Source organism: Paenilisteria rustica, assembly GCF_013820765.1.
In the GTDB taxonomy this organism is placed as follows: domain Bacteria; phylum Bacillota; class Bacilli; order Lactobacillales; family Listeriaceae; genus Listeria_A; species Listeria_A rustica.
Window position 1 is genome coordinate 115,344 of the sequence record NZ_JABJVM010000002.1, and the last position, 223,190, is coordinate 338,533.

The window sequence follows — 223,190 nt, forward strand, 5'->3', positions numbered from 1 at the left end:
ATTTCATGCGAATCATTCCGTTTCATCGAATTTGTAGCCGACGCCCCATATCGTATGAAGAAACGGATGCGCTTCGGTCGCGATTTTCTGCCGCAATCGTTTAATATGCACGTCCACCGTACGCTCATCTCCATAAAATTGGTAACCCCAAACCTGTTCTAACAACTGCTCCCGCGAGAAAACTTGGCGTGGATGCTGCATCAAAAAGTACAACAAATCAAATTCTTTCGGCGTCAAAGCCTCGAGTAATTGCCCCTCAAAATACATTTCCCGCGTTTTTTTACTAATTTTGAAATACTTCGTTTCTAAAATGTCGTCGTCCGCAGGTTTTGCCGTCGCGTCCACAGCTTGACCTTTACGACGCGTCACAGCTTTAATCCGTGCCATCAACGTCAGCGGACTGAACGGTTTCGTCACATAATCATCCGCACCAATTTCAAGACCCAACACCTGATCTGACTCCGATTCCTTCGCCGTCAAAATAATAATCGGCACATCGCTCGTCTCGCGAATTTTATGACAAATCGTCATGCCGTCCATCCCTGGCAACATCAAATCGATAATCACAATATCCCAATCTTCCTTACCAAATGTCTCAAAACCCTCCAAGCCATCATGCACAAACGTGGCGTCTATCTTTTCCTTCATAAAAAACATCTCGATCATCGTACAAACACTGACGTTATCTTCAATCATTAATAATTTCATCATTTTTGCCTCTCTCTCATTAAAGCTCTCCCTTAAAATTAGACTATATTCGCCACGAAATCAAGCTAAATAATGTTTTTCGCAAAAGTTTAAAACACCGCTCACAGTTTGTTCATATTTTTTTCACACCTTACGTCTAATCTATAGAAAGAGCAAGACGAAATGGAGGAAACGATATGAATTTTATCAAACGAGCATTACTCAGCATGAAAGCACGAAAAGGAAGAACAATCCTGCAATTATTTATTTTTACAATCGTATGCGTACTTATTCTTTCCGGATTCACGATTCAATCCGCGGCAAATAAAGCAAGCGAACTAGCACGGCAAGAACTCGGTGGGGACGTGACCTTAAGCGTCGACCGCGAAAAACAGATGGAGGCGCAGCAAAAAGAGTCGTCATCAAGCGCAAACAGTAGCACAACTGGGCGACGGATGTTCGAATCTACACCAGTATCCGTTGCGGCAGCGAAGAAATTAGCAGAACTTGACCACGTATCAGGTTACAATCTCTATTCCAACACACAAGCGCTAGCATCAGGATTTGAGCCAATTGCTTCATCGAGCGACACATCTCAATCCGACGATTCCAGCACATCTTCAACGACTGAACAGCAAGGCCCAGGCGGAGATAGCAGTGATTCCAACCGCCCACAAATGGTGCAGGCAGACTTGAGCGTGTCAGGCGTTCTTGATTCAGCAACCGCAACAAAATTCAAAGCAGGAACTGACAAACTCACATCTGGAAAAGCAATCACAGCAAGCGATGTCGGTAAAAACGTCGTCATGATTGAAAAAACACTAGCCGAAGAAAACGACCTCAAAGTCGGCGATAAAATCAAAATCCAATCCAGCGACGAAGCAACAACCGTCGAACTAACGATTAAAGGTATTTATGAGTCAACCGATTCAGGAAGTGACGCAGCAGCTAACTTCTCGTTCTTAAATCCATATAACACCATTTACGTACCATACACCGTTGCCAACACAATCAAAGGCAGCGATTCAAAAGACACGGTCGATTCCGCGATTTACTTCATGGATGACGCAGCAAACATCAGTGCCTTCGAGACAGCGGCGAAAAAAGTAACGGCTGTTGATTGGGACACGTTCAAATTAGACGCCAATGACGCGACTTACCAACAAATGATCGGACCAATCAACAATGTAGCGGCTTTTTCTAAAAATGTTGTCTATATCGTATCGATTGCGGGCGCATTGATTTTAGGACTACTCGTGATGATGCAAATTCGGGAACGTAAATATGAAATGGGTGTTTTACTCGCCATTGGTGAAAAACGTTCCAAACTCGTCGGCCAGTTCCTCGTTGAAATTTTAGTAGTAGCCATTCTATCGTTCGGAATTGCCGCGGTGAGCAGTCATTACGTAGCGCAAGTCGTTGGAAATCAGCTGTTAACCCAACAAAACGCAACTGCCTCCGAGTCGACATCATCGACTAGCAACCAAAGAGGACCAGGCGGAAACGGTGGCGGCCCAGGTGGCGGAGGTCCAGGATTTGGCTCATCGCTAACAGCAAACACAGCGGAAATCAAATCACTCGACATCCAAGTAAGCCTAGAAGACATGCTGAAAATGGGCGGAATCGGCGTTGGCATTGCCTTCATTTCCGTATTACTCCCATCCATCCTAGTACTACGCATGAATCCAAAAACAATCTTAACCAAACAAGAATAGGAGCGTGACTTTTATGACAAAAATTCTCGAATTCAAAGACGTAAGCTATGCCTACAAACAAAATGACAATCCAATTTTGGATAAAATAAACTATGACTTTGCAACCGGCGTTTTCTATACGGTCGTAGGCAGCTCAGGATCGGGAAAAACCACCTTCCTGTCCTTGGCTGGTGGCCTCGATTCGCAACAAGACGGCGACATCTTCTACAAAGGCTTATCATTGAAAAAAATCGGACTAAACAAATATCGGAATCAATATGTTTCCATCGTGTTCCAGAGCTATAACTTATTAACCTACATGACTGCGCTCCAAAACGTGACAACCGCAATGGAAATCACGCACGTAGATCAACAAGACAAGCGCCAATTCGCCCTCGATATGCTAGCAAAAGTCGGTATTGACGAAAAAATGGCTCGGCAAAAAGTCTTGACATTGAGCGGCGGACAACAACAACGGGTTTCAATCGCCCGCGCGCTATGTTGCGAAACAGACTTAATTGTGGCAGATGAGCCGACTGGGAACCTGGATGAACGCACAAGTAAAGAAGTTGTGACACTATTCCAAGACTTGGCGCATAAAGAAGGGAAATGCGTTATTATGGTGACACACGATCCGGAAATTGCTAAAGTATCGGATGTTAAAATCACGATGAAGAATGGTAAGTTTGATGTGAAGGAACAGATGGTAGTAACTGCATAAAAAAATGGAACGGTAGGCTAATTTTCATCACCAGCCTACCGTTCCATTTTCCATTATAAAAAGGTCAAAAATCGCTCATCCCAAATTGCTTCATGATGCGCCATAATCGTTTTTGCATCGATTAAATCACTATCCATAGTCGTATGCAATCCACGAACCATGTAACAATCAAATCCCAATCCATGCGCAAATCGAACGGTCGTATCTACACAATATTCCGTCTGCGCACCGCAAAACTCGAGTTTCTGAGCATCTAACCCAGCAAGAATCGCCGGTAAATCCGTCTTATAAAACGAATTCGCATGCGTCTTATTCACATAAATATCATCTTGTCGACTGTCCATTTCCGGCATCAACGCCCACGCATCACTGCCAATCACCAATTCCTCATCCGCATGCTGCACAAAAATAACCGGTTTCCCAGCATCCCGATAACTCGCAATCCGCTGATTCACACCAGCCAACACGCGCTCCAAATGAACTAACGGATACTCCGCCGAATGCACACCATTTTGCAAATCAATCACAACCAAAACATCACTCATCATCCCGCGAACCTCCCTTATGATTCATATTTCATCGGCAAACCCATCTGCTCAGCAAGCAACAAAAAGAAATCCTTATCAATCTCAAAATGGCCGTAACGAAGGGAAGCGCGATATTTCTGCCAAGCTTCTAGCTGTGACACCGCGCTGAGCGGCACTTGTTTTGCATCTGGAAAAAAATCAATATCTTTACGATAGGGCACAAACGTCTCACTCATCGCAAATGGATAAATATCCTCCCCCTTTACCCGTCCAATCGCCGTAAAACACTGGCATTTCTCATCTTTACCAAGCGTTTGTTTCGGACTATAATAAACTAGCCAATCCCCAGGTTTCATCCGTTTTAGCGGCGCCTCTTTACCGTGACACAACTGCGAAAAGCCACCATCCACGCCTAGTTCAACATGATCTAAGGAAGCCACACCAATCCAATATTTTGTCATTTTAGTCATCTTCTTTCATTATCTGTTTTCCATATACACACCTATTATAAAGGATATAACGATATTGTCCATTGATTAATCGTTGACACAACCCGCCACATCCTTTATAATTTCAAGTATCATACAACTAAAAATAGTGTGAGCTTAAAGAAACACGACCGTTTGCAAGAGAAATGTTCCTATGGCTGGAAGAACATAAACGAGACAGCGATTTCTGTGCTACCTCACATCAGTTGAACTATTTTTCGTCTTATTCCGCGTTAAGGATACTAAAGAGGTAATGATCAAGTCTTATATCATTGCAAACAGGGTGGTACCGCGAACATATTCGTCCCTGTATTGCGAGATGATATGAGGCTTTTTGTTTTGTATCCATACTCGCGCAATCAAAAAGGAGGAAATAAAATGAAACAATTAACAAGTGCTGAAGTAAGACAAATGTTCCTTGATTTTTTCCAGGAAAAAGGCCATAAAGTGGAGCCAAGTGCGCCGCTCGTACCAATTAACGATGCATCTTTGCTATGGATTAATAGTGGGGTTGCAACATTGAAAAAATATTTCGACGGTAGCGTGATTCCAGACAACCCACGTATTGTAAACGCACAAAAATCAATCCGTACAAATGACATCGAAAACGTAGGGAAAACAGCGCGCCATCATACATTTTTCGAGATGCTCGGTAATTTTTCCATTGGTGAATATTTCAAAGAAGAAGCCATCGTTTGGGCGTGGGAATTTCTAACTAGTCCGCAATGGGTTGGCTTTGATCCGGATAAATTATACGTAACGGTTTATCCAGAAGACGAAGAAGCGAAGACGATTTGGAAAGAAAAAGTTGGCTTGACGGATGATCATATCGTGCCGATTGAGGACAATTTCTGGGATATCGGCGAAGGTCCAAGTGGTCCGGATAGTGAGATTTTTTACGATCGTGGCGAGGCTTATGGCAACGATGCGACAGATCCAGAACTATATCCAGGCGGCGAAAATGAACGTTATTTGGAAATTTGGAACCTTGTATTTTCGCAATTTAATCACAATGCAGATGGCACGTATACGCCACTTCCAAAGAAAAACATCGATACAGGGATGGGCCTCGAACGGATGGTTTCAATCATTCAAGACGCGCCTACAAACTTCGAAACCGACCTATTCATGCCAATTATTCGCGAAGTAGAAGCGATTTCGGGTGAAAAATATGGTCAAAATCCTGCAACAGATACAGCATTTAAAGTTATCGCAGACCACGTGCGTACTGTAGCTTTTGCAATCGGTGACAGCGCATTACCATCCAATGAAGGTCGTGGCTATGTGTTGCGTCGCTTGTTACGCCGTGCCGTTCGTTACGCGAAAAACCTCAATATTAACGAACCATTTATGTATAAATTAGTACCTGTGGTCGGCAAAATTATGAATAGCTACTATCCAGAAGTAGAAAAACAAACCGATTTCATCCAAAAAATTGTGCGCACCGAGGAAGAACGTTTCCACGAGACGCTAAATGAAGGTTTGGCAATTTTAGAAGAAATGATGGCGGCTGCAAAAGACTCTGGTCAAATGAACGGTGCAGACATTTTCAAATTATACGACACATTTGGATTCCCAGTTGAGCTGACGGAAGAGTATGCAGAGGATAACGGTTTAACAGTTGATCACGCTGGTTTTGAAGCAGAAATGACGAAACAACGCGATCGGGCACGTAACGCACGTGCTGACGTTAAATCGATGAGCGTCCAAACAGAGCTACTAACAAGTTTGACAGAGAAAAGTGAGTTTGTTGGCTATGAAACGACAAGTGTTGCGACCGAAGTGCTGTACATTATCAAATCAGGCAGCTTAGCAGAAAGCGCATCACGCGGCGATAAAGTGCAAGTCATCTTCAAAGAAACACCATTTTATGCAGAGAGCGGCGGACAAATTGCGGATCAAGGAACCATTAAAAAATCCGGTTTCACAGCAGCTGTTCTAAACGTTCAAAAAACACCAAATAAGCAAAATATCCATGAAGTACGCATCGAAGAAGGAAGTCTAAACAAAGGCGATCATGTAACGCTTGAAGTGGATAAAGCAACCCGCCGCGGCATCGTGAAGAACCACACCGCAACGCATTTGCTTCACCGCGCGCTAAAAGATGTACTCGGCGATCACGTCAACCAAGCAGGATCACTCGTAGAATCGAATCGTTTACGCTTTGACTTCTCTCATTTTGGCCAAATTACCGACGCAGAACTTCAAAAAATGGAGCATATCGTCAATCGCAAAATTTGGGAACAAATCGCAGTCAGCATCAAAGAAATGCCAATTGCAGAAGCAAAAGAACTCGGCGCGATGGCACTATTCGGCGAGAAATATGGTGACGTTGTGCGCGTTGTCCGTATTGGCGACTACAGCATTGAACTTTGTGGTGGTATCCACGTCAAAAATACGTCTGAAATCGGACTTTTCAACATCATTTCCGAAAGTGGCATTGGGGCAGGAACTCGCCGTATCGAGGCAGTAACAGGTGAATCCGCATACCGCTTCCTAAATCAACAAGAGCATTATCTAAAAGCAGCAGCAAATCTGCTTAAAACATCACCACAAGAAACGCCACAAAAAATCGAACAATTACATCAAGAAATGCGCGAATTAAAACGTGAAAACGATTCTTTACTTGCGAAACTATCCAATGCAGCAAGCGCAGATATTTTTAGCAATCCAGAAGATGTTGGCGGTGTTGCTGTTATCGCGAAACAAGTCAATGCGAAAGATATGAACCAATTACGCCAATATCTAGATAATTGGAAAGAAACAAAAGCAAGCGGCATCCTCGTTCTAGGTGCAGCACATGATGATAAAGTCAGCTTAATTTCTGCTGTTTCCGAAGATTTAATTAAAGAAGGTTATCACGCTGGTAAATTGCTGAAAGAAGTGGCAACTCGTTGCGGCGGTAATGGTGGCGGACGCCCTGATACAGCTCAAGCAGGCGGGAAAGACCCAGAAAAACTAGAAGGCGCATTAGCTTATGTAAAAGAGTGGGTTGCGCAACAATCCTAAACTGTACAACAAGATAGCAAGTATTTATTAGCAATTGGATTAGCATCTTCTTTGTTATTTTTCGAGACTTAGTGTAAAATGAAATGTGGACAATAGCGATAACAATGGGAAAGAGGTGCTGATCAAAATGGCTTCTGATAAAACAATGTTTTATAGTTTTGGCGACGATTCGATTGAAGAAGATGTCAAAATTCTGATGGGGAAAGTGTATGTTGCCCTAGAGGAAAAAGGATATAACCCGATTAATCAGATTGTTGGTTATTTGCTCTCTGGTGATCCAGCTTATATTCCGCGCCACAATGATGCTCGTAATTTGATCCGCCGTCTAGAGCGTGATGAGATTATCGAAGAATTAGTAAAGGCGTACCTAAAAAACAATAAGATTGGTGACAAATGAGAACAATGGGATTAGATGTTGGCTCGGTGACTGTTGGTGTAGCCATTAGTGATGAGCTAGGCTGGACCGCACAAGGTATTGAGACCATCACGATAAACGAACGCGCGAAACAATTTGGTTACGATCGCGTGAAAGAACTTGCCGCAGAATACGATGTTAATAAAATCGTTGTTGGCTGGCCCAAAAATATGAATAATACGGTTGGTGAACGTGCAGAAGCATCTGAAAAGTATGCGGAAGTATTGGAAAGCCGCACTGGGATTCCTGTTGTTTTATGGGATGAGCGCTTGACCACTGCCGCAGCGGAACGGACATTGCTTGAAGCTGATGTTAGCCGTAAGAAGCGTAAGAAAGTCATTGATAAGCTTGCAGCCGTTATGATATTGCAGTCTTATTTAGATTCAAATAATTAATTAAAAAGAGGTGTCCATTATGACAGAAAATCACGAACATGATCACGAACATATCACAGTAGTAGACGAGGATGGTAATGAGGAGCTTTACGCAGTATTATTCTCGTTTAACTCTGATGAGTTTGAGAAATCTTACGTACTTTATTATCCAGAAAGTGCAGAAGACGAGGAAGAAATCGAATTACAAGCGTCTTCTTTCATCGAAAATGAAGATGGCACACAAGGTGAGTTAAAGCCTGTGGAAACAGAAGAAGAATGGGACATGATCGAAGAGGTCCTTGCGACGTTCTTAGAAGACGAAGACGCCGAATAAGTCGCTCAGAGAGCGTACAAACGCGCATCTGCGTCGTTAAAACCTGTGCTCCGATGCTCACGTATAAATATACGTTCCGCTTCGGTGCTCGGTTTTGCCTAGCATCTACCCATTTGTACGCTCTCTGAGGTTTTGCGATTTCATAGAAATAGTTCGAAGAACTTGGTTTTGCGTACGAAGTACGGTTTTTCATTTAAAGGAAAGAAGCTGAGAGTTAGCACAAATAAGTGCCTAACTCCCAGCTTCTTCTTTTTTATGCAGTTGGTTTGCGTTTTTTCACTATTTTCACGATTAAGTACACAACAATCACGACTAGGAGCGCTAGCATGGCATAGCTGATTGGGCGGGTGTATTTTTCGACAACGCTCCAATTGGCGCCTAACTTGTAGCCTAAGTAGGTTAAGAAAATGTTCCATGGAATGCAGCCTAGGATAGTGTACGTGATGAATTTCCAAATGTTCATTTTTGCAATACCGGCTGGTAGTGATATGAAAGTACGGATAACGGGCAAAATGCGACCGAAGAACACTGCTGATGCGCCGTATTTTTGAAACCAGTTTTCTGCTAGGTCAAGATGTCCGACATTTAAAAAGATGTATTTTCCGAATTTTAGAACGAGGGCTCGGCCACCGAATTTGCCGATATAGTAGGCGATTAAGGAGCCTACAAGGTTTCCTGCGATACCTGCTGTGACCACAAGCCAAAAATTTAGGTCACCTGCTTCGGCCATGAAACCACCGAACAGCATGACAACTTCGCTTGGAAGCGGGATACAGACGCTTTCGATGACCATCGCCCAGAAGATGCCCCAGTGCCCAAATAGGTCGATTAAGGTCATGACGAAATTTTGCAATGCTTCAATAATGGAATGTAACATGGATAGCCTTCTTTCGTTTGGATTGAACCGTTTAACGATGCTTCCTTATTATAGCTAAATTTGTCGAAAACGTCACGAATTTATATTTTTTGCCGAATGTGGTTGAACTATGGTAGTGATTACCGTTATAATAGATAAAGAAATGTTTTGCATAGACGAATGAAAGAGGTTTAGAGATGAAAAAATCCAAAAGCAAAATGATCACGATTATTATTTCAAGTATCGCCGTGGTGCTGGTCGCGCTAACTGTTGGAGGCTATTTCTATGTGGATTCGCAACTCCAAGCTGTCAATGCATCGAGTAAGGAATCGATTGTTGTAGATATTCCTAAAGGCTCCAAAGTGTCAGAAATTGGCGACATTCTTCAAGAAAATAACGTCATTAATAGTAGTATGATTTTTACGTACTATGTGAAATATAAAAATGAGACGAACTTAAAAGCTGGAAAATATAAATTGAGTCCATCGATGACTGTGGAACAAGTGGTTAATGAATTGAAAAAAGGCCAGGTGATTGCTCCGTCTAGACTCGTTATTCCGGAAGGCTATTCCTTAGATCAAATCGCGGATCGGATGGTTGCTTACAAACCTGAATTGAAGAAAGCAGATATTTTAAAAGTGATGGACGACAAGGCGTTTGTGAATGAATTGATGAAGGCATATCCAGATACGGTCACAAAAGACGTGTTGGCGGCAAATATCAAGCATCCGCTAGAAGGCTATTTGTACCCAGCGACGTATGAGTTTACAGGCAAAACGGATATTAAAGCAATGGTGAGCGACATGGTCAAAGCAACGGATGACAACATTGCCAAGTACAAACCGGAACTCACGAAGCAGAAACTGACGGTGCATCATTTCTTAACGATGTCATCCCTCATTGAAAAAGAAGCAACCGCAAATGTCGATCGCAGTAAAATTTCGAGTGTTTTTTATAATCGCTTGAAAGAGGGTATGCCGCTACAGACAGATCCGACGGTGCTTTACGCGCTTGGCAAACATAAATCGCGTACGATGTATGAAGATTTGAAAGTAGATTCGCCGTATAATACGTACAAAAATAAAGGTTTACCGCCAGGTCCGATTTCGAATAGTGGAGAAACATCGATGGAAGCCACGTTACATCCAGAAAAAACGGATTATCTTTACTTTTTAGCGAATACAAAAACTGGTCAGGTTTATTTTTCTAAGACGCTAGAAGAGCACAACAAATTAAAAGAAGAACATATTACAAATAATCAATAAATAGACACGATAAGCGTTTGTTTTTGGCCTTAGAGGCTTGAGAACAGGCGCTTATCATTAGTCTGTTAAAGGGGATTTAGAGCAGTGAATGATACGTTAATTCATAATTACTTGCTTTCACACATTCCAGAGCGCAAGCCGTTCTTCATGGAATTGGAAGCTTATGCCGAGCAACACGAAGTACCAATCATGGAAGTAGACTCGATGCATTTTATGTTACAAATTATGCAAATTCAACAACCAAAGCGAATTTTGGAAATTGGAACAGCGATTGGCTATTCCGCTTTACGGATGGCAGACGCGTTGCCAGATGTACATATTGTCACGATGGAGCGAGACGAAGTGCGTTATGACCGAGCTTGGCACAATGTTCACGCATTTGGAGCAGAGGATAGAATTGAGGTTCTTCTCATGGACGCCTTGGAAGATAGCTCGATTGTGCTAGAAAAAGAGAATTTCGACGCGATTTTCATTGATGCCGCAAAAGCTCAGTATGCTAAGTTTTTCAACGTTTATATCGATAAATTGGCTCCGGGTGGCGTGATTTACAGCGATAATGTGCTTTTTAAAGGGTTGGCGTTACATGACTCGCCGCGAGCGCAACAAAAGCAACGCGTGTCGAGAAAAATGCGGGAATTCAATGATTGGCTTTTGCAAAATCCAGATTTCATTACGACGACTGTTCCTTTAGGGGATGGCCTTGCGATTAGTCGCAGAAAGGAAGGCGCAAAGTGACGAAGAAAAAGCCGATAGTAGTAGGCGTGACGGGCGGTAGTGGTTCAGGGAAAACGAGTGTGAGTAAGGCGATTTATGATCACTTCACGGGGCATTCGATTTTGATGTTAGAGCAGGATTTTTATTATAAAGACCAAGCAGAAATGGCTTTTGAAGAGCGTCTAAAAACGAATTATGATCATCCTTTGGCGTTTGATACGGACCTTTTGATTCGTCATATTAAGCAGTTACTGCGCTACGAGCCAATCGATAAACCAGTATACGATTATGAGCTTTATACACGTTCTAGCGAGATTATTCACCAAGAACCGAAAGAAGTCATCATTTTAGAAGGCATTCTAATTTTGGAAGATCCGAAGTTGCGTGACCTCATGGATATCAAGGTTTATGTCGACACAGATGATGATATTCGGATTTTGCGACGGATGGTGCGCGATGTCAATGAACGTGGCCGGACAATGGAATCGGTGATCGAACAATATTTAGGCGTGGTTAAGCCGATGTATCAAAAATTTATCGAACCAACGAAAAAATACGCCGACATTATCATCCCAGAAGGCGGCGAGAACAAGGTTGCCATCGATTTAATGACGACAAAAGTGGCGACAATACTCGAAATGAACCGATAATGCAACGCTACGACTTGTAATTACACGCGAATTAAGATAAAATTTCACTATTGGACAAAAATTTGCTGGACATTCCCTGAGAATCGTGTTACTCTTTCAGGCGTAAAGTAAATACATGTTGAGGCGCGGAAAAGAACAAACTTCCGTGCTTTTCAAATAACATAAAGATGAAGGAGAGAAAGAATTTGGCTACAGAAAAAGTATTCCCAATGACATTAGAAGGTAAAGCGAAATTAGAAAATGAACTAAATGATTTAAAAACTGTCAAACGTAAAGAAGTAGTAGAACGTATTAAAATTGCCCGTAGTTTCGGCGATCTTTCGGAAAACTCCGAGTATGATTCTGCAAAAGATGAGCAAGCTTTCGTAGAGGGCCGCATTACAACCCTTGAAAACATGATTCGCAATGCGCAAATCATCGATGCTAGCGCTATGAGTGGTGAAGTAGCACTAGGAAATACAGTTACTTTTAAAGAGCTTCCAAACGGCGACGAAGAAAGCTATACAATCGTGGGAAGCGCCGAAGCAGACCCATTTGAAGGCCTAATTTCCAATGACTCACCAATCGCCAAAGCCCTACTTGGCTGCAAAGAAGGCGACGAAGTAACGATCCAAACACCAGGCGGCGAAATGAACGTCAAAATCACAAAAATCAGCGCCTAATATATCGAAATGAATAAACACAACACAAGAAAATAACACAAAATCCGAGTGAAGCGAGACCGGTTCATGTTCTAGGCAAAGATGAGTACCAGGTGCGGAGCATACTTGCGTACGAGAGCACTGGAACGGAATCTTTAACGACGAAGATGGACCGAACGAAACCTTGAATAAATGCAAGACAAGAAAATAACGCAAAACCTCAGCGAAGCGAGAACGGTTTATGTTCTAGACAAAGATGAGTACCAGGTGCGGAGCGTACTTGCGTACGAGAGCACTGGAACGGAATCTTTAACGACGAAGATGGACCGTTCTCGCTTCGCTGACCTAGGTAAGGTGGTGGCATATATGGACAAGAAAACACAAAAGGAAGAGCAGCGACGCAGTGCCCAAAATCATGTGGAAGCATCACGCTCTGAGCAAAATAGTAAACATAAAAGAACGAGTATTACTTTGAACGTTTTAATCATACTGATGAGCTTGGCAATTGTTGGCGTTTTATGGCTTGTTTTTTTTTTAACGGCTGATGATTCGGCGGATAAAGTAGAAACAAAGCCAAAAACGGAGCAAACGCAAAAGGCGGATGAGACGAAAAAGGATGACTCGAAAGCAAAGGACACCGAGAAGCCGAAAGAGCAAACGACGGAAACCAGCGATGATCCTAATGTGTCAGAAGTCATTACAAAAGATTGGAAAGCTGTTGGGACGGAACAAAAGGGTGATCACGTGAACTCCTATGAAATGGATAGCGAGGATTGGGAAGAAAAAGTGAACGCATTTTCTGAGGCGACAGGTATTGATAATGGTGACATGACGATTTGGTACGTCGGTCGCGGTGATGAGCCTGCAACGCAATCTATTGGAACGATTTCAACAAAATCTGATCCGGATAAAGCTTTCCGAGTATATATTACTTGGGTCGATGGGGCTGGATGGCAACCAACGAAAGTAGAAGTACTCAAAACGAATGATAAAAGAAATTGATAAGACTGTGTTTCGGATGGTTTATCCACTTCGAACACAGTTTTTTTAAGGAAGGGATGATTGAGAATGGGAAAAATAGCAATTATCGGTGCGATGGAAGAAGAAGTGATAATTTTACGAGAGCAAATGGTGGGGCTTGAGGAAACGACGATAGCGGGAGCTGTTTTCTACACAGGATCATTGGCTGGGAAAGAGATCGTTTTGCTGAAATCTGGCATTGGCAAGGTAAATGCGGCTTTATCAACAACGCTTTTATGCGATCATTATGATATTTCTTTAATTATTAATACTGGCTCAGCTGGCGGAATTGGCGCGGAATTGGAAGTTGGAGATGTAATTATTTCAGATCATTTAGCGTATGGGGATGTGGATGCAACGGTTTTTGGTTATACATATGGTCAAGTACCTCAAATGCCGGCACTCTATCAGGGCGATGAAGAGGCGATGCGTTTGGCACAGCAAATCTACCAAGAAAACTTCTCAGAGGGGAACAAGGCGGTCTACGGGCTTGTGGTGACGACGGATTCGTTTATTCACCGACCAGATCAACGGGAATTGATTACGACTTTCTTCCCAGAGGTAAAAGCTGTAGAAATGGAAGCCTGCGCGATTGCACAGGTTGCGTATCAGTTTGACGTGCCTTTTTTAATTATCCGAGCGCTTTCAGACGTGGCAGATAGTGAGGCTAGCGTTTCTTTTGATGAGTTTTTAGTAACGGCAGCAAAAAATTCGTCGGCTTGTGTTGTGAAAATGGTAGAACAATTATCATGAAAGCGTGTCGACAAACGCCTATTTTCGTCGTTAAAAGCTCCGTTCCAGTACTCTCGTGCGCTCCGTGCTGGTACTCGCTTTTGCCTAGAAACTAGGCATTTAAGGATGGCGGATAAATGATATCTTTCTGCATATTGGAGTACTAACTCATTTCATGTCGAAGAACTCCAACAACACGGCTGAAGTTTGTAGAAATATCATGCAAGGAAGTTTTTTCAACAGAGGAACGCCCGCTTGTAATTAGCGGGCGTTATTGTTACACTAAATCATTTGTTAAATTCAGGAACTCTTCGACGTCGCCGACTGCAATCTCCAGCGCGCTTCCCCAGAAATCTGGTTTTGTTAAATCGATGCCAAGATGTTTTTGGGCAAGTTGTTCGGTTGTCATGGCTCCGGTGTCTTGTAGCAGGGCGATGTACTTGTCTTCGTAGCCGCTTCCTTCTGCAAGCGCTTGGTGATAAATGCCTAATGAGAACAGGTAGCCGAATGTGTATGGGAAGTTGTAAAATGGTACGTCGGCGATATAAAAATGTAATTTAGAAGACCAGAATTGTGGATGATACTCGGATAGGGCGTCTTGGAAGGCTTCTCGTTGCGCTTCTTCCATTAATGTATTTAGACGATCTGCAGAAACGAGACCTTCTTTACGAGCTTCATAAAAGCGGGTTTCGAATAAGAATCGAGCGCGTATGTCCATGAAAAAAGCGATGCTACGACCAATCTTATCTTCTAATAGAATGATTTTTTCTTCTTTTGTCGCAGCTTCTTTAACGGAAGCATCCGCGATAATCATTTCAGCAAAAGTTGATGCGGTTTCAGCTACGTTCATCGCATAATTCGTATTTTCGAAGGGTTCATCGCGAATAACATGAGAGTGGAAGGCGTGGCCGAGTTCGTGTGCAAGCGTTGCAACCGTTCCAGGAGCGCCGTCATACGTCATGAAAATCCGACTTTCTTTTTCTAGTGGAATGTCGGTACAAAAACCACCAGGACGTTTGTTATCACGATCTTCAGCCTCAATCCATTGCTGTTCGAATGCGTGCTTTGCAAAACTAGCCATTTTCGGGCTGAATTTTGCAAACTGTGTCAGAATGAAATCTGCGCCTTCTTGGTACGTATATTTTTTCGGCTCAGAATCAAGCGTCAGGGGTGCGAAAACATCATGGAAGCTTAATTTATCAATGCCAAACAGTTGTGCTTTGCGATTTAAGAATGAAACGAACGTTGCTTTATGTTTTTCGATGACTTCCCACATTGTTGCCAGTGTTTTTTCGTCTAAGCGATTGATTGCAAGTGGTTCCGCGAGTACATTGTCCCATTTACGCGTCCGATAAACGGCGAGGCGGAAACCTGCCAAATGGTTTAGCGTATCGCTGAATAGTTGTGATTTTTCCTGCCATGCTTTTCCATAGGCTTCAAATACAGCGACACGCACAGCGCGATCTGGATGGCTCAATAAATTCAGGGCTTGACCGGCGGATACTAATTTCTCCTCGCCATCAACAACAACAGGTACGCGAATCGTTGCTACAACTGTATCGTAATGATCCGACCAGCCACGGTAGCCGTCCACATTTAGTGCATTGATAACTGCTTCTTCTTCACGCGTTCCTTTTTTCTTGCGATTGTCGCGTGCTTCATTTAGTACGAAGGCTATCTCGCTCAAGCCGTTCTCTGTGAGTAGGGAAGCCCATAATGCATCTGGAACTAAGGCGAATTTCTCATGCCACTCATTTTCGATCGTTTCAAGTTCTGCCAATTGTTGGTATACGCCGCCAGTTAATTCGACAGCTTTCAAATCACGCGTGTCGGCCGAGGATAAACATTCCAGAAAAGCCGCTGCATTCATGAGTTGTTTCGTTATATCTGCATTTTGATTGATTAAAAGTAGAAACTCGCTGACATCGTCTTTATTTTCTGGAACGGGCCAATCTTGCACGGCTTGCTTAAATGACGCGATATCTTTCGTCGTCTCAGAAAGCGCAGTAGCTAAAGCCTCAGAGCCACTTCCGCCAGAATAAATCGAATCCAAATCCCATATTAACGCATAGTTTTTTGACATCATAATCCCCCTATAATTTCCGTATTTTCCACTTCATTATAGCACTTATCTCAGATTTTTTTGTAAAATAAGCAGAAAGATGTTAAAATTTATAAGGATTACATGCAAAGCGTGATTGTTGGGCATTATAAACGATGATGTCATGACACTTTGAAACTAATTAAATAAAAAGAGGTGCCTATTTTGCTAAAAAATTTCTCACCGGATAAAATGTTAACATCGCCATTTGGTATTACCGCGGACCAATTGCGAAAAATGGGGAAAACGACGGTATTAACAGATCTAGACAATACGTTACTTGCTTGGGATCAGTTGGATGCGACCGACGAAATTTACAACTGGTTTCGGATTCTAGAAGAAGAGGGCATCAAGGTGATGATCGTATCAAATAATAATGAAGAGCGCGTGAAGCGTGTGGCGGTTGCAACGAAAATTCCATACTTGGCCAAGGCCAAAAAACCGCTAGCTGCCGCGTTTCAGAAAGCGCTGGCTGATCTTGGTTCGACACCAGAAGAAACGGTGATGATTGGCGATCAAATCATGACGGACATCTTCGGAGGTAACCGCCAAAAATTAACGACTGTTTTTGTGCGCCCAGTCAAAGATACGGATGGCTTTGCGACGAAGTTTAACCGATTTATGGAACGCATTATTTTAAAAAGACTAGCTAAAAAATCAGAATTAAAATGGGAGGATTCTCTGTGACCGAAGAACTAAGATGTATTGGCTGTGGAGCCGTTATTCAAACAACTGATAAAACCCAACCTGGCTATGCGCCAGAGTCTAGCTTAGAAAAAGAAGATATTATTTGCCAGCGTTGTTTCCGCTTGAAGCATTATAATGAAATTCAAGATGTTCCGCTGACGGATGATGATTTCTTGAAAATTTTGAACCAATTAGGTACAAAACAGGCGTTAATCGTCTATGTTGTTGATATTTTTGACTTCGATGGCAGTTGGTTGCCAGGTTTGCATCGCTTTGTCGGTAATAATCCGGTACTACTTGTCGGAAATAAAGCCGATTTGCTACCAAAATCATTGAAACGCGAACGCTTGACACAGTGGATGCGCGGTCGTGCCCGTGAACTCGGACTAGCACCAACCGATTGCGTATTAGTAAGCGCTGAAAAAGGACAATCCTTTGATGTGTTACTTGAAAAAATTGAAGAAGAGCGCGCAGGTCGTGACGTATTTGTCGTAGGCTGTACAAACGTAGGTAAATCAACTCTTATCAACCGGATTATTAAAGTGGCAACTGGTGAAAATGACGTTATCACAACATCTCAATTCCCAGGCACAACGCTTGATAAAATTGAAATTCCACTTTCAGATGGTAGCGTTCTTGTCGATACGCCAGGAATTATCAATCATCACCAAATCGCGCACGTTATCGATGCTAAGACGCTCAAACTTGTCTCTCCGAAAAAAGAAATCAAACCAGTGACGTACCAATTAAACGAGGAACAAACGCTATTCTTTGGCGCATTGGCTCGATTTGATTACACGAGTGGTGGTAGACGATCGTTCGTCGTTTATACATCGAACAACTTGATGATTCACCGCACGAAGCTTGAAAAAGCCGATAATCTATACGAAACACAAGCCGGAAAACTACTACAACCACCAGGCGAAGCGGATATCGAAACATTACCGAAATTAGTGCCGTATCAATTTTCAGTTAAGGAAAAGGCGGACATCGTATTCTCAGGACTGGGTTGGATTACTGTTTTAGAAGGTGGCGCAAAAGTGACTGCTTGGGTTCCAGAAGGCGTAAGCGTAACTATTCGCCGCTCAATCGTGTAACTAGGAGGCGAACTTCTGAATGAAAGAGTTATATTGCGTTATCGGCAATCCAATCGCACACTCGCTTTCTCCAGTAATGCACACTGCTTTACTGGAGCAGAACCATCTAGATGCAAGCTATGTTCCGTTTTTGATAGAAAAACAGGAGTTTACTACAGCGATAGAAGGTTTGAAAGCGTTAGGAATTAGTGGATGCAACGTCACGAGTCCATTTAAAGAGGATATCTTGCCGTTTCTAGATGCGCTAGATTCCGAGGCCAAAGCATGTGGTGCCGTGAATACGATTGTTGCAAGAAATGGGCGTTGGACTGGCTACAACACGGATGGTATCGGTTATCTACAGGGTTTAGAGAGCATTCGAACTATCAATGAAACCGATCAGATTTTGATTGTTGGTGCAGGCGGCGCGAGTAAGGCGATTTTTCACGCTCTTATACACCATACTGATGCGTCGGTGACCGTTGCCAATCGAACACTTGAAAAAGCTGTTAAAATGGTTGCAGGGACGGCACATAGGGCTATTAGTTTAGCCGAAGCCGAGTCGCAACTTGCGGATTTCACCATCGTCATTCAAACCACATCATCTGGGCTTACAAAAGAAAATGCAGCTTTACCAATCAGGTTACACGATTTAACCGCTAGGACTATCGTTTCTGACATTATCTACAATCCCGCCGAAACGCCATTTTTAAAAGAGGCGAAAGCACACGGAGCTATCACGCAAAACGGCTTACCAATGTTTATTAACCAGGCGGCGATTGCGTTCGAATTATGGACAGGGATAGAAGCAGATCGCGATCTCATGCGAAATATTGTATTGAAACAAGTAGGAGGAAAATAATGCTAACAAATGTACAAAAACGTTTTTTACGTAAAGAAGCTCACGATATCGACGCCATTTTTCAAGTTGGAAAAGGTGGTGTGTCGCCGAATTTAATTAAGCACGTGGCAGAAGCCATTGAAGTTCGCGAGCTCATCAAGATTTCGATTTTACAAAATTGCGATCAACCAAAAGAAGAAGTTGCAGAAATGATTAGTTCACGTTCGGGGTCAGAGCTTGTGCAAGTTATTGGCCGCACAATCATTCTTTACAAAGAGTCACAAAATAAGAAACAAATCCAATTGCCGTAAGAAGGTGTATCTGATTTGAAAGCAAAAATCGGTATTTTAGGTGGTACATTTGATCCGCCACACCATGCCCATTTAATCATTGCCAACGAAGCGCGCATTCAACTTGGGCTTGAAAAAATTATTTTCTTGCCTAATGCCGCTCCCCCTCATAAGAAAGAAAGTGGCCTGACGAGTAATGCAGATCGCCTAAAAATGATCGAGCTTGCTATTACAGGCAATCCTTTTTTTGAAGTGGACGACCGTGAAATGCATCGCACTGGCAAGTCTTACACGTATGATACGATGATTGAAATGACAAAGGAGTTTCCAAATGCCGCTTTTTCCTTTATAATTGGCGGAGACATGGTTGAATATTTGCCAAAGTGGTATCATATTAATGAACTGATAAAGCTTGTGAACTTTGTTGGCGTCAATCGACCGCATTACGATGAGGGAGCGCCTTACGATATAGAAGAAATAGAGGTTCCAGCACTGGACATCTCGTCTTCCATGTTGCGAGAACGTTTGGCAGCAGGATCGCCAATCGATTATTACGTTCCAAACAAGGTAAGTGAGTATATAAAGGAGCATCATTTATATGAATAGAGAAGAAATTTTGGAAGCAGTCAAAGAAGCGATGCCGGAAAAACGTTTTATTCACACACTTGGCGTTGAAAAAACTGCACTTGAGCTTGCCGATCATTATAAAGTAGACCGAGATCAAGTGAGTCTTGCGGCGCTGTTACATGATTACGCGAAATATGCGGATAAAGAAGCTATGATGGCAGTCATGGTCGAGCAAAAAATGGATCCAAAACTATTCACCTACAATCAAGAACTATGGCACGCTCCCGTAGGCGCCTATTTTGCAGAAAGCAAGTTTGGCGTGACTGATGAACCGGTTTTGAAAGCCATTGCTTGCCATACAACAGGAAATGCCGCGATGAGCACGATGGATAAAATCATCTACCTGGCCGACTACACAGAGCCAAATCGTTCTTTTCCAGGTGTATACAAGGCTCGCCGTCTATCCTTTGACTCTTTAGATAAGGCCATGTTATTTGCCCTGTCAAACACAATCACGTTTTTAATTACGAAGAGACAACCTATTTTTCCAGATACATTCGATGCTTACAACTATTTTGCACGTTTACAAATTGAAGGTGAGGTATAACTATTGAAAAGTCATGATTTATTAATGTTAACCGTAAAAGCAGCGGACGATAAACGCGCAGAGGACATTCTAGCGCTGAATATGGAAGGACTATCCGCATTTGCCGATTATTTCGTCATTTGCCATGGTAACTCCGACAAACAAGTACAAGCCATTGCCCAAGAAATCAAAGAACAAGCGCACAAAAACGAGGTAGAAGTGAAACGATTAGAAGGCTTCGATGCTGCCAAATGGATCTTAATCGATTTAGGTGACGTCATCGTTCACGTTTTCCACAAAGATGAGCGCAGTTACTACAATCTTGAAAAACTATGGGGAGACGCGCCGTTAGAAGACGTACGCGCCGCCTTCACTGTATAAAAGTAAAGAGGGGCTTTCATAGGCTCCTTTTTTCGTGGGAAGAGGGATAAAATTATGAGTTATGAATATTTTCCGAATTTCTATGACGCTCTCATGGACGAGGAGCTGTACGACAACTGGTTTTCTTTTGCAACGCCCTATTTACCGAATAAAGGCGGAAAAGTGCTTGACGTCGCTTGTGGGACCGCTGAGCTGGCTGTCCGCTTGGCTAAACGTGGCTTTGAAGTCACCGGTGTCGATTTATCAGAAGAAATGTTGACCGTGGCCAGCGAAAAAGCGTTCCATGAAGAAGTTTCACTATTATTATTACAACAAGACATGTCAGAAATGGAGAAGTTAGATACGTTTGATCTGGTCACATGCTTTTGCGATTCGCTTAATTATTTAGAAACAGAAGAAGCGGTGCACGGGACATTACGCAGCGTCTACGAAAACTTGAAAACAGATGGTGTATTCCTATTCGATGTCCATTCTGTTTACAAAATTGATGAGCTTTTCAAGGATTACAGCTATGGCGATAGTGATGAAGAAATTTCATGCATTTGGAATTCCTTTGAAGGTGAATTTCCGCATTCTGTAGAACACGAATTAACCTTCTTTAAACAAGGCTCAGACGGCAGTTACGATCGTTATGATGAGCTGCATAAAGAACGGACTTATCCAATTGATTGGTACAAAAAAGCGATACAGGCAGCAGGATTTCGTAAAATAAAAATTTGCGCTGATTTTACGGATTTTGAGCCTACTAAAACTAGTGAAAGAATCTTTTTCATATGCGAGAAATGACTTTTTATCGTCATTTCTCTTTTTTTATGTTTTTGAGGTAGCAGAAGAGATAAAGGAAAAAGAACAAAGGGGGCGAATACTAATACTAAAGGCAGGTGATGAGCATGTTAGAAAAATGGCAAGCATATAAGAAATACATTATTGGCGCGGCGATTTTACTCATAGCCATAGGTTTCTTCTTTGTTACACAAAATCAAGAAGAAGCAGTTATTCCAACAACTGCGGCTGCGAAAGAAGAACCAGTGAAGAGCGCTACCAAAGAGCAAGAAATAGTCTCGACTAAATCCCTCATAGTGGATGTGAAAGGTGCAGTTAACAAGCCTGGTGTCTATGAACTAGCGCCTGACAGCCGTGTGAAAGATGCGATTTTAAAAGCAGGAGGACTCGCGCTGGAAGCTGATGTGAAATTGCTTAATATGGCGCAAAAAGTGACAGATGAGATGGTTATTTATGCTGGGAAAGTAGGCGAGGAAGGCTTAGCGCCAGTCACAACAGCAAGTGCGGAGACAGGAAGTGCCGACAATGCGAAGGTTAACATCAATACAGCGGATGGGACGATGTTACAAACCATTCCTGGAATAGGAGCCGTGAAAGCCCAAGCCATTGTGGATTATCGTGAAAAGGAGGGGTTATTTACAACCGTTGCCGACCTGTCCAAAGTATCAGGAATTGGTGCTAAAACCGTAGAACGACTAAGTGAACATATTACAGTGGAGTAATAAGCTATTGACGAAGCGAATTCGAAAAGCATATACTAAAAGCATCAACTTCTTAAAAGGAGCGACAAATATGCAAAGAATAGCTTGGGATCAGTTTTTTTTGGCGCAAAGCCATTTAATATCTTCTAGGAGTACATGTACTCGCCTCATGGTAGGCGCAACGATTGTTCGGGATAAACGTATTATTGCAGGCGGCTATAACGGTTCCATTGCAGGTGGTGACCATTGTGATGAAGAAGGCTGCTATGTTGTAGAAGGACACTGTATACGTACGATTCATGCCGAAATGAATGCGATTTTACAGTGTGCCAAGTTTGGAGCTTCCACAGATAATGCTGAAATGTATGTCACTCATTTCCCGTGTATCGCATGCTGTAAATCGATTATTCAAGCGGGAATTAAAGCGGTCTATTATGCGAAGGATTATAAAAATCATCCTTATGCGATGGAGCTTTTTGAACGTGCAGATGTGATTATCAAGAAAGTTCCTTTTGATGAACACGTACTGAATAACACGGCTCAAATCGAACAAACAGTGATACAAACGGTGCAAGAAGTGCTCCAACAAGAAGCCGTATCAGAGGAAACCATTGCCCACCTAGAAGATAAATTACGACAACAGTTTTTAAAATAAAGTGAGGTGAGGACTATAGAGCGTCTGTTTTTGACGATTACTGTAGCCATTATTCTCGCTGTAATATGTGTCTTTATTTCAATGAAGATCTTCCTGTTACTTGGCATCTTACTTATTGTATCGTTCTTATTTAAGCGAACCCAATTTGTAGTTTTTTTTAGTCTGACCATTGTAGCAGGAGTTTTTTTCTGGTTCTTTGATGACCAAAACCACTCCGTATTCCAAACTGGTGAAATAGATGGAACGGTTATCTTAAATGATGGTATCGTAATCGACGGAGATGCTTTTCGAGCGCAAGTTTTATATCAAGGAGAACGTTTTCAATTAAGTTATAAACTTGCGAGCGAACAAGAACAGAAACAATTTATGAGCTTAAATTATGGAGATAAATTAAGCGTAAGTGGTGAGTTAATAGCACCAGAGAAGAATCGCAATACAGACCAATTTAATTACCAAGATTTTTTGTATCGAAAACAAGTGCATTGGCTAATGAAGGCAAGTTCTGTGCAGTCATTACCAGAAAAAAACGCTACGTGGTTGCATAGTTTAAAGAATTTCCGGAAATCTCAACTAAAAAAAATTGATACACTAATGGATTCGCAAATTGCGCCATATGTGGCTTCGTTGATTTATGGAGATCGTACATCTGTAGAGACTTCGGTTTATGAAAGCTATCAGCGCTTAGGTGTGGTTCATTTACTAGCCATATCAGGTCTACATGTTAATCTCATTATCTCTGGCTTTTTGATACTGTTCAGGCGTCTAGGATTTCAAATCGAGAAAACAGCTATAGTCATGATTTGTTTATTGCCACTTTATTGTCTGATGACCGGAGCAAATGCACCAGTAGTTCGAGCCGCTATCATGACAATCTGCCTAATGGTAGGTAGGCTATCCCCAATACGTGTGACATCGCTCCAAGCCCTCTGTTTTAGCTTTATTTTTGTATTTCTTTTCAATCCTTATTGTGTCCTCGAAATAGGATTTCAACTCTCTTATGCTGTCTCCTTTTCTATCATCCTATCTGGGCGGAAAATCATGCGAAAAGTAACCTCTAATTTATTAAGCTCTCTCTATATTTCACTCATATCAACTGTTTCAGGCATTGCAGTTATGAGCTATCACTTCTATGAATTTTCCGTTGTCGGTGTGTTTTTAAACGTTATTTATGTACCGCTGTTTACGTTTATATTGTTGCCATTAAGTTTTGTATCTATCTTTTTCTTAAACCTAGCACCAGTCCTTTTATTCATCCCGTCGATGGTTATGAAAGTAGCCGTAAATATTTCAGAATCACTGGCGTCGTTATTGCAGGAAATACCGTTTACAACATGGGTAACAGGAAGGCCAGCCCCGATTTTATTGGGGATCATTCTTTTATTTACTCTTTATTTTTTCAATCGTTGGGAGAAAACAGGAAAAATCTATCGTTACTTGATTCCAATTTGTCTATGCTTGGTTATAGGAACAATCAATTTCACTGGGAAAGTATCTATGATTGATGTGGGGCAAGGCGACAGCATCCTCATTCAGCTACCTTGGAATAAAGGGACTTATTTAATTGATGTCGGCGGACAAATGGCTTTCGACAAAGAAAAATGGGCAGAGCGTAAAGCGCCGTTTTCTGTGGGGAAGAATATCGTGACGCCTGTTTTAAAAGCCAAGGGTATTTCAAAGGTGGACAAACTAATTGTGACGCATAGCGACGCCGATCATATGGAGGGTCTGATAGATGTCGGCAAAGCGATTAAAATCAAAGAGCTCATTTATGCAGAAGGCGGCGAAACAAAAAACATCATGAAAAAAGCGTTGCAAGCTCTGCCAAACGTGCCAACAAAAGTTATAGTTGCTGGTTATAGCTGGGCAAAAGGCAATGCTACTTTCCAAGTCCTTAGTCCAACCGAAAGAGGAGAGGGCGGCAACAATGATTCTATCGTTATTTCTGCTGTACTGGATCAGAAAAAGTGGTTATTTACAGGAGATATTGAGAAAGAAGCGGAGCAGGCCTTGCTCGAAAATCCACTGATAGAAGCAGATATTCTAAAAGTCGGGCATCACGGTAGTAAAACCTCTACAATACCTGCATTTATAGACAAGGTTCAACCTGTTATATCGCTTATTTCTTGTGGGGTTGATAATCGTTTTGGGCATCCTCGAAAAGAAACGCTGGCTACTTTAGAGACCGCAGACAGCACGATTTATCGCACCGATCAGAACGGAGAGATAATCTATACCTTTTCAAAAGGATTTACCTTTGGGCTAGAATGATATTTCCACTTGCGCAAAGCTCGTTCTTGATTTACGATAGGGTAGAGATATGTCGGAAGGTGAGGGCGATTCATGATTTCAGAATGGAAAAAAATAGAGAAGAAGCAATTTGCACCGATTTACCTGATTATCGGGACAGAGGACTATATTATCAACGAGACCAAGAAGAGGCTTGTTGCTGGGATTTTAGATACAGAGGACACGGATTTTAATTATGCGAATTTTGATTTGGAAGAAACGGCGATTGAGCAAGTTGTAGAGGAGGCAGAAACGATTCCATTCTTCGGCGACCGTCGACTCATTATCGCCTCCAATCCAACTTTTTTAACAACAGAGAAAACCAAAAGTAAAATTGAACATCGGACAGTACGTCTAGAAGATTACCTAAACGAGCCTGTGGACTACTCTATTTTAGTTTTTATAGCGAGAGTAGAGAAATTAGATGAACGAAAAAAACTGACCAAGCTTATAAAGAAACAGGCGACGATAATCGATGCAAAGCGTCCAAATGAAGCGGAACTACGGAAATGGTTACAAGGCGTGAGTAATATCAATGAGTTTCAAATGGACAATGCGGCAACAGACAGATTAATAGAATTAACAGGCGGGCAACTAACAACAGCCATGAATGAATTAGACAAGCTGATGCTCTACAAATTAGAAGAGCGAGCAATCTATACATCGGACGTGGAGAGCCTTGTAGTGCGCTCATTAGAACAAAATATATTCTTGTTACTAGATAAAATGATAGCTCTAGATATCAGTGGCGCGTTAAGCATTTACTACGATTTACTTAAACAAAAAGAAGAACCAATCAAAATATTGGCTCTCATCGCGAGTCAGTTCCGTCTACTGACTCAAATTAAATTACTGGAAAAACAAGGATTCAGTCAACAACAAGTAGCTCAAAAATTAAAAGTCCATCCATTCCGAGTTAAAGTTGGCGCTAGACAAGCCAAAAGCTTCTCCTACCATGAACTAACGATGACCCTAGAAAAACTAGCCCAAATGGATTTCGAAATGAAAACAGGCTACGGAGACAAAGCCCAAAAACTAGAATGGTTCCTTTTCTCGCTACAAGATCAAAGAAAAATACAACGAATGAATTAAATGAAGCAATTTCATAATTTGAAATGGAGTGCCTCCCGATGAATAGGATGAGGTTTCGACTTGTGAAATTGATTCATACACTCATTTATCCTGCTATGATGCCTGAAAGTAGGGAGATGTAGTTTTTCGACGATGCAAGAAGTTAAGCGTAGCCGAGCCAGAGACGGATTACATGCTCGCTTCACTCTCGTTCATATTGGGGCTGTAACTCATTTCATTTCGAACAGCTCCAATAATGCGAGCTCTTACTGCCAGTTTACTATGCGTAAAATCTATCTAAAAAGATACAAAAAAACATCACACGGGGTGTGATGTTTCTGCGATTAAGAATTGTATTATTTAGCTAATTTTTTAGCTAAGCGAGATTTATTGCGTGCTGCATTGTTTTTGTGAAGTAGACCTTTGCTTACCGCACTATCCAATTTTTTGCTAGCTGCAACATATAATTCTTGCGCGTTGTCTGCATTGTTTTCTGCAGCTTGTTCGAATTTTTTAACAGCTGTACGCATTGCAGTACGTTGAGATGTGTTACGGCTATTGCGAGTTTCAGTTGTTTTTACACGTTTGATTGCTGATTTAATATTTGGCATTTCATTCACCTCCGCCCAAAATTATGAGGTAGTATCTTTTATATATACCATACCCTTCAAAATTACACTAGAACAAATGTTATTATACCTAAACACAGCGGATATTGCAATATTACTTTACTAATTTATTTATTTTTTCACGAAAAAAGTCGGAAGTGATTGAAAATAGCGAGCTCTACTGATATAATCTATCTTAGCTTGCCATCGTTTTAATAAGATGAGTTCGAATTCGGGAGCTGGAGAAATGAAGAAAGAAGAAATGCTAGGAAGACAAAAGAAAATAAGGAATTTTTCGATAATAGCGCATATTGACCATGGTAAATCAACGCTTGCCGATCGTATCCTCGAAATGACGAATGCATTGACGCATCGTGAAATGAAGGCGCAATTGCTTGATTCGATGGATTTGGAGCGTGAGCGTGGTATTACTATCAAGCTGAACGCTGTGGAATTATCGTATACTGCCAAAGATGGCGAAACATATATTTTTCACTTGATTGATACGCCGGGACATGTCGATTTCACGTATGAAGTTTCGCGTAGTTTAGCGGCTTGTGAAGGCGCTATTCTAGTTGTGGATGCGGCGCAAGGTATTGAGGCGCAGACGCTTGCCAATGTTTACTTGGCGCTAGATAATGATTTGGAAATTATGCCGGTTATTAATAAAATTGATCTTCCAGCAGCGGAACCGGAGCGTGTTCGTGCTGAAATTGAGGATGTTATCGGATTGGATGCATCAGATGCGGTACTTGCTTCTGCAAAATCTGGTATTGGGATTGAGGATATTCTAGAACAAGTGGTTGCGAAGATTCCTGCGCCAACTGGGGATATCGATGCTCCATTACAAGCGCTTATTTTTGATTCTGTCTTTGATGCATACCGAGGTGTTATTGCAAACATTCGGATTATGCAAGGATCGGTTAAAGCGGGAGACAAGATTCGAATGATGGCCAATGGTCGTGAATTTGAGGTGACAGAAGTTGGTGTGTTTACGCCAAAATCGACACCTAGAGATCAGCTTATGGTTGGAGATGTTGGCTATTTAACTGCTGCGATTAAAAATGTGAGTGATACAAGTGTTGGGGATACGATTACACTTGCGAATAATCCTGCATCGGAAGCTTTACCTGGATATCGTAAGCTAAATCCAATGGTTTATTGTGGTTTATACCCGATTGATTCGGCGAAATACAATGATTTGCGTGATGCACTTGAAAAGCTGGAATTGAATGATTCTGCACTTCAATATGAGGCGGAGACTTCACAGGCTCTTGGTTTTGGTTTCCGTTGTGGGTTCCTTGGGTTGCTTCATATGGAAATTATTCAGGAACGTATCGAACGGGAATTTAATATTGATTTGATTACGACTGCGCCGAGTGTTATCTATCATGTTAATTTGACAGATGGTTCTAAAGTGGTAGTTGATAATCCTGCTGAAATGCCAGAACAAGGTGTTATTGATTCTGTTGAGGAGCCTTATGTGAAAGCGACAATTATGGTGCCTAACGATTACGTGGGGGCTGTCATGGAGCTTGCGCAAAATAAACGTGGGAACTTCATGACCATGGAGTATCTAGATGATATTCGTGTGAGTGTTATTTATGAAATGCCGCTTTCAGAGATTGTCTATGACTTTTTTGATCAGTTGAAATCGGGTACGAAGGGTTATGCTTCGTTTGATTATGAATTAATTGGTTATCGTGAATCGAAACTTGTGAAGATGGATATCGTGTTAAATAATGAGAAAGTCGATGCCCTTAGCTTTATTGTCCATCGTGATTTCTCTTATGAACGTGGAAAAATTATCGTAGAAAAACTGAAAGAATTGATTCCAAGACAACAGTTTGAAGTGCCAATCCAAGCTGCAATTAGTACGAAGATTGTCGCGCGTTCAACGATTAAAGCGCTTCGGAAAAACGTACTTGCTAAGTGTTATGGTGGGGACGTGTCTCGGAAACGGAAACTTTTAGAGAAGCAAAAAGAAGGTAAGAAACGTATGAAGTCCATCGGTTCGGTAGACGTGCCGCAAGAAGCTTTCATGGCAATCTTGAAAATGGATGATAAATAAAGAATTGGTGGGAAAAGCGACTTTATCTTGTTGATTGTGGACAGGAGAAGCTCGCTTTTTCTCCTTAAGGAAATGAGTGTATAAGAATGACTGCGATATATATTCACATCCCGTTTTGCGAACATATTTGCTACTACTGTGATTTTAATAAAGTGTTTCTGGAAGGGCAGCCAGTCGATGAGTATGTAGATTTGCTTATCAAAGAAATGGAAATGGTAACGGCGAAGCATACAATGGAGCCGGTGGAGACTGTTTTTGTTGGTGGTGGAACGCCGACGACATTGACGGAAGCCCAGTTGGCAAAGTTGTGTTCAGCAGTTCAGCATCTTTTTCCGATCGCGGAGAATGCTGAATTTAGTTTTGAGGCCAATCCTGGTGACTTGTCGCTGAGCAAGTTGCAAGTGATGAAAGATCATGGGGTGAATCGTTTGAGCATGGGAGTCCAGAGCTTTAACAACGAATTGTTGAAGAAAATTGGTCGGATACATACGGTGGATGATGTGTATCAATCGGTGAATAATGCGAAACAGGTTGGATTTGAGAATGTGAGCATCGATTTAATTTTCAGTTTACCGGGTCAGACGGAAGCGGATTTTGAGGATACATTGACGAAAGCTTTGGATCTGGATTTACCACATTACTCTGCGTATTCGCTTATCATTGAGCCGAAGACAATTTTCTACAATTTAATGCAAAAAGGGAAGTTGTTGCTTCCTGGTGAAGATGCTGAGGCTAATATGTATGAGAAACTAATGACGACAATGGAGCAACATGGGCGTAAACAATATGAAATTAGTAATTTCGCTAAGCCTGGTTTTGAAAGTAGGCATAATATCGTTTATTGGAGTAATGAGCATTATTTTGGCTTTGGTGCGGGGGCTCATGGGTATGTCGGCGAGACGCGATATGCGAATTATGGTCCGTTAAAAAAATATATGCAACCGCTCGAAAAGAACGAATTACCAACTTTCCAACAAAAAGAGCTGACATTGAAAGAAAAGATGGAAGAAGAAATGTTTCTCGGATTGCGAAAAGTAGCGGGTGTCGATAAGGCGCATTTTCAAGCTAAATTTGGTCAGCCGCTCGATACGACATTTGCGCGTGCGATTGATAAGACGGTTGAAAAAGGCTGGTTAGAATCTACGCCAGAAAGTGTTCGACTCACGCGGCGTGGGCGCTTCCTAGGGAATAATGTTTTCCAAGAATTTTTATAGAAGCACTGGATTTCGGCTAATTACTACTTTAGTCTGAAATCGAGTGTTTTTTGTTGACAGTAGACGGTCATAGTGGTAAATTTATAATTGTATTTAGCACTTAAACCTATCGAGTGCTAAAAAGAGGTGATAGATATGTTAACCGAGAGGCAATTGCTAATCTTTCGTGCCATTATCGACCATTTCATTGAGACTGTGCAACCAGTTGGATCTAAGAATTTGCTGAAGGAGAACAACTTGCCATTTAGTTCAGCGACGATCCGCAATGAGATGAGTGTTCTGGAAGAGTACGGATTTATTGAAAAAACGCATTCTTCATCAGGACGCATTCCTTCTGAGAAAGGTTATCGTTTCTACGTGGATTATTTACTCGAACCGCAGAAATTGAAGAAGCAGGATATTATGTCCATTCAGTCGCTTTTTTCGGAGACGTACTTTGAAATGGAGCAGCTTATTCAAAAGTCAGCGCTCATGTTGTCGGATTTGACGAATTATACATCGATTTTACTTGGTCCGGCTTCCAAACAGAACCGGTTAAGTGGTTTCCGTTTTGTGCCAATTAACAGGAATCAGGCGATGTTGATTCTGATTACGGATCAAGGTCACATTGATAATCATGTGGTGACGATTCCGGAAACGATGACGCCGAGTGATATGGAGCGGGTTGTCAATATTCTAAATGAGCGCTTGGTTGGTCTTCCGATTGATCAGATGAATTCGATGATTCCGGCAGAAGTGTCCGATCTACTACGAAGCAATGTGGTAAATCACGAATTAATGCTTTCGATTTTGAAGGATTCGTTCCAACAAGTTAGTAAGGAAAAAGTGTATTTTGGTGGCAAAACGAACATTTTGAATCAGCCGGAATTCCACGATTTTGCCAAAGTTCGCGAGTTGCTGCGGTTGATGGATCAGGAAAAGGATGTTTATCAGCTCTTTTCTGATATACCTCAAGGCCTTCATGTTAAGATTGGTACGGAGATTAATAACCATTTGATGGATGATTGTAGTATTATTACTGCGACGTACAGCATTGCCAATGAGCATGTGGGGGGCATTGTCCTCCTTGGCCCGACACGGATGGAATACGACCGCATGATGGGCTTGGTTGATCTAGTAAGTCGGGATTTAACAACTGTATTAACAAGGCTTTATCATGATAATCAAAAATAGAAGAGGTGACAAACGTGTCTGAACAAAAAAATAAAAAAGAAAAAGTAGAGCAAGAGATTGAAAAAGAAGCGGCGGAAGATTTGAACGTCGTGGAAGAAGAGATGGAAGCTCACAATGAAGAAGTAGAAAAAGAATTAACAGAAAATGAGAAGCGTTTGCTTGAGTTAGAAGAAAAATTAGCATCATCTGAGGATCGTTACTTGCGTTTGCAGGCCGATTTTGAGAATGTGAAGAAACGCAATATCGCAGAGCGTTCAGCGAATCAGAAATATCGTTCGCAATCGATTGCGGAGGAACTTTTGCCAGCGCTGGATGGTTTCCAAAAAGCACTTGACACGCAAAGCGACTCGGAACAAATGGAAGCACTTTTGACGGGCATGAAAATGGTCTATGGTCAAATTATGACGGCGCTCGAAAAGGAAGGTGTGGAAGAAATTCCGGCACTCGGCGAGCAATTCGATCCGAACTTCCACCAAGCGGTTATGCAAGATAGTGACGATTCAAAAGAAAGCAATGAAATCACGATGGAATTGCAAAAAGGATACAAGTTGAAAGACCGCGTTATCCGTCCATCGATGGTAAAAGTAAACCAATAAAACAAGAATCCGGTTGCGAGAATGTGATCGGTAACAATAGGAGGAAATAAAATTATGAGTAAAATTATCGGTATTGACTTAGGAACTACAAACTCTGCAGTGGCAGTATTAGAAGGCGGAGAGGCAAAAATTATTCCAAATCCAGAGGGCGCGCGCACAACACCATCTGTTGTCGGCTTCAAAAACGGCGAACGTCAAGTTGGGGAAGTTGCGAAACGTGCAGCAATCACAAACCCAAATACGGTGGCATCTATCAAACGCCACATGGGTACAGATTACAAAGAAACAGTGGAAGATAAAGACTATTCACCACAAGAAATCAGCGCGATCATTTTGCAATACTTAAAAGGTTACGCAGAAGATTATCTTGGTGAAAAAGTTGATAAAGCGGTTATTACAGTACCTGCTTATTTCAATGATGCGCAACGTCAAGCAACAAAAGACGCTGGTAAAATCGCAGGACTTGAAGTAGAACGTATCATCAATGAGCCTACTGCAGCAGCACTTGCTTACGGTATGGACAAAATTGACAAAGACCAAACAATCCTCGTTTTTGACTTAGGTGGCGGTACTTTTGACGTATCTATTCTAGAACTTGGTGATGGCGTATTCGAAGTTCACTCAACAGCCGGCGATAACTTGCTAGGTGGGGATGACTTTGACCAAAAAATTATTGATTTCCTAGTTGCTGAATTCAAACGCGACAACGGAATTGACCTTTCTAAAGATAAAATGGCGTTACAACGTTTGAAAGACGTTGCTGAAAAAGCGAAAAAAGATCTTTCTGGTGTGACTAGCACGCAAATTTCCCTACCATTTATCACAGCTGGAGAAGCTGGCCCACTTCACTTAGAAGTAACGCTTACTCGTGCTAAATTTGATGAATTGACACACGATTTAGTAGATCGCACAATTGCTCCAACTCGTCAAGCGTTGAAAGATGCGGGACTATCGGCTAAAGATATCGACGAAGTTATCTTAGTTGGTGGATCAACTCGTATTCCAGCAGTTCAAGAAGCAATCAAAAAAGAATTAGGAAAAGAGCCGCATAAAGGTGTAAACCCGGATGAAGTTGTAGCGATGGGTGCTGCGATTCAAGGTGGCGTAATCACTGGTGACGTGAAAGACGTTGTACTTCTAGACGTAACACCACTTTCTCTAGGAATTGAAACAATGGGTGGCGTAATGACTCCACTTATCGAACGTAATACAACAATTCCAACGTCGAAATCACAAACATTCTCGACAGCGGCTGACAATCAACCAGCAGTAGATATTCACGTATTGCAAGGCGAGCGTCCAATGTCGAAAGATAACAAAACGCTTGGTCGTTTCCAATTAACAGATTTACCACCAGCACCACGTGGCATTCCGCAAATCGAAGTTTCTTTTGATATCGATAAAAATGGTATTGTAACGGTTCGCGCGAAAGATCTTGGAACTGGTAAAGAACAAAACATCGTAATCAAATCTTCTTCAGGCTTAACAGACGAAGAGATTGAAAAAATGGTGAAAGATGCTGAATTGAATGCAGAAGAAGATAAGAAAAACAAAGAAAACGCAGAACTTCGCAACAATGCTGATCAATTAGTGTTCACTGTTGATAAAACATTAAAAGAACTAGAAGGCAAAGTGGACGAAGAAGAAGTGAAAAAAGCAGAAGCGGCTCGCGATGAGTTATCAGAAGCGCTCAAAGGTGAAGATTTTGACGTAATTAAAGAAAAAACAGACGCGTTAAATGAAATTGTTCAGGCTCTTTCCGTGAAATTGTACGAGCAAGCAGCGGCAGAACAACAAGCAGCGCAAGGTGAAAATCCTGAAGGCGGCGCAGCGAATGATGATGTTGTAGACGCTGAGTTTGAAGAAGTAAACGACGACGATCAAGAGAAAAAATAAGAATGGATGCGGGAAAAGAGTCAAAGTCTAACTGGCTTTGGCTTTTTCTCGGTTTTTGAGAGAAATCATTGTTTTACTTCGCTAAAACATGTGTTACAATACGTTAAGAGAAATACGAGAGAACAAGGAGTGAGACGCAAAAAATGGCAAAACGTGATTATTATGAAGTGCTTGGCGTTTCCAAAGGCGCCTCGGCTGATGAGATAAAAAAAGCATATCGCAAATTATCGAAGCAATTTCATCCTGATATCAATAAAGATGCTGGCGCTGATGAGAAATTCAAAGAAATATCCGAAGCATACGAAATTCTAAGCGATGAATCGAAACGCGCGCAATATGACCAATACGGACATGTCGATCCAAACCAAGGATTTGGCGGTGGTGGTTCATACGGAGGCGGCGGTTTTGGTGGCCAGGGTTTCGGTGGATTTGAAGATATTTTTGATACGTTCTTTGGTGGAGGCGGTTCGGCTCGTCAAGATCCAAATGCTCCGCGTCAAGGTAGTGATTTGCAATACAGAATGCAGTTGAAATTCAAGGAAGCTATTTTTGGTAAGGATGCTGAAATTGAAATCCCGCGTGAAGAAAGTTGTGATACGTGTGATGGAAGTGGCGCGAAACCAGGAACGCATCCTGAAAAATGTTCGCATTGTGGTGGTAAAGGTTCGATGAATGTCGAGCAAAATACGCCATTCGGCCGAATTGTTAACAAACGTACGTGTCAATACTGTAACGGTACTGGAAAAGAAATCAAGGAAAAATGTGACACGTGTCATGGGTCAGGTCGCGTCACAAAAACGAAGAAAATCAAGCTAAAAGTACCTGCTGGTGTCGATGATGGTCAACAAATGCGGGTTGCTGGTGAAGGTGAAGGCGGCGTGAACGGTGGACCAAACGGCGATCTATATGTTGTATTCTCCGTTGCGCATGATGAATTCTTTGAGCGTGAAGGCACCGATATTTATGTCGAAGTTCCGCTAACATTCGTTCAGGCCGCGCTTGGCGATGAGATTGACGTTCCGACAGTCCACGGCAAAATTCGCTTAAAAATCCCTGCCGGTACGCAAACTGGCACGACTTTCCGTTTACGCAACAAAGGTGTTCCGCATCTTCGTGGCAACGGAACAGGAGATCAGCATGTTATCGTAAAAATCATCGTTCCGAAAAAACTGGACGAGAAACAAAAAGACATTCTGCGTGAATTCGCGACAACAACTGGTGATAAAGTAGATGAGAATAGTGAAGGTTTCTTTGATAAAATGAAACGCGCGTTTAAAGGATAATAAAATAGGAAGAGGCTCAGGAATTGTATTTTTAGACATACTGAGCCTTCTTTATTGAGAAATGAGGCGGAAAAAATGAAATGGTCAGAGATTGAGATTCATTCTATAAATGAGGCAGTAGAGCCAATTACATATGCCCTGAACGATTCAGGAGCAAGCGGTGTTTCGATTGAGGATTCTGCTGATTTAACGCGCGAACATGAAGATCGTTTTGGTGAAATTTATGATTTGCAGGCAGCGGATTATCCAGCAGAAGGTGTGATTATTAAGGCGTACTTCTTAACGACGGATGATTTTTTGAAAATGGTTCCGGAGATTGAGGCGCGGATTCGTGGTTTGGTGCAGTTCGATATTCCGCTTGGTGATTTAACTTTTCAGGTCAATGAGGTGAATGATGAGGAATGGGCGACGGCTTGGAAAAAATATTATCATCCGGTTAAAATCACGGATCGGATTACAGTCGTTCCAACATGGGAGGACTATACGCCAGAAAACGAGGATGAAATGATTATCGAGCTGGATCCTGGTATGGCATTCGGAACGGGGACGCACCCAACGACACAATTGTGTGTACAGGCGCTTGAAAAAATCGTGAAACCTGGCGACGAAGTCATCGATGTTGGAACTGGCTCTGGTGTGCTCAGTATTGCAAGTGCGAAACTCGGGGCGAAAAGTGTCTTGGCAACGGATTTGGATGAAGTAGCGGTTCGTGCTGCTCGTGAGAATATCGCGCAAAACCATTGTGAGGACGTCGTGACGATTCAGCAGAATGATTTATTAAAAGGCATCGATCAAAAAGCGGATGTCATTGTAGCAAACATTTTAGCGGAGGTTATCCTGATGTTTCCAAAAGATGTGCATGCGGCGTTAAAACCAAATGGTATTTTCATCGCGTCGGGAATTATTGAACCGAAGCGAGAAATCGTGAAAGAAGCGCTGATTGAAGCTGGTTTGACGGTATATCACATCGAACAAATAACGGATTGGGTAGCTATTTACGCCAAGCGAGGTGAATAAGAAGGATGCAGCGATATTTTATTGATGAAGTCAAAGGTGAAACGGCAATTATAACGGGTGATAATTTTCATCATATCGTGCGGGTGATGCGGATGAAGCTGGATGATCAAGTTTACCTCGTCACACCAGACGAGCGTACGGCGATTGCTGGGATTAGCGAACTAGGTGATGACTTTGTACGTTTAACTGTTTTATCGTGGAAGAGCGAGTCGACAGAGCTTCCTATCAACATCACGATTGCTAGCGGCTTACCAAAAGGCGACAAACTGGAACTGATTACGCAAAAAGGGACGGAACTGGGAGCGAAACATTTCTTATCTTTTCCTGCAAAACGTTCGATTTCTAAATGGGATGGCAAAAAGGCGAAGAAAAAAGTGGAGCGTCTAGATAAGATTGCTTTGGAAGCGGCGGAACAATCGCATCGTAGTTTTGTGCCGCATTTTCAACATTTAGAATCTTTCCAAGCCTTAATTCAGTCGCTTACTCAGTATGATTATGTCGTGGTTGCCTACGAAGAGAGTGCCAAAGAGGGTGAAACCGCCGCATTGGCCACAGTTTTCAACCAGATGAAACCAGGCGAATCGGTCCTTGCCATTTTTGGACCAGAGGGTGGTTTTTCGGTGGAAGAGATTGATAAATTGGAAGCGAATAAAGCGCTCAAAGTGGGGCTGGGACCGCGAATTTTGCGTACAGAAACGGCGCCATTTTATTTACTAGCAGCAGCCTCTTATGCGTTTGAACTTTCCTGAAATGGGTATAGGAGAATAAATCGCCAACTGCTCGCAAAAATAAATAGTGAAAGTTAGCGATTTCATGTTGACTCGCCCAGCGGATTAGTTTATAATTTTTAGTGAGTGAATGCAAATAGTATGTGCATTACTTTGGAATCATTCACAGGCTAGTCTTGTGCGAGGTTTCCAAATAGCTTAGGGCATCCTTGTCCATTTAAGTGTCGGAGGGAGGGAAAGAGAGATGTCAAAAACAGTAGTTCGTAAAAACGAATCGCTTGAAGATGCTCTTCGTCGCTTTAAACGTACTGTTTCCAAAACAGGTACAATGCAAGAAGTTAGAAAGCGCGAATTTTATGAAAAACCAAGCGTAAAACGTAAAAAGAAATCAGAAGCAGCAAGAAAACGCAAATTCTAATCGAAGGGACGAAATGAAGCATGAGTCTCCTTGACCAACTGAATGAGGATATGAAACAAGCGATGCGCGCGAAAGAGAAAGAAAAACTTTCCGTTATCCGCATGTTGAAAGCGGCTTTGCAAAATGAAGCCATTCGTCTAGGTACAGATGATATATCTCCTGAAGACGAAATTACCATTCTTTCCCGTGAAATGAAGCAACGTCGTGATTCTTTGACTGAATTCAAGAAGGCAGATCGAGCTGACCTTGTTGAGAAGTTAGAAGATGAGATGGTGATCGTGCAAAGTTATTTGCCGAAGCAACTTTCCGAGGAAGAAGTCGCTGAAATTGTAAAAGTTACGATCGATGAAGTTGGTGCAACATCCCCAGCCGATTTTGGTAAGGTGATGACCGCTGTGATGCCTAAAGTAAAAGGTAAAACAGACGGTAATGTGGTTAACAAATTCGTGAAACAATATCTTTCATAAACAAGATCAAAAGAGTCAGTTCGCTGGCTCTTTTTTTGCTGGTATCGAGCAATGGAGTATTACTATCTGAACAAGGTGCTTTTGAACGTTGGTAGACTTAATCAATCCGTCACACATACGGAAACAAAAAACGAATCACTGTTAACTATTCCCCGTACATAGGCACGCCGAATAGTACCAAAATCCTGCGCTTTCGTGTATAATGTAGACACACGAAGTTAATTTTAGAGTGAAGGGGTTATTTGGATGCCAACAGATCATGAGAATATAAAAATGGACTTGGCGGAAGGTTTTGACGCTAGGGAACTGTTTGGGAATAACGATGCACATATTACTTTAATTGAAGACGCGTTCGAATTGCAGATTATCACTCGCGGGGAATCGATAACGCTACAAGGGACAGAGATAAACGAGGCACACGGAGCAGCTGTTTTGGAAGCGCTAATCAGTGTCATTTTAAAAGATATCCATGTGGACGAACGGGATGTTACACAAGCGATAAAAATGGAACAAAACGGGACTGTAGAATACTTTTCTAGTCTCTATGATGAAGAAATTACGGTGAATGCGAAAGGTAAAATGATTCGCCCTAAAACATTTGGACAACGCAAATATGTGCGTACGATTGATAAATATGATGTGGTATTTGGAATTGGGCCTGCCGGAACAGGGAAAACGTATCTAGCTGTAGTAAAAGCAGTTGCAGCCTGGAAAAAGGGAACTGTGAATAAGATTATTTTAACGCGCCCTGCTGTAGAGGCTGGCGAAAGTCTAGGTTTCTTGCCGGGTGACTTGAAGGAGAAGGTAGATCCTTACTTACGCCCAGTATACGATGCTTTATATGATATTTTTGGTGTGGAGCACACAACGCGATTAATGGATCGTGGCGTGATTGAGATTGCGCCCCTTGCTTATATGCGTGGACGGACGCTCGATAATGCGTTTGTCATTCTGGATGAAGCGCAGAACACAACAGTGGCGCAGATGAAGATGTTTTTAACGCGTCTTGGCTTTGAATCTAAGATGATTGTGAATGGGGATACAACGCAAATTGATTTACCTAAAGGGGCAACGAGTGGACTTGTGAATGCAGAGACAGTTTTGCGCGATGTGAAAAATATCGGTTTTGTGTATTTTGAGCATTTCGATGTGGTGCGTCATCCGCTTGTTGCTGAAATTATTAAAGCCTATGAAGGTAAGTTGAAGTGAGAAGAATGTAAACGAAAAGGGGGTACATATGAAGCCTACGAAAAAATGGACAGATTGGTATTATAGAACGGGAAAAAGGTATGTAACACCAGTCATTTTAATCGTCTTTTTCATTGTTGCCTTCGTGCTTATTTGTCAAATGGTGAAGCCGGAATCGTATAATGTGAAATTGTTCGAAGTGGCTCAAAAAACGATTCGTTCGCCCCAAACAATTGAAGATACACAAAAAACGGCGGAAGAGCAGGCAAAAGCTGCGACTGATGTCGATGATGTGTTTGTTTTCAACCGGGAGACGGCACAGAATCGGGAATCGCTTGTTAGTTCACTGTTCGCATATGTGACGGAAGTGAACCGTGAAGCAGCGATAAATGATGCCAAAAATGATAAAATGACATCGCTCGATCAGAAATTGGCTTCTTTAAAAGGGAAGTTATCAAAAGATGTATCAGAGGATATTACGGACGGTGTCAATGCGGCAATGCTTGCAACGCTACTCCAAATGAACGTGAAAGATTTGCAAACGGTCGAAAAAGAAGTGGTTAATGCTCTGGATGTGGCGATGGATCAAAGTGTGCGTAAAGATAATTTGACGGATACGAAAGTCAGCGCGCGCGATACGATTGAGTTGTCTAATTTGCCAGCGAGTTATAAAGGGGTTGCCAAAGCGATTCTGTCTTACGCGATTGTACCTAATGAAGTATACAATGCCGCGCAGACGGAAGATCGGCGTAAAGAGGCCTCGGCTAACGTGATTCCGGTTAAAATTTTGCAAGGGCAGGTTATTGTGCAGGAAGGTCAGATTATCGACCGGGAAATATATCGACAGCTGGCATTATTGCATTTGTTGGATCAGAAAATGCCGATTAAGCAGTATGCCGGATTTGGGCTGTTGTTGCTGTCACTCGGTGTGATGCTTTACTTCTTCACGAACAAGCAGAAAAATCTAGATAAAGAGCGGAAAAACCAATATGTACTTGTATTTTCATCGGTGTATATTGCGATATTGCTCATGTTGATGATTATTCGCTTTTTGGAAGGCGTGGACATTAGCAATATTTCATTCTTGTTTCCAGCAGCATTCGGCCCGATGATTATCAAGATTCTGCTCAATGAGAAGTTTGCTTTCATGATGACGATTTTTACTTCGGTGACGAGTTTCTTTGTTTTTCAGAGTGATGCGACGGCTGCGGTAAATGTGACGGTTTCGACCTTTATTTTACTTAGTGGACTGGCGAGTATTGTTGTTTTAAGGGATTACAGTCGCCGTTCTGCAATTCTACTATCTGGATTTGTGGTGGGACTTGCGAATATGGCTTTTGTTTTCTTGCTATTATTAATTAGTAATACAGGACTGCTCACACTTGCATTTTGGGTACCAGTTGGCTATGCTTTTCTAGGCGGCATTGGCTCGTTTGTGCTTGGCATTGGTGTGATTCCTCTATTTGAAACAGTATTTGGCATGCTTACAACGAGTCGTTTGGTGGAACTAGCGAATCCGAATCATCCTCTATTGAAAAAAATTATGATGAAAGCACCAGGAACCTATCACCACAGTTTGATGGTGGCTAATCTTGCAGAGGCTTGTACGGATGCGATTGGTGGCAATAGTTTGCTCGTTCGGGTAGGGTGTTTTTATCATGATATCGGTAAGACGATTCGCCCTCCTTATTTTGTAGAGAATCAGTTGCACGGGATTAATCCGCATGACCGACTAACGCCAGAACAGAGTCGTGATATTATTATCGCGCATACGACGGATGGCGCCGCGATTTTGCGAGATAATCATTTTCCGCAGCCGATTATCGATATTGCGTTACAACACCATGGGACAACGCTTGTGAAGTATTTTTATTACAAGGCGAAGGAGAATAATCCAGAGGTCGCAGAGGCTGATTTCCGTTATCCTGGGCCAAAACCGCAAACGAAAGAAATTGCGATTATTAATATTTCAGATAGTGTGGAGGCGGCTGTCCGCTCGTGTGATGCGCCAACCAAGGAAAAAATTAAAGCGATTGTAGATAGCATTATTGAGGATAGGATGCAAGATAAGCAGTTTGTGGCGTGTGATATTACGTTTCGGGAAATAGAGATCGTTCGTGCAACACTATGTTCGACACTCAATGGAATTTATCATCAACGTATTCAATATCCTGATGATAAGTAAGGAGGAAGACAATGACTTTAGAGCTGGATTTAATAGATGAAACCGAAGGATTGGAGCCAGATGCGCTGGACTTGGTCGAGGGTTTATTACAGTTCGCGGCAAAGCGACTGGAGATTCAAGAAGATAGTGAATTGGTTGTAACTTTCGTTGATAATGCGCGGATTCAAGAGATTAATCGTGATTATCGCGATAAAGATCAACCAACCGATGTGATTTCGTTCGCGCTAGAGGAAATGGGTGATGGCGAAACCGAGATTGCTTGGGACGAGGATATGGAGGCGCCGCGTATTTTAGGAGATATCATTATTTCCACGGAGCGGGCGTTAGAACAAGCGGACGAGTACGGGCATGGATTCGATCGCGAATTAGGTTTCTTGGCGTTACACGGGCTTCTGCATCTCCTGGGATACGACCATATTGAACCAGAGGATGAAGACGTGATGTTTTCATTACAAAGAGAAGTGTTGAATGCTTATGGACTCGAAAGATAAAGTAAAGGTCACGAGCAATCGACGCTTCAGGAAATCATTTATCCATGCCGTTACAGGTGTTAAAACAGCGATTTTAGAAGAACGCCACATGCGCGTCCATATTACTGCTGGGATGATTGTCATTATTTGTGGTGTTTTTTTCAAAGTAACAAAGATAGAGTGGTTATTTCTAATTTTCTCGATTTTCAACGTTTTGACATTTGAGATGATTAATACAGCGATTGAACGCGCAGTGGATGTGGCGACAGAAGACTTCCATCCCTATGCTAAAAAAGCGAAAGACGTCGCAGCAGGAGCCGTTTTGCTAGCTTCAATTTGTTCGGCGGTTATTGGACTCTTTATTTTTATACCAAAATTATTTTAAAAGGAGTTTTTTAGGATGAAAGAAAATAATTTAATTGACCTGGCAAAACGAGCACGTGAAAACGCGTATGTGCCATATTCTAAATTCAAAGTTGGCGCGGCTTTAGTGACGACGGAAGATGAGGTCGTGCTTGGCTGCAACATCGAGAATGCTTCTTACGGTTTGACGAATTGTGCGGAGAGAACGGCGATTTTCAAAGCAGTTTCAGAAGGCAAGCATCACTTCAAAAAATTAGTGATTGTGGCAGATACAGAAGGTCCAGTGGCTCCATGTGGCGCGTGCCGTCAAGTGATTAGCGAGTTCTGTGCACCAGAAATGCCAGTAGTTTTAACAAATATGAAGGGTGATACTGTGGAAGTAACCGTTGGGGAACTACTGCCAGGAGCCTTTACACCGGGGGATCTTAAAAAATGAGTGACGTTTTCAAATCAGGTTTTGTGGCGATTGTCGGCCGTCCAAATGTAGGTAAATCGACTTTATTGAACCAAATTATCGGGCAAAAAATCGCAATCATGAGTGATAAAGCCCAAACAACGCGGAATAAAATCCAAGGTGTGTATACGACAAATGATGCGCAAGTTGTGTTCATCGATACACCTGGAATTCATAAACCGAAACATAAATTAGGCGATTTCATGGTGAAAGTAGCGCTAAATACGTTTCGAGAAGTGGACATGATTTTCTTCGTGATTGATGCGGACGCTGGTTACGGTCGTGGCGATGAGTTTATTATTGAAAAACTGAAAAGAGTAGAGGAGACACCGGTTTTCCTATTGATTAATAAAATTGACTTAGTAGAGCCAGAAGCGTTGCTAGACTTGATTGCGAAGTACAGTGAAATGCTTGATTTTGAGGAGATTATTCCAATTTCGGCACTTCAAGGGAATAACTTGGGGACGTTGCTCGAAGAAACGACGAAGCATTTACAAGAAGGTCCGATGTATTATCCAGCAGATCAAGTAACAGATCATCCCGAGCGATTCATTATTTCTGAATTGATTCGTGAACAAGTGTTAAAGTTCACACATGAAGAAGTGCCGCATTCCGTTGCTGTTGTTATCGAAGGGATTGAAGTGAATCCTGAGACGCATAAACTGCATATTATGGCACAGATTATTGTGGAACGAAGCACGCAAAAAGGCATTTTGATTGGAAAACAAGGCCAAATGCTGAAACAAATCGGTATGCGTGCACGTAAGGAAATCGAACTTTTGCTAGGATCGAAAGTATATCTAGAAATTTGGGTAAAAGTGCAAAAAGGCTGGCGTGATAAGGAACATTTCTTGAATGATTATGGCTTTGACCACGACGAGTATTAATAGAGAAAAAAAACAGAACGGACTCTAAAAAGTCCGTTCTGTTTTTTTGTCTATAATCCCTACTTTACCATCCCACTCCACGACACATCATAACAGACAATATGAAACGGACCATCACCGTAAACGTCGAAATAAATATCCTTGGTGACTTTGGTTCCAGGTTTCACCACGACACGCCAATCTTCTTTATACGCGTTATCGCCCTCTAGTCCATCATTATCATAAATCAAGAAATCATCAGCATAGTAAGTAGTCGAACGAACATCTTTATTTTCAATTGTCACGGTTGCTTTTACATAGTAACCAGCCATCGGACTATGGAACTCTTTGTCACCAGCCCATTTCTCGATTTTCGTGACATTCACAAATACGTTAGCGTCTACCTCTGCGGCTTGTCCCACTTTATACTCGGTATATTCGTCTGAAAAATAATCGTAATCCTCATCGTAATATTCCTCAGAGTCATCGTAAGGATCATCCTCGCCGTCTGTATCGTCATAGGTCGACCCATCCATTAAATCATCGTACATCATCGATTGGTTACCCATCATCGAATCACTGGCGTAACTCCCACTAAAAATAAAGCTAATTGCAAACACGCCACAAAAAATAATTCCAAGAAAAGTTGCAGAAGAAGTCATAATCGCTCCTGGCATCTTATTCTTTCTAACAATAAGTAAAATAATACCGACAATCAGACCGACCAAACATAGAAATAAGAAGAATCCGGCAAATAAAATCAATGCTACCATCATATGAAAAACGCTCCCTTTTATCGTAATACATTCATTGTACAATAGCTCAAGCATTAAATAAACGAAAATCTGCCTTTTTTTCAAATTGGTGTTGTATAATGTAGTATAAGGAGTGAATCGAGATGGAAAAATGTGAAGGAATCGTCATTCGAACGACCAATTACCGTGAATCTGATAAAATCGTTGTCATTTATTCGAAGGAGTATGGCAAAATTGGTTTAGTCGCTCGCGGTGCGAAAAAAACAAAGAGTCGGCTGGCTGCTGTGACGCAATTATTCACAAACGGCGTCTTCACTTTTTACCCGAATCGTGGGTTAGGAACATTGCAGCAAGGGGAAGCGATTACTTCTTTTTCATCGATCCAGACAGATATTTTTCTGACGGCCTATGCGACATATGCGTGTGAATTGCTCGATAAGGCGACGGAGGAACAGCAGGCGAATGGTCCGCTTTACAACCTGTTTTATCAAATTATTCACCATATTGATGAAGGATATGATCCTCAGGTATTGACGCAGATTTTTGAGATGAAGATGCTTTCGGTGTTAGGTTTGTATCCGACGATGGATCGATGCGCGATATGTGGGCAAACGGAAGGTCGATTTGATTTTTCGGCGTATGCGAATGGAATTGTGTGTCATCGCTGTTTTGAGCGGGATAAATACCGACTGCATATGACGGAAAAATCGGTGAAATTGATGCGTTTATTTTATATTTTTCAGTTGGATCGGCTTGGGAATATTGATGTGAAACAGGAGACGAAAGAAGAGGTCCAGCGCGCGATTGACACGTACTATGAGCAGTATTCCGGCTTGTATTTGAAGAGCAAGAAGTTCCTTAATAATATGAAGAACTGGGACGAACTTTTAAAAGACCCAACGAAAAAAGAAGATGACGATTGACTTTCTGTTCAAAATGCGGTAAATTTTAATGTATATACAATAGGTGCAACGACGGAAAAATAGTATTAAAAAGCTCTTTTCTAAGCGAGTTCGGAGATGGTGTGAGCCGAGCGTCAAACTTTTTAAGAAGGCCTTCCCGAGCACGAACGAAATCAAGGTGGGATTTGAGAATACTCTTTCGCGAAGTAAAGCCAAACCGATTTTTGTATTAAAAATGGGTAGGATGTAGAACATGGCTTTACACAAATCGAGCGCTTGTCGCCGATTTATATCGGGTATAATCTGTCCAAATAGGGTGGAACCGCGTGAGTTTAGCTCTCGTCCCTATGCTTTTCTTTTTAGGAGGCATAGAGACGAGGGTTTTTATATGCCTAATTTTATGGAGGTGGATTTGATGAATTTACAAACGATGATCCGAACGTTACAAGATTATTGGTCTGAACAAGGTTGTATTATGTTGCAATCCTATGATGTGGAAAAAGGTGCGGGAACAATGAGTCCGTATACATTTTTAAAAGCGATTGGTCCTGAGCCGTGGAAAGCGGGTTATGTGGAGCCTTCGCGTCGTCCTGCTGATGGTCGTTATGGGGAAAATCCGAACCGTTTATTTCAGCATCACCAATTTCAAGTTGTGATGAAACCGTCACCTGATAATATTCAAGAGCTGTATTTGGGATCGCTTGAAAAGCTTGGAATTAACGCGTTGGAGCATGATATTCGCTTTGTTGAGGATAACTGGGAAAATCCGTCGCTTGGTTGCGCGGGTCTTGGTTGGGAAGTTTGGCTTGATGGGATGGAAATCACGCAGTTTACGTACTTCCAACAGGTCGGTGGATTGGAATGTTCGCCAGTGACATCGGAAATTACGTATGGCTTGGAGCGATTGGCTTCTTATATTCAAGAAAAAGAGAACGTGTTTGATTTGGAATGGACGGACGGCATTTCGTATCGTGATATTTTTTATCAAGCGGAATTTGAGAACTCGAAGTATGCCTTTGAAACGTCTAGCGGCGACATGTTGTTATCGCTTTTTGATACGTATGAGCGTGAGGCTGGGCGTCAAATGGAAGAGGGACTGGTTTTTCCCGCGTATGATTATGTGCTGAAATGTTCGCATACTTTTAACTTGCTCGATGCAAAAGGTGTGGTTTCGGTGACGGAACGCGCGCAATATATCGCTAGAATTCGGAATTTAGCGCGTCGTATTGCGAAAACTTTCTATAATGAACGTGAAAAACTTGGATTCCCACTGTTGAAAGAAAAGGAGGGCGCAGATCATGAGTAAAGATTTTCTATTGGAAATTGGTTTAGAGGAGATGCCAGCGAAATACATTACTGCGTCAGTGAAACAATTACAAGAACGTGTTGAAAAATGGCTTGCAGAGAATGATTTGGAATATAAAACGACGGAAGTTTACTCAAGTCCTCGCCGTTTGTCAGTGATCGTGAAAGATCTAGCTGAAAAACAAGCGGACCGTGTGGAAGAGTCGAAAGGGCCAGCTAAAAAAATCGCGAAAGATGCGGATGGTAACTGGTCAAAAGCGGCGCAAGGCTTTGCGAGAGGTCAAGGTGTTGATCCTGAAACGTTGGAATTCCGCGAAATTAATGGTGTGGAATATATTTATTTGGAGAAGGAAGTAAAAGGTGCAGCGACGATTGACTTATTGCCTGAGATGCGCCAAATCATTACTTCGATGACGTTCCCGGTTAGTATGCACTGGGCGGCCTATGATTTGAAATATATTCGTCCGATTAAATGGTTAATCGCGCTGTTTGGAGATCAAGTGATTCCATTTGAAATTACGAATGTGACGACTGGAAATGAAACGCGTGGACATCGCTTCTTGGGCGGTTCTGTGACGGTTGCTAATCCAGCTGAGTATGAAGAAGCACTTTTGAGCCAGTTTGTAGTGGCGGATGCAGCAAAACGAAAAGCGGCAATTGTGAGCCAAATTGAGGAAATTGAAGCGGTAGAGAACTGGAAGATTCCTGTTGACGAGGATCTTTTGGAAGAGGTTAATAATTTAGTAGAATATCCGACGGTCCTGCACGCTACTTTTGACGAGGCGTATTTGGAGTTACCGGAGGAAGTTCTGATTACAACGATGAAGGAGCACCAACGTTATTTCCCTGTGGTTGACGAGGCTGGCAAATTGCGACCGTACTTTATCACGGTTCGAAACGGAAATCATGAGCATCTGGAAACTGTTGCGAAAGGGAATGAAAAAGTCTTGCGCGCGCGTTTATCTGATGCAGATTTCTTCTATCAAGAAGATTTGAAAATCACGATTGACGAAGCCGTTGCGAAACTAAATAACATCGTTTTCCATGAGAAATTAGGAACGTTGACGGAAAAAATGATACGTGTGAAAAAAGTGGCGCTAATTATTGCGGAACAATTACACATGACCGATGCGCAAAAAGTGAAAATTGCGCGTGCTGCGGATATTTACAAATTTGACTTAGTGACGAACTTAGTCGGTGAATTCCCTGAATTACAAGGAATCATGGGTGAAAAATATGCGTTATTACAAGGCGAAGATGCAGAAGTGGCGACGGCGATTCGGGAGCACTACATGCCAACATCGGCGGACGGTGAATTGCCACAAAGCGATATCGGTGCGTTACTCGCAGTTGCGGATAAACTGGAAACATTGACTGGATTTTTCTGTGTGAATATCGTGCCTACTGGTTCGGCGGATCCGTTTAGTTTACGTCGTAGTGCGCTAGGAATTATGCGTATTATTCAAGCGAAGAACTGGGATATAAAGCTGCTTAGCGTATTAGCAGATACGGTAGAAATCGAGCGAGCAGAAGGTCTGAATACAATCCCAAGTGAAGAAGTTTTCGAGCAGGTAGAATTATTCTTGCAAAATCGATTACGCGCGATCCTTTCTGACCAACAAATTCGTCATGATATTATTGATGCGGTGGTTAGTGCTGGCAGTAATGTTGTACCGGAGTTGATCGAGCGCGCGGAGTTGCTGAATAAGAATCGCGATGCGGAGTGGTTCCGTCCAACAATGGAAGCTCTAGCACGTGTTGTCAATATTTCTAAAAAGCATCAAGGCGGCGAGGTTATTATCGACCCAAGTCTTTTTGAAAACGATTCGGAGCAACAGTTATTTGATGCTGTTCAGAAGTTGAAGCAAGACTATCCAACACTGATAATAGTAGACAGATTGCGAGCTTTTGCAGCATTACGTACAGCGATTGATGCCTATTTTGAGAATACGCTTGTCATGAGTGACGATGAAGCGGTTCGAAATAACCGTTTGGCGCTATTGTTTGAACTAGCGAGCTTCATTAAGGAATTTGCCCAAATTGAAGAAATCAACGTGAAATAAGAACGAGAAGCTTTTTAATGAAAGGAGCTAATGGCTATGACACAACCAGCAGTATATGTCGTTTCGGATTCGACAGGGGAAACGGCAGAACTAGTGACGCGCGCGGCTTTGATGCAGTTTGGTAAGAGCCCGCAGTTTATTCACCGTTTTCATCATGTAGATACACCGGATATGATTGAGGAAATTGTTGATTTAGTGGCCGTGAATAACGGAATCATCGTGCATACAATCGTTGTCGAGGAAGTGCGTGAAGAGTTAAATAAAACCGCGAAAAGCTTTGGTGTACCGATAATCGATATTTTTGGACCGCTTCTGGCACAGTTGGAAGAAACGTACCAAATTAAGCCGCTTTCGGAGCCTGGTATGGTGCGATCGCTTGATGAAGCTTACTTCCGAAAAGTTGCGGCGATTGAATTTGCGGTGGAAAATGACGACGGCCGGAATCCACGCGGGCTGTTGCAAGCGGACTACGTATTAATTGGAATTTCTCGAACTTCAAAAACGCCACTTTCGCAATATTTGGCGCTCAAAGGCTTGAAAGTAGCGAATGTACCGATTGTTCCAGAAGCACAAGTTCCAGAAGAATTGTTCGAAATCGATCCAAATAAGATTATTGGCTTAAAAATCAGCAAGGAAAAATTGAATCAGATTCGTGAAAAACGGTTGGCTTCGATTGGACTTAGTGGGGTTGGTAATTATGCGAGCCATGATCGGATTGACGCGGAGCTGGAGATTTTTACGGAACTCACGAATAAGCTTGGATGTTACGTCTTAGATGTTACAAATAAAGCGATTGAAGAGACGGCAAATGATATTTTAATGCATATTGGTGAAATTGTTGATGAAAATTTAGAATTATAGAAGGAAAATAAGATTTTATGGCGAATATATATATTATAGCGATTAAAACGGTGGAAATTCTTGTTTTGATCGCCTATAATATATTTTTGTGTGTGGGTTATGTGTTTTCTCCAAATATAAGAGTGAATTAGATATGAGGAGGGAGAAACATGAAGATTTTTATCGATGCAGATGCTTGTCCTGTGAAGGATGAGATACGTGAACTAGCGAAGAAATATGATTTGCCAATGACTTTTGTGGCGTCATATAATCACTTCTCTGTGAATTTGCCAGCAGGTGAGGTATGGGTTTTTGTTGATACGGATAAGGAATCTGCGGACATGCGTATACTTAATCTAGCGAAGAGCGGCGATATCGTGGTGACTCAAGATATTGGGCTTGCCAGCATGTTGATTGCGAAAGACGTCGCTACTTTTTCTAATCGCGGGGAGGAATATCGCGAAAGTGAGATGGCAATGATGCTTGATATGCGGTATTTGCACGCAAAAGAACGTAGACAAGGCAAGTATAGTAAGGGCCCACGAGCGATGAGTTTTCAAGATAATGAGAATTTTCTACAGAAGCTGGATACGTTTATAAAAGCGAGGTTATAATAGAAGATGCAACGGATTCCAGAAGAAAAAATTGATGAGATACGTTCCCAAGCAGACATTGTGGACGTGGTTGGAAGTTATGTTCAGCTTAAGAAGCAAGGGCGTAATTACACGGGGCTTTGTCCTTTTCATGGCGAGAAAACACCATCCTTTTCGGTATCACCTGAGAAACAGATTTTCCATTGTTTTGGGTGTGGTAAGGGAGGCAATGTTTTTTCATTTTTAATGCAGATTGATGGGCTTTCGTTTGTCGAGTCAGTGAAGAAAGTGGCTGACATGGCGCATATTCCGTTAGATATTGAGATATCTTCTGGTGACAGAACGCCTGCAAATCGGCCTGATAGTCAAGAAGGTAAGATGATTGAAATCCATCAATTGACGAGTAAGTTGTATCATTATTTGTTGATGGAAACCGAGGAAGGGCAAGAGGCTTTACAATACTTGCTCGATCGGGGCATGTCGGAACAGGAACTAGATCATTTTGAGATTGGTTTTGCACCGGCAGATGTGTTAACGGTAACTACTTTTTTGAAGAAACGCGAGATTGATTTGCCGCTCGCGGTGGAATGTGGCTTGCTTACGGAGCGCGATGATGGTAACATAGTAGACCGGTTCCGAAATCGGATTATGTTTCCGATTAAGAATGATCGCGGTCAATTGGTTGGTTTTTCGGGGCGCCTTTTTAATCAAGACGATGGTCCGAAATATTTGAACAGTCCGGAGACGCCGATTTTTAATAAACGAAATATCCTATATCATTTTTCTGATGCGAGACAGGAGATTCGTAAAAAAGAGGAAATCCTGTTGCTAGAAGGCTATATGGATGTTATTTCTGGTGTTTCGGCGGAGTTTCAAAATGGCGTGGCCTCGATGGGGACCTCGCTAACGGAGGAACATGTGCAGATGATTCGGCGTGTCACGAACCGAGCTGTTATTTGTTATGATGGCGATCGCGCTGGTATTGAGGCAAGTTTTAAAGCTGGGACACTACTGGCGGAACAACATCGGTTAGAAGTTTTTGTGTTGCAATTGCCGAATGGGAAAGATCCGGATGACTTTATTCGTTCAGAAGGGGCAGAGAAATTTGCAGAGGTTTATGCGCATCAACGCTTGAGTTGGACGGCTTTTAAACTGCAATTTTTGAGACGGAATCGTAATCTCCAGAATGAAACGGAGAAGATTGCCTATTTGGGTGAAGCGCTCGTTGAAATCGGGAAACTGGATCAGGCTGTGGAGCGGGAGCTTTATTTGAAACAGTTGGGCTCGGAATTTGAGTTGTCGATGGATGCGTTGAAACAGCAGTTACAGCAATCTGTTGCGACCACAGTGAAGCCAAAGACGCGTGATTATGGTGGGCCTCCGCCAGAGGATTTTGGAGAGTACCCAGTATATGATAGCGGTGGTGGACCTGTTCACGAGGAGTTTCATTTTCAGCAACCGAATCAAGCGCCATCTGCTGGACTGACCTCAGAGAAACGTCTGTTGAAATACATGCTGGAAGATCGTGATGCGTTTATTCAGATTCGGAATATGATGCAGGAGCAGGAAATTGATTTTTATCATGATAATTATCAAGCATTGTATACGCATCTAATTGGCTTTTACGCTTCTGGAAATGATGCTAATCCGCTTGCTTTAATGGATCAGCTTCCAAATGAGGTGTCGCGAAATTTAGTCAGTGAACTCGAAATGATGGTTGTGAATTCAGATGTGACCAATGAAGAGTATCAAGATTATATTTTTAGCTTAAAAAAAGCAGGTATTGAGCGAGACATTAAAGAAAAAGAACAACAGTTATTAGTAGCCTCGCAACAGGGGGAGATGGCGCTGGCATTAGAACTAGCCAGAACTATCACGACGATGCGGGCTGATTTAAAACGTAATATTTAAGGTAAAACAATTCACTAGAAAGATGTTACAACAGGCATACCTACAAATATAGAAGCATGCACTAGCGCAATATTTGGCTCTCTAAGTATGAGTCAGGGCGCGTCAAGTGTTTAGAAACTGGGCAATGAGGTAAGGTATATCATTGACGGTTATTTTGGAAGGAGGACATGGCAGACTATGGCTAAAAAACCGCAAGAAACGAAACCAGAAGATTTGAACCTAGATAAAGCAAAAGAATTATTAATTGAAGATGGCAAGAAGAAGGGGTCTTTAACGTACGCCGAGATCGCTGCCAAACTTGCGCCATTTACTTTAGATAGCGACCAAATGGACGAATTTTTAGAGTTGCTTACAGTATTAACGATTGAGGTTTCGGACGATGACGAGGAAGATGATCCGAATGAAGCGGAATTAATCAAAGAAGAGACTGCTGAAATTGACTTGAATGATTTGAGCGTACCTCCGGGTGTTAAAATTAATGACCCTGTGCGGATGTACTTAAAGGAAATCGGTCGTGTGAATCTACTTTCCGCGGATGAAGAGATTGCCTTAGCGAAGCGTATCGAACAAGGCGATGTTGAGGCAAAAGGACGTTTGGCAGAAGCTAACTTACGTCTCGTTGTTAGTATCGCGAAACGTTACGTTGGTCGTGGTATGTTATTCCTTGATTTGATTCAAGAAGGTAACATGGGATTAATGAAAGCAGTTGAGAAGTTTGACTTTAACAAAGGGTTCAAATTTAGTACGTATGCGACATGGTGGATTCGTCAAGCGATTACCCGCGCTATTGCCGATCAAGCGCGCACGATTCGTATCCCGGTTCACATGGTTGAAACGATTAACAAATTGATCCGTGTCCAACGTTCCTTACTCCAAGATTTAGGACGTGACCCATCACCTGAAGAAATCGGTGAAGAAATGGATTTACCGACAGAAAAAGTTCGTGAAATCCTAAAAATTGCGCAAGAACCAGTATCCCTTGAAACGCCAATTGGTGAAGAGGATGATTCGCACCTTGGTGATTTCATTGAAGACCAAGAAGCAACATCACCATCGGATCATGCGGCATATGAATTGCTAAAAGAGCAGTTGGAAGATGTGCTTGATACGCTAACGGATCGTGAAGAGAACGTACTTCGGTTGCGTTTTGGTCTAGATGATGGTCGTACGCGCACGCTTGAAGAGGTTGGTCGTGTATTTGGCGTTACTCGTGAGCGTATTCGTCAAATCGAAGCAAAAGCGCTACGCAAATTAAGACATCCAAGCCGTAGCAAACAGTTAAAAGATTTCTTAGAATAAAAATTTCAGAGGAGAGTGCGTAACAATCGCGCTCTCTTTTTTACAAAGGATGATTTTTTTGAACGAACAACAATTATCAGAACGATTAGAAAAAGTGGTATCTTATGTACCGGTAGGGTCGCGGATTGCAGATATTGGCAGTGATCATGCATATTTGCCATGCTATGCGGTTCAACAAGGTCAAGTGGAGTTCGCGATTGCGGGTGAGGTAGTGGAAGGCCCGTTTCAGTCAGCAACGAAGCAAGTGCGGAGCTTGGGATTGACTGAGGAAATAGCTGTTCGTAAGGGGGACGGTTTGGCGGTTATGGAACCAGAAGACGCAATTGAGACAATCGTTATTGCAGGAATGGGCGGGGCGCTTATTCGTTCGATTTTGGAGGCAGATGCAGCGAAATTAGTAGGTGTGAAGCGTGTAGTCTTGCAACCGAATATTGCGGCGCATCAGTTACGTGAATGGGGCGAAGTCAATCAGTGGGCGCTCACGGCAGAAGCAATTTTGCGCGAAGATAATAAGATTTATGAGATATTAGTCTTGGAACCGAGTGAGAATAAGGTTGTTTATTCGGATGCAGAGCGCTTGTTGGGGCCATTTTTGATGCGAGAAAAGTCAGCCGTTTTTCAAACTAAATGGGAGCATGAGTTGAGCAACTGGAAAGGAATTCAGGCTAAGATTGATGCTAGTAATGTGAAAAATGCAGCGAAATTGGCGGAATTGGATGCGAAAATAAGGATAATAGAGGATGTGTTACGATGAAAGTAGCAAATGGTTACGAATACGTCGCTATTTTAGAAGGCATTGCACCGAAGAAATACGCGATGGAAGGTGATCCAATTGGGCTTCAAATTGGTGATTTGGCGCGTAAAGTCCGCAAACTTATGTTTACACTAGATGTGTTGGAGAATGTGGTAGATGAGGCGATTGAAAAAGGTGTGGACATGATTATCGCGCATCATCCGTTGCTTTTTAGACCGCTTAAAAAGATTGATTTCGCGACGCCTCAAGGTAGAATCGTGAAGAAGTTAATCAAACATGATATCATCGTTTACGCGGCGCATACGAATTTGGACATTGCAAATGGTGGTGTGAATGATGCGATAAGTGAGTTGCTAGGCCTGGGCGATACTGAAATCATTGTTCCTACATATACAGAAACTTATAGCAAAATGGCGGTTTATACGCCTGATTTTGCAGAGGAATCGATTCGTTTGGCTTTGGTGAATAATGGTGCTGGACGATTCTCAAATCGCTACTCGGAGTGTACTTTTTCGGTGGAAGGAACCGGTCGTTTCTTGCCGAATGACAAAGCGAATCCGACGATAGGGAAACCTGGGGATCTTGAAACAGTGCAGGAAGTGAAGATTGAAGCGATTTTTCCGCGTTCTGAAATGGATCGAATTGTGAAAGCGGTGAAATTATCACATCCATATGAGGTTCCGGTGATTGACATCTATCCATTGGAGAATGTGACGTCAAAAATGGGACTTGGTCGAATCGGGAACCTGCCTAAACCAATGGATTTGAAGGCGTTTATTGGTTTTGTGAAGGAAAAGCTCTCGATTGAGAATGTGCGAGTAATCGGGGACGCGACTCGTTCTGTGCGCAAGATTGGAATTATTGGTGGAGATGGTAACAAGTTTATTCATGATGTAAAGCGGGCAGGAGCAGATGTCTATATTACAGGGGATATTTACTACCATACAGGTCATGATTTATTGGCGATTGACTTGCCGACGATTGATGCGGGCCACTACATCGAAAAAGTCATGAAAGCTAGTCTTTTGAAGCAATTTGATGAGGTATGCCAAGGCTATGGTCTCGATATCGATTTGATTGTGTCGGAGAGAAATACGAATCCATTTACATTTTATTAGGAGGAAGTAGCATAACGTTTACTTATCTTAGTGTAGCCCTAACTGCACATAGAAAAAGACTAGAGCCACATCACCGCTCTAGTCTTTTTCTCATTTACCGCCGTTTTTTAAGTGTTCTAAACGGGCAGCGCGTTGTTTTTCGATATTTTTCTTGCGGGCACGTGGCAAAATACTGATTGGATCGACATCATGTTTACGCTCCCATGTAGTGGAATCTTCTGGATCGTAGGCGTCTAGGAACACGAGGACTTCACGGATAATTTGGGTTGGTGTACTCGCCCCAGCTGTTACCGCTACTTTCTTCGCATCTTTAATCCAATCTAAGTCCAATTCTTCAATGTTTGCAATCCGATGTGCCGGAACGCCAGCTTTTTCTTCGGATACCTGTGCTAAACGATTGCTGTTGTTACTCCTTGGATCACCGACAACAATCGTCACATCCGCACCTTTAGCTTGTTTGGCAACGGCTTCTTGACGAACTTGTGTCGCCATACAAATTTCTTGATGTTGCTCGGCTTGCGGATAGACCGACTGGATATAATCCATCAAATCCATCACGTCCCACTGGCTCATCGTCGTTTGATTCGTCACGAAAACCTTCTCGTCAGTAAGTGGTAGGGCATCGACATCTTCCATATTTTCAACGAGATGCACGATATCCGGTGCGACACCAACCGCACCTTCTGGCTCTGGATGGCCTTTTTTACCGATATAAATGACATGAAAACCTTCATGCTTTTTCTCTAAAATTAAATCGTATGTTCGCGTCACATCTGGACACGTGGCATCAAGCGTTGTCAGACCTTTCGCTTTGGCGCGCTCTTTCACGGCCGGAGAAACACCATGTGCTGTAAAAATGACGGTACCACTATCGATTTGGTCTAAAATAGCTTCTCGATTTGGACCATCAAGTGTGACAATCCCAACATCTTCAAAAGCTTCTGTGACATGTTGATTATGAACGATCATGCCGAGTATATGAATAGGGCGAGGCAGGTTCGGATCGAGTGAAGCATTACGCGCAATCACCATCGCATCCACCACGCCGTAACAATAACCACGAGGGGCAATCTTTATAATTTCCAATGTTAAACCTCCTAAATTTCTCAAGGTGTAGCAATAGTTAGGCAGGACAACAAAAATGCCGACTACTTATCTATTATAAGCCAGATTTCGGATGGTTTCAACTGGCGGAGTTCTACTGGATGAAAAACGTCTAAATTCCCCTTGTACAATTATTTTTTTTATGCTACAATGAATCGTTTTTATGGTCATTTTCGACTATAGAGGCAAATTATAATGAGGAGTGGAAAAGATGAAGAAATTAGTATTAATAATGGCATTGCTTTTAACTTTAACGGTTGGTACAGGTAAAGTTAACGCGGCCGAGGTAACGGATTGGTCGAACACAACTTGGAATGTCTTGGGTGATAGCTTGACAGATCCAAATAATACAACGGCAACTAAAAGATATTTTGACTACATTCAGGAAACTATGAAGATTAAAAAGGTCAATAACTATGGTAAAGGTGGCTCTACGGTATCGAATCTCTCTTTACCAATGAGTGAACGTTACATATCTATGGATGATAGTGCGAATTTGATCACTGTTTTTGGAGGTCTTAATGACTATGGCAGAAATGTGGAGCTCGGTACGCTAAATGATACTGCGAATAATACGTATTACGGTGGGCTCGATACGCTTCTAAAAGGATTGGTTAAAAAATATCCTAATAAAAAAATCGGCTTTATATCGATGTACAGCCGAACCTTCTTCCCATCCGTAAATCGTATCGGTATCCCAGATTATGCGTATGTTAATGCGGAGATCGATGTTTGTGATCGCTATAATATTAAGCATTTGAACTTATATGAAATTGATTCGCTTAACTTGGGTAGCTCTGAAGGTAGGCAGTATAGTACTCCGGATGGCGTTCATTTGAATACGCAAGGGCATCAGCATCTTGCAGAAATAATGGAGCCATTTATTAAAAGTTTATAATGGGTCCAAGTTTACTGAATGAATATGAAAGTATAGAGTCTTCTCAACAAGTTAGGAAATTTGTCTAACTTTTGAGAAGGCTTTTTGAGTTAGATAGGTTGAAGCGGTGCTATGAAGTAGATTCTCTAACTTTACTAGTGACTGTATACCCTATTGTGTGCTATACTAACGTTTAGGAACAGAACGGAGTGGAAAAATGAACAAAAAAACAAGGTTTGATCAATTTCATTTTCAACCTTTTATTCAGCTTGCCATTGATAAATTAGGTTTTTATGAACCAACAGAGGTACAACAGAAACTAATACCGGCGATTATGAAAGGCGAAAGCGTTGTGGGGCAATCTCAAACGGGAACTGGGAAGACGCATACTTTCTTACTGCCAATCATCAACAAAATTAGAGCGGACAAAGATAGTGTGCAGGCAGTTATTACAGCACCAAGTCGTGAGCTCGCAACACAGATTCACAATGAAATCAAAAAACTCATCAAATATAGCGATGACGAAATTCGTTCGCTGCTCGTTATTGGTGGTACGGATAAACAAAGAACGATTGATCGTTTGAAGAAGCAACAGCCACATATTGTTGTTGGTACGCCTGGTCGAATTAATGATTTAATTCGTGAAACAGCGCTACTCGTTCACACAACGCAGGTCTTTGTTATCGATGAAGCGGATATGACGCTTGATATGGGATTCTTGATGGATGTCGATCAAATTGCGAGCAAAATGCCTGAGAACTTGCAAATGCTTGTTTTCTCAGCAACAATCCCGCAAAAATTGAAACCTTTCTTGAAAAAATACATGGAAAATCCGCGTTATGAGCATATTCAGCCTCAAGCGTTGGCGAATACGGATGTGGCGCATCAACTCATTGCTCGCCGTAGTAAGAATAAAATCGATATTCTAAAAGACGCGCTCGTAGCTTATCAACCATATTTGGCAGTCGTTTTCACAAACACGAAAGCAATGGCGGATGAAGTGGCGAAAGGCTTGACAGAACGTGGTTTGAAAGTGGCTAAGATTCATGGCGGCGTCGAGGCCCGCGAGCGTAAACGTACAATGAAGCAGTTGGAAAGCTTGGAGTACCAATACGTTGTGGCGACTGATTTAGCGGCGCGTGGTATTGATATTCAAGGCATCAGCCATATCATTAACTACGAGTTACCAAGCGATCTTGATTTTTACATCCATAGAACGGGTCGTACAGGTCGTGCCGGACATTCTGGTATCGCGCTTACGATTTACGAACCATCGGATGAAGATGCACTGAACCAATTGGAAAAAATGAATATCGAATTCAAACACGTCGATCTTAAAAATGGCGAATTTGTCGATGCGGATGACCGTAATCGTCGTCAAAAACGTGAAGCGAAGCGCGAAGCAGCGGATCCACGCGAAATCGGTATGCGTAAAAAAGCCAAAGAAAAAGGCAAACCAAACTACAAAAAGAAATTGAACTACAAAATGAATGAGATTAAACGTCGCGAAAGAAAAATGAACAAACGCGGGAGGTAATTAGCATGTTAAGATTAGGCTCACATGTTTCGATGAGCGGTAAAGATATGATGCTTGCCGCAAGTCAGGAAGCAGCGTCTTATGGATCGAATACATTCATGATCTACACAGGCGCGCCACAAAATACACGACGCAAACCGATTGAAGACTTGAACATTGAAGCGGGACTTGCACATATGAAAGAGCATGACATCACGGATATCGTGGTGCATGCGCCTTACATTATTAATATTGGAAATGCCGTGAAACCAGAAACATTTGAAATCGGCGTGACTTTCTTGCAGTCAGAAGTGGAACGTACGGCGGCTCTTGGCGCGAAACAAATCGTTCTTCATCCTGGCGCACATGTTGGTGAAGGCGCAGAAACGGGCATTAAGCAGATTATTAAAGGCTTGAATGAATCGTTGAAACCGGATCAGAACGTGCAAGTTGCTCTGGAGACGATGGCTGGAAAAGGTACAGAGATTGGTCGCACATTTGAAGAAATCGCTGCGATTATGGATGGTGTGACGCATAATGAGTTGCTTTCTGTGACATTTGATACGTGTCACGTGCATGATGCTGGTTATGATATTGTGAACGATTTTGACGGCGTTTTGAACCAGTTTGATAAAATTATTGGTTTGGATCGCTTGAAGGTGTTACATATCAATGATAGTAAGAATGAACGAGGCGCGCATAAGGATCGTCACGCAAATATTGGCTTCGGTCATATTGGTTTTGACGCGTTGAATTATATCGTGCATCATCCGCAGCTGGACGACATTTCTAAAATTTTGGAAACGCCGTATGTTGGGGAAGATAAGAAGAATAAGAAGGCTCCGTATAAGCATGAAATTGCGATGCTTCGTAGCCAGACATTTGATCCAGACCTGTTAACGAAAATCATGGCGACCGAATAAGGCGCTAATAAAGGAGATAAAAACATGACAAAATCACTCGTTTTTGGACATAAAAACCCGGATACAGATACAATTTGTTCGGCGATTGCCTATGCTGAATTAAAGAAAGCGCAAGGTCAAGATATCGAAGCAGTGCGTCTTGGCGAAATCAATAGTGAGACGGCTTTCGTCCTTGATTATTTCAAAGTAGAAGCGCCGCGCCTTGTTGAAACGGTTGCGAATGAAGTAAAAACGGTTAGCTTAGTAGATCATAATGAGAAGCAACAAAGCGTAGCTGATATTGAAGATGTTACCGTGGTTGAAGTTATCGATCATCATCGTATCGCGAATTTCGAAACGGCAGATCCTTTGTATTACCGCGCGGAGCCAGTTGGTTGTACAGCGACAATTCTTTTCAAAATGTTCCGGGAAAAAGGCATCGAAATTTCGAAAACGACGGCGGGTCTTATGCTTTCGGCGATTATTTCCGATACTTTGTTGTACCAATCACCAACGTGTACACCTGAAGATAAGGAAGTCGCTGAAAAATTGGCAACTATCGCAGGTGTTGAAACAGCTGCATATGGCTTGGACATGTTAAAAGCTGGTGCAGATGTGACGACTAAAACGGTTCCTGAACTATTGCTGGACGCCAAAGAATTCGAAATGGGCGGTTCGAAAGTAGAAATCGCGCAAATCAATGTTGTCGATGAAAAAGATGTATTGGTGCGCCAAACAGAAGTGGAAGCAGAAATGAGCAAACGGATCGCTGATAAAGGTCTTGATTTGTATTTGTTTGTCATCACGAATATTTTGACGAATGATTCTGTAGCCATTGCGCTTGGTAGCAAAACCGATAAAGTCGAAGCGGCATATGGCGTTGTTTTTGCGGCGAATGTAGCACCACTAGCTGGTGTTGTCTCGCGTAAGAAACAAGTCGTGCCAATTTTGACAGAGATTTTTGCGAAATAACACCAGATGAGAAGCAGCTTAGTTGTATAGGCTGTTTCTTTTTCTATAGGAAGGGGCGATTAAATTGAAGATAGATCGTTTGGATAGTCTATCATTGGTGGAGCAGGTGGCGCTATGGAATGAGGCATTCGCAGATTATCTCGTACCAGCCGCTATGACCGAAGCGAGCTTCACTGCGAGAATGGAGAAATTGCAACAATCACCACACGAGTCGTTAATCGCAAAAGTGGACGGCGAGGCGGCGGCGATTATATTGACGGGAACGCGCGACTTTACAAATACTAGAATGGCGTGGATTGGCGGACTTGCGGTTGTGCCGAGATTCAGGAAAATGGGGATATCGAATCAACTTTTGGAGCGGCTTTTTGTGAGTTACCAAGAGCAGGGTGTGGATGAGTCGCGTTTAGAGGTGATTTCAGAGAATATTCCTGCGCTTCGACTTTATCAAAAGTTAGGCTATACGCAGATAAATGAATTGATTTATCTTACTGGGACTTTGCAGGATCATGGTGTGGCGAGTTATCGCTTGAAAGAAGTGAACGATCCGAACGATTACATAGCGCTAGAAGAGGACGTGTTACCGTGGCAAAATCGGATTGCGGCGCATCATAAAATCGCGACTATTTGGCGGAATGATGAGCAGTTAGGGTATATTGTTTATGGGATTTCGGATGAGAATCTGATTCTTTTGCAAGTGAGATTAAATAATGCGCCAAATCAAATTCTAGGATTATTACAGGCGTTTCACGATATGTACGGCAGTATTTCTTGTGCGGTTTTTAATGAGGTCGTGACAAGCGAATATCTCCCTGTTTTATTGGACAGAGGCTTTGAAAAAGTAGCGAAACAAATCCAGATGCGAAAAAAAATCTAGCAAAAAGCGTTTTCCCGAGTGGAAAACGCTTTTTTAACACCTATGTTCTCCGACGAATCGGAATGAAGTTTGCCAGGAACAGTACAATAGCCAGAATCAGCGCTGTGTAGGAAACGACGGCGTTCCAGTCCAGTACACGAATGTAAATCCCAACGAATGCCCAGACAAAGACAAGTGGCGCGATCCAATCGTTTTCGCGGGCTCGGAAAGTATAAGCGATAAGCGTTGCAACAATGAGTAGTAAAATCGTCCAAACGACTTCGCCAAGCCCTAAGAAGCTGGTGATCTCTCGCCACGTGAGGTAATAACAAATATTCGCGATAGTTGCCACGCTTACCCAACCTAAGTAGAGACTGATTGGCGCCCTCCAAATAAGCGATTTTGTCACGGCTTGTTGTGCTTTGTAAAGCGTGATGAGTCCAATTAAGAGTAAGAGCATGACGATTACGGAGCCTAGAAAATACCCATAATGCCAGCAAACAATCCATAAACCGTTTAATAAAGACGTTATCGAGAATGAAAAGGCGAGCGCTTTCGTCACATTTTTTCGATTGAAAGTCAGTGCGATGAGCCATAGGAACAGGCTGACGTAAATCACGCCCCAAATAATAAATACGTATCCCGCTGGTGTAAATAAAACATCGAGTCGATTGGAGATTTCCCCAGTATTCACGCCATTCAGCGGTAAAATATTGGCTAATGCATTCATGCCAACCATGATCACAAAGCACAGATACATCCAGATTAATTTCATTTTAAGCACCTCCATAGTTGTGTTTTCCCTTTATCGGCCTTCATTAATCATCTGATAAACGAATAAAAATGATAAATAGGAGTGATTACGATTTACAGGTTCCCTATTTTTATGTATACTAGGTAAAGTAGTGATTTTTAAGTATAGAAGGAGTTTTTTCAAGGTATGGATGAGATATTAAAGGTAGCGAACATTTCCTACCATTATGATAAAGAAGAAGTGCTCCAGAGAATCAACTTATCAATCAAAAAAGGCAGCTTCACGGGGATTATTGGGCCGAATGGTTCTGGGAAATCGACGTTGCTGAAACTGATTTTAGGTCTTCTAAAAACGCAGCAAGGCGAGATTACCTTGTTCGGGAAGCCACATGCAGACTTTAAGGATTGGTCTAAAATTGGCTTCGTATCGCAAAAGTCGAATGCGTTTAACGGGGCTTTTCCTGCGACCGTGAAAGAAGTCGTGTCTAGTGGTTTGGTGAAGAAGAAAGGGATGTTTCGCCGCTTGAACCGCCATGATTTTGAAGCGGTCTACGAGGCGCTGGATATTGTGGATATGAGACGGTTCGCGGGGCGGAATATTGGCGAGCTTTCTGGTGGGCAGCAGCAACGTGTTTTTATCGCCCGGGCGCTTGTGAGTAAGCCGGAAATGCTGATTTTGGATGAGCCCACGGTTGGGATTGATGCGCAGAATGTGGCTTCTTTTTACGAGTTGTTGAAAGAGCTGAATGCGAAAGAGGACATTACGATGTTGCTCGTGACGCATGATATTTTAGCGGTGAATTCGTATGTGGATCATATTGTCAGCATGAATACGAAGGTGCTTTTTGACGGAACCGCGGTTGATTATCAGCTGTATTTAGAGGAACGAGAACTTGAGGCGCTTGAGGCGAGTCGGATTGGAGTGACACATTGTGATTGCGAACCTGTTTGAATATGATTTTATCCGAAATACATTTATCGTCGGCATCGTGATTGGGATTGTGGCACCGCTTTTAGGAAGTTTTATCGTAGTTCGGCGGCTTTCATTGATGGCTGACGCGTTAAGTCACGTCAGTTTGGCCGGCATCGCGGTGAGTCTCTATTTGAGCAAGATGTATTTACCACTCGTGGCGCTTAATCCGCTTTATCTCGGCTTTGGATTTGCAGTTGGCGGGTCCTTATTAATGGAAAAACTGCGCAATGTGTATAAGCAATTCCAAGAACTGGCGATACCGATTATCATGTCGGCGGGGATGGGATTCAGTGTTATTTTTATATCACTTGCTAATGGCTTTAATACCGACTTGTTCAGCTACTTATTCGGAAGTGTCAGCGCCGTGAGTACCTCGGATATGTGGACGATTTTGGCGACTGCTTTTGTTGTATTAGTCACTGTATTTTTCTTGTATAAAGAACTATTTTTGCTATCATTTGACGAAGAGTACGCGAATGCATCAGGAATTCCTGCAAAAGTGGTAGACGTGATTTTCATGCTTTTAGTAGCGCTCGTAATTGCATCCAGCATGCGTATCGTTGGGATTCTACTCGTGTCGTCCTTGATGACATTGCCTGTAGCAGCCGCAATTCGTATCGCTAAAGGCTTTAAACAGACAATTGCTTATGCGATTCTATTCGGGGAAATATCGGTTATAGGCGGCCTTGTGAGTGCCTTTTACCTCGACCTAGCTCCGGGTGGTTCGATTGTTATTATCTCTGTGCTCATTTTAGTTATAACGATTAGTGTTCAAAAAGTGAAACAAAAACTGGCGATAGCCGAAAGAAGTGATTCGAATGTCTCTAACAGCTAATGAAGCGTTGCAATTAATGAAACGAAAAGGATACAAACATACGGATAAGCGCGAATTTCTAATCAATCTTTTTGCGCGAAAAAATCGTTACATGACGGCAAAAGAAGTTTTGGAGTGCATGAAAGAGGATTTTCCAGGGATTAGTTTCGATACGATTTACCGTAATTTGTCTTTATTTGTAGAATTGGATTTGTTTGAGGAAACCGAGTTGTCGAGTGAGAAACATTTCCGATTATCGTGTGCACATGAAGAACATCATCATCATTTTATTTGTATGGAATGTGGAAAAACGCGTGAAATTCGGATGTGCCCGATGGATTTTCTGGAAGAAGCATTGCCGGGATATCAAGTGGAAGGCCATAAGTTTGAAGTGTATGGAAAATGCCCAGATTGCTTAGCGAAAGTTGGATGAACACACGAAAACGCGCCCCATTAACGGGAACGCGTTTTTTTCTTGGTTACAAAATTAGTACCATTTATTTGTCCAAACTGATAACCAATCGAATCGACTAACTCGGGAATCGTGTTTACTTGCTGGATATTGGCGAGTTCACACACGATATCAGCCGCAACGATGGAATCTTCCAACGCGTGGTGATGCTCAAATGTGATACCAAAATAGTCAGCAACAAGATTTAATTTATGCGAACGTAACGGCAATATTTTTTGTGATAACACGCAGGAACAGAAGTACAAATTTGCGGGTAATGGCAAACCGTATTTCTCTGTTGTAGCGCGGAAAACATTGATATCAAACGTTGCAAAATGCGCAGCAACGGGTAAATCCCCGATAAATTTCATAATACTCGGATAGACTTCCAACCAGTTTGGCGATTCCCACACATCTTCTGGATAAATCCCATGAATTCGAATGTTCGATGCGTAGAAATCTTCTTCAGGATTGATTAATTGATAGTATTCGGAATGCTTTTCGCCGTTCAGATATTTGACCATCCCAATGGAGCAAGGACTAGTCCGCGAACCATTCGCAGTTTCAAAATCAAGAACGACATAGTTTAAATCTTTCATCTTGTCTTCACTCCTTCTCGTCCATCATACCTCTAAGAATTTGACTTGCGCAAGGATTTTGGTTTGATATAGAGGCCAAGGTCGCGCCGTTCTTTTCGCAGTGCTTTGGACAGTGAGAGCATCATCAAAAGCATGATAAACGAAAACGGTAGGGCGACGATGATAAGCATATTTTGCAAGCCTTCTAAACCCCCACTGAAAAGTAGAATCGATGCGATCAGCGACTGGATAATGCCCCAAATAAATTTGACACGATTGGCAGGGTTCATCACGCCATTCATCGTTTGCATGCCGAGCACGTACGTCGCAGAGTCAGCCGATGTGATGAAAAATACGCCAATCAAGAAAATCGCGATCACAGATAATAGTGAGCCAAGGGGCATATGATTGAATGTCCCGAACAGGACTTCCTCGGTTTTCAGTTGCGTTAAGTCGAAGCCAGCACGTTGCACGGATGTAGAGGCGGTTCCAAAAACGGAGAACCAAACGATACTAAGTAACGTTGGTAATAAAATAACGCCAGCTAAAAATTCACGGATTCGGCGACCTTTGGAAACACGCGCGATAAAAATACCGACAAACGGTGACCAAGAAATAAACCAAGCCCAATAAAAAATCGTCCAGTTATTAATCCACTCACGACCCGCCGCATCAACTGGCGAAGTCCGGAAGCTCATGCCGACAAAATTTTGCATATAAGCACCTGTAGCATCGGTCATCATGTTCAGTGTCAGCAGGGTTGGGCCAACGATAATGACGATAATCATCAGCAGAACCGCCAACACCATATTCGTATTACTGAGCCACTTCATACCGCGACCAAGCCCACTCATGGCAGAGGTTAAAAACAGGACGGTAACGATCGCAATGATTATAATCTGTACTTTAAAACTAACTGGAATATCGAATAAGAAGGATAAACCACCGTTGATTTGTGTTGCACCAAAGCCAAGCGTCGTTGCGACACCAACAATCGTCGCGAATACCGCGATTACATCAATTGTCACACGGACAGAAGGCTTCATCCATTTTCCGAGAAGTGGATCAAGCGTTGCGCTAATTAATCCAGCCTTATCATGTCTAAACTGGAAATAGGCCAGCGTTAAGCCAACGAAAGCGTAAATCGCCCAAGCATGAATTCCCCAATGGAAAAAGGAGAAACGGAACGCGTCCATTAACGCCTGATTCGTTCCAGGTTCTGCCTCAGGACTCGAAATCGCATAATGAGATAATGGCTCTGTCGCGCCCCAAAACACAAGCCCAACGCCCATTCCAGCGCTAAACAGCATACCGAACCAAGAAATAGTTGAATATTTCGGTTTTTCTCCAGCTTTACCGAGTTTGATCGATCCAATCGGACTGAAAATCAAGTAAAAACAGAAAATAACGATGACTGAAACGAAAATTAAGTAGTACCAGCCAAATGTTGTCGTAATAAAATTTTGAATGTTCGCGGTTACGCTAGCTAAGCCTGTTGGCGTTAGAATGCCGATTGTAACGAAGATAAGCGTGATGGCCAGCGTGATCCAAAACACATTTGTAATTTTGTGCGAAGTTTCCTTTTTTGTTCCCATAATTCCTCACTTTCATTGCCAGATAAATTTCTGTGTAGAATCTAGCAAATAAACAAGAACGAAACGGTGAAATAGTTCCATTCGGGTTTGTATTATAGTTGACCTTAACTATGGTAACAAAGATTGACGGTGAAAGCAAATGAGCTTCCTATATACAAATAACTCGTTTAGTAACTTTGTTAAGAATAGGAACACGGCACCAGAAAATGATTTTTTAGTTCATTTTATTGATAATCGGATGAAATAAAATTGCATTTTGGCAATAATGTAGTATAATTAGGAGGTTGATGGAAATATAAGTGATGGATGAGTTTATCTCGATTGAAAAGCTTGTCTTTCTCCAACAAGAATGAAAACGATTACTAAAAAGGGAGATGGTAGTTATGAAGAGATTGCTGGGTAGTGCTATGGTAGGAATATTGGTATTAGGATTAGTCTTCACTGTTGGTCAAGTAAAAACGAAGGCTGAGCAAAGAGATGAAATTGTACCTCCTGAAGTTACACCCACTATTGAAGTTAGGCATGTTTTTGAGGATATCCCAGATTTTCCGCACATACCGTATCGTAATGGTATTGGGATGCCAGAAGGTGTTGTATTACACTCGACTGGGGACACAAGTAGGACATTAGAAGAATGGATTCAATATGAACAAGATACATGGAATAATGCATTTGTACATGCTTTTGCCGATGAAAATAGTGTCGTTGAAATTGCGGATACAGATTATATTGCATGGGGAGCAGGATCTGTTGCAAATCAACGTTTTATTCACATCGAATTAGTAGAGTACCCAGAAGGAACAGAGAGAGAAGTTGTATTGAAATCGATTGAACAATACGCAAATTATGTAGCGACCATGTTACATAAATATAATTTAGGATTACCTGATTTTATGGATGAAGATGGGGAGGGAAATGTTATCACGCACCAGGGAGTAACAACTTGGTTGGGAGGAACAACGCATACAGATCCTTATAATTATTTACCCAATTGGGATATCTCAATGGATTACGTGATTGATAGAATTAATTACTATTACAATTTAAATAGTTAAACCAAAAATAAAACGTCGATGCTACCTATGAGCATCGACGTTTTTGTTGTGTTTATTTTGCAGCTTCGGCTTCCTCAGCAGCTTTTTTTGCGAAATATTCATCGGCTAGGATATCGATCTCTTTCTTCAATTCCTCAACCATTGTTTCCTCAGGTACTTTACGAACGATTTTACCGTGACGGAAGAGAAGTCCTTCACCACGAGCACCGGCGATTCCGATATCTGCTTCACGAGCTTCACCAGGACCGTTTACGGCGCAACCGAGCACGGCGACTTTAATCGGTGCTTTGATTGTGGAAATGTATTCTTCTACTTCATTTGCAATACTGATTAAATCGATTTCGATACGACCACATGTTGGACAAGAGATAAGTGTCGCAGCATTGGACGAAAGACCGAATGATTTCAACACTTCACGCGCTACTTTGATCTCCTCTACAGGATCAGCAGACAGGGAGACACGAAGCGTATTTCCGATGCCTTTGCTAAGAATCGCACCAAGACCGACGGCACTTTTGATACCTCCGGCGAATTGTGTACCTGATTCTGTGATACCTAAATGTAGCGGATAATCGAATGCTTTCGACGCCAAATCGTACGCTTCAATTGCCAAGTTCACATCGGATGCTTTAAGCGAGACGATGATATCATGGAAATCGAGGTCTTCTAGAATTTTGATATGATCGAGGGCGCTTTCTACCATACCTTCTGCAGTCGGATAGCCGTATTTCTCGATGAATTTCTTCTCAAGACTACCAGCGTTGACCCCAATACGAATCGGAATCCCTTTTGCTTTGGCCGCGTTCACGACTTTAACAACACGATCACGACGACCGATATTTCCTGGATTAATCCGGATTTTGTCGACACCAGCATCGATTGCTTTTAAAGCTAAGCGATAATCGAAATGAATATCAGCTACGAGTGGAATCGAAATTCTGCTTTTTATTTCTGCAAGGGCATCCGCCGCGCGCTCATCAGGGACGGCGACACGAACAATTTGGCACCCAGCTTCTTCGAGACGATGAATTTCAGCAACTGTTGCCTCTACATCGTGCGTTTTCGTTGTGGCCATACTCTGGATAAATAACTCATTACTACCGCCTATGGTCAAATTACCAACCTTTACGGGCCGTGTATTTGATCTATGTGTTCTTTCTGTCAAAGCGATTCGCTCCTTATAATCCTAACTTGCAGGATTTGTTATTATTAATGCATTACTAATCATACCACTATTCGTGTGAAAAATCATCCATCTTGTTTATTAGAAATTGGTGAGAAAATGGCATTGTGTCACCATTATAAGAATTTGAAAAGGCTAAAAAAGGAAACTTTAACACCAATTATTATACATTGTATCAAATGGAAAGACTATATCCAGTCGCGCCAGATACAGTCTTTTCCGATTGAACTATTTGACAGGTTGCTTCTGGTCTGTCGGTGGAATTTGCCGTATAACTAGGAAAATAATGAAGAAGCTAACGGCCATGTTGATAGTGGAGAGGTACGGAACCGCGATTTGGAACCAATACATAATCATCGTGAACACAGCAGCAAGCGTCATACTGTACGCCGCAATATTCCAGTTGTTGAAATAGCTGATTCCCATACGACCAAATCCGCTCATAATGTAGCCGAATAGGGCATAGAGTGCGACTTTGAAGAAGGATACAAGAATCATCGCGATTAAAATAATACCGAGTAAAATCGGGATAAAGTATTTTGACAAGTCTTCCATTGACTGGTAGAAACTCACCAAATCATCTTTGGATTTAATTCCCGCAGTCGCATAACTTACAGATTGGTCCACACCAGGCGCTTTAATATAAATTTTGTCCGATAAAAAAGCAATCGCGCTGTCGGCAGAACCAAGTTGGTTGTCGACTTGATCTGTGGTCAAACTATCTGTCGAGTCGAAGTAGAAAAATACGCTACCTTGGTCGATGGTAATTGGTTTGTCCGCATCAGAAACGAGTTTTCCATCCTCCACCGTGAAATCAGGGATGTCATTTTTAATCGTATCCGCGCCAACTTTCATGGCATCATTTGCAGCAGTCGCTGTGTGGTAGCCGATTGGTAAAAAAATCAGAATCGAAATGAGAATTATGTAAAGAATCGATTTCCATATTTTATCCGCTCGAAATGTGGCAATGTCTTCTGGGGAGTAGATACTTTTTGCAAAACGTTTGAAAATATTCATTTGTTTGTGATGCACCTCATTCTTGGTTTATTTATATAGTAGAAAACGTAAAATCTTAGTTCTTTTCTATAATAGCTTGAAATAGGAGAGATTGCAATTGTTGAGGGTATTATTTGTGTAGGAATCATACTATAATGAACGGGAAGGAAGGTGATTATATGGCAATATACACGCGAGAAATTCCAAAAGTGACTGGCAAAGATGCAGAGCTATTTTTAGCTAAGATGGCACACTCGGAGAAAAGGAAACAACGTGCTTTGGAACGTAAACACCTTCAAGACATTGCCGTATATGGCGAGCATGTGGCAAGAGAGCTTAACAACAAAACTGATAACTGAGTTTAGCGCTAGAGATATAAGAGAGAACTTCTATAGTTTTAATTGTGATAATTCTTCGTTATCCAGTTATTTATATAGAAGTTCTTATTTCGATTCTCTAAATTTTGTTAACTCTACTTCAGTGTTAGTTAATGAAGTTGGAACGGTTAGGGGCTATTTCACACTCAAACAAGATAAACTTAGAGTACAGGATTTGGAATATGCAGCGCTCCGGATTGAAAGATTTGCAGTCTGTGAAACTATCCAATTAAATGGTCTAGGTAGGGTGATGATGAAGGAAAGTGAAACGTATGCTAGAGCTACAAGTCTAAGATTTCTAATGTTAGAGACGTTGCATGAAAGTAGGAATTTCTATTACAAGACTGGCTTTTCGAAACTTGTTGTTATGCTAAGAAATCGTATTTTGATTTCTTAGCATAATAATATAAGTGAGAGCACAGTGAGCATTCGTACATTGGCCTAACAAATTTTTTGGAAACTGACGAGCCCGCTCAGCTTTTCAGATAAGCATTTAAATTGCAACCGTCGTCTTGTAGTGATAACCTTGTACTTGTAGGGAAAAGTGGACTAAGTATCTCATTTGGAAGTGCTTGCTTTTTCGAAAAACATATATCAAGGAGGAGTTTTTATTATGACATACGAATTACCTAAATTAGCTTACACATACGATGCTTTGGAGCCGAATTTTGATAAAGAAACAATGGAGATTCACTATTCGAAACATCATCAAACATACGTAACGAAATTAAATGATGCATTAAAAGGACATGACGATTTAGCTGCTAAATCTATCGAGGACTTGGTTGCTGATTTAAATAGTGTTCCTGAAAACATCCGTACTGCTGTTCGTAACAATGGCGGCGGACATGCGAACCACACATTCTTCTGGGAAATTCTTAGCCCACAAGGTGGCGGCGAACCATCTGGCGCGTTAGCAGATGCGATCAACGCAACATTCGGTAGCTTCGAGGATTTCAAAACGAAATTCGCTGATTCAGGCGTTGCACGTTTCGGTTCTGGTTGGGCGTGGCTAGTAGTGAAAGATGGCAAATTGTCTATCATTTCTACAGCAAACCAAGATTCACCGTTAACAGAAGGCTACACACCAGTTATCGGTCTTGACGTTTGGGAGCACGCATATTACTTGAAATTCCAAAACGTTCGTCCAGAATACATCAAAACTTTCTGGAACGTAGTAGATTGGAACAAAGCTGGCGAGAATTTCGACGCAGCAAAATAATCTAAAATAAGAGCCGTGTGCGTGAAAATGCATGCGGCTTTTTTGCGTGGAATTTGGAATGGCGACCAAAGTTAAAGATGCCTTTAACTTTTCTTAATGATTTTCTCATCAAACTCTAGTGGTAATCTCGCCAAAATTCAGATACAATAGAGAATAGATGAGTGCTGAAAAAAGGAAGGATTGTGACACGTGAAAAATAGATTTATTAAAAAGACCGACAAACCGAAGAAGAAAAGGCAAGTGATTCCGCTACGCTTGAACATCCTATTTTTCGTGATTTTTATATTATTCTCAGCCTTGATTTTGCGCCTTGGTGTGGTTCAAATCGTTCAAGGGGAAACATATAAGCGTCAATTAGAGGAAACGGATGATGTCAGCGTGACGAAAAATGTGCCGCGTGGCGTTATTTATGACCGGAATTATAACCTATTAGTGGGGAATTCAGCCGTGAAATCGATTACGTATACGCGTAGTCAGAAAACACAAGCGACAGAGATGATTGCTGTTGCGAAGAAGTTGGATAAACTAGTCGCAATTACGCCCGAGAAATTGACGGAACGCGATTTGCAAGATTATTGGATTTTGACGCATCAGAAAGAATCCATCGCACGCCTTAGCAAAGCCGACCAAACTTTGGACGGCGGAAAAGTATATAAGAAACAAATTGCAGGCGTGACGCCAGATGATTTGGCTAGTCTGACTGACGAGGACAAACGTATCGCGACGATATACAAAAAGATGACGGCAGGTTATGCGTTATCACAAGTAGCGCTGAAAAGTAAAGGCGTGACAGATGAGGAAATCGCGAAGGTAAGTGAGAATTTAGAAAGCTTGCCAGGCGTTGATACGACAACAGACTGGAATCGTTTTTATACGTATGACGAAACATTGCGTTCGATTTTAGGCAGCGTATCGACGGAGAAACAAGGTATCCCGAGTGACAAAGTGGATTATTACTTAGCACAAGGTTACAGCCGGAATGACCGCGTTGGCCGGAGTTATTTGGAAGCACAGTATGAATCTGTGTTAGCTGGTCAGAAATCGAAGTCTAATAGTGTCCTGGATAGTAGTGGGAATATTATTGAGACCGTTGAGAAGTATGAAGGGTCGAAAGGTAAGGATTTGGTCTTGTCTGTAGATGTTGAGTTGCAGAAGAAGATTGAAGAGATTTTGAAGAAGAATATGAAGATTGGTAAAGCTTCTGGAGGGTCTGATTTGTTTGACCGTGCATTTGCAGTGGCGATGGATCCATATACTGGTCAAGTTTTGGCATTAGCTGGACAACAGATTAATGATAAAGGTGAGTATGAGGATTATTCACTTGGAAACTTTACTTCAGCATACAATATGGGATCTGCTGTAAAAGGTGCGACTGTATTAGGTGGGATAATGGATGGAGCTATCTCTGAGAACACTGTATTTGTAGATAAACCAATAGAATTTAAAGGTACAGATAAAAAAAGTTCATGGTTTAACCGTAATGGAGAGCGTTCATTATCACTGGATCCAGTCGGGGCTTTGGAGATTTCGTCCAACTCTTACATGTATCAGACTTCAATGAAGATGGCGGGGGCAAATTATGTTTATAAAGGTCCGTTCCGAGCATCACCAGATACATTTAATAAGATGAGATATTATTATAATCAGTTTGGCTTAGGAGTAAAGACTGGTATTGACCTTCCAGGAGAACAAATCGGCTTCAAAGGGGATGATAAGACGATGGGTAAAATTCTCGACTTTTCTATTGGTCAGTATGACTCATATACACCATTACAATTAGCTCAATATGGAGCTACTATTGCAAATGGTGGTTCTCGAATCGAACCAACGATGCTGAAAGAAATTCGTGATCCAAGCACAAATGGAGATACTGTCGGAAAGGTAGCAACAGAAATCGAACCAAAAATCTTAAATCAAGTTGGCGCTCCAACGTCAGCGATTAAAGAGGTTCAAAAAGGTTTTTATGAAGTTACTCATGGCGGAAATGGTACAGGGAATAAATATTTTAATGACGTTCCCGTTGAAGTTGCAGGTAAAACAGGTACGGCTCAAGCATTTTATGATGGTCCTAAAAAAGGAAATGCAATGGCGAGTGTTTGGAATACAACGTTTGTTGGATATGCTCCAGCTGAGAAGCCAGAGATATCTATTGCTGTAGTAGTTCCTTGGGGGTACAGGGATAATGGAAGTACAGACCCTAAGGTTAACATGAAAATTTCTGAGGAAATATTTGAAGCATACTATGATTTGAAAAAGGAAAGAGCAGAGGCTGGTAAAGATTCATCAAAAGTTGATCAACCAATTAATAATAAGGCCGCAGCTGCAGCTGCACAATCTAAATTGAACGATTAGTATTTTGCTAGGGAGTTCGATTCTATTTATCTTAGTAGATGGATACTAAGATGTAATGAAAATAGGTTGGTAGGACTCTGTTAACTTTGGAGTCCTACCAACCTATAAATAATTCTACCTCTGCACGTTTAAATAATTTGTTAATTCGGAATGATATCTTTGTGGTCCCCAATATGTGTCAACATGAACATCGTATTTCCCTGCTGAAAGCCCTTTTAGTGAAAATGAAACTTTGTAATTTCCATATTTGAAGGTTTCAATTTGCTTTATTGGTGTGTTATTTCCTTTTTTGTACAACATTACAAGTACTCCGTTTGAAGTTGGGCTTACTCCAGTCACGACGATGGATGTTGCATTTTTAGAGTAATTATTGGCATCTGTTTGAAACTTTAAATTTGAAGATCCTTTTGACCCCATTGCAAATGCTTCAGTCGATGAAACCCCTAATACCCCCGCGAATACCAACCCTACAATCAATAAAAATGGTAAAAATTTTTTTCTAAAACTCATTACATTCTCTCCCATCAATATTTTTTTGAACTACTCCCTAATCAACAATATTAATATGTATATAGCAAATAGAACTATACTTATCATACTGTTAATTGGTGATAGATACAACTATAATCTATATAAGACCTATATTATTTCCAAGAATAATATGGGTGAATTTGTTATAATCGCATGGATGGGATATCTTTATTCCCAATTTTGATACAAAGTAACTTTACTTGGCTAATTTGCTATTTTAAAATTTTTTTGCATAATGGGTCGAAATTATTCATTATTTATACTAAATAGGGTCAATTCCACTCACCCAATTCACTCGCAACCATCTGAATAATACGATTTTGCATGTTATATGCAGTTCGACGGCTTACGTGGATTTTTTGTGCGATGCCTTCCATTGTTGTGTTGGAGTTGGTGCGCCAATATCGTAGTTTAATGAATTCTTGGTATGGATCACCGAGCGAATTCAGATTACGGATGACATTTTCTATACATCGGACTACGGTTGAAAGCCTTTCAATCCTAATATCCAGATGAAGCGTGTTATGGGAAGGGGATTGCGGATTTTTGTCGTGTGTTAAGTATTGTGTTAACTCATTGATACGCTCTATCATTTGGGGATAATTAATAATCTCATGCTCGATATAACGATAAATTTCTTTCGGCATGGTTTTAGTTGCTGTTGTCATATTATGACCTCCATTCATCTTTAATATAGGTTTATTATACAACGGATTTCATCTCTAAACCTGTCTGAAATCGCCCATCTTTATTTTTATTTTGGACAGTAAAAAAGCATCGAAAAACGCTATTATATCAACGTTTTTCGATGCTTTTATTTAGAAATCGATCACTGCATTTTGTAATTCTTTTAGGTAACGTTTTTTTAGAATGACTTCGATGACTTGGACGATTCGATCATATTTTCGTCTGCGGTGAGTTAGTATTGAATGGGTTAGGAGTGGTACCTGCACTCTAAGCAAAATATGCTCTATCAATATTCCTAACAATAAGCCAAATGCAATCGCGATAATTTTAATGTTTCCTTGGTATAGATAAACAAAGTACACAAGTAAGCCGCCCAAGAAAGAGTAGATGACAATAAACCTAAGCATGAAAAATAGGCTGATCGACATACTACCAGAAAGATAGGCTTTTAAACGCTCTAAATCATTTAAAGATAATTTGTCTAAGGTTTCATTTAGAGTAGCTTCATCATCAGCAACATCTACTGTAGTAGAAAGTAGTTGGGCAAATTCTTTACGATTTGAATTTGATATTTTCAAGGGATGTCCCTCCTATAAACTATCTTTTAGGGGTTTAATGTCTTCGGATGGAGCAAATTTTTCTAGTGTGTTCTTTAACTCATCTTCATAGCGCTTGTTTAGTATAATATCAGTGATTGTAATAATGCGATCATATTTCGTTCTATTAAATGCAAGAGATATGTGTTTATGGATCGGTTTTCTAGCCAGTAGCAAACGAAGAAACTCTAAAACACAAGTAACAGAAAATAGTGCCCAAAAAAAGAAAACAATCAAATTAGACTGATACGTACTGAAAAGGAAAATTAACATTCCAGAAAGAAATGAACCGATTATTATTTCTCTTTGCCTAATTGCTACAACGCGTGTAGCAGAACCTGAAAAATATGTTTTTACTTTTTCTAGCTCTTCAAGAGGAAGCCTATTTAGAGCGTAGCAAAGTGACTCGATATTATCGGACTGCTCAATTAACCCTGTTACAAGATTTGAAAAATTTTCAAGCTCTATCTTTGTTATTTTCAATGGTGAACCTCCTTATACGATAAAATAAATCTACATCCATTATACAACGAATGTAGATTTATTAGTACTATTTACTGGATGAATTATCTAATACCACTTTAATAAGTAATATTAATCCAGCTATTGATAACGCTAAAGGTGCAGCAACGACAGTCCCTATTGTAGAAACAGCATAGGCACAGTAAAGCAAGCCACCTACAACAGAGGTTTTTAATGAACCGGTGAGTACAGCTTCGGATACTGCATTCATTTGTGTGTCAAGTTCTCGGTTTTTATTATCAAATATTAGCGAAACGCTCATGGAGGCATTAGTTTTATAGTTATTCGTGACTTCAATTTCTGGAACATTTGCTGTAATTGTAACTGTCAATACATCCTTAGCGGGCATCCATTTTACAGTAATATCGCCTACCACTACTTTGGTTGCTAAATCAGCCACAACTTTTTTTGCATTTCCAGCATCTTCTGTTGATAGGGAGCCGGTCCAATTTGCTAATTCTTGTTGAAATGAAGCGTTGACTTTCCCATCTTTTATAGAGATGGTAGTTCCTCCACTACCTGAGTTCACTAATTTTGCACTTGCAGTAAATGCAACGGTTAAATTTGGTGATATTACTCGTACATTAGTTTTCTCCATCTCTAACTCAAACGTAACTTTATCATCAACCAATGTAGCTAAGCTAGGTGTTCCATACAAAACATCACGAATCCTCATCAAACGCGCACGATTAATCGCTGCGGAATTCGGTGTATCGCTTACTGGTGGTGGCGTCACAACTGAAACGCCTTTATCCACGCCGGAATAGGTTACTTTATCAATGTCTAATTTCCCGTTTCCTGTGCCGATTGACATTTCGAAATATTGGTCGAATGCCCAGTCATCAGGCATTGGGAAGCCGAGGTTGCCGCTGAATCCTGTGGACATATCGGCAACGAAGACGTTATCGACAAGGCCGGCGTTTTTCAGACGGCTACATACATTGCGGGCGCCGTAAACGCCGATTTGGTAAGAACGCAAATCTTGATTTTGCTTAAAAGCGGCGCGTAGATTTTGGAAGTAGGGCGTGATTAAATCTGTAATTTGGTAATCGTATGCGTCGAGATCTACCGCGAAATAAATCGTTGTTCCTGCTGGGAAACCAAGGTTGTATGCGGCATCAATAGCTTTATAGCCGTCGCTAATACCTTGAAGTGGAACCTCGAAATACGGAATTTCATAGCCGCCGTCTTGATAGATTGGGAAGATTTTCAGGCCTTTTTTCAGGATTGCGGCGATTTCTGTCGGATTCATCGCTTTCGGAACTCGAGTGCCACCGCGGATGACATTCCCTGTTAAATAGCGGCCAACGTAGCGGTAACCGGCATTCCATAGGGTATCAATCTGGTCAGTATTCAGGACGTAAGAAGTATCGCAGGCAGTCGCGCTTCGGTTCGTATCGCCAGAACTCGACAGCAGCGCTTTGAACGTGCCCATATTAATCGCGCCAGTCGTGATGCTCATTTTCATAAATTCTTGATAGCGCTTCACCAGATTCGTTGTTTCCGCGTCATACGTACCGCTAAATTGATTGATCGGCAGACCGTTACACGCAAGGCTGTATTGCAAAAGTAGAACGAGCGCTTTGTTCGATGTGAACGTTGGAATCAGATTGGTCAGACTTGTCGTCGTCCCTGGTCCAAAATTGCCGTTTGCCGTCGTGCGCGCCATTCCTTCTTCTTTCTGCAGGGCGTAAATCAGCGCGGTATTCGTATCACGACCGTATAAACCGTCACATGGAACAAGTGTACCAATCCAAGCGCTGTAATCTCGATTTAGATTCTGCTGGACGGTCCGAACGGCGATATTGCCACCGCTTACTGTCTGGAACGCGCTCATATTGAGCAGGGATTTCATAATAATCGCTGATACAACACCATCTTGTGTCGCGAGTCCGGCGTCTTTTTGAAACATTTTAACGGCGATTTGCGTTTGTCCACCGAACGTTCCTGTAAACCCACCAGGACTGTAGCCTTTACAATAGAACGCGCCTTGCAAAATATAGTTGATGTTGCTTGGTTTGGCTTCGCTTGCTCCGATTGTCAGTGGTTTGAATGCTTTCTCCGTTCCCGGTCCGAAATTATCGGCGGTAGGTGAGATGCCAAGCTCGATTTGAAGGGCGCGCGTTAGGGCATACACCGTCGTCCATCCTGTTTTCCCGTTCTCAGGAATCGTTTGATAATCGCCTTTTGCGACATAACCTTGATACGTTTTGTTCAACCAACTCTGTACTGTTTTTACCATTTCATCCATTGTTGTCAACTCCAATTCTCTATTTATGTTGTCTTACAAGAACTATTTTATAATGAAAAAACGTGTTCAAAATGCAGAAAAAATGCAAACAGGTTTTCAGCTACGATAAAAATTTTCAATTTCTCCTCAAAATCCCATGCAAAAACCTGATAATTACCGCCTTTTATGGTATGATAAGTTAAATGTAAAAAAACAGATTAGGATTATATTCAATGGAAATCGGCGACAAGCGCTCGCATTCAGGAGATTCGGCAGACTTCCGGTTCTCACATACACGAGTATGCTCCGCTTCCGGCTTCCACCAAATCTCCTGAATACAAACGCTTTCGCTCGATTTTGAGTAAAGCAGAAATTACGTCTTACTCGAAAATTATTGGTGTTGAGGATAGTTCTAGATTTATAGTAATGATTTTCACACCCGATATTTTCGACAAAATATATCAAAATCTAGGGGGAAATAGAATGACAAAAAGTTATCATGTAGCCGTTGTTGGTGCGACTGGCGCTGTTGGGACTCAAATGATTCAATTACTGGAAGATGTGACGTTTCCGATAAAGGAAGTTTCGTTTTTATCTTCGGCGCGTTCGGCAGGTAAGAAATTAACGTTCCGCGGGGAAGAAGTTGTCATTAAAGAAGCAACGCCGGATAGTTTTGCAGGTGTGGATATTGCTTTGTTTAGTGCTGGCGGTTCTATTTCTGAGCGTTTTGCCAAAGATGCTGTGGCTCATGGTGCGATTGTGATTGATAATACGAGTGCGTTCCGGATGCATCCTGATGTGCCGCTTGTTGTTCCTGAGGTGAATCCAGAGGCTTTGCGTGATCATAAAGGCATTATCGCGAACCCGAACTGTTCGACGATTCAAATGGTCGCGGCGCTTCAACCGATTCGTGCGGCTTATGGCCTAAACCGGATCATTGTTTCGACGTACCAAGCCGTTTCTGGTTCTGGCATTCAAGCGATTGAGGAGTTGCAAACGCAGTCTCAAGCTATTTTGAGTGGGGAAGAGTTTACGCCTGCTGTGATGCCGGTGAAAGGGGACAAGAAACATTTCCAAATCGCGTTTAATGCGTTGCCACAAATTGATGTTTTCACGGATAATGACTATACATACGAAGAGATGAAGATGGTCAATGAAACGAAGAAAATCATGAGTGATGCGTCGATGAAAGTGGCGGCAACATGTGTGCGTATTCCAGTTATCACGGGCCACTCGGAGTCTGTTTATATTGAAGTGGAGCAGGATAATGTGAAGGTTTCTGAAATTCAAGAGCTACTGCGCAATGCTCCTGGTGTTGTTTTGGAAGATGATACCGCGAACCAAGTTTACCCACATGCGGCGAGTTCTGCTGGCAAAAAAGAGGTTTTCGTGGGGCGCGTTCGTCACGACTTAGACGATTCGAAAGGGTTCCACATGTGGATCGTATCGGACAATTTGTTAAAAGGCGCTGCTTGGAATTCGATTCAAATTGCTGAATCATTAATCGAACAAGAAATCATCTGAAAACGCGAAATAATTGAGGTGTAACGAATGAAAATTATCGTGCAAAAATTTGGTGGGACTTCCGTTCAGAACGAGGAGTCCCGCCAGCTTGCATTTAATCATTTACAGAATTCGATCGATCAAGGCTATAAAGTGGTCGTCGTTGTTTCGGCGATTGGCCGAATAGGTGATCCATATGCGACGGACACATTGCTTGAGCTCATCGGCGCGAAGGAAACGCGGTTGTCGTTACGCGAGCAAGACATGTTGCTTTCTGTCGGCGAAACGATTTCTACCGCAGTATTCACAAACATGCTTTTGGAAGCTGATATCAAAGCAACGGCGTTTTCAGGCGCGCAAGCTGGTATCAGGACATCCGGCGAATATACGGCTGGCAAAATTTCCGAGGTTGATGTGACGCGTTTACGTGAAACATTGGAAACGGTGGATATCGTTGTCGTTGCTGGTTTCCAAGGAAGCGCGCCAAATGGTGATATCACAACGCTTGGTCGTGGTGGAAGCGATACATCTGCCGCAGCGCTTGGCGTCGCACTTGCCGCCGAACGGGTCGATATTTTTACGGATGTCGATGGCATGTATACGGCTGATCCGCGAATCGTGAAAAACGCGCGTTCATTACCGACTGTGAGCTATAATGAAGTTAGTAATATGGCGTATCAAGGTGCCAAAGTGATTCATCCGCGTGCCGTTGAGATCGCGATGCAAGCCAAGATTCCGCTTCGCATTCGCTCGACCTATTTGAAGGGTGAGGGGACGCTTGTCACATCGCAAACTGAGGTCAGTGGTCGTTTTGACGTGAAAGAACGCCTCGTCACTGGTATCGCGCATGTGACGAACTTGACGCAGCTTCGTGTTAAAACGGATAGTGTGCATACGCAACAGAAAGCTTTCGCTATTTTAGCTGAGGCAAGTATCAGTTTAGATTTTATCAATATATCGACAAACGAAATCGTGTTCACTGTGCCAGAACGAAAGCGTGAGCATGTGTTGACACTTTTAAAAGAAGTATCCTACGTGGCAGAAACGACCGAGAACTGCGCGAAAGTCTCTATTGTTGGGGCTGGCATCGCCGGTGTCCCAGGAGTTACCGCCAAAATCGTGTCCGCCTTATCCGCGAAAAACATCGCTATTTTGCAATCCGCAGATAGTCATACCACCGTTTGGATTCTAGTGGAAGAAATGGATTTAATCGCCGCCGTGAACGCACTTCATGACGAATTTTGCATTGAAAATGAGTTGGAGGAGGAATAACATAATGGATTTTGGAAAAGTAGTGACAGCAATGGTGACGCCGTACAATTCCGAGAAAGATAAAGTGTGTAAAAAAAGGATTCATCGCTTAGTCAACCACCTCATTGAAAACGGATCGGATGGGCTTGTAGTGGCAGGTACGACCGGGGAATCACCAACGATTTCGCATGATGAAAAAATCAAGCTTTTCAAACAAGTCGTGGAAACAAATCAAGGTCGCGCGAAAATTATTGCGGGGACGGGTTCGAATAATACAGCAGAAACGATTGCCTTCACGAAAGAAGTAGAAGAAATCGGTGGGATTGACGCGGTTTTGATTGTGGCACCGTACTATAATAAGCCTAATCAAGCTGGCCTTTACGCTCATTTTGCGGCAATTGCAGAGGCGACGACGCTACCAGTGATCATTTATAACATTCCGAGCCGTTCGATTGTGAATATCGAGCCGGAAACGATTATCGAGCTTTCAAAAATCGAGAACATCGTTGCGGTCAAAGAATCTAGCGGTAATTTTGACAATATCACAAAAATTATTGCAGAAACTGGTGATGATTTCGCGGTGTATAGTGGTGATGACAGCTTTACTTTGCCAATCTATGCGCTTGGAGGAGTCGGCGTTATTTCGGTTGCGAGCCACATTATTGGGCCTGAAATGCAGACGATGCTTCGTGCTTTTGATGAAGGCGATACGAAAAAAGCCGCGCAGATTCATGGCAAACTCGTACCGTTAATGAATACGTTATTCATCGCGCCAAATCCAACTCCAGTGAAACATATGGTCAACAAACTCGGCGTTGACGTTGGGCACGTAAGATTGCCACTCGCGCCGTTAACAGAAACAGAGATAACAACTATCGAAACAGTATTCAAAAATTATTTAAAATAAGAGGAAGGAGGAATAACTTTGACAATTAAAAAAGCAAAACACATTAAGATTATCCCACTTGGCGGTGTAGACGAAAGTGGAAAGAATTTATACGTTGCAGAAGTGGATGAATCTATTTATATTATGGATGCAGGTTTGATGTTCCCAGAAGACGAACTATTGGGCATCGACGTCGTTATTCCAGACATTAAATACTTAGAGGACAACCAAGATCGGATCGAGGCGATTTTCCTAACGCACGGTCACGAAGACGCAATTGGAGCTTTGCCTTATGTACTTGCAAAGATTAAAGTGCCAGTTTACGGGACAGAGCTGACAATCGCTCTTGCCAAAGCGGCATTAAAAGAACATAAAAAAGTACGCTTCAACGATTTCCGTATTGTTGATGGCCAAACGAAATTATCATTTCCAAATGTGGATGTAGAGTTTTTCCGCACAACGCACTCGATTCCTGATTCTGTAGGGATTGTTCTGAACACATGTGAAGGCGCGATTGTCTATACAGGCGATTTCAAATTCGATCAATCAGCAAAATTAGGTTATGAAACAAGCCTAGGTCGCATCGCTGAAATCGGCGAAAAAGGCGTACTTGCTTTACTATCCGATAGCTCAGAAGCAGAACATGCTGGTGCTACATCCAGTGACAGCCTTATTGACGAAGAGATTCGCCACGCTTTCCATTCCGCGCCAGGTCGCGTTATCGTTGCGTGTGTCGCATCTAATTTGGTTCGTTTACAACAAGTTCTGGATGCATCGTTCGCGACAAACCGCAAAGTAGCAATTGTTGGGAAAGAACTAGAACGCGTTTTTGACATCTCTGTGAAATTAAACAAGATTCAATTACAAAGCGAAGATCTCGTTATTCCACTAAAAGAAGCGAAGAAATTACCACAAGACAAGCTAGTTATCATTGAAACAGGTAATCTCGGCGAACCAATTCAATCATTACAATTGATGACACAAGGCAAGCATCCAAAAGTAAACGTCGAAAAAGGCGATACAGTTTACATCACAACAACGCCATCGCCATCATCAGAAACTATTTTGTCGAAAACGATTGATATGCTTTATAAAGCTGATGCAACCGTATTAACGATGAACCGCGATTTATTCGTATCCGGTCACGGTAGCCAAGACGATTTAAAACTAATGCTAAACTTAATGAAACCAAAATACTTCATCCCAGTTCACGGCGAATACCGCATGTTGATTGCCCACGCTAAATTGGCATATCAAGTCGGCATCCCGAAATCAAACGTATTCGTAGCTGGAAAAGGCGAAGTTATCGAATATAAAAATGGCCGTATGACTGCTGGAAACCGCGTGTTTGCAGGTAATACACTAATTGATGGACTTGGCGTAGGAGATGTGGGTAATATCGTATTACGCGATCGTAAACTACTATCAGAAGACGGTATTTTCATCGTTGTTATCACGCTAAACCGTAAATCTAAAGCAATTATTTCCGGACCAGAAATTATCTCACGTGGATTTATCTATGTTCGCGAATCCGAGCATTTGCTTGAGAAATCTTCTGAAGTCGTGACGAAAATTGTTGAGAAGAATTTACAAGACAAAGAATTCGAGTGGGCGAAATTAAAACAAGATATCCGCGATCAGCTGAATCGTTACTTGTTTGAACAAACGAAGCGTCGCCCGATGATATTGCCGATTATAATGGAAGTATAGAGAAAAGCTGAAACGGCCCGTTCAGCTCCGAAAAAAACTGGAGCGGCCGCAATAAAAATCCACACTTGGTTTTTGTGGAGGGCGTGAAGTTTTCGAGGAGTTGGCCCTTGAAGCTAGATCTAGTGAAAAGCTGAAAGAGCCCGTTTAGCCTCGACAGAAATTGTTAGGGGCGCAGTGAAAGTACTCTTTTGACTTTTACGGAGGCTCCGAAATTTCCGAGAGGCTGGCCCTTGAAGCTAGATCTGGAAACGATGATACGTCAAAAAACGGAGCGTTCCCGCAACCCGTGATTGCTAGGTTGGGAATAACTACTGAATTATTATTAGTCTGGCTCTTGAAGCTAGATCGAAGGCGTGAAACATGACGTTGCGCATGATTAGATGCTTTAAAACATGGAGTTTCAATATTTGAGTTGTGATGATTCAGAGCTCGGCGTATAAGAGCCACGGGTGGATTACATGCTCGCTGCGCTCTCATGCATATTGCGGCTCTAAATCGGCAAATGATGCCTCATAAGAGCCGCAACAACAAACTGCATATCGACAGAAAACGTCGCTTTAACTCCAAATTCCAAGGAGCTAAGGCGACGTTTTCCATGAATAAAATCCTGCAAAGATTAATTCAGCAAAAGATGCTTTATAAGAACTTCAACATGTGGTATAGTACAAGAATAACAATCAAGCAAGGAGAGTTAAAACATGGCCATTTGGTTAACATTATTGGGTTTTGCATTTCTAGCGTTCATCGTTGGACTTATCTTGTTATTCGCCCAATCCAAACGCAAAATTGGAATTTACGTCGTGAGTGGCGCCAGTCTTATTATTATCGCCTCTATTATTGGCGTATTTATCTCATTTGGCAACTACAATAAGTTGCAGCAACAAGTCGCAAGTTACACTTCTGATAGCAAGACAGGAAACTCAAAATCAGAGGGCAAGGAAACATACAATGTGAACTGGCACAATAACGCTGACGGAATGGACAAGAAAATTTCAACCGTCACCGTCGAGAAAAAAGTCGTCCACTCAACGATGGAAGACAAGGATATGCCAGGTACATTAACAATCGCCATTGAAATTAAAAATAACACAAAAAACGAATTACTAAGCTACCCGTTGCAAGGTGAGTTAACGACAGTCAATGGTCAGCAATTGGCAGCTGATATTATTTTATCAGATCTTATCGATGGCAAAATGAAGCCAGGAGCGACAATTAAAGGCACTATCGTGTTCCCGCTTGATAAGCTGGATAAAGTATCAGATATCGAATGGTTCCAATTTTCATGGTCAACGTATAATAAGGATAAGCTGATTAAGAGTGATACAGGACGACTTAATTTGAAAAAATAATGAATAGCACTTCCTAAATCAGGGAGTGTTTTTTGTTTGGGAGGAAAAAATGTATAGGATTCGTTTAGCAGAAATAGGTGATGCCAGACAGCTATCTGAAATTCGCTTACAAATCGATGGGGAAACGGAAAATTTGGATAGGCAGCGAGGCGAGGATTTCATTGATGAAGCAGGTTTTCGAGAAATCATCCAGTTTGATAAAGCATCGTTGAAGAATCTATTTTTAGTCGCAGAAATAGGAGGGGATATCGTTGGTTTTTCAAGGTGTGAGGGGAATGTCCTCAGCCGTTCTAGTCATAAGGTGATCTTTGGTGTGGCAATTCTAAAGGCGCAATGGGGGAATGACATCGGCTCAGAACTATTGGCGAAATCAATACAATGGGCAGATAATCACGATATCAGGAAAATGACGTTATCGGTTATAGAGACGAATAAAAAAGCCATTGATTTATACGGAAAATTCGGTTTTGAAATCGAAGGGTGTTTGAAAGCGGATAAAAAACTGGCCGATGGGAAATATTACGATACGTATATCATGAGCAAAAACACAAAAGAAAAGCAGTAGAAAAGCCATTTTAGAGGCCGTTCTACTGCTTTTTAAGGATTTATCTTATTCTGTCACATTCAATGCTTCAGCAAGATACTCATCATATGAAATTTCTTTATTGTAGAACTGATCTTTCGAAAGGTTGACGATACGAGTCGCGACACTTTGTAAGAACTGGTGATCATGTGATGCGAAAATCATCGCGCCTTTAAACTGAATCATACCGTTATTTAACGCAGTAATCGATTCTAAGTCTAAATGGTTGGTAGGCTCGTCCATAAGGAGTACGTTTGCGCCAGAAAGCATGTTTTTCGATAGCATACAACGAACTTTCTCACCACCGGAAAGAACACGAACTTTCTTCAACACTTCATCACCACTAAACAGCATACGACCAAGGAAACCGCGAAGGAATGCTTCACTATCGTCTTGTGGAGAATATTGACGCAACCATTCTACAAGATTCAAATCATTTTCCTCGAAGAATTCTGAGTTATCTTTCGGGAAATAGCTTTGTGTTGTTGTTACACCCCATTTATATTCACCTTCATCCGGTTCCATTTCACCAGCAAGGATTTGGAAGAATACGGTTTTTGCAACTTCATCGTCACCAACAAGGGCAACTTTGTCATTACGATTAATAATAAAGCTAACGTTATCAAGCACTTTCACGCCATCAATCGTCTTAGAAAGATTCGTTACAGTAAGGAGATCATTCCCAACTTCGCGGTCAGGATTGAACTGTACGAACGGATAGCGACGACTAGAAGGTTGGATGTCCTCCAGCGTGATTTTATCGAGCATTTTCTTACGGCTGGTCGCTTGCTTAGATTTCGAAGCGTTGGCCGAGAAACGTGCGATAAAGGCTTCCAATTCCTTGATTTTCTCCTCTTTCTTTTTGTTGCGATCGCCCATCATTGTTTGGGCTAGCTGGCTAGACTCATACCAGAAATCATAGTTACCAACATAGAGCTTAATTTTGCTGAAATCAAGATCGGCAATATGCGTACAAACTTTATTTAAGAAGTGACGGTCATGGGAAACAACGATAACCGTGTTTTCAAAGTTAATCAAGAATTCTTCTAACCAATGAATCGCTTTAATATCCAGATGGTTGGTAGGCTCATCTAGAAGTAAGATATCAGGTTTGCCAAACAGCGCTTGTGCTAGCAAAACTTTCACTTTGTCGCCACCGGTAAGGTCTTTCATTAGTTTATCATGTAAATCGGTCGTAATTCCAAGACCGCTAAGTAGAACTGCTGCTTCTGGTTCTGCGTCCCAACCATCAAGCTCTGCAAATTCACCTTCAAGTTCTGCAGCACGAATACCATCTGCATCACTGAAATCTTCTTTTGAATAAATCGCATCTTTTTCTTCCATGATTTTAAATAACTTCTCATGTCCACGAATAACGGTTTTTAGAACAACTTCCTCATCATATTGGAAATGATCTTGCTTCAAAACCGTCAAACGTACACCAGCAGGAATATGCACGTTACCACTTTGTGAATCAAGCTCACCAGAAAGTACTTTTAAGAAAGTAGATTTACCAGCGCCGTTCGCACCAATAAGACCATAACAATTTCCTGGTGTAAATTTAATAGAAACATCTTCAAATAATTTTTTATCGCCAAAACGTAAAGATACATTATTTACAGTTAACATTTTCGTCCTCCCAAATTCGCGCGTTTTCAACTGAAATTTTCATATTGAATGCCAAAAACGCAATTACTCCTATTCTATCATGAATAAGCACGCATTGAAAGAGCAGGGAACTGGACTTTCTAAAAAATGCTGTTATAATAAAAACCAGATAAACAAATAAGTCGCCGAGATTACAAATCAAGGTTGGTTTATTTGCAAATCCATGATTAGAAATTATTCTATTGAACGATAGACCGCAAAACTACTGTTATCACGTAGGAGCTGTCTTCGCTTTAAACAAATTGAGCGAAAGCGTTTGTATTTCACTAGTTCCGTGGAAGCCGGAAGCGGAGTGTACGACTGTACATGAGAACCGGAAGTCCGCGGAACTAGTGAAATACGAGCGCTTGTCGCCAATTTATCTAGAGTATGATCTATTTCATGAATAGGACGTTACCACAGGGGGGGCTTTGGCTGAGATTGATTCCTGATTTTTAGGATTCTGACCCTTTGAACCTGTTCGTTAATACGAGCGTAGGGATTGTGGCGAATGAAGTGGTATCTGATACATAATTTGACGATATGACTCCTTTCTTCTGCGGTACGTTTTTTTACCAAAAAAAGAGAGGGGTATTTTTTATGCGTAATACGCGATTATTAACGATGTTGGAATGTGCTATTTTCGCAGCACTAGCAATGGTTCTCAGTTTTATTCCGCTTGATATTGGATCATCTTTTTCGATATCGCTTGGTATGATTCCGATGTATATCATTGCGATTAGACGTGGCTTTTGGGCTGCTGGTTTTTCTGGGTTATTGTGGGGGTTACTTCATTTTGTGACTGGAAAAGCCTATATTTTGAGTCCGTTACAAGGATTTATCGAGTATATCGTGGCTTTTGCGTTCATCGCTTTTGCAGGTGTTTTCGCGGTACAAGTTCGTGGCTATTTGAAAGAGGAGAAATTAGGTAAAGCGATTGGCTGGGCTTGGGGCACGATGGTTGTCGGTGGTTTGGCAAAGTATTTCTGGCATTATCTTGCAGGTGTTTTGTTTTGGGGAGCATACGCATTCAAAGGTTGGTCCGCACAAATATTCTCGCTTGTGATGAATGGCGCCAGCTGTATCGCGACGATTATTGTAGCTGGAATCATTGTTTCCGTCCTGATGAAAATTTCACCGAAGCTATTCTTACCTAAATAATTATGGTACTAAAAAAATGGCTTTATACAGCGATGCTAATTGCGATTTCTTTTATAGGAAGTAGTCTTATAGCTGTACCAGTCGGATTTGCTAAAATTGCTCCCGTGCAACATTTGGTAAATTTGATTAGCGCTGTGATGCTTGGGCCTGGATATGCTGTTGTGCAAGCATTTGGAACCTCTGTGTTGCGGAATCTCTTTGGAACTGGTACTGTTTTTGCGTTTCCTGGGAGTATGGTCGGTGCGTTATGCGCAGGTGTGCTTTACAAGTATACGAAAAAGCTTTGGCTGGCAGCTGTTGGCGAAATTGTCGGAACGGGGATTCTCGGTGCTTTGATATGCTACCCGATTGCGCGATTATTTCTAACGCAGCAAATGACGATGTGGGTCTTTATTCCATCTTTCTTTTTGAGTTCTCTCGTTGGAGCGCTGATTGGCTATGCTATCTTAAGGAGAATTGATACTAGATTGAAACTTACGAATCGATTTTAGGAAAAATAGTGTACGATGGTTTTTTCCATGTTTCAATGAAGACAGGAGAAGATGAGTATAGTATTACCTAGAATTGGAGCCATTTTTCGATTTTGCGAATTCAAGTCCATATCCATATCCGAATAAAAAGCCTCCAATTTCAAACACAAATCCTCATTTTTATAAGAAATTTCAAAAGTTCCCTAAGTGCCTATGAGTAGTGCATTTGGTGGAGCTTTTTTCTATCTGAATAGGCATATATGAGGCAGGAGGGTTCGCTTTTTGATTTTGGTTACGTTATAATGAGGTTTAGAAAGGGCTGTGTTATTTGGAATAGAATCAACATTTTGATTTCTTACTCGCTATAACTGTGTTCTAAATTATACAACCAGTTAAAAGTTGAGAAGCGCTAATTCCCAACTTTTATTTCTTTTTATTGATAAGTTTTTCCATCATATTCTTTTGTTCTATGAAATGTTTCGTTATAGGCAGGGATGGGAATACATACGTCGTGGATCAATGGGTTCGTTGATTCAAAGCTTTCACACTAGCGATATGCTAGCTAATTAAACTCGGAGGTGTCTAGATTGCTAAGATTTGAGCATGTTTCAAAAATTTACAAGGGCGGTAAAACGGCGGTCAATGATCTAAACTTAGATATTGATCGTGGCGAATTTATTTGTTTTATCGGGCCAAGTGGTTGCGGGAAGACAACAACGATGAAGATGATTAACCGCTTGATTGAGCCAACAAATGGCCAAATTTTTATTAACGACAAAGATATTATGAAGGAAGATCCGGTGAAATTGCGCCGTTCGATTGGGTATGTGATTCAGCAAATTGGACTGATGCCACATATGACGATTCGTGAAAATATTGTACTTGTTCCGAAACTTTTGAAATGGTCAGAAGAGAAGAAGAATGAGCGGGCGTTGGAATTGATTAAATTGGTCGATTTGCCTGAAGAGTATTTAGATCGTTATCCGTATGAGTTAAGTGGTGGGCAACAGCAACGGATTGGTGTGCTTCGTGCGCTTGCTGCGGAACAGAATTTGATTTTGATGGATGAGCCTTTTGGTGCGCTTGATCCAATTACGCGTGATTCTTTGCAAGAGGAATTCAAGAGTTTGCAACGAGAACTTGGAAAGACGATTATTTTCGTTACGCATGACATGGATGAGGCTATCAAACTTGCGGATCGGATTGTGATTATGCGAGGTGGCGAGGTCGTTCAATTTGATACGCCAGATGAAATTTTGCGAAATCCAGCTGATAAATTTGTGGAAGACTTTATTGGGAAGGATCGCTTGATTGAGGCGCGTCCAAACGTGACGAATGTAGAACAAATCATGAATAATACGCCTGTTTCGATTACGGCGGATAAATCGCTTCAAGCGGCGATTCAATTGATGAAAGAGCGTCGTGTTGATACGCTACTTGTGACGGATGACCAGAATGTGTTGAAAGGGATCATTGATGTCGAAGCAATCGAGCATAATCGCCGGACTGCGACATCGGTTGTTGATATTTTGGATAAAAATGTTTTCTACGTTCGAAAAGATGCGCTATTACGCGATACGATGCAACGGATTCTAAAACGTGGATTTAAGTATGTCCCTGTTGTAGATGAGAAAAACCGTTTAGTTGGGATTGTGACGCGCGCAAGTCTTGTAGATATTGTATATGATTCGATTTGGGGCGATTTAGAAGAAGCTGCCGCAGAGCATGCTGAGGTAACGAAAGAACTTGAAAAAGAAGAAGTGCACGAATAAAATAGGAGGTTATTTTTAATGGACGCGATTACGCAATTTTTCCAAGACAACGGCCATGACCTGCTAGTAAAAACGTGGGAACATCTCTATATTTCGCTATCTGCGGTAATTTTGGGGATTGTTGTGGCTGTACCGGTGGGCATTCTGTTAACACGCTCGCCAAAAATCGCTAATTTTGTGATCGGGATTGTTAGTGTGTTACAAACAGTGCCGTCACTTGCAATCTTGGCTTTTATTATTCCAATTCTAGGCGTTGGTAAAATACCGGCGATTGTGGCGCTATTTATCTATTCTGTGCTGCCAATTATGCGAAACACATTTATCGGTGTTCGTGGTGTTGATAAAAACTTGATTGAATCAGGACGTGGAATGGGGATGACATCTTGGCAACTCGTCAAAAATGTCGAACTTCCTAACTCGATTTCGGTTATTATGGCTGGTATTCGTTTATCCGCTGTCTACATCATTGCGTGGGCAACGCTTGCCTCATACATTGGCGCTGGTGGACTCGGTGACTTTATCTTTAATGGGTTGAACTTATATCGTCCAGATTTAATTCTTGGCGGTGCGATTCCGGTTACGATTTTGGCACTATTAGTAGAATTTTTCCTAGGCAAATTGGAAGTTCGGATTACACCAAAAGCAATTCGTGCTGCAAAAGAGAATATGTAAGGAGGGGCAGTAAAAATGATGAAGAAACAACTCAAACTTGCTACTGTTATCCTGCTTGGCGTGTCTCTTTTATCGGCGTGTGCCTTGCCAGGACTTGGTGGTAGCACAGATGGTACGATTAAAGTGGGGACTATGTCGACAACAGAATCACAGATAGTAGGAAATATCGTGAAGCAAATGATTGAGCACGATACAGATTTAAAAGTAGAAATGGTAAACAATCTCGGTTCTTCTGTCGTGCAACACCAAGCGATGGTAAACGGTGATATTGATATTTCGGCAACGCGTTACACTGGAACGGATTTAGTAGGACCGCTCGGTGAAGAGCCATTAAAAGATCCTGAAGAAGCATTGAAAGCCGTACAAAAAGGGTTTTCTGAGCGTTTCGATCAATATTGGTTCGATTCATATGGTTTTGCGAATACGTATGCCTTTATGGTGCGTCAAGATACCGCGAAAAAATACAATTTGAAGACAATTAGCGATATGCGTCCGGTAGAAGACCAACTTGTAGCGGGTGTTGATAACTCTTGGATGGAGCGTGCCGGTGACGGTTATAAAGCCTTCTCCAAAGAATATGACATCACATTCAAGAAAATTTTCCCAATGCAGATTGGTTTGATTTACACGGCTTTGAAAAATGATCAAATGGACGTCGCGCTCGGTTATTCAACAGACGGCCGAATTCCAACGTACAATTTGGTTGTATTAAAAGATGATAAGCAGTTTTTCCCGCCGTATGACGCGTCACCAATGGCGACAGATGCTATTTTAAAAGAACATCCAGAGCTTAAAACAACGATTAACAAATTGGTCGGCACGATTTCAACGGAAGAAATGCAAAAGCTGAACTATCAAGCAGATGGCGAATTGAAAGAACCGTCGATTGTTGCAGAAGAATTTCTAAAAAAACATAATTACTTTGAAGATAAATAAGGAGGTGTCGACAAAATGGATACATTTTCACAACTCATTGACTATTATCAAAACAATGCAACATACGTGATGGAAGCATTCTGGCGGCATTTCTTGATGAGTGCTTACGGCGTTATTTTTGCAGCAATTGTTGCGATTCCACTGGGGATTTATATTGCTCGCAAGAAGAAATTAGCGGGCTGGGTCATCCAAACCGCGAATGTGATTCAAACGATTCCGGCTCTGGCCTTACTTGCGATGCTGATGCTCGTAATGGGACTTGGGACAAATACGGTTGTACTTTCCTTATTCCTCTATTCCATTTTACCGATTCTAAAAAACACCTACACGGGTATTCAAAACGTAGACGGTGCGCTACTTGAATCAGGAAAAGCGATGGGAATGACGAAATGGCAAGTTTTGCGTATGATCGAAATACCATTGGCGCTCTCCGTTATTATGGCAGGGATTAGAAACGCCCTTGTTATTGCCATCGGGGTAGCAGCAATCGGAACATTTGTTGGCGCAGGCGGACTTGGCGATATTATCGTCCGTGGAACCAATGCAACAAATGGGACCGCGATTATTCTAGCAGGAGCGATTCCAACCGCATTGATGGCCGTTATGGCTGATGTGTTACTTGGCTGGGTCGAACGCAAATTAAACCCCGTGAAGAATAAAAAGAAGAAATTTGTAGAAGTACTATAGCGACAAGCGGACTACTGCCCTTAGCGGGTGGTAGTTCGTTTTTGATTAGAAATGTATAGGAGGATCCTGATGGAAACAAAACTAATTATTATTCGTGGAAACTCAGGAAGCGGCAAAACAACTATTGCCAACGAATTACAAAAAAGGCTAGGCCCAGGAACGCTACTCGTTTCACAAGACATGGTACGTCGTGACATGCTACACGTAAAAGATCGCCAGGGAAATCCAAGTATCGACCTTATTCGAATCATTGCCGAATACGGAAAAGGCAGATCTGAATACGTTATCGTGGAAGGCATTTTAGGCAAATCAATATACCAAAAGATGCTGCGAGCACTTATCCGGTTTTTCGATTGTAAAGCAGATGTCTATTATTTCGATCTCCCATTTTCAGAGACTGTAAAAAGACACCAAACAAAAGCAAATACACACGAATTCGGAGTCGAAAAATTAGAAGAATGGTGGCTTGCAGACGATTACTTAGGAGCGCCAAACGAAATTATGCTGCATGAAAAACTATCCAAAGAAGCGATACTCGATCTTATTTTAAAAAGCTGCCAAACAAAAAGTTGACATGGTACCATATGGTGTCGTATAATAAACATGACAACAAAAGGTGTCCTATTTTTAAAAAGAGAAAAGGTGGTGTGTATGCTTAGCGAAAAAGGCCAAGTGAGGGATGTCTATGATGCTGTTGCCGATCCAACGCGGCGAAAGATACTTCAAATGCTGACAGATGTGGAAGAACTACCCTTATACGAGATAACGGTTCATTTTCAAATGGGCCGCACAGCCGTCTCTAAGCATTTGGCTATTTTGAAAGAAGCCGATCTTGTAGTGGCGCGAAAAGTTGGTCGTGAAACCAGATACCGGTTAAATGCCAAGCCGCTGAAAGAAATTCAAGATTGGGTATCGTTTTATGAAGGATTTTGGAAAGAACGTATGTTAAAACTAAATCAATTATTGGAGGAAGAAAAATGAAACCAGATGTATCATTAGATTTTCAATTCACAAGCTCAGTAGAAAAAGTATGGCATGCACTAACAGACTCGGATATGCTTGCAAAATGGATTTGGAATAACGATTTTAAAGCGATTGTTGGACACAAATTCCAATTCCGTGCAGAACCATCCGAATGGTGGGACGGCATTGTGGATTGTGAAGTGCTGAATATCGACGAGCCAAACTCCATCACATACACGTGGGCAAGCGCTGGCGAAACCACAACAGTAACGTGGACATTGACAAAAAATGCCGATAATACAGTACAGTTGAAGCTAGATCAAAGCGGTTTCAGCGAAGAAACAAAAGCGCGTCCAGGTGCAATCGAAGGCGCGACGTATGCATGGACTGAAATGGGTAATAAACTTAAATCAGTTTTAGCATAAAAATGGCAGACATAGTTTGGGACAAAACTTAAACTAGATGAAGAGTTATAACAAAATCGAGCGAAAGCTTTTGTATTCAGAAAATTTGGTGGAAAAGAGGAAGGCAGACTCACTGCGTTCCTCTTCATATTGAGGTTCTAATTCGTTTAGAACCACAATAAAGTTGAAGTTACATAGCCAGTTGTGCGATAATTAGGGTTCAGCGTATGACTAGATTGAAAGAATGGGGAAGATACCACTATGAAAATAAATCAATTAATTGCGAACAATATTAATCATCTGGATACTGTATTACCACCAGATAAATCACTGGGGATCGCTGGCTTGTCTGGATCAGGGAAAACAACTTTCTGCCAAACGATTGGTGAGGAATCCAAGAAGCGTCTCGTTTCATTGCTACCGAAAGCAGAATATCAATATTTATTTCCTGAGATTATGGATACGAATTTCAGCGCAATCAAAATGGAAGAAATGCCGCTTGTTCTGTTTCTTGGGAAGTCTTCTATTTCCTCGAATCCGCGCTCAACAATTGGGACGCATACCGGTGTTTTTAAGGAAATTCGTGTGACAATGGCAGAAAAATTCGACTTATCGCCAGAACTATTTTCGTTTAATAATGTGCTAGGTTGGTGTACGGGATGTAAAGGGCGCGGTAGTAATAGTAACGTGACGTGTAAAAAATGTGATGGTAAGCGGTTTAATCCCGAAGTTGAGACATATAAAATCGAGTTATTAGGCAAAGAACATAGTATTTCTGAGGTTAATAATTTGAGCATGGAAACACTACTCTCGCTTAAAGACGAATTAAACCTTAGCGAAGGCAAACAGCATATCTTGCAAAATATTATCAATATGAATATCGGCTACTTAACGCTGAATCGTATCATGGGAACTCTCTCAGGTGGTGAATTAACGCGACTTTATCTGGCGGAATTCATGGCAACGAGTGAAAATACCGTGATTATTATCGATGAAATATCGGTCGGTCTCGATCACCAAACCTTATTAAAGATTCTAGAACAAATTAAACAACTAGGCTACAAAAATCAGATTTGGTTGATTGATCACTCAGATACCGTACTCGACGCAACCGATGAGCAGCTATTTTTCGGTCCAGGTAGTGGAAAATATGGTGGTAAAATTGTAGAAGAGTCGCCGCGACCAGCTCCAGTTCTTGTTGGGACGAATCAAGAAGCGCCAGCGGAATACTATCAATTTAAGGATTTACACTGTCGTAATATTCAAATGGCAGAAATCCAAATCCCGAAAAACAGACTTGTCACTTTTACGGGAGAATCAGGATGCGGAAAATCGACGCTTGTAAACGAATGTATCGCAAAAGATTTTCTGAAACGCTATCCGAAAGATAAACTAGTTATGGTTGGCCAAAACCGCAATCAATCGATCACGAGTCGTTCGACTGTCGCGACATTCCTTGATATCAAGAAAAAACTGACGAAATATAGCGATGACATTGACGCTATTTTTGAACGTTCGATTGAAGATATTATTGAGGAGTTACCGAAGCAAGATCTTGCGCACAAACGCTTGAGTTTATTAATAAAATTAGGACTTGGCTATTTGACGTTAGAAAGAAAAACGCAGACGCTTTCCACAGGGGAATTTCAATGTGTGCATCTCGTTTCGGAACTTTTTTCAGGGGCTAAAAATCCGCATACGTTATTCATTTTTGATGAACCATCCAAAGGTTTGTCGCAAAATATTTTAAATCAGTTTATTGATAGTATCCGCGTCATTTTAGAAGATGATTCTGTTTCTATGGTGATGATTGAACATAATGATTACATGCTGGAAGCTTCGGATTTCATAGTTGATTTCGGCAAACGGCAAACCGCACCAGTCGAAAAATTGGATATCGTAACGAATGAGGATTTCTACCGTCAAAAAAGCGGAGAAGTGAGCGTAAAGCCAGCGCCGATTTCTTCTACGCTCAAGTCGCAAACTGGTGTTCATTATTTAGAAGAGAATCATATTGACTACTTCAAAAACGCAGAAAATGTCTATAAAGGTGGTATTTTGAAGAGCTTGTCATCTATGGCTCGCTTGATTTATGGCGAATTCGAATCAGAGAAAATTGCGCCAGTTGTTGCGATAGATTTGGAACGACATTTGTACAGTCAATATAGTTTTCTTTTTGAAATGGGTGGACTTATTAATCATATCGTGGCGTCCCATCCTACGAATAAAGATACGAGAAGTTTCGATTTTTATTCAGCAGATAATCATTGCCCGTATTGTTCAGGCCGTCGCGTGATTGAAGAATTTGATTTCGACGTGGTGATTCAGGACAAAGATGCGCCATTCTGGGAAGGTATGCTGCACCCAGAGGTTATGAAAGTATTAGAGTTTTTCCAATTCCAGAAAATCGAGTTTTTGTTTGAGGAAATTAAGAATGAGCTGGGTCAGGATTTGAGTAAACCTTATAGCAAGCTGACCGAAGCTGAAAAACATACATTCTTATACGGTTATTGGGAGAAATCGTTCTATGATAAAGCGGGCAAAGCAACGAGAACTTGGCAAGGTTTTAACCAAATTATCGGTCGCTATATCGTTATTTCCAAATCGATTATTAAAGAACAAATGAAGGAAACTAGAAAAGCGGTGACATGTCCGATTTGCGAGGGTAGCGTTCTTGGTCACCACAAAAAATTAACATTTGGCGAAACAGATATTCGTGAGCTAATTCAACAACCTGTAAACCAAGTGATAGCAACAGTAGGCGAGTTACCAGAGCTCTTGAAAATCAAAGAAATTGTTGGTGGAGAAATGCCGCTTACAGAAGATGTATCCTTACTTCCAAGAGTAAAGCAAGTCCCTCTAAAAATGCTAGAACTAGAGCAAGCAAGCTTTGTCGGTTATGAAATGGTGTTGCAAAATGCTGTTCCATTCTGGGATCAAATCGAAGCCAATATCACGGCAATCAGTCATAAAAACCAAGTCACGATTTGTGATTTCCCGAATATCAAAGAGACAAGGGAAACCATCATTGATGCCTATTTTGTCAATGGGAAATACAAAAAGCTGACATACGTATACGAAGCATTTGGCTATAAAAAAATCGTCACGCAAATCAATAAAGTGAAGAAAGCCCAGCCGTGCCCGTTCTGCAAAGGTAAGAAAGTAATCTCAGAAGATGGTCTGCATGATGGCGTTCAAAAATTATCGATACCATGCGTGACATGTTCTGCAACGGGAATTAACGAGGATGGCTTGAAGGAAACGGTGGAAGATATTGCGGTCGGCACTTGGTTGACGGGGAAAGTAAGCGATGTGGTCGCGGAAAGTTCGTTAACAGAAGAAGTAGCTGATATTCTCATTTTCAATCGTATCCGTGAGTTGAATAAACAAGAAATGATGGCAGTTTATGCATGCTTAGAACAAAATAACTAATACAACCAAAAAGCCCAGTGTCTCCGAATTCCAACGGGTAGACACTGGGCTTTGATTCTTTTTAAAATAAGGTGATAAAGTAGACGATGATATAAATAACGCCGATAATAGCCGGGATAATCGAAGCCATCATCAGGAAAATTTGATACATCGGTTTGCGCTTCATCTGCATTCCTTTAATGCTCAAATAAAACCCTAGACAACCAGAAGCTCCCATTAGAATCGCGACAATAAATAATAAACTCTCTGGCCATTTGACATTATACATAAGATACAAACAAATATAACCGAATAAAATAAGTAAAATATTAATATCAACGAGCGCTTTCCATTTCTCATTTTTAGGCATGCGTGTTCCAACTCCTTACACAAGCAAGTATAGCTAAAATCGCGCGGGTATGCAAGTCGTGACGCGTAATGACTCTTTATTAAAAAGCTTTTCTATGCTACGATGGAAGGGCTCAGATTCATTTATACGAGTAAAAAAAGTTGGGGGTTTCAAGGATGTTATTTAGTTTACGAAAAAATGAGTGGTTTGGTAACATACGAGGGGACATTTTATCTGGCATAGTCGTTGCTTTTGCGCTCATTCCTGAAGCCATCGCTTTCTCTATTATTGCAGGTGTGGATCCAATGGTAGGTCTCTATGCCTCCTTTACAATGGCTGTTGTTATCGCATTTATCGGCGGACGACCTGCCATGATTTCAGCAGCTACTGGGGCCATGGCGCTTTTAGTAGTCGATTTGGTAAAGGATCATGGTTTGCAGTATTTATTAGCTGCTACTATTTTGACGGGGATTATCCAGTTGCTGTTTGGCTATCTAGGCGTCGCCAAACTTATGCGCTTTATTCCTCGCTCCGTGATGATTGGGTTCGTGAACGCGCTCGCTATTTTAATTTTTATGGCGCAGTTAAAACAGTTGCAAGCGGCTAACTGGGTGATGTATGCCATGGTTGGTGTGTCTTTGCTTATATTGTACGGCTTGCCTAAATTTTTCAAAGCGATTCCAGCAGCACTTATTGCGATTATTGCCATGACATTCGTTAGTGTCATATTCCACTTGGATGTAAAAACTGTTGGGGATATGGGCGCACTTTCTAGTTCATTGCCTGTTTTTTTGTTTCCATCGATTCCATTTACGCTTGAAACGTTTGGGATTATCTTGCCGACAGCCATTGGACTTAGCGTCGTTGGTTTATTAGAATCGCTCTTAACAGCCACAATCATAGATGACATGACCGAGACAGAAAGCAATAAAACGAGAGAGGCGAAAGGTCAAGGAATCGCGAATATTGTTACTGGTTTTTTTGGCGGTATGCCCGGATGTGCCATGATTGGTCAGTCGATGATTAACGTGAGTTCTGGTGGTCGCAAACGATTGTCTACTTTTACGGCAGGCGTATTTTTAATGTTTCTCATTCTAGTTCTAGGTAATTGGGTTGTTCAAATTCCCATGGCTGTGCTCATTGCCGTCATGATTACCGTTTGTATCGGCACGTTCGATTGGCACAGCTTTGAATATATCAAAAAAGGACATTACACGGATACGGCGGTTATGATTATCACAGTGCTGACAGTCGTATTCACACATAATTTAGCGATAGGCGTCATTACCGGCGTGGTTCTTAGCGCAGTCTTATTTATGGTCAAAATTTCAAAAGTGAAAGTGGACATTATTCCAAAAGAAGATGACAAGGTTGTGTACCGAGTGAAGGGTCAACTTTTCTTCGCTTCTGTTGATAATTTCGTCAATGCTCTTTCTATAAAGACTGAGAATAAGCGCGTGTTATTGGATTTAAGTGAGCTTCATATATGGGATGACTCAGGTGTTGAGGCTATTTATAAAGTAATCATGCAATTTGAAAACGATGGTAGCACAGTAAGAATGGTCGGTTTAGACAAGGAAAGCCGGCGAATGATGCGCCAATTAAGAACGTATCTAAAAAATAGTTCCCGTTAAGGGGGAGGAGAGAGTCGGATGAAAAATATTTTACTTGCTGCCGATGGTTCCGTGCATGCGGTGAATGCAACGGAGGAAATAGTTAAACTTAGTAAAGGATTTCCTGATGTACACGTGACGGTCATAAGTGTCATCGATTCTAGTGAGTCTAAATCAGCGGCTCTAGACTTGAAATCTAATAAGGATTTACTACACATGAGACGATTGAAAAAAATGGAGGACACACTAAATAAGTTAGAGAAGGCTAAAATCGAGTACCAAGTCGAGTTGTTACACGGAGATCCCGGACCAAGTATCATAAAATATGCGTCCGAGCACGAAATCGATTTACTCGTTTTAGGTAGTCGCGGCTTAAACTCCTTACAAGAAATGGTGATGGGAAGCGTCAGTCACAAAATAGTGAAGCAGGTAGCATGCCCAGTTTTAGTTGTTAAATAGAAAATGTTTCCGGATGACAATAATATAATTATGTAAACAAGGAAGCTTTAAAAACTTTTCCCTGACATTTGAGCCATTTTCATTTATAATAGAAGATAGAAACAGAATTGCTGATTGAAGGTGATATGGATGGTAAATAAGAATCCCAAAGTATATAAAAAAATGTTAGAGAACAATCATACACTGCCGTATAAAGTTCGCGTAGATGGGCAATTTTTCGAAGTGATTGTTTATTCGATGCTCGGAAAAATCGCGGGTGTTATTGTTGCTGATCCTAATGGCCTGACAGTAGACCGTGAAACAGCGGAAAAAGTGATTATTGAGGTTCAGAAATATAGTTTTTACTTTGATTACTTGAAAAAACGAGCGCAGTTAGTCAAAGAACGTGATAGCATTACTGCCGAGCGAATTGAAGGTGTTCAGCGCATTTTGAATGAAAAAGGGTTGTTTGGTCAGAAACTGCAGTCCGAGATGGATGAGCTGAATTTAGCACTGGAAGTTTACAAACAGCAGCAACGCAAATTAGATATTTACCAAGAAGACATTACGCTTTTGAATGAAAAAGTGGAGTCGCAACAGGAAATTTATGAAGAAGACTGGAATAATGCGGAGGACTTGTCGTTAGCATATGCCATGGCCGCGTATGGACAAAGTCTCTATTTAGAGAAAACACGCGATACCCGTAAGAAAATGCTGAAATGGACGCAAATGCACGGGAAAATGTTACCACCTGAACAACGTCGTGCGCTGTCGAAACTAGCATTTGTTCTAAGCGAAGCCCAAGCGGGTCATATTTTTGATCAAATTATTTCACTGATACCGATGCTTGAGAATGGTTTGAATTTAAATCGAAATCAAGCAATTCCGGCGCGTGTGAAGGATTATGGTAAGGCATATGAGGCGTATTGTCGTGTGTATGAACCACCGATGGACACAATCGGCTCTTTGATTCGAAATAAGAAAGCCTAAGAATGGCGGTAGAAAGGTAAGGCGTATGTATACAACTCAAACGATGGAACAATTAAAACAAGCAATTCCGACACTTATTATAAAAACAGAAGAAGATTTAGCGGCGTACACATTTACAAAAACTGGCGGGAAAGCCGATCTGTTTGTCATGCCTACGAGTCACGATTTAGCGGCAAAGACAATTGCCTTTGCTCATACGAATCGGATCCCGTTAACCATACTCGGAAATGGCTCGAACTTGATTATTAAAGATGGCGGTATTCGTGGTATTGTGATGTATTTAGATGCCTTACATGCAATCAAGCGAGAAGGTACACGTATTGTTGCTGGTTGTGGCGCTAAGATTATCGATGTGTCCAGGTTTGCGCTAGAGGAATCTCTCAGCGGTTTAGAGTTCGCATGCGGTATCCCTGGTTCTGTCGGGGGTGCGCTGTACATGAACGCAGGTGCATACGGCGGCGAAATATCCGACGTCCTAATCGAAGCAACTGTACTAACAGCGACCGGTGAACTCTTGCATCTGCAAAAAGATCAACTAGAAGCCAGATATCGCAAAAGCTCCATCGCGGACAAGCATTATATTGTGCTAGAAGCCGTCTTTGAACTGGAACTCGCCGATAAAGAAAAAATCCGTCTAAAAATGGACGAACTAACAGAAATGCGCGAATCAAAACAACCACTAGAATATCCGTCATGCGGTAGTGTTTTCAAACGGCCACCTGACCATTTTGCTGGGAAATTGATTCAAGAAGCTGGGCTGCAAGGATACCAAATCGGTGGTGCGCAAGTATCAACAAAGCATGCCGGTTTTATCGTTAATATTGACCAAGCAACAGCGACGGACTATATGGAATTAATCGAACACGTTCAGAAAACAGTTTTTGAACAATCCGGTATTTTACTGGAAACAGAAGTGAAAATTATCGGAGAAGATAAGTAATATAGAAATCTTTCTAGTCTGTGAGAATTTGCAGGCTAGAAAGATTTTTTTATTTTCAGGTTAAGGTATGCATGGCAACGCTTTTTTTGATACAATAGAGGGAGTCAGAAACTAGAGGAGGATGTCATTTTGGACGCTTGGACCAAATTATTTTACAATCGCAGTTTTCGGCGTGTGCTTGTATTTCTTTTAATCGCCGTTATTCTGTATTTACTTAGAAGCATGATTGATATTATCTTGCTGACGTTCATTTTCTCTTTCCTCATTAATCGCTTGGAGAATTTTATTTTAAAGCGTATTTCCATTTATCGAAAAATTATCGTGATTATTCTGTATGCGTTTATCGCGCTGGGTATTACGTTATTGATAGTGAAATATATTCCAATGTTAATCGAGCAAATGGATCAACTTATCCGTTCCATCAACCATTTCTATACGAAGCCAAGCAATAATGAGACGGTGAATTACATCATGTCTCTCGCGAAAGAGTTCGAAATAACGAAATACGCGAATGATGGCATTCAGTTCTTATTCACCTACTTAGCTAATATTGGTGTGGTCGCGATGAACACGTTCATTGCCTTGATTCTAAGTCTGTTCTTCTCACTTGGAAAAGAGCAACTTATTCTATTCACCAGCAAGTTTGGCCAAAGTAAGGTCGCATTCATTTATGACGAAGTGAAGTATTTCGGTAGTAAATTTAATGAGACATTCGGTAAAGTTATTGAAGCACAGTTCATGATTGCCTTAGTCAACTGCGTTCTCACAACGATCGCGCTTTGGATTATGGGTTTCCCGCAATTGTTCTCACTCGCTATTATGGTTTTTCTGCTAGGTTTAATTCCGGTAGCCGGGGTTATTATTTCGATGATCCCTTTAACGATTATCGCATACACTATAGGTGGCGTGAACTACGTCCTGATTATTTTGGTGCTCGTTGTGGTAATTCATGCGCTAGAATCATACGTTTTGAACCCGAAATTAATGTCCGCTAAAACAGATTTGCCAGTTTTCTACACGTTCATCGTCTTGATTTTCTCCGAGCATTTCTTCGGCATTTGGGGATTAATCGTTGGGATACCAGTCTTTATGTTCTTCCTAGACGTGTTGGGTGTTATTAACAAAGACGAGGTGCTCGTTCATCCAGATCACAAAACAACAGATAAGTAAGCTAGAACTGAGAAAGTTGATCATGCAATTTTCTCAGTTTTTCTAATGGGAGGACATAAAAAGATGAGTCGCTATTTAATCATTATTTCATTGGATGCGTTAGGCGCCGCGGATTTAGAGGATCTCACCGGGTTGCCAACGCTCGCTTTTTTGAAAAATAACGGGGCGCATGTGGATACGTTAACGATTTATCCATCGTTAACGTATCCAGCGCACACGACCATCGTGACAGGTCATTACCCGAGAACGCACGGTATTGTGAATAATACAAAAATCCAGCCTGAAAAAGTGTCACCAGATTGGTTTTGGTTTCGTGAAGCAATCAAGGTTCCAACACTATACGATACGGCAAAATTGGCCGGACTCACCACGTCGGCTTTTTTATGGCCAGTGGCGGCGCGAAGTTCGATTGATTACAACATCGCGGAAATTTTCCCAAACCGTTTTTGGTTGAATCAGGTGATGGTCTCCCTATGGGGCAGTTCGCCGGGATTTTTAATGGATATGAACCGACGATTTGGCAAATTGCGCCGAGGAATTGCGCAGCCGGAACTGGATGACTTTTTGATTGCGGCAGTAGAGGATACGATTTTGCGGAAGAAGCCGAATTTGATGTTGGCTCATTTTGTGGATATGGATAGCATGCGACATGCGCACGGTGTGAGGTCGCAGGAGGCCGTGGATGCGTTGAAACGGCATGACGCACGTTTGGCGAGGATTATCGATGCAACGAAGCAGAATGGTACATATGAGGATACGACGTTCATTGTGCTGGGCGATCATTATCAAATCGATGTCCATTCGGTGATTCAGCTCAATGTTTTGTTTGTGGAACAAGGCTGGCTAACATTACAGCAAAATAAAATCGTTGCATGGGAAGTCTACGCGAAAAGTTGCGATGGCTCGTGTTACATTTACGCGAAAGATACCACCAATATAGAGGCGATTCGGGGGTTGATTGAAAACTGCGAAGGTATCGAAAAAATTTATCAGCAAGATGAGGCAACAGAATTTGGCGCAGACGATACGTGCGCGCTCATGGTTGAAGCCATTGCTGGATATTATTTTAAAGATCAGGCATTTGGTGAAGTCGTTCAAAAAGTGACTCCAGAGGATATTGGAAATCCGGATTTTTATCAAGCAGTCCATGGCTATTCCCCGCAAAAACCGAATTATGCAACAACAATGATTGCGTTCGGCAAGGGAATTAAATCAGGCGCTGTGATTCCGAAAGCACGACTTATTGATGAAGCACCAACATTTGCGGCGATTTTGAATCTCGATTTGCCTGATACAGAGGGAACGGTAATCGAAGGTATTTTTGATTAAGTAAAGGAGATACGTCTAGATGAAACTGACAAAACAAGAGAAGAGCTGGGTTTTTCAAGATTGGGGTAATTCGGTTTATTCGATCATGATTACGACGGCGATTTTGCCAATTTATTTTAAAGGAATGGCGAGTAACGCAGGGATTGCAGACCATGTATCGACCGCTTATTGGGGTTACGCGAATTCTTTAGGAACGCTATTAATCTCCTTACTGGCGCCAATTCTAGGAACGATTGCCGATTATCAATTTTTCAAAAAACGGTTTTTCAGCTTATTTACATGGCTAGGAATCGCATTTACAGTCGCTTTCGTATTTGTTCCGAGCGATCAGTGGATGCTACTACTCATTTTTTACATGCTCTCACTCATAGGCTTTTCCGGCGCAAATATATTTTACGATTCCTTCCTAGTCGATGTCACCACCAACGATCGCATGGATAAAATCTCATCTTACGGTTACGCATTCGGTTACTTAGGCAGCTGTATCCCGTTTGTCGCCTTTATCTTTTTTCAAGCAACCGGGATTCTGCCGATTAGTCAAACAATGTTGCTAAATGGGGCATTCTTGTTGACGGCGGTTTGGTGGGCCGTCTTTACAATCCCACTATGGCGCAACGTTCATCAAGTCTACTTTATTCCGCATGATAAAAAGCCGGTACGCAGCAGCTTTCTCAGATTAGGCACAACACTTAAAAATATCAAGCAATACCGCAATATTGTTCTGTTTCTCGTCGCATATTTCTTTTATATAGACGGCGTGGATACTATTTTTCGAATGGCATCTTCCTATGGCATTGACCTCGGGATTTCCGATACGACACTTATCATCGTTTTACTAGTCACGCAAATCGTCGCCTTTCCGTTCACAATCATATACGGGCAACTAGCCAAGCGTTTTGGAGGGAAATCTTTGATACTTACAGCAATTTCCGTCTATATAGTTATCTGTATTTACGCTATTTTCATGAAAACCGCTACAGACTTCTGGATTTTGGCGATGCTAGTTGGAACATCACAAGGCGGTATTCAGGCACTAAGTCGATCCTACTTCGGCAAAATTATTCCAAAAGAACGATCCAATGAATTTTACGGATTCTACAATATTTTCGGCAAATTCTCAGCAATTATAGGCCCCGCTTTAATGGGAATCATCGCCCAAGTCACCGGCCACACACAATACGGCGTAGCAAGCCTCGTTGTTTTATTTATCGTCGGAGGTGTGTTATTGTTGTTTGTGAAACCTGAAAAGCTGAACCAGCCCGTTTAGCTTCGACAGAAATTGTTAGGGGGCGCAGTGAAAACCTTCTTTTGGTTTTTGCGGAGGCCACGAAATTTTCGAGGGACTGGGAATGGGAAGGCAGTTTCACTACATTCAACTGCATATTGAGGTTCTAAAAAAGCAAACGATGCTTTTCAAGAACCACAACAAAGCCGGATCCGGAGACGCAAGGCAAGGAACGAATGCTCACTTTGCTCGCCCTCATATGGAGGCTCTAAATCGGCAAATGATGCCTCACAAGAACCACAACAAAACATAAGGAGTGAATACAATGCAAGAAAAATATCAAAAAATCACAGATACATCGGGTATTATGACATTCGAATTAGAACTAGATAGTAAAATCGCTAGAGTATGGGAGCTCATCGCCACAACGAAAGGTTTCGCTCAATGGTTTCCTGAGCTAAGCGTCGGCGAGTCTGGCGTTGATGGGTTAATTTTATTCGATTTCGGAAATGGCGAGTACGAAGAAATGACAATCACCGTGTATGAACCGAAGTCTATTTTGGAATACACATGGGATAAGAACATGGTGCGGTTCGAATTAATGGATCAAGGCGAGAAAACAACACTTCGCTTCACAGAAGAAATCAACGAACTTACAACGCATACGCCACGTGACATCTCAGGCTGGCACATGTGTTTGCAGAAAATCCAAGGTATTTTAGAAAACAAGGACGTGTCGTTTACAGAAGACGAATTTCTAGCCTTATTTGATAAATACCAAGCGTTGATGAACTAACTAGAGGAGCGAACAGATGCCAATCATTATCACGATACTCATACTTATCTATTTTATTTACCAACAATTTGAATATGAAAAAATCCGCAGAATTACGTATGTCGCGATTCCAATTTTTGCGATCTACCAAATAACGCAAACCTTACCAGATATGAAAAGTGGTACGCCTATTTTCATTGTGATCCTCGTTTTTATTTTAGGCGCAGGAATCGGCTTATTTCAAGCTAGTAAGGCGCAGGTAAAAAAGGCAAGAGCTCAGATTGGATTTGCGGAAGTGGCGGGTGAAGAAGTTCCCGTTTATAAGAAGCAAGTATTGGTAAAAGGTGGCGCGCGGTATCTTATTGGCTGGGCGGCAATCATTCTTGCTAAGTTTTTGCTAGCGCTCTTGCTGCATTTACACATCCATGAGAGCCTAATCGACGCCTTCGTACAAGATGCCTTAAAAGATATGTTCTTCTTCCTATCCTTCGCACAAAAAGAGGGCGCAACAGCGTGGATGGACTGGACACTAATCGGTATTTCGAGCGCCGTCTACACATTGCGATTAATGCAAAAACATCCTTTAGTAAAAGCCAAATTAATTAGAAAAAAAGAACACAATTGAAAAATAGGAAAGCACGCTGTAAAACTCTGATTCGTCAGATGTCCTTTTGCAGTTTGTGCTTTCTTTTTATGTTGGGAGGGTTTTGTCTTGACTTGAAGTGAACTCCAAGGTGTAAGGTTGTGGAGTAGTGAAATTCAACATAAAGAACGGAGAATGTATATGTCGGGCAAAGTAATCGTTATTACAGGAGCATCAAGTGGAATTGGAGAAGCTACTGCAAAACTTCTCGCTAAAAAAGGGCATAAAATCGTACTTGGAGCGCGACGGGAAGAGCGTTTAAAAGAAATAGTAGAGGATATCGAGAAAGACGAAGGTTCAGCGGTGTATCAAGTGACAGATGTCACGAAACATGATAGTGTGGAAGCATTAGCAAAACGTGCATTAGATACGTACGGTAAAATCGATGTTTGGCTAAATAATGCTGGATTAATGCCGCATTCGACTTTTGATAAAAGGAAAGTGGTGGAGTGGGACCAAATGGTGGACGTTAATATCAAAGGCGTACTGTATGGAATCGCAGCTGCATTACCAACTATGCGTGAACAAAAGAGCGGTCATTTTATAAATATTTCATCAATAGCAGGGCATCAAACACATCCAGGAGGAGGCGTTTATAGCGGAACTAAATATGCTGTTAGAGCAATCAGTGAATCATTGCGCCAAGAAGAGGCCATAGCTAAAAGCAATGTTCGCGTAACAATAATTTCACCAGGTGCCGTTGCTACGGAGTTAACGCATACAATTACAGATGAGGATTTGAAACCGGGAATTGAGCAATTATACAAAGAGGTGGCGATTAGTCCAGAGCGGGTGGCAGAAACGATTCTGTTTGCTATGGATGCCCCAGCGGATACAGCAATGAACGAAATTTTGCTACGCCCCACGAGCCAACAAGTTTAAAAGAGGAAGGGGAGGTACGAATGAATATCAAAGTAGTGAGTGAGGAGACCCAGATTTCTGCGGACACGATTCGCTATTATGAACGAATTGGACTTATTCCACCGGTGCGGCGAAATGAGAACGGTGTCCGTAAATTTGACGAAGAAGATTTGCGTTGGCTTTTATTCAGTCGTCATATGCGAAATGCCGGGCTCTCCATTGAGTCGCTGATTGAATATTTGAGTCTTTTCCGCGAGGGTGATGCTACGATTCCAGCACGCGTGGAACTTTTAAAAGAACAACGCAATGAATTGCAGGATCGAATTGACACCATGCAAAGCGCGCTAGAACGATTAGATTTTAAAATTGAGAACTACGGCAGCCACGTGTTACCGACCGAGAAGAAGTTAAAAGAATTCTAAAAGGAGCTGATAGTATGTCTGCTATTTTCAAAAAAGGTGAAGTGATTACGAACGATTATTTTACAGGGATTGCATATTTAGAAATGCTCGTACCAGAGGGAACGGAATACAATTGTCCGATTGGGAATGTTACATTTGAACCCGGAGCGCGAAATAATTGGCATACCCACGATGGTGGTCAGATTCTATTAGTAACAAGCGGCGAAGGTTACTACCAAGAAGAAGGGAAGCCAGCACAAAAATTGCAAGCCGGTGATGTTATAACAATCCCAGCTAATCTGAAACATTGGCACGGTGCAACCAGAGATAGCGAATTTGTCCATCTTGCTATTACTACAAACCCTCAAAAAGGCGGTACGAATTGGCTAGAACCAGTGAGTGATACACAGTATAATGCGCTGTAGAAATCACAAATAAAGCATGTTAGCTATTTTGGGGCTAACATGCTTTATTCTTTAGTCAGGATGATATTCTAATAAATCTCCAGGCTGGCAATCCAGCGCAACGCATATAGCTTCCAATGTGGAGAAGCGAATTGCTTTTGCCTTACCGTTTTTCAGTATTGAAATATTTGCCATCGTTATACCGACTTTTTCGGATAGCTCGGTGACACTCATTTTCTTTTTGGCCAGTTGCACATCAACATTAATTATAATCGCCATATATCATTCACCTCAGACCGTCAAGTCGTTTTCAGATTTAATATCAATCGCTTCTTGCAAAAGTTTCTGAAGAACCGCAGCAAACGTAGCAACGACAACAGAAGCAAAAGTAAGAATAAGCCCAATGACCACAATTCCAGGAGCATCATCTTGCTGCGCTAAACAATAGAAAAGCGGTAAACTAAGGAGATACAGTGCACTGATGATGATCGCACAATATTTCACCCGTTTTATAGCTCGTACAGATAGCCCTGAGAAAGCCATCTTTTTATCAATGTAAATCAGAACTCTAAATGCTTGGTATAACCCAACAAAAAAAGGTACGGCAGCAATATACATCGTAATCAAAATTGGATAAAGCCATTTTGCAAAATCCGGGTCATTTTTGCGAGCTTCTTCGGCAATCGCTGGTAGGGCAAAAATACATAGGGCAAGAATAACAAGCCCGATAAAAAGCACAGCCAGTTTCAAGAGAATGGTCGATCCACGTTCCATAAAAAACACCTCATTTAGTAGTATATATTGATTATAAACTAAAACTTATCGTTTTACAATAAAAATATATTGTTTCATTTTTACAATAACCCCAGAACTGTATATGATATAATAAATATGGAGGTGATCATATACAGGAATTAGAAAAGTATATCCGTTTATTGCAATCAAAATCACGAGCAAAGTCGACAATTGAGCAGTCGAAAAGAATCATTCGGAACTATATACAACGATTCGGTTCGTTGGAAGTTCCTCAAAAAGAAATCTATCTGTACTATACTGAGTTAGAAAAAAATTTAGCCAAATCGACTCTTTATACTTATCGCAAGACATTACGACATTTTTATCATTTTGTTTCTAGTGAGAATCCTCATATTAAAAATCCATTTGCTCGATTTAAACCTAGAGCGCCGGTCCGCAATTTTGTTCGTGTGTTGTACGAGAAAGAAATCGATCAAATATATGTTCAAATGCTGGAGAGTAATCGAATATCAGCTTATCAATGTTTCTTGTTCGATTTTATTTACGACACGGGAATGAAACCTTCTGAAATGAGGAGATTAGTTTTATCTGATTTTGATTTCATGGCTAGGAGTATCGTTGTAACAGGCAATAACGGTAAACAGCGCTATACTTTCTATAGCAAGAGTTTAGAAACTTCGCTACTCAGTCACTTAGAAAGGCGTCAACAACTGTTGGAGCAACGGCATCTGTATCACTCCTATTTGTTCATAGATTGGAAAACGGGTTGTACGATTGATGAATATATGATTTGTCAAGCAATCACAGCAATTGGTGAAGAATTAGGTATTAAGCTAAAACCATTCATTTTACGACATTCGTTTGCCATTGCATTATTGGAAAACGGTTGTGATATCAGGTATGTACAGGCGTTGCTAGGCCATGTATCGATATCAACGACACAAATTTATGAAAAAGTTAAAATCTGTTCGAAACAAAATACCATTCAAAAATATCATCCGCGTGGTTAGAAATCACAGAAAGGCGTGAAAATCATGTTTTATGAAAATGATATCGTAATAAAACAAAAACTTATTGGTGACTTCAATAAATATGTCATGTCCCAAAAGCAAGTTGCAGAATTTCTAGGAATGTCAAAATCGAATCTGTCTGTCGTTATTAACAAGGATAGACTTAAGCCGCTGTATGTATTTGATCACAATAGTTCTAGAAAAATGGCATTTTTTTATAGAAAAGATGTAGAAAACTACTCGAAAAATAGACGTACAAGAAAAAGCAGTAATTAATAGAACATTGTTATATAAAATGAAATAGTAAACTAGAAAAGACAATACAGAAAGTAAGGGAAGAGAACGTTTTTCCGCTTATTTCATATTGTCTTTTCTAGTTTACATAATATATATTATAGGAAGTAACAACTTGATAATAAAAGAATGGAATTCCACAATAAAAAGCATCATTTCTCTCTTTTAAAAGAAAAACAATGCTTTTCAATCATAAACCAGGATCTTTTTTGAAGTTTTCGTGCAAAGTTTCGTTCTCATGATATGCTTGGAACATATACCCTTTGTCACGTAGCATTTTAATCACTTTTGGTAATGCATCCAATGTGTTTTTACGTTCGTGGAACAGAATAACTAATGGTTCGTCACTACCTTCATATGCATTTACTTGAGACAGCACATTTTGATACACAGCACCTGAATTACCCGGACCATAACGCCAATCATTACTATCAATATTCCAATCAACTAATCGGAAATCGTTTTGCTTCGTTTGCTCAACTTGATTCTTTGTGAGATACGTACTGCCATAAGGTGCTCGAATCAAGTTAGTACGAATTCCACTAATTTTTTCGAAATCATCACGCTCACGACTCATTTCACTAATAAACGTAGGATCCTTTTTGCGGTATAGTTTCTTCGAATTATGTGTGTAGCTATGTAATCCAATTACAAAACCACTATCAATCATGCGTTGATATGTTTCTTTATCAGCATTTGCAAACTCGTTTCCAACGAAGAAAAAAGATGCAGGAGCTTTCTCTTTTTCAAGAACTTCTAAAAATTGCTTCAAATGTATACTTGGTCCATCATCGAATGTTAAGTAAACAACTTTTTTTCCTGCTGCTGGCCCTGGCGGATCTTTCGGCACAGAACTAATGCTTTTTTGCTTAGGCGGTACTTTCCAGTGTTGTACAGAAACGGCTTCCGCTTTTAGTACGAGTAATTCTTTAGATGAAGCGCTATTTGTAAATACATTATTTGTTAAGGCTAAGCCCCCAATGGTTAATACAACTGTCGCTAAAACAATAGCAATAAGCCACTTAAATTTTGATGACTTACTGTTTCTTGCCGTTCTGGAGCTTCTATTTTTTCTCATTCATCATGGCCTCCTTTTTATTTCATATTATAATTTAAACATAGTTTACGCTATAATTCAAGGATTAATAGTCGCAAAAGTAATTTTTTTGACACATAAAAATCCTTTTTGTAATCTTTAGGTAACAAAAGAGCGCAAAATGTCATTTGCGCTCGGAATTTTATCAATTATATTTTTGTGTTTCTAAAATCGTATTTGCCATCTTAACAACATCATCTTCAGGGGCTTCAATGCCTTCGAGCGGGTAACGGATGCCAAGACTCTCCCACTTGTATACACCCATCGTATGATAAGGTAATACTTCTACGCGCTCTACATTCGGTAGCTGCGTAATAAATTCATGCAACTTCGTTAAATCTTCTGGATCATCCGTTTTTGTTGGGATTAACACATGACGAATCCAAATCGGTTGTTCTTTATCAGCAAGATATTGCGCAAAATCCAGAATCGGCGCATTTGGACGCGTTGTTAATTTTAAATGTTTCTCAGGATTGATTTGCTTAATATCTAATAAAATTAAATCCGTAACTTCCATTAAGCGATCTAGTTTTTCGATAAACTCAGGATCTCTTGTAAAGCAACCACCACAAGAATCAATTGTCGTATGAATTCCAGCTTTTTTACAAAGCGTAAAGAGTTCAATAAGGAAATCCACTTGTAGCAAGGGTTCTCCCCCACTAACCGTAATTCCTCCACCTGAAGCATCCATGAAAGCCTTATACTTATAAGCCTCCTCGAAAACATCTTGAGCGGTTCTTTCCTCCCCAATTCCTATCTTCCACGTATCCGGATTATGACAAAATTGGCAACGCAATAAACAGCCCTGCATAAAAACAATAAAGCGAATACCAGGACCATCAACAGTCCCCATTGTTTCTACGGAATGAACACGACCAATAACTTCAGACATTTGACTCCTCTTCCTTTCAGGTAATAAATTTACAACAGACAGGGATTGCAACAAACACAATCCCTAAGCCCAATGTTCTTCTCGGAGAACTTCAAAGTCCCCGCCTCACCAGGTTCCTCTGCATATTTAGGCTCTAATTCGCTTTGTGCTTAAAGAGCCTAAACAAAGCGGAGTGTACGACCGTACATGAGCATCGGAACACCGCTTTTAACGACGGAGATCAATGTTTCTCGGTTCGATGAATGACTTACATAGATTCGTGCATGGTACGATGTATTACATCCAATTGTTGCTCACGCGTTAATTTAATGAAGTTAACAGCATAACCAGATACACGAATTGTTAATTGTGGATATTCTTCTGGGTGATCCATCGCGTCAAGCAATGTGTCACGATTGAAGACGTTGATATTTAAATGGTGACCCATCTTCGTTGAGTAACCATCAAGCATAGCTACAAGATTGTTAATTTGTGATTCATCTTCGCGACCTAATGCTTTTGGCACGATAGAGAATGTATTCGAAATACCATCTTGTCCATATTCATATGGAAGTTTTGCAACGGATGATAAGGAAGCTAAAGCGCCTTTTGTATCGCGGCCATGCATTGGATTTGCCCCAGGTGCGAATGGTTCGCCAGCGCGACGTCCGTCTGGTGTGTTACCAGTTTTCTTACCGTATACAACGTTTGATGTGATAGTAAGAACAGATGTTGTATGAACAGAATCACGGTATGTTTTATGTTTTCTTACTTTCGTCATGAACGCTTTTAGAAGTTCAACAGCGATTTCATCTACGCGATCATCGTTGTTTCCGTATTTAGGATAGTCACCGATGATTTCGAAATCAATAGCGATACCATTTTCATCACGGATTGGTTTTACTTGCGCATGTTTGATAGCACTTAGAGAATCGGCTGCAACAGAAAGTCCAGCGATACCAGTTGCCATTGTACGTAATACATGTGTATCATGGAGCGCCATTTCAAGGCGTTCGTACGCATATTTATCGTGCATGTAGTGGATAACATTTAATGTGTTTAGGTATAATTCTGCAATCCATTCCATCATTTCGTCAAATTTAACCATAACTTCTTCATAGTCGAGTACCTCGGATATAATCGGTTGGAAAGCTGGTCCAACTTGTGCTTTTGATTTCTCATCCACACCACCGTTGATTGCATAAAGTAAAGTTTTCGCAAGGTTGGCACGTGCGCCAAAGAATTGCATTTGTTTACCGATACGCATTGCGGATACACAACATGCGATTCCGTAGTCGTCGCCCCATTTAGGACGCATAACATCATCGTTTTCATATTGGATAGCGCTTGTTTTGATAGACATTTTAGCACAGAATTTCTTGAATCCTGATGGTAATTGAGTCGACCAAAGTACGGTTAAGTTTGGCTCAGGAGCTGGTCCTAAGTTGTTTAGTGTGTGCAAGAAACGGAAGGAGTTCTTCGTTACAAGCGGTAGGCCATCTTCTGAAATACCACCAATTGATTCTGTTACCCATGTTGGATCCCCAGAGAATAATTCGTTGTAGTCAGGTGTACGAGCAAATTTCACAAGGCGTAGTTTCATAATGAAATGATCCACGATTTCTTGTGCTTCTACTTCTGTTAACGTACCATTGCGAAGATCGCGTTCTACGAAGATATCAAGGAATGTAGACGTACGACCTAAACTCATTGCTGCTCCGTTTTGTTCTTTAATCGCTGCAAGATAACCGAAGTATAACCATTGGAAAGCTTCTTGCGCTGTTGTTGCTGGTTTAGAGATATCAAAACCGTGTTGCGCTCCCAATTGTTTTAATTCAGCTAATGCGCGGATTTGTTCGTTTAACTCTTCACGTAAGCGAATAATATCATCACTCATTGTGCGAAGTCCTGTGTTTTTCAAATCACTTTTCTTATCTTCAATCAAGCGATCCACACCGTATAAAGCGACACGACGGTAGTCACCAATGATGCGTCCACGGCCGTATGCATCTGGAAGTCCAGTAATAATACCAGATTTACGAGCGGCACGCATTTCATCATTATAAGCATCAAAAACACCTTGGTTATGCGTCTTGCGCCAATCTCTGAAAATGCTTGAGATTTCTTTGTCTACTTCATATCCGTAAGCTTCACATGCAAGCTCTGCCATACGGATTCCGCCGAATGGTTGTAATGAGCGTTTGAAAGGTACATCTGTTTGTACGCCTACTACTGTTTCTAAATCTTTGTTTAAGTATCCAGGATCATGTGATGTGATAGTCGATACGATTTTTGTATCCATATCTAGCACGCCGCCGTTTTCCCTTTCTTGCTTTGTTAAATCCATAACTTGATCCCATAATTGCGATGTTGCATCTGTAGGACCTACTAGGAAAGTATCGTCACCTTCATACAATCTGTAGTTCTTCATAATAAAGTCTCTTACGTCAATTTCGTTTTCCCAGTTACCACCTGTAAATTCAAACCATTGTTCTTTCATCACGGAAACCTCCTACGTTTCATTGTTCGTTTATGAGCGTTAAAAATTGAGCAAAGCTACCCAAGTAACTTCTATACTGTTATCATACCACAAATAAAAAATAATGCTACAGTTTTCACATAAAAAAATTAGCGCTTTTTTATCAAATTTAAGTGCTTCCATTCCTTTTTCAACGCTAAGTGATTGGTATCACATAATTTCCTAGATTGTTATGATTATTAAGTAAGTACAAAAATAATTTAGTTGCAACATTGTAACATTCCTGTACTATTCGAAATTCAGCTTTCTGTTATAATACAGATTTGTTTTCAGGGGCTCTGTATCAAATCAGCTATTGTTGTCGCGTAATCTCTTGATAATATTAAAAAAACTAACCTCTACTTTTCGAGATTAGCTTCTATATCTTTTAAAAATGGCATCCCAGCTTGAGCTCCGATTTTTGTGGTACTTTGTGCCGCTGCTTGATTAGCAAAACGAACAGCGGCATGCAATGACTTTCCATTAGTAATAGCAACCGCGAAAGCACCGTTAAACGTATCCCCTGCCCCGGTAGAATCCTTGACTTCGACATCTATTGTAGCAATATCCACGTTTCCATCAGCCTCGCATACCCGAACCCCATTTTTTCCTCGAGTTACAAGTAGTGCTTTCGTATTCCCATGCAAAATATCCTCTGGTAGCTGCTTGAATTCCGTCTCATTTGGCGTCAAGTAGGTTATCTTCTGCAAAAAAGCAACCGGAAAACGATCTACAGGCGCAGGGTCAAACACAGTTGGTATCCCGTGATCCATCGCAATATCCACCGCGCGCTCAACCACCCAAAAAGGAATCTCATTTTGTAACAATACAATCGAAGCCTCTGCAATAATCTCCTCGAGCAGCAAGTCATCCGACCAAGCATTGTTCGCCCCAGGAGCAACGATAATTCGATTATCTCCGCGTTCCCGCAAAATCATCGCCAAACCAGTCGTCACATCGACACTGCGCACATGCGTCACATCGATACAATAGGAATTCAGATTCGCCAGAGCATCCGCTCCAAACGCATCGTTTCCAATCATACCGACCATCACGACATCGCCACCGAGTTTTGCAGCAGCCACCGCTTGATTCGCGCCCTTTCCTCCTAGTGAAATCACTGCATCCTGCCCTTTCACTGTTTCCCCAAGCTCCGGCATTCCAGCCAGTTCCGTCGCAATATCCATATTAATACTTCCAATAACAACAATCTTTCCCATCTTCCTAATCCCTCATTTCCAAAGTGATTTTTGAGATGTCGTGATAGCCGTTGCTTTCGCTGCTAAAATTTCGTCGACTTGTGCCTGCGTTGTAATCAAGCCACCCGCGATGACAGGAATGTGAAGCAGCTCCGTCATTTGTTCCACCATCGTAGGCAAAATTCCAGGCAATAATTCAATATAGTCCGGTTTTATTTTCTGAACTAGCGCCGTTCCTTTCGTAAATGCGCTCGAATCCAGCATGAATAATCGCTGAATTGCGAGCACTTTATGTTGTTTCGCTTTTAAAATGACATTTCCTCTTGTTGAAATAATGCCTGCTGGACGAACATCTTGACACAAGAAGTCCACCGCATATTCATCATTTTTTAAACCGTGAATTAAATCGGCGTGTAAGATGACTTTTTTACCACCAGAAGCGGCCAAATTTACGAGCGATTTCAGTTGCCCAACCTGTGTTTCTAACATCACCATATATTCCGCATCCAAGCTGAGAATTTTCTCAACATCCCGATGATTATGTGCGGCAGGTATGACTGTTTGACCTTTAAACGACATGCGATTCTCTCCTTTAAAATTTTACATAATACGCTTAAACATTTTTTCGAGTTCATACGTCGAATAAGAAATGATAACAGGTCGGCCATGTGGGCAGGTGAACGGATCGTTTGCCTCACGTAATGTATCCAGCAACTTTTCCATATCCGCCTGCGTTAAATAATGATTCGCTTTAATCGATTTCTTGCAACTCATCATAATCGCCGCATCCTCACGCAATTTGTGAATACTAACCTGTGGCTTCGTGAGCGCCTCGTCTAAAATATCACGCAACGTACTCTCTTCCTCGCCCTTAGGCAACCACGTCGGATGCTCCCGAATAATAAAGCTATTTTGCCCAAAATTCTCGAGAAAAACACCAACCTCTTCTAATTTCGCTTTTTGATCCCGTAATTTAATAAACTCATCCGTCGAAAAATCAAGAACAATCGGAACGAGTAACTGCTGCAATTCCCGATCCACTTCGCCAATCTTTTCCCGATAAAACTCATACTTAATCCGTTCTTGCGCTGCGTGCTGATCAATTAAGTACATCCCCGTCTCGTTTTGCGCCACAATATAGGTTGCATGAACTTGACCAACAGGGTACATTTTTGGCATCCGTTCTTTGACTTCAGCTGGTTTAGCCTCTTCCATGCTAGGTGTTGCATCATATTCCGCAAATGCTTCGTTAATAAAGAGCGGTGGTTCATCCGGTAACGCGTCACTCGTTGGCAATTCTGTTTGAGTTGTAGGTGCAGTTGAATAGGTCGGAGTTGCACTCTCTTTTGGCAATTCCACCACATCCTCTTCCGCCTCTTTATCAAAGTTTATCGCTAACTGCTCCGAGGCTAACTTTTGCCGTTTCGAAGGCGCGGCATCAGGAATCAACTGCTCCTTATGAAACGCGGCTTTCAACGTGCTCGCGATAAACTGCCCCAGCTCACCTTCCTTACTCAAACGAACCTCCAATTTGGCAGGATGCACATTCACATCCACAATCAATGGATCCATTTCAATCTGCAAAACTAAAATTGGAAAGCGACCAATCGGAAGCAGCGTATGATACCCATCCTGGATTGCCCGAACAAGCGCATAGTTCTTAATAAAACGGCCATTTACGATCGTCGAAATATAGTTACGGTTGGAGCGATTAACCTCAGGCAAAGCCGCATATCCCTTCAATTTAAAATCCAGCGACTCCGCTTGAATCGGAATCATTTTTTTCGCCACAGCAAGTCCATAAATCGAAGCCATCACCTGCTGCAAGTCGCCATTCCCATTCGTTTTCAGCAAACTTTTCCCATTATGCGAGAAACGAAAGCTAATCTCCGGATGCGACAAAGCTAACCGATTCATAATATCCGTAATATTCCCAAGCTCCGTATGCAAACTCTTCAAGTACTTCAAACGTGCTGGCGTATTGAAAAATAGATTAGAAACCTGAATCTCTGTCCCTTTTCTAGCTTGGGCACTATGTTTCTCAACTTCTTTCCCGCCTTCTACAACAATCTTGGTCCCCGCACCATCACCCGTCGCAGTCGTCATCTCTAAAAATGAGACCGAGGCAATACTCGGCAAAGCTTCCCCGCGAAAGCCTAGCGTATGCACGCGAAACAAATCATGTTCATTCTTAATCTTACTCGTAGCATGGCGCTTAAAGGCAACGGAGACCTCTTCCGCGCGAATCCCGACACCATTATCGATAATTGTAATCTTATTCAGACCGCCTTCTTCCACAAGCACATCAATAACGGTGCTTTTAGCGTCAATCGCGTTTTCAACGAGTTCCTTCACGACAGAAGCAGGGCGTTCGACTACTTCACCAGCCGCTATTTTATTCGATAAGGCATCGGTTAATTCGATAATGTGAGCCATCTAAACTTCACCTTGCTTTCTTATTGTTTCGCCTTTTTCTGTAAATCATAGAGCGTCGACATCGCGTCCATCGGCGTCATATGCATCAAATCAATATTTTTAATGACTTTTATTAAAGACTGTTCTTGCTTCGTCCGCACCGTTTTTTCTTCAATCGGGAACATCGATAACTGCACTTCCTCATGTGTTTCAGGCGCACTCACAGCAGTTTCGGCAGGCACGATAATCTTCTCCTCCGAACTCTCCAACTGCTCTAAAATATGACGCGCCCGACCAATCAATTTTTGTGGAAGGTTGGCAAGCTCGGCAACATGAATCCCGTAACTCTTATCTGCTGGACCATCCTCAATTTTGTGAAGAAACACGACTTTCCCATCCTCTTCTACGGCGCTAACATGCACATTATGCATATGAGGTAACGTCTCATCCAAAACGGTCAACTCGTGATAATGCGTGGAAAACAATGTCTTAGCATGCACTTCCTCGTGGATATACTCGATAATCGCTTGCGCCAGAGCCATTCCATCATACGTCGCCGTCCCACGCCCAATCTCATCAAACAGAATCAGACTATCCGCCGTTGCATTCACAATCGCATTACGCGCCTCCAACATCTCCACCATAAACGTACTCTGCCCAGCAATCAAGTCATCCGCAGCACCAATCCGTGTGAAAATTTGATCGAAAACTGGCAACGTCGCTTGTTCCGCAGGGATATAACAACCGACCTGCGCCATAATCGCCGTAAGCGCAATCTGACGCATATACGTACTTTTACCAGACATATTCGGTCCAGTTATCAATAACATACCACGCGACTCGTTCATCACACAGTCGTTCGCTACATAGCTCTGCGTCCCCATCACTTTTTCCACCACAGGATGGCGTCCTTGAATGATTTCCAAATGCCCCGTCTTATTCATAGCCGGCTTCACAAAATGATTGTTCTCACTAATATTAGCAAAACTCTGCAGGCAGTCAATTTCACTGATCACCTTCGCCAATTTTTGCAGACGTTCAATATATTCCTTCACCGTTTCGCGAACCGCAATAAACAGTGAATATTCCAGCTCAATACTTTTTTCTTCTGCATCCAAAATCAGGCGTTCTTTTTCCTTCAAATCAGGCGTGATATAACGCTCCGCATTCGTCAACGTTTGCTTGCGTTCATATCGATTTTCCGGCAATGCCGCAATGTTTGCCTTCGTAACCTCAATATAATAGCCAAATACCCGATTAAAGCCCACTTTTAGCGATTTAATCCCAGTCAATTCGCGCTCTTGGCGTTCCAATTCCGCAATCCATGTTTTCCCGTTACGACTGGCATCCCGATATGTATCTAACTCCGCGTTATAGCCATCCTTGATAATCCCACCCTCGCGAATCGAAATTGGAGGCGACTCATTAATCGAGCGTTCCAACACATCAGCAAGCGCATCACACGGATCAATCTCATCAATAATTCGCGTCAAATTCGGCTGATTCATCGCTTTAAGCGTTTCCTTCACAAGCGGCACCTGATACAGCGAATTCTTCAACTGAATCAAATCACGCGCATTCACATTTCCATAAGCTACACGCCCAGCCAAACGCTCCAAATCATAGACCTGTTTCAACAAGTCCATCAATTCCATCCGTTCAAAATAATGGTTGATAAAACTGTTCACATCCTGTTGGCGCGCCTCAATCGCATCCAGGTGAATAAGCGGACGATCAATCCACTGCTTCAACAAACGCCCACCCATCGCGGTCTTCGTTTGATCCAGCAACCACAATAACGTCCCTTGCTTACCCTTCCCACGAATCGACTCCGACAGCTCCAAATTGCGCTTCGAATAATAGTCCATTTTCATATATTGACTCGTCTCATAGTGAACCGTCTTCTGCAAATGCGACAAATCACGTTTTTGCGTATCAATAAAATAATTCAGCAATTTCGCAATCGCTTTTTTCTCAATCGGATGAATCGTGTTCGTGACCAAACTTTCGTATCCGCTCGGCAAATCATTATTATTCTCATACGAAATAAAGAGTCCCAGCTGCTCACGAACCGCTTCCGGAAACGCCTCACTAAACTCAATCCCCACGACCATTTCCTTCGCAGACAACGTCGTCAACTCATTAATCAGGCGATCCTCACCCATCGCAAGCACCGTCGATTTTAGCTCACCTGTTGAAAGATCACAATAAGCAAAGCCATATTCCTTCTCGTCATGCTGAAAAACCGCCGCAATAAAATTGTTCTCCTTCTCCTTCAAGCCCTTCGACTCCATCATCGTCCCCGGAGAAATCAGCTGAACTACTTCACGTTTCACCATACCTTTGGCAAACTTCGCGTCTTCCACCTGTTCGCAAATTGCCACCTTGTAACCTTTATCAATCAACGTATCTATGTAACCCGCAGCCGCATGATAAGGCACGCCGCACATTGGAATCGGATTATCCGAATTACCAGCACGAGCCGTCAACGTTATTTCCAAAATTTGTGACGCTTGTATCGCATCTTCAAAAAACATCTCATAGAAATCCCCTAATCGGAAAAACAGAAATGCATCTTTATAATTTTCCTTAATCGCTAAGTATTGTTTCATCATCGGCGTCACTTCTACAGCCATTCCAACCAACCCTTTTTCTCTTTGTTTAAAAGTTATTTTGTCCCTCTATTATAACACAATCAAGCTATATCATGAAGAAAAGACGAGTTTTGAACAGAAAGAAACGATGTAGTAATCAAGCACCACATCGTTTCATCCTTATTCCTGTAACTGAGAAGTCACCTTATAGCTAATTTCGTGTGTGATGGCTTGCAACAAATCATTCGCTTCCTCTTGGGAACGCCTGAATTCCTGCACAATTGGCAAATGGTCGATTTCAGCTGTTAATGCATCGATGCCGTCCTCGGTTTGCTTTACCGCTCCGAATTTCTGATAATGTTCTAAATTGACCGCTTCCTTTTGTAATTTCTTGATGTCACCAACTTTGGCGGCCACTTTTTGATTCGTATTAATTTTCGCTTCCGCCGCACGGTAAAATGCAACAGCCTCCGTTGCTTGGAGCGCTGTTTTTAACTCCTGCGCCTTGGCGATTATTTCTTCTTTTTGGTAGGTCAACGTGTGACACCTCCTTTAATCAAAGCGTGAACGGATGGTCCTCGTTAATCAAAATCCGCTCAATTTTAGTAGCGCGCCCAGTCGTATCATTAATGCTAATCATACATCCCGATAAAACAGCGCGCCCAGTCTTAGGAACTTCAAAACGAGAAGGCATAGCAGTCAAGAATCGACGCAAGCTGGCCTCTTTATCCATACCTAAAATACCGTCATAAGGCCCGGTCATGCCAACATCTGTCAAATACGCCGTTCCTTGTGGCAAAATCCGATTATCCGATGTCTGCACGTGCGTATGCGTCCCGACAATCGCGGTTACACGACCATCCACGTACCAGCCCATCGCCTGTTTTTCACTCGTCGTCTCCGCATGGAAATCCACAAAAATAATATTCGTACGTTTCGAGGCTCCCTCGATCAGCTCATCCATTTTGCGGAAGGGATCATCTAAATCCGACATAAAGACACGACCTTGCATATTAATCACCGCAACCTCCAGCTGGTTACTTTTTATAAAAACCAGTCCAGTTCCAGGCGTCGTCTCCTCTGGAAAATTGGCCGGGCGCACCAAATACTTCGCGTCATCGATAAACTCAAAAATATCCCGATTATCCCAAGCATGGTTACCAAGCGTCACCGCATTAGCCCCTTGCTCTAAAAACTGTTTGTAAATTTTCTCCGTAATTCCACGTCCAGCTGCGGCATTCTCTCCGTTAATCACCGTAACCGTCGGACGATACGCCTTCTTTAATTGCGGTAGATACTCGGTAATCATATCACGACCGATAGAGCCTACAACATCCCCAATAAATAATAATTCCATATGCTAATTCCTCACTCTCTATATGTAACCTATTATAACTCGAAACGCGTCAAAATGCCCGTCCTATTTTCCTGTGATCTCACTTCTACGTTCCAACAAAGCAACATCCCGAAAAACGCCATCCATTTCGCCCAGTTTTTCATGCACACAAAGCGTTTTAAATCCGAATTTTTTATGTAACGCAATGCTCGCCGTATTTTCAGGGAAAACCAAGGATTGTAGCGTCCAAAATCCTGCTTTCTCGCTTTCACTCACGATATGAGCCATCAACGCCGTCCCGATTCCTTTTCCAGCCGCCGCGGGATCGATATAAATACTCAGTTCCGCCACACCGCGATAAGAAGGCATGCCGGAAAATGGCAATAATGCAGCCCATCCAATAGCTACCCCGTCCTCCATCACAACGAAGCGACAAACATCCAGATACTTCTGCTCCCAAGCCTCCAATGTCGGCACCTCTTTTTGAAACGTTGCATTGCGCCCCTCAATTCCCATCTGGTAAATACGAGCAACATCCGAATAATTCTCTTTTTTAAAATTTCTGATTTCCCAGTTTTGCATGATATCAAACCCCCATCGTAGATTACTGCATATTATAGCCTTGTTTTTTTGCATCGCGCAAGGAAATTGCTTACCTGTAAACAATAAAACACGTAGCTCCAATGAGGAAACTACGTGTTTTATGTGATTACTTCGCGTACTCTACAGCACGCGTTTCACGGATAACAGTCACTTTTATATGACCAGGGTATTCGAGTTCTTCTTCAATTCGTTTTCTAATGTCTCGTGCTAGGCGATAAGAAGCTAAATCATCGATAGAATCAGGTTCTACGATAATCCGAACTTCGCGTCCAGCTTGAATGGCATAAGATTTCTCTACACCTTCGTAAGACTCGGAAATCTCTTCTAATTTCTCTAAGCGGCGAATGTAATTCTCTAATGTTTCACTACGAGCACCAGGTCTTGCAGCTGATAAGGCGTCTGCTGCTGCCACTAGAACAGCGATAACAGATGTTGCCTCTGTGTCACCATGGTGAGAAGCGATACTATTAATAACAATATCATTTTCCTTGTATTTCGTAGCAAGTTCGACACCGATTTCGACGTGACTACCTTCAATTTCATGGTCAATTGCTTTACCGATATCATGAAGGAGTCCGGCACGTTTAGCCATCGTTACATCTTCACCAAGCTCACTAGCCAGAATTCCAGCTAATTTCGCTACTTCTAACGAGTGATTCAAGACGTTTTGCCCGTAACTTGTACGGTAGCGTAAACGACCAAGAATCTTGATTAAATCTGGGTGTATTGAATGAATACCAACTTCGAATGTCGCTTGTTCTCCAACTTCGCGGATATGTTCATCAACCTCTTTACGAGCTTTGTCGACCATTTCTTCAATCCGTGCTGGGTGAATTCGTCCATCTTGTACGAGTTTCTCCAAAGCGATTCGCGCGATTTCACGGCGAACAGGATCAAATCCGGAAAGGATAACTGCTTCTGGTGTATCATCGATAATTAAATCAATACCAGTGAGCGTTTCCAGTGTACGAATATTACGGCCTTCACGACCAATAATTCGACCTTTCATCTCATCATTCGGTAGAGTTACAACACTTACTGTCGTTTCAGCAACATGATCCGCTGCTGAGCGTTGTATAGCTAAAGAAAGAATATTTTTTGCTTTCTTATCTGCTTCTTCCTTCGCACGAGTTTCAGATTCTTTCACCATCACTGCTGTATCGTGTGTTAGTTCCTCTTCTACTTGGCTCAAGATAACGTTCTTAGCCTCATCCTTGGTAAGGGCAGATATTCTTTCTAACTCTACTTGTTGTTTCCTGCTCATCTCTTCAACTTTGCTTTCTTTTTCTTCAATTTGTTGTTGACGTTTACTGATACTCTCCTCTTTTCTTTCAAGAGTTGCTTCCCTTTTACTTAAAGAAGTATCTTTTCTGTCGAGGTTTTCCTCCCTTTGCAATAAGCGATTTTCTGATTTTTGTAATTCCCCTCTTCGCCCACGAAGTTCATTTTCGATTTCAGTACGTAACTTATGATTCTCTTCTTTTCCTTCAAGTAATGCTTCTTTCTTCAAGGTTTCTGCTTCTTTTTTAGCGTCTTCCATGATTAATTCAGCCGTTCCTCTAGCAGCGGCAAGTTTCCGCTCAGAGCTTGATTTATAAATTAGAGAACCAACAACCAGACCGACGATCAAGAAAAGCAAGCTGGAGATGATTGTGATTACGAGTTCCATCCTTACACCTCCTTTGCTATTCAATTCTTTTTAATGGTTATGTCGGTTGTCAGAAATGTTCCTGACACGCGTGTATTTTTTCATTTTTAAATGTAAAATATACAATCTAATTCTATCTGTCAATCCATGTATTGTCAAGGAAAGCGCAAAGATGTAAACGGAATCAAAAAAATCCTCATAAAAAAAGGAATTTATAGCAAGTGGAGGGTATTAAAAACAAAGATAATGGGCTGGGGCATAACTTGAAATCTAGCTCTAAAAACGCAAAAAAAAAAGAAAAACAGGAAATCCTGCATGGAGCCATTATAAAAATGGTTCTATACGAGATTCCTGCTTATGATTAATCTTCATCAAGTAGATTAATTTCTTCTGGTAAAGCTTCTTCTGATAAGTTAGGTTTTACGTCGATTTCGTATTCTTGACGTACGCGTTTTGAGATTTCATCGCGAATTTCTGGATGTTCTTTCAGATATTGTTTCGCATTCTCACGACCTTGGCCGATACGCTCTTCGTTGTAAGAATACCATGAACCACTCTTATTGATAACGTCAATTTCAGACGCCATATCAACAAGTTCACCTTCACGTGAAATACCGAAACCATACATAACGTCTACTTCAGCAACACGGAATGGTGGCGCAACTTTGTTTTTTACGACTTTAATTTTTGTTTTGTTCCCAATAACGTCTGTCCCTTGTTTTAGTTGTTCTGCACGTCTTACTTCTAAACGAACAGTAGAGTAAAACTTAAGGGCACGTCCACCTGGAGTTATCTCAGGATTACCGAACATAACGCCTACTTTTTCACGAATTTGGTTGATGAAAATTGCGATTGTCTTGGATTTATTAATTGCACCAGATAATTTACGCAAAGCTTGGGACATAAGACGGGCTTGTAAACCAACGTGAGAGTCTCCCATTTCGCCTTCGATTTCGGCACGTGGTACAAGTGCTGCTACGGAGTCAATAACCAAAATATCGACAGCACCACTACGAACTAAGGCTTCGGCGATTTCCAATGCCTGTTCCCCAGTGTCTGGCTGTGACAGCAATAGCTCATCAATGTTAACGCCAAGATTCTTCGCATAGGCTGGATCTAATGCGTGCTCCGCATCGATAAATGCTGCTGTTCCACCTTGTGCTTGTACTTCTGCAATAGCGTGTAAAGCAACGGTTGTTTTACCTGAGCTCTCTGGTCCGTATACTTCGATGATTCTTCCTCGTGGATAACCACCGACTCCAAGTGCGATATCGAGAGCTAAAGAGCCACTTGATATCGTAGAAATATTATGATCTGATTGTTCCCCTAACTTCATAATGGAACCTTTACCAAATTGTTTCTCGATTTGTTTTAACGCCTGATCTAAGGCCGCTTGACGATCACTCACATTATTGCCTCCTAGTCTTTATATATATCTAATTTCATGTAAAAACATTGCTTACCATATACAATTTAGTGGTTGTTTTTACTGCCTATAGATACTATACCTTATTTTTTGAAGATATACAAGCAAAAAGCGAATATTTGTTCGTATTTTTTCTGCGCACGATATTTTTCTCTGTCCGCGGTAACATTCCCTTCCTAACCGTGCCTTTATTATAGCCGTTTTGTAAGTATTCGTCTAACCTTTTTTTAAGGCTGTTTGCGTTGATTTTGCACCCTTATTTCTCTTTTTTATCGAATTTCTCGTCCAAAAAAGCTTTAATCAGCGCAAAACCTTCTTTTACAGCTCGGCGGCGATTATAATTACGGTCGCGATTGAAGATATAACGGTAAGCTAACGTAGGATTACCAACAACGCTGAGGCCAATCCATACAGTCCCAACAGGATTTCCTTCTAGCGATTCAGGACCAGCAACACCAGTAAAACTTATTCCCATATCTGTTTTGCAGAGTTTGCGAATGTTATCTGCCATTTCTATCGCACAAGCTTGGCTGACAACGCCTTCTTGTTCAATCGTTTCATTGGAGACGTGTAACAATTCGTGCTTTATCTCTGAACTATATGTGACCATGCCACCTTTGAAAATTTTAGATATTCCCGTCGTGCCCCCGAATTCTGCTTGAAATAAGCCTGCTGTGAGGCTCTCTGCGGCGGAAATAGTCATGTTGGCTTCCATGAGTTGTTGGATGACTAAATCGACGAGTGTGACGTCCCCTGAGCCGTATATGTAAGCCCCGTCGCGCTTAATAATTTCTTCTTCTGTCTCCGCAATCAACCGCAACGCTTCTTCTCTTGTTGTTGCGGAAGCAGTAAGTCGGATGACAACTTCATTTTCCCCGGCATAGGTCGCAATGGTCGGGTTGGTTTGTGATGCAATCATATCTTTTAAATCGTCCGCTAATTTCGACTCGCCAATGCCGAAAAAACGTATTATTTTGGATTCTAATATAATTTCGCGTTCGCTATTTTTAAGTAACAAAGGTTTGGCATATTTCGTGAACATCGGTTGCATTTCTGACGGTGGACCAGGAAGTAAAATATAGGTATGCGCCTTTTCTTCTAAAAACATCCCTGCGGCAAAGCCAAAATCATTGGATAAAACGTGCGAACCTGCGATGATTTCTGCTTGACGTTTGTTATTTTCGGACATTTTATCTTTTCTCGCTGCAAAAAAACTTTCTATTTTCGTCAGATGTTCCGCATCATAAATAATACCTTTCGCCAGGTACCCAGCGAGAACTTGTTTGGTAATATCGTCTTCTGTGGGTCCTAATCCACCAGAAAAGATCAAGATATCGCTGCGTTTCTCGGCAATTTCAATGACTTTTTTCAAGCGTTCGGGGTTATCTCCAACAACGGTATGATGGTATACATAAACGCCACATTCGGCAAGCTCTTTTGAGATGAAGGCGGCATTAGAATTCACGATTTGTCCTAACAATAGTTCGGTTCCAACTGCAATAATTTCTGCACTACGCATAAAAACACGTCCTTTCTACTTCTTATATATTACAACTTCCTATTTGAAAGACAAGAAAAACGACCTATCCTAGTGATAGATCGCTTTTAAATTACATAGAACCTTTAAAGATATTCCGGTTTTTGTAGAAATAATCCCAGCCTGACCAGACAGTGAAGAAGGCACAAACATATAGGAATACAAGATCAATGCGAATACCAGTCCATTCGAACGGCCAGTTGTGGAGCAGCAATAATGGGATTGCAATCATTTGTGTAAATGTCTTGATTTTACCCAGTTGCCCAGCTGCCATTACTTCGCCGCCTTCTACAAGGAGTAATCGCAAGCCTGTTACCGCAAACTCGCGGCTGATGATGATAATGATAACCCAAGATGGTGCAAGATGTTGTTCTACTAAAATGATAAAAGCCGCAGCGACAAGCAATTTATCGGCTAACGGATCGGCAAATTTACCGAAGTTTGTAATTAGGTTATACTTCCTCGCTAAATGGCCGTCAAACCAGTCTGTTAACGCGGCTACAATAAAAATAATTGCAGCGATAATGTTAGAAACAGGAATAGTAGAATCAAGCCATGTGACTGTTCCAAGTCCTAGCGGAGCTACGCATAATACGACAAAAATTGGTATCAAAATGATGCGGGCTACCGTTATTTTATTAGGTAAGTTCATCTTTTTTCATCCCCTCTTAAAGTAAAAATATGTAATAACGCAGCGTGGCAATAAACGCTTATTTTCATGCTTGATGCAAGAGGAGTAAGCATTTATCGCCACGCTGTCATAAAAAATCTGTTATTCCGCGCTACTGTCTGAACTAGTATCAGACGAATCGGAAGTTGTTCCAGTATCTGTACTTGCAGCCAGATTAATCGTTAATTTTTGCGTAATGGAATCTTTAGCTAATTCCGCCGCTTGATCATTGATTTTCATTGTTACTGGTGTGGCATTTCCGACGGTTATCTTGGCAGATTTACTGCTTGCCAAATCGAATGTTTTCGTTTCACCGTCAGCGATAATACCGCCAAAGATGCTTGAATCAGCGTCGTCGGTTACTTGAATCCAACTTTCGCCACCAGATAAGGTGAAAGTTACAGAAAGCTTGTCTGCGTTAGAAACGGTGTATGTCGTTGCATTTCCAGACGTTTCAGCTTTAATTTCTGTTTTCTTTGGTTCTTCTTTTTTCTCAGGTGTTGTATCTTTTTTAGTATCTTCTTTTTTGGTTGTTGTGTCTTTCTTGGTGTCGGAATCACTCTTCGTTCCGTCGTCCACTTTGATTGTTGAATCCCCAGTGCTCGTGTTTTTTACTTCATTACCTGACCCGCCAGCGTTGTAGAAGGCGAAATACCAAATTACGAAGCCGATAACGACGATGAATAGGGCAATCAGAATTTTTGGAACGAGTCCGAATACGGAATGTGTTGTATGCGGATTGTCATTGCCCGGTTGACTTGCAGCCAGTGGAGCGCGACGTTGCTGCGCTCGTGTGATTTGCTCGTTTACAACAGCTTCTTGACTCGTAGCTGGAACTTCATTCTCAAATTCTTGAAAAAGTTCTTCGCTATTTAAATCAACAGCCTCTGCGTACTGCTTAATAAACGCGCGTGCATAAAATTTACCTGGCATTACAGCATAATTGCCTTCTTCAATTGCGACAAGATAGCGCTTTTGAATCTTTGTTATTTGTTGTAGATCATCAAGACTGAGACCTTTTGTTCGCCTTGCATTTTTGAGTTTCTCACCTAGTTCGGTCAATTTTAAACACCTACCATTACATAAAATCTTTTTCTTACCTCATAAACCATCCACCATCTAGACGCATCGTTTGTCCAGTTATATAACTTGCGCGCTCGCTTGCTAAAAAGACGACCACTTCCCCAACCTCACTCGGTTTTGCAAATCGGTGCATCGGGATATCCGTTAATAGAGCTGTCTTCTCTTCCTCGTCAAAAAGGGGATTCATTTTTGTATCTACCATTCCTGGAGATACTACATTGACAGTTGTGCCTGATGCGGCTACTTCTTGAGCCAACGCTTTACAAAAAGCAATCTGAGCTCCTTTTACGGCCGAATAAGCCACTTCCATCGCAGCCCCAACTTCTCCCCAGATAGAACTAATAAAAATAATTCGTCCAGCGTCACTTCGTTGCAACTTCGGAATCCATTTTTGCAATAATTGCATCGGAAAATGAACATGGATATCCCATAAATTCTTTATCTCCTGGTCAGGCATGTCTTGGAATAAGCCATAATAGCTATTTCCAGCAGCGTGAACAAATACATCTAATTGAAAAATTGATTCTTGCAACCGTGATATGGCATCAGAATTAGTAAAATCAGCTTGAATCGGGATAACATCTACCTCAAAAAGAACTAACTCTTCTCGCAGTAGTGCAATCGCCTTCTCGTTACGATAATAATGTAAATATAGGTGAAATCCCTGTTTTGCAAGCGCAATCGCGATTTCTCTTCCTATGTCTCCACTCGCTCCAGTAACTAGCGCGTATTTCGTATCTTCTCTCAAAGCCGATTATTCCCTTCTATCTATTTCTTTCATCATAGCATGACTCGTCTCAAAATACCATTTTTTTTATCAAGTTAAAGAAATCTTAAAGATTCTCAGCATGGTGGAAGTCATGTGAAGCAGTTTGTCAGGGGTCCGCCACAGGCTTTCACTCAGGAACAATTTGGAATGTTGTTATACGATCCTCTATATAAATTCGTTTCAAGAAAGCTTCTACATCCGCTACCGTAACAGCTTCAATGGCAGGTAAGATGTCAAATAAAGATGCTTCTTCAAAAATATATTGCGAAAACTGGTTTGCGATAAATTCCGGTGAATTCAACGAGCGCAGGAATTGCCCCATTTTTTTGCGTTTTAGAAGTTCCAAATCGGTTTCTTTAAATCCAGTTTTTAAGGCTTTTTCGAACGTTTCCTTAATTTTTTGTTCCTGTAAATCTGGGTCTTTTGCGTCGCCACCAACTAGAACAAAGGAGAAGCTGTCTTGTAAACTATAATCAAATCCGAACGTGTCGTCAATAATACCTTGGTCGTATAATTCTAAATAGGCGTCTGATGTCGTGCCAAACATTAATTCCAGCAAGATATCTGCGGTCATTTCATGTTGCACAGCCTCTTTTCCACGCAACAAACCGATATCCTCTTTAATCGCTACGAGATTTTTCGCGATTTGAACGGGGAATTTCAATGTTTTTTTTGCAACAGCTACAGATTTCGGTTCATCTGGGAAATGGCGCTTCACAGGTTTTGCCGGTGCAAATGATTTTTTCGCTTGGTTATTGCGGACTTGTTCAATCGCTTGTTCCGGATCCACGTTGCCAACGATAAATAGAATCATGTTGCTTGGGTGGTAAAACGTGTTGTAGCAAAGATATAGCAAGTCTTTGTCGATTTCTGCGATCGATTCGACGGTACCTGCGATGTCAATTTTTACAGGATGATGATGGTACATGTTTTCAATTGCGCCGAAATAAACACGGAAATCCGCATCGTCATCGTACATTTGGATTTCTTGCCCAATAATGCCTTTTTCCTTTTCAACAGTTTCTTCTGTAAAATAAGGTTCTTGCACAAAATCGACAAGTGTTTCTAGGTTTTCTTCGACGTTAGATGTGCTTGAGAAGAGGTATGCCGTTCGTGTGAATGATGTGAAAGCATTGGTAAAAGCGCCTTTTTCGCCGAATTTGAAAAACACATCGCCATCTTCTTTTTCGAAAAGTTTATGCTCTAAAAAATGCGCAATACCGTCTGGAACGCGCGTGAATGCTTCTTGACCTAGTGGCACGAATTCATTGTCAATCGAACCGTAATTCGTGGTGAAAATCGCGAAAGTCTTGCTAAAACCGTGTTTTGGCAGAACATATACTTGTAAACCATTATCTAACGTTTCATAATAAACAGCTTCTTTTAATTGATCGTAGCTTTTTTTATTCATTTGAATCGGCTCCTTTGCTTAGGAAATAGATCGTGTCGAGTTCAAACGATTCTGCGGCAGCAACTACTTCTTCTTTTGTAACCTCGGAAATACGTTTTAACCAGTTTGTTAGGTCAAGGTTTGCTTTTTTCAATGTGTTATTATAGGCAAGTTCAATCAGGCCTTGCGCTTGGTCATTAGCCTCTAGTAATTGATTCGATAGCATCGCTTTCGTCTGAGATAACTCTTCTTCTGTGAAATCACCAGCTTGCATCGCCCCCACTTGTTCTTTGATGATTGTCAGCGCTTGATCATAATTTTTCTCATCAATACCTGCAGAAATCAGCATGAAACCGTGGAACGAATCAATTCGACTGCTCGCATAATATGCCAAACTTGCTTTTTCACGAACATTAATAAAAATTTTCGAGTTAGCAAAGCCACCAAGTAAACCGTTGGCGAGCTGTAATGGCACATAGGCATCTTCGCCAAACAAAATATTTGTGCGATACCCAAGAACCAGTTTTCCTTGATTGATCGGTTGATTTTCTTTTATGGTGTTAATATTTTGAGGATGAATCGGCGCTATGACATCCAAATCGCGGTATTCCCGGTTTGCAAATGGAAGCTCTTTAATAAGCGGAATAACGTCCTCTTTCTGTACATCACCACAAATGAATAAATCAATCGTATCTTCAGCTAAAAATTGTTGGTAATAGTCATATAAATCAGCACTCGTGATGTTTGGAATGTCTTCCAATACGCCAGCTGCTCCGTATTTGTAGTTCTCGTCGGCGAACATAATCTCGGTTAAGCGTTTGTTGGCATAACGAATCTTATCATCGTATACACTTTCCAAGCGTTGTGCCAAATTCTCTTTTTCACGGGCAACGGTTGCATCATGGAAGCTACCATTTGTCACGTTAGGGTTGAAAATGATTTCCTGAATAAGCGTGAAAGCTTGTTGGAGCAACGTGTCGCCATTAGGCACGAATTGGCCATCAACCATATCGAGAACGGCCGTAATAATATGCTCATTCCCTTTTTTGTCTACGGATGCATAAAAATTAGCGCCGTATAAACTCGCTAGTTCTTTACGGAAAGCAGTTTGTGTCGGGTATTTCTTCGTATTTGTTTCGATTAATGCCGCGATTAATGCGCGTTTTGTTGTTGTAGCACGGTTGAGTGGTGCTCTGAATTTAAATACAATTTTATTGGATTTATATTTGTCAGAAGGAATAAGCGTTAACTGAATGGCGCCAACTTGTTCTTTATATTCCTGTTTTTGAGTTGTCATAAAAAAATCCCTCCTTATTTGGCTAAGCACTGTTTATTGTACCTTATAATCCCTCGCTAAACAAATGCTATAGACTAAAAAACACCCAATTTCGCGAATACTGACGAAATCGGGTGTTTCTTGTTATTTTCCTTTGATATAGTTGACGCCATCTGCTTTAGGTGCTTCGGATTTACCGATAAGGCCAACTAGAGCAAGAATCGTTAATACGTATGGTGCAACTTGCAAGTAGACATCTGGAATTCCGCTGAAGAATGGTAGTTGCCCACTGATAATGCTCAGACACTGCGCAAATCCGAAGAAAATCGCAGCTCCCATGGCACCAAGCGGATTCCATTTACCAAAAATCATCGCGGCCAGGGCCATATAACCTTGCCCAGAAATCGTCGCATGTCCGAAATCAAGCGTAAAGGATTGGGCATAAACTGCGCCACCTAATCCACCTAGAATACCAGAAATGATGACACCTTGGTATCTCATCCAACGAACTTTGATTCCCATTGTGTCTGCTGCTAGTGGATGTTCCCCAACTGAGCGAAGACGCAAGCCAAATCGTGTTTTATAGATGACAAACCAAGATATAATCGCTACAAGAATGGCGACATAACTCATGACTGGGACGTTTTTGAAGAAAATATCGCCAATCACTGGAATATCTTTTAAAACTGGGATATCTGGTTTTCCGAAATAGTGTTTAATTTGATCGGTTTGCCCTTTGTCATAGATAACTTTGACAAGAAATAGGGAGATACCGAGTGCTAAAAAGTTAATCGCGACACCACTGATAACATGGTCAGCACGGAAATTAATCGTTGCTACGGCATGTACGAGTGAGAAAACACCACCGACAAACATACCGGCCAAAAGCGCAACCCAAGGCGTCCAGTCACCGAAAACATCAGCAAACGTTAAGTTAAAGACGATGGATGAAAAGGCCCCCATAATCATCATACCTTCGAGACCGATATTGACAACCCCGCCTCGTTCAGAGAAAACGCCACCGAGCGCTGTGAAAATGAGTGGTCCAGCCATCAATAATGTACTAGAGACAATAATCGCTAAAGTCGAAATCATTTTGTTTTCGCCCCCTTCGCAAATTTATCCATTGCCCAGCGGATAATATAACTGGATGCAACGAAGAAGATAATAAGCGCGATAACCACGTTTACTAGCTCATTTGGAACTCCAGCGACAGCAGGCATGTTTAGCGATCCTACTTTTAGCGCTCCGAATAGAATGGCGGAGAAAATAATACCGATTGGTGAGTTACCACCAAGTAACGCAACAGCAATACCATCAAATCCAGTACCAGGAGATGTCGGCAATACATAAGCCGTACCATAGTTTCCAAGGCCTTCCATTGCGCCTGCAAGTCCGGCAAGTCCACCTGCGATAATCATCGAGATGACAATCGTTTTCGCGACGCTCATCCCTGCATATTTAGAGGCATTTTGGTTGAATCCGACTGATTTCAGCTCATAACCAAATGTCGTTTTATTGATGACAAGCCACATAATAAGTGCGCAACCGACCGCAATCAAGATTCCCCAGTGAAGTGACGAGTATTGCGTCATTTCTTGTAAGAACGGTGATTGCAACGAAGCGGATGCTGGAACTTCTTTTGTTTTGTCCATTTGTTTCGTGAGCACGTTTTGCACGATATAGTTGAAAATATAAAGCGCCGTATAGTTTAACATGATGGTGACGATAACTTCATTCACTTTTAGCGTGGCTTTTAGAATCCCGGGAATAAAAGCCCAGAAAGCACCACAGATGATACCAGCTAAAAGAGCAAGTGGTAAGTGAATCCATTTATCTAAGCCGTCGAATGTTAAGCCAACCGCAACGGCACCAATCCACCCCATTAGGAGCTGACCTTCTGCCCCAATGTTGAAAAGTCCGGCTTTGAAGGCAATCGCGATGGATAGACCGACTAAGATATAAGGCGTTGCTTGGCGGATTGTTTCTCCGAGATAGAAGGAATCGCCGAATGCACCTTGGAATAGGGCAATATAGGCATCTACTGGATTATATCCGAAAAGTAACATGATGAGGGCTCCGAAAAGTAAGCCAAGGATAACAGCTGTAATCGGGATGACGAGGGCTTGTATTTTCTTAGACATGTGTTTTCTCCCCCGTTTCCGCTTTTGCTGATCCAGCCATTAGAAGGCCGAGTTCTTGCTCTGTCGTTTCTTCCGGTTTCACGATAGCTACGATTTTACCTTCGTAAATGACAGCAATTCGATCGCTCACATTCATGATTTCGTCGAGTTCAAAGGACATTAACAAAATCGCTTTTCCTTCGTCCCGTTGCTCGATAAGACGTCTATGAATAAATTCAATCGCCCCAACATCAAGGCCACGCGTAGGTTGTGCCGCAATGAGAAAATCAGGATTTCGGCTAATTTCACGGGCAATAATCGCTTTTTGCTGATTCCCACCGGAAAGTGCTTTAGCCGCAACGTATTCGCTACTTGTACGAACGTCGTATTCTTCAATAAGCTTGCGAGCAAAGTCATACATTTCTTTATGATTCAAGAAACCTTTGTTAGAGATTGGTTTTTGATAATAGGTTTGTAAGGCGATATTTTCGCCAAGTGACATTTCTAGAACAAGACCATGTTTATGACGATCTTCTGGAATGTGACCGAGGCCTGATTCCGTGATGCGACGCGGTTTCTTGTTTTCGATATGCTCCCCTTTTAGTAGAATCGAGCCATTTGTTGTTTTTGTTAATCCGGAAATAGCTTGGATAAGTTCGCTTTGACCATTTCCATCGACCCCAGCGATACCAACGATTTCACCAGCACGCACGGTAAGATTTAGGCCACGAACGCTTTCGACGCCACGACTTTCTTTTACGACAAGGTCTTTTACTTCAAGTACATCTTGACCAGGATTAGCAGGCGTTTTCTCAGTTGTAAAGACGACTTCACGACCAACCATGAGATTTGCCAGCGCTTGTGGACTTGTTTCAGGAACATTGACGGTTCCCATGCCCTTACCACGACGAATAACGGTGACACGATCGCAAACGTCCATAATCTCTTTTAATTTATGTGTGATGAGAATAATCGATTTACCCTCTTTAATAAGTGTGCGCATAATAGAGATAAGTTCTTTAATCTCTTGCGGCGTCAGAACAGCAGTCGGTTCATCAAAAATAAGAATATCTGCGCCACGATATAACGTCTTTAAAATTTCAACACGTTGTTGCATACCAATCGAGATATCACTTATTTTAGCGTTTGGATCTACTTTCAAGCCGTAGCGATCTGAGATGGCACGGATTTCTTCAATGGCCTTCTTCTTTTCGATTACGCCAAACTTGCTTGGTTCTTTCCCTAAAATAATATTTTCGGCTACAGTAAATTTATCGACAAGCATAAAATGTTGATGCACCATACCGATTCCGAGGTCATTAGCTTTGTTGGGGCTATTAATTGCCTCTACGCTTCCGTTGACACGAATTTCGCCACCATCTGGTTCATAAAGTCCGAACAAAACATTCATCAGTGTTGATTTCCCAGCACCATTCTCACCTAGCAGCGCGTGAATTTCGCCACGCTTTAGCTGTAAGGTAATGTTATCGTTTGCTACAAACCCAGAAAATTCCTTTCTGATCCCTAACATTTCAATAACATAATCCACTGTCTCACTCCCTTTATAATAGCTGATATCCACTTTTTTACGTGAATGGATTGATTTCTTTTTTGATGTAAACCGTTTTACAAGATCTGCATGTATGTAAAAAAGTTCTCTCTTAATTCGTGAATAAAGCGAAGTATGTAATCTTCCAAAAAAGTCATCACCTTATTCTATTTCTAAATGCGCCACATTGCAATTCCTTTTTCGCAAAAAAGCATAAAAATAGACGATATTTTATAAAAATATGCTTTTTGACCTAAGATTAGAGAATATAATCCAACATTTTATAGGTTAAAACGCTTACAATGCGAACGAAAAATAAAAATCATTTAACATTATTAATAAAAAGCCGGCGTAATACCGGCTTTTTAACTTAATAGGCAATTATCAAGGTTTTTGTGGAACTTTAATGTCGCCATCAATGATTTTTTGTTTATATTCGTCGACTTTAGCTAGAACTTCTTTTGATAGGTTATCTTGGCTTTCAGAAAGACCTACAGCATTTTTATCAAGACCGTATTCGATCTTCTCGCCACCTGGGAAGTCCCCTGCTTTTGTACGAGTTGCTAAATCATCAACCGCGATATCAACACGTTTGATTTCAGATGTTAGCGTTACGTTATATTCTTTGCCGTCGTTTGCTGTGACAGCACCTTCGTCCCATTGGTCACGGTCAACACCGATTACCCATACGGCACGAGCTGGATCTTTTTTCTTCAAGTTTTTAGCTTCCGCGAACACACCGTTACCGGTTGCACCAGCTGCGTGGAAAATAATATCTACGCCACCGTTATACATACCAGCTGCGATTTGTTGTCCTTTATCTGCTTTTGCAAAATCATTTGCGTATTGTACTTTTACTTCTGCTTTCGGGTTTACAGCCTTTACGCCTTCTGTGAATCCAGCTTCAAAGCGATCGATAACCGCGCCTTTTACACCACCGACAAATCCAACTTTGTTTGTCTTAGTCGTTAAACCAGCAACAACACCGACAAGGAATGAACCGTCTTGATCTGCGAATCCGATACTTACAACATTATCGCGATCTGTAATCGTGTCATCAACAAGCGCAAATTTGTTTTTTGGTTGTTGTTTAGAGACATCTTCAATAGCGTCTTTTAGTTTGTAGCCAATACCATAGATAAGACTGAAATCATTACGAACGGCTGTGTTTAGGTTTGTTTTGAAATCGGCTTCTGATGCAGATTGCAAGTAGTTATAGCCATTTGTTCCTTTTTCAAGGCCATTAGCTTTCCCAAACTTTTGTAAACCTTCCCACGCTGATTGGTTAAATGAACGGTCATCTACCCCACCAGTGTCTGTTACCATTGCTACAGTAAAATTATCCTTGTCGCCACTACTCTTCTTGCTGTCATCTGATGATCCACATGCACCAAGCACAACGCCTGTTGCCATAATCATGGATAGTGCTAAAGCAAATGTACGCTTTTTCACCTTAAAACCCCTCCCGAGAGATAAAATTATAGTTATTAGCATCCCAAGTGCGAACGATTAGAAAATATGTATGATTTTAGTTCCCCTTTTGCTGAATCTAACGACATTCCTTGAAAACGGATACTCTAACTCTTTTTAATATACCATGGAATATCAAATAAATAAATATCGAAGCTCAAAGTAAGTATTCCAAATATATTCTGAATAGTATTTCTTTTCGTAGTGTAAAAGGCTTGCAAGTGTCGCCAAAGATTTGCATAATAGGTATATGCTTGGAATAGAAAGCATAATTCTAAAATAGAGACGAGATGATTAGCGTGAAAGTTGGATTTATTGGTTACGGTAGTATGGCGGATTTGTTGACGCGCCAGTTTTTAGCACACGCAGATATTGCGCCTAAAGATTTGATTATTTATACACGTTCCGAAAATGCGAAATTACAAGAAATTCATGAGTTATTCCCTGAGATTACGATTTCCAAGACGAGTCTGGAAGTTTTCGAACAAGCAGAGCATACATTTGTTTGTGTGCTGCCACTTGGTGTATTGCCTGTTTTGCTGGAGAATAAAGAGGCTCTTTCTAGTGACAAACATGTGATTTCGATTGCAGCTGGGGTTTCTGTAGAGGATTTAAAACAAGTGACGACGAATGCGCAGTATAGTAAAGTGATTCCTTCTCTGACAACATCAGTAGGGATTGGAACTAGTTTAGTGAATCATGATATGGCTGTTTCTGCTACAAATCAAGCGTGGCTGAATCATGCATTAGGAACTTTTAGTACAGTGCAAGAAGTTGCGGAAGAAAATATTGATCTGGCCAGTGATTTGACGAGTTCCTCTCCAGGGTTTATCGCCGCTATTTTTGAGCAGTTTGTACAAGCTGCCGTTCGCAAGTCGAGTCTGACGGAACCAGAAGTTTTCCAAATGATAAGTAACTCCTTAGCGGGGACTTCTAAATTATTGGCAGAGCAAGGCTATACGTTCGATTCATTGATTAAACGAGTGGCGACAAAAGGTGGTATCACAGCAGAAGGCGTTGAGCTTAGTCAAGACAAGTTACCTGCGTTCTTCGATGAATTATTACAACGAACAGAAGCAAAATACGACGATCACCATGCTGAAATAAAAGAGCAATTGAAAGAATTATTTTAATAAAAAGGCGCAGGATGAAAAATTGCCCTGCGCCTTTTTTAATATGAAAAATTATTCTTCGTATTCCGGGATGTCACCAATATTCACACGGCGTGGCTTACTGCCTTCATGTGGACCGACAACGCCGCGTTGTTCCATTTCATCTATGATTCGAGCTGCGCGATTGTAACCGATTCTGAATTTGCGTTGTAGCATGGAGACAGACGCGGTTTGCATTTCACGGACCAGTTCCACTGCTTCGTTATAAAGCTCATCTTCTGCTTCTACGGCAACATCAGGAACTTCATCAGGGATCATATCTTCGTTATACTGCGCTTTTTGCTGGGCAACGACGAAGGATACGATGTCCTCTACTTCTTGATCGGAAAGGAACGCCCCTTGAATACGTACAGGTTTGCTAGCACCAACTGGAAGAAATAGCATATCCCCGCGTCCAAGTAGTTTCTCAGCGCCTCCCATATCTAAAATCGTACGAGAGTCAATCGAACTCGACACAGCAAATGCAATTCGTGATGGAATGTTTGCTTTGATAACACCAGTAATGACGTCAACAGAAGGACGCTGCGTCGCGATGATTAAATGAATTCCTGCTGCACGAGCCATTTGGGCCAATCGTGTAATCGCATCTTCCACATCATTGGAAGCGACCATCATTAAGTCGGCTAACTCATCGACAATCACGACAATAAACGGTAATTCCGCTTGTTTGGCTTCATTTTGCTCATTATGTTGACGGACATGTGAATTATATCCAGCCATATTTCGTGTTCCTGTATGTGAAAATAGATCGTAACGCCGCTCCATCTCTGAAACTACTTTTTGAAGGGCTTGCGCGGCTTTTTTAGGATTGGTGACCACTGGTGCGAGCAAATGAGGAATCCCATTATACACATTTAATTCGACCATTTTTGGATCGATCATCATCATCTTCACTTCATGCGGCTTGGCCCGTAGCAATATACTGGTAATGATACCATTGATACATACTGACTTCCCACTTCCTGTAGCTCCTGCAACAAGCAAATGCGGCATTTTATCGAGGTGGGCAACAATGGCGTCTCCCGAAATATCGCGTCCTAAGGCAATCTGTAATTTCTCATCAGGGCGATCACTCGGATTGTTTTCCAAAACTTCACGCAGTGCGACCATGGCCACTGTTTGATTCGCAACTTCGATACCAATGGCTGATTTGCCTGGTATCGGTGCCTCGATTCGAATGTCTTTTGCCGCGAGTGCCAAGGCAATGTCGTCGCTCAGTCCCACAATCTTACTTACTTTCACACCAACAGAGGGCTGTACCTCGTATTTTGTGACAGCTGGGCCTAAATGAACCTGTGTTATTTTGGCTTTGACACCGAAACTCTCGAAGGTCGATTCTAGCTTTTGTGCATTTGCCTTAATTTGATCGTATTCCTCGCTCTGGTCGGTTGGTTCTGCTGGTGTTAGTAAATCAATGGGTGGTAGTTGATAAATTTCGTTTTCAAAGGATTCTTGTTGAAAAGTAATTGGTGCTACTTCTTCGCTAGAGTCTGATTTTTGTTCCGACGCTTGCTTCTCCGCGTCTTGTTTTTTCTGAAAATTGGAGATGATCGGTGGTAATTTTGGTTCCACTTTTTCAGTCTCGACCTCAAGAACTGGCTCAGCTTCTATCAATGGTTTTTGCTTTGGTTTAGGTTTCGTCACCTTTTTAGGTTTACGTTTGCGATTTTTGCGATCTTCAAAAAACTGGTTTAGTTTGTCGAATACACGATGAAGGAACGTTGCTATTTTGGTAAATGCCGTTTTTAGTGGGATCCCTGTTACCAAAGATAATCCGTACAATACTAAAATCGTGGCGATAATGTTTGTGCCGATTCGATCAACCAAAAAATATGTAATCGCTACTATACCAGATCCGATAATCCCGCCGCCGACCTGGTCAATCTGACTCGGATGCCATATGTTCTGACTTAAAAGTTTCCACATCGAACCAAATACCGTGGCCCCATCTGCGAGCACGTGCGTCACATACCACATCTCGAAAAACGTTAGCAATCCAATGAAAATGAGATAACATCCGTTCAATCGTTTTGTAAATAGATTTGGAACTTTCCCTTTAAAAATAAAATATATGCCTAGAATAGCTAATCCGATGAGAAGGACGATGGCTAGTTCGCCTGCAATAAATTCACCAAGCGCATAGACTAATCGGCCAATAAAGCCAAGTTGAAATAAGCCTATCAAGCTTAACCCTGCTAAAATAACACCACTTATCTCAAAAGAGTAAGATTTTGCTGTTTGCTTCTTTTTTCGCGTCGCTTTCTTTGAGCGAGACGATTTTTTCTTTGTTTGATTTGCCAAATTCCCCACCCTATCCTCTTTTTCGCTTTTCGTATTCTAGCATTATAGCACAGAACATGAAGATAATCCTCCAACTTTAGTACGAAATACGAAAATACGTTCTTATTTTTTCGTAAAAAAGATGCTCCCAATAGAGAACATCTTCATAGTCTATAAGTGCGGCGTTTTCTTATTCATCATTTTGCCACCGCGAACTTCCGACATATTGTTTCCAACCGCAAGAAAAGCGCCGGGATCAATGTCATCCAGAATAGAAATCAACTTAGGTTCTTCAAAGCGAGAGATAATAACGAAAACTACTTTTTTTATGTCACCAGAATATCCACCTGTAGCATCGATGTATGTCACACCTTTGCCGAGTTGATCGATGATTTCTGCGCCAATTTTTTCGTAATGATGGCTGATAATAAAAGCACTTTTCGATTCGTCTAAACCGCTAATGACGATATCGATAACTTTATAGGCTAAAAAATACGTAATCAGGGAATACATGGCACGATCCCAATTGAAAACAAGCCCTGCTACTAAGAAAATCACAATATTGATTGCCATAATGATTTGTCCGGTCGAAAATGGTGTTTTTCCGTTAATGATAATTGAGACAATCTCTGTGCCATCAAGCGCACCACCATTTCGGATAACGATACCAACACCTAAGCCGAGTGTAACGCCGCCAAACACCGTTGCGAGTAGTAAATCATCGGTGACGGGTTCTAAATCATGTAATACGAGTGTTACCGCTGACATGACTGCGATTCCATATAGTGTGAAAAGTGCGAAACTCTTGCCTATTTTACGATATCCAATAATGAAGAATGGGATATTTAACACAAAAGTCAAAACACCAAGTGGCGCTGGCGTTAATTGTGAAATAATGATGGAAATCCCTACAATTCCACCGTCGAGAATGCGGTTATTTACTAGAAAGAGCTCTAGACCAACCCCCATTAAAATAGCGCCGAGTGTGATGAATAATATTTTGTAGATGAACCACTTTGTTTTATTACGCTTTTTCACGAATACATCTTGTACGATTGTTTCTTCTAGCGGTGTTTCTCCTGACTGCAATACGAACCACTCCCATACTCTCAAGTTCTCTTTATCTAACTATTATAAATTATATCATACAATGATGGTGGGTTAAATAATTATTTCATATATTGAACTATTTTCATTTCGAATTGTCCCGTTAACCCTTGCATAATTAGCCATAAATATAGTATCATAGACAATGCGCAAACTAGGAAATTCATTTTTCCAATAAAATTAATTAAGGGTGGTTAGAACATGAGCAACTATCAAGTGTTGTTATATTACAAATACACAACGATTGATAATCCTGAACAATTCGCAGCCGAACATCTCGCTATGTGCAAGGAAATCGGTCTTAAGGGGCGGATTTTAGTGGCAGAGGAAGGCATTAATGGCACTGTTTCAGGAACTATTGAGGAAACGGAGAAATATATCGAAGCAATGCATGCAGACGCACGTTTTGCGGACATGGTATTCAAAATTGACGCGGCAGACAAGCACGCATTCCAAAAAATGCACGTACGTCCGCGCCCAGAAATTGTTTCCCTTTCACTTGAAAATGACGTCAATCCTTTAGAAATTACAGGGAATTATATGGAGCCAGAAGAGTTCCGTGAGGCCCTAAAAGATGAAAATACAGTGGTTTTAGATGCTCGAAACGACTATGAATTTGATTTAGGTCATTTCCGTGGTGCGATTCGTCCAGATATTGAGACATTCCGCGATCTACCAGAATGGGTGGAAGAAAACCGTGAGATGTTTGAAGATAAAAAAGTAGTCACTTATTGTACAGGCGGTATCCGTTGCGAGAAATTCTCTGGTTGGTTGAAAACAGCTGGCTTCGAGGATGTTTCACAACTACATGGTGGTATCGCGACATACGGTAAAGATGAGACTGTCAAAGGCGATCTTTGGGATGGTATGATGTATGTATTTGATGAGCGCATCGCCGTTCCGATTAACCGTGTGGATCATACAATTGTTGGTAAGGATTACTTCGATGGTACACCTTGCGAACGTTATATCAATTGTGCGAATCCGTATTGTAATAAACAAATCCTTGCTTCTGTCGAGAACGAGGAAAAATATTTACGCAGCTGTTCCCATGAATGTCGGACACATCCTGCAAACCTGTATGTAAAAAAACATGCGCTTAGCCCAGAAGATTTGGAAGCCCGTTTAGCTAGTGTCAAATAACTAAAAAGAGGAGTTGTTTACCACGTTTGGTAACGACTCCTCTTCTTTATGTCCGGTTGGCAAGATAATCAATATTAACATGCCTTAGTGTGGCAAATTGGTGCAGTTTCCCTTGAATGAGTAGCGATTTCTGTGTTAATTCTGGTACTGATTTAGCGCCAAGTAGTGTCATGACGCTTCTCAGCTCACTTTTCCAATCAAGCAACATCTGGCTGGTCTGCTCCACATCTGTTTTTTTCAATTGATGCAACACAGCGCCGGCAACACCTACAGATTTAGCTCCGAGGGCAAGGGACTTCACAATATCGAGTGGTGTTTTAATGCCGCCAGATGCCAGAATTTCGACAGAACTATTTTGGCAATCGAGCAAGGATTCAGCGGTTGTAAAACCCCAATCTTCCAAGAATTGATAGGCTTCGTCGCGCCTGCGATCTGATTCGATTTTTGCGAAATTAGTTCCACCTTTACCGCCGATGTCAATAGTTTTTACACCGGTATCTTGCAGTTGTTCCATCACTTCCCGACTCATTCCGAAGCCGACTTCTTTCACGATGACTGGGAATTCCTGAATTGCGACTATTTTTTCAATAGCCTGTAGCCAGTTAGAAAAGTCACGATCACCCTCCTTCATCACCAATTCCTGCGCAACATTAATATGTAGTTGTAAAGCATTCGCACCGAGCATGTCGACGGCTCGACGGGCATTATCCACGGAACTATCCGCACTCAAATTCGCAAAAATAGGGCCATCTGGATTCTCCGTTCGAACGATGCTGTATGTACTGATTAGATCGGCATCATGTAGCGCCGCAGATTGCGAGCCGACTGCCATTGCCAAACCAGTTTCACGCGCAATAATTGCCAATTGCTGATTCAATTGTTTTGTTCTAGCGCTGCCACCGGTCATCGCATTAATGTAAAACGGTGCATCAAACTGCTGTTCCGCAAAATGAGTCTGTAGCGACACGTCTTCTTTATGAAAATTGGGTAGGCTTTGCGGTGCGAATCGAATATCCTGAAATGCCGTCGAATGATCATCATACTGCCCGTAAGCGAGCGTGATATGCTCATCTTTACGTCGTGATCGTTGTTGTTCCTCCATTTTTTGTATCCCCCCTCCCATCAAAAAAACACCTAAAAATCAGGCGTCCTTTGACAAATTTAGTTTTTCTTCAAAAGAAAAATAGGTTACCAGTTCGTCTGATGTTGGCTCATATACACGTTCATCGGCAAACAAAATCAATCCGTGGAATGTTTGAATGTCATCGTCGCATTCCTCGCAATATTGTGTTTCATCCTCCGACCAAGTCGCCAGTAAAACATTTTTTTTGACTGCTTTATTCGGATAAGTTGTCATTAGCTCTTCAGCCAGTGCCTGATATTGAAGCATCGCGTCATTTTTCTCTGTATACACAAACGATGATTCGATATCCTTTTGCCAGTCTTCAAAAAACCACCAAGGTTCGTATTCTCCTTTTGTCACAATGACTTGAAATTTCGCCATCTTCCAACACCTTACTTTCATTCTCTTCATAATATGTAAAACTATTATAGCACAAGGCTTGTGAAACTCACTGTAACTTGCTTTTGACTATGTTATTTTTTGAAAAATACGCGAAAAAAAGGTACACTTGGGGTACTAATAAAAAAGGATAGGTGATTAGACTTATGGTTCGTAAAACCGTTATTATGCGCGTCACTGGAATGGTTCAAGGCGTTGGTTTCCGTTATACCACAAAGCATCTGGCTTACAAGATGAACATCAGCGGCATCGTCAAAAATTTGCAGGATGGTTCTGTTGAAATTCAAGCGATTGCAGAAGAAGAAGATTTAGAAAAATTCATTGAAGCAGTTAAAAAAGGGCCCTCTCCAGCAGCACGAATAGGTGAAGTCTATATTTATAAGGACGCTCCTGTTGAAGAACGTAAGACATTTGATATTGAATACTGATAAAGGCGCTTAGGTTGTGGTTTCCGCTAAACTTATGCGTGCGGAGCTTGTCTTTCTGATTGATTTCAATTATAGTTAAGGCTGTACTTATTTTAGATTGGAAGGAGTGATTGCGTGTGTTTGAAACTTTAATCCAGATGGCGCTCGGACCAGAGTATGTTTCGTTATATGTGACCTTTTTCATGACGATGGCCGTGTTCCGGTATTGGCCAGTTCTGGCAATGGTGAAACCTACGATGGTATTGCATACGAAACATCTATGCATCACGCCACTTCCTGTTATTCATTGGAAACCTGCGGAAACGCACCTAGCTAGCTTTATTATCGTATGGCTCGTCCAAGCAATAACACGTTTTTCAAATACAGACGATGAATATTCTTTGTCTTTTTCCTGAGTAACCGATACGAAAGAACTTAGATTTAGGAGGAAATAAGACATTGAAAAAGAAAAATATATTATTACTCATTATGATTGCAGCGCTGTTTTTTGCGTTGGCGGGTTGTAGCATGGACCCTTCTCAAAATACGGATGGCTTTTTCTACGTGTATCTCATTAAGCCATTTACAAGCGTGATTGAGTGGATTGCTTCGATATTCGGTGGAAATTATGGTATCGCGATTATCGTAACAACATTGGCGATTCGTGCCTTGATTATGCCACTAAACTTGCGCACGGCTAAAGCACAGATGGGTATGCAGTCCAAAATGGCTGTTGCCAAACCAGAAATTGATGAAATCCAAGCACGATTAAAAAGAGCGACTTCAAAGGAAGAACAACAAAAAATTCAGCAAGAAATGACGGCCGTTTATTCCAAATATAATATCAATCCGCTACAAATGGGTTGTTTGCCACTTCTGATTCAAATGCCAATTTTGATGGCGTTCTACTATGCGATTCGTGGATCTTCTGATATTGCACATCACGAATTCCTTTGGTTCAGCCTAGGTAGTCCGGATATGATTATGGCGATTATCGCCGGCGCTGTGTATTTACTACAGTATTTCGTTTCCTTGATTGGCTATACACCCGAGCAAAAGAAACAGATGAAGATTATGGGACTTATTTCGCCAGTCATGATTCTCTTCGTCTCCCTCTCCGCACCAGCAGCTCTTGCATTGTACTGGGCGGTCGGCGGACTTTTCCTAGCAGGTCAAACGCTCCTAACGAAAAAACTATACATGAAAAAACATCCAGAAGTAGAAATGATGGAAAAAGAAGAAAAAGAAATCGAGAAATTAGAACACGAGCAAAATAAAAAATAGCAAAAAAGACGTTTTCAAGACTTGTTCGTGAGAGTTCTGGAAACGTCTTTTTTTGCTATTCTGCTTTATCCTCAGTTTGCTCAATTAGTGGGAGCGCGATGGTAATGGTTGTACCAACATGATCCACACTCTCGGCATGAATGGAACCAAGATAGCCACTGACTAACTCTTTAGCAATCGCGAGTCCAAGGCCATTACCGCCAACTTCACGACTCCGCGCTTTATCGACACGATAGAAACGGTTGAAAATCTTATCAATTTCATCTGCTGAAATACCGACGCCATAGTCTTTAATAGAAACTTTGATTTTATCTGCCTCTTTATAGATATGCATATCAACTTGTTTGCCATCACCAGAGTATTTCACGGCATTATCTGCAATAATAATCAAAATTTGCTCTAAATGATTGTGCTGGATCATTGCGTGTAAATCCTTATCATCTTCGGCTAAAGTAAAGGTGAAATCTTCGTACATGACTTCAAAATTACGTCTCACCTGCTCGAGGACATCATTTACGCACACAAGTTGTAGTTCTTTTGTTTGTGAAATCTGCTCTGCCCGCGATAAGTCAAGCATTTCTTGTACGAGTTTTTTCATTCGTTCTAGCTCAGTTAACGAAGCATTAAGTGATTCGTCGAGCACTTCAGGATCATCCTTACCCCAACGATTCAGTAGTTTTAAATGCCCTTCCATGATTTGTACCGGCGTTCGTAATTCATGCGAGGCATCTTCCACAAATTGCTTCTGTTGCTCAAAACTACGTTCGATTTGTACCATCATATCGTTGAAAACGATAGTTAATTCACCGATTTCATCTTTTGTAATAACGGTTGGTTCGATTCGCTTTTGGAAGCCGTTATTGCGAATATCGTTCATGGTTTTTGCCATTTTTGTTAGTGGATTTAAGAAGTTTTGCGCGAGTAGATAGCCGAGCATACCACTAATAAATAAGGCTACAGCACCAAGTAAGAACATCGTTGCGAGTAGTTTACCCATCATGCTGTTGTAGGATGTCATCGGATTGATAACTTGAATGTACCCGATAATACTGGCATTGTCTGCTTTATCGATAATAGGAATTTGATACATAACCATTTGTTGGCCCTGAACGGTAGGTTTAGACAACGCTGGAGTTGGTTGCTTCACTAAATAATTGCTATAATCATTTTTTGCGTAGGCTTTATCGTTATTCTGGCCTGCCGTATATTGTTCAATTAGTTTTCCATCTTTATCGTAAAAAACCAGAACTTGATCCTCCAGGCGGGATCTTAATTCTATATTGTCCTTTACGATTGGTCCAATATTTTCGCTGGTAATATTCTCTGCTGCGCCAGTTAATTCGGCATTATATATGGCAGCAGATGCCGCATACGCCGCCGATTTCACAGTGTCATCCTTCTCGTCTAGAAGCATGCTACCGATACCTTGATAAATGGCAAAGGAGAATAGGAAAAACGTTAAAAATATAGCAGCACTTGCTCCAAACGTCCATTTAAATTTTAGTGACCGGCTCTTTAATGAAAATGTATTTGGTGTTGTCATGTACGCATCACATACCCCGTGCCACGCACTGTTTGAATGTAACTCTCGTCATCATTTTTATTATCGATTTTGTTTCGTAAATATCGCACGTACACATCCACGACATTCGTTTCAACTTCGGTTTCATAACCCCATACTTTATTTAAAAGTACTTCACGCGTCAATACGATATTTATGTTCTCCATCAAGGTTAGCAATAATTCGTATTCACGTTTCGTCAAATCGATAATATCTTCACCACGTTTCACGATACGGCTTTCTTTCTCAACAACGATATCACGGTATTCCAATGTGGTTTGCTTCGTTTCGTTCTCGCTCGTTTCGATACGTCGTAGTAAAGCTCGAAGCCTCGCTAATAACTCCTCGATAGCAAACGGTTTGACAATATAATCATCCGCACCATGGTCAAGACCTGAAACGCGGTCAATAACAGAATCACGCGCGGTAATCATAATAATCGGCGTTTCTTTGACTTGACGAACACGCCTGCAGACCTCCACACCATTTAGCTGTGGTAGCATTAAATCAAGTAGGATTGCGTCCCATTCTTCCGTAATCGCAAGCTCTAGACCTGCACGGCCATCATTGGCAACAGCGGTCTCATAACCTTCATGTTGCAACTCTAGTTCTATGAAGCGAGCTAAATTCTTTTCATCTTCTACAATAAGTATTCTATTCATCAACTATCCCCACCTTCAAAAACCAGATATCTTCCTATTACCATTGTAACTAAAATCGCGGTAAAAACAACTAATAACAGTCTGTTTAGGGAATTTCTTTGTAGATTTTCATGGGATTCTCATTGTTTAGGTTTTTATGAAGCGTTTTGTGCTGAATTAGAACCTAAATATGCATGAAAGCGGAGCGAGCAGGTAATCCCATCAGTGGATTTTATGCGCCGAACCTAGGAACAACTAATGGTACGAATAAGGATTAGTGAGCTTAGTAGTGTTTGGAGCTGATAAACTTTAGAAAAGGCTGGGAAATATGAAAAAAGAATGGTGGCTTATCTCCAAATTAGAGATAAGCCACCATTCTTTTAAGTGCTGAATCTGAGGAGGCGTTGTGGTTGACGCCTCCGGATCCGGCTTCAAGAGCAGCCTCTCGGAAATTTCGTGGCCTCCGTAAAAGTCAAAAGAGGACTTTTACTGCGCCCCCTAACAATTTCTGTCGAGGCTAACGGTCTCTTTCAGCACTTCTATTCATCAATCTCCGGCCACTCTGTATGGAATACTCCTGCTTTATCCACGCGTTCATACGTGTGGGCGCCGAAGTAATCGCGTTGGGCTTGGATTAGGTTTGCGGATAGTACTTCTGAGCGGTAGCTATCGTAATAACTAATCGCTGCTGTGAATGTTGGTACTGGAATTCCTGCTTTTACAGATTCAGCTACCACTTCACGCAATGCATCTTGGTAGTTATGTGCAATATCTTTGAAATATGGATCTAATAATAAGTTGTTTAAGTTCTTATTATTATTGTATGCATCTGTGATTTTTTGCAAGAAACGAGCGCGGATAATACAACCAGCGCGGAAAATTTTCGCGATTTCGCCGTATTGTAAATCCCATTCGTATTCATCAGATGCAGCTTTCATTTGCGCAAAACCTTGTGCGTAAGACGCGATTTTACTGAAATACAACGCGCGACGTACGGATTCTATGAAGGCTTTTTTATCGCCATTGAAGGAATAATTGCTTGGTCCAGATAAAACAGTACTTGCGTGTACGCGTTCGTCTTTTAACGCAGAGATGTAACGTGCAAATACGGATTCTGTGATAAGGGAAAGCGGTACACCAAGGTCTAGAGCGCTTTGACTTGTCCATTTACCTGTTCCTTTTTGGCCTGCTTTATCAAGAATAACATCAACAATTGGCTTACCTGTTTCAGGGTCTTTTGTTTTCACGATGTTTTTCGTGATTTGGATTAAGTAACTATCGAGTTCTCCGTCATTCCATTCTGTGAATACATCCGCAAGCTCGTCATTCGTTAAGCCGCCGATTTGTTTTAGGATCGTGTAAGCTTCAGCAATTAGCTGCATGTCGCCGTACTCGATACCATTATGCACCATTTTCACATAGTGTCCAGCGCCGTCTGGGCCGATGTAAGTCACACAAGGTTCGCCGTCTGCAATAGCCGCAATCTCTTGCAAAATTGGAGCGACTAAATCGTAGGCTTTGCGTTGACCACCAGGCATGATAGAAGGTCCTTTTAATGCGCCTTCTTCCCCACCAGAAACACCAGTTCCGATAAAATTAAATCCTTCTTCGCTTAGCGTTTTGTTGCGGCGGATCGTGTCTTTAAAGAACGTATTCCCACCATCAATTAAAATATCGCCCTGGCTTAGGAAAGGCTTGACTGCATCAATCATCATATCAGTCGCCGCACCTGCTTGTACCATTAATAGAATACGACGAGGTACTTCGATGGAGTTAACAAACTCCTCTAAGTTATACGTAGGAACCAATTTTTTGTCGCTATGTGCTTCTGCGACTGCTTTCGTTTTTTCGCTAGAGCGGTTAAAAATCGATACACTGTAACCACGACTTTCAATATTTAAGGCCAAGTTGCGACCCATTACGCCCATTCCGATAACGCCAATTTCTTGTTTTGCCATTTTTCACATTCGTCCCTTCTCATTCGAGTCATTCGTTATAATGAATGCTGCCATTTTCTCAACACTCATAACTATATCAAAACTTTGGCGCTACGGCAACGAAACGAACCCGAATTTAGCGAATTTATTGTTAGTTTGGCGTGATTTTTATTATTTCTAGAAGGAGCTTCACGAGTTTTTCTAGTTCTGTAACCGCAATCCGTTCGCTTGTCGTGTGTGGATTTTCAAAGCCAGCCGCAAGGACGAGAAATGGAATGCCCCGATCATTGAAAACATTCGCATCCGTGCCCCCTTCAAGCTGTAGCGCTCTTTGAGGAATACCAAGTTCCTGCATAGCAATGGACGCAACCTTGCAGATGTGGCTCGTTTCTGGAAGGCTGAAATGATGATAGCTCATATGCGTCACATCTTGCACATCAGCCTTATATGTAACGCCAGTCTCAATGAATATTTGCTTAATCTGCTCAACAAACGGTAAACAATTTTCAAGTGGAAAGTCTGCCGAAAACTCCGAGAGAATCGTTACCTTTTCATTGCCATTTTCTAAAACTTCACCACCAAAATGATAAACTTGCCAAATAACCCCTGTATCCAGTGTGAAATTTTGGCGAATTTTCTTCATCGCATCACGAGCAATTTGGATGGCTGATTTTTCGTGGGGCACACTGACTTCAATCCAAAAATCCAATTGCAGATGCGTTTTACTTGTGCGAATCATGCCACCAACGGCTCCTGGTGCGTCTAAACAATAGCCATACGCGGCGTCGACAAGGTCGAGATCAAATAATTTTGCGCCGGTCAGTCCCTCTTCCTCTTTTGTTGTAAAAATAAATTCGACTTGACCATGTGGTTCAGCGCTTTTGGCAAGGGCATCCGCCGCGGCAAGCATCGCTGCTACACCGCTTTTATCATCGGCGCCCAGGATAGCACGATTTGCTGTTTCAACATAACCGTTTGCGATAATAACTTCTGGCGGGACCTGCGATGTGGCGGTATCCAAGTGCGCTGAAAATGCGATAACAGGTGCTTGTTCTAGAGCTTCGTTAGTTGCTGGAATCGTTGCTACTAGACCTGATTGCTGTTTGCTGAGTTGCACGGAAGCACCGATTTGTTTAAAAAATGTCTGGATGTAAGTCATGATTTCTTGCTCTTGACCGGAATTGGACGGAATTGCAACTAATTCGAGAAAAAGGTCTTGTACATTAGTTTGTGTCATTTTATTCACCTCCATCTTGTTTCTTAAAAAATATTAGCTATTTCCTACTAATTTCACTTGAAATTCTCACATAAAGTAAGTATGATAGAGATATCGACATTTTATTTGGAAGGAGCCGTCTCATTTTATGTCTAATAAAAAAGTTGCTAAAGTTATCGTGATTTTGATGCTTGTTGCGATTGTAGCCTCTTCTGTTTTAACAGGGGTATTGATGTTCCTATAATTGGTGATTGAATATGCGATTGAAAGGCCACATGGATATGTGGTTTTTTTGTTGTGCGGTGTGTTCAATGGATTAAACGCTCGCTTTGCTCGCTCTTATATTGGGGTTATAATTCGCTTTGCTCATAACAACCCCAACAAAAAAGAGCGATAGCGTATTTAAACGTACCACTCAAGACATCTAGGGAGTTTAGGGGTATGGATCTAGATGTATTATTTTTATACCCGCTGTTATTTTTGTTAAACATTGGGTATTTCAAATTTATTTACCCCTATTATCTCCTATTTATTTTCAGTAGATTGGTGTGTTTTCTTTGGTGATTGTTTCGATATTTTCTTTCACTTTACTTAGGAATCTACCAGCTACCAAGCCATCTAAAATACGATGATCGATGGATAGGCAGAGATTTACCATGTTTCGAATAGCAATCATATCGTCAATCACGACGGGACGTTTCACGATGGACTCCACTTGCAGAATGGCTGCTTGTGGGTGGTTGATAATTCCCATCGATTGTACAGAGCCGAATGATCCAGTACTGTTAACTGTGAATGTCCCACCTGACATATCATCCTGTGTTAATTTTCCAGCGCGTGCTTTTGCTGCTAATTCTGTGATTTCGCGGGCAATGCCTTTAATTGACTTCTCGTCTGCATGTTTGATAACTGGAACGAAAAGGTGATTATCGGTAGCTACGGCGATGGAAATGTTAATATCTGCACGTTCGATGATTTTGTCACCAGCCCATGTGCTATTTAAAATAGGATACTCTTTCAACGCCTGTGCAACGGCTTTAACGAAAAAGGCGAAATAAGTGAGTGAATAACCTTCTTCGGCTTTAAATTTGTTTTTTAGGGCATCGCGATGGCGTACTAGGCCTGTTGCGTCTGCTTCGACCATCATCCAAGCGTGTGGAATTTCATGTTTGCTCGATACCATATGTTTGGCGATTGCTTTTCGAATGCCATCTACTGGGATTTCTCGATCACCAACTTGACTTGTTGGCATTGGTGCACTTGGCTGTTGTTGTGGTGCCGTTTTTACTTCTGATACTTCTGGTTTTGGAGCTACCGGAGCACCATTTTCGACATAAGCAAGGACATCTTTGCGCGTAATTCGACCATCACGGCCAGTTCCGCTGACATTGCTCAAATCGATACCGTGTTCTGCTGCTAGAGTTAAGACGGCAGGCGAGAATCGACCTGTCGCGGCACTTTGTTTAACGGGTGCTTTTTTCGGCGTGTTCACAGCAGGTTCTGATTTTGGAGCCACTTCTGCTGCTGGTGCTTCCGCAGATTCCGAGCCGCCTTCTGTTTCTATCATACAAATAACGGCGCCAACATCGAGTGTTTCGTCTTCTGCTGCAATCAATTCTTTAATCGTTCCAGTGAAGGAAGACGGGATTTCAGCAGTTACTTTATCGGTCAATACTTCCGCTAAGGCATCGTATTTATTTACGTGGTCACCAGGTGCGACTAACCATTGACTAATCGTACCTTCTGTTACGCTTTCACCAAGTTGTGGCATTGTAATTTTTTCAAGTGCCATTATTTTTCCACTCCTTTAAAATTCCGCTAAATCACGCATCGCTTTTTCTACTTTGTCGGGGTTGATCATGAAATATTTCTCCATCGTTGGTGCAAAAGGCATCGCTGGTGTGTCAGGCCCCGCTAGGCGCTTAATTGGTGCGTCTAAATCGAATAAGCAGTGCTCCGCGATGGTTGCAGCCACTTCACCGATAATGCTACCTTCTTTATTATCTTCGGTAACCAGGAGAACTTTCCCCGTTTTCTTGGCCGCTTCGATAATCGCCTCTTTATCTAATGGATAAATCGTTCTTAAATCTAAAATTTCCGTTTCGATACCGTCGCTCGCTAATTTTTCAGCAGCTTGTTGGGCAAAATGAACAGCTAAACCGTACGTAATAACCGTTAAATCATCGCCTTCACGAACCACATTTGCTTTTCCAATTGGAACGGTATAATCTGTGTCTGGCACTTCACCTTTAATCAGGCGATACGCGCGTTTGTGCTCTAAAAATAGAACGGGATCGTTGTCGCGAATCGCGGCTTTTAAAAGTCCTTTTGCATCATATGGACTTGATGGCATCACGATTTTCAGACCAGGTTGCCCCGCGAAAACTTTCTCGATGGATTGGGAATGGTAAAGAGCCCCATGCACACCACCACCATAAGGCGCGCGGAAAACAATCGGACAGCTCCAATCATTGTTGGAACGATAACGAATCCGCGAAGCCTCCGAGATAATCTGATTCACGGCAGGCATGATAAAATCGGCAAATTGCATCTCAGCGACGGGACGCATGCCATACATCGCAGCACCGATTCCAACACCAGCAATTGCTGATTCTGCGAGCGGTGTATCCAGCACGCGATCTTCGCCAAATTGGTCGTAAAGTCCAGCAGTTGCTTTAAAAACGCCGCCTTTTTTCCCGACATCTTCTCCTAAAATAAATACGTTCTCATCGCGCTCCATCTCTTCACGAAGCGCAGCCGTAATAGCATCAATATATGAAATGACAGGCATTTTTATTCCTCCTAATTCGAAAGGGCCTAAACAATTTCCCTAACGTAAATAAATCGCTTATTGTTCTTCGTAAACGTGTAATAGCGCGGACTCTGGATCAGCATAACTTGCATTTTCTGCATAGTCTGTTGCCTCGTTGACTAGTGCCATTACGTCTTTTTCGAAGGCTTCTTTTTTGGCGTCATCCAGCAAGCCGAGTTCTTCCAATTCTTTCGTATAAACAGCGAGTGGATCGCGTTCTTTCGCTTTATTTACTTCTTCCAAGGTACGGTAACTTCTATCGTCATCGTCTGAGGAATGTGGCGTGAAGCGATATGTCATCGTTTCAATCAAAGTTGGGCCTTCTCCGCGACGAGCGCGATCTGTGGCTTCCTTAAACGCTAAGTAAACTTCCGTCATGTTATTACCGTCGACACGAACGCCTGGGATACCGTAACCTAAAGCACGATCGGATAGTTTTTCAGCGGCATATTGCTTTTCAACTGGGACAGAAATCGCGTACTGGTTGTTATGAATAACGAAGACAACTGGCAACTTATGAACACTTGCAAAGTTGATACCTTCGTGAAAATCGCCTTGGTTGGATGATCCTTCACCAGTTGATGCATAAGCAACGATTGGATCTTTCTTCATTTTAGCGGCAAGTCCGATTCCGGCTGCATGCGGAAATTGGGTAGTTACCGGTGAACTTTGCGTTACAATACGATTCGCTTTTTGACCGAAATGGGCTGGCATTTGACGTCCGCCAGAGTTCGGATCTTCGGCTTTAGCAAACGCACTTAGCATAATATCGCGCGCCGTCATGCCGAATGAAAGAACGACAGCTAAGTCACGATAGTACGGTAGGCAATAGTCTTTTTCTAAGTCAAACGCAAAAGCCGCCCCAATTTGAGCGATTTCTTGCCCTTGTCCTGATATTGTGAACGGTATTTTTCCAGAGCGGTTGAGAAGCCATAAACGCTCGTCAATACGTCGTGTTAATAATAGTTTTTGGTACATTTCTAATAAGGTTTCATCTGATAAACCTGTTTCTCTTAATCCCATTGCCAAATTTCCTCCTTATTTGTTATCCATGAATAGCAAGGCCGTCAACTGCTAGAGCAGCTTCGCCAAACGCTTCTGCAAGTGTTGGATGCGGGTGAATCGTGCTACCAATCTCAAATGGTGTCGCGTCTAATACGTGAGCTAGCGCCGCTTCTGAAATCATGTCTGTCACGTGAGGTCCAATCATAAATACACCGAGCAAATCATTTGTTTTCTTGTCAGCCACTACCTTGATGAAACCGTCTGATTCGCCGTAGACAAGCGCTTTGCCGATACCACGGAAGAAGAACTTCCCAGTTTTCACTTCAAATCCTTGCTCTTTTGCCTGTTCTTCGGTGATTCCAACGCTAGCAATTTCTGGCGACGTATACGTACAACGCGGTACATGATTGTAATTAATCGCGGGTTGCGGGTTGCCACTAATGTCTTCTGCGGCAATAATGCCCTCTTCCATTGCGACATGTGCAAGTTGCATACCGCCGATGCAATCACCAACCGCGTATATGTGACTTTCCTTCGTTTGGAAATTGCTCGCGACTTGAATCACGCCTTTTTCGACAATTATATCTGTATTTTCTAAGCCGATATTTTCGACATTTGCGCTTCGACCCACAGAAACGAACATTTTTGAAGCGGTAAACGTCTGTTCTTGCCCTTTGACAACTGCTTTTATTTCAACGCCATCTGCTGTTTTTTTGTACGTGTCCGCCTGTACTTCAGCGCTAGTCACGATATTTATTTTTTTCTTTTTGTATAGTCGATGTAATTCTTTTGAGATATCCTTGTCTTCGGTTGGGAGAATGCGGTCGCTGTATTCAATGACGGTTACTTCTACACCGAAATCGTGTAACATCGAAGCCCATTCCATTCCAATCACGCCGCCACCAACGATAATGATCGATTCCGGCAGAGTTTCCAATTGCAAAGCACCGTCAGAGGATAAGACGAATTCTTCATCAAACGCCAAACCTTTGAGCGCGCGCGGCTTAGAACCAGTTGCGATAATCAGGTTTTTCGGAATAAGCATTTCATTTTCGCTACCATCCGCAAATTCCACAGAAATCGTGCCTGCAGTTGGCGAGAAAATCGATGGCCCGAGAATTGTCCCCTTGCCCTCATACAAATCAATCTTTCCTTTTTTGAAAAGTTGCTGAATCCCGCTTTCCAATTGGTCGACGATACCTTGCTTGCGTTCTTGCGCTTTGATAAAACTAAATGTTGGTTCCGGAGTTTCAATGCCAAATTCAGCGGCTTTTCTCACGGTTTGCAGTACTTCTGCCGAACGTAGTAGCGCTTTACTCGGGATACAACCACGATGTAAGCACGTGCCGCCAAGTCTGTCTTTTTCGACAACAGCAACGGTCAATCCTTTTTGCGAGGCGCGAATCGCAGCAACATAGCCACCCGTTCCACCGCCTAATACTACTACATCATACTCTTTTGCCATTTCTATTCCTCCCCTTGGTAAACTTTCGCTTCTTCTATTCCTTGTAAAATTCGCTGTGCTCCTTCGTTAAGCGCGGCCATCTCATCTTCGCCAGGCTCGGTCCTAATCGGTGCTATCCAGTGAATATATTGGCTGATTTCTTTCACAAACGCGGCACTTCTTGCTAGACCACCCGTCAAAATAATGGCGTCCATTTGTCCTTTTAGAACCGCGGCATTAGCGCCGATTTCTTTAGCGACTTGATACGCCATCGCTTCAAAAAGTTCCTGCGCTTCTTTATCTCCATCTAGTATTTGCCGCTCGATATCGCGTAAATCATTCGTCCCTTTGTAAGAAACGAGTCCGCCACGACCGACAATTTCGTTATGTAAAGCCTCTTTTGTGATTTCACCTGAAAAAGCCCAATCAAGAAAACTAGCCATTGGGAGTGAGCCAGAACGTTCTGGGCTCATTGGTCCATCGCCATCTAGCGCATTGTTGACATCGATTACGCGCCCCATTTTATGAGCACCCACAGAAATACCACCACCCAGATGTGCCACAATAAAGCTAGACTCCGCGTAAGCTTTACCAAGTTTATTCGCTACATTTCTGGCTACCGCTTTCTGATTCAATGCATGAAAAATACTTTGTCGCTCGATATGTGCGTTTCCAGAAATTCGTGCGACAGATTCTAATTCATCAACGACAACGGGATCCACAATATAAGCAGGAATAACGTAATCATCTGCTATTTTTCGTGCCAGTAGTCCACCTAAATTGGAAGCATGTTGTCCAGAAACACCAATTTCTAAATCTCGTTGCATTGCCTCGTTCACATCATATGTGCCACCAGCGATTGGTCGAAGTAAACCGCCACGCCCCACAACAGCTGCCAATTGCGTCAAGTCCGCCGTTGCAATCGCTTCTTTTACGAGCTGATAACGAAATTCGAATTGTGCCATCATATTTTCAAACGTTGCGATTGTCTCGCGCGGATGTGATATTTCTTCCGTCAAAATAACAGCATCGCCTTGGAATAAAGCGACCTTTGTCGATGTTGATCCTGGATTAATTGCTAAAACCAGAAATGCCATGTCCTTTTACCCCCATGTGAATTGATTTATCCTTCTCCGACCTATTGTAACATGCGCCCATCACAAACTGAAAAAGCTTTGCACCCCAACACTTGAAATCGTTTTATTCAAAGTTTTGTATCATTTTCCGATCATTCCAACTGTTAGTATTAATGAGGCAAGTTTGTTATCTGCCGAGTCGCTTCTAGAGGCGATAACAACAGGGACTTTCACACCAGCAATAATGCCGCCGACTCTAGCTCCTGCAAAGTAAACAAGGGATTTATATAGGATATTTCCAGCTTCAATCGAAGGGACAATCAAAATATCGGCATCACCAGCAACATCACTGACAATGTTTTTATGCAACGCGGCCGTTTTAGAAATCGCATTGTCAAACGCAAGCGGACCTTCCACAGATGCATCACTATCAGGAAATGCTTTGAAATACGCGGCAACTTGAGCGGCTTGGACAGAAGAATGCATTTTAGGATTTTCTTTCTCTACAGCGCTCAAAATCGCCACTTTCGGCTTCTCAATGCCTAGTTTGCGCGCTACTTCAATCGCATTGTGTGTGATTTGAATCTGTTCTTCCTCATTCGGCGCAATATTCATCGCGACATCAGAGACAATTAATGGCTTATCATACGCCGGAATTTCAAACACCGAAACATGCGATAACAACTCTTTAGCGCGTAGCTGATATTCGCGCTTTAAAATCGTTTTCAAAATGAGTCCAGTTGGTAGATTCCCTTTCATCAGGATATCAGCTTCCTTGTTAACTACGGCCTTGGCAGCTTTTTCTGCAGCTTCTTGCTCCGATGTCGTTGCGACAATTCGTACATTTGGTGATTCAGTTGGAATAGATTCTGCTTGTCCAAATAATAAAAAGTCAGCAATACCGAGTTCTAGCGCTTGCTCCACGACTTCTAAAATAACAGGATCATCCGCCCCAGCAATAGCAATGGTCACATTTCTGCGCGGTTTTACAGGATCAAATATTGATTTTTTTGTCATAAAAAGCCTCCAAATTTGAGATTTTCACAGAAAAAAACCTACATCTCAAATTAGTAGTTGTTTTTATGACCAGGTGATAAAAAATACTACCTCATCATTGTAAGCAAATTTCTTTTGAGATGCAAGCTATTTAATTCATTTTTAGGTTACGTTTGCTTTTGTGCTTTGATTTTCATCGCTTGCGTAAGCATTTCATTCGCGTGTTGTTTCGTCACATCCGTCACTTCAATTCCCGCAATCATGCGACTAATTTCCTCAATTTTTTCATCGCCAGAAAGTGACATAACAGAAGTCATCGTGCGGTTTTCCGTTGTTGCTTTAGAAATATAGAAATGATGATCGGCCATCGCAGCAACTTGCGGTAAATGAGAAATACAGAGTACTTGCGAACCAATGGCTACAGCGTAAATCTTCTCAGCAATCGCTTGTGCCACGCGTCCACTAACACCTGTATCAACCTCATCGAAAATAATCGATGTAATACCTTGATGCCTCGAAAAAATGGTTTTAAGTGCCAACATCATACGCGAAAGCTCACCGCCAGATGCAACTTTAGAAAGGGCTTTTAGCGGTTCACCTGGGTTGGTACTCATATAAAATGCGACTTTGTCAACACCGTTTTCTGTGAATTCATTGGTTTGCGTGGCGAAATTGACTTGGAAAATCGCTTTTTCCATATAGAGTTGATTCAGTTCATTTTTAATCTGCTTTCCGAGTTGTGTTGCTGCTTTTTGTCGAATTGCAGTTAGTTCAGATGCTAATTCACTTAAACGATTCTTCGCTTTCTCTAAATCTTGTTCGAGTTGACCAAGATGTGTTTCGCGATCCGATAATTCTAGAATTTCCTGGTCGATTTCTTCGTTATATTGAATAATCGCCTCAACCGTTTTGCCGTATTTTCGTTTCAATTGGCTTAATTCATTTAGCCGCGTTTCAATTGTATCCAGTTCATCTGGTTGGAATTCTAACTTATCAAGTTGTTGCCGAATTTGCATGGCGCTTTCTTCCAATAAATAAAAACTAGATGCGACAGATTCACTAAGCGCCTTGTATTCTGGCAAAATATCGCTAGCTGTTTCCACATGACGCATCGCCTCAGAGATGAATTCGAGACCTCGTTCTTCCCCTTGAAGCGCCGTATAGGCATTTTGCAGACTTTCGTTGATTTTCTCGAAATTTGCCAGAACGTGCTTTTGCTCAACTAAGCCTTCTTCTTCACCTAACCGCAGATTTGCGCTCGCAATTTCATCTTGTTGGAAACGAAGCATATCCAAACGTTGCGCAAGTTCTTGTTCGTTTTTTGTCCAATTGCGCCACTTTGTCTTCATTTCCGTATAAGCGGCATACTCAGTCTGATAACTCGCAAGTGTAGGTTCGATATCTTTCCAAGCAAACCGGTCTAAGAGCTGCAAATGAAACTCATCGTTCATCAATTCCTGATGCTCATGTTGACTATGAATATCAATAAGCCGCGACCCAATTTCGCGCAAAACGACTGTTGTTGCCAGTTTTCCGTTAATTCGGCACGTATTTTTGCCACTTTGAAATAGCATGCGTTCCAAAACAACCATACCATCACTTGCGTCGATTCCGTTGTTTTCTAGAGCTTCTAAGCAACCTTTATTTTGCCGATTAATCGTGAACAAGCCTTGAATTTCCAGCTTTTCTTCTCCATGTCTAATAAAATCAACAGAACCTCTACCACCAACAAGAAGACCAAGCGCATCAATAATAATCGATTTTCCAGCGCCGGTCTCCCCTGTCAGAACAGTCATACCTTCTTGAAAAGATAGATTTAAAGATTCGATGATAGCAAAATTTCTAATCGTTAGTTCTTGTAACAAATCTATTCACCTCAAATTTAGAGCATCTCAATAAAACGCTCGGCTAATACTTTCGCTTCGGCTTCACTTCTGCAAATAATTAAACACGTATCATCTCCGCACAAAGAGCCAACCTTTTCTTCCCAATTCAAATTATCAATCAAGGCTCCAATCGCATTTGCGTTACCAGGCATGACTTTTAAAATGAGCATAAATTGTACGGTTTCCACACTGATAAATGCGTCCACAAGGGATCGTTTCAACTTTTGATGTGGATTAAAACGATTATCAGCGGGTAGACTGTACTTGTAGTTTCCAGTTTGTGTCGGAACTTTCACCAGGTGCAATTCTTTAATATCGCGGGAAATCGTGGCTTGGGTGACTTTGACGTCTCTTTTTAGCAATAACTCAACAAGATCTTCTTGCGTTTCGATTTCATTGGATGTTACGAGTTCTCGAATAATAATATGACGATGACCTTTATTCATTATTTCTCACCTCACGAACTTTTTCTCTCTTACATCTTAGCCCAAAACGAGCGTAAAGTCACGGATTTAACTTGAAAAAAGTTTCTAAACAGTCGTATGCATGTGAAAAAGCTAAAATAAGGGCTGAAAATGCGCAAAAAGTGGCTTGAAATATAAAAAGTCGAGCTATCTGTAGAAGACAACTCGACATGTATAATTATTCTAATTTCGTATGAGCTTTTGTCACAATTTCCGCTAGTTCAGTCGCAGATAAATGATTTTCGCCTTTATTATCCCATTTTAGATGAGCGATAAATTCGATGTTACCTTCGCCGCCGGTAATCGGAGAAAAGTCCACAGCAAGGACAGAGTAGCCTTCCGCAATCGCAAAAGTTGTGATTTTCTCGATAACTTCTAGGTGAATTTTCGCATCACGGATAATTCCTTTTTTCCCGACTTGTTCTTTTCCAGCCTCGAATTGCGGCTTTATTAAACACATGACTTCCCCACCACTAACCAAAACGGTTTTCAGAACAGGTAAGATTAATTTTAGCGAGATAAAAGAAACATCAATCGTCGCAAAATCTGCTAAACCTTGTTCAAAATCAGCGGGCGTTACGTAACGGAAATTCGTGCGCTCCATGACTGTCACGCGCGGATCATTGCGCAGTTTCCATGCCAACTGATTATAGCCGACATCGAGCGCGTACGAATGCTTGGCGCCATTTTGAAGGGCACAGTCCGTAAATCCACCTGTCGAAGAACCAATATCTAGCAACAGCTTGTCTTTTACATCCAAATCAAATACTTGGAGCGCCTTCTCTAATTTCAGGCCGCCACGACTTACATATGGCATCACTTTTCCCTTCACCTGAAAAACGGCTTCCACAGGGAATTTTTCGCCGGGTTTATCAACGCGTTCTTCTTTTAAATACACTAAGCCAGCCATCACAGACCGTTTCGCTTTTTCGCGTGTTTCAAATAAGCCTTGTTCTACTAATAATACGTCTACACGTTCTTTTTTTATCGCCATCTCTACGCCCTTATCTGTTTTTCTGGTAATATTTTTTGAATCGTACTTAAAATACCAAGCGCTGAAATACCGTGCTCTGCCAATATCATATCGACCGAACCGTGGCTAATAAACGTGTCAGGAAGTCCAATTCGTCTGACAACCGCTTGATCATAGCCGTGTTCCTCAGCAAACTCGAGCACCGCCGTACCAAATCCGCCTTTTAAAAGGGATTCTTCGACCGTAATAATCGGAACGCCGCGTTTCATCAAATCATGCAACATCGCCTTATCTAGCGGCTTAATGAAGCGTGCATTGATAACACCAGCCTGAATACCTTGACGTTTCAATTCCATCGCCGCCTCGACAGCCATCGGGATCGTCGTCCCAAATGTCAAAATAGCTACATCGGCAGGCTCACTAAGCGCTTCCCACGAACCAATTGGAACAGCTTTCATCTCAGCGTCAATTTTCACGCCGATTCCATTTCCACGCGGATAGCGAATCGCAATCGGTCCAGCATCGTATTCATGCGCCGTTTTCACAAGATGCCGCGCTTCATTTTCATCCTTTGGCATCATAATCGTCATATTTGGAATCCCGCGTAAAAAGCCAATGTCAAAAATACCTTGATGCGTCTCACCATCGGCACCGACTAAGCCAGCGCGGTCAATCCCAATCATCACATTCAGTTCTTGCCGGCAAATATCATGTACCACTTGATCATACGCGCGCTGTAAAAACGTCGAATAGATCGCTAAAAACGGTTTCATGTCAAGTGCCGCAAGCCCCGCTGCCATTGTTGTTGCATGCTGTTCCGCAATCCCAACATCAAAAAAGCGATCAGGGAAAGCAGTAGCGAATTTCTCAAGTTTTGAACCAACAGGCATGGCAGGCGTAATCGCAACAACGCGTTCATCGCCCTGTGCCAGTTCCAATACCGCATCACTAATAACAGCACTCCATGCAGGGGGACCACCAACAGGCTTGATAAAATCACCGGTTTCGATTTTATAAGGACCAGTGCCGTGCCAGTTTCCAATACGATCAGATTCAGCAGGTTGATAGCCTTTTCCTTTCGTCGTCACCACATGCATCAGAACAGGCCCCTTCACTTTCTTAGCAAACTCCATGTTCGTAATCAGATCATTGTAATCGTGACCATTCACAGGGCCGAGATACGTATAACCCATCTCTTCAAAAAAAGTACCCTGCACAAGTAGATATTTAATACTATCTTTAATTCGTTCCGCAGCGCCAGCAATCTTATCACCAGCCGTCGGAATTTTTTTCATCGCCGCTTCGATATCCTTTTTCGCACGTTTAAATTTACCTGACGTACGCAGTTTACCAAGAACATTATGCATCGCTCCAACGTTCGGCGCAATCGACATGTTGTTATCATTTAAAACCACAATCACATTTTTCTTCATATCACCAATATGATTCAGTGCTTCAAGCGCCATACCGCCAGTCAATGCCCCGTCACCAATAATCGGCAAAACGTGATATTTCTGTTTGCGGATATCCCGTGCAATCGCCATTCCTGCTGCTGCTGACAACGAAGTAGAACTATGGCCAGTTTCCCAAACATCATGCTCTGACTCTTTGCGCTTCGGAAAACCGTCTAAACCATCATGCTGTCGTAATGTATCAAATCTATTTGCTCTACCAGTTAAAATCTTGTGTACGTAGGATTGGTGCCCGACATCCCATAAAAACTTATCTTCAGGGCTATCAAAACAATGGTGAAGTGCTACCGTCAGCTCAACAACACCAAGATTCGGTCCGATATGCCCGCCCGTTTTGGAAGTCGATTGAATCAGGAACTCGCGAATATCCGCACTGAGCGCTTCCATTTGCGCTACGTCCAAGTCTTTCACGAACGCAGGATCCGTAATTTTCAATAAATCCAAACAAAACAACTCACTTTCTAGGATTTCTCCATCAATATCGTTTGGTGCACGCCAATTCATGCTACCTTAAATGTTTCCATTGGTCTCATTATAAACCAGTTACGGGAAATTTACTATTAAATTGTTGGCTAACGTCGTATAAATTATGACTCTAAACAAAAAAGATGGTGGGTGCTAGGAGCTTGTCCTGACCCATCCATCGATAAAACCGCTTATTTTTCTTGCATTTCTAAATAAAGTTGGTAGTTTTTATTTCCACCAGATAAATTATAAACCGTAGTAAAACCATTATTTTTTAATATGTTCTGAGCAGCATTACCTGTCACACCTTTATTGCAGTATGTTACTGTAGGTAAAGTAGAATCAAGGCAATGGATACGTTCTCGAAGTTCCGCCAAAGGAATGTGGATCGCGCCTTTAACGGCAGATGCTTCAAACTGTTTTTTTGAGCGCGTATCAATAATCTGCAACATTTCCCCCGATTTTCGTCTTTTCTCTAACTCAGCAGGTGTGATTAGTGGATTATCGTGGATTGCATTATCTAACGCCATCCCAGTATATAAAATGGGATCTTTTGTCGTTGAGAATGGTGGCGCATAAGCCAAATCTAAATGAAATAAATCCGCAGCAGTAGCTTTAAAAGTAATTGCCGTAGCCAACACATCGATTCGTTTATCCACACCACTCGATCCTGTTATTTGGGCTCCAAGAATTCGCGCGGTTTTCTTATCAGCAATCGCTTTTATCGTTATTTCTTTACCGCCTAAATAATCAGCCTTATCAGGTTTAATATTGTATAATACTTCTATTTCGAATCCAGCTTCGCGCGCTTCTTGCTCATTCAATCCCGTATAAGCAACCGTCATATCAAAAATCCGCACAATGCCCGTACCAAGAATCCCCCGATACGTCAAAGTACCACCTGTTAAAGCATCACCTGAAATCCGCCCCATCTTGTTTGCTGTAGAACCCAATGGTCGATATAAAGGCTGACCAGTAATCAATGAGTAGCTTTCTGCAACATCCCCTACGGCTGAAATAGTTGGTATGTTCGTTCGCATTGTCTTATCCACTGAAATAGCCCCTGTTTGCCCGATAGAAATACTTGTACCATCTAATATGTCGGTACTCGGCGCAACACCAGTAGCTAAAATAATCATATCTGTATCGTATTTATTTCCATGGCTATCTAGAATTGATAAAACACTGTTATCTTCGTCTAAATAATCCACTTCTTCAACAGTTGTATTTAACTTAACCTGAACGTTTTGTTTTTCGAGCTCTTTTTGAACACGAAAAGCCATATCTTGATCAAGGTGTTTCATCACTTGATTACCGCGTTGCATCACCGTAACAGCTATACCTATTTGTTTTAGTTGCTCCGCCATCTCCATACCGATAAAACCTGCACCAACAATCAATGCTTTTCTTGGCTTTTTCTGACGTATAAATTGGTCTATATTAGCTGCATCTTGTATATTTCTAACATGGAAGACATTTTGAGCGTGTGGATAGGCTGTGAAAGTGTCTGGTATAATAGGTTTCGCCCCCGTTGCAATCACTAATTCATCATAGGAGTCTTCGAATATTACACCTGTTCTAAGATTCAAAACGTCGATTGTTTGCTTCTCGGGATGAATTTTTAAAACGTGATGTTCTGTATGAATGGTCACGTTATATCTTTTTTGAAACCATGCGGCATTTCTAGGGGTTAGCGTGTCAATCGATGAGACTTCGCGCCCGATAAAATAAGGGATACCGCAGACAGAATACGATATATCCATCCCCTTATCATAGACAACAATCGCTTCTTTTTCCGTATTTCTTCTAGCTTTTGCGGCGACGCTTGTTCCTGCAGCCACCGAACCGATAATAATGATTTTCATACAACTACCTCCATTAATTCCAAATAAGTAATGATATATATAAACCAATGAGTGTTACAAATAGGACTGGAAGCGTAATAACAATACCAATTTTAAAATAGGTACCCCAGCTTATTTTCATATTTTTTTGAGCTAATACGTGCAGCCATAGAAGTGTCGCTAAAGAACCAATCGGCGTTATTTTTGGACCTAAGTCAGAACCTATCACATTCGCATAAATGAGCGCTTGTTTTATGATGCCTGTAAATGGCGTGTGATCGATGGCTAACGCGTTTATCATCACAGTTGGCATATTATTCATAATAGAAGATAGGAAAGCGGCGATGAATCCCATCCCGATGGTTCCAGCAAACAAGCCATAATGAGCCACATGCTCAACTACATTGGCTAACAACTTCGTAATACCCGCGTTTTGTAAACCATAGACAACCACATACATGCCAATAGAGAAAAATACAATATTCCAAGGCGCCCCTTTTAAAATGGCTTTGCTGCGGACCGCTTTACTCCTTTTAGCAAGTAATAAAAAGATGAAGGCAACAGTCAGCGCGATAAATGAAACGGGAATCTCTAACAAGCTACTTGAAAAATAGCCTACTAAAAGAATCGCGAGCACATACCATGAAATATGGAACATTCTAACATCTTTTATCGCAGTAGCTGGCGCGGTAAGATCTGCAGTACTGTACTTTTTGGGCAAGGCTTTTCGGAAATAAATATACAGAATAGAAATGCTTGCAATAAGAGAAAATAAATTAGGAATCCACATAACCAAAGCATAGCGTGAGAATGTAATCCCGAAAAAGTCAGCTGAGACAATATTCACCAAATTACTCACGACCAATGGCAAAGAGGTTGTATCCGCGATAAATCCACTTGCAATAATAAACGGAAAAACCTTCTTCTCATCAAATTTAAGCGCACGAACCATCGCCAATACAATAGGCGTCAAAATAAGTGCCGCACCGTCGTTGGCAAAAAAAGCAGCGACAAGCGCTCCTAAAATGGATATAAGAACGAACATAAGTATGCCATTCCCCTTAGCCAACCGTGCCATATGTAGTGCCGCCCATTCGAAAAAACCAATTTCATCTAGGACTAGCGAAATGATAATGATGGCAATAAAGGCTAATGTAGCATTCCAAACAATTCCAGTCACTGTCACAATATCCGTTAACGTTACAACACCTAAAAGCAATGCAATAATAGCTCCACCACATGCAGACCAGCCGATTGATAAATTTTTAGGCTGCCAAATGACAAAAATAAGTGTTAAGGTGAAGACTAATATAGCTAATGTTATTTGCATAATATACCTCCTTTTTAGAAATCATTAATAGCTTTGAAAAACTGGGCGTTGTCTATATCATTCACACCTATATATAGATATCAGTCTATGTAGAGGCGTGAATGATAAACATTCTAAACGCCGCGCAGGTACATTTAGAATGTTTATCATTTCTACTGACTAGAAATCACGTAAAGCAATCAAATCCGTCAATCCTAACAAATACGTAGCATCAATATCTAGCATTCCTAGCGCATGTTTTGCGGCAGTGGTATGCTCTGTCAAGGCTTGTTTCGCGCCTTCTAAAGACAATAATGCAGGATACGTGCTTTTCTGTAAATCAAAATCAGCACCCGTTTTTTTGCCCATTTTGACCGCATCACCAATCACATCTAAAATATCATCACAGATTTGAAAGGCAATGCCTATATGCTCTGAAAATTTCATCAGCGTTTCCTGCTCCGCTTTCGTTGCATCTGCAATAATAGCGCCACTTAGTACAGAAGCCGTTAACAAAGCGCCCGTTTTACGCTGGTGAATCGATTCCAGTTCTTCAAGCGTTAACGTTTTATTTTCGCCAAGAATATCCGCCTGTTGACCGCCTACCATACCAGCTACACCAGCATTTTTTGCAAAAAGTTGTACGAGTTCGATTTTTGTCGTAGCGGGTAAATTAATATCATTTGCGATGATTTCAAAGGCTTTTGTGAGTAGTGCATCTCCAGCCAAAATTGCTGTAGCATCGCCGTACACCTTATGGTTGGTCAGTTTTCCTCGTCTGTAGTCATCATTATCCATCGCCGGTAAGTCGTCATGAATCAAGCTATATGTATGAATCATTTCCATCGCGGCAGCTGTTTCATAGCCCAGTTTAGGATCTTTTCCATAAGCAATCAGAGTCGCTAGCACAAGGAGTGGTCGAATACGTTTTCCACCAGCTTCCAGCGAGTACATCATCGACTGCTCTAGTTTTTGATCAGAACTAGTTGCACTAATAGTTCGCTTCATGCACGCTTCTATTTCTTGCTTATAGTGTTCCATAAATTGCTCAAATGTCATTATTTCTTACCTTCTTCTGCCTGAAATGGTTCTTCCTCATCTGATTCAGTAACCACTTTCGCTAATTTATCTTCCGCCGCAGCTAGTTTTTCTTGGCATAATTTTGTCAATTCAATACCACGTTGGTACATCTCCAGAGAATCTTCTAAGGAAACATTGCCTTCTTCTAACATTTGAACGATACCTTCAAGTTCCTTCATCGCTTCTTCATAACTAATTTTTTTCGTTGCCATAATTAGTTGCCCTCCTTTTCTGTGATTTTTGCCCGAATTTTTCCATCTGCCATTGTCACTTTAATTTCATCGCCAACTTCCAGATTCGTGCTCGATGATAGGATTTCATTCTCCTTATAAACAACGCTATAACCTCGCTGTAGCAAACCAAGTGGGCTCAAATGTTCTAGGGCTTCTATTTTTTGCAAGAAATCTCGTCGCTTTGTTGTGACAAGATGACTCATTTGTTGATTCAAGTCTTTGCTAACATTCGCCAACATCTGCTTTTGTTGCACTATTTCACGATCTAATCCAGTGTGCGACAAACGAAAGGATAGCCGTTCAAACGCATGTTGATTCAGGATGAGGTGTTGCTTTAATCCGCGCGCTAGACGTTCGATAAAATAGTCCGTACGTTCTTGATACTGCTCTATTTGGCGCTTAGGTCCATGCATAAATAAACGTTCTTGTTGCCTAGACACGTGTTGTTTAGAAACATCTACTCGTTGTTTCATTGCCTGAATCAGACGAAAACGACGTTCTGCTATGCGTTCTAATAGATCTCGATAATCCGGAACGGCCAATTCTGCAGCGGCTGTTGGTGTTGCTGCCCGAACATCTGCTACATAATCCGTCAATGTTGTATCTGTCTCATGCCCCACCGCAGAAATAATTGGGATAGCAGAATCAGCCACAGCCCGCACCACAATTTCCTCGTTAAACGCCCATAAATCCTCAATAGAACCGCCACCACGACCAATAATTAAAACATCAATATCATTCCGAAAATTGGCTCGTTCAATATTCCGAACAATATTTGGAGCAGCCGTATCCCCTTGCACAATCGTTGGGAATAGCAAAATTTCGGTCGAAGGCATGCGTCGTTTCATCGTCGTTATCATATCCCGAATTGCGGCACCTGTTTTCGACGTAATTATTCCTACTTTTGCAGGAAAAGAAGGAAGCGCCTGTTTGCGATTTTGCGCAAAAAGCCCCTCCTTGTCCAATTGTTTCTTTAATTGCTCTAGCTTAATGTAGAGGCTACCAATCCCGTCAGGCTCCATCCATTCTGCATACAGTTGATAGCGTCCGCCTTTACTAAAGGCACTCACGCGACCAGTCAACATGATCTGCATGCCATCCTCCGGTTTAAAACCAAGTTTAGCAGCCGATTTTTGGAACATAACGCAACGAAGCTCAGCACCTTCATCTTTCAGCGTAAAATACATATGACCACTGACAGGCTGTTTAAAATTCGAAATTTCCCCTTTTACATAGACATTTTTCAAATAAGGATCGACTTCAAATTTCTTCTCAATATATTTAGTTAGCGCCTCAACACTGAGGTATTTGTCTTGCTCCATCACCACACAACCTAACAATAAAAAAATTTATAAATCTGGCGTATACTCCATGTAAATCAGCGACAAGCGCTCGCATTGTTGGGGCTGTTCGAAATGAAATGAGTTACAGCCCCAATATGCCTATGAGCATCGCGAATAGGCGTTCCTTCAGGATATTTAAAATAAGGACGCGGTACATCTCTATGGTTCGGCTACGCAATACTTGCTACGCTTAACTTCTTGCATGGTCGGGGAAACTACTCCCTACCTGAAAAAATAGGAGGGCGCTTTTGCTTTATATTGAGTTTGTCCCAGCTTCTCTATGCAGGTCTCGTTAGTACGCAACCTAGTTTCAATAAATTCTACTTTATTTCGTTTGTAATTGTGTATCCCAAATGCGTTTTGCTGCTTTTAGCGTGTTTGCAAGTAGCATTGTAATCGTCATGGGACCTACACCACCAGGAACCGGTGTGATATAGCCGGCAGTATCTTTGACATCATCAAAGTCAACATCGCCACACAATTTATTATTTTCATCGCGATCCATGCCTACATCAATGACTACTGCGCCAGGCTTAATTGCTTCTTTTTTTATGAATTTAGCGAGTCCGGTGGCAACAACTAAAATATCTGCTGTGCGTGCAACGGCTGTTAAGTCTTTCGTGCGGCTGTGTGCGATTGTTACCGTCGCATTCTCTTGCAATAATAGTTGAGCGACAGGTTTTCCGACAATATTACTGCGTCCGATAACGACTGCTTGTTTGCCTTCAATAGAAACTCCAGTTGATTTAATCAGCTCAATGATTCCAGCTGGTGTACAAGGAACAAACGCTTCTTTCCCAACGTAAAGGTTCCCAACATTAATTGGATGGAAGCCATCGACATCTTTTTCAGGAATAATCGTGTCAATCACTTTGTCCTCAGAAATATGCTTTGGAAGCGGTAACTGTACTAAAATACCATGAATCGTCACGTCATTATTTAAGTCTTCTACGGTCTCTAACAATTTAGCTTCTGAGATGTCTTCTGGTAACTCGATTAAAACGGATTTCATACCTGCTTCTTCTGTGCGCTTCTGCTTATTTCTTACATATGTACGGCTCGCCTGATTATCGCCAACAAGCACAACCGCAAGTCCTGGTTGTAAATTTTGTTTCGCGAGTTCAGCCACCTCATTTGTTACGTTCTCTTGAATCTTTTTCGCCAGTTGTTTACCATCAATAATTTGTCCCATCAAAAAAGCCCCCTTAATTTTTATCTGAAACCTGATAATTCCGAGGCCCGAAAAGCGCCCCGAAACAGGTAACATTACTCATTCGTCGAAACTTTTGTAAATTAAAAATGACACTGCGTAAAAATATTTAATCTATATCGTCATCTTTCGCGATATTAGCTAAAACACCATTGATAAACTTACTTGACTTCTCATCGCTGAAAATTTTGGCGATTTCGAGTGATTCGTTCAAGCTTACTCTGTCGGGTATATCTTCACAATAAACCATTTCAAATACACTCACTCGTAGGATAGCAAGGTCGACTTTATTCAATCGATCCATACTCCAATTGTCCAAATTCCCTGCAATCAGCTCGTCAATCGCTGTCTTATTGGCAACGACGCCTTCTACTAACTTATCAACATAGGCATCGCTCTGGTCTTCCATCACGTTGGCTATCGCTTGATCCAAATGCATCTCGTTAAGTTCCATTTGAAACAATATTTGAAGAGCCTTTTCTCGTGCTTCTCGTCTTTTCATTAAAAGCTCTACTCCTTAGTTCAGTAAGGTTCCGCCTTACTTATTAAATTTCTATTTCATCAAATGACATCGTTTCTTGCCGTTCGAATTGGACACCAACAATATGGATATTCACTTCAACGACTTCTAGGCCAGTCATATTTAGAATAGTTTCACGGATGCTATCTTGAATGTTCTGTGCTAAAAGTGGAATGGTTGCTCCAAATTGAATATAGCAATAAACATCAATCACAATACCATCTTCCGTTAAATCAATTTTTACACCTTTACTATGGTTTACTGCGCCACCAAGACGTTCGCGCATTTCATTAGTAAATGAACCTTGCATACCAGCCACATTTTCAACTTCTGCCGCAGCAAGGCCTGCAATAACGCCAATAACTTCGGGTGCTATTTCGATTTTCCCAAGTGTTTCCTCGTTTTTATTTTTTGTTAATGCCATGATTATCTCTCCTCACGATTGATTCATTACATCATACTTTTCAAGGAATTTCGTATTGAAGTCCCCTGAAATAAAGACTTCGTGGTCTAACACGCGTAAATGGAACGGAATCGTTGTTGGAATTCCTTCGACTGCAAATTCGCCCAACGCTCGTTTCATTTTAGCGATTGCTTCATCACGCGTTTCACCATAACAAATCACTTTTGCTACCATGGAATCGTAATATGGGGGGATTTTGTAGTTCGGATATGCCGCAGAATCGACGCGAACACCATTGCCACCTGGTGGGAGGTAAAACTTGATTTCTCCTGGTGCTGGCATGAAATTCTTCTCTGGGTTTTCTGCATTAATACGGCATTCGATTGCCCAACCAGTTAATTTCACGTCTTCTTGTTTGATGGTCAAGCGTTCACCAGATGCAACGAGAATTTGTTGTTTCACGATGTCAATACCAGTAATCCACTCTGTCACGGGATGTTCCACCTGTACACGCGTATTCATTTCCATGAAATAAAATGTTTTTTCGTGTGGTTCATAAATAAATTCGATGGTTCCAGCGCCAGAATATTTTACGGCTTTCGCTGCTTTTACAGCTGCTTTCCCCATTTTCTGACGCATTTTTTCGTCTAGGGCCGGTGATGGTGCTTCTTCAATTAGTTTTTGAAGGCGACGTTGAATAGAGCAGTCACGTTCACCTAAGTGAATGGCATTACCATAATTGTCCGCCATGACTTGGATTTCAACGTGACGGAAATCTTGAATGAATTTCTCAATGTACACGCCGGAATCGCCAAATGCTGCTTCGGCTTCTTGTTGCGTCGTTTGCAAGCCGGAAACGAGTTTTTCTTCATCTTCAGCGACACGAATTCCTTTACCGCCGCCACCAGCTGTTGCTTTGATGATGACAGGATAGCCGATTTTCTTCGCCAATTTCTTCGCTTCTTCTACATCTTGAATGATTCCTGTAGAGCCTGGAACGACTGGGACTCCTGCTTTTTTCATTGTTTCGCGGGCGACATCTTTTGTTCCCATTTGCGAAATCGCGTCGGCACTCGGACCGATGAAAATAATATTGCAGTCTTGACAAAGCTCTGCAAAATCAGCGTTTTCCGCTAAAAAGCCATAACCTGGGTGAATCGCGTCACAATTCGTCAATACGGCAACGCTAATAATATTCGACATGTTAAGATAGCTTTCTTTCGAAGGTGCAGGTCCGACACAGTATGCTTCATCTGCCAATTGGATATGTAGGCTCTCAGCATCTGCTTCTGAATAAATGGCAACCGTTTCAATATTCATCTCTTTTGCAGCGCGGATGATACGAACAGCGATTTCTCCACGGTTCGCTATCAATATTTTTTTTATCATGATTATTACCCCTTATTTCTTTCTAACTTTGAATAATGGCTGACCGAATTCGACTAGTTCACCGTTGGAAGCAAGTACTTCGACAATTTCACCGTTCACATCTGCATCGACATCATTTAGTAATTTCATCGCTTCAATAATCGCCACAACTGTCTTCTCATGCACCATAGCGCCAACTTCTACAAATGCTGGGCTTTCTGGATTTGGAGAGCTGTAAAAAGTTCCGACCATTGGTGATGTGATAACATGGAAGTCTTCTGCTGGTGCGGTTGGTGTTACGGTAGCTACTTCTGCTTCTACTTGTGGCGCTGGAAGAACTGCTTGTACTGTTGGTGTGGAAACAACTGGTGCCCCTGTATGTTCGCCACCTTTTTTCATTTTAATCTTGCCTTGTTCTGTCTCGTATTCGAACTCAGTCAATGAAGACTCATCTACTAATTTCACAAGTTGCTTAATCTCGTTAATTGATAACATTATTTATAACACTCCTCAAAATTCATCTATAAAATATATATAAGTTCAAATGCATTCGTCACGCATCCTAATTATTGTACCATACTTTCCGTAGAAACTCGTAGCTTAACACCGTTTTTTTGCAAAAAAAATAGCCTTATCCTATTCTGCTCACGGAGAACCGTAAAACTAGGCTCTGAACAGAATAAGACAGACTATTTTTTCAATTATTGTGCACGTGAAACGTATGATCCGCCTTCTGTCGTGTTGACAACAAGCGTGTCATCCACATTGACGAAGAAAGGAACGTTGACAACAAGGCCCGTTTCAAGCGTTGCAGGTTTTGAACCACCGGAAGATGTATCGCCTTTAATTCCTGGGTCTGTCGCTACTACTTTTAGCTCAACCGTGTTTGGCAAGTCTACACCAAGCGTTTCTCCTTGGTACATCATGATTTGAACTTCCATGTTTTCACGTAAAAATTTCAATTCATACTCGATTTGTTTTTCTGGTAGCTCGATTTGATCGTATGTTTCTGTGTTCATAAAGATGTGCTGATCGCCACTTGCATACAGATATTGCATTTTATTGTTATCGATTTGTGCTTTGGCTACTTTCTCGCCACCGCGGAATGTTTTTTCTTGAATAGCACCAGTACGTAAGTTACGTAATTTCGAACGAACGAATGCAGCGCCCTTTCCTGGTTTTACATGTTGGAAATCTAGCACGCGCCAGATGCCGTTATCTACTTCGATCGTTAAACCTGTTTTAAAATCATTTACTGAAATCATCTTTGTATCCTCCTACTTTTAAGTTGGTTTCATCCTTACTTATTTAACCACAAAACGCGCCATTATACAATTCTATAAAATAATTAGTTCTTTTGATGAGTGTGTTAAAACTTCATTTCCTGTTTCCGTAATTAAAATATCATCTTCAATCCTTACGCCGCCAACGCCTGGTAAATAAATGCCTGGCTCATCCGTCACAACATTTCCTGCCACAAGGACATTTGGACTCTTCATCGAAAGATTTGGTCCTTCGTGAATTTCTAAACCGATGCCGTGACCTAATGAATGCCCAAATGCTTCGCCGTATCCTTTTGAGGCAATATGATCGCGGGCAATAGCATCCGCCTCAATGCCAGTCATCCCTGGTTTTAGGGCGTCAATAACTTTAAGTTGTGCTTCTAAGGTCACCGCATAGATTTCTTTTAGCTTCGCGCTAGGTTCGCCAATCGCAATCGTGCGTGTCATGTCAGAGCAATAACCGTTATAATAGCAACCATAATCCATCGTCACAAAGTCGCCTACTTCAATGATTTTGTCCGATGCAACACCGTGCGGTAAGGCCGAGCGAAGTCCAGATGCAACAATCGTATCAAAGGAAGAACCAGATGCCCCGTTTCTACGCATGAAAAATTCCAGTTCATTGGATACTTCTAACTCCGTCAAGCCAGGTTTAATAAATGTCAAAATATGCGTGAATGCTTCGTCTGCAATCTCGCAAGCCGTTTTAATCGCAGAAAGTTCCGATGCCGTTTTGACTTTACGCATATCCTCAAACAAGTCGCTAAACGGTTCTAATTTCGCCGAGAAAAAGCTTTGCATTAATTTGTGTTCAGCCACGGTTACATAAGCTTCTTCAAAATAAAGCTTTTGAATGCCTAATTCTGCGATAATTGCTTGTACTGTTTCAAAAATCGGACCTTTATTTTGGCGAATTTCAAAGCCTACTGCTTGCTTAGCCGCTTGTTCCGTATAACGGAAATCTGTTACAAAAAAGGCTTTACTTGGCGTGATAAGAGCCATACCAGTCGTTCCTGTGAAATCCGCAACGTAACGACGGTTATAGTCACTCGTCACAAGAACAGCTTCCATATTTCTATCCTCTAAAGCCGCTTGAATCTTTGCTAATTTAGTCATTTTAATTCCTCCTAAATGTTTCGTTATGTAACTATTTTTTCGCTCGAATACAGCTATTCTATCACAAACTGCGCAAAATAACTTTTTTTATGCGTTATAACTATACGAATCAAGCAAATTAGCGTAGAATAACAGATGTATACTAAATAAGGCTGGTGAACGATTTTGAGTGAACAGACAAAAGGAATATATGGCGGTCAAGCCGTGGTCGAAGGCGTCATGTTTGGGGGCCGCAGAGAGACCGTCACTGCCATCCGACGAAAAGATGGCACCATTGAATACTTCTATTTAACGAAAAACCCACCTGGCTGGGTGCAAACATTGAAGCGAATTCCTTTTATTCGAGGTATCGTAGCTTTAATCGAATCAAGCGCAATCGGCTCTAAGCATCTAACTTTCGCAACGGATCGTTATGATGAGGACCCGCTTGACGAAGCAGAAAATAAGAAAATCGAAACCAAAGAGTCCAAACTAGCGATGTGGCTAGGCGTGGCAGTTGTCGGCGTCCTTTCCTTCATCTTCGCAAAATTTGTCATGACACTCATTCCGGTTTTTATAGCGAATCTTTTCAGACCAGTCGTGTCAGGTGATATGGGGCAAATTATGCTAGAAACGCTATTCAAATTACTTCTCTTGCTTGGCTATATTTTCGCCGTCTCGCAAACGCCCATCATCAAGCGCGTGTTCCAATACCACGGCGCAGAACATAAGGTCATCAATTGCTACGAGTCCGATTTAGAGCTTACCGTTGAAAATGTCCAAAGCAGATCACGACTTCACTACCGTTGCGGCTCTAGCTTCATTTTATTTACCGTTATTGTCGGCATGTTTATCTATATGCTCGTGCCAACAGATCCACTCTGGGTTCGAGTTGTCAACCGGATTTTACTCATCCCCGTTGTACTCGGCGTAGCATTTGAAGTCTTACAACTAACGAACAAGTGCCGCAACATCCCGATTTTGAAATACCTCGGTGTTCCAGGTTTATGGTTGCAACTTTTGACAACAAAAGAACCCCAAGATGATCAAGTCGAAGTAGCTATTGCATCATTCAACGAGTTGCATCGCGTCGAAAAAAGCAAACGGGAAGAAGCACTACCTGAAAACCTAGAATTACTAGAATGAGGTGAAAAATATGCGCAAATTCCCTATTTGGTTTTATATTTTAGCTATTTTAGCAGTGATTGGTATCTTTTTCGTAGGCTTTAAAAGTATTATTAGCAGCCTTGTCGTAGCCATCATTCTAATCCTCATTATTTGGCTACTCTTCCGCTTTCTAGGAAATAGACCGAAAAAAGATGATAAATACCAAGCATCGGTTAAACAATCGCAGAAACTACGCGCAAAAAACAATCCGCAAACAAAAAAACGAAAAACTTCTTTGAAAGTCATTGATGGAAAGAAAAAATAAGTTATAATGGTAAGTGGAGATAAAGAAACGAAAGGGGTATATCAGCTTGAATATTGACTGGAGTTGGGTCTTAGCAATTGCCATTTTGGTCGTTTTGCTAGGCTATGAAGTGTATCAATATACGATGCGCAAGAAAGCGTTAACCATTTTAACCGAGGAAGAATTCAAAAAAGACTACCGGAAAGCGCAACTGATCGATGTGCGTGAGCCAAAAGAATTCGATGCTGGGCACATTTTAGGAGCAAGAAACATCCCGATGTCCCAAATGAAAGCTCGGAAAGCAGAAATTCGTCAAGATTTACCAGTCTACTTGTATTGCCAAAGCGCACAACGAAGCAACCGTGCAGCTATCATGCTTTACAAAGCAGGCTACAAAAACCTGTTCCAACTAAAAGGCGGCTACAAAAAATGGACAGGAAAAACAAAATCAAAATAAGCATACAGCCACTGAGCGCGTCGATTGCTTAGTGGCTTTTTCTAGGAGGTTTTATCATGTCAAAAAAAATGCAAACACCGAAAATACCGGCGCATCTGGAACCGCTAGATTCCAATTGGCTTTCCGAAGAAGTCTACCTACGAGAAGTATTGATAGAAGATCGTGACTTTGATTTTGATCCAATGGAACGAATCGTGCTCGACCAAGTTATTATGCGGAACGTGAACTTCGTGACACTCGAATTTCCGAATATCGAACTCACTGATGTCATTTTCGAGAAGTGTAACCTTTCAAATGTTGCTTTTAATTCTGCCGTTATTCACCGCTGTCAGTTCATTGATTGCAAGTTAACGGGTGCTGACCTCTCAGATTCTATGATACATAATACCTTATTCCAAAACTGCCTAATGACGATGAGTTCGCTCGGTTTTTCGAAATTCAAGCACGTAGAATGGCATGATTGTTCGCTTATAAACGCGGATTTTTATGAGAGTGAATTGAAGCATTCGGAAATTATTAATTGCAAGCTAAATGAAGCCAATTTTTCTAACGTTTTGATGGAAAGTATTGATTTAAGTGTCAATCACTTTGACGGTATGACTGTCTCACTTGATAAATTACGAGGATGTCGCGTAACATCCGAGCAAGCACTTAGTTTTGCGAGAGCGCTTGGTGTTGTGATTACGGAAGAAGACTAAAAAGGAGGCCGTGTTTCCCGATTTAACTGGAACACGGCCTCTTTTCATGTCGTTACTTCGTCTTCTACTTTTTCTTGGTAGCGCAAGACTGGTTTTCTAGCTGCGCGCGTTTCATCCAAGCGTTTTACATAGGTGTTATATGGTGCTTCTTGTACAATTTCAGGATTGTCCTCTGCTTCTTTCGCAATTTTAAGCATCACATCGATAAAACCATCCAAAGTCTCTTTTGACTCGGTTTCTGTTGGTTCAATCATGATGGCTTCTTCCACGATTAGCGGGAAATAAACAGTTGGTGGATGGAAATTATGATCCAACAGACGCTTAGCGATATCCAATGTACGGACGCCTAATTGTTTTTGACGTTTTCCAGAAAGCACAAATTCATGTTTACAAATTTGGTCAAACGGTAAATCGTAGGCTCCTTCTAAACGACGCATCATGTAGTTTGCATTCAGCACAGCATATTCCGTTACTTTTTTCAGACCATCTGGCCCCATTGTGCGGATATACGTGTAAGCGCGAACGTTGATACCAAAGTTACCATAATAAGGTTTCACTCGTCCAATCGACTGTGGATAATTGTAATCAAATGTATATTTATCCTCTTTTTTCGTTAAAACGGGTGTCGGTAAAAATGGAATTAAGTCCTTCTTCACACCGATTGGGCCTGATCCAGGTCCACCACCGCCATGTGGGCCTGTGAATGTTTTATGCAAATTCAAATGAACAGCATCAAAGCCCATGTCACCAGGACGAACTTTTGCCATGATCGCGTTCAGATTCGCACCGTCATAATACAGTTTCCCGCCAGCTCTATGCACGATATCAGCCATTTCTACAATATCTGCTTCAAAAAGACCGAGCGTGTTTGGATTTGTAAGCATCAATGCTGCTGTATCATCGCCGACCACGCTTTTTAGATCCTCAATGTCAACAAGTCCTTTTTCATTTGATTTCACGGTAATAATATCAAAGCCAGCGACAGAGGCAGATGCAGGATTCGTACCATGCGCGGAATCTGGAATGATTACTTTTGTGCGATGATGATCCCCATTTGCCTCGTGGAAAGCGCGGATTAGCATTAATGCAGTCCATTCTCCGTGTGCACCAGCAGCAGGTTGCAATGTTACTTCGTCCATGCCAGTGATTTCAACAAGACTTTCTTGAAGATCGTAAAGCATCTCCATAGCGCCCTGTACAGATTCCTCCGGTTGATGTGGATGAATATTCGCGAAACCTGGGAAACGTGCAACTTTTTCATTAATTTTTGGATTGTATTTCATTGTACAAGAACCGAGCGGATAAAAGCCCGAATCAACGCCGAAATTATGGTTAGAAAGGGTTGTATAATGACGCATTAACTCCAGCTCACTCAACTCTGGCAAAGCAGGAGGCGTTTCCCTCACATAAGCAGCCCCGAATAAATGCTGCAAGTCTACTTCTGGCACATCGCGCTCCGGCAAACTATATCCAATACGACCTGGAACCGACCGCTCAAATACTAATGGCATTGTTTCGCTATTATTCATTTTGCACCCTCCAAACTTGTTACAAACGACTCAATTTCTTCTTTTGTACGCATTTCCGTTACAGCTACGAGCATGTGGTTCGCGTATTTCTCCTCGTAATTCCCCAAATCATAGCCACCAATAAAGCCTTGATCTAGCAATTCTAAATTGACTTCTTTCACTGGTTTCGATAATTTCACTACAAATTCGTTGAAAAACGCATCGCCAGAAATAACATTAAACCCTTTTTCTTGGAAGGTTTTCTTTGCAAAATGAGACTTATCAATGTTTTGTTTCGCCATTTCAGTAATCCCTTGTTTGCCAAGCGCACTCATCGCAACTGATGAAGCTAGTGCATTCAGAGCCTGATTGGAACAAATGTTGGATGTCGCTTTGTCACGACGAATATGCTGTTCACGCGCTTGCAATGTTAACACGTATCCTCGCTTCCCATTCTCATCCACGGTCTCGCCAACAAGTCGTCCAGGCACTTTACGGGTTAATTTTGAGCTTACAGCAAAATAACCACAATGCGGTCCCCCGAAGGCTTCTGAAATGCCGAATACTTGAGAATCACCGACGACGATATCCGCGCCGAATTTCCCAGGCGGCGTCAATGCTCCAAGCGCTAATGGATTACTCGAAACCACGAATAAGGCCTTATTGTCATGTGCTAATGGCTCGATTTCTTGCAACGCCTCTACTTGACCATAGAAATTAGGATACTGGACAATAACTGCCGCTACTGTATCGTCTATTTGCGCTTTTAAAGCTGTCAAATCTGTTACGCCGTCCTTTTCATCGATCTCGATAACCTCGATATGTTGCCCCATCGCATACGTTTTCACGACATTGCGCGATTCAGGGTGTACCGCTTTTGAAATTAAGATTTTTTTGCGTTTTGTGTGAGCGCTTGCTAACATTGCAGCTTCCGCAAGCGAGGTTCCGCCATCGTACATGGAAGAATTCGCTAAATCCATGCCGGTAATTTCTGCAATCATCGTTTGGAATTCGAAAATGGCTTGCAACTCTCCTTGTGAAATTTCGGGTTGGTAAGGCGTATAAGCTGTATAAAATTCAGAACGAGAAATCACACTATCTACCACAGTCGGAATGTAATGATTGTAAACACCAGCCCCTAAAAATGAGGCATACTCAACTGAATCCGCATTTTTACTAGCCAACTTAGCGAGTTCTTTCAAAAGTGCTGGTTCAGATTTCGCCGGTTTTAAATTATATTCTCGGTTAAAACGAATGGATTCAGGAATATCCGTAAACAGTTCATCAATAGAAGAAACTCCGATTGTATCTAACATATCCTTTTCATCTTGCTCTGTCATTGGTAAAAAACGATGTTTCGCCATCATATTACATCCTCCTCATTATTTCGCGCGTTTATAAAATGGGGTTGGCACTACTTTTGCCTTCAATTTCTTGTTGCGAACTTCGACTTCCACTTCAGTATCAAGCGCTGTGTAATCAATATCAATCAACGCTAAACCTAGGTTCTTACCAAGTGTTGGAGATTGTGTGCCGCTTGTTACAATTCCGACCTCTTTATCAGCGGCAAAGACCTTGTAATCATGTCTTGGAATCCCGCGATCAATTAGCTCGATACCAACAGATTTGCGCGATAAACCAGCTTCTTTTTGTGCTATCAAGGCTTGTTTACCAATGAAGTCCGGCTCTTTTTGTAATTTCACCGCAAAGCCCACACCAGCCTCAAGTGGCGAAATATCTTGCGTAAGCTCCTGACCATATAGGGCTAAGTTTGCTTCAAAGCGCAATGTATCACGTGCTCCAAGGCCAATTGGCAGTACACCTTTGTCTAAAATCGCTTCCCAAACTTGAGGTGTATCTGAAGCTTTAGTATAAATTTCAAAACCATCTTCCCCTGTATAGCCTGATCTTGATATAAGCGCTGGAACACCTGCTACATCCACGTTGTCAACAAAGCCAAAGAATGTAAGTGCCGTTAAATCTGCATCCGTTAAAGTCGCTAATATAGTCTGAGCGTTAGGCCCCTGTAAAGCTAACTGTCCATAATCTGCGGAAACATTATTCACTTTAACGCCTTCTGACGCATGTTCTGCCAACCATTCAAAGTCTTTTTCTGTGTTTGACGCGTTTACAACAAGTAGATAATCGTCATCCGCTTTCCTATAAACGACCAAGTCATCCACTACACCACCAGTTTCGTAACACATAATATTATATTGAGCTTTTCCAATTTTTAATTTAGAAATATCATTAGACAATACTTTTTGTAAAAATGCCAAACTTTCAGGTCCCTGCACCGCAATTTCCCCCATATGCGACACGTCAAATAACCCAGCACCTGTTCTTACAGCCTCATGCTCGGCCTTTATTCCTGAAAATTGTACTGGTAAGTCCCATCCGCCGAAATCAATTGTTTTCGCACCGTACTTTTCATATAACGGAAAAATAGGCGTTTTCTTTAATTCTGTCATGTGAATCCTCCTCTTTTTTTGCATACTAAAAGGACTTACTCGTTAAAATAAGTCTCTGTCGTACTCCAAAATAAGGAATAATGCCTCCAGAGTTGCGTCCCATAAACATCCTTTTGCCTGAGAGTTTCACATTCCCATGCTTTCCCCGTCGGCGCTGCAAAATTCGCAGTCTCTCTGTCTATTTTCATCCGCTCTATTATGTATTAGCTGCCTTTCCTATATGTTACCACGAGACCCCATCGTTCGGCAAATAATTAAATTTAAGATGCTGTTTTTATTTTTTCAGACATATAGTTCGGAATGAAAGGGTTTTACAAAGAAAGTTCTATTCTATTATACGTATGTGAACAATAGAACAATTAGTGCAAACTAAAATATTTTTCTAACCCTGATTCCAAAGTTTATCTGCCTATTTTCTCTAGTAAGATTCATTTTTGAGCTCATATATCACTTTAAAATCACAAACTCGCTTTTCTATATGAAAAGGGAAATAGTGTTGTTACGGCGAATACATTTAGCATAGACAAAAATAAGGAGCCTGCCAACATGATTCAAAATTTAGCCAACACCCTCTTAAATCAAGCAATTCTACTCACAGCAAGCGATGTACACATAATTCCAGCAGAAGAACAGTATCGTATTTTGCTACGTATCAATGGAAGACTACAATTCTTTGCCTCTCTTCCGATTGATAAAGGTGAGCGACTACTAGCACATTTGAAATATCGAGGGTTCATGGATATTAGCGAGACTAGAAAACCCCAAAGTGGTGCTTTTCAAACAAGTATTCAAGGGCGCAAAGTATCCGTTCGACTTGCTACTATACCTAATTTCCGCTTTATTGAAAGCATGGTAATTCGTGTTTTCTCAGAACAAGAAATAATACCTTTTCAAAAAAGCAGCGTTTTCCAACGAATAACGCACCATATACTTTCCCTTGCACAGAAACGAACCGGTCTCCTCTTATTTTCGGGAGCAACTGGTAGCGGTAAAACATCAAGTATGTATAGCCTGGCCCATTCTTTGAGTTTGCAACATCCCTTACAGATTATTACCATAGAAGACCCTGTTGAACGCCCGATGCCAGCATTTCTACAAGTACAAATCAACGAAAAAGCAGGACTTGATTACGCAGATATCATACGAGCAACTCTTCGCCATGACCCAGACATCTTAATTGTGGGTGAGATTAGAGACTCACATACAGCCAAAATGGTTATTCGAAGCGCTTTGACAGGACATCTCGTTTTGAGCACAGTACACGCAGACAGCACATATGGTGTCTTATCACGCCTTTTAGAGCTGGGCGTTGATAAAGAAGAATTACGACAATGCCTCATTGGCATCTCCCATCAACAACTAAAACACTTACATTGCATGTTTTGCACTAGTAGATGCCACGCTTTATGTAACCATCTCGCGCAAAAAAGAACCGCCCTTTACGAATTCATAGAAAAAGAACAAATTAATGATTTTCTTACGACTACCGTAGAAATCGATATAGTAAACAATATAAATCAACAACTCAAGAAAGGAGTTTGTTATGGCTTTTTCTCTTCGTAATAATTGGCGTGCTGACGGCGAATTTCTCATACGACTTGCTGATCTTCTAAATAAGGGCTTTACAATGGAAGAGGCGATTTCATTCCTCTCTATTACAACACCAAAAGATGCATCCCGGAATACAAAAATGATTGAAACACTTTCTTCAGGGGCCCCCTTTAGCGAGGCATTGCTACAAGCAAATTTTCCGAGTTTTGTCTGTACACAGCTCCACTATGCTAGTAAACACGGTTATTTTAATGAGACCGTTCAAGAAACCGGAGATCACCTCATGCGAAAAGCAGAGCAACAGAAGGCGTTGCGGAAAATTTTCCAATATCCACTTATCCTTTTTATGACCGTTATTGTTGTATTCTTCCTGTTACGCATTTTCCTACTTCCGAAATTCGACATGCTATTTACACAGTTAACGCACGGAGAAAATCAAACCACCAATTTCACTTATTTTATTCTAGAAAAGCTCCCCTTACTTTTCTTAGCTTTCTTGGGAGTTCTATTTATGTTATGTACTATCTTCCTAACAAAACAAAGAAAAAAGAACTCCTACGAACGCGCGGAACTTTATTGCAGAATTCCCATCTTAAAAAAGTTTATGTGTTTGCATTATTCTCAATTATTTGCCCGCGAATGCGGTTACCTTTTAAAAAGCGGCTTGTCCATTAATGATATGGTTCAAGTGTTCGCATTACAAGACTCCCCACCCTTGTTCAAACATATTAGCACATCCATCGAAAAAGCATTTTCTGAAGGGACCTTATTTACAAAATCCCTCGCTTCTTTCGCTATTTTTGAATCGGAGTTAATTTATATTATCCAACATGGCGAAAAAAATGGTCAATTAGCTGAAGAACTACTGTTTTATTACAAACTATGTCATCAAAAATCTGAAGAAAAAATAGAAAAGATATTCAGCTTCATACAACCTGCTGTATTTATGGTGATTGGCGTACTTATCGTATCCATCTATCTATCCATCCTCTTCCCGATGTTCTCGATGGTAAACTCCATCTGAATAATAAAAAAATAGGAGTGATTTAAATGTTAAAAAAAATCAATTGGAAAGATGAATCAGGTTTTACTTTAGTGGAAATGTTGATTGTTCTGCTCGTGGTTAGTGTACTACTTTTACTCACTATCCCAAATATCGTCAAGCAGAGTAAATCCATTAACGACAAGGGGTGTGACGCGTTTATTACGATGGTTCAAGGACAGACACAAGCATATCAACTAGAAAATAACAAAGTACCTTCTTTACAAGACCTTTTAAGCGGCGGCTATCTAAAAGGCGAACAGAAAAAATGTCCGAATGGTAAAGATGTTTTGATTGATAGCAGCGGGAAAGTAACGGAAGCTCCATGAAACAGGATGGCTTTACTTTAATAGAAATGCTACTCGTACTCTCTATTAGTTTTATCATTCTAGGCATCAGTGTTCTTCCAGCTGGCAATCTGATGACTCATTTATTAGAAAAACAAAGTCTTGATCAGCTCAAAATAGATATCATGTATCTTCAGGCAGAGGCCATAACTACGAATCAAGAATCGATACTTCTTCTAAATGGTAATAATGATACCTATTCTGGCAAATCTTCTAAATTAGCATTATCAAGAAAATTCACTCCCACATTGCATTTTCAAGAGAAAAGCGAGCAAACCTTTCGCTTTTCTCCACCTTTTGGAAATATCAGCAGATTTAAAACCATTATTATTCAAGGTCAGAACAAAAAATATGCGCTTATTTTTCAAATTGGAAAAGGGAGGTTTCGTATTGATGAAATCTGATGGTTTTTCTTTATTAGAAAGTCTTTTTGCTCTTAGTTTACTATCCTTAGTGGTCCTTTCCCTACTCCCCATAATGATGCAAATCAAACAAAATCTACACAAGCAAAATCAACTGACAACAGTTCAACAGTTACTCTCTGAGGAAAGTCAATTTCATTTAAACAGCCGTTTTTCATCTAGTTATGATGTAACCATTAAAAAGCAAGCATACCGAATAACTTACAATCAGGAGGCGAAGCAATTTTGCGCTACTTATGCTAAAGAAAATATTTGTTACGCTATTAAATAAGCATGGATTTACCTTAATTGAATCTCTATTTTCACTACTTATTGTTATCATCGTAGCCTCTTTCATTCCACTGATTTTCCAAAGCTACGCATCTGTCTTGAAAGTAATGGACATTGATAAAAATTATGAGTGGCAACTCTTCATGAACCATACAAAAAAAGAATTAAATACAGGTACTAAGCTAACTGTCACCGATCATAAGATAACCTTCATTGCTCAATCCAAATTAGTGACCTACGAAGCATATCAAAACCTAACTCGCCGTTCTGTTGATAATAAAGGGCATGAACCACTTTTAACGAACATAAAACAAGACAAATGGTCAAAAAAATCAGAGGAAGAGTTATTGTATGAAGTCACTTTTGAAGATGATACTCAGTTATCTGCCCGTTTTTATATCCAACCAGAAGGGAGTAAATAGCATGCAGCAGAATGGGTTTACGTATATATTATGCCTTTATGTTACGTTAATCGGTATTATTACAATGCTTGGAGCAACCAATATCTATGTCTCCAAGCTGCATATGGAAAAACAACTACAGGATCAGTATCTCGCCACTACTCTTACAAATCTATCGCTCCCTAATAATATTTCACGCATAAAAAGCGGGCAAAAAACCTTCACAGAAAAGCACAATAACGCTGTTTTATGGTATAATTGGGCAGATAGTACAGAAGACTACATCAGATATGATATCATAACTGAGCTTAGTAATGGCTATATACTGAAACGATCTGTATTTTGGGATATTAAGCTACAGAAAATTCGTCTTCTACTAAATTAAACAGAAGCTAAGGGAGGACTTTCATGGAACAAATTGTTTTAACTGGATTTATGGGTGCTGGAAAATCAACAGTTGGTAAAATACTAGCTAAAAAACTAGCATTACCTTTCGTTGATATCGATACGGAGATTCAATCCGAACACCAGATATCAATTACAGAAATTTTTGCAAATTTAGGCGAACCAGCATTTCGTAAATTAGAGCATCAAATGCTAACAAGAGCATTACTACAAGATGCCATTATATCAACCGGAGGCGGCATTATTTTAGCTAATGACAATCGGTTGAAATTAGAAGCAGCTGATTTTGTCGTATATTTAAAGACCAGTCCTGATACGTTTCTTTCTCGATTAAAAGGCGACACCACACGCCCTCTCATTCAAGAAAAGAGTAAAGATGAAATTATTGCTATTTTTGAGGCTCGGACAAGACTCTACGAGAGTGCCGCCGGTCTAATTGTAGAGACAGATAACCTAACGCCCGAAGAAATCGCAGATCAAATAAAACAAGATTTTCAAACAAGGAAGGAGCAATTATGACACAGCCTGTTTTAGAAATAAATCACTTAGTTAAGCGAATTGGAGCTAAACCGATTATAAAAGATATCTCATTTTCAGTGAACGAGGGTGAAATATTTGGACTCTTAGGCCCCAATGGTGCCGGAAAAACAACCATTATCAGAAGTATTGTCAAACTCATTAGCAAGACTAGCGGAGAGGTTAAAATTTTAGGAAAAAACATAGACGAATCTTACACAGAAGCTATCCAACAAGTTGGAGCAATCGTAGAAAATCCAGAATTTTATCCGTATATGACAGGGCTACAGAATCTCAAAACATTTGCTTCTATGTCGCGAAACAAAATCTCACACGAGCGCTTACATGAAATTATTCAGCTCGTGCATTTAGACAAAGCAATTAATAATAAAGTAAAAACATACTCGCTTGGGATGAGACAAAGATTAGGCGTGGCACAGGCGCTTATACACGAACCAAAACTATTAATTTTTGATGAACCTACAAATGGATTAGATCCAGAGGGAATGAAAGAATTCCGTTTGCAGATGAAAACATTAGCTAGTCAAGGTGTCAGTGTTCTTGTATCCTCTCACCTACTAACAGAAATGGAACTACTGTGTGATCGATTCGCAATTATAGAACGCGGAGAGCTGACGCATATTGCAGATATGAAACAAGAAAATCTAGCAGAAACGGAACAATTACAAACTTTCCATATGCACCTTGAGCCTCTTGAATTATCTAAAAAACTACTCACAAATTGGAATATCGACTACATACTAGCTGATAATGGAACATCGCATTTCTTTGTGAAAAGTAGTCCCTCCAACATCCCGTTGCTTGTTAAGAATTTAGTAGCAGAAGATGTTTCGATTTTTGCAATAGAAGCACATACTAAAACATTAGAAGAGCGTTTCTTAGAAATTACAAAACAAAATGGGGGTAGCATGGAATGATGTCATTAATCGCGAATGAAACAAAGAAATTATCACTAAGGTTCAGTACATGGCTATATCCTCTTATTATTTTAGTTATCATTCTCGCTTTATCCGCAAGTTTTAAATCTTTTGTCCCCGACATTGATAATATCCAATTGATGTTATCTGTAAACAGCATCAGTATGTTTATGGTAGCCCTATTTTCTATTGTCGTGGCTAGCGCTGTTGTATCTTCTGAATTTAGTTATGGCACAATAAAGTTATTGTTGATTCGGCCATATCAACGTTGGCAGATTCTCCTTTCTAAATATATTGTTGTTCTTATGTATGCAGTCATTTTAACTATATTTACGATTGCTATGTCTTATATTATTGGTGGGATTTTAACTTCTTTTGGAAGCTTGACACAAGATATTAGTGTAACTAATCCAACCTATTCAGAGAACGGAGATATTACAAATGTAGGACAAAATGCTTTAGATGCGATTGGTTCCCAACTAGGTTACTTCTCGATTCAACTGATTTTTTCTACTTCGATTGCATTTATGGTTTCTTCACTTTTAAGAAGTCAGGCTTTGGCTGTAGGGATTGGACTATTCTTGCTGTTTATCAATAGTATTGCAGGTGGAATCACGCTTATGTTGGTAGAACAATTCCAATGGTTCAAATACATCTTTATGGCTCCACTATACTATGTAAGCATGCAGGCAAATGGCCTCGGAATGGATGTAAAAGGTCTTTCTCCAGGATTAGCTATCGGGGTTCTAAGTGTATACTATATTATTTTTATGGCTCTATCCTTCATTTTTTTCCAAAAAAGAGATGTGTCTGTTTAATTGTATAAAATAAAAAATGCCAGATAAAGAGCTATCTCATTACGATAGTGCTTTTCTGGCATTTTAATACATCTTATCCTGATGTTGTATCAAATAGGATATGTCTTTTGTTTCTAAATCAATTATTTGATCAAATAGGTAACCGTATAAACAGTATTTACCGTTTGGTGATATAACAATAGGCTCGTTATTTGTTAGTTCCAATATGGTTTCTTTCTTTTTCTCTGTTGGGTTCACTTTAACTAGCTTGAATTCGCCGCCATGGTCTTTTAGCTTCTTACTTTCATACGGTTCAAATGTAAGGAATGATTCCTCTTCTACATTCAAATCATAGAATGGAAAGAATGTCCCCAACTCATCGTATACCCTTGGTGCTTCATATTGATAATAAGATTGAAAACCAAGTGTCCTAAAGTTATACACCATAGATTTATCATCTTTGCTTGGCTCCATTGTTAGTAGTGTATTGGCAGATACAGCGAATTTATAGACATCTGCGACAACCAGGTTTTTAATCGTCTTATCGCGAATATCCTCGAGATAGAGGTCTCCTCTGTCTTTTTGTGGTGATAGTTTTTGATTGAAAATAAATAAATTATCACTATACCACGAAACAAATGGTGAGTCTGTATTCAATTGAACCAAATTACCAGAAGGAATATCTAATTGAAATACTTGGTAATTCCAATCTGTATCGAATGTTGTGAGGAACATCTTATTTTGATCATCTTGATTCCATGCAAACTCTATATTTTGTGGCTTTACTTGCTTCGTGCTCATCCGCGACCCAGCCATTGAAATAACATCTAAAGCTGCTTTATCTTTGCTTTCGGCAGAATAAATAAGGAAACAATCTCGGTTCGGGCTAATGATGACTTCTGAGATGACATGTGATGTTTCATATATTTGATGCTGCTTTCCGTTAAAAACATTGAGCCTTTCGAAGGTTACTTTTCCCTCTTTCCTCAGTTGCACTAGGACATTCTTATCGTCTATCCAGCCCACAATCCGTTGAAATTCTTTAGGTTGAATGTTTAAGGTTTTAATTTTATTCGAAGTCGTTATCCTTTCTTTGCTGACAGGTGTCTGCTCATTTTGACAGCCGTAGGAAAGAAATAAAAGTCCAAGGATTGTAATTATAAAACTTATGCGAAATTTATTCATCTCTTTCCCTCCATTTGCTAATATGTTACTACTATTTTACCCTGACATCAAGGAAGTGAAACAACCTTCCATTTATAAAAAAAGCTAGATGTCTACTAGCGTTACATTAATGCCAGTAGTACATCTAGCTAAATAAGCTATTATTCAGACGGTAAAGCTAACCATGCGGCACCCAAAACACCAGCGTCATTTCCAAGCGTTGCAATCGAAATCGATGTTGATTCTCGAACTGCTGGGAAAACCATACCTTCAAAATAATCTTGAATAGGAGTTAAAAGGGCATCACCAGCGGCCGAAACCCCGCCACCAATGATTATTTTTTCTGGATTAAGCATATTGCCGATATGGCTACATGCTAGACCAAGGTAAAAACAAATATGATCAACTACTTTTTGTGCTAAGGCATCATCTTCTGCTGCGAGGTCGAAAATCAACTTAGATGTTATATCTTCAGTTTCCTGCTGTATAGAGCCTTTCAACTTAGAATCCGCTTCAAAAGACTTAGCTAAATCTTTTGCAACACGCACGATTCCTGTAGCAGAAGCAATGGTTTCTAGACAACCTTTCTTCCCACATGTACAGTCATAGGCTTCTTTACTAGTATCTACCGTGATATGACCAATTTCTCCTGCTGCGCCTTTAGCTCCATGAAGAATTTTACCTTCTGCAAAAATACCTCCACCGACGCCCGTTCCTAATGTGACAAAGAAAACATTCGCTGAGCCTTCGCCAGCTCCTTGCCATCTTTCGCCAACCGCTGCAATGTTAGCATCATTGTCTAAATGAACATCTAAACTGGTGATTTTTTTGAGATCAGTGGCTACATTTTGCTCTTTCGCCCAGTTTAGATTGTATGCTCCCTTAACTGTGCCGGTTTCGTAGTTAATCGTGCCAGGCGTCCCCATTCCGATACCATAGAAAGCGTCGTGATCCAATTGTAAGTCTTTTAATTTTTGATTGATGCTGTCGCCGATGTTACGAACAATATGGGAACCTTCATCTGAGATATCCGTTTCGACAGACCATTTTTCTTCAATCGTGCCATCGGTTGTTAGAATTGCGATTTTCGCAGTTGTGCCGCCAAGGTCAACGCCAATTAATTTCTTTTCCATTTTCACATGTCTCCTAATCTACTACCTTATTTTTTGCTTTCTCTTTGTCTAGTTCTACTTTGAGAATCGATCTTGCATGAGCATAGACTTCACGATCCAGCAATTTATGTTTAAACAGTTCAGTTAGCTCGTATTCCATCATTTCGATATCCCATTGTCGCTTACCAAGATAAACGATAATGCCGTATTTTTTCAGTAATTGAGCCACATCATAGACTGTTTTCATAACGATACCTCTTATCTTGTTTGAATTTTGCTCTCTAAATAGCTTTTATACTGGACATAAGTTTTTGTATCTTGCTGTTCAACCGCGATTGTGGCTTCTTTTAATGCTTGTCCCAAGTTCCCTTGCATTTCGTAGCTACGGGCCAATAAGAAATGGGCATGTGGATTAAATGATTCTTGCGCAATTGCTTCTCTTGCAAAATCTGCTGCCTTCACTTCGTTCTCTTGAATCGTTGCAATAACAGCTAAGTTTGTATAGGTTAGCGCATCGGCACTGCCTGAAATTTGAAGTTGGTGCAAGATTTTTCGTGCTGTTTTGTAATCTTCATTTTGTATAAATGCCCCTGCTACAGCGTTGGCATTTTGTGGATCATACGGATGCTCTCCTTTGTCAAAACCGAACCACAGGAAAAATGCAGTCAGTAAAATAGCGGAAGCTCCATATAAAATCCGACGCCAATGGAAGTATTGATGAGGCATGGATAGAGCTCCAGCAATTAGAAAGCCGCCCACTAAACCGCCGATATGTCCTGCGAGATCGATGCCTGGGGAAAACAGATCAACCACTAAATTGACAACAACTAAACCAGCAATGCTGATTCCGAGTGACCTTGCATAAATATGAGGTTTTAATACGACTAGATATAACAAGGCACCAAAAATACCAAATATGGCCGTACTAGCTCCAGCAGCCACATTAATGTTAAAGGCAAAACTTGCGACAACTCCTGTTATGCCAGATAGCACATAGATGAGCACAAAACGCCACTTACCAAACAGTTTTTCTGCCATTGGTCCTATAATATACAGGACAACAGAGTTCATGAGTAAGTGTAGTAATCCGATATGGATAAACATCGGCGTAATGAAGCGCCACCATTCTCCTGCAAATATGAGTGGATTGAATTTTGCTCCCCACCTAACAAGGTTAAATGTGTTAGTGCTCGTTCCTCCCGTGAATGTCATGATTAAAAACACCGCTATTTGAATCGCAAGTAAAACATATGTCACGTATGGCTTTTCTTTGCGAGCTTGCACCTGTTCATCACTTACTTTTGTGGTGATATAGTTGATAACGACGCTGCGCTCACTAGTGATGGTGCTCTCGTCTAGTTCAGTTGGAACTTGAAATGTCTCGGCAGGTATACCGAAATCTGTTTCTAGTTGCTTTAACTGCTCATCTGCGTTTTCTGCATCGATTAATATATTGTTCAGACTTACTTTCTCATTTTCTGATTGTAATGGTTTATCGAACCATTCTGAAGTGTCCCCAACTGGCTTAAAAGGTGTGATATACATATTGACTAGTGGTAGTTTCAAACGTCCCATCTGCTTGCGTAAATCCTCGCACACACGCATGACTTGCTCAATATCTCGCTCGACGACACTAGACCAACTGAGCTCCTTCATCTGAATTCGAATAACTGGTCGCTTCTTTTGGGCTGGATTATCTAGCCAAAGTTCTTGTTTCTTTTCATGAAGATGGATGAGTCGATATCCTTCCTCAATTAGAAAATAACTAGTTAAGCGCCAAAAAATATACTGTTCCTGGAGGCTCAAAAAATTCCCTGCTTTCTTTTAAAATCCTATTTATAAGTACTACTATACGCAAAAAAGCGAACATTGTAAATCAATCTCCGCCAATTTTTTGCTATTATTTCAGATTATTTTCAATCACTAGTTTTTGGACGGGTAAATCATGGGGTTCTGGCTTAAAAGTAGTCGTTATTTGCTCGGGATAACATAGCGAAATAGTAGCTCCTTGATAGCCGTCTAGGTAACGATCGTAAAAACCAGCGCCAAAACCAATTCTATAGCCATCTGTGCGGAATAAAACACCGGGAACAATCAATAAATCCACTTTTGTTTTTGGAACAACTGCAGCGCTCTCTAACGGTTCATAGAGACCCAATGCTTTTTTACAGAGCTCATCGCCATCTTCGTAGACTCGAAATTGCATCGATTTGGTTTTATTGTCGGTCTCTGGTATCGATACAACTTTTCCATCTTGCCAAGCTTGTTTGATGATTGCTTGCGTTGCTATTTCTGGAAACCTCGCGATTGTAATGCCAATTGTCGTAGCGTTTTGCCACATTTTTTCTTGAAATAATTGTTCTGCGATGACTTGTGATCGTTTTTCATATGTAGCTTGATCCATTTTATTCAATTGTGTCAGTATTTGTTCACGTAGCGCCGCTTTGGTTGCCATTTCGTCTCCTCCTTAGCCTAGAATCTTTTCCATAAAAAAAGCAACAGGTGAAAATCCTGCTGCTTACTTAGTTTCGCGGTGCAAAGTGACACGGCGCAATCTTGGACAATATTTTTTTAGTTCAATACGTTCCGGGTTTTCACGTTTGTTTTTAGTAGTGATATAATTGCGATCGCCGCACTCAGTGCATTCTAAAGTGATATTAACACGCATTCTATTTCCCTCCAAACTCTAATCAAACTGAATTATTTATCAGACCTGTATTATAATATCATTTTTAAGGGCTTTACGCAAGGATTCCTAAGCTTTTCTTTTTATTTTGTTTACAATATTCATTTTTGACTATGTTTTTGGCGTAATTTATGCTATAAATAGAAGTAGAGTTTAGGGAAAAGAGGTGTTATTAACACAATGACTGTTCTAATCATAATTCTTCTTGCCTGTGCTGTCGTCCTATTCTTGCTTTCATTTATGCAGAAGGGAAATAGTAAGCAGATAGAAAATGAGATGGAGGAAATTGCCTCTCAATTAATGCAAGAGAACTTCGAATTAAAAAAACGCGTGTCTACTCTAGAAAATACAATGAACATCGATGCTGACACCGTCACTCCAGTTCGCACATCTAGCAAAAAACTCCGTGACTTAAGAAAAAAACAAATTATTACTTTGTATACTTCTGGTGTCACTATAGAGGAAATCGTTACGCAATCGGAACTTTCAGAAGAACAAGTAAATGAAATAATTGCTGAATACGTAGCTCATTAAATTGGAGATATCATAAGGGAGGAAATAATACAATGAAACAATCACTTCGCATGCTGGCGTTAGGATTTTTGATTTCAGCAGTGCTCTTGCTTGTCTTTGATACGTTCTTCTCATCAAGCGCACAAGCAGAGAAATCGGCGGACCAAAAAACAACAGCAGAAACAAAGGACAATTCAGGTTACAAAAAGAAATACGAGGATTTACTAGCGTCTCAAGAATTAGCGAAATCACAAGCTGCAGAGGCTCAAAAAGCAGTAGCAGCTAAGAAAAAAGCCGAGGAAGAAAAAGCGAAACAAGCAGCAAATCAAGTCAAGAAGTTCACGCTTGTTATCAAAAAAGGTGACCCTTCTTCTAAAGCAGGTAACGAATTACAATTTGCCGGCATCATTAAGTCAGGTGCTGAATTCGATAAATTCCTACGTTCCAACAACTATGAGAAATATGTACGCGACGGTAGCTATGCTGTAGATAGTAATATGACTGCCGATCAAATCGCAAAAATTATCACGCATAAAAATTAATAAAAACAGGAAAGCTGCTATCATCGCTTTCCTGTTTTTTGTTAGCTAAAGCGCTCTGGTTGTGTTATAATGGAGCGGAATTCCCATTATGAAAGGATGATGAATTATGGATATTGTAAAGTTTGCAAACACTAACAACAATCACATTTTGGGAGCGTTTAATTTGATTTAAAGCTCCCCTATTTTAAAGGAGCGAAAACATTGACTATTAATAAGTATGGATTTACAGATTTTTTTGAGGCGCAAACGTTGCAGGATGGACTTATACCTGCGCGTGTGACGGCTGTTTTTAAAGATTTTTTCAAGGTTGTATCTGAGGATGGCGAGCATTTGGCTAAGTTGAAATATGTTGCTTTTATGGGGGCTATGAATACGGATTTGCCTGCGGTTGGTGATTTTGTCGCACTGGAAAGTCATCCGCACGATACGTCCCTCATTCATGGTGTGCTGGACCGGAAGACGGTATTTAAACGTAGTGATCCTGCTGGTGGTGAGCAACTTGTGGCCGCGAATTTTGATTATGTTTTTATTGTGAGTTCATTAAATCATGATTTTAACATTAATCGGTTGGAGCGTTACTTGACGATTGCTTGGGATAGTGGTGCGAAGCCGGTTGTGATTTTAACGAAGGCGGATCTCAGTGAAAATACAGCGCAAATTGTGACGGAGATTGAACTTGTTGCTTATGGGGTTCCAATTTTCGCCGTAGATAATTTATCAAAAAGTGGTTTTGACGAGATTGAAAGCTTTTTGAACCCTGGCGAAACGATTGTGTTGCTAGGTTCCTCGGGTGTTGGGAAATCTTCTTTTATCAATGCCCTATCTGGAAAAACGTTGATGAAAACGAGCGGTATACGTGAGGATGATTCGAAAGGCAAACATACGACCACGCATCGTGAATTGCATTTGTTGCCAACTGGGTTGCTTGTAATTGATACGCCTGGAATGCGCGAACTGGGAATTGGTCAAGCAAGTGATGGACTTGGTGAAACATTCCAAGATATTGAGTTGCTAGCTAATGATTGCAAATTCCGAAATTGCCAGCATGGTACTGAGCCAGGTTGCGCTGTACAAGCCGCTTTAACGAATGGTAGCCTATCCGAGGTTCATTATGCCAATTGGATTAAATTAAAGCGAGAACTGGCTTATTTCGAGCGTAAAAACGATCCTGTTTTACAGCGTGCAGAGAAACAGAAATGGAAAGCGGTTCATAAGGCTCTGGAGACGCAATATAAGTCTAATTTAAAAGCGAGAAAAAAATAGTATAACAATCATCCTGCTGGAAACGGCGGGATTTTTTTGTTGCACAAAAAACCACCTACCAATTAAGCTGGCAGGTGGTTTTGGATGCTTATTTTTTATCGTTGTTGTACGGTTTTTTGTAGCCTTCTTTACGTGGTGCGCGGTTTGGTTGTTCTGTATCGCCTTCTTTTTTCTCAATCAAAGCTTTACGAGATACATTTACGCGACCGTGATCGTCAATTTCTGTTACTTTAACTTTCACGATGTCACCCATTTTCAGGATGTCTTCCACTTTACCAACGCGTTCATGCGCTAGTTCAGAAATGTGAATCAAGCCATCTTTGCCTTTAAACAATTCAACAAAAGCTCCGAATTTCTCGATACGACGAACTTTACCATCGTAGATTTCGCCAACTTGTACTTCGCGGACGATTTCCTCGATCATAGCTTTCGCTTTTTCAATCATGGCGTCATCTTGAGAAGCGATGAAAACTGTACCGTCTTGTTCGATATCAATTTTAACGTTGGTTTCGTCGATGATTTGATTGATTTGTTTACCACCAGGTCCGATAACGTCCTTGATTTTGTCTGGCTTGATGTTGATCGTAACGATTTTAGGCGCATATTCCGACAAGGTTTCGCGAGGTGTGTTGATTGTCGCTTCCAGATGCTCTAGAATGTGTAAACGGCCCGCTTTCGCTTGTGTCAGGGCTTCTTCTAAAATTTGACGGCTAAGGCCATCGATTTTGATATCCATTTGCAAAGCAGTAATTCCGTCACGTGTTCCGGCTACTTTGAAATCCATGTCGCCGAAGTGATCTTCCATGCCTTGAATATCGGAAAGAATCGTGTAGTCATCACCAAGTTTGACTAGACCCATCGCAATTCCAGCAACCGGTGCTTTAATTGGCACACCAGCATCCATCATCGCAAGTGTCGAACCACAAATACTTGCTTGTGAGCTTGAACCGTTAGACTCTAATACTTCCGAAACAAGGCGAATCGTGTACGGGAAATCCTCTTCACTTGGGATAACTTGTTGTAACGCGCGTTCTCCGAGTGCTCCGTGACCGATTTCACGACGGCCTGGTGCGCGACGAGGTCCTGTTTCCCCAACGCTAAATTGCGGGAAGTTATAATGATGCATGAAGCGTTTCGAATCTTCTAGACCAAGACCATCGATGATTTGGTGTTCACGAAGTGGCGCTAATGTACATACGCTCAGTGCTTGCGTTTGCCCACGCGTGAATAATCCGGAACCATGGACACGCGGTAAAATGCCAACCTCAGAAGATAGCGGGCGAATTTCGTCTACTTTACGACCATCTGGGCGGATTTTATCTTGTGAAATCAAGCGACGCATTTCATTTTTTTCAAGCAACTCTAAAATATGTTTTACTTCTGGCAAAACTTCAGCTGCGTTTTCTAATTCTTTTGCTTCGTATTCCGAAACAACTGTTTCTTTTAATACGTTAATATTTTCTTCACGTGCTAATTTTTCTTCGGTTTTAATAGCTACTTTCATATCTGCTTCTGCGCGAGCTGTTACTTCTTCAACAAGCTCTGCGTTTGGCACGAATAATTCGATTTCCATTTTTGCCTTACCAACTGCCGCAACGATTTCTTCTTGGAATGCGATCAAGCGTTTGATTTCTTCGTGACCGAACATGATAGCTTCTAACATCGCTTCCTCAGGTACTTCTTTTGCCCCTGCTTCTACCATGTTGATTGCTTCTTTTGTTCCAGCGACAGTCAAGCTAATATCGCTCAATTCCTGTTGCTCAATAGTCGGATTGATGATGTATTCACCTTTCACACGACCCACATCAACACCCGCAATCGGTCCTTCAAAAGGAATATCTGAGATGGAAAGCGAAATAGATGAACCGAGCATTGCGGCCATTTCTGGTGAGCAATCTTGATCCACACTTAGAACCGTTGATGTGATTTGAACATCGTTACGATAGCCTTCTGCAAAAAGCGGACGGATTGGACGGTCAATAAGACGCGCTGTTAACGTTGCGCGGTCACTTGGACGGCCTTCACGTTTTAAGAAACCACCGGGCACTTTACCGACGGCGTACATTTTTTCTTCATAGTTTACAGTCAGTGGGAAAAAGTCGCCAGGTCTTGGTTTACGTGATCCAACAGCTGCTGTTAAAACAACTGTATCGCCATAACGAATCAGCGCTGCGCCATTTGCTTGTTTTGCCATTTGACCAACTTCGATTGCTAGTTCCTTGCCTGCCCATGTGGATTTAAATACTTGTTTTTCAGTCATATTTCGATCTCCTTTTAGTTAGGAGCGTCCACTACCAAATAGAAACTTTACCATGCATAATTCTTCACGCACGCCTGAATTGATCAGACACGCATGAATCCAAAAACCTACCATATCTCTCAACGAGCCTAGAAGCACTCAGCTACGTCGTTGAAACCTGCGCGCCGATGCTCCCATACCTTAGTATGCTCCGCGTCTGTGCTCAACTTCGCCTAGTATCTGGGCACTTCTCAACTTGCTGGGTTTCGCGTCTGCGAGTTCATTGGTTTTAGTTAAACTTAATTTCTTATGTAAAATGGCACGTTTTTGGATTCATGCGATAAAGCTTCTTTCTACTTTCTTAGGTAGCGGGACACTTCTTGTTTATTTTTTTCAAAAAAAAACGGGACAAAAATATCCCGTTTTCCTTGTGTTTATCGACGTAAACCTAAACGTCCGATAAGTTCGCGGTAACGTGCAACATCTTTCTTACGTAGGTAAGTTAAAAGGTTACGACGATGACCGACCATTTTCATCAAACCACGATAAGAATGGTGATCCTTCTTGTGTTCGCGAACGTGTTCATTCAAACTGTTGATTTCTGCAGTAAGAACAGCGATTTGAACTTCTGGTGAACCAGTGTCCGTATCATGTACACGATATTCAGCGATAATTTCATTTTTACGCTCTTGTGTCAATGCCATTTCTTACACACCTCCTTCTTTTCTAATCCCCGCATACTGAGCCAAGCGTTGGTGACTCGCAAAAAGCCAAGTAAGGGTTCTATTTCGTACAGAGTTAAAGATACACTATTTTCGGTCAAAAAGCAAGAGATAGCCTAACTTTTTATGCGAAATAGGCTCTCGTATCTGCTTCGTCTTGCTTCAATTGTTCAATCAAGCCTTCTACACCATTAAATTTCAGCTCTGGTCGGAAATAATGGAACCATTCGATTTCAATTTCCTCGCCGTATATTTCTTGGTGGAAATCTAGAATATAGACTTCTATTGACATTGCCTGGTCGTCTTTGAAGGTAATATTATACCCGATGCTCGCCATGCCTAAATGTGTTTCGCCATTCACTTTAAACTTGACTGCATAAACGCCTAATTTCGGAATGAGGAAACCATCGTCAACTGCAATATTCGCCGTTGGAAAACCGATAGTACGACCACGTTTATCGCCATGGATAACGGTTCCGGTAAGTGTGTAGGGATAGCCAAGAAGCTGATTTGCTTCGTCTAGCTGGCCTTCTGAAATATATTTCCGAATATTAGTTGAGCTCACTTTATCATGTAAATCTTCTAGTTTTTGAACAATCGTTACGTCAAATTGTCCATCCGCATAGTTTGAGAGATTCATCATTTTCCCGGCGCCTTGACGGCCGTATGAATAATCGAATCCGGCAACAACATGCTTCGCGTTTAGGCCGATGAGATAATTAGCAACGAAATCTTCTGGGCTCAAATTCGAAAATGCTGTCGTAAAACGAACGATGTATAAAATATCAACGCCAAGCGCGGCCATCTTACGTTTTTTCTCTTCTAGCGGTGTCAGGTATTTGACCTGTTTTCGCATTTGGCTAAGAACAACGGATGGATGTGGATCGAAAGTTAGGACTGCTGTTTTTATTCCGCGTTTTTCAGCTTCTTTTTTAGCTGTGTTGATAACTTCTTGATGTCCTCGGTGCAAGCCATCAAAAAAACCAAGCGCAATCACTTTAGGATCGCGATCGATGTCTTCTGGTGGATGATGCAAAAAATACGTTTCCATGAAATCCCCTTCTCTTCGCCACTATGTTTTATTTTGCTAATTATTAGATCAAACATAATGTGCAATCAATACGGAGTTACAAAAAGTCAGTTTGAGTATAGTGGAATTTACGTCTTATCCAACCTGAGAAGCCGTTTTTTTATTTTGAGACTAATTCAAAAGCCTTTGTATACCGTGTTTTTAGTTTAATTTTCCTTCGCGGAGTTCAATCACTTTTTCTGGTTTCCAAAAATCGCGACGTTCTGGATGCTGTACATAGATAGCCGTTAATTTATTTTTATAAAGCAGAGCTACGCGTCCTTGGCTACGTTCCTTGATGAACTGTTCTGGTAGTACAACGCCATTTAGTACCTTCTCATGAATCAACTCCGAAATATTTTGTTGCGCCATGTCAGATAAGCCGTCTTCTAGCGGATACAAGAAGCTTGCCTCTTCTTCTTTAGCTCGTAACGCTTCAATTTCGGATAGCGTAAAGCATTGTTCTTCTGTAAAAATACCGCTTTGGGTGCGTTTTAACTCCGACATATGTGCGGGATAGCCAAGTTTTTCACCGATCATAACAGCCAATGTGCGGATATACGTTCCTTTGCCACATTTAATCCGTATGCGAAAGGTATTGTTATCCGGACTTATTGGTACGTAAGGCTTCAAGAGTTCAATTGCATAAATATTCACCATGCGTTTCGGGCGCTCGACCTCTATACCTTCTCTTGCATATTCATACAACTTGCGCCCATTTACCTTCACCGCAGAGTACATCGGTGGTATTTGTTCGATTTCACCGACAAAAGATTTTGCAGCTTTTTCGACATCCATTGGCAAAATGGTTTCCGTGATATCTTTTTCGGCGACTACTTCTCCGCTTGCGTCTTCGGTGGTCGTTGCACTGCCAAGAGTAACAGTTGCTTCGTAAGTTTTTCCTTCATCTGTGATATATTCCGCAAGTTTTGTTGCGCGACCAATACAGATTGGCAAAACACCTTCGACATCCGGATCAAGCGTGCCTGTATGCCCGACTTTTTTTGTTTGGAGAATTTTGCGCAGTTTGAATACACAGTCGTGACTAGTCATGCCTTTTTCTTTCCAAAGGGGTATTATTCCGTCCATCGTAAAACCACTCCTTTTCCTACCTACACAAAGAAGGATAGACGTCCGCAAAAACCGACACCTACCCTATCTTTGTTCTTATTCGTTATCATTTAGACCGCGTAATAAGTCGTCGATATGATTGCCGTAAGCTACAGAATGATCTATTTCAAAAAATAGTTCTGGGACTTTGCGTAACCGGATACGACTACCGATTTCGGAGCGAATAAAACCATGTGCTTTTTCTAGGGCTGCCAGAGCGTCTTGTTGCTCTTTTTCTTCACCTAGGACAGAAACGAACACGGTTGCTTGTTGTAAATCCCCTGTCACATCAACGCCTGTAACGGTTATAAAACCAATACGGGGGTCTCTTAGCTTGCGGTTAAGGATATCGCCAAGTTCTTTTTTCATTTGCTCTGATACACGATTAGATCGAACATTCATGTTTTCACCTCATTTTACAAACTTTCCATTGTTGTTTTGCCGCGTTCCCATTCTGGAAATGAATCTAGAAATGCGAGCACGGTATCAGCTACTTTTTCGGCTTGATCATGGAATTCAGAGACGACAGCGAATCCGATTAAGGCTCGCTGCCATTTGTCTTGGAATCCAATTTCAGCAATGGAGATATTAAACTTTTGGCCTGCACGTGTTAAGACGCGCTTTAAGATAGCCCGTTTTTCTTTGAGTGTCTGTGGGGTCTGCAAAAACCACTCGGACTCGACGTAACGGATCATTTACGTTCGATTTCCTCCATGATGTAAGCTTCAATCACGTCATCTTCTTTAATATCGTTAAATTTATCGATGGTAATACCACATTCGAAGCCTTTTGCAACTTCTTTTGCGTCGTCTTTAAAGCGTTTCAACGTACCGATTTCGCCTTCGAAAACAACGATGCCGTCGCGGATAACACGAACGCCACTGTCGCGTGTGATTTTGCCGTCTGTAACGTAACAACCCGCGATTGTTCCAACTTTGGATACGCTGATTGTTTGACGTACTTGGGCTTGACCGATAATTTTTTCTTGGAATTCTGGATCAAGCATCCCTTTCATCGCAGCTTCGATTTCGTCGATAGCTTTATAGATAACGCGATGTAAGCGGATATCAACGCCTTCATTTTCAGCGCCTTCACGTGCTTGTGTTGTCGGGCGAACGTTGAATCCGATGACGATGGCGTTCGATGCAGAAGCCAATGTAATATCAGATTCGTTGATGGCACCAACAGATGTGTGAATAATTTTGACGTTAACGCCTTCTACTTCAATTTTGCGTAGAGATGCAGCCAAGGCTTCAACCGATCCTTGTACGTCGGCTTTGATGATGACGTTAACTTCTTTCATTTCGCCGGCTTTCATGTGTTCGAATAGGTTTTCTAGACTCACACGGTTTGTCGCAGAACGTTGCGCGACAACAGCACGGCTTGAACGAGCTTCACCGACTGCACGAGCGGTTTTTTCATCTTCAAAGACTACAAAACGGTCGCCAGCTTGTGGAACATCGCTAAGTCCAGTGATTTCAACTGGGGTACTTGGTCCGACTTTTTTCACGCGGCGTCCGATATCATTGACCATCGCACGAACACGTCCGAATGTATGGCCGACAACGATTGGATCGCCGACTTTCAAAGTACCATCTTGTACTAGAAGTGTCGCAACGGAACCACGACCTTTGTCTAGCTCAGCCTCGATAACGCTACCGATAGCAAGACGGTCTGGATTCGCTTTTAATTCTTCTACTTCGGAAACAAGCAGAATCATTTCAAGTAATGTATCTAACCCTTCGCCAAATTTCGCTGAGATTGGCACGAAAATCGTGTCGCCGCCCCATGCTTCAGGAACTAATTCGTACTCGGTTAGCTCTTGCATCACGCGATCGGCATTCGCTTGCGGCTTATCGATTTTGTTTACAGCAACAATGATTGGAACTTCCGCTGCTTTCGCATGGTTGATCGCTTCAATTGTTTGTGGCATAACGCCATCGTCTGCTGCTACAACAAGAATCGTGATATCCGTAATTTTGGCACCACGCGCACGCATGGTTGTAAAGGCTGCGTGACCAGGTGTATCTAGGAACGTGATTTTTTTGTTATGGACTTCTAGTTGGTAAGCACCGATATGTTGCGTGATTCCGCCTGCTTCACCAAGCGTTACCTTCGTGTTACGCAGCGAATCAAGTAGCGTTGTTTTACCATGATCGACGTGACCCATGATTGTTACAACAGCTGGACGCTCAACTTCTTTGCCTTTATCTTCTTCGGTTGCTTCTTCAAAATAAACATCTAAATCTGTGATATCGATTTTGATTTCTTCTTCTACTTCTACGCCATACTCACCGCAAACGAGTTCAATCGCGTCTTTGTCTAAACCTTGGTTAATCGTAGCTACGACGCCAAGTAGGAATAGTTTTTTGATGATTTCAGATGGTTCACGGTATAATTTACGCGCTAATTCGCCAACTGTAAGTGATTCTGAGAATACGATTTTTTCTGGAAGCTCTTTTGGCTTCGGTGGTGTTGGTGGTACCGTACTGTGATTACGTTTTCCTTTGTATTTGGTGTTGTTTTTGCGACCGCGATTTTGATTGTTGCGATTGCCACCTTGGTTACGGTTCCCTCCGCCTTGTGCGTTGCCGCCAGGTCGGTTTTGTCCACCGCTATTGTTTGGACGATTTTGTCCGCCTTGTGTTGTTCCACCAGCTGGTTTATTTCCACTTGCTGCTGGTTTCGCTGTGCCTTGTGAGGCTGGCTTATTTGTATTATTAGTTGGTTTGGATTGATTCGATTTATCATTCATATTTGGCTTATTAGACCCCTTACTTTGACCTGCTTCGTTTGGTGCTTTAGGTTGGCTGCTTGGCGCGGCAGATTCTTTTTTCGGTCCAAGCAATGTTTTGTCGAGTTGTCGTAATGCATTGTCGTTAATAGTAGACATGTGGTTGGCGACTTCAACGCCTAACTCTTGTAATGTCTCGATGACTTTTTTACTAGGTAATTGGTGTTCTTTTGCGTATTCATATACACGAACTTTACTCATGTGACACACCTCCGTTAAGATTTCACCCGAGTAATTCCGTTAGTTTTGCCGCAAATCCTTTATCCATTACTGCGATAATGGCTCTTGCATCTTTGCCGATCGCACCGCCTAGCTGTTCACGGGTGCCGGCTTTCACAAGCGGGACATCGTAATACTGGCATTTGTTACGGATTGTTTTCTCGGTTTTTTCTGATATATCTTCTGAAATGATGACTAAACGAGCTTTTTGACGTCTCACTTCTTTTAAAACTAGTTCTTCGCCAGTCACGAGTTTGCGAGCGCTATAAGCGATTCCGAGTAAGGAATAGGCTTTGTTATGATCCATGGTTTGCTCCTTCGATTGTCTTTACGTAATCAATCAATTGATCGTAAAAACCGTCTTGTTCTGGCATCTTCATCTGATGAAAAATACTGTTTTTCTTTTTAGCTTTTTCAGCGACCTTGCTGTCTATTAAAATATAAAAACCGCGACCTGGCGCTTTTCCGCTAGGATCTATCGTCAGTACACCATCTTTAGAATAGGCAATACGTAAAAGTTCGCCTTTTGGTTTGCGCTCGCCGGTTACAATACATTTTCTTAAGGGAATCTTCTTGTTACGCATCTGCATTGGTCACTCCTTTATTCTTCGTCTTCGGCGATTTCATCTGCCATGTCGATATCAACGCGTTCGATGATTGGACCATCAGGGCGTGGAAAAATACCTGCCTCTGTAGCCACGGTTTCGCTCTTGATATCAATTTTCCAGCCTGTTAATTTTGCAGCAAGACGTGCATTTTGTCCACGTTTACCGATAGCTAGAGAAAGTTGGTAATCTGGTACGATGACCGTAGTTGCTTGTTCCGCTTCATTAACGATAACGTCTAGTACTTTGGACGGGCTTAACGCGTTTGCAACGAATGTAAATGGATCAGCTGACCACTCCACGATATCGATTTTTTCGCCTTTTAGTTCGTTCACGATGGCTTGTACACGGGCACCTTTTGGACCAACGCAAGAACCAACTGGATCGACTTCTGGGTTTTCTGTGTATACAGAGATTTTAGAACGATCTCCGGCTTCACGAGCAACAGATTTAATTTCTACAATGCCTTCATAGATTTCTGGAACTTCCATTTCAAAAAGTCGTTTTAAAAGACCTGGATGCGTACGAGAAACATAGATTTGCGGTCCTTTGGTCGTTTTTTCGACTTTCGTCAAGTATACTTTGATACGATCATGGGCGCGGTATGTCTCATTTGGCATTTGCTCATTTTGAGATAGAATCGCTTCGATTTTACCTAGATTTACGTAGATAAAACGAGAATCTTGGCGTTCTACGATACCTGTCATAATATCATCTTCGCGATCGATAAATTCATCGTAAATGATGCCTCGTTCTGCTTCACGAACACGTTGCGTCACGACTTGTTTTGCTGTTTGTGCTGCAATTCGGCCGAAATCTTTTGGCGTTACTTCTAGTTCCACAACGTCGCCAACTTTGAAAGCTGGATTGATTTTGTGGGCTTCTTCCACGGAGATTTCTAAACGGGAGTCAAATACTTGATCTACCACATCTTTGCGCGCTAAAACATGCATGGTGCCCTTATCTAAGTTTAAATCTACTCGTACATTTTGTGCTTGGTTGAAATTTCGCTTGTATGCAGACACAAGTGCCGCCTCAATCGCTTCAATAATCACATCACGTGAAATTCCTTTATCATGTTCTAACACATGAAGAGCATCTAATAGTTCTGAGCTCATTCTTTTTTCAGCTCCTTTAATTTACCGCTTTTAAAATTTAATCGCTAGTCTTGCTTTGGCCACTTTGTCTTTCGGAATTTCACAGACAATTTTACGTGTCTTATCCAAAATTTCAACAGTTAGCGTCTCGCCATCATACTTCGTGAGTGTTCCTTCCCACATTTTACGGTCCGCGATTGGCTCGTAACTTGTGATGTGGACCCATTTGTCAACGGCTGCTTCAAAATCTTTTTCCTTTTTTAATGGTCGTTCTGCGCCTGGTGATGATACTTCCAGAAAGTAGTTTTGTGTAATCGGGTCATTTTTGTCCAAGATTTCACTTAGTTTCTCGCTAACCAAGGCACATTCATCAATATCAATGCCGCCTTCTTTATCTAAAAATACCCTCAAATACCAGTGCTTTCCTTCTTTTTCAAACGCTAAATCGACCAGTTCCAGTTGAAGTTCGGTTGTAATTGGCAACACGATTTCTTCGACTTGTTCAAGAACTTTACTCATTTTAGCCTCCTTTAATATATCTGACAAAGCTAGTATTGCCAGTGGTTTACGACAATCTAACCCTGCAAAGTTGCAAAAGGAAAGAGTGGGCGTCGGCCCACTCTTGGTTGAGTTATCGTAATTTCATTATTAACTATAACACAAACATTCTTCCTTCGCAAACATTAGGCCCTGTGTCGCCTTATATAGAGCCATTATCATCAGAATAACGAGAGCTGATTTTGATCTGGCAAGCCTTCTAAGCAGCCTTGATCATCCATATATTGAATGATTGTTTTCGAGACTTTTCCACGTTGTTGCAAGTCTTCTTTTGATAGAAATTCGCCGTCCTCACGTGCTGCTACAATCGCTTTTGCAACGTTGGTTCCAAGACTCGGAATCGCATTAAACGGTGGAATTAACTGATCACCTTCAATGATAAATTCATCCGCGCTTGATTTGTACAAGTCGACTTTTTGGAAAGAAAATCCGCGAGCGAGCATCTCATTGGAAATCTCGAGAACCGTCAGTAAACTTTTTTCTTTCATCGATGCTTCTAGTCCTTTGGCGTTGATTTCTTGCATCTTCGCTTTTGTCGCTTCTTTCCCATTTACCATTGCTGTCAAATCGAAATCATCGGCACGAACCGTGAAATAGGTCGCGTAGAAGAACAGCGGATGGTGTACTTTGAAATAGGCAATCCGAACAGCCATGAGTACGTACGCCGCAGCATGGGCTTTCGGGAACATGTACTTGATTTTTTTACAGGAATCGATATACCAATTTGGCACTTTATTTTCAATCATCGCGGCTTCCATTTCTTCCGTAAGACCTTTCCCTTTACGCACCGACTCCATGATTTGGAAGGCGAGCGAGCTATCGAGGCCCTGGTAGATAAGGAAAACCATGATATCATCACGACACCCGATAACTTCGGCGAGTGAACAGATGTCATTTTTGATGAGTTCTTCGGCATTTCCAAGCCATACGTCGGTTCCATGGGATAAACCGGAGATTTGAACAAGCTCGGAGAATGTCGTTGGTTTGGTTTGTTCCAACATTTGACGAACAAAACGCGTTCCGAACTCTGGGATGCCGAGTGTTCCAGTTTTGGAATCAATATCTGCTGGTTTGACACCAAGCGATTCCGTTGAGCCGAACAGCTTCATCACTTCTTTGTCGTCAGTCGGAATGGTTTTAGGATCGATACCGCTCAGGTCTTGAAGCATCCGAATCGCGGTCGGATCATCGTGTCCAAGTATATCAAGTTTTAATACATTATCGTGAATCGAGTGGAAATCAAAATGGGTTGTTTTCCACTCTGAATCCGTCGCATCGGCTGGGAATTGGATTGGCGAGAAATCATAGACATCCATATAATCAGGGATAACAATAATCCCCCCTGGATGCTGACCGGTCGTTCTTTTTACGCCAGTACAGCCCTGCACCAGACGATCAATCTCCGCCCCGCGAATCGTCATATTCATATCACGCTCATAATTCCGCACGTAACCAAACGCCGTCTTCTCAGCGACCGTACCGATCGTCCCAGCACGATAAACATAATCCTCACCGAAAAGTTCCTTCGTATAGGCATGGGCAATCGGCTGGTATTCCCCGGAAAAGTTCAAATCGATATCGGGAACTTTATCTCCTTTAAAGCCAAGGAACGTTTCAAAAGGAATATCTTGTCCTTCTTTTGTAAATGCCGTACCACACTCTGGACATTCTTTATCTGGCAAATCAAATCCGGACCCAACCGAACCGTCATCGAAAAACTCGGAATGCTTACAGTTGGAACAAATATAATGCGGTGGCAGAGGATTTACTTCGGTAATTTCAGTCATTGTCGCGACCAAAGAAGAACCGACGGAACCACGCGAACCTACGAGATAGCCTTCGTTGAGCGATTTCTTCACGAGTTTATGCGAGATTAAGTAAATAACCGCAAAACCGTGACCGATGATGCTTTTCAGCTCTTTTTCAAGGCGTGCTTCGACGATTTCAGGCAACTCATCTCCGTAAATGCTTCGTGCCATCGTGTAGCTCATATTGCGGACTTCATCTTCTGCACCTTCGATTTTCGGCGTATATAAATCGTCTTTAATTGGTTTTAGGTTTTCCATCCAATCGGCCACGAGATTTGAGTTTGTGATAACGATCTCTTTCGCTTTTTCAGCGCCTAAAAAAGCAAATTCGGCAAGCATTTCATCTGTTGAACGGAAGTGAACATCTGGAAGTGACGCACGGTTCAGCGGATTTGCCCCACCTTGCGAATGAATCAAGATTTTGCGGTAGATTTTATCGTTTGGATTTAAATAATGGACATTTCCAGTCGCCACAACAGGTTTGCCTATTTTTTCACCGACCTTCACCAAGTTGCCGATAATTTCTTCGAGTGCTTTTTCATCGCGAACCAGTTCCCGTTCGATAAGCGGCGCGTAGACCGGTTTTGGCTGTACTTCGATGAAATCATAAAATGCAGCCACCCGTTCCGCATCTTCCATTCCCTTTTGCATCATCGCTTCAAAAATCTCGCCTTGATTGCAGGCCGAGCCAACGATGAGCCCTTCACGAAGTTTATTAAGCTCGGATCTCGGAATTCTAGGAACACGGAAAAAGTAATTGATTTGCGACATCGACACGAGTTTGAATAAATTTTTCAGTCCAACATCGGTTTTTGCGTAAATAGTCGCATGGAATGGACGCGCGCGCTTGTAGGCATCGCCTTCCCCCATGTAATTATTGAATTGGTCATGAAAATCGATATCGCGCATTTCCTTCGCATCTTTAATTAACTTCCAGCCAAGATATGCCGTAGCCTCCGCATCGAAAATAGCTCTGTGATGCTGTTCTAGGATAATATTGAATTTCTTCGTTAACGTATTTAAACGGTGATTTTTAAAATGGGGATAGAGAAAACGGGCCAGTTCTAGCGTATCGATGACCGAGTTCTCCGCTTTTTCAATGCCTACTTTACCGTAAGCCGTATTGATAAAGCCCATATCAAAGGAGGCATTGTGCGCAATCAGAATCGCATCGCCCGACCAATCCTTGAAATTCTGCAACACGACTTCCATCGGATCCGAACCTTTCACCATATCATCCGTGATGCCCGTCAAGTTGATCGTCGTCGCGGATAACGGATGCCCTGGGTCAATGAAAGCTTCAAATTTATCGATGATTTCGCCGTCTTTCATCATGACACCAGCAAGCTCAATAATCGTGTCATATACGGCGGATAATCCCGTAGTCTCCACGTCAAACACAACATAAGTCGCATCTTTTAGCCCAGTATGACGCTCATTGTAAGCGATTGGCACGCCATCATCAATCAAATTCGCTTCAATCCCGTATAGAATTTTGACACCATTTTTCTTGCCGGCACCGTAGGCTTCAGGGAAAGATTGCGCCACCGCATGATCTGTAATCGCAATGGCCGGGTGACCCCAATCAGCCGCCTGCTTCACAAGATCTGCTACAGACGACGTCGCATCCATTTGGCTCATCGGTGTATGCACATGAAGTTCCACACGCTTTTCTTCGGCCGTATCCAAACGCTTCACGCCCGCAATCTCATTCACATCTTGCGCCATCATAATCAAATCGCGAACAAAAGTATCCATCTGAACACTACCACGAACGCGGACCCACATGCCTTTTTTCATATTCTGGAACATGGCAGCATCGTCGTTATCGCGCGAAAACATCTTGATAATAATCGAGCTCGTATAATCCGTAATCTTGAATTGCAATAAACTACGGCCACTACGTAACTCCCGAATTTCGGACGCAAATACATAACCTTCCACTGTAATACGGCGTTCCTCGTCATAAATATCACCAAGCGGCTTGCGTTCCTCATCATCCTTAATTTTATAGCCAATTTGGAACGGTCCAGATGGCGCAGCTCCCCCGCCACCTTCGCCATTCGCCTGCTGCTCCGCGCGTTTTTGCATCACTTGCACAGCTTCCAGCGCCTTCGCCTGATCCTCTTTTTCTTTCGCCTCTACAAAAGCCTTATAATGCTCCGTTTCTGACTGATCCAACAAATTCGTACGCAAAACCATCGTTGGAAATCCTTTTTCACGCAAACTCTCAGCAATCGCTGGTTGAAAACGCTGGGCAATCGTCGTCTGCTCCATCTCATTATGTACACGAATCTCCATAAAATTTGGCGCAATAAACGTCGGTTTCTGCTCAATCAACAACTGCCCAATCATCGGGGACTGCTTTGCAAACGGCGCAATCGTATCGTTCCAATAATCCTCCACCAAGCGTTCCGTCACTGTCTCGTCCCGCACATGAATCCGCATTGTCGTCTGTGCAATCTGTTGAAACGCCTGATTCATCCCCACACGCATCATCTGAAACAATTCAAACGGCAAAATTTGCGCGACATCCAAATGGAATTCCCATATCTTATTCGCTTTATCTACAACCAATTTCTCGATTTTCCCGTCCTTTGTAAAATCTTGAAATACGGCATCATTTCCTAATCCAATTTGCTGCAACAAAATTTGGAATCGTTCTTGTTTTTCTACATCTGTAATAGACAATCTCGACAACTCCTTCACTTAACAAAAAAACGTCTTCCCAGTTGAACCGTAAGACGTTTTTTGTTTTCCTTCTAAAACGGGAGAGTCCAGCCATGAGATATTCTTCAAAGCTGGACATTTCCATCTATATTTACGCGTTTTCACCTAACAAAATCGGCAATGTATTCATAAGTTCATCTTTACGAACTTCAATCATTTCACCAGTTTTGCGAATCTTCACTTCAACAATACCTTCTGCCGCCTTCTTACCAACAGTAACACGCATTGGCAATCCAATCAAATCGGCATCGGCAAACTTCACTCCTGCGCGCTCAGAACGGTCATCTAGCAAAACAGAGAATCCCATTTCTTGTAAGGAAGCGTATAGTTCCTCCGCGAACGTGACTTGCTCTTCACTCTTCATGTTAACAGGAATTAAATGCAAATCAAGTGGGCTAATGCTGCGATCCCAAACGAGACCTGTCTCATCGGCTTGTTGTTCCGCAATCGCTGAAAGCAATCTGGAAACGCCGATACCATAGCAACCCATGATAAACGGATTACTGCGGCCGTTTTCATCTAAGAAAGTAGCATCCATCGCTTCACTATATTTCGTTCCTAGTTTAAAGATATGCCCAACTTCAATACCTTCTGCAAACTTAATGACGCCATGCCCATCCGGAGATAAGTCACCTTCTTGAATCAAACGCAAATCAAAGTACGTATGCACATTGAAATCACGTTTTGGTTGCGCATTAATCATGTGATAGCCTTCGTTATTCGCGCCAATCACTGCGTTCACAACATCTTGTACATCATTATCCGCAAAAATACGAACATGTTCTGGTACGCCAATTGGACCAAGCGAACCAAATCCAGAACCAAGTAACGCAACGGCTTGCTCATTCGTTGCCAGTTCCACTGTCGTTGCTGATAACGCATTTTTGATTTTGATATCATTCACTTCATGATCCCCGCGAACAAGTACCATAATAATTTCTTCGTCATCGAGCACGTAAAGCATTGACTTCACTGTCTTTTCAACCGGCACGTCTAAAAATGATACAACATCTGCAATCGATTTCTGATCAGGTGTCTCTACTTTTTCAAGTTCGCCCGCTTCTTCATGTGATTTCTTCTCCATATGCATAACTGGCGCCATTTCCACGTTTGCCGCATAGTCAGAAGCGTCACTGTAAGCAATCGTATCTTCACCGATATCCGATAATACCATGAATTCCTTCGTCTCGCTTCCACCGATGGAACCAGAATCCGCAATAACAGCACGGAAATCTAAGCCACAACGCGTGAAAATATTTGAATACGCTTGATACATTTTATCATATGTCGCATCCAAGCTTGCTTCTGTCGCATGGAAAGAATACGCATCTTTCATAATAAATTCACGGCCACGCAATAAACCAAACCGCGGACGTAATTCATCACGGAACTTCGTCTGAATTTGGTACATTGTCAAAGGTAAACGTTTGTAAGATTTAACCTCATCACGTAAAAGCGATGTGATAACCTCTTCATGCGTTGGACCTAATGCGAAATCGCGCGCATTACGGTCTTTCATACGCATCAATTCCGAACCATAATCTTCCCAACGACCTGATTCTTGCCAAAGTTCTGCAGGTTGTAAAGCTGGTAATAATAATTCGACCGCGTCGATCCGATTCAGCTCTTCACGAATAATGGTCTCGATTTTTTGCAATGTTAATTTTGCGAGTGGTAAATAACTATAAATCCCACTTGCTGTTTGGCGAATAAACCCTGCGCGCAATAATAATTGGTGACTTTTCACCTCTGCATCAGCAGGTACTTCCTTCAATGTTGGAATAAAGCTCAATGTTTGACGCATACTCAAATCACACCCCTATTTTTTTATCTTTAAACCTGAGAGCGATTCTGCTCTCAGGTTTCCCCTTATCTATATCAGAAAAACGCTCGCTGAATATCGTTCCATGTTACGAGCAACATTAACACCATCAGCAATGCAAAGCCGATGAAATGTACCATGCCTTCTTTTTTCGGATCCAGTGGTTTCCCGCGGACTAATTCGTATAAGAAGAACAATAAACGTCCACCATCCAGTGCTGGTAGTGGCAGTAAATTCACGATACCTAAGTTAATGCTTAGAACAGCCGTCCAATTAAGCAACGTCAAGAAACCATAACTAACAACTTCTTGCGTTGACGTATAAATACCAACTGGACCATTCAACATATTTAATGAGAAGTCACCGGTCACCATTTGACCAAGTACATGACCAATTTGCGTTATCCAGAACCACGTCTGCGTAAAGCCATACGTTATCTTCGTCCAGAACGAATCGGATCCAGGTTGTGCGACGCCAATTTTACCAACGCTTGTGCCATCTTGCGCTTTTTCCGCTTTCGGCGTTACATCGATATCTTGTGTTTTTCCATCGCGCTCGACTTTGAAATCAAGCTCTTTGTTTGGGCTTTTCTCTACTGTAGAAAAAATATCTTGCCATGAATCCATCGCCTTGCCATTAATGGAAATAACTTCATCGCCTTGTTTCAAACCAGCTTCCTGCGCTGCACCATTATCCATCACTTGCCCAATTTCAGGGTCATTCGAAGGAACACTTCCTGACACAAAAGCAAGAATTGTAAAGATTATAATTGCTAAGATAAAGTTGAATAATGGCCCTGCAAAAATGGTCATCGCTCGTTTACCTAGTGATTTCGATTGGAAAACACGGTCATACGGCGCAATAATCGTTTCTATTTTGCCATCCACGACAACAGCATCACTCGCTACTTGATAGCGAACAACTTTGTCCTCGTCGTATTCTTCATAACCTTCGATGAAAAGCTCTTTTTCAAGATCGCTTCCAGAAACCTCAAGCGGCTGCACATCTTGATATTGATCTTTTCCATTAATAATAATCTTCGTAACGATTTCATCATCATTTAAAATTAAGCCAACACGGTATCCCGGTTTCAACTCAACTACTTCTCCGTCCTCACCTGCCATACGAACATAACCACCGATGGGAAGAAGCCTTAATGTGTACTGTGTTTCTTTCTTGCGGTAAGCAAATATTTTTGGTCCAAAACCAATCGAAAAATCGCGAACTAGAATACCAGATCTTTTTGCAAACAAGAAATGTCCGAGTTCATGAAAGAAGACGATTAGACCGAAAACAAATATAAACGCAATAATGGTTGTCATTGTTTCACCTCTATAAAAGTGTCTTCACGTATGCACGTGTTTCCTGATCTACTTGAAAAATAGCTTCCAAATCAGGGTTTGATATTGCCTCATGGCGATTCATTGCATTTTCAACGAGCGCCTCGATGTCTTGGAAAGCAACCTGACCATTTAAAAAGCCAGCGACTGCAATTTCATTGGCCGCATTCAAAACAGAAGGCATCGTTCCACCTATTTTACCAGCAGTATACGCTAATTTCAATGCTGGGAAACGATGGAAGTCCATTTTATCGAAATGAAGCGCGCCAAAGTCCGTAATATCAAATGGTTTTTGGAAAGAAATACTGGAGCGCTCCGGATGTGTAAGCGCGTATTGAATCGGTACACGCATATCTGGCAAACCAAGTTGCGCGATGTGGCTACCATCTTTAAAAGCGACCATCGAGTGGATGATGCTTTCCCGATGAATTACAACATCAATTTTGTCATAATCTAAGTCGAATAACCAATGCGCCTCAATGACTTCCAATCCTTTATTGAACATCGTCGCCGAATCGATTGTAATCTTGTTACCCATCGACCAGTTTGGATGTGCTAGAGCTTGCGCAACCGTGACATCTTTCAGCTGATCCCGCGTCTTATCACGGAAACTACCACCGGATGCTGTCACAATCAATTTATCAATATTTGCGGGATTCTCACCTTGTAAACATTGGAAAATCGCCGAATGTTCACTGTCGACCGGCACTAAGCTCACGCCTTTTTCCTTTGCAGCGCGCATCACTAAATGCCCCGCCGTTACTAATGTCTCTTTATTCGCAATCGCAATCTCTTTCCCAGCAGCAATCGCATCTAATGTCGGCTGCAAACCAACACTTCCCATCACCGCATTGATCAAAATGTCGCCATGACTATATGTCGCAACTTCTTGCAAGCCCATCGCGCCATAGTAAGCCTTGATTCCTGGGAACTCAAGTTTTAATTTCTCATAATCCCGGCGATGTTCCACCGATACAATTTCCGGTTGAAACTCATGAATAATCGCCATTCCAAGTTTCATATTGCGTCCAAACGAAAGCGCTACAACTTGAAATAACTCCGGATGTTCCCTTACAATCGCAAGTGTCTGGCTTCCAACCGAACCCGTTGCGCCTAGCAAATTAATTTTTCTCATCAGTACACCTCTATTTTATAAAATTTGAAGTATATGTAGCAATGGCAAAAGAAGTGGTAAAACAAATAATAAATTATCGAACCGGTCTAGTATTCCCCCGTGTCCAGGTAGTAATTTTCCAGAATCCTTCACACCGTAATAACGTTTCAATGCGGACTCCACTAAGTCTCCTAGTTGACCGAAAATGGATAGTACAATAATTAAAAGCGCAATGACAAATGGATTTCCGTCCAATCCCATGTATAAATAATACCCGCCAGCAATTATTACTGCAAAAACAACACCACCAACAAAGCCTTCTACCGTCTTATTCGGACTCACATTAGGCGCCAATTTATGCTTTCCAAATGACCGACCGACAAAATATGCCATTGTATCCGTCATCCACACAATTAATAGGGCAAAAATAACATACTCTAATCCAGCGTTTCGTGTTTCCGCTAAATAATGGAAACCTAAGCCTGTATAAAATGCAGCTAAAATACCAATTCCAACTTGATCAAAATGATAACGATTCTTTGAAAATACCGTATAGGACAACAATAATGCCATACAAACAAAGATAATCTCCATTTGCGTAATATCATATTCCTCGAGCCACTCGATGAACCTTGTTGGCGCAGCAATTGTTAGCGTCAATACAAGTGTGATAATCCCGTTTACCGAAAACAGACTCTGCTTAGTCATTACTAAAATTTCATATAATGCGATCGCTGCCAGCAACATGCTAAGCAATTCAAATGGCACTTTTCCATAGATCACAAACGGCAGGAACACCGCCAAAGCTACGATTGCTGTAATAATTCTTGTTTTCACAATATATCCTCCCTATAAGCCCCCGAAGCGTCTCGAGCGATTTTGATACTCCACAACCGCCTGCTTAAAATCGCTTTCCGAAAAATCAGGCCAGTGCGTCTCTGTAAAATAAAACTCGCTATATGCAAGCTGCCACAACATAAAATTGCTGAGTCTAAGTTCACCACTCGTGCGAATCAATAAATCGGGATCCGACAAATCGGCACTCATTAAATGCTTCGCCAAACGCTCCTCCGTCAAATCCTCTGGAGTAAGCCCCGCATCCAGTAACTCACGCATTGCTGCCTGTGTTGCCGTAATAATCTCAGCCCGCGATCCATAATTCAGCGCAAAGTTCAAAACAAGCCCCGTATTACCTTTTGTTGCCTCCATCGCACGTTCCACAGCGTCAAGCGTATGTTTCGGTAACTCCTCTTTATAGCCCATCACATTCACGCGCACATTCTCTTCCATCAGCTCCGGAATAAACGTATCAAAAAACTCACCCGGCAACTTCATCAGAAAATCAACCTCATCATTCGGTCGCTTCCAATTCTCCGTAGAAAAAGCGTACAACGTTAAAATATCAATACCAAGCGAATTCGCATAACGCGTCATCCGTTTCACCACTTGCATTCCTTCGCGGTGCCCAGCAACCCTAGGCAAAAAACGCTTCTTCGCCCACCTTCCATTCCCATCCATGATAATTGCTACATGGCTCGGTAAAGGAAGTTCCGCTGAAATTTCATTATTTATCTCATTCTCATCTTGACGAAATATCTTCTTAAACATGTTCTTTCCTCCAATAGAATTACCAAGAGTCGGCACGTCTATACCTATAATAACAAAAATAACAGAAATTATGTACTATAACTTGCTCAAAGTAAATAAGAAATCCATGAGATTTGAGTTGTTGAAGTGCATATAAGGGATTTACTTGTTGATTTAGAGCTTCGCAATATGCGCATGAACAAAATCAAAGGTAGCATGTAAAACGTCAGTGGCTGTTCTAAGACAATGCTCACCTCAACACTTTAATAAGACCGAACGCATTGACTCTTCCACGACAATTACTTAAGAAATAACCGCTTCATGCAATATTGAAAAAGCATCGTTAAGAGCCTCAATATGCGTGAAGCGGTGGTTCGATTCAGAGGATGGCGTCGTGTTTGGCGCCTCCGGATCCAGCTTTGTTGTGGTCCTTGAAAAGCGTCGTTTGCTTTGCTAGAACCTCAATATGCAGTTGAATACAATGAAACTGCCTTCCTATTTACCAGACCCTCGAAAACTTAACGCCCTCCGCAAAAAGCAAGAACGGTTTTTTTACTGCGCCCTCTAACAATTTCTGTCGAGGCTAAGCGGGCTCTTTCAGCTTTTCATTGGATCCGGCTTCAAAGGCCAGACCCTCGAAATTTTCGTGGCCTCCGAAAAATCCAAAGAAGGATTTATCTGCGCCCCCTAACAAATTTTTTCGGGTCTAACGGGCCTTTTCAGCACTTCAGACTTCCATTATCTCTTCTTCCTTACTCTTCGCTATCTCATCAAGCTTCTTACTGCTCGCGTCTGTTAATTTTTGCACGTCTTCTGTGAAATTACGTAGATCGTCTTCTGTAATGTCGCCGGATTTCTCTAATTTCTTCAGATCATCATTGGCATCGCGACGTACGTTACGAATTGCTACTTTTGCGTCTTCTGCTTCTTTTTTCACTTCTTTTACTAGCTCTTTACGACGTTCTTCCGTTAATTGTGGAATCGAGATACGGATGACTTCGCCGTCGTTATTTGGCATAATACCAAGGTCTGCTTTTAAAATCGCTTTTTCGATGTCGCCTAGTGCCGTTTTGTCGTAAGGTGAAATCATTAGTAAGCGAGCTTCTGGCACGCTCACGGCCGCTAGTTGGTTGATTGGCGTTGGCGCACCGTAATAGTCTACGGATACACGATCAAGTAGTGACGCGTTGGCACGACCTGCGCGAATCGATCCTAATTGATGTTGTAGCGCTTGCTCCGATTTCGTCATTTTATCTTGTGCTTGTGCTAATACTTCTTTACTCATAATTATTTCCTCCCTCTTACTATTGTTCCAATTTTTTCGCCTAAAATAACGCGTTTGATATTGTTATCTGTCTCTTCAAACGAGAAGACGATTAATGGAATATCATTGTCCATGCTTAGCGATGATGCCGTTGTATCCATGACTTGCAGGTTATCTTTAATCACATCAAGATATGACAATTCCTCGTATTTCACTGCTGTATCATCCAATTTCGGATCCGCACTGTAAACGCCATCGACATTGTTTTTCGCCATCAAAATAACCTCAGCCTCGATTTCAGCTGCACGCAATGCCGCCGTTGTATCTGTTGAGAAATAAGGATTTCCAGTTCCCGCTGCAAAAATAACAACGCGCCCTTTTTCCAAATGACGAATCGCTTTACGTCTAATATACGGTTCAGCAATCTGACGCATATCAATAGAAGTTTGAACACGTGTAGCTACACCAACGTTCTCTAGTGAATCTTGTAGTGACAAGGAGTTCATAACCGTTGCAAGCATACCCATGTAATCCGCTGCTGCACGATCCATTCCCATTTCACTACCAAGCTTACCGCGCCAGATATTGCCGCCACCGACAACAATAGCAACCTCCACGCCAAGTTCTACTACTTCTTTTACTTGTTGCGAGATGGAGTTCACGACACGCGGGTTAATCCCAAACCCTTCTGTTCCTGCTAAAGCTTCACCACTAAGTTTCAATACTACTCGTTTAAATTCTGGGGTATCCATATTGACCTCCATCTACTTTCTATTTGGCTCATTCCTAACACTTGGAATAATTCCATCATACTCTATAATACTAAAAAAAGCCTCTAAGCAAAAGCATTTTCGTACAAATTTCAAAAATAATATTTTCCTGCCTCTTTCAAGCTACTAATTATTGTTAACTTATCGTATAATGAAAAGCAGAAATAAGGGGGAGAATTTGAATGAACACGATTAAAATTTGGCAAACCTTGAGGACTTCTTTGTTTTATACCCGTTTTAACTCATGGTACTACATAAAATTTGTATTTGTTTTACAAGCGCTGATTCTTTTACTGGCTTTTCCGTTTTTGGCCTTGTTTTTCCACTTCATGACAACATCGCTTGGCTATGATAGTATTACAGATCAGAATATTTTAGAATTTTTACGCAATCCTCTTGGTTTACTATTTGCCGTTATTTTTGGATTGTTAGCTTTATTTTTTATTTATATCGAATTATCTGTTTTAATACTTATCACCAACTACCATCAACAACAAATCCCATTCACAATTCGAATGATTCTGCGCAAAATCTTACGGCAATCAAAATATTTATTATCTTACCAATTTATTATTTTCCTATTATATTTCGTGTTAATCGTACCAATTGCAGGAATGGGATTGCATTCTGAATTAACTGACGGGATCTATATACCTAATTTCATCGTGAACGAGTTATTGAAATCCACATCAGGCGCGATTCTTTATTTTAGTTTTATCGCCGTCGTGATTTATATTAATATCCGATTACTATTCTCGCTGGCGATTTTTCTCACCGGTGAATGTACGATTTTCCAAGCAATCAAGCGTAGTTGGGTTATGACGCGCTGGCAAACATGGCGTATTGTAGCGATTTTCGTCCTGATGTCGCTTGTAGCCACTGCCCTGATTTTCATCGCCTTTTTGATTTTCCTATTTCCAACTATTTTAACAGAGCAACTTTGGGCACCCGCAGCACCAGTCGTAGCGGGAATTTCATTGACACTGAGCCAAATATTCTTCATTGTTGCTTTCACAATCGTGCCCGTTTTCGTCGCACATGCTATTAATTTCATGTTTTTAACCCGCGAAAATAGCGTCATTCCGCGCTCGCAAAATAGACCGGTGAAAAAGCCACATCGCAAGTCTTTTTATGTTATTATCACTGCTGGAATTATAGCTCTGATAACGATTAACGGCGTTTATTTGACCGAAGTCACATACAGCGATAATACGCAAATCATCGCCCATCGTGGACTAAAAAGTGCTGGCGTCGAGAATTCACTAGAGTCCCTTCACGGTGCCGCAAAAATCGGTGTTGATTTTGTAGAAATGGATATACTCGAAACAAAAGATCATCAGTTTGTCGTATTTCATGATACGAATCTTAGGCGTTTAGCTGGCATAAACCGTAACGTTCGAGATATGACCTTAGCTGAACTTGAAAAAGTAACGATTCGCCAAGACGGCTTCATATCAACGATTCCATCATTAGATAGTTATATTGAACATGCGAAAAAATGGAATGTAAATCTAAATATCGAGATTAAAACACACGGCGGTGAATCCAAAGATTTCCTTGCTAATTTTGAAAAAGTGGTTCAGAAATACGGCGTGAAGAGTGATTATATTTACCAGTCGCTAGATCGTAATATTGTCGAAACGATTAAGAAGCGCTATCCAGCAATGCGAGTCGGCTTTATTGTCCCACTTAATTTTGGCAATCTGGTAAATGTTGATGCAGATTTTATCGTGATTGAGGAGTTCTCCTTTAGCTCTAGCATGCAGAGACAGGCTCGCGAGCGTAATATGGACTTATTGGTGTGGACGATTACAACGCCAAAAGCAGCTCGTAAATACATGCTTGCAGACGTTGACGGGATTATTACGGAGATTCCGGAAGAAGCGATGAAGGTACAGAATGATTTGCGGAACGACCAAGCAGTGAGCACCAAGTTATCAGATGCGATTGATTTATTGACTGGAAACTAAAGAAGAAGCGGCGTATGACAAAATTACCGTCATACGCCGCTTCTTTTGGATTAATTATTGGCTAACCCATGGATCAGGAACTACCAGTGTTTCCTCGTAAACAGTTCCGTCTGGCTCATGTACTGTTACAGCAATAGTAGACCCAGCCGTTAATTTTTTATTAAACGTAACTTTTCCGACACCATCTTCATTCGCATCCGTTTTTGTCCCACCGCCTTCTGATGGGAAGAAAGAAATGAAAGTATCCGGAATGGCATTACTAAATGTAACGTATGTTGTTCCTTCCGTAGTAGTTCCAACAAAGAATTCGATTGGTGTTTTTGTTGGAAGAACTGTAATAGAAGCTTTGGCTCCATTTGAACCTAAAAGCGGCAAATCAATTGGCGTATCAGCAGCAATCGCTTCAAAATTATATGAACCAGCTGGAAGTTTGATATTGCTACTTAAATGATACGTTGCTTTTTGCCCAATAGCGATATTTAATAAATTAAAGGGAATGCGTCCAGAAACGATTCCTGTAGCCGGATCAACCTTCAGAGTCGTCACTACCCCAGTTCTATTTCCCAGTAAAGTCGGAACACTATAATCAATTTTCAAAGAGTCAACTACCGCTTGGTCCGATAGAAACGCTTTGAGGTTGTCGTCCACTTTAAATCCAACATATTGCGATGTCAAAAGTGAAATTTCAAGTCCCGTTTGACCAGTCAGCGTTAAGTCCAGCTGTTGATTTGTGTAGTCAGATGTCAATGTACTGTTTTTCAGCAAGCTAACACTCGCCGCTTTCGAATTAGTACTAAACACCGAAACCCCTACCAATAAAACTAACAAAAAGAGTAATCCTAAGAAGCTTTTTTTCTTCGTAATTGTCATTACATTTCCCCCTCAATCAAATTAAAATCATGTTACTAGGTTAAGATACCCCTGCGCTTTTTATATGAAACTCAATTTTGAAATTGTATTGAAAGGGAATTATTCGTAATGATAATGTTAATTTTTTAACACTTATTGTTTTTTTAAGTGATACACATAAATCCATGGAATAAATAGTTGATTTACTTTTAAAGGTTCTATAATAAATGTTGGGGTAGAAATTAATCTGCCTCAACATTTTTTTGTTCTCATTTCAAGACAAAAAAATACACAGTAATATCAACATCCGTTAAGATAAAAGTGACGAAACCCAATCCAAAGGAGCGATATTACCATGCCAGACCATTTTATCATACAACTCATCGGTTTAGAAAATAAAAACGTCCAGCTCATCGAGCATTCCATAGAGAAGGATACCTGCCATATTCATATT

The 223,190-nt window shown here is 41.5% G+C and carries 220 protein-coding genes and 2 riboswitches (1 of these 222 only partly in view); of the genes, 116 read left to right on the plus strand and 104 right to left on the minus strand.

Annotated elements, in window-relative coordinates:
- Both pieS and pieR read right to left on the minus strand, forming a co-directional pair.
- Positions 1 to 16: the beginning of a two component system sensor histidine kinase PieS gene (gene pieS / locus HPK16_RS02465; RefSeq protein ID WP_181675438.1), read on the minus strand. Its footprint begins 1,421 nt before the window's first position; only the first 16 of its 1,437 coding nucleotides appear in the window; it begins with the start codon at positions 14 to 16; its stop codon lies off the left edge, out of view.
- The gene (gene pieR, locus HPK16_RS02470) at positions 13 to 708 is read right to left on the minus strand and encodes a two component system response regulator PieR (RefSeq protein WP_181675637.1); all 696 of its coding nucleotides are present in this window, start codon (positions 706 to 708) and stop codon (positions 13 to 15) included. The genes pieS and pieR overlap by 4 nt, the downstream gene beginning before the upstream one ends.
- Before the next feature lie 176 nt (positions 709 to 884).
- On the opposite strand from pieR, the gene HPK16_RS02475 reads away from it, so the two are divergent.
- Both HPK16_RS02475 and HPK16_RS02480 read left to right on the plus strand, forming a co-directional pair.
- Entirely contained in the window at positions 885 to 2,402 is a 1,518-nt protein-coding gene (locus HPK16_RS02475; RefSeq protein WP_181675439.1) for an ABC transporter permease, read from the plus strand.
- 13 nt (positions 2,403 to 2,415) lie between these two features.
- Complete coding sequence (locus HPK16_RS02480; RefSeq protein ID WP_181675440.1) at positions 2,416 to 3,102, plus strand: ABC transporter ATP-binding protein; 687 nt, start codon at positions 2,416 to 2,418, stop codon at positions 3,100 to 3,102.
- Between the two features lie 53 nt (positions 3,103 to 3,155).
- Here the strand turns inward: HPK16_RS02480 and HPK16_RS02485 are convergent, their stop codons facing one another.
- A complete protein-coding gene (locus HPK16_RS02485) occupies positions 3,156 to 3,650 on the minus strand; it encodes a cysteine hydrolase family protein (RefSeq protein WP_181675441.1) in 495 nt (164 codons plus the stop codon).
- A gap of 14 nt (positions 3,651 to 3,664) precedes the next feature.
- Complete coding sequence (locus tag HPK16_RS02490) at positions 3,665 to 4,090, minus strand: EVE domain-containing protein (protein WP_181675442.1); 426 nt, start codon at positions 4,088 to 4,090, stop codon at positions 3,665 to 3,667.
- A 405-nt stretch (positions 4,091 to 4,495) separates the two neighbouring features.
- On the opposite strand from HPK16_RS02490, the gene alaS reads away from it, so the two are divergent.
- The 4 genes from alaS (at position 4,496) to HPK16_RS02510 (ending at position 8,249) form a co-directional block, all read left to right on the plus strand.
- Positions 4,496 to 7,126, plus strand: a complete 2,631-nt coding sequence (alaS, locus tag HPK16_RS02495; RefSeq protein WP_181675443.1) for an alanine--tRNA ligase — start codon at positions 4,496 to 4,498, stop codon at positions 7,124 to 7,126.
- A 127-nt stretch (positions 7,127 to 7,253) separates the two neighbouring features.
- Entirely contained in the window at positions 7,254 to 7,523 is a 270-nt protein-coding gene (locus tag HPK16_RS02500) for an IreB family regulatory phosphoprotein (protein WP_036061807.1), read from the plus strand.
- Positions 7,520 to 7,936, plus strand: a complete 417-nt coding sequence (gene ruvX, locus HPK16_RS02505) for a Holliday junction resolvase RuvX (protein ID WP_181675444.1) — start codon at positions 7,520 to 7,522, stop codon at positions 7,934 to 7,936. Before HPK16_RS02500 ends, ruvX begins: the two co-directional genes overlap by 4 nt.
- 19 nt (positions 7,937 to 7,955) lie before the next feature.
- The gene (locus HPK16_RS02510) at positions 7,956 to 8,249 is read left to right on the plus strand and encodes a DUF1292 domain-containing protein (protein ID WP_036079223.1); all 294 of its coding nucleotides are present in this window, start codon (positions 7,956 to 7,958) and stop codon (positions 8,247 to 8,249) included.
- A 253-nt stretch (positions 8,250 to 8,502) separates the two neighbouring features.
- Here the strand turns inward: HPK16_RS02510 and HPK16_RS02515 are convergent, their stop codons facing one another.
- Positions 8,503 to 9,126 carry a DedA family protein gene (locus tag HPK16_RS02515; RefSeq protein ID WP_181675445.1) on the minus strand — a complete coding sequence of 208 codons (624 nt, stop codon included), beginning with the start codon at positions 9,124 to 9,126 and terminating at the stop codon, positions 8,503 to 8,505.
- 176 nt (positions 9,127 to 9,302) lie between these two features.
- Between HPK16_RS02515 and mltG the strand changes: the two genes are divergently transcribed.
- From mltG to HPK16_RS02545, 6 genes are all read left to right on the plus strand, one after another.
- Positions 9,303 to 10,370: an endolytic transglycosylase MltG gene (gene mltG, locus HPK16_RS02520; RefSeq protein ID WP_181675446.1), complete on the plus strand. Its 1,068-nt coding sequence runs from the start codon at positions 9,303 to 9,305 to the stop codon at positions 10,368 to 10,370.
- A gap of 84 nt (positions 10,371 to 10,454) precedes the next feature.
- The gene (locus HPK16_RS02525) at positions 10,455 to 11,105 is read left to right on the plus strand and encodes a class I SAM-dependent methyltransferase (RefSeq protein WP_181675447.1); all 651 of its coding nucleotides are present in this window, start codon (positions 10,455 to 10,457) and stop codon (positions 11,103 to 11,105) included.
- Complete coding sequence (gene udk / locus HPK16_RS02530; protein WP_036079211.1) at positions 11,102 to 11,734, plus strand: uridine kinase; 633 nt, start codon at positions 11,102 to 11,104, stop codon at positions 11,732 to 11,734. Before HPK16_RS02525 ends, udk begins: the two co-directional genes overlap by 4 nt.
- 185 nt (positions 11,735 to 11,919) lie before the next feature.
- Positions 11,920 to 12,396 (plus strand): transcription elongation factor GreA, encoded by a 477-nt coding sequence (gene greA, locus HPK16_RS02535; protein ID WP_181675448.1) that lies wholly within the window; start codon positions 11,920 to 11,922, stop codon positions 12,394 to 12,396.
- A gap of 345 nt (positions 12,397 to 12,741) precedes the next feature.
- Positions 12,742 to 13,377: a YrrS family protein gene (locus HPK16_RS02540; protein ID WP_181675638.1), complete on the plus strand. Its 636-nt coding sequence runs from the start codon at positions 12,742 to 12,744 to the stop codon at positions 13,375 to 13,377.
- A gap of 66 nt (positions 13,378 to 13,443) precedes the next feature.
- The gene (locus HPK16_RS02545; protein WP_181675449.1) at positions 13,444 to 14,148 is read left to right on the plus strand and encodes a 5'-methylthioadenosine/adenosylhomocysteine nucleosidase; all 705 of its coding nucleotides are present in this window, start codon (positions 13,444 to 13,446) and stop codon (positions 14,146 to 14,148) included.
- 256 nt (positions 14,149 to 14,404) lie between these two features.
- Here the strand turns inward: HPK16_RS02545 and HPK16_RS02550 are convergent, their stop codons facing one another.
- On the minus strand, positions 14,405 to 16,210 hold the full coding sequence (locus HPK16_RS02550) for a M3 family oligoendopeptidase (protein WP_181675450.1): 1,806 nt from the start codon (positions 16,208 to 16,210) through the stop codon (positions 14,405 to 14,407).
- Positions 16,211 to 16,393: 183 nt separating this feature from the next.
- Here HPK16_RS02550 and HPK16_RS02555 point away from each other — a divergent pair, with 183 nt between their 5' ends.
- From HPK16_RS02555 to holA, 12 genes are all read left to right on the plus strand, one after another.
- Entirely contained in the window at positions 16,394 to 16,915 is a 522-nt protein-coding gene (locus HPK16_RS02555) for a YqeG family HAD IIIA-type phosphatase (RefSeq protein WP_181675451.1), read from the plus strand.
- Entirely contained in the window at positions 16,912 to 18,012 is a 1,101-nt protein-coding gene (gene yqeH, locus HPK16_RS02560) for a ribosome biogenesis GTPase YqeH (RefSeq protein WP_036081700.1), read from the plus strand. The genes HPK16_RS02555 and yqeH overlap by 4 nt, the downstream gene beginning before the upstream one ends.
- Positions 18,013 to 18,031: 19 nt before the next feature.
- Positions 18,032 to 18,853 (plus strand): shikimate dehydrogenase, encoded by an 822-nt coding sequence (gene aroE / locus HPK16_RS02565; protein WP_181675452.1) that lies wholly within the window; start codon positions 18,032 to 18,034, stop codon positions 18,851 to 18,853.
- Entirely contained in the window at positions 18,853 to 19,143 is a 291-nt protein-coding gene (yhbY, locus tag HPK16_RS02570) for a ribosome assembly RNA-binding protein YhbY (protein ID WP_036092493.1), read from the plus strand. Before aroE ends, yhbY begins: the two co-directional genes overlap by 1 nt.
- Positions 19,144 to 19,158: 15 nt before the next feature.
- Positions 19,159 to 19,728 (plus strand): nicotinate-nucleotide adenylyltransferase, encoded by a 570-nt coding sequence (locus HPK16_RS02575; RefSeq protein WP_181675453.1) that lies wholly within the window; start codon positions 19,159 to 19,161, stop codon positions 19,726 to 19,728.
- A complete protein-coding gene (gene yqeK, locus HPK16_RS02580) occupies positions 19,721 to 20,296 on the plus strand; it encodes a bis(5'-nucleosyl)-tetraphosphatase (symmetrical) YqeK (protein WP_181675454.1) in 576 nt (191 codons plus the stop codon). Before HPK16_RS02575 ends, yqeK begins: the two co-directional genes overlap by 8 nt.
- 3 nt (positions 20,297 to 20,299) lie before the next feature.
- The gene (gene rsfS / locus HPK16_RS02585) at positions 20,300 to 20,656 is read left to right on the plus strand and encodes a ribosome silencing factor (protein WP_181675455.1); all 357 of its coding nucleotides are present in this window, start codon (positions 20,300 to 20,302) and stop codon (positions 20,654 to 20,656) included.
- Positions 20,657 to 20,710: 54 nt separating this feature from the next.
- The gene (locus HPK16_RS02590; protein WP_181675456.1) at positions 20,711 to 21,442 is read left to right on the plus strand and encodes a class I SAM-dependent DNA methyltransferase; all 732 of its coding nucleotides are present in this window, start codon (positions 20,711 to 20,713) and stop codon (positions 21,440 to 21,442) included.
- Between the two features lie 104 nt (positions 21,443 to 21,546).
- On the plus strand, positions 21,547 to 22,161 hold the full coding sequence (locus HPK16_RS02595) for a helix-hairpin-helix domain-containing protein (protein ID WP_181675457.1): 615 nt from the start codon (positions 21,547 to 21,549) through the stop codon (positions 22,159 to 22,161).
- A gap of 70 nt (positions 22,162 to 22,231) precedes the next feature.
- Entirely contained in the window at positions 22,232 to 22,795 is a 564-nt protein-coding gene (locus HPK16_RS02600) for a ComE operon protein 2 (protein ID WP_181675458.1), read from the plus strand.
- Positions 22,796 to 22,876: 81 nt separating this feature from the next.
- Positions 22,877 to 25,063, plus strand: coding sequence for a DNA internalization-related competence protein ComEC/Rec2 (locus tag HPK16_RS02605; RefSeq protein ID WP_181675459.1), 2,187 nt, complete (start codon positions 22,877 to 22,879; stop codon positions 25,061 to 25,063).
- Positions 25,064 to 25,135: 72 nt separating this feature from the next.
- Positions 25,136 to 26,173 (plus strand): DNA polymerase III subunit delta, encoded by a 1,038-nt coding sequence (gene holA, locus HPK16_RS02610; RefSeq protein WP_181675460.1) that lies wholly within the window; start codon positions 25,136 to 25,138, stop codon positions 26,171 to 26,173.
- A gap of 335 nt (positions 26,174 to 26,508) precedes the next feature.
- On the opposite strand, the gene rpsT is transcribed toward holA, so the two are convergent.
- Positions 26,509 to 26,763 (minus strand): 30S ribosomal protein S20, encoded by a 255-nt coding sequence (gene rpsT / locus HPK16_RS02615; protein ID WP_181675461.1) that lies wholly within the window; start codon positions 26,761 to 26,763, stop codon positions 26,509 to 26,511.
- A gap of 244 nt (positions 26,764 to 27,007) precedes the next feature.
- On the opposite strand from rpsT, the gene lepA reads away from it, so the two are divergent.
- The 16 genes from lepA to era all read left to right on the plus strand — a co-directional run bounded on the left by lepA (position 27,008) and on the right by era (position 43,170).
- Positions 27,008 to 28,831: a translation elongation factor 4 gene (lepA, locus tag HPK16_RS02620; protein WP_181675462.1), complete on the plus strand. Its 1,824-nt coding sequence runs from the start codon at positions 27,008 to 27,010 to the stop codon at positions 28,829 to 28,831.
- Positions 28,832 to 28,917: 86 nt separating this feature from the next.
- Complete coding sequence (gene hemW / locus HPK16_RS02625; protein ID WP_181675463.1) at positions 28,918 to 30,045, plus strand: radical SAM family heme chaperone HemW; 1,128 nt, start codon at positions 28,918 to 28,920, stop codon at positions 30,043 to 30,045.
- A gap of 135 nt (positions 30,046 to 30,180) precedes the next feature.
- Positions 30,181 to 31,218 carry a heat-inducible transcriptional repressor HrcA gene (gene hrcA, locus HPK16_RS02630; RefSeq protein WP_181675464.1) on the plus strand — a complete coding sequence of 346 codons (1,038 nt, stop codon included), beginning with the start codon at positions 30,181 to 30,183 and terminating at the stop codon, positions 31,216 to 31,218.
- Between the two features lie 14 nt (positions 31,219 to 31,232).
- Positions 31,233 to 31,814: a nucleotide exchange factor GrpE gene (grpE, locus tag HPK16_RS02635; protein ID WP_181675465.1), complete on the plus strand. Its 582-nt coding sequence runs from the start codon at positions 31,233 to 31,235 to the stop codon at positions 31,812 to 31,814.
- Between the two features lie 54 nt (positions 31,815 to 31,868).
- Positions 31,869 to 33,710, plus strand: a complete 1,842-nt coding sequence (dnaK, locus tag HPK16_RS02640) for a molecular chaperone DnaK (protein ID WP_181675466.1) — start codon at positions 31,869 to 31,871, stop codon at positions 33,708 to 33,710.
- Positions 33,711 to 33,853: 143 nt separating this feature from the next.
- Positions 33,854 to 34,993 carry a molecular chaperone DnaJ gene (dnaJ, locus tag HPK16_RS02645; protein WP_181675467.1) on the plus strand — a complete coding sequence of 380 codons (1,140 nt, stop codon included), beginning with the start codon at positions 33,854 to 33,856 and terminating at the stop codon, positions 34,991 to 34,993.
- A 75-nt stretch (positions 34,994 to 35,068) separates the two neighbouring features.
- The gene (gene prmA / locus HPK16_RS02650) at positions 35,069 to 36,010 is read left to right on the plus strand and encodes a 50S ribosomal protein L11 methyltransferase (RefSeq protein WP_181675468.1); all 942 of its coding nucleotides are present in this window, start codon (positions 35,069 to 35,071) and stop codon (positions 36,008 to 36,010) included.
- 5 nt (positions 36,011 to 36,015) lie between these two features.
- Positions 36,016 to 36,759, plus strand: a complete 744-nt coding sequence (locus HPK16_RS02655; RefSeq protein WP_181675469.1) for a 16S rRNA (uracil(1498)-N(3))-methyltransferase — start codon at positions 36,016 to 36,018, stop codon at positions 36,757 to 36,759.
- A 223-nt stretch (positions 36,760 to 36,982) separates the two neighbouring features.
- On the plus strand, positions 36,983 to 37,156 hold the full coding sequence (rpsU, locus tag HPK16_RS02660) for a 30S ribosomal protein S21 (RefSeq protein WP_036061859.1): 174 nt from the start codon (positions 36,983 to 36,985) through the stop codon (positions 37,154 to 37,156).
- Between the two features lie 20 nt (positions 37,157 to 37,176).
- On the plus strand, positions 37,177 to 37,623 hold the full coding sequence (locus HPK16_RS02665) for a GatB/YqeY domain-containing protein (protein ID WP_181675470.1): 447 nt from the start codon (positions 37,177 to 37,179) through the stop codon (positions 37,621 to 37,623).
- Between the two features lie 273 nt (positions 37,624 to 37,896).
- Positions 37,897 to 38,832, plus strand: a complete 936-nt coding sequence (locus HPK16_RS02670) for a PhoH family protein (protein ID WP_425487913.1) — start codon at positions 37,897 to 37,899, stop codon at positions 38,830 to 38,832.
- A 28-nt stretch (positions 38,833 to 38,860) separates the two neighbouring features.
- Complete coding sequence (locus tag HPK16_RS02675) at positions 38,861 to 40,996, plus strand: HD family phosphohydrolase (protein ID WP_181675472.1); 2,136 nt, start codon at positions 38,861 to 38,863, stop codon at positions 40,994 to 40,996.
- Between the two features lie 11 nt (positions 40,997 to 41,007).
- Positions 41,008 to 41,487, plus strand: a complete 480-nt coding sequence (gene ybeY, locus HPK16_RS02680) for an rRNA maturation RNase YbeY (protein WP_181675473.1) — start codon at positions 41,008 to 41,010, stop codon at positions 41,485 to 41,487.
- Positions 41,465 to 41,851, plus strand: a complete 387-nt coding sequence (locus HPK16_RS02685; RefSeq protein WP_181675474.1) for a diacylglycerol kinase family protein — start codon at positions 41,465 to 41,467, stop codon at positions 41,849 to 41,851. The genes ybeY and HPK16_RS02685 overlap by 23 nt, the downstream gene beginning before the upstream one ends.
- Positions 41,852 to 41,866: 15 nt before the next feature.
- Entirely contained in the window at positions 41,867 to 42,265 is a 399-nt protein-coding gene (locus HPK16_RS02690) for a cytidine deaminase (protein WP_181675475.1), read from the plus strand.
- Positions 42,262 to 43,170 carry a GTPase Era gene (gene era, locus HPK16_RS02695; RefSeq protein ID WP_181675476.1) on the plus strand — a complete coding sequence of 303 codons (909 nt, stop codon included), beginning with the start codon at positions 42,262 to 42,264 and terminating at the stop codon, positions 43,168 to 43,170. The genes HPK16_RS02690 and era overlap by 4 nt, the downstream gene beginning before the upstream one ends.
- Before the next feature lie 59 nt (positions 43,171 to 43,229).
- Here era and HPK16_RS02700 read toward each other — a convergent pair whose 3' ends face one another.
- Complete coding sequence (locus tag HPK16_RS02700; protein ID WP_181675477.1) at positions 43,230 to 43,925, minus strand: DUF4352 domain-containing protein; 696 nt, start codon at positions 43,923 to 43,925, stop codon at positions 43,230 to 43,232.
- A gap of 122 nt (positions 43,926 to 44,047) precedes the next feature.
- Between HPK16_RS02700 and recO the strand changes: the two genes are divergently transcribed.
- From recO to HPK16_RS02745, 9 genes are all read left to right on the plus strand, one after another.
- Positions 44,048 to 44,827, plus strand: coding sequence for a DNA repair protein RecO (gene recO / locus HPK16_RS02705; RefSeq protein WP_181675478.1), 780 nt, complete (start codon positions 44,048 to 44,050; stop codon positions 44,825 to 44,827).
- A 394-nt stretch (positions 44,828 to 45,221) separates the two neighbouring features.
- Positions 45,222 to 46,112, plus strand: coding sequence for a glycine--tRNA ligase subunit alpha (gene glyQ / locus HPK16_RS02710; protein WP_181675479.1), 891 nt, complete (start codon positions 45,222 to 45,224; stop codon positions 46,110 to 46,112).
- Positions 46,105 to 48,174, plus strand: a complete 2,070-nt coding sequence (glyS, locus tag HPK16_RS02715) for a glycine--tRNA ligase subunit beta (RefSeq protein WP_181675480.1) — start codon at positions 46,105 to 46,107, stop codon at positions 48,172 to 48,174. Before glyQ ends, glyS begins: the two co-directional genes overlap by 8 nt.
- A 36-nt stretch (positions 48,175 to 48,210) precedes the next feature.
- Positions 48,211 to 49,035: a pyruvate, water dikinase regulatory protein gene (locus HPK16_RS02720; protein WP_036094160.1), complete on the plus strand. Its 825-nt coding sequence runs from the start codon at positions 48,211 to 48,213 to the stop codon at positions 49,033 to 49,035.
- Positions 49,036 to 49,184: 149 nt separating this feature from the next.
- Positions 49,185 to 49,628 (plus strand): YaiI/YqxD family protein, encoded by a 444-nt coding sequence (locus tag HPK16_RS02725; protein WP_181675481.1) that lies wholly within the window; start codon positions 49,185 to 49,187, stop codon positions 49,626 to 49,628.
- A gap of 6 nt (positions 49,629 to 49,634) precedes the next feature.
- Complete coding sequence (gene dnaG, locus HPK16_RS02730) at positions 49,635 to 51,518, plus strand: DNA primase (protein WP_181675482.1); 1,884 nt, start codon at positions 49,635 to 49,637, stop codon at positions 51,516 to 51,518.
- 177 nt (positions 51,519 to 51,695) lie between these two features.
- Positions 51,696 to 52,817, plus strand: a complete 1,122-nt coding sequence (rpoD, locus tag HPK16_RS02735; protein WP_181675483.1) for an RNA polymerase sigma factor RpoD — start codon at positions 51,696 to 51,698, stop codon at positions 52,815 to 52,817.
- 58 nt (positions 52,818 to 52,875) lie between these two features.
- Positions 52,876 to 53,571: a tRNA (adenine(22)-N(1))-methyltransferase gene (locus HPK16_RS02740; protein ID WP_181675484.1), complete on the plus strand. Its 696-nt coding sequence runs from the start codon at positions 52,876 to 52,878 to the stop codon at positions 53,569 to 53,571.
- Positions 53,568 to 54,689 (plus strand): Nif3-like dinuclear metal center hexameric protein, encoded by a 1,122-nt coding sequence (locus HPK16_RS02745; protein WP_181675485.1) that lies wholly within the window; start codon positions 53,568 to 53,570, stop codon positions 54,687 to 54,689. Before HPK16_RS02740 ends, HPK16_RS02745 begins: the two co-directional genes overlap by 4 nt.
- Before the next feature lie 90 nt (positions 54,690 to 54,779).
- On the opposite strand, the gene HPK16_RS02750 is transcribed toward HPK16_RS02745, so the two are convergent.
- Entirely contained in the window at positions 54,780 to 55,775 is a 996-nt protein-coding gene (locus tag HPK16_RS02750) for a 4-hydroxy-3-methylbut-2-enyl diphosphate reductase (protein ID WP_181675486.1), read from the minus strand.
- Between the two features lie 229 nt (positions 55,776 to 56,004).
- Between HPK16_RS02750 and HPK16_RS02755 the strand changes: the two genes are divergently transcribed.
- The 5 genes from HPK16_RS02755 to HPK16_RS02775 all read left to right on the plus strand — a co-directional run bounded on the left by HPK16_RS02755 (position 56,005) and on the right by HPK16_RS02775 (position 60,934).
- Positions 56,005 to 56,691, plus strand: a complete 687-nt coding sequence (locus tag HPK16_RS02755) for an SGNH/GDSL hydrolase family protein (RefSeq protein WP_181675487.1) — start codon at positions 56,005 to 56,007, stop codon at positions 56,689 to 56,691.
- 196 nt (positions 56,692 to 56,887) lie between these two features.
- The gene (locus HPK16_RS02760; RefSeq protein ID WP_181675488.1) at positions 56,888 to 58,207 is read left to right on the plus strand and encodes a DEAD/DEAH box helicase; all 1,320 of its coding nucleotides are present in this window, start codon (positions 56,888 to 56,890) and stop codon (positions 58,205 to 58,207) included.
- 5 nt (positions 58,208 to 58,212) lie between these two features.
- Positions 58,213 to 59,109 carry a deoxyribonuclease IV gene (locus tag HPK16_RS02765; protein ID WP_181675489.1) on the plus strand — a complete coding sequence of 299 codons (897 nt, stop codon included), beginning with the start codon at positions 58,213 to 58,215 and terminating at the stop codon, positions 59,107 to 59,109.
- 24 nt (positions 59,110 to 59,133) lie between these two features.
- The gene (locus tag HPK16_RS02770) at positions 59,134 to 60,060 is read left to right on the plus strand and encodes a manganese-dependent inorganic pyrophosphatase (RefSeq protein WP_181675490.1); all 927 of its coding nucleotides are present in this window, start codon (positions 59,134 to 59,136) and stop codon (positions 60,058 to 60,060) included.
- Between the two features lie 64 nt (positions 60,061 to 60,124).
- Positions 60,125 to 60,934, plus strand: a complete 810-nt coding sequence (locus HPK16_RS02775; protein ID WP_181675491.1) for a GNAT family N-acetyltransferase — start codon at positions 60,125 to 60,127, stop codon at positions 60,932 to 60,934.
- A 40-nt stretch (positions 60,935 to 60,974) separates the two neighbouring features.
- Here HPK16_RS02775 and HPK16_RS02780 read toward each other — a convergent pair whose 3' ends face one another.
- On the minus strand, positions 60,975 to 61,688 hold the full coding sequence (locus HPK16_RS02780; RefSeq protein ID WP_181675492.1) for an LTA synthase family protein: 714 nt from the start codon (positions 61,686 to 61,688) through the stop codon (positions 60,975 to 60,977).
- A 165-nt stretch (positions 61,689 to 61,853) separates the two neighbouring features.
- On the opposite strand from HPK16_RS02780, the gene HPK16_RS02785 reads away from it, so the two are divergent.
- The 3 genes from HPK16_RS02785 to HPK16_RS02795 are packed head-to-tail and all read left to right on the plus strand — an operon-like array spanning position 61,854 to position 63,886.
- Positions 61,854 to 62,618, plus strand: coding sequence for a metal ABC transporter ATP-binding protein (locus HPK16_RS02785; protein WP_181675493.1), 765 nt, complete (start codon positions 61,854 to 61,856; stop codon positions 62,616 to 62,618).
- Positions 62,599 to 63,474 carry an iron chelate uptake ABC transporter family permease subunit gene (locus tag HPK16_RS02790; protein WP_181675494.1) on the plus strand — a complete coding sequence of 292 codons (876 nt, stop codon included), beginning with the start codon at positions 62,599 to 62,601 and terminating at the stop codon, positions 63,472 to 63,474. Before HPK16_RS02785 ends, HPK16_RS02790 begins: the two co-directional genes overlap by 20 nt.
- Positions 63,458 to 63,886 (plus strand): Fur family transcriptional regulator, encoded by a 429-nt coding sequence (locus HPK16_RS02795; RefSeq protein ID WP_036094139.1) that lies wholly within the window; start codon positions 63,458 to 63,460, stop codon positions 63,884 to 63,886. The genes HPK16_RS02790 and HPK16_RS02795 overlap by 17 nt, the downstream gene beginning before the upstream one ends.
- 20 nt (positions 63,887 to 63,906) lie before the next feature.
- On the opposite strand, the gene HPK16_RS02800 is transcribed toward HPK16_RS02795, so the two are convergent.
- Together HPK16_RS02800 and HPK16_RS02805 are read right to left on the minus strand one after the other, a co-directional pair.
- Complete coding sequence (locus tag HPK16_RS02800) at positions 63,907 to 64,503, minus strand: 3'-5' exonuclease (protein ID WP_181675495.1); 597 nt, start codon at positions 64,501 to 64,503, stop codon at positions 63,907 to 63,909.
- Positions 64,504 to 64,535: 32 nt separating this feature from the next.
- On the minus strand, positions 64,536 to 66,077 hold the full coding sequence (locus HPK16_RS02805) for a glycine betaine uptake BCCT transporter (protein ID WP_181675496.1): 1,542 nt from the start codon (positions 66,075 to 66,077) through the stop codon (positions 64,536 to 64,538).
- Between the two features lie 383 nt (positions 66,078 to 66,460).
- Between HPK16_RS02805 and HPK16_RS02810 the strand changes: the two genes are divergently transcribed.
- Entirely contained in the window at positions 66,461 to 67,132 is a 672-nt protein-coding gene (locus tag HPK16_RS02810) for a peptidoglycan recognition protein family protein (protein ID WP_181675497.1), read from the plus strand.
- Positions 67,133 to 67,184: 52 nt separating this feature from the next.
- Here the strand turns inward: HPK16_RS02810 and ispG are convergent, their stop codons facing one another.
- Positions 67,185 to 68,297 carry a flavodoxin-dependent (E)-4-hydroxy-3-methylbut-2-enyl-diphosphate synthase gene (gene ispG / locus HPK16_RS02815; protein ID WP_181675498.1) on the minus strand — a complete coding sequence of 371 codons (1,113 nt, stop codon included), beginning with the start codon at positions 68,295 to 68,297 and terminating at the stop codon, positions 67,185 to 67,187.
- A 246-nt stretch (positions 68,298 to 68,543) separates the two neighbouring features.
- Positions 68,544 to 69,332, minus strand: a complete 789-nt coding sequence (locus tag HPK16_RS02820; protein WP_181675499.1) for a DUF1189 domain-containing protein — start codon at positions 69,330 to 69,332, stop codon at positions 68,544 to 68,546.
- A 158-nt stretch (positions 69,333 to 69,490) separates the two neighbouring features.
- Here HPK16_RS02820 and HPK16_RS02825 point away from each other — a divergent pair, with 158 nt between their 5' ends.
- The 4 genes from HPK16_RS02825 to HPK16_RS02840 all read left to right on the plus strand — a co-directional run bounded on the left by HPK16_RS02825 (position 69,491) and on the right by HPK16_RS02840 (position 73,262).
- The gene (locus tag HPK16_RS02825; RefSeq protein WP_181675500.1) at positions 69,491 to 69,670 is read left to right on the plus strand and encodes a hypothetical protein; all 180 of its coding nucleotides are present in this window, start codon (positions 69,491 to 69,493) and stop codon (positions 69,668 to 69,670) included.
- Entirely contained in the window at positions 69,633 to 70,085 is a 453-nt protein-coding gene (locus tag HPK16_RS17165; protein ID WP_425487914.1) for a GNAT family N-acetyltransferase, read from the plus strand. The genes HPK16_RS02825 and HPK16_RS17165 overlap by 38 nt, the downstream gene beginning before the upstream one ends.
- Positions 70,086 to 70,301: 216 nt before the next feature.
- Entirely contained in the window at positions 70,302 to 70,910 is a 609-nt protein-coding gene (locus tag HPK16_RS02835; protein ID WP_220132239.1) for a superoxide dismutase, read from the plus strand.
- 189 nt (positions 70,911 to 71,099) lie between these two features.
- A complete protein-coding gene (locus HPK16_RS02840; protein WP_181675502.1) occupies positions 71,100 to 73,262 on the plus strand; it encodes a penicillin-binding transpeptidase domain-containing protein in 2,163 nt (720 codons plus the stop codon).
- 114 nt (positions 73,263 to 73,376) lie between these two features.
- On the opposite strand, the gene HPK16_RS02845 is transcribed toward HPK16_RS02840, so the two are convergent.
- From HPK16_RS02845 to HPK16_RS02865, 5 genes are all read right to left on the minus strand, one after another.
- Positions 73,377 to 73,772, minus strand: coding sequence for a hypothetical protein (locus tag HPK16_RS02845; protein ID WP_246369214.1), 396 nt, complete (start codon positions 73,770 to 73,772; stop codon positions 73,377 to 73,379).
- A 293-nt stretch (positions 73,773 to 74,065) separates the two neighbouring features.
- Complete coding sequence (locus HPK16_RS02850; protein ID WP_181675503.1) at positions 74,066 to 74,461, minus strand: hypothetical protein; 396 nt, start codon at positions 74,459 to 74,461, stop codon at positions 74,066 to 74,068.
- 150 nt (positions 74,462 to 74,611) lie between these two features.
- Entirely contained in the window at positions 74,612 to 75,058 is a 447-nt protein-coding gene (locus HPK16_RS02855) for a hypothetical protein (RefSeq protein ID WP_181675504.1), read from the minus strand.
- A gap of 12 nt (positions 75,059 to 75,070) precedes the next feature.
- Entirely contained in the window at positions 75,071 to 75,559 is a 489-nt protein-coding gene (locus HPK16_RS02860; RefSeq protein ID WP_181675505.1) for a hypothetical protein, read from the minus strand.
- 67 nt (positions 75,560 to 75,626) lie between these two features.
- Positions 75,627 to 77,849: a glycoside hydrolase domain-containing protein gene (locus HPK16_RS02865; RefSeq protein ID WP_181675506.1), complete on the minus strand. Its 2,223-nt coding sequence runs from the start codon at positions 77,847 to 77,849 to the stop codon at positions 75,627 to 75,629.
- A 462-nt stretch (positions 77,850 to 78,311) separates the two neighbouring features.
- On the opposite strand from HPK16_RS02865, the gene HPK16_RS02870 reads away from it, so the two are divergent.
- The 6 genes from HPK16_RS02870 (at position 78,312) to HPK16_RS02895 (ending at position 85,092) form a co-directional block, all read left to right on the plus strand.
- Positions 78,312 to 79,352: an aspartate-semialdehyde dehydrogenase gene (locus HPK16_RS02870; RefSeq protein WP_181675507.1), complete on the plus strand. Its 1,041-nt coding sequence runs from the start codon at positions 78,312 to 78,314 to the stop codon at positions 79,350 to 79,352.
- 27 nt (positions 79,353 to 79,379) lie between these two features.
- On the plus strand, positions 79,380 to 80,603 hold the full coding sequence (gene dapG / locus HPK16_RS02875; RefSeq protein ID WP_181675508.1) for an aspartate kinase: 1,224 nt from the start codon (positions 79,380 to 79,382) through the stop codon (positions 80,601 to 80,603).
- A 4-nt stretch (positions 80,604 to 80,607) separates the two neighbouring features.
- The gene (dapA, locus tag HPK16_RS02880; RefSeq protein WP_181675509.1) at positions 80,608 to 81,489 is read left to right on the plus strand and encodes a 4-hydroxy-tetrahydrodipicolinate synthase; all 882 of its coding nucleotides are present in this window, start codon (positions 80,608 to 80,610) and stop codon (positions 81,487 to 81,489) included.
- Positions 81,490 to 81,507: 18 nt separating this feature from the next.
- On the plus strand, positions 81,508 to 83,178 hold the full coding sequence (locus HPK16_RS02885; protein WP_181675510.1) for a ribonuclease J: 1,671 nt from the start codon (positions 81,508 to 81,510) through the stop codon (positions 83,176 to 83,178).
- A gap of 698 nt (positions 83,179 to 83,876) precedes the next feature.
- Complete coding sequence (locus HPK16_RS02890) at positions 83,877 to 84,527, plus strand: DUF4352 domain-containing protein (RefSeq protein ID WP_181675511.1); 651 nt, start codon at positions 83,877 to 83,879, stop codon at positions 84,525 to 84,527.
- Positions 84,528 to 84,576: 49 nt separating this feature from the next.
- A complete protein-coding gene (locus HPK16_RS02895) occupies positions 84,577 to 85,092 on the plus strand; it encodes a GNAT family N-acetyltransferase (RefSeq protein WP_181675512.1) in 516 nt (171 codons plus the stop codon).
- Between the two features lie 45 nt (positions 85,093 to 85,137).
- Here HPK16_RS02895 and HPK16_RS02900 read toward each other — a convergent pair whose 3' ends face one another.
- Positions 85,138 to 86,739 (minus strand): ABC-F family ATP-binding cassette domain-containing protein, encoded by a 1,602-nt coding sequence (locus HPK16_RS02900; RefSeq protein ID WP_181675513.1) that lies wholly within the window; start codon positions 86,737 to 86,739, stop codon positions 85,138 to 85,140.
- Positions 86,740 to 87,169: 430 nt separating this feature from the next.
- Positions 87,170 to 87,277: riboswitch (TPP riboswitch) on the plus strand.
- A gap of 80 nt (positions 87,278 to 87,357) precedes the next feature.
- Here HPK16_RS02900 and thiT point away from each other — a divergent pair.
- From thiT to HPK16_RS02950, 10 genes are all read left to right on the plus strand, one after another.
- A complete protein-coding gene (thiT, locus tag HPK16_RS02905) occupies positions 87,358 to 87,918 on the plus strand; it encodes an energy-coupled thiamine transporter ThiT (RefSeq protein WP_181675514.1) in 561 nt (186 codons plus the stop codon).
- A 32-nt stretch (positions 87,919 to 87,950) separates the two neighbouring features.
- Positions 87,951 to 88,409, plus strand: a complete 459-nt coding sequence (gene thiW / locus HPK16_RS02910) for an energy coupling factor transporter S component ThiW (protein WP_425487909.1) — start codon at positions 87,951 to 87,953, stop codon at positions 88,407 to 88,409.
- A 566-nt stretch (positions 88,410 to 88,975) separates the two neighbouring features.
- Positions 88,976 to 90,160, plus strand: a complete 1,185-nt coding sequence (locus HPK16_RS02915; RefSeq protein ID WP_181675516.1) for a betaine/proline/choline family ABC transporter ATP-binding protein — start codon at positions 88,976 to 88,978, stop codon at positions 90,158 to 90,160.
- A gap of 18 nt (positions 90,161 to 90,178) precedes the next feature.
- Positions 90,179 to 90,832 carry an ABC transporter permease gene (locus tag HPK16_RS02920; protein WP_036061955.1) on the plus strand — a complete coding sequence of 218 codons (654 nt, stop codon included), beginning with the start codon at positions 90,179 to 90,181 and terminating at the stop codon, positions 90,830 to 90,832.
- A gap of 15 nt (positions 90,833 to 90,847) precedes the next feature.
- The gene (locus tag HPK16_RS02925; protein ID WP_181675517.1) at positions 90,848 to 91,768 is read left to right on the plus strand and encodes an osmoprotectant ABC transporter substrate-binding protein; all 921 of its coding nucleotides are present in this window, start codon (positions 90,848 to 90,850) and stop codon (positions 91,766 to 91,768) included.
- A gap of 15 nt (positions 91,769 to 91,783) precedes the next feature.
- Positions 91,784 to 92,455, plus strand: coding sequence for an ABC transporter permease (locus HPK16_RS02930; protein WP_181675518.1), 672 nt, complete (start codon positions 91,784 to 91,786; stop codon positions 92,453 to 92,455).
- 69 nt (positions 92,456 to 92,524) lie between these two features.
- The gene (locus HPK16_RS02935) at positions 92,525 to 93,028 is read left to right on the plus strand and encodes a kinase (protein ID WP_181675519.1); all 504 of its coding nucleotides are present in this window, start codon (positions 92,525 to 92,527) and stop codon (positions 93,026 to 93,028) included.
- Between the two features lie 78 nt (positions 93,029 to 93,106).
- Entirely contained in the window at positions 93,107 to 93,436 is a 330-nt protein-coding gene (locus HPK16_RS02940; RefSeq protein ID WP_181675520.1) for an ArsR/SmtB family transcription factor, read from the plus strand.
- The gene (locus tag HPK16_RS02945) at positions 93,433 to 93,843 is read left to right on the plus strand and encodes an SRPBCC family protein (protein ID WP_181675521.1); all 411 of its coding nucleotides are present in this window, start codon (positions 93,433 to 93,435) and stop codon (positions 93,841 to 93,843) included. Before HPK16_RS02940 ends, HPK16_RS02945 begins: the two co-directional genes overlap by 4 nt.
- Positions 93,844 to 94,083: 240 nt before the next feature.
- The gene (locus tag HPK16_RS02950; RefSeq protein WP_181675522.1) at positions 94,084 to 97,254 is read left to right on the plus strand and encodes an ATP-binding cassette domain-containing protein; all 3,171 of its coding nucleotides are present in this window, start codon (positions 94,084 to 94,086) and stop codon (positions 97,252 to 97,254) included.
- Between the two features lie 61 nt (positions 97,255 to 97,315).
- On the opposite strand, the gene HPK16_RS02955 is transcribed toward HPK16_RS02950, so the two are convergent.
- A complete protein-coding gene (locus tag HPK16_RS02955) occupies positions 97,316 to 97,603 on the minus strand; it encodes a hypothetical protein (RefSeq protein WP_181675523.1) in 288 nt (95 codons plus the stop codon).
- 155 nt (positions 97,604 to 97,758) lie between these two features.
- Here HPK16_RS02955 and HPK16_RS02960 point away from each other — a divergent pair, with 155 nt between their 5' ends.
- The 12 genes from HPK16_RS02960 to HPK16_RS03015 all read left to right on the plus strand — a co-directional run bounded on the left by HPK16_RS02960 (position 97,759) and on the right by HPK16_RS03015 (position 108,392).
- Positions 97,759 to 99,216 (plus strand): SulP family inorganic anion transporter, encoded by a 1,458-nt coding sequence (locus HPK16_RS02960; RefSeq protein ID WP_181675524.1) that lies wholly within the window; start codon positions 97,759 to 97,761, stop codon positions 99,214 to 99,216.
- A gap of 18 nt (positions 99,217 to 99,234) precedes the next feature.
- The gene (locus HPK16_RS02965) at positions 99,235 to 99,654 is read left to right on the plus strand and encodes a universal stress protein (protein WP_181675525.1); all 420 of its coding nucleotides are present in this window, start codon (positions 99,235 to 99,237) and stop codon (positions 99,652 to 99,654) included.
- Positions 99,655 to 99,783: 129 nt separating this feature from the next.
- Positions 99,784 to 100,623 carry a hypothetical protein gene (locus HPK16_RS02970; protein ID WP_181675526.1) on the plus strand — a complete coding sequence of 280 codons (840 nt, stop codon included), beginning with the start codon at positions 99,784 to 99,786 and terminating at the stop codon, positions 100,621 to 100,623.
- 25 nt (positions 100,624 to 100,648) lie between these two features.
- Entirely contained in the window at positions 100,649 to 101,563 is a 915-nt protein-coding gene (gene murB / locus HPK16_RS02975) for a UDP-N-acetylmuramate dehydrogenase (protein WP_425487910.1), read from the plus strand.
- A 129-nt stretch (positions 101,564 to 101,692) separates the two neighbouring features.
- Positions 101,693 to 102,733: an AI-2E family transporter gene (locus HPK16_RS02980; RefSeq protein WP_181675527.1), complete on the plus strand. Its 1,041-nt coding sequence runs from the start codon at positions 101,693 to 101,695 to the stop codon at positions 102,731 to 102,733.
- Positions 102,734 to 102,796: 63 nt separating this feature from the next.
- On the plus strand, positions 102,797 to 104,062 hold the full coding sequence (locus HPK16_RS02985) for an alkaline phosphatase family protein (RefSeq protein ID WP_181675528.1): 1,266 nt from the start codon (positions 102,797 to 102,799) through the stop codon (positions 104,060 to 104,062).
- A 19-nt stretch (positions 104,063 to 104,081) separates the two neighbouring features.
- Positions 104,082 to 105,329: an MFS transporter gene (locus HPK16_RS02990; RefSeq protein WP_181675529.1), complete on the plus strand. Its 1,248-nt coding sequence runs from the start codon at positions 104,082 to 104,084 to the stop codon at positions 105,327 to 105,329.
- A 283-nt stretch (positions 105,330 to 105,612) separates the two neighbouring features.
- The gene (locus HPK16_RS02995) at positions 105,613 to 106,083 is read left to right on the plus strand and encodes an SRPBCC domain-containing protein (protein ID WP_181675530.1); all 471 of its coding nucleotides are present in this window, start codon (positions 105,613 to 105,615) and stop codon (positions 106,081 to 106,083) included.
- 16 nt (positions 106,084 to 106,099) lie between these two features.
- Entirely contained in the window at positions 106,100 to 106,687 is a 588-nt protein-coding gene (locus HPK16_RS03000; RefSeq protein WP_181675531.1) for a hypothetical protein, read from the plus strand.
- A gap of 153 nt (positions 106,688 to 106,840) precedes the next feature.
- Positions 106,841 to 107,587, plus strand: coding sequence for an SDR family oxidoreductase (locus HPK16_RS03005; RefSeq protein WP_425487915.1), 747 nt, complete (start codon positions 106,841 to 106,843; stop codon positions 107,585 to 107,587).
- 20 nt (positions 107,588 to 107,607) lie between these two features.
- Positions 107,608 to 107,988, plus strand: a complete 381-nt coding sequence (locus tag HPK16_RS03010) for a MerR family transcriptional regulator (protein WP_181675533.1) — start codon at positions 107,608 to 107,610, stop codon at positions 107,986 to 107,988.
- Between the two features lie 14 nt (positions 107,989 to 108,002).
- Complete coding sequence (locus HPK16_RS03015) at positions 108,003 to 108,392, plus strand: cupin domain-containing protein (RefSeq protein WP_181675534.1); 390 nt, start codon at positions 108,003 to 108,005, stop codon at positions 108,390 to 108,392.
- 51 nt (positions 108,393 to 108,443) lie between these two features.
- On the opposite strand, the gene HPK16_RS03020 is transcribed toward HPK16_RS03015, so the two are convergent.
- Positions 108,444 to 108,650: a helix-turn-helix domain-containing protein gene (locus tag HPK16_RS03020; RefSeq protein WP_181675535.1), complete on the minus strand. Its 207-nt coding sequence runs from the start codon at positions 108,648 to 108,650 to the stop codon at positions 108,444 to 108,446.
- 12 nt (positions 108,651 to 108,662) lie between these two features.
- Positions 108,663 to 109,145, minus strand: coding sequence for a DUF2975 domain-containing protein (locus HPK16_RS03025; protein ID WP_181675536.1), 483 nt, complete (start codon positions 109,143 to 109,145; stop codon positions 108,663 to 108,665).
- 431 nt (positions 109,146 to 109,576) lie between these two features.
- Here HPK16_RS03025 and HPK16_RS03030 point away from each other — a divergent pair, with 431 nt between their 5' ends.
- The gene (locus HPK16_RS03030) at positions 109,577 to 110,137 is read left to right on the plus strand and encodes a tyrosine-type recombinase/integrase (protein ID WP_343064795.1); all 561 of its coding nucleotides are present in this window, start codon (positions 109,577 to 109,579) and stop codon (positions 110,135 to 110,137) included.
- A 484-nt stretch (positions 110,138 to 110,621) separates the two neighbouring features.
- On the opposite strand, the gene HPK16_RS03035 is transcribed toward HPK16_RS03030, so the two are convergent.
- The 11 genes from HPK16_RS03035 to rny form a co-directional block, all read right to left on the minus strand.
- Positions 110,622 to 111,509, minus strand: a complete 888-nt coding sequence (locus HPK16_RS03035; RefSeq protein WP_181675538.1) for a polysaccharide deacetylase family protein — start codon at positions 111,507 to 111,509, stop codon at positions 110,622 to 110,624.
- A gap of 163 nt (positions 111,510 to 111,672) precedes the next feature.
- Positions 111,673 to 112,419: a pyruvate formate-lyase-activating protein gene (gene pflA, locus HPK16_RS03040; RefSeq protein WP_181675539.1), complete on the minus strand. Its 747-nt coding sequence runs from the start codon at positions 112,417 to 112,419 to the stop codon at positions 111,673 to 111,675.
- 247 nt (positions 112,420 to 112,666) lie between these two features.
- Positions 112,667 to 114,898 (minus strand): formate C-acetyltransferase, encoded by a 2,232-nt coding sequence (gene pflB, locus HPK16_RS03045; protein ID WP_181675540.1) that lies wholly within the window; start codon positions 114,896 to 114,898, stop codon positions 112,667 to 112,669.
- Positions 114,899 to 115,275: 377 nt separating this feature from the next.
- A complete protein-coding gene (locus tag HPK16_RS03050) occupies positions 115,276 to 116,136 on the minus strand; it encodes a ribokinase (RefSeq protein ID WP_181675541.1) in 861 nt (286 codons plus the stop codon).
- Between the two features lie 12 nt (positions 116,137 to 116,148).
- A complete protein-coding gene (locus HPK16_RS03055) occupies positions 116,149 to 116,694 on the minus strand; it encodes a glycerol-3-phosphate responsive antiterminator (RefSeq protein WP_181675542.1) in 546 nt (181 codons plus the stop codon).
- A gap of 21 nt (positions 116,695 to 116,715) precedes the next feature.
- Positions 116,716 to 118,551: a DNA mismatch repair endonuclease MutL gene (gene mutL, locus HPK16_RS03060; protein ID WP_181675543.1), complete on the minus strand. Its 1,836-nt coding sequence runs from the start codon at positions 118,549 to 118,551 to the stop codon at positions 116,716 to 116,718.
- A 20-nt stretch (positions 118,552 to 118,571) separates the two neighbouring features.
- A complete protein-coding gene (gene mutS, locus HPK16_RS03065) occupies positions 118,572 to 121,166 on the minus strand; it encodes a DNA mismatch repair protein MutS (RefSeq protein ID WP_181675544.1) in 2,595 nt (864 codons plus the stop codon).
- Between the two features lie 138 nt (positions 121,167 to 121,304).
- Positions 121,305 to 121,661, minus strand: coding sequence for a YlbF/YmcA family competence regulator (locus tag HPK16_RS03070; protein WP_181675545.1), 357 nt, complete (start codon positions 121,659 to 121,661; stop codon positions 121,305 to 121,307).
- Positions 121,662 to 121,680: 19 nt separating this feature from the next.
- Positions 121,681 to 122,481 carry a TIGR00282 family metallophosphoesterase gene (locus tag HPK16_RS03075; RefSeq protein ID WP_181675546.1) on the minus strand — a complete coding sequence of 267 codons (801 nt, stop codon included), beginning with the start codon at positions 122,479 to 122,481 and terminating at the stop codon, positions 121,681 to 121,683.
- Positions 122,482 to 122,544: 63 nt separating this feature from the next.
- On the minus strand, positions 122,545 to 123,042 hold the full coding sequence (locus HPK16_RS03080) for a GNAT family N-acetyltransferase (protein WP_181675547.1): 498 nt from the start codon (positions 123,040 to 123,042) through the stop codon (positions 122,545 to 122,547).
- A 127-nt stretch (positions 123,043 to 123,169) separates the two neighbouring features.
- The gene (rny, locus tag HPK16_RS03085; RefSeq protein ID WP_181675548.1) at positions 123,170 to 124,732 is read right to left on the minus strand and encodes a ribonuclease Y; all 1,563 of its coding nucleotides are present in this window, start codon (positions 124,730 to 124,732) and stop codon (positions 123,170 to 123,172) included.
- 200 nt (positions 124,733 to 124,932) lie between these two features.
- Here rny and HPK16_RS03090 point away from each other — a divergent pair, with 200 nt between their 5' ends.
- Positions 124,933 to 125,076 (plus strand): hypothetical protein, encoded by a 144-nt coding sequence (locus HPK16_RS03090; RefSeq protein ID WP_181675549.1) that lies wholly within the window; start codon positions 124,933 to 124,935, stop codon positions 125,074 to 125,076.
- On the opposite strand, the gene recA is transcribed toward HPK16_RS03090, so the two are convergent.
- From recA to HPK16_RS03145, 11 genes are all read right to left on the minus strand, one after another.
- The gene (gene recA, locus HPK16_RS03095) at positions 125,073 to 126,119 is read right to left on the minus strand and encodes a recombinase RecA (RefSeq protein WP_181675550.1); all 1,047 of its coding nucleotides are present in this window, start codon (positions 126,117 to 126,119) and stop codon (positions 125,073 to 125,075) included. The genes HPK16_RS03090 and recA overlap by 4 nt on opposite strands.
- A 274-nt stretch (positions 126,120 to 126,393) precedes the next feature.
- Positions 126,394 to 127,656 carry a competence/damage-inducible protein A gene (locus tag HPK16_RS03100; RefSeq protein ID WP_181675551.1) on the minus strand — a complete coding sequence of 421 codons (1,263 nt, stop codon included), beginning with the start codon at positions 127,654 to 127,656 and terminating at the stop codon, positions 126,394 to 126,396.
- A gap of 91 nt (positions 127,657 to 127,747) precedes the next feature.
- Positions 127,748 to 128,326 (minus strand): CDP-diacylglycerol--glycerol-3-phosphate 3-phosphatidyltransferase, encoded by a 579-nt coding sequence (gene pgsA, locus HPK16_RS03105; protein ID WP_181675552.1) that lies wholly within the window; start codon positions 128,324 to 128,326, stop codon positions 127,748 to 127,750.
- 120 nt (positions 128,327 to 128,446) lie between these two features.
- The gene (locus tag HPK16_RS03110) at positions 128,447 to 129,406 is read right to left on the minus strand and encodes a helix-turn-helix domain-containing protein (protein ID WP_181675553.1); all 960 of its coding nucleotides are present in this window, start codon (positions 129,404 to 129,406) and stop codon (positions 128,447 to 128,449) included.
- 34 nt (positions 129,407 to 129,440) lie between these two features.
- Complete coding sequence (gene ymfI, locus HPK16_RS03115; RefSeq protein WP_181675554.1) at positions 129,441 to 130,175, minus strand: elongation factor P 5-aminopentanone reductase; 735 nt, start codon at positions 130,173 to 130,175, stop codon at positions 129,441 to 129,443.
- A gap of 148 nt (positions 130,176 to 130,323) precedes the next feature.
- On the minus strand, positions 130,324 to 131,607 hold the full coding sequence (yfmH, locus tag HPK16_RS03120) for an EF-P 5-aminopentanol modification-associated protein YfmH (protein ID WP_181675555.1): 1,284 nt from the start codon (positions 131,605 to 131,607) through the stop codon (positions 130,324 to 130,326).
- On the minus strand, positions 131,600 to 132,883 hold the full coding sequence (yfmF, locus tag HPK16_RS03125) for an EF-P 5-aminopentanol modification-associated protein YfmF (RefSeq protein WP_181675556.1): 1,284 nt from the start codon (positions 132,881 to 132,883) through the stop codon (positions 131,600 to 131,602). The genes yfmH and yfmF overlap by 8 nt, the downstream gene beginning before the upstream one ends.
- A gap of 123 nt (positions 132,884 to 133,006) precedes the next feature.
- Positions 133,007 to 133,957, minus strand: coding sequence for an ABC transporter permease (locus HPK16_RS03130; RefSeq protein WP_181675557.1), 951 nt, complete (start codon positions 133,955 to 133,957; stop codon positions 133,007 to 133,009).
- Positions 133,954 to 135,006: an ABC transporter permease gene (locus tag HPK16_RS03135; RefSeq protein WP_181675558.1), complete on the minus strand. Its 1,053-nt coding sequence runs from the start codon at positions 135,004 to 135,006 to the stop codon at positions 133,954 to 133,956. The genes HPK16_RS03130 and HPK16_RS03135 overlap by 4 nt, the downstream gene beginning before the upstream one ends.
- Positions 134,999 to 136,534, minus strand: a complete 1,536-nt coding sequence (locus HPK16_RS03140; protein WP_181675559.1) for an ATP-binding cassette domain-containing protein — start codon at positions 136,532 to 136,534, stop codon at positions 134,999 to 135,001. Before HPK16_RS03140 ends, HPK16_RS03135 begins: the two co-directional genes overlap by 8 nt.
- Before the next feature lie 384 nt (positions 136,535 to 136,918).
- Entirely contained in the window at positions 136,919 to 137,986 is a 1,068-nt protein-coding gene (locus HPK16_RS03145; RefSeq protein WP_181675560.1) for a BMP family ABC transporter substrate-binding protein, read from the minus strand.
- A gap of 308 nt (positions 137,987 to 138,294) precedes the next feature.
- Here HPK16_RS03145 and proG point away from each other — a divergent pair, with 308 nt between their 5' ends.
- Positions 138,295 to 139,137, plus strand: coding sequence for a pyrroline-5-carboxylate reductase ProG (gene proG, locus HPK16_RS03150; RefSeq protein ID WP_181675561.1), 843 nt, complete (start codon positions 138,295 to 138,297; stop codon positions 139,135 to 139,137).
- Positions 139,138 to 139,188: 51 nt separating this feature from the next.
- Here proG and HPK16_RS03155 read toward each other — a convergent pair whose 3' ends face one another.
- Positions 139,189 to 141,477 (minus strand): DNA translocase FtsK, encoded by a 2,289-nt coding sequence (locus HPK16_RS03155; protein ID WP_181675562.1) that lies wholly within the window; start codon positions 141,475 to 141,477, stop codon positions 139,189 to 139,191.
- Between the two features lie 150 nt (positions 141,478 to 141,627).
- On the minus strand, positions 141,628 to 142,512 hold the full coding sequence (locus HPK16_RS03160) for a YitT family protein (protein WP_425487916.1): 885 nt from the start codon (positions 142,510 to 142,512) through the stop codon (positions 141,628 to 141,630).
- A gap of 252 nt (positions 142,513 to 142,764) precedes the next feature.
- Here HPK16_RS03160 and trhO point away from each other — a divergent pair, with 252 nt between their 5' ends.
- Positions 142,765 to 143,706 (plus strand): oxygen-dependent tRNA uridine(34) hydroxylase TrhO, encoded by a 942-nt coding sequence (gene trhO / locus HPK16_RS03165; RefSeq protein ID WP_181675564.1) that lies wholly within the window; start codon positions 142,765 to 142,767, stop codon positions 143,704 to 143,706.
- A gap of 46 nt (positions 143,707 to 143,752) precedes the next feature.
- Here trhO and fni read toward each other — a convergent pair whose 3' ends face one another.
- Both fni and HPK16_RS03175 read right to left on the minus strand, forming a co-directional pair.
- Positions 143,753 to 144,817, minus strand: coding sequence for a type 2 isopentenyl-diphosphate Delta-isomerase (gene fni, locus HPK16_RS03170; RefSeq protein WP_181675642.1), 1,065 nt, complete (start codon positions 144,815 to 144,817; stop codon positions 143,753 to 143,755).
- A 30-nt stretch (positions 144,818 to 144,847) separates the two neighbouring features.
- Positions 144,848 to 145,210 carry a DUF1033 family protein gene (locus tag HPK16_RS03175; RefSeq protein ID WP_181675565.1) on the minus strand — a complete coding sequence of 121 codons (363 nt, stop codon included), beginning with the start codon at positions 145,208 to 145,210 and terminating at the stop codon, positions 144,848 to 144,850.
- A 164-nt stretch (positions 145,211 to 145,374) separates the two neighbouring features.
- Here HPK16_RS03175 and HPK16_RS03180 point away from each other — a divergent pair, with 164 nt between their 5' ends.
- From HPK16_RS03180 to yidC, 3 genes are all read left to right on the plus strand, one after another.
- Positions 145,375 to 145,656 carry an acylphosphatase gene (locus HPK16_RS03180; RefSeq protein WP_181675566.1) on the plus strand — a complete coding sequence of 94 codons (282 nt, stop codon included), beginning with the start codon at positions 145,375 to 145,377 and terminating at the stop codon, positions 145,654 to 145,656.
- Positions 145,657 to 145,772: 116 nt separating this feature from the next.
- On the plus strand, positions 145,773 to 146,051 hold the full coding sequence (locus HPK16_RS03185; protein WP_181675567.1) for a hypothetical protein: 279 nt from the start codon (positions 145,773 to 145,775) through the stop codon (positions 146,049 to 146,051).
- A gap of 43 nt (positions 146,052 to 146,094) precedes the next feature.
- A complete protein-coding gene (yidC, locus tag HPK16_RS03190; protein WP_181675568.1) occupies positions 146,095 to 146,919 on the plus strand; it encodes a membrane protein insertase YidC in 825 nt (274 codons plus the stop codon).
- Positions 146,920 to 146,974: 55 nt separating this feature from the next.
- Here the strand turns inward: yidC and HPK16_RS03195 are convergent, their stop codons facing one another.
- From HPK16_RS03195 to HPK16_RS03210, 4 genes are all read right to left on the minus strand, one after another.
- Positions 146,975 to 148,462 carry a HAMP domain-containing sensor histidine kinase gene (locus HPK16_RS03195; protein ID WP_181675569.1) on the minus strand — a complete coding sequence of 496 codons (1,488 nt, stop codon included), beginning with the start codon at positions 148,460 to 148,462 and terminating at the stop codon, positions 146,975 to 146,977.
- Entirely contained in the window at positions 148,459 to 149,142 is a 684-nt protein-coding gene (locus tag HPK16_RS03200) for a response regulator transcription factor (protein ID WP_036078578.1), read from the minus strand. The genes HPK16_RS03195 and HPK16_RS03200 overlap by 4 nt, the downstream gene beginning before the upstream one ends.
- 518 nt (positions 149,143 to 149,660) lie before the next feature.
- On the minus strand, positions 149,661 to 151,079 hold the full coding sequence (gene gndA, locus HPK16_RS03205; protein ID WP_181675570.1) for an NADP-dependent phosphogluconate dehydrogenase: 1,419 nt from the start codon (positions 151,077 to 151,079) through the stop codon (positions 149,661 to 149,663).
- A 130-nt stretch (positions 151,080 to 151,209) separates the two neighbouring features.
- On the minus strand, positions 151,210 to 152,295 hold the full coding sequence (locus HPK16_RS03210) for a M20/M25/M40 family metallo-hydrolase (RefSeq protein WP_181675571.1): 1,086 nt from the start codon (positions 152,293 to 152,295) through the stop codon (positions 151,210 to 151,212).
- Positions 152,296 to 152,422: 127 nt separating this feature from the next.
- Here HPK16_RS03210 and prli42 point away from each other — a divergent pair, with 127 nt between their 5' ends.
- The gene (prli42, locus tag HPK16_RS03215) at positions 152,423 to 152,518 is read left to right on the plus strand and encodes a stressosome-associated protein Prli42 (protein WP_077913806.1); all 96 of its coding nucleotides are present in this window, start codon (positions 152,423 to 152,425) and stop codon (positions 152,516 to 152,518) included.
- Positions 152,519 to 152,809: 291 nt separating this feature from the next.
- On the opposite strand, the gene HPK16_RS03220 is transcribed toward prli42, so the two are convergent.
- The 22 genes from HPK16_RS03220 to HPK16_RS03325 form a co-directional block, all read right to left on the minus strand.
- A complete protein-coding gene (locus HPK16_RS03220; protein ID WP_181675572.1) occupies positions 152,810 to 154,066 on the minus strand; it encodes a dihydrolipoamide acetyltransferase family protein in 1,257 nt (418 codons plus the stop codon).
- Positions 154,067 to 154,081: 15 nt separating this feature from the next.
- Entirely contained in the window at positions 154,082 to 155,065 is a 984-nt protein-coding gene (locus HPK16_RS03225; protein WP_181675573.1) for an alpha-ketoacid dehydrogenase subunit beta, read from the minus strand.
- A 57-nt stretch (positions 155,066 to 155,122) separates the two neighbouring features.
- Positions 155,123 to 156,109, minus strand: coding sequence for a thiamine pyrophosphate-dependent dehydrogenase E1 component subunit alpha (locus HPK16_RS03230; protein WP_181675574.1), 987 nt, complete (start codon positions 156,107 to 156,109; stop codon positions 155,123 to 155,125).
- A 22-nt stretch (positions 156,110 to 156,131) separates the two neighbouring features.
- Positions 156,132 to 157,556, minus strand: coding sequence for a dihydrolipoyl dehydrogenase (gene lpdA / locus HPK16_RS03235; RefSeq protein WP_181675575.1), 1,425 nt, complete (start codon positions 157,554 to 157,556; stop codon positions 156,132 to 156,134).
- Positions 157,557 to 157,558: 2 nt separating this feature from the next.
- Positions 157,559 to 158,632 carry a butyrate kinase gene (gene buk, locus HPK16_RS03240; protein ID WP_181675576.1) on the minus strand — a complete coding sequence of 358 codons (1,074 nt, stop codon included), beginning with the start codon at positions 158,630 to 158,632 and terminating at the stop codon, positions 157,559 to 157,561.
- Positions 158,633 to 158,752: 120 nt separating this feature from the next.
- A complete protein-coding gene (locus tag HPK16_RS03245) occupies positions 158,753 to 159,628 on the minus strand; it encodes a phosphate acyltransferase (RefSeq protein ID WP_181675577.1) in 876 nt (291 codons plus the stop codon).
- A gap of 146 nt (positions 159,629 to 159,774) precedes the next feature.
- Positions 159,775 to 161,472 (minus strand): DNA repair protein RecN, encoded by a 1,698-nt coding sequence (gene recN / locus HPK16_RS03250; RefSeq protein ID WP_181675578.1) that lies wholly within the window; start codon positions 161,470 to 161,472, stop codon positions 159,775 to 159,777.
- Positions 161,473 to 161,489: 17 nt separating this feature from the next.
- The gene (gene ahrC / locus HPK16_RS03255; protein WP_036078600.1) at positions 161,490 to 161,939 is read right to left on the minus strand and encodes a transcriptional regulator AhrC/ArgR; all 450 of its coding nucleotides are present in this window, start codon (positions 161,937 to 161,939) and stop codon (positions 161,490 to 161,492) included.
- Between the two features lie 196 nt (positions 161,940 to 162,135).
- Positions 162,136 to 162,951, minus strand: coding sequence for a TlyA family RNA methyltransferase (locus HPK16_RS03260; protein ID WP_181675579.1), 816 nt, complete (start codon positions 162,949 to 162,951; stop codon positions 162,136 to 162,138).
- 2 nt (positions 162,952 to 162,953) lie between these two features.
- Positions 162,954 to 164,846 (minus strand): 1-deoxy-D-xylulose-5-phosphate synthase, encoded by a 1,893-nt coding sequence (dxs, locus tag HPK16_RS03265; protein ID WP_425487917.1) that lies wholly within the window; start codon positions 164,844 to 164,846, stop codon positions 162,954 to 162,956.
- 212 nt (positions 164,847 to 165,058) lie between these two features.
- Positions 165,059 to 166,732, minus strand: a complete 1,674-nt coding sequence (locus HPK16_RS03270; RefSeq protein ID WP_181675581.1) for an FAD-dependent oxidoreductase — start codon at positions 166,730 to 166,732, stop codon at positions 165,059 to 165,061.
- 13 nt (positions 166,733 to 166,745) lie between these two features.
- Positions 166,746 to 168,041: an arsenic transporter gene (locus tag HPK16_RS03275; RefSeq protein ID WP_181675582.1), complete on the minus strand. Its 1,296-nt coding sequence runs from the start codon at positions 168,039 to 168,041 to the stop codon at positions 166,746 to 166,748.
- A gap of 159 nt (positions 168,042 to 168,200) precedes the next feature.
- On the minus strand, positions 168,201 to 169,079 hold the full coding sequence (locus HPK16_RS03280; protein ID WP_181675583.1) for a polyprenyl synthetase family protein: 879 nt from the start codon (positions 169,077 to 169,079) through the stop codon (positions 168,201 to 168,203).
- Entirely contained in the window at positions 169,079 to 169,312 is a 234-nt protein-coding gene (gene xseB / locus HPK16_RS03285) for an exodeoxyribonuclease VII small subunit (protein ID WP_036062363.1), read from the minus strand. Before xseB ends, HPK16_RS03280 begins: the two co-directional genes overlap by 1 nt.
- Before the next feature lie 2 nt (positions 169,313 to 169,314).
- Positions 169,315 to 170,655, minus strand: a complete 1,341-nt coding sequence (gene xseA / locus HPK16_RS03290; RefSeq protein WP_181675584.1) for an exodeoxyribonuclease VII large subunit — start codon at positions 170,653 to 170,655, stop codon at positions 169,315 to 169,317.
- A gap of 346 nt (positions 170,656 to 171,001) precedes the next feature.
- Positions 171,002 to 171,868: a bifunctional methylenetetrahydrofolate dehydrogenase/methenyltetrahydrofolate cyclohydrolase FolD gene (gene folD / locus HPK16_RS03295; RefSeq protein WP_181675585.1), complete on the minus strand. Its 867-nt coding sequence runs from the start codon at positions 171,866 to 171,868 to the stop codon at positions 171,002 to 171,004.
- Between the two features lie 127 nt (positions 171,869 to 171,995).
- Positions 171,996 to 172,388: a transcription antitermination factor NusB gene (nusB, locus tag HPK16_RS03300; protein WP_181675586.1), complete on the minus strand. Its 393-nt coding sequence runs from the start codon at positions 172,386 to 172,388 to the stop codon at positions 171,996 to 171,998.
- A gap of 43 nt (positions 172,389 to 172,431) precedes the next feature.
- Positions 172,432 to 172,830: an Asp23/Gls24 family envelope stress response protein gene (locus HPK16_RS03305; protein ID WP_181675587.1), complete on the minus strand. Its 399-nt coding sequence runs from the start codon at positions 172,828 to 172,830 to the stop codon at positions 172,432 to 172,434.
- 12 nt (positions 172,831 to 172,842) lie between these two features.
- Positions 172,843 to 174,198: an acetyl-CoA carboxylase biotin carboxylase subunit gene (gene accC / locus HPK16_RS03310; RefSeq protein ID WP_181675588.1), complete on the minus strand. Its 1,356-nt coding sequence runs from the start codon at positions 174,196 to 174,198 to the stop codon at positions 172,843 to 172,845.
- A 12-nt stretch (positions 174,199 to 174,210) separates the two neighbouring features.
- Entirely contained in the window at positions 174,211 to 174,672 is a 462-nt protein-coding gene (accB, locus tag HPK16_RS03315) for an acetyl-CoA carboxylase biotin carboxyl carrier protein (RefSeq protein WP_181675589.1), read from the minus strand.
- A gap of 206 nt (positions 174,673 to 174,878) precedes the next feature.
- Complete coding sequence (gene efp / locus HPK16_RS03320; RefSeq protein ID WP_181675590.1) at positions 174,879 to 175,442, minus strand: elongation factor P; 564 nt, start codon at positions 175,440 to 175,442, stop codon at positions 174,879 to 174,881.
- Positions 175,443 to 175,514: 72 nt separating this feature from the next.
- Entirely contained in the window at positions 175,515 to 176,576 is a 1,062-nt protein-coding gene (locus HPK16_RS03325) for a M24 family metallopeptidase (RefSeq protein WP_181675591.1), read from the minus strand.
- 219 nt (positions 176,577 to 176,795) lie between these two features.
- On the opposite strand from HPK16_RS03325, the gene HPK16_RS03330 reads away from it, so the two are divergent.
- From HPK16_RS03330 to HPK16_RS03345, 4 genes are read left to right on the plus strand one after another with little or no spacing between them, the layout of a single operon-like run.
- On the plus strand, positions 176,796 to 177,701 hold the full coding sequence (locus HPK16_RS03330; RefSeq protein WP_425487918.1) for a DUF1385 domain-containing protein: 906 nt from the start codon (positions 176,796 to 176,798) through the stop codon (positions 177,699 to 177,701).
- Positions 177,702 to 177,711: 10 nt separating this feature from the next.
- On the plus strand, positions 177,712 to 177,987 hold the full coding sequence (locus tag HPK16_RS03335) for a hypothetical protein (RefSeq protein ID WP_181675593.1): 276 nt from the start codon (positions 177,712 to 177,714) through the stop codon (positions 177,985 to 177,987).
- Between the two features lie 52 nt (positions 177,988 to 178,039).
- Positions 178,040 to 178,423 (plus strand): rhodanese-like domain-containing protein, encoded by a 384-nt coding sequence (locus HPK16_RS03340; RefSeq protein WP_181675643.1) that lies wholly within the window; start codon positions 178,040 to 178,042, stop codon positions 178,421 to 178,423.
- 56 nt (positions 178,424 to 178,479) lie between these two features.
- Complete coding sequence (locus HPK16_RS03345) at positions 178,480 to 179,121, plus strand: pentapeptide repeat-containing protein (protein ID WP_181675594.1); 642 nt, start codon at positions 178,480 to 178,482, stop codon at positions 179,119 to 179,121.
- 44 nt (positions 179,122 to 179,165) lie between these two features.
- On the opposite strand, the gene gcvPB is transcribed toward HPK16_RS03345, so the two are convergent.
- From gcvPB to gcvT, 3 genes are read right to left on the minus strand one after another with little or no spacing between them, the layout of a single operon-like run.
- On the minus strand, positions 179,166 to 180,650 hold the full coding sequence (gene gcvPB / locus HPK16_RS03350) for an aminomethyl-transferring glycine dehydrogenase subunit GcvPB (RefSeq protein ID WP_181675595.1): 1,485 nt from the start codon (positions 180,648 to 180,650) through the stop codon (positions 179,166 to 179,168).
- Positions 180,647 to 181,993 carry an aminomethyl-transferring glycine dehydrogenase subunit GcvPA gene (gene gcvPA / locus HPK16_RS03355; RefSeq protein WP_181675644.1) on the minus strand — a complete coding sequence of 449 codons (1,347 nt, stop codon included), beginning with the start codon at positions 181,991 to 181,993 and terminating at the stop codon, positions 180,647 to 180,649. The genes gcvPB and gcvPA overlap by 4 nt, the downstream gene beginning before the upstream one ends.
- 18 nt (positions 181,994 to 182,011) lie before the next feature.
- The gene (gcvT, locus tag HPK16_RS03360; RefSeq protein ID WP_181675596.1) at positions 182,012 to 183,100 is read right to left on the minus strand and encodes a glycine cleavage system aminomethyltransferase GcvT; all 1,089 of its coding nucleotides are present in this window, start codon (positions 183,098 to 183,100) and stop codon (positions 182,012 to 182,014) included.
- Positions 183,101 to 183,195: 95 nt separating this feature from the next.
- Positions 183,196 to 183,288: riboswitch (glycine riboswitch) on the minus strand.
- Positions 183,289 to 183,646: 358 nt separating this feature from the next.
- Between gcvT and comGA the strand changes: the two genes are divergently transcribed.
- From comGA to HPK16_RS03410, 10 genes are read left to right on the plus strand one after another with little or no spacing between them, the layout of a single operon-like run.
- Entirely contained in the window at positions 183,647 to 184,663 is a 1,017-nt protein-coding gene (comGA, locus tag HPK16_RS03365) for a competence type IV pilus ATPase ComGA (protein WP_181675597.1), read from the plus strand.
- Positions 184,644 to 185,675, plus strand: coding sequence for a competence type IV pilus assembly protein ComGB (comGB, locus tag HPK16_RS03370; RefSeq protein WP_181675598.1), 1,032 nt, complete (start codon positions 184,644 to 184,646; stop codon positions 185,673 to 185,675). The genes comGA and comGB overlap by 20 nt, the downstream gene beginning before the upstream one ends.
- A 26-nt stretch (positions 185,676 to 185,701) precedes the next feature.
- Positions 185,702 to 186,022, plus strand: a complete 321-nt coding sequence (gene comGC, locus HPK16_RS03375) for a competence type IV pilus major pilin ComGC (protein WP_181675599.1) — start codon at positions 185,702 to 185,704, stop codon at positions 186,020 to 186,022.
- Positions 186,019 to 186,444 carry a competence type IV pilus minor pilin ComGD gene (gene comGD, locus HPK16_RS03380; protein ID WP_181675600.1) on the plus strand — a complete coding sequence of 142 codons (426 nt, stop codon included), beginning with the start codon at positions 186,019 to 186,021 and terminating at the stop codon, positions 186,442 to 186,444. The genes comGC and comGD overlap by 4 nt, the downstream gene beginning before the upstream one ends.
- A complete protein-coding gene (gene comGE, locus HPK16_RS03385) occupies positions 186,434 to 186,733 on the plus strand; it encodes a competence type IV pilus minor pilin ComGE (RefSeq protein ID WP_181675601.1) in 300 nt (99 codons plus the stop codon). The genes comGD and comGE overlap by 11 nt, the downstream gene beginning before the upstream one ends.
- On the plus strand, positions 186,699 to 187,154 hold the full coding sequence (gene comGF / locus HPK16_RS03390) for a competence type IV pilus minor pilin ComGF (RefSeq protein WP_181675602.1): 456 nt from the start codon (positions 186,699 to 186,701) through the stop codon (positions 187,152 to 187,154). The genes comGE and comGF overlap by 35 nt, the downstream gene beginning before the upstream one ends.
- A 1-nt stretch (position 187,155) precedes the next feature.
- On the plus strand, positions 187,156 to 187,518 hold the full coding sequence (locus HPK16_RS03395) for a hypothetical protein (RefSeq protein ID WP_181675603.1): 363 nt from the start codon (positions 187,156 to 187,158) through the stop codon (positions 187,516 to 187,518).
- A gap of 23 nt (positions 187,519 to 187,541) precedes the next feature.
- Positions 187,542 to 188,057, plus strand: a complete 516-nt coding sequence (locus HPK16_RS03400; protein WP_181675604.1) for a shikimate kinase — start codon at positions 187,542 to 187,544, stop codon at positions 188,055 to 188,057.
- The gene (locus tag HPK16_RS03405) at positions 188,054 to 188,992 is read left to right on the plus strand and encodes an ABC transporter ATP-binding protein (RefSeq protein WP_181675605.1); all 939 of its coding nucleotides are present in this window, start codon (positions 188,054 to 188,056) and stop codon (positions 188,990 to 188,992) included. Before HPK16_RS03400 ends, HPK16_RS03405 begins: the two co-directional genes overlap by 4 nt.
- On the plus strand, positions 188,989 to 189,810 hold the full coding sequence (locus HPK16_RS03410) for an ABC transporter permease (protein ID WP_181675606.1): 822 nt from the start codon (positions 188,989 to 188,991) through the stop codon (positions 189,808 to 189,810). The genes HPK16_RS03405 and HPK16_RS03410 overlap by 4 nt, the downstream gene beginning before the upstream one ends.
- A gap of 63 nt (positions 189,811 to 189,873) precedes the next feature.
- Here HPK16_RS03410 and HPK16_RS03415 read toward each other — a convergent pair whose 3' ends face one another.
- The 6 genes from HPK16_RS03415 to rpmG form a co-directional block, all read right to left on the minus strand.
- Entirely contained in the window at positions 189,874 to 190,974 is a 1,101-nt protein-coding gene (locus tag HPK16_RS03415; protein ID WP_181675607.1) for a YqgU-like beta propeller domain-containing protein, read from the minus strand.
- Between the two features lie 140 nt (positions 190,975 to 191,114).
- Positions 191,115 to 192,086, minus strand: a complete 972-nt coding sequence (locus HPK16_RS03420) for an ROK family glucokinase (protein ID WP_181675608.1) — start codon at positions 192,084 to 192,086, stop codon at positions 191,115 to 191,117.
- Positions 192,087 to 192,099: 13 nt separating this feature from the next.
- Positions 192,100 to 192,312 carry a YqgQ family protein gene (locus HPK16_RS03425; RefSeq protein ID WP_181675609.1) on the minus strand — a complete coding sequence of 71 codons (213 nt, stop codon included), beginning with the start codon at positions 192,310 to 192,312 and terminating at the stop codon, positions 192,100 to 192,102.
- An 11-nt stretch (positions 192,313 to 192,323) separates the two neighbouring features.
- Positions 192,324 to 193,871 (minus strand): rhomboid family intramembrane serine protease, encoded by a 1,548-nt coding sequence (locus HPK16_RS03430; protein WP_181675610.1) that lies wholly within the window; start codon positions 193,869 to 193,871, stop codon positions 192,324 to 192,326.
- A 94-nt stretch (positions 193,872 to 193,965) separates the two neighbouring features.
- Positions 193,966 to 194,520 carry a 5-formyltetrahydrofolate cyclo-ligase gene (locus HPK16_RS03435; protein WP_181675611.1) on the minus strand — a complete coding sequence of 185 codons (555 nt, stop codon included), beginning with the start codon at positions 194,518 to 194,520 and terminating at the stop codon, positions 193,966 to 193,968.
- A gap of 63 nt (positions 194,521 to 194,583) precedes the next feature.
- Entirely contained in the window at positions 194,584 to 194,733 is a 150-nt protein-coding gene (gene rpmG / locus HPK16_RS03440; RefSeq protein ID WP_003719608.1) for a 50S ribosomal protein L33, read from the minus strand.
- Positions 194,734 to 194,931: 198 nt separating this feature from the next.
- Between rpmG and HPK16_RS03445 the strand changes: the two genes are divergently transcribed.
- From HPK16_RS03445 to rsgA, 3 genes are all read left to right on the plus strand, one after another.
- Positions 194,932 to 195,285 carry a hypothetical protein gene (locus HPK16_RS03445; RefSeq protein ID WP_181675612.1) on the plus strand — a complete coding sequence of 118 codons (354 nt, stop codon included), beginning with the start codon at positions 194,932 to 194,934 and terminating at the stop codon, positions 195,283 to 195,285.
- A 32-nt stretch (positions 195,286 to 195,317) separates the two neighbouring features.
- Positions 195,318 to 195,806, plus strand: a complete 489-nt coding sequence (locus HPK16_RS03450) for an MltG/YceG/YrrL family protein (protein ID WP_181675613.1) — start codon at positions 195,318 to 195,320, stop codon at positions 195,804 to 195,806.
- Positions 195,807 to 196,007: 201 nt separating this feature from the next.
- Positions 196,008 to 197,069 carry a ribosome small subunit-dependent GTPase A gene (gene rsgA, locus HPK16_RS03455; protein WP_181675614.1) on the plus strand — a complete coding sequence of 354 codons (1,062 nt, stop codon included), beginning with the start codon at positions 196,008 to 196,010 and terminating at the stop codon, positions 197,067 to 197,069.
- Between the two features lie 88 nt (positions 197,070 to 197,157).
- Here rsgA and pnp read toward each other — a convergent pair whose 3' ends face one another.
- The 19 genes from pnp to pyrH all read right to left on the minus strand — a co-directional run bounded on the left by pnp (position 197,158) and on the right by pyrH (position 219,899).
- A complete protein-coding gene (gene pnp / locus HPK16_RS03460; protein WP_181675615.1) occupies positions 197,158 to 199,329 on the minus strand; it encodes a polyribonucleotide nucleotidyltransferase in 2,172 nt (723 codons plus the stop codon).
- A gap of 413 nt (positions 199,330 to 199,742) precedes the next feature.
- Positions 199,743 to 200,012 (minus strand): 30S ribosomal protein S15, encoded by a 270-nt coding sequence (gene rpsO / locus HPK16_RS03465; RefSeq protein WP_036062005.1) that lies wholly within the window; start codon positions 200,010 to 200,012, stop codon positions 199,743 to 199,745.
- 142 nt (positions 200,013 to 200,154) lie between these two features.
- Positions 200,155 to 201,081 carry a bifunctional riboflavin kinase/FAD synthetase gene (locus tag HPK16_RS03470; protein ID WP_181675616.1) on the minus strand — a complete coding sequence of 309 codons (927 nt, stop codon included), beginning with the start codon at positions 201,079 to 201,081 and terminating at the stop codon, positions 200,155 to 200,157.
- 180 nt (positions 201,082 to 201,261) lie between these two features.
- Positions 201,262 to 202,188: a tRNA pseudouridine(55) synthase TruB gene (truB, locus tag HPK16_RS03475; RefSeq protein WP_181675617.1), complete on the minus strand. Its 927-nt coding sequence runs from the start codon at positions 202,186 to 202,188 to the stop codon at positions 201,262 to 201,264.
- Positions 202,189 to 202,266: 78 nt separating this feature from the next.
- Positions 202,267 to 202,611 (minus strand): 30S ribosome-binding factor RbfA, encoded by a 345-nt coding sequence (rbfA, locus tag HPK16_RS03480; protein ID WP_181675618.1) that lies wholly within the window; start codon positions 202,609 to 202,611, stop codon positions 202,267 to 202,269.
- A 14-nt stretch (positions 202,612 to 202,625) separates the two neighbouring features.
- Complete coding sequence (locus HPK16_RS03485) at positions 202,626 to 202,904, minus strand: DUF503 domain-containing protein (RefSeq protein ID WP_181675619.1); 279 nt, start codon at positions 202,902 to 202,904, stop codon at positions 202,626 to 202,628.
- Complete coding sequence (gene infB / locus HPK16_RS03490; RefSeq protein WP_181675620.1) at positions 202,901 to 205,204, minus strand: translation initiation factor IF-2; 2,304 nt, start codon at positions 205,202 to 205,204, stop codon at positions 202,901 to 202,903. Before infB ends, HPK16_RS03485 begins: the two co-directional genes overlap by 4 nt.
- Positions 205,205 to 205,226: 22 nt before the next feature.
- A complete protein-coding gene (locus HPK16_RS03495) occupies positions 205,227 to 205,529 on the minus strand; it encodes a YlxQ family RNA-binding protein (RefSeq protein WP_036078666.1) in 303 nt (100 codons plus the stop codon).
- Complete coding sequence (gene rnpM / locus HPK16_RS03500) at positions 205,519 to 205,806, minus strand: RNase P modulator RnpM (protein ID WP_181675621.1); 288 nt, start codon at positions 205,804 to 205,806, stop codon at positions 205,519 to 205,521. Before rnpM ends, HPK16_RS03495 begins: the two co-directional genes overlap by 11 nt.
- Positions 205,807 to 205,823: 17 nt before the next feature.
- The gene (gene nusA, locus HPK16_RS03505; protein ID WP_181675622.1) at positions 205,824 to 206,945 is read right to left on the minus strand and encodes a transcription termination factor NusA; all 1,122 of its coding nucleotides are present in this window, start codon (positions 206,943 to 206,945) and stop codon (positions 205,824 to 205,826) included.
- A gap of 30 nt (positions 206,946 to 206,975) precedes the next feature.
- On the minus strand, positions 206,976 to 207,443 hold the full coding sequence (rimP, locus tag HPK16_RS03510) for a ribosome maturation factor RimP (protein ID WP_181675623.1): 468 nt from the start codon (positions 207,441 to 207,443) through the stop codon (positions 206,976 to 206,978).
- 200 nt (positions 207,444 to 207,643) lie between these two features.
- The gene (locus HPK16_RS03515) at positions 207,644 to 211,981 is read right to left on the minus strand and encodes a PolC-type DNA polymerase III (protein ID WP_181675624.1); all 4,338 of its coding nucleotides are present in this window, start codon (positions 211,979 to 211,981) and stop codon (positions 207,644 to 207,646) included.
- A gap of 130 nt (positions 211,982 to 212,111) precedes the next feature.
- Entirely contained in the window at positions 212,112 to 213,824 is a 1,713-nt protein-coding gene (locus HPK16_RS03520) for a proline--tRNA ligase (protein ID WP_181675625.1), read from the minus strand.
- Between the two features lie 74 nt (positions 213,825 to 213,898).
- The gene (gene rseP, locus HPK16_RS03525) at positions 213,899 to 215,164 is read right to left on the minus strand and encodes an RIP metalloprotease RseP (RefSeq protein WP_181675626.1); all 1,266 of its coding nucleotides are present in this window, start codon (positions 215,162 to 215,164) and stop codon (positions 213,899 to 213,901) included.
- Positions 215,165 to 215,174: 10 nt separating this feature from the next.
- Positions 215,175 to 216,317, minus strand: coding sequence for a 1-deoxy-D-xylulose-5-phosphate reductoisomerase (locus HPK16_RS03530; protein WP_181675627.1), 1,143 nt, complete (start codon positions 216,315 to 216,317; stop codon positions 215,175 to 215,177).
- Between the two features lie 15 nt (positions 216,318 to 216,332).
- Entirely contained in the window at positions 216,333 to 217,133 is an 801-nt protein-coding gene (locus tag HPK16_RS03535) for a phosphatidate cytidylyltransferase (RefSeq protein ID WP_181675628.1), read from the minus strand.
- A gap of 12 nt (positions 217,134 to 217,145) precedes the next feature.
- Positions 217,146 to 217,904 carry an undecaprenyl pyrophosphate synthase gene (gene uppS / locus HPK16_RS03540; protein WP_181675629.1) on the minus strand — a complete coding sequence of 253 codons (759 nt, stop codon included), beginning with the start codon at positions 217,902 to 217,904 and terminating at the stop codon, positions 217,146 to 217,148.
- A gap of 706 nt (positions 217,905 to 218,610) precedes the next feature.
- Positions 218,611 to 219,168 carry a ribosome recycling factor gene (gene frr, locus HPK16_RS03545; protein ID WP_181675630.1) on the minus strand — a complete coding sequence of 186 codons (558 nt, stop codon included), beginning with the start codon at positions 219,166 to 219,168 and terminating at the stop codon, positions 218,611 to 218,613.
- Positions 219,169 to 219,170: 2 nt separating this feature from the next.
- Positions 219,171 to 219,899: a UMP kinase gene (gene pyrH, locus HPK16_RS03550; protein ID WP_181675631.1), complete on the minus strand. Its 729-nt coding sequence runs from the start codon at positions 219,897 to 219,899 to the stop codon at positions 219,171 to 219,173.
- 200 nt (positions 219,900 to 220,099) lie between these two features.
- On the opposite strand from pyrH, the gene HPK16_RS03555 reads away from it, so the two are divergent.
- On the plus strand, positions 220,100 to 221,887 hold the full coding sequence (locus HPK16_RS03555) for a glycerophosphoryl diester phosphodiesterase membrane domain-containing protein (protein WP_181675632.1): 1,788 nt from the start codon (positions 220,100 to 220,102) through the stop codon (positions 221,885 to 221,887).
- 54 nt (positions 221,888 to 221,941) lie between these two features.
- Here the strand turns inward: HPK16_RS03555 and HPK16_RS03560 are convergent, their stop codons facing one another.
- Positions 221,942 to 222,757, minus strand: a complete 816-nt coding sequence (locus tag HPK16_RS03560; RefSeq protein ID WP_181675633.1) for a hypothetical protein — start codon at positions 222,755 to 222,757, stop codon at positions 221,942 to 221,944.
- Positions 222,758 to 223,190: the final 433 nt, after the last annotated feature.

Excerpts from the sequence above, each read along its gene's own strand:
- HPK16_RS03450 (WP_181675613.1), top strand. The coding sequence starts at position 195,318 with ATGAAACAATCACTTCGCATGCTGGCGTTAGGATTTTTGATTTCAGCA.
- HPK16_RS03325 (WP_181675591.1), bottom strand. The coding sequence starts at position 176,576 with ATGACTAAATTAGCAAAGATTCAAGCGGCTTTAGAGGATAGAAATATG.
- lepA (WP_181675462.1), top strand. The coding sequence starts at position 27,008 with ATGAAGAAAGAAGAAATGCTAGGAAGACAAAAGAAAATAAGGAATTTT.
- HPK16_RS03470 (WP_181675616.1), bottom strand. The coding sequence starts at position 201,081 with ATGGAAACGTATTTTTTGCATCATCCACCAGAAGACATCGATCGCGAT.
- folD (WP_181675585.1), bottom strand. The coding sequence starts at position 171,868 with ATGGGACAAATTATTGATGGTAAACAACTGGCGAAAAAGATTCAAGAG.
- HPK16_RS02690 (WP_181675475.1), top strand. The coding sequence starts at position 41,867 with ATGAAAGAAAATAATTTAATTGACCTGGCAAAACGAGCACGTGAAAAC.
- rpsO (WP_036062005.1), bottom strand. The coding sequence starts at position 200,012 with ATGGCATTGACACAAGAGCGTAAAAATGAAATTATCGCTGAATATCGT.
- HPK16_RS03420 (WP_181675608.1), bottom strand. The coding sequence starts at position 192,086 with ATGGAAAAGAAATTAATTGGCGTTGACCTTGGCGGCACAACTGCGAAA.
- pflB (WP_181675540.1), bottom strand. The coding sequence starts at position 114,898 with ATGAAAGAACAATGGTTTGAATTTACAGGTGGTAACTGGGAAAACGAA.
- holA (WP_181675460.1), top strand. The coding sequence starts at position 25,136 with ATGATTTCAGAATGGAAAAAAATAGAGAAGAAGCAATTTGCACCGATT.
- nusB (WP_181675586.1), bottom strand. The coding sequence starts at position 172,388 with ATGAAAAGACGAGAAGCACGAGAAAAGGCTCTTCAAATATTGTTTCAA.
- ahrC (WP_036078600.1), bottom strand. The coding sequence starts at position 161,939 with ATGAATAAAGGTCATCGTCATATTATTATTCGAGAACTCGTAACATCC.
- HPK16_RS02995 (WP_181675530.1), top strand. The coding sequence starts at position 105,613 with ATGCAAGAAAAATATCAAAAAATCACAGATACATCGGGTATTATGACA.
- comGE (WP_181675601.1), top strand. The coding sequence starts at position 186,434 with ATGAAATCTGATGGTTTTTCTTTATTAGAAAGTCTTTTTGCTCTTAGT.
- HPK16_RS02720 (WP_036094160.1), top strand. The coding sequence starts at position 48,211 with ATGACACAACCAGCAGTATATGTCGTTTCGGATTCGACAGGGGAAACG.
- HPK16_RS02795 (WP_036094139.1), top strand. The coding sequence starts at position 63,458 with ATGTCTCTAACAGCTAATGAAGCGTTGCAATTAATGAAACGAAAAGGA.
- gndA (WP_181675570.1), bottom strand. The coding sequence starts at position 151,079 with ATGGCAAAACAAGAAATTGGCGTTATCGGAATGGGCGTAATGGGTCGC.
- HPK16_RS02920 (WP_036061955.1), top strand. The coding sequence starts at position 90,179 with ATGGACGCGATTACGCAATTTTTCCAAGACAACGGCCATGACCTGCTA.
- HPK16_RS03230 (WP_181675574.1), bottom strand. The coding sequence starts at position 156,109 with ATGGGATTAAGAGAAACAGGTTTATCAGATGAAACCTTATTAGAAATG.
- pyrH (WP_181675631.1), bottom strand. The coding sequence starts at position 219,899 with ATGGATACCCCAGAATTTAAACGAGTAGTATTGAAACTTAGTGGTGAA.
- HPK16_RS03345 (WP_181675594.1), top strand. The coding sequence starts at position 178,480 with ATGTCAAAAAAAATGCAAACACCGAAAATACCGGCGCATCTGGAACCG.
- HPK16_RS02870 (WP_181675507.1), top strand. The coding sequence starts at position 78,312 with ATGACAAAAAGTTATCATGTAGCCGTTGTTGGTGCGACTGGCGCTGTT.
- HPK16_RS03075 (WP_181675546.1), bottom strand. The coding sequence starts at position 122,481 with ATGGAATTATTATTTATTGGGGATGTTGTAGGCTCTATCGGTCGTGAT.
- HPK16_RS03520 (WP_181675625.1), bottom strand. The coding sequence starts at position 213,824 with ATGCGTCAAACATTGAGCTTTATTCCAACATTGAAGGAAGTACCTGCT.
- recO (WP_181675478.1), top strand. The coding sequence starts at position 44,048 with ATGGAAAAATGTGAAGGAATCGTCATTCGAACGACCAATTACCGTGAA.
- ybeY (WP_181675473.1), top strand. The coding sequence starts at position 41,008 with ATGACTTTAGAGCTGGATTTAATAGATGAAACCGAAGGATTGGAGCCA.
- mutS (WP_181675544.1), bottom strand. The coding sequence starts at position 121,166 with ATGGCTGTAGAAGTGACGCCGATGATGAAACAATACTTAGCGATTAAG.
- rpoD (WP_181675483.1), top strand. The coding sequence starts at position 51,696 with ATGGCTAAAAAACCGCAAGAAACGAAACCAGAAGATTTGAACCTAGAT.
- HPK16_RS03020 (WP_181675535.1), bottom strand. The coding sequence starts at position 108,650 with ATGGCGATTATAATTAATGTTGATGTGCAACTGGCCAAAAAGAAAATG.
- comGB (WP_181675598.1), top strand. The coding sequence starts at position 184,644 with ATGGCTTTTTCTCTTCGTAATAATTGGCGTGCTGACGGCGAATTTCTC.
- HPK16_RS02960 (WP_181675524.1), top strand. The coding sequence starts at position 97,759 with ATGTTATTTAGTTTACGAAAAAATGAGTGGTTTGGTAACATACGAGGG.
- HPK16_RS02485 (WP_181675441.1), bottom strand. The coding sequence starts at position 3,650 with ATGATGAGTGATGTTTTGGTTGTGATTGATTTGCAAAATGGTGTGCAT.
- dnaK (WP_181675466.1), top strand. The coding sequence starts at position 31,869 with ATGAGTAAAATTATCGGTATTGACTTAGGAACTACAAACTCTGCAGTG.
- rimP (WP_181675623.1), bottom strand. The coding sequence starts at position 207,443 with ATGAGTAAAGTTCTTGAACAAGTCGAAGAAATCGTGTTGCCAATTACA.
- HPK16_RS03405 (WP_181675605.1), top strand. The coding sequence starts at position 188,054 with ATGACACAGCCTGTTTTAGAAATAAATCACTTAGTTAAGCGAATTGGA.
- HPK16_RS02540 (WP_181675638.1), top strand. The coding sequence starts at position 12,742 with ATGGACAAGAAAACACAAAAGGAAGAGCAGCGACGCAGTGCCCAAAAT.
- frr (WP_181675630.1), bottom strand. The coding sequence starts at position 219,168 with ATGAGTAAAGAAGTATTAGCACAAGCACAAGATAAAATGACGAAATCG.
- HPK16_RS02670 (WP_425487913.1), top strand. The coding sequence starts at position 37,897 with ATGGACTTGGCGGAAGGTTTTGACGCTAGGGAACTGTTTGGGAATAAC.
- pnp (WP_181675615.1), bottom strand. The coding sequence starts at position 199,329 with ATGACTGAAAAACAAGTATTTAAATCCACATGGGCAGGCAAGGAACTA.
- HPK16_RS03130 (WP_181675557.1), bottom strand. The coding sequence starts at position 133,957 with ATGATTTCGACTTTAGCGATTATTGTCTCTAGTACATTATTGATGGCT.
- HPK16_RS02805 (WP_181675496.1), bottom strand. The coding sequence starts at position 66,077 with ATGGGAACAAAAAAGGAAACTTCGCACAAAATTACAAATGTGTTTTGG.
- HPK16_RS03035 (WP_181675538.1), bottom strand. The coding sequence starts at position 111,509 with ATGAGAAAAAATAGAAGCTCCAGAACGGCAAGAAACAGTAAGTCATCA.
- HPK16_RS02935 (WP_181675519.1), top strand. The coding sequence starts at position 92,525 with ATGGAAACAAAACTAATTATTATTCGTGGAAACTCAGGAAGCGGCAAA.
- HPK16_RS02945 (WP_181675521.1), top strand. The coding sequence starts at position 93,433 with ATGAAACCAGATGTATCATTAGATTTTCAATTCACAAGCTCAGTAGAA.
- pieR (WP_181675637.1), bottom strand. The coding sequence starts at position 708 with ATGAAATTATTAATGATTGAAGATAACGTCAGTGTTTGTACGATGATC.
- rnpM (WP_181675621.1), bottom strand. The coding sequence starts at position 205,806 with ATGCGTAACAAGAAGATTCCCTTAAGAAAATGTATTGTAACCGGCGAG.
- HPK16_RS03400 (WP_181675604.1), top strand. The coding sequence starts at position 187,542 with ATGGAACAAATTGTTTTAACTGGATTTATGGGTGCTGGAAAATCAACA.
- hrcA (WP_181675464.1), top strand. The coding sequence starts at position 30,181 with ATGTTAACCGAGAGGCAATTGCTAATCTTTCGTGCCATTATCGACCAT.
- HPK16_RS02835 (WP_220132239.1), top strand. The coding sequence starts at position 70,302 with ATGACATACGAATTACCTAAATTAGCTTACACATACGATGCTTTGGAG.
- rbfA (WP_181675618.1), bottom strand. The coding sequence starts at position 202,611 with ATGAATGTTCGATCTAATCGTGTATCAGAGCAAATGAAAAAAGAACTT.
- HPK16_RS02745 (WP_181675485.1), top strand. The coding sequence starts at position 53,568 with ATGAAAGTAGCAAATGGTTACGAATACGTCGCTATTTTAGAAGGCATT.
- HPK16_RS03270 (WP_181675581.1), bottom strand. The coding sequence starts at position 166,732 with ATGAAAATCATTATTATCGGTTCGGTGGCTGCAGGAACAAGCGTCGCC.
- HPK16_RS02810 (WP_181675497.1), top strand. The coding sequence starts at position 66,461 with ATGAAGAGATTGCTGGGTAGTGCTATGGTAGGAATATTGGTATTAGGA.
- HPK16_RS03025 (WP_181675536.1), bottom strand. The coding sequence starts at position 109,145 with ATGGAACGTGGATCGACCATTCTCTTGAAACTGGCTGTGCTTTTTATC.
- comGF (WP_181675602.1), top strand. The coding sequence starts at position 186,699 with ATGCTAAAGAAAATATTTGTTACGCTATTAAATAAGCATGGATTTACC.
- HPK16_RS03000 (WP_181675531.1), top strand. The coding sequence starts at position 106,100 with ATGCCAATCATTATCACGATACTCATACTTATCTATTTTATTTACCAA.
- HPK16_RS03495 (WP_036078666.1), bottom strand. The coding sequence starts at position 205,529 with ATGGATCATAACAAAGCCTATTCCTTACTCGGAATCGCTTATAGCGCT.
- HPK16_RS02800 (WP_181675495.1), bottom strand. The coding sequence starts at position 64,503 with ATGAAAGATTTAAACTATGTCGTTCTTGATTTTGAAACTGCGAATGGT.
- dnaJ (WP_181675467.1), top strand. The coding sequence starts at position 33,854 with ATGGCAAAACGTGATTATTATGAAGTGCTTGGCGTTTCCAAAGGCGCC.
- HPK16_RS02900 (WP_181675513.1), bottom strand. The coding sequence starts at position 86,739 with ATGTTAACTGTAAATAATGTATCTTTACGTTTTGGCGATAAAAAATTA.
- HPK16_RS03220 (WP_181675572.1), bottom strand. The coding sequence starts at position 154,066 with ATGGCACTTGAAAAAATTACAATGCCACAACTTGGTGAAAGCGTAACA.
- proG (WP_181675561.1), top strand. The coding sequence starts at position 138,295 with ATGATTAGCGTGAAAGTTGGATTTATTGGTTACGGTAGTATGGCGGAT.
- rpsT (WP_181675461.1), bottom strand. The coding sequence starts at position 26,763 with ATGCCAAATATTAAATCAGCAATCAAACGTGTAAAAACAACTGAAACT.
- thiW (WP_425487909.1), top strand. The coding sequence starts at position 87,951 with ATGCTAATTGCGATTTCTTTTATAGGAAGTAGTCTTATAGCTGTACCA.
- HPK16_RS02755 (WP_181675487.1), top strand. The coding sequence starts at position 56,005 with ATGAAGAAATTAGTATTAATAATGGCATTGCTTTTAACTTTAACGGTT.
- HPK16_RS02765 (WP_181675489.1), top strand. The coding sequence starts at position 58,213 with ATGTTAAGATTAGGCTCACATGTTTCGATGAGCGGTAAAGATATGATG.
- truB (WP_181675617.1), bottom strand. The coding sequence starts at position 202,188 with ATGGACGGAATAATACCCCTTTGGAAAGAAAAAGGCATGACTAGTCAC.
- HPK16_RS02865 (WP_181675506.1), bottom strand. The coding sequence starts at position 77,849 with ATGGATGAAATGGTAAAAACAGTACAGAGTTGGTTGAACAAAACGTAT.
- HPK16_RS03010 (WP_181675533.1), top strand. The coding sequence starts at position 107,608 with ATGAATATCAAAGTAGTGAGTGAGGAGACCCAGATTTCTGCGGACACG.
- HPK16_RS03280 (WP_181675583.1), bottom strand. The coding sequence starts at position 169,079 with ATGACATTTGAGCAATTTATGGAACACTATAAGCAAGAAATAGAAGCG.
- gcvPB (WP_181675595.1), bottom strand. The coding sequence starts at position 180,650 with ATGAATAATAGCGAAACAATGCCATTAGTATTTGAGCGGTCGGTTCCA.
- murB (WP_425487910.1), top strand. The coding sequence starts at position 100,649 with ATGTATACAACTCAAACGATGGAACAATTAAAACAAGCAATTCCGACA.
- HPK16_RS03260 (WP_181675579.1), bottom strand. The coding sequence starts at position 162,951 with ATGGCGATAAAAAAAGAACGTGTAGACGTATTATTAGTAGAACAAGGC.
- aroE (WP_181675452.1), top strand. The coding sequence starts at position 18,032 with ATGAAAGAGTTATATTGCGTTATCGGCAATCCAATCGCACACTCGCTT.
- HPK16_RS03005 (WP_425487915.1), top strand. The coding sequence starts at position 106,841 with ATGTATATGTCGGGCAAAGTAATCGTTATTACAGGAGCATCAAGTGGA.
- HPK16_RS02480 (WP_181675440.1), top strand. The coding sequence starts at position 2,416 with ATGACAAAAATTCTCGAATTCAAAGACGTAAGCTATGCCTACAAACAA.
- HPK16_RS02685 (WP_181675474.1), top strand. The coding sequence starts at position 41,465 with ATGCTTATGGACTCGAAAGATAAAGTAAAGGTCACGAGCAATCGACGC.
- rny (WP_181675548.1), bottom strand. The coding sequence starts at position 124,732 with ATGGAACTCGTAATCACAATCATCTCCAGCTTGCTTTTCTTGATCGTC.
- HPK16_RS02760 (WP_181675488.1), top strand. The coding sequence starts at position 56,888 with ATGAACAAAAAAACAAGGTTTGATCAATTTCATTTTCAACCTTTTATT.
- yfmH (WP_181675555.1), bottom strand. The coding sequence starts at position 131,607 with ATGAATAAAAAAAGCTACGATCAATTAAAAGAAGCTGTTTATTATGAA.
- gcvT (WP_181675596.1), bottom strand. The coding sequence starts at position 183,100 with ATGACAGAATTAAAGAAAACGCCTATTTTTCCGTTATATGAAAAGTAC.
- HPK16_RS03435 (WP_181675611.1), bottom strand. The coding sequence starts at position 194,520 with ATGGCAACCAAAGCGGCGCTACGTGAACAAATACTGACACAATTGAAT.
- HPK16_RS02545 (WP_181675449.1), top strand. The coding sequence starts at position 13,444 with ATGGGAAAAATAGCAATTATCGGTGCGATGGAAGAAGAAGTGATAATT.
- trhO (WP_181675564.1), top strand. The coding sequence starts at position 142,765 with ATGAGCAACTATCAAGTGTTGTTATATTACAAATACACAACGATTGAT.
- xseB (WP_036062363.1), bottom strand. The coding sequence starts at position 169,312 with ATGGCAACGAAAAAAATTAGTTATGAAGAAGCGATGAAGGAACTTGAA.
- HPK16_RS02850 (WP_181675503.1), bottom strand. The coding sequence starts at position 74,461 with ATGACAACAGCAACTAAAACCATGCCGAAAGAAATTTATCGTTATATC.
- HPK16_RS02925 (WP_181675517.1), top strand. The coding sequence starts at position 90,848 with ATGATGAAGAAACAACTCAAACTTGCTACTGTTATCCTGCTTGGCGTG.
- HPK16_RS03530 (WP_181675627.1), bottom strand. The coding sequence starts at position 216,317 with ATGAGAAAAATTAATTTGCTAGGCGCAACGGGTTCGGTTGGAAGCCAG.
- HPK16_RS02965 (WP_181675525.1), top strand. The coding sequence starts at position 99,235 with ATGAAAAATATTTTACTTGCTGCCGATGGTTCCGTGCATGCGGTGAAT.
- mltG (WP_181675446.1), top strand. The coding sequence starts at position 9,303 with ATGAAAAAATCCAAAAGCAAAATGATCACGATTATTATTTCAAGTATC.
- HPK16_RS03080 (WP_181675547.1), bottom strand. The coding sequence starts at position 123,042 with ATGCAAAACTGGGAAATCAGAAATTTTAAAAAAGAGAATTATTCGGAT.
- HPK16_RS02600 (WP_181675458.1), top strand. The coding sequence starts at position 22,232 with ATGCAAAGAATAGCTTGGGATCAGTTTTTTTTGGCGCAAAGCCATTTA.
- HPK16_RS02665 (WP_181675470.1), top strand. The coding sequence starts at position 37,177 with ATGAGTCTCCTTGACCAACTGAATGAGGATATGAAACAAGCGATGCGC.
- mutL (WP_181675543.1), bottom strand. The coding sequence starts at position 118,551 with ATGGCTCACATTATCGAATTAACCGATGCCTTATCGAATAAAATAGCG.
- rseP (WP_181675626.1), bottom strand. The coding sequence starts at position 215,164 with ATGACAACCATTATTGCGTTTATATTTGTTTTCGGTCTAATCGTCTTC.
- HPK16_RS02655 (WP_181675469.1), top strand. The coding sequence starts at position 36,016 with ATGCAGCGATATTTTATTGATGAAGTCAAAGGTGAAACGGCAATTATA.
- HPK16_RS03200 (WP_036078578.1), bottom strand. The coding sequence starts at position 149,142 with ATGAATAGAATACTTATTGTAGAAGATGAAAAGAATTTAGCTCGCTTC.
- prli42 (WP_077913806.1), top strand. The coding sequence starts at position 152,423 with ATGTCTAATAAAAAAGTTGCTAAAGTTATCGTGATTTTGATGCTTGTT.
- infB (WP_181675620.1), bottom strand. The coding sequence starts at position 205,204 with ATGAGTAAAGTTCGTGTATATGAATACGCAAAAGAACACCAATTACCT.
- dnaG (WP_181675482.1), top strand. The coding sequence starts at position 49,635 with ATGCAACGGATTCCAGAAGAAAAAATTGATGAGATACGTTCCCAAGCA.
- HPK16_RS03225 (WP_181675573.1), bottom strand. The coding sequence starts at position 155,065 with ATGCCTGTCATTTCATATATTGATGCTATTACGGCTGCGCTTCGTGAA.
- HPK16_RS03485 (WP_181675619.1), bottom strand. The coding sequence starts at position 202,904 with ATGATCCGTTACGTCGAGTCCGAGTGGTTTTTGCAGACCCCACAGACA.
- prmA (WP_181675468.1), top strand. The coding sequence starts at position 35,069 with ATGAAATGGTCAGAGATTGAGATTCATTCTATAAATGAGGCAGTAGAG.
- nusA (WP_181675622.1), bottom strand. The coding sequence starts at position 206,945 with ATGAGCTCAGAACTATTAGATGCTCTTCATGTGTTAGAACATGATAAA.
- HPK16_RS02605 (WP_181675459.1), top strand. The coding sequence starts at position 22,877 with ATGAAGATCTTCCTGTTACTTGGCATCTTACTTATTGTATCGTTCTTA.
- HPK16_RS02550 (WP_181675450.1), bottom strand. The coding sequence starts at position 16,210 with ATGTCAAAAAACTATGCGTTAATATGGGATTTGGATTCGATTTATTCT.
- yfmF (WP_181675556.1), bottom strand. The coding sequence starts at position 132,883 with ATGACAACTCAAAAACAGGAATATAAAGAACAAGTTGGCGCCATTCAG.
- accC (WP_181675588.1), bottom strand. The coding sequence starts at position 174,198 with ATGATAAAAAAAATATTGATAGCGAACCGTGGAGAAATCGCTGTTCGT.
- pgsA (WP_181675552.1), bottom strand. The coding sequence starts at position 128,326 with ATGAACTTACCTAATAAAATAACGGTAGCCCGCATCATTTTGATACCA.
- HPK16_RS03175 (WP_181675565.1), bottom strand. The coding sequence starts at position 145,210 with ATGGCGAAATTTCAAGTCATTGTGACAAAAGGAGAATACGAACCTTGG.
- HPK16_RS02475 (WP_181675439.1), top strand. The coding sequence starts at position 885 with ATGAATTTTATCAAACGAGCATTACTCAGCATGAAAGCACGAAAAGGA.
- thiT (WP_181675514.1), top strand. The coding sequence starts at position 87,358 with ATGCGTAATACGCGATTATTAACGATGTTGGAATGTGCTATTTTCGCA.
- hemW (WP_181675463.1), top strand. The coding sequence starts at position 28,918 with ATGACTGCGATATATATTCACATCCCGTTTTGCGAACATATTTGCTAC.
- yhbY (WP_036092493.1), top strand. The coding sequence starts at position 18,853 with ATGCTAACAAATGTACAAAAACGTTTTTTACGTAAAGAAGCTCACGAT.
- HPK16_RS03055 (WP_181675542.1), bottom strand. The coding sequence starts at position 116,694 with ATGTCGTTTAAAGGTCAAACAGTCATACCTGCCGCACATAATCATCGG.
- era (WP_181675476.1), top strand. The coding sequence starts at position 42,262 with ATGAGTGACGTTTTCAAATCAGGTTTTGTGGCGATTGTCGGCCGTCCA.
- HPK16_RS03245 (WP_181675577.1), bottom strand. The coding sequence starts at position 159,628 with ATGACAAAAAAATCAATATTTGATCCTGTAAAACCGCGCAGAAATGTG.
- ruvX (WP_181675444.1), top strand. The coding sequence starts at position 7,520 with ATGAGAACAATGGGATTAGATGTTGGCTCGGTGACTGTTGGTGTAGCC.
- HPK16_RS03195 (WP_181675569.1), bottom strand. The coding sequence starts at position 148,462 with ATGACAACACCAAATACATTTTCATTAAAGAGCCGGTCACTAAAATTT.
- HPK16_RS02785 (WP_181675493.1), top strand. The coding sequence starts at position 61,854 with ATGGATGAGATATTAAAGGTAGCGAACATTTCCTACCATTATGATAAA.
- HPK16_RS03425 (WP_181675609.1), bottom strand. The coding sequence starts at position 192,312 with ATGAAAACAGTCTATGATGTGGCTCAATTACTGAAAAAATACGGCATT.
- dapG (WP_181675508.1), top strand. The coding sequence starts at position 79,380 with ATGAAAATTATCGTGCAAAAATTTGGTGGGACTTCCGTTCAGAACGAG.
- yqeK (WP_181675454.1), top strand. The coding sequence starts at position 19,721 with ATGAATAGAGAAGAAATTTTGGAAGCAGTCAAAGAAGCGATGCCGGAA.
- HPK16_RS02590 (WP_181675456.1), top strand. The coding sequence starts at position 20,711 with ATGAGTTATGAATATTTTCCGAATTTCTATGACGCTCTCATGGACGAG.
- HPK16_RS02820 (WP_181675499.1), bottom strand. The coding sequence starts at position 69,332 with ATGAATATTTTCAAACGTTTTGCAAAAAGTATCTACTCCCCAGAAGAC.
- rpsU (WP_036061859.1), top strand. The coding sequence starts at position 36,983 with ATGTCAAAAACAGTAGTTCGTAAAAACGAATCGCTTGAAGATGCTCTT.
- buk (WP_181675576.1), bottom strand. The coding sequence starts at position 158,632 with ATGGCATTTCTGGTTTTAGCAATTAATCCAGGATCAACATCGACAAAG.
- xseA (WP_181675584.1), bottom strand. The coding sequence starts at position 170,655 with ATGGAGCAAGACAAATACCTCAGTGTTGAGGCGCTAACTAAATATATT.
- HPK16_RS02515 (WP_181675445.1), bottom strand. The coding sequence starts at position 9,126 with ATGTTACATTCCATTATTGAAGCATTGCAAAATTTCGTCATGACCTTA.
- HPK16_RS02890 (WP_181675511.1), top strand. The coding sequence starts at position 83,877 with ATGGCCATTTGGTTAACATTATTGGGTTTTGCATTTCTAGCGTTCATC.
- HPK16_RS03410 (WP_181675606.1), top strand. The coding sequence starts at position 188,989 with ATGATGTCATTAATCGCGAATGAAACAAAGAAATTATCACTAAGGTTC.
- HPK16_RS02940 (WP_181675520.1), top strand. The coding sequence starts at position 93,107 with ATGCTTAGCGAAAAAGGCCAAGTGAGGGATGTCTATGATGCTGTTGCC.
- HPK16_RS03100 (WP_181675551.1), bottom strand. The coding sequence starts at position 127,656 with ATGCGTAGTGCAGAAATTATTGCAGTTGGAACCGAACTATTGTTAGGA.
- lpdA (WP_181675575.1), bottom strand. The coding sequence starts at position 157,556 with ATGGCAAAAGAGTATGATGTAGTAGTATTAGGCGGTGGAACGGGTGGC.
- comGC (WP_181675599.1), top strand. The coding sequence starts at position 185,702 with ATGTTAAAAAAAATCAATTGGAAAGATGAATCAGGTTTTACTTTAGTG.
- HPK16_RS03415 (WP_181675607.1), bottom strand. The coding sequence starts at position 190,974 with ATGAATAAATTTCGCATAAGTTTTATAATTACAATCCTTGGACTTTTA.
- uppS (WP_181675629.1), bottom strand. The coding sequence starts at position 217,904 with ATGTTTAAGAAGATATTTCGTCAAGATGAGAATGAGATAAATAATGAA.
- HPK16_RS03015 (WP_181675534.1), top strand. The coding sequence starts at position 108,003 with ATGTCTGCTATTTTCAAAAAAGGTGAAGTGATTACGAACGATTATTTT.
- HPK16_RS03335 (WP_181675593.1), top strand. The coding sequence starts at position 177,712 with ATGCGCAAATTCCCTATTTGGTTTTATATTTTAGCTATTTTAGCAGTG.
- accB (WP_181675589.1), bottom strand. The coding sequence starts at position 174,672 with ATGTTATCAATTAACGAGATTAAGCAACTTGTGAAATTAGTAGATGAG.
- HPK16_RS02825 (WP_181675500.1), top strand. The coding sequence starts at position 69,491 with ATGGCAATATACACGCGAGAAATTCCAAAAGTGACTGGCAAAGATGCA.
- gcvPA (WP_181675644.1), bottom strand. The coding sequence starts at position 181,993 with ATGGCGAAACATCGTTTTTTACCAATGACAGAGCAAGATGAAAAGGAT.
- HPK16_RS03050 (WP_181675541.1), bottom strand. The coding sequence starts at position 116,136 with ATGGGAAAGATTGTTGTTATTGGAAGTATTAATATGGATATTGCGACG.
- HPK16_RS02955 (WP_181675523.1), bottom strand. The coding sequence starts at position 97,603 with ATGCCTAAAAATGAGAAATGGAAAGCGCTCGTTGATATTAATATTTTA.
- HPK16_RS02595 (WP_181675457.1), top strand. The coding sequence starts at position 21,547 with ATGTTAGAAAAATGGCAAGCATATAAGAAATACATTATTGGCGCGGCG.
- alaS (WP_181675443.1), top strand. The coding sequence starts at position 4,496 with ATGAAACAATTAACAAGTGCTGAAGTAAGACAAATGTTCCTTGATTTT.
- HPK16_RS02510 (WP_036079223.1), top strand. The coding sequence starts at position 7,956 with ATGACAGAAAATCACGAACATGATCACGAACATATCACAGTAGTAGAC.
- HPK16_RS02930 (WP_181675518.1), top strand. The coding sequence starts at position 91,784 with ATGGATACATTTTCACAACTCATTGACTATTATCAAAACAATGCAACA.
- HPK16_RS02675 (WP_181675472.1), top strand. The coding sequence starts at position 38,861 with ATGAAGCCTACGAAAAAATGGACAGATTGGTATTATAGAACGGGAAAA.
- HPK16_RS02990 (WP_181675529.1), top strand. The coding sequence starts at position 104,082 with ATGAAACTGACAAAACAAGAGAAGAGCTGGGTTTTTCAAGATTGGGGT.
- HPK16_RS03395 (WP_181675603.1), top strand. The coding sequence starts at position 187,156 with ATGCAGCAGAATGGGTTTACGTATATATTATGCCTTTATGTTACGTTA.
- HPK16_RS02700 (WP_181675477.1), bottom strand. The coding sequence starts at position 43,925 with ATGATGGTAGCATTGATTTTATTTGCCGGATTCTTCTTATTTCTATGT.
- HPK16_RS03275 (WP_181675582.1), bottom strand. The coding sequence starts at position 168,041 with ATGCAAATAACATTAGCTATATTAGTCTTCACCTTAACACTTATTTTT.
- efp (WP_181675590.1), bottom strand. The coding sequence starts at position 175,442 with ATGATTTCAGTAAATGATTTTAAAACAGGTTTAACGATCGAAGTAGAT.
- HPK16_RS03135 (WP_181675558.1), bottom strand. The coding sequence starts at position 135,006 with ATGTCTAAGAAAATACAAGCCCTCGTCATCCCGATTACAGCTGTTATC.
- HPK16_RS02985 (WP_181675528.1), top strand. The coding sequence starts at position 102,797 with ATGAGTCGCTATTTAATCATTATTTCATTGGATGCGTTAGGCGCCGCG.
- HPK16_RS02770 (WP_181675490.1), top strand. The coding sequence starts at position 59,134 with ATGACAAAATCACTCGTTTTTGGACATAAAAACCCGGATACAGATACA.
- HPK16_RS03555 (WP_181675632.1), top strand. The coding sequence starts at position 220,100 with ATGAACACGATTAAAATTTGGCAAACCTTGAGGACTTCTTTGTTTTAT.
- glyQ (WP_181675479.1), top strand. The coding sequence starts at position 45,222 with ATGAATTTACAAACGATGATCCGAACGTTACAAGATTATTGGTCTGAA.
- HPK16_RS03445 (WP_181675612.1), top strand. The coding sequence starts at position 194,932 with ATGACTGTTCTAATCATAATTCTTCTTGCCTGTGCTGTCGTCCTATTC.
- HPK16_RS03305 (WP_181675587.1), bottom strand. The coding sequence starts at position 172,830 with ATGGCATTAACAAAAAATAAAAACGAGGAAACACTTGGGAAAATCGAA.
- HPK16_RS02725 (WP_181675481.1), top strand. The coding sequence starts at position 49,185 with ATGAAGATTTTTATCGATGCAGATGCTTGTCCTGTGAAGGATGAGATA.
- HPK16_RS02780 (WP_181675492.1), bottom strand. The coding sequence starts at position 61,688 with ATGAAATTAATCTGGATGTATCTGTGCTTTGTGATCATGGTTGGCATG.
- HPK16_RS02845 (WP_246369214.1), bottom strand. The coding sequence starts at position 73,772 with ATGAGTTTTAGAAAAAAATTTTTACCATTTTTATTGATTGTAGGGTTG.
- HPK16_RS02500 (WP_036061807.1), top strand. The coding sequence starts at position 7,254 with ATGGCTTCTGATAAAACAATGTTTTATAGTTTTGGCGACGATTCGATT.
- HPK16_RS02950 (WP_181675522.1), top strand. The coding sequence starts at position 94,084 with ATGAAAATAAATCAATTAATTGCGAACAATATTAATCATCTGGATACT.
- HPK16_RS17165 (WP_425487914.1), top strand. The coding sequence starts at position 69,633 with ATGTGGCAAGAGAGCTTAACAACAAAACTGATAACTGAGTTTAGCGCT.
- comGD (WP_181675600.1), top strand. The coding sequence starts at position 186,019 with ATGAAACAGGATGGCTTTACTTTAATAGAAATGCTACTCGTACTCTCT.
- HPK16_RS03560 (WP_181675633.1), bottom strand. The coding sequence starts at position 222,757 with ATGACAATTACGAAGAAAAAAAGCTTCTTAGGATTACTCTTTTTGTTA.
- HPK16_RS03330 (WP_425487918.1), top strand. The coding sequence starts at position 176,796 with ATGTTTGGGGGCCGCAGAGAGACCGTCACTGCCATCCGACGAAAAGAT.
- HPK16_RS03180 (WP_181675566.1), top strand. The coding sequence starts at position 145,375 with ATGGTTCGTAAAACCGTTATTATGCGCGTCACTGGAATGGTTCAAGGC.
- HPK16_RS02895 (WP_181675512.1), top strand. The coding sequence starts at position 84,577 with ATGTATAGGATTCGTTTAGCAGAAATAGGTGATGCCAGACAGCTATCT.
- rpmG (WP_003719608.1), bottom strand. The coding sequence starts at position 194,733 with ATGCGTGTTAATATCACTTTAGAATGCACTGAGTGCGGCGATCGCAAT.
- pflA (WP_181675539.1), bottom strand. The coding sequence starts at position 112,419 with ATGTCTGAAGTTATTGGTCGTGTTCATTCCGTAGAAACAATGGGGACT.
- HPK16_RS03210 (WP_181675571.1), bottom strand. The coding sequence starts at position 152,295 with ATGACACAAACTAATGTACAAGACCTTTTTCTCGAATTAGTTGCAATT.
- glyS (WP_181675480.1), top strand. The coding sequence starts at position 46,105 with ATGAGTAAAGATTTTCTATTGGAAATTGGTTTAGAGGAGATGCCAGCG.
- HPK16_RS02970 (WP_181675526.1), top strand. The coding sequence starts at position 99,784 with ATGGTAAATAAGAATCCCAAAGTATATAAAAAAATGTTAGAGAACAAT.
- dapA (WP_181675509.1), top strand. The coding sequence starts at position 80,608 with ATGGATTTTGGAAAAGTAGTGACAGCAATGGTGACGCCGTACAATTCC.
- comGA (WP_181675597.1), top strand. The coding sequence starts at position 183,647 with ATGATTCAAAATTTAGCCAACACCCTCTTAAATCAAGCAATTCTACTC.
- HPK16_RS02490 (WP_181675442.1), bottom strand. The coding sequence starts at position 4,090 with ATGACAAAATATTGGATTGGTGTGGCTTCCTTAGATCATGTTGAACTA.